The sequence below is a fragment of the Streptomyces sp. NPDC045678 genome (genome assembly GCF_056432085.1).
In genome coordinates this window covers 56,660-287,345 of the sequence record NZ_JBWKJS010000002.1, presented here as the reverse complement: position 1 = coordinate 287,345, position 230,686 = coordinate 56,660, and the positions used below count along the sequence as shown (strand labels likewise).

Annotated in this window: 191 protein-coding genes, 5 pseudogenes and 1 riboswitch (2 of these 197 cut by a window edge); of the genes and pseudogenes, 97 read left to right on the top strand and 99 right to left on the bottom strand. The window is 72.1% G+C overall.

The annotated features are described in order from the left end of the window. From AC07DO_RS07830 to AC07DO_RS07790, 9 genes and pseudogenes are all read right to left on the bottom strand, one after another. On the bottom strand, nt 1-942 hold the 5' portion of the coding sequence (locus AC07DO_RS07830) for an amino acid adenylation domain-containing protein (RefSeq protein ID WP_479057766.1). 576 nt of this gene lie to the left of the window's left edge; the window shows 942 of its 1,518 coding nt (coding positions 1-942); the start codon lies at nt 940-942; its stop codon lies beyond the left edge, outside the window. After that, nucleotides 939-1,259 (bottom strand): phosphopantetheine-binding protein, encoded by a 321-nt coding sequence (locus tag AC07DO_RS07825; RefSeq protein WP_479058558.1) that lies wholly within the window; start codon nt 1,257-1,259, stop codon nt 939-941. The genes AC07DO_RS07830 and AC07DO_RS07825 overlap by 4 nt, the downstream gene beginning before the upstream one ends. A 105-nt stretch (nt 1,260-1,364) precedes the next feature. Beyond that, nucleotides 1,365-1,577: pseudogene (locus tag AC07DO_RS07820) on the bottom strand (AMP-binding enzyme); the annotation flags it as partial. A gap of 21 nt (nt 1,578-1,598) precedes the next feature. Then, a pseudogene (locus tag AC07DO_RS07815) lies at nt 1,599-2,735 on the bottom strand (amino acid adenylation domain-containing protein); the annotation flags it as partial. Nucleotides 2,736-2,924: 189 nt separating this feature from the next. Further along, a pseudogene (locus AC07DO_RS07810) lies at nt 2,925-6,194 on the bottom strand (non-ribosomal peptide synthetase); the annotation flags it as partial. 512 nt (nt 6,195-6,706) lie between these two features. Further along, nucleotides 6,707-9,778: a thioester reductase domain-containing protein gene (locus AC07DO_RS07805; protein WP_479057765.1), complete on the bottom strand. Its 3,072-nt coding sequence runs from the start codon at nt 9,776-9,778 to the stop codon at nt 6,707-6,709. Between the two features lie 74 nt (nt 9,779-9,852). Continuing rightward, on the bottom strand, nt 9,853-13,008 hold the full coding sequence (locus AC07DO_RS07800; RefSeq protein WP_479057764.1) for a type I polyketide synthase: 3,156 nt from the start codon (nt 13,006-13,008) through the stop codon (nt 9,853-9,855). Next, nucleotides 13,005-13,235 carry an MbtH family protein gene (locus AC07DO_RS07795; protein WP_479057763.1) on the bottom strand — a complete coding sequence of 77 codons (231 nt, stop codon included), beginning with the start codon at nt 13,233-13,235 and terminating at the stop codon, nt 13,005-13,007. Before AC07DO_RS07795 ends, AC07DO_RS07800 begins: the two co-directional genes overlap by 4 nt. A 72-nt stretch (nt 13,236-13,307) precedes the next feature. After that, nucleotides 13,308-14,711 (bottom strand): cupin domain-containing protein, encoded by a 1,404-nt coding sequence (locus AC07DO_RS07790; RefSeq protein ID WP_479057762.1) that lies wholly within the window; start codon nt 14,709-14,711, stop codon nt 13,308-13,310. A gap of 227 nt (nt 14,712-14,938) precedes the next feature. On the opposite strand from AC07DO_RS07790, the gene AC07DO_RS07785 reads away from it, so the two are divergent. After that, entirely contained in the window at nt 14,939-16,177 is a 1,239-nt protein-coding gene (locus tag AC07DO_RS07785) for a cytochrome P450 (protein WP_479057761.1), read from the top strand. On the opposite strand, the gene AC07DO_RS07780 is transcribed toward AC07DO_RS07785, so the two are convergent. Beyond that, complete coding sequence (locus tag AC07DO_RS07780; RefSeq protein WP_479057760.1) at nt 16,117-16,911, bottom strand: YqcI/YcgG family protein; 795 nt, start codon at nt 16,909-16,911, stop codon at nt 16,117-16,119. The two genes, AC07DO_RS07785 and AC07DO_RS07780, sit on opposite strands and share 61 nt — an antisense overlap. A gap of 353 nt (nt 16,912-17,264) precedes the next feature. Here AC07DO_RS07780 and AC07DO_RS07775 point away from each other — a divergent pair, with 353 nt between their 5' ends. Next, nucleotides 17,265-18,812, top strand: a complete 1,548-nt coding sequence (locus AC07DO_RS07775; protein ID WP_479057759.1) for a class I SAM-dependent methyltransferase — start codon at nt 17,265-17,267, stop codon at nt 18,810-18,812. A 374-nt stretch (nt 18,813-19,186) separates the two neighbouring features. Further along, nucleotides 19,187-19,948, top strand: a complete 762-nt coding sequence (locus tag AC07DO_RS07770) for a LuxR C-terminal-related transcriptional regulator (protein ID WP_479057758.1) — start codon at nt 19,187-19,189, stop codon at nt 19,946-19,948. 63 nt (nt 19,949-20,011) lie between these two features. Here the strand turns inward: AC07DO_RS07770 and AC07DO_RS07765 are convergent, their stop codons facing one another. Next, nucleotides 20,012-20,788: a thioesterase II family protein gene (locus AC07DO_RS07765; RefSeq protein ID WP_479057757.1), complete on the bottom strand. Its 777-nt coding sequence runs from the start codon at nt 20,786-20,788 to the stop codon at nt 20,012-20,014. Nucleotides 20,789-21,134: 346 nt separating this feature from the next. On the opposite strand from AC07DO_RS07765, the gene AC07DO_RS07760 reads away from it, so the two are divergent. The 3 genes from AC07DO_RS07760 to AC07DO_RS07750 are packed head-to-tail and all read left to right on the top strand — an operon-like array spanning nt 21,135 to nt 35,337. Continuing rightward, the gene (locus tag AC07DO_RS07760; RefSeq protein ID WP_479057756.1) at nt 21,135-24,548 is read left to right on the top strand and encodes a non-ribosomal peptide synthetase; all 3,414 of its coding nucleotides are present in this window, start codon (nt 21,135-21,137) and stop codon (nt 24,546-24,548) included. Continuing rightward, entirely contained in the window at nt 24,548-28,804 is a 4,257-nt protein-coding gene (locus tag AC07DO_RS07755) for a type I polyketide synthase (protein WP_479057755.1), read from the top strand. The genes AC07DO_RS07760 and AC07DO_RS07755 overlap by 1 nt, the downstream gene beginning before the upstream one ends. Nucleotides 28,805-28,806: 2 nt before the next feature. Then, nucleotides 28,807-35,337 (top strand): condensation domain-containing protein, encoded by a 6,531-nt coding sequence (locus tag AC07DO_RS07750; RefSeq protein WP_479057754.1) that lies wholly within the window; start codon nt 28,807-28,809, stop codon nt 35,335-35,337. A 56-nt stretch (nt 35,338-35,393) separates the two neighbouring features. Here the strand turns inward: AC07DO_RS07750 and AC07DO_RS07745 are convergent, their stop codons facing one another. After that, entirely contained in the window at nt 35,394-38,408 is a 3,015-nt protein-coding gene (locus tag AC07DO_RS07745; RefSeq protein WP_479057753.1) for a LuxR C-terminal-related transcriptional regulator, read from the bottom strand. A 540-nt stretch (nt 38,409-38,948) separates the two neighbouring features. Between AC07DO_RS07745 and AC07DO_RS07740 the strand changes: the two genes are divergently transcribed. Continuing rightward, on the top strand, nt 38,949-40,643 hold the full coding sequence (locus tag AC07DO_RS07740) for a putative Ig domain-containing protein (RefSeq protein ID WP_479057752.1): 1,695 nt from the start codon (nt 38,949-38,951) through the stop codon (nt 40,641-40,643). 31 nt (nt 40,644-40,674) lie between these two features. Here AC07DO_RS07740 and AC07DO_RS07735 read toward each other — a convergent pair whose 3' ends face one another. Continuing rightward, nucleotides 40,675-40,941, bottom strand: coding sequence for a hypothetical protein (locus AC07DO_RS07735; RefSeq protein WP_479057751.1), 267 nt, complete (start codon nt 40,939-40,941; stop codon nt 40,675-40,677). Between the two features lie 314 nt (nt 40,942-41,255). On the opposite strand from AC07DO_RS07735, the gene AC07DO_RS07730 reads away from it, so the two are divergent. Continuing rightward, nucleotides 41,256-42,881 carry an alpha/beta hydrolase gene (locus AC07DO_RS07730; protein ID WP_479057750.1) on the top strand — a complete coding sequence of 542 codons (1,626 nt, stop codon included), beginning with the start codon at nt 41,256-41,258 and terminating at the stop codon, nt 42,879-42,881. Between the two features lie 81 nt (nt 42,882-42,962). Here the strand turns inward: AC07DO_RS07730 and AC07DO_RS07725 are convergent, their stop codons facing one another. Beyond that, nucleotides 42,963-44,009: an NAD-dependent epimerase/dehydratase family protein gene (locus AC07DO_RS07725; RefSeq protein WP_479057749.1), complete on the bottom strand. Its 1,047-nt coding sequence runs from the start codon at nt 44,007-44,009 to the stop codon at nt 42,963-42,965. Between the two features lie 230 nt (nt 44,010-44,239). Beyond that, on the bottom strand, nt 44,240-44,989 hold the full coding sequence (locus AC07DO_RS07720) for a lysophospholipid acyltransferase family protein (protein ID WP_268769239.1): 750 nt from the start codon (nt 44,987-44,989) through the stop codon (nt 44,240-44,242). 227 nt (nt 44,990-45,216) lie between these two features. On the opposite strand from AC07DO_RS07720, the gene AC07DO_RS07715 reads away from it, so the two are divergent. Further along, on the top strand, nt 45,217-45,612 hold the full coding sequence (locus AC07DO_RS07715; protein ID WP_479057748.1) for an SSI family serine proteinase inhibitor: 396 nt from the start codon (nt 45,217-45,219) through the stop codon (nt 45,610-45,612). A gap of 32 nt (nt 45,613-45,644) precedes the next feature. On the opposite strand, the gene AC07DO_RS07710 is transcribed toward AC07DO_RS07715, so the two are convergent. The 5 genes from AC07DO_RS07710 to AC07DO_RS07690 all read right to left on the bottom strand — a co-directional run bounded on the left by AC07DO_RS07710 (nt 45,645) and on the right by AC07DO_RS07690 (nt 50,144). Then, entirely contained in the window at nt 45,645-45,803 is a 159-nt protein-coding gene (locus AC07DO_RS07710) for a hypothetical protein (RefSeq protein ID WP_479057747.1), read from the bottom strand. An 87-nt stretch (nt 45,804-45,890) separates the two neighbouring features. After that, nucleotides 45,891-46,841 (bottom strand): cytochrome c oxidase assembly protein, encoded by a 951-nt coding sequence (locus AC07DO_RS07705; protein ID WP_479057746.1) that lies wholly within the window; start codon nt 46,839-46,841, stop codon nt 45,891-45,893. A 106-nt stretch (nt 46,842-46,947) separates the two neighbouring features. After that, nucleotides 46,948-47,973 (bottom strand): 6-phosphofructokinase, encoded by a 1,026-nt coding sequence (locus AC07DO_RS07700; RefSeq protein ID WP_479057745.1) that lies wholly within the window; start codon nt 47,971-47,973, stop codon nt 46,948-46,950. Between the two features lie 180 nt (nt 47,974-48,153). Continuing rightward, nucleotides 48,154-48,882, bottom strand: coding sequence for a type 1 glutamine amidotransferase (locus AC07DO_RS07695; protein ID WP_479057744.1), 729 nt, complete (start codon nt 48,880-48,882; stop codon nt 48,154-48,156). Between the two features lie 23 nt (nt 48,883-48,905). Then, nucleotides 48,906-50,144: a MurT ligase domain-containing protein gene (locus AC07DO_RS07690; RefSeq protein ID WP_479057743.1), complete on the bottom strand. Its 1,239-nt coding sequence runs from the start codon at nt 50,142-50,144 to the stop codon at nt 48,906-48,908. A gap of 152 nt (nt 50,145-50,296) precedes the next feature. On the opposite strand from AC07DO_RS07690, the gene def reads away from it, so the two are divergent. Further along, a complete protein-coding gene (def, locus tag AC07DO_RS07685) occupies nt 50,297-50,836 on the top strand; it encodes a peptide deformylase (RefSeq protein WP_479057742.1) in 540 nt (179 codons plus the stop codon). 5 nt (nt 50,837-50,841) lie between these two features. Here the strand turns inward: def and AC07DO_RS07680 are convergent, their stop codons facing one another. Beyond that, nucleotides 50,842-51,486 (bottom strand): TetR/AcrR family transcriptional regulator, encoded by a 645-nt coding sequence (locus AC07DO_RS07680; RefSeq protein WP_150181992.1) that lies wholly within the window; start codon nt 51,484-51,486, stop codon nt 50,842-50,844. Nucleotides 51,487-51,650: 164 nt separating this feature from the next. Between AC07DO_RS07680 and AC07DO_RS07675 the strand changes: the two genes are divergently transcribed. Beyond that, nucleotides 51,651-52,877, top strand: coding sequence for an acyl-CoA dehydrogenase family protein (locus tag AC07DO_RS07675; protein WP_150181991.1), 1,227 nt, complete (start codon nt 51,651-51,653; stop codon nt 52,875-52,877). Between the two features lie 91 nt (nt 52,878-52,968). On the opposite strand, the gene AC07DO_RS07670 is transcribed toward AC07DO_RS07675, so the two are convergent. Both AC07DO_RS07670 and AC07DO_RS07665 read right to left on the bottom strand, forming a co-directional pair. Next, nucleotides 52,969-53,097: a hypothetical protein gene (locus AC07DO_RS07670; protein ID WP_479057741.1), complete on the bottom strand. Its 129-nt coding sequence runs from the start codon at nt 53,095-53,097 to the stop codon at nt 52,969-52,971. Then, on the bottom strand, nt 53,094-55,079 hold the full coding sequence (locus AC07DO_RS07665; protein ID WP_479057740.1) for a heavy metal translocating P-type ATPase: 1,986 nt from the start codon (nt 55,077-55,079) through the stop codon (nt 53,094-53,096). The genes AC07DO_RS07670 and AC07DO_RS07665 overlap by 4 nt, the downstream gene beginning before the upstream one ends. Before the next feature lie 95 nt (nt 55,080-55,174). On the opposite strand from AC07DO_RS07665, the gene AC07DO_RS07660 reads away from it, so the two are divergent. Further along, on the top strand, nt 55,175-55,543 hold the full coding sequence (locus AC07DO_RS07660) for an ArsR/SmtB family transcription factor (protein ID WP_479057739.1): 369 nt from the start codon (nt 55,175-55,177) through the stop codon (nt 55,541-55,543). Here the strand turns inward: AC07DO_RS07660 and AC07DO_RS07655 are convergent. Then, nucleotides 55,540-55,860: a hypothetical protein gene (locus tag AC07DO_RS07655; protein WP_479057738.1), complete on the bottom strand. Its 321-nt coding sequence runs from the start codon at nt 55,858-55,860 to the stop codon at nt 55,540-55,542. The genes AC07DO_RS07660 and AC07DO_RS07655 overlap by 4 nt on opposite strands. A 192-nt stretch (nt 55,861-56,052) precedes the next feature. On the opposite strand from AC07DO_RS07655, the gene AC07DO_RS07650 reads away from it, so the two are divergent. From AC07DO_RS07650 to AC07DO_RS07640, 3 genes are read left to right on the top strand one after another with little or no spacing between them, the layout of a single operon-like run. After that, nucleotides 56,053-56,496: a MarR family winged helix-turn-helix transcriptional regulator gene (locus AC07DO_RS07650; protein ID WP_479057737.1), complete on the top strand. Its 444-nt coding sequence runs from the start codon at nt 56,053-56,055 to the stop codon at nt 56,494-56,496. Then, nucleotides 56,493-57,896: an MFS transporter gene (locus AC07DO_RS07645; RefSeq protein ID WP_479057736.1), complete on the top strand. Its 1,404-nt coding sequence runs from the start codon at nt 56,493-56,495 to the stop codon at nt 57,894-57,896. The genes AC07DO_RS07650 and AC07DO_RS07645 overlap by 4 nt, the downstream gene beginning before the upstream one ends. 56 nt (nt 57,897-57,952) lie before the next feature. Further along, nucleotides 57,953-58,510 (top strand): isochorismatase family protein, encoded by a 558-nt coding sequence (locus AC07DO_RS07640; RefSeq protein WP_479057735.1) that lies wholly within the window; start codon nt 57,953-57,955, stop codon nt 58,508-58,510. 19 nt (nt 58,511-58,529) lie between these two features. On the opposite strand, the gene AC07DO_RS07635 is transcribed toward AC07DO_RS07640, so the two are convergent. From AC07DO_RS07635 to AC07DO_RS07620, 4 genes are all read right to left on the bottom strand, one after another. Continuing rightward, nucleotides 58,530-59,318, bottom strand: a complete 789-nt coding sequence (locus AC07DO_RS07635; RefSeq protein ID WP_479057734.1) for a GNAT family N-acetyltransferase — start codon at nt 59,316-59,318, stop codon at nt 58,530-58,532. 62 nt (nt 59,319-59,380) lie between these two features. Then, a complete protein-coding gene (locus AC07DO_RS07630; protein WP_479057733.1) occupies nt 59,381-60,421 on the bottom strand; it encodes a PhlD in 1,041 nt (346 codons plus the stop codon). Nucleotides 60,422-60,551: 130 nt separating this feature from the next. Then, on the bottom strand, nt 60,552-61,373 hold the full coding sequence (locus AC07DO_RS07625; RefSeq protein ID WP_479057732.1) for an MmyB family transcriptional regulator: 822 nt from the start codon (nt 61,371-61,373) through the stop codon (nt 60,552-60,554). Between the two features lie 432 nt (nt 61,374-61,805). Then, on the bottom strand, nt 61,806-62,693 hold the full coding sequence (locus AC07DO_RS07620) for a Gfo/Idh/MocA family protein (protein WP_479057731.1): 888 nt from the start codon (nt 62,691-62,693) through the stop codon (nt 61,806-61,808). Between the two features lie 185 nt (nt 62,694-62,878). Between AC07DO_RS07620 and AC07DO_RS07615 the strand changes: the two genes are divergently transcribed. Further along, the gene (locus AC07DO_RS07615; protein ID WP_479057730.1) at nt 62,879-64,381 is read left to right on the top strand and encodes an MFS transporter; all 1,503 of its coding nucleotides are present in this window, start codon (nt 62,879-62,881) and stop codon (nt 64,379-64,381) included. 2 nt (nt 64,382-64,383) lie between these two features. After that, entirely contained in the window at nt 64,384-64,995 is a 612-nt protein-coding gene (locus AC07DO_RS07610) for a TetR/AcrR family transcriptional regulator (RefSeq protein WP_479057729.1), read from the top strand. Here the strand turns inward: AC07DO_RS07610 and AC07DO_RS07605 are convergent. Further along, nucleotides 64,946-65,959 (bottom strand): DMT family transporter, encoded by a 1,014-nt coding sequence (locus AC07DO_RS07605; RefSeq protein ID WP_479057728.1) that lies wholly within the window; start codon nt 65,957-65,959, stop codon nt 64,946-64,948. The genes AC07DO_RS07610 and AC07DO_RS07605 overlap by 50 nt on opposite strands. Before the next feature lie 134 nt (nt 65,960-66,093). Between AC07DO_RS07605 and AC07DO_RS07600 the strand changes: the two genes are divergently transcribed. Continuing rightward, nucleotides 66,094-66,744 carry a TetR/AcrR family transcriptional regulator gene (locus AC07DO_RS07600; protein ID WP_479057727.1) on the top strand — a complete coding sequence of 217 codons (651 nt, stop codon included), beginning with the start codon at nt 66,094-66,096 and terminating at the stop codon, nt 66,742-66,744. Nucleotides 66,745-66,995: 251 nt separating this feature from the next. Continuing rightward, on the top strand, nt 66,996-68,837 hold the full coding sequence (asnB, locus tag AC07DO_RS07595; RefSeq protein WP_479057726.1) for an asparagine synthase (glutamine-hydrolyzing): 1,842 nt from the start codon (nt 66,996-66,998) through the stop codon (nt 68,835-68,837). A 21-nt stretch (nt 68,838-68,858) separates the two neighbouring features. Here asnB and AC07DO_RS07590 read toward each other — a convergent pair whose 3' ends face one another. Then, nucleotides 68,859-69,143, bottom strand: coding sequence for a plasmid mobilization protein (locus AC07DO_RS07590; protein WP_479057725.1), 285 nt, complete (start codon nt 69,141-69,143; stop codon nt 68,859-68,861). A gap of 244 nt (nt 69,144-69,387) precedes the next feature. Further along, nucleotides 69,388-70,143 (bottom strand): sulfite exporter TauE/SafE family protein, encoded by a 756-nt coding sequence (locus AC07DO_RS07585; protein WP_479057724.1) that lies wholly within the window; start codon nt 70,141-70,143, stop codon nt 69,388-69,390. A gap of 200 nt (nt 70,144-70,343) precedes the next feature. Between AC07DO_RS07585 and AC07DO_RS07580 the strand changes: the two genes are divergently transcribed. After that, the gene (locus tag AC07DO_RS07580) at nt 70,344-71,276 is read left to right on the top strand and encodes a LysR family transcriptional regulator (protein WP_479057723.1); all 933 of its coding nucleotides are present in this window, start codon (nt 70,344-70,346) and stop codon (nt 71,274-71,276) included. Here the strand turns inward: AC07DO_RS07580 and AC07DO_RS07575 are convergent. Continuing rightward, nucleotides 71,246-72,478, bottom strand: a complete 1,233-nt coding sequence (locus AC07DO_RS07575; RefSeq protein WP_479057722.1) for an RNA polymerase sigma factor — start codon at nt 72,476-72,478, stop codon at nt 71,246-71,248. The two genes, AC07DO_RS07580 and AC07DO_RS07575, sit on opposite strands and share 31 nt — an antisense overlap. A gap of 37 nt (nt 72,479-72,515) precedes the next feature. Then, nucleotides 72,516-72,932 carry a YciI family protein gene (locus tag AC07DO_RS07570; RefSeq protein ID WP_268769216.1) on the bottom strand — a complete coding sequence of 139 codons (417 nt, stop codon included), beginning with the start codon at nt 72,930-72,932 and terminating at the stop codon, nt 72,516-72,518. A 200-nt stretch (nt 72,933-73,132) separates the two neighbouring features. Here AC07DO_RS07570 and AC07DO_RS07565 point away from each other — a divergent pair, with 200 nt between their 5' ends. Beyond that, entirely contained in the window at nt 73,133-75,193 is a 2,061-nt protein-coding gene (locus AC07DO_RS07565) for a pectinesterase family protein (protein ID WP_479057721.1), read from the top strand. A gap of 29 nt (nt 75,194-75,222) precedes the next feature. On the opposite strand, the gene AC07DO_RS07560 is transcribed toward AC07DO_RS07565, so the two are convergent. Further along, nucleotides 75,223-76,755, bottom strand: a complete 1,533-nt coding sequence (locus tag AC07DO_RS07560) for an MFS transporter (protein ID WP_479057720.1) — start codon at nt 76,753-76,755, stop codon at nt 75,223-75,225. Between the two features lie 424 nt (nt 76,756-77,179). On the opposite strand from AC07DO_RS07560, the gene AC07DO_RS07555 reads away from it, so the two are divergent. Together AC07DO_RS07555 and AC07DO_RS07550 are read left to right on the top strand one after the other, a co-directional pair. Beyond that, on the top strand, nt 77,180-78,439 hold the full coding sequence (locus tag AC07DO_RS07555) for an LLM class flavin-dependent oxidoreductase (protein WP_479057719.1): 1,260 nt from the start codon (nt 77,180-77,182) through the stop codon (nt 78,437-78,439). Continuing rightward, on the top strand, nt 78,436-79,740 hold the full coding sequence (locus AC07DO_RS07550) for an MFS transporter (RefSeq protein ID WP_479057718.1): 1,305 nt from the start codon (nt 78,436-78,438) through the stop codon (nt 79,738-79,740). The genes AC07DO_RS07555 and AC07DO_RS07550 overlap by 4 nt, the downstream gene beginning before the upstream one ends. A gap of 19 nt (nt 79,741-79,759) precedes the next feature. Here AC07DO_RS07550 and AC07DO_RS07545 read toward each other — a convergent pair whose 3' ends face one another. Beyond that, nucleotides 79,760-81,928: an MMPL family transporter gene (locus AC07DO_RS07545; protein WP_479057717.1), complete on the bottom strand. Its 2,169-nt coding sequence runs from the start codon at nt 81,926-81,928 to the stop codon at nt 79,760-79,762. Between the two features lie 140 nt (nt 81,929-82,068). Next, the gene (gene lpdA / locus AC07DO_RS07540; protein WP_479057716.1) at nt 82,069-83,472 is read right to left on the bottom strand and encodes a dihydrolipoyl dehydrogenase; all 1,404 of its coding nucleotides are present in this window, start codon (nt 83,470-83,472) and stop codon (nt 82,069-82,071) included. A gap of 308 nt (nt 83,473-83,780) precedes the next feature. Between lpdA and AC07DO_RS07535 the strand changes: the two genes are divergently transcribed. Together AC07DO_RS07535 and AC07DO_RS07530 are read left to right on the top strand one after the other, a co-directional pair. Further along, on the top strand, nt 83,781-84,662 hold the full coding sequence (locus tag AC07DO_RS07535; protein WP_479057715.1) for an SAM-dependent methyltransferase: 882 nt from the start codon (nt 83,781-83,783) through the stop codon (nt 84,660-84,662). Nucleotides 84,663-84,926: 264 nt separating this feature from the next. Beyond that, nucleotides 84,927-85,802: a TauD/TfdA dioxygenase family protein gene (locus AC07DO_RS07530; RefSeq protein ID WP_479058556.1), complete on the top strand. Its 876-nt coding sequence runs from the start codon at nt 84,927-84,929 to the stop codon at nt 85,800-85,802. 19 nt (nt 85,803-85,821) lie between these two features. On the opposite strand, the gene AC07DO_RS07525 is transcribed toward AC07DO_RS07530, so the two are convergent. Continuing rightward, a complete protein-coding gene (locus AC07DO_RS07525; RefSeq protein WP_479057714.1) occupies nt 85,822-86,328 on the bottom strand; it encodes a GNAT family N-acetyltransferase in 507 nt (168 codons plus the stop codon). 123 nt (nt 86,329-86,451) lie between these two features. On the opposite strand from AC07DO_RS07525, the gene AC07DO_RS07520 reads away from it, so the two are divergent. Continuing rightward, on the top strand, nt 86,452-87,672 hold the full coding sequence (locus AC07DO_RS07520) for a CaiB/BaiF CoA transferase family protein (protein ID WP_479057713.1): 1,221 nt from the start codon (nt 86,452-86,454) through the stop codon (nt 87,670-87,672). A gap of 30 nt (nt 87,673-87,702) precedes the next feature. After that, nucleotides 87,703-88,125, top strand: coding sequence for a YunG family protein (locus AC07DO_RS07515; protein WP_479057712.1), 423 nt, complete (start codon nt 87,703-87,705; stop codon nt 88,123-88,125). Here AC07DO_RS07515 and AC07DO_RS07510 read toward each other — a convergent pair. The 4 genes from AC07DO_RS07510 to AC07DO_RS07495 all read right to left on the bottom strand — a co-directional run bounded on the left by AC07DO_RS07510 (nt 88,110) and on the right by AC07DO_RS07495 (nt 91,445). Further along, nucleotides 88,110-88,832, bottom strand: coding sequence for a cupin domain-containing protein (locus AC07DO_RS07510; RefSeq protein ID WP_479058554.1), 723 nt, complete (start codon nt 88,830-88,832; stop codon nt 88,110-88,112). The two genes, AC07DO_RS07515 and AC07DO_RS07510, sit on opposite strands and share 16 nt — an antisense overlap. Before the next feature lie 224 nt (nt 88,833-89,056). Then, nucleotides 89,057-89,497 (bottom strand): SSI family serine proteinase inhibitor, encoded by a 441-nt coding sequence (locus AC07DO_RS07505; protein WP_479057711.1) that lies wholly within the window; start codon nt 89,495-89,497, stop codon nt 89,057-89,059. 322 nt (nt 89,498-89,819) lie between these two features. After that, nucleotides 89,820-90,986: a diaminopropionate ammonia-lyase gene (locus AC07DO_RS07500; RefSeq protein ID WP_479057710.1), complete on the bottom strand. Its 1,167-nt coding sequence runs from the start codon at nt 90,984-90,986 to the stop codon at nt 89,820-89,822. Between the two features lie 15 nt (nt 90,987-91,001). Next, the gene (locus AC07DO_RS07495; protein WP_479057709.1) at nt 91,002-91,445 is read right to left on the bottom strand and encodes a DUF3093 domain-containing protein; all 444 of its coding nucleotides are present in this window, start codon (nt 91,443-91,445) and stop codon (nt 91,002-91,004) included. A gap of 186 nt (nt 91,446-91,631) precedes the next feature. Between AC07DO_RS07495 and AC07DO_RS07490 the strand changes: the two genes are divergently transcribed. Beyond that, nucleotides 91,632-94,445, top strand: coding sequence for an alpha/beta hydrolase family protein (locus AC07DO_RS07490; RefSeq protein ID WP_479057708.1), 2,814 nt, complete (start codon nt 91,632-91,634; stop codon nt 94,443-94,445). Between the two features lie 16 nt (nt 94,446-94,461). Here the strand turns inward: AC07DO_RS07490 and AC07DO_RS07485 are convergent, their stop codons facing one another. Then, the gene (locus tag AC07DO_RS07485) at nt 94,462-95,427 is read right to left on the bottom strand and encodes a S41 family peptidase (protein ID WP_479057707.1); all 966 of its coding nucleotides are present in this window, start codon (nt 95,425-95,427) and stop codon (nt 94,462-94,464) included. Nucleotides 95,428-95,485: 58 nt separating this feature from the next. Between AC07DO_RS07485 and AC07DO_RS07480 the strand changes: the two genes are divergently transcribed. After that, entirely contained in the window at nt 95,486-96,100 is a 615-nt protein-coding gene (locus tag AC07DO_RS07480) for an ArsR/SmtB family transcription factor (protein ID WP_479057706.1), read from the top strand. Nucleotides 96,101-96,137: 37 nt separating this feature from the next. Continuing rightward, complete coding sequence (locus AC07DO_RS07475) at nt 96,138-96,635, top strand: GNAT family N-acetyltransferase (RefSeq protein WP_479057705.1); 498 nt, start codon at nt 96,138-96,140, stop codon at nt 96,633-96,635. 64 nt (nt 96,636-96,699) lie between these two features. Here AC07DO_RS07475 and AC07DO_RS07470 read toward each other — a convergent pair whose 3' ends face one another. Then, the gene (locus AC07DO_RS07470) at nt 96,700-97,533 is read right to left on the bottom strand and encodes a hypothetical protein (RefSeq protein ID WP_479057704.1); all 834 of its coding nucleotides are present in this window, start codon (nt 97,531-97,533) and stop codon (nt 96,700-96,702) included. A 150-nt stretch (nt 97,534-97,683) separates the two neighbouring features. Between AC07DO_RS07470 and AC07DO_RS07465 the strand changes: the two genes are divergently transcribed. After that, a complete protein-coding gene (locus AC07DO_RS07465; RefSeq protein ID WP_479057703.1) occupies nt 97,684-98,433 on the top strand; it encodes a class I SAM-dependent methyltransferase in 750 nt (249 codons plus the stop codon). A 61-nt stretch (nt 98,434-98,494) separates the two neighbouring features. After that, nucleotides 98,495-98,944, top strand: a complete 450-nt coding sequence (locus AC07DO_RS07460) for an ester cyclase (RefSeq protein WP_479057702.1) — start codon at nt 98,495-98,497, stop codon at nt 98,942-98,944. A gap of 21 nt (nt 98,945-98,965) precedes the next feature. On the opposite strand, the gene AC07DO_RS07455 is transcribed toward AC07DO_RS07460, so the two are convergent. The 3 genes from AC07DO_RS07455 to AC07DO_RS07445 all read right to left on the bottom strand — a co-directional run bounded on the left by AC07DO_RS07455 (nt 98,966) and on the right by AC07DO_RS07445 (nt 102,650). Continuing rightward, the gene (locus tag AC07DO_RS07455; protein ID WP_479057701.1) at nt 98,966-99,442 is read right to left on the bottom strand and encodes a VOC family protein; all 477 of its coding nucleotides are present in this window, start codon (nt 99,440-99,442) and stop codon (nt 98,966-98,968) included. A gap of 100 nt (nt 99,443-99,542) precedes the next feature. Then, a complete protein-coding gene (locus AC07DO_RS07450) occupies nt 99,543-100,325 on the bottom strand; it encodes an arylamine N-acetyltransferase family protein (RefSeq protein ID WP_479057700.1) in 783 nt (260 codons plus the stop codon). Nucleotides 100,326-100,541: 216 nt separating this feature from the next. Continuing rightward, nucleotides 100,542-102,650, bottom strand: a complete 2,109-nt coding sequence (locus AC07DO_RS07445) for a M6 family metalloprotease domain-containing protein (protein WP_479057699.1) — start codon at nt 102,648-102,650, stop codon at nt 100,542-100,544. Nucleotides 102,651-102,899: 249 nt separating this feature from the next. Between AC07DO_RS07445 and AC07DO_RS07440 the strand changes: the two genes are divergently transcribed. Together AC07DO_RS07440 and AC07DO_RS07435 are read left to right on the top strand one after the other, a co-directional pair. Then, nucleotides 102,900-104,336, top strand: coding sequence for a tetratricopeptide repeat protein (locus tag AC07DO_RS07440; RefSeq protein ID WP_479057698.1), 1,437 nt, complete (start codon nt 102,900-102,902; stop codon nt 104,334-104,336). A 395-nt stretch (nt 104,337-104,731) separates the two neighbouring features. Beyond that, nucleotides 104,732-106,951 (top strand): MMPL family transporter, encoded by a 2,220-nt coding sequence (locus AC07DO_RS07435; RefSeq protein WP_479057697.1) that lies wholly within the window; start codon nt 104,732-104,734, stop codon nt 106,949-106,951. Nucleotides 106,952-107,048: 97 nt separating this feature from the next. Here the strand turns inward: AC07DO_RS07435 and AC07DO_RS07430 are convergent, their stop codons facing one another. After that, complete coding sequence (locus AC07DO_RS07430) at nt 107,049-108,044, bottom strand: DUF3048 domain-containing protein (RefSeq protein ID WP_479057696.1); 996 nt, start codon at nt 108,042-108,044, stop codon at nt 107,049-107,051. 374 nt (nt 108,045-108,418) lie between these two features. Then, a riboswitch (cobalamin riboswitch) is annotated at nt 108,419-108,602 on the top strand. Nucleotides 108,603-108,632: 30 nt separating this feature from the next. Here AC07DO_RS07430 and AC07DO_RS07425 point away from each other — a divergent pair. The 4 genes from AC07DO_RS07425 to AC07DO_RS07410 are packed head-to-tail and all read left to right on the top strand — an operon-like array spanning nt 108,633 to nt 111,411. Beyond that, complete coding sequence (locus AC07DO_RS07425; RefSeq protein WP_479057695.1) at nt 108,633-109,379, top strand: energy-coupling factor ABC transporter permease; 747 nt, start codon at nt 108,633-108,635, stop codon at nt 109,377-109,379. After that, entirely contained in the window at nt 109,379-109,759 is a 381-nt protein-coding gene (locus AC07DO_RS07420) for an energy-coupling factor ABC transporter substrate-binding protein (protein ID WP_479057694.1), read from the top strand. The genes AC07DO_RS07425 and AC07DO_RS07420 overlap by 1 nt, the downstream gene beginning before the upstream one ends. 6 nt (nt 109,760-109,765) lie before the next feature. After that, nucleotides 109,766-110,515 (top strand): cobalt ECF transporter T component CbiQ, encoded by a 750-nt coding sequence (gene cbiQ, locus AC07DO_RS07415; protein ID WP_479057693.1) that lies wholly within the window; start codon nt 109,766-109,768, stop codon nt 110,513-110,515. Then, entirely contained in the window at nt 110,512-111,411 is a 900-nt protein-coding gene (locus AC07DO_RS07410) for an energy-coupling factor ABC transporter ATP-binding protein (protein ID WP_479057692.1), read from the top strand. The genes cbiQ and AC07DO_RS07410 overlap by 4 nt, the downstream gene beginning before the upstream one ends. Nucleotides 111,412-111,424: 13 nt before the next feature. Here the strand turns inward: AC07DO_RS07410 and AC07DO_RS07405 are convergent, their stop codons facing one another. The 5 genes from AC07DO_RS07405 to AC07DO_RS07385 form a co-directional block, all read right to left on the bottom strand. Then, on the bottom strand, nt 111,425-112,231 hold the full coding sequence (locus AC07DO_RS07405; RefSeq protein ID WP_479058553.1) for an endo alpha-1,4 polygalactosaminidase: 807 nt from the start codon (nt 112,229-112,231) through the stop codon (nt 111,425-111,427). 70 nt (nt 112,232-112,301) lie between these two features. Next, nucleotides 112,302-113,183 (bottom strand): SGNH/GDSL hydrolase family protein, encoded by an 882-nt coding sequence (locus AC07DO_RS07400; RefSeq protein ID WP_479058552.1) that lies wholly within the window; start codon nt 113,181-113,183, stop codon nt 112,302-112,304. A gap of 237 nt (nt 113,184-113,420) precedes the next feature. Beyond that, entirely contained in the window at nt 113,421-113,912 is a 492-nt protein-coding gene (locus AC07DO_RS07395) for a hemerythrin domain-containing protein (protein ID WP_479057691.1), read from the bottom strand. A gap of 29 nt (nt 113,913-113,941) precedes the next feature. Further along, nucleotides 113,942-114,289, bottom strand: a complete 348-nt coding sequence (locus AC07DO_RS07390) for a hypothetical protein (protein WP_479057690.1) — start codon at nt 114,287-114,289, stop codon at nt 113,942-113,944. Nucleotides 114,290-114,397: 108 nt separating this feature from the next. Further along, nucleotides 114,398-114,778 carry a VOC family protein gene (locus AC07DO_RS07385; protein ID WP_479057689.1) on the bottom strand — a complete coding sequence of 127 codons (381 nt, stop codon included), beginning with the start codon at nt 114,776-114,778 and terminating at the stop codon, nt 114,398-114,400. 142 nt (nt 114,779-114,920) lie between these two features. On the opposite strand from AC07DO_RS07385, the gene AC07DO_RS07380 reads away from it, so the two are divergent. Continuing rightward, on the top strand, nt 114,921-115,049 hold the full coding sequence (locus AC07DO_RS07380) for an LPFR motif small protein (protein ID WP_263398772.1): 129 nt from the start codon (nt 114,921-114,923) through the stop codon (nt 115,047-115,049). A gap of 116 nt (nt 115,050-115,165) precedes the next feature. On the opposite strand, the gene AC07DO_RS07375 is transcribed toward AC07DO_RS07380, so the two are convergent. The 3 genes from AC07DO_RS07375 to cynR all read right to left on the bottom strand — a co-directional run bounded on the left by AC07DO_RS07375 (nt 115,166) and on the right by cynR (nt 116,813). Continuing rightward, nucleotides 115,166-115,321 (bottom strand): DUF6131 family protein, encoded by a 156-nt coding sequence (locus AC07DO_RS07375; protein ID WP_165284346.1) that lies wholly within the window; start codon nt 115,319-115,321, stop codon nt 115,166-115,168. Between the two features lie 40 nt (nt 115,322-115,361). Next, complete coding sequence (locus AC07DO_RS07370; protein ID WP_150181948.1) at nt 115,362-115,709, bottom strand: PRC-barrel domain-containing protein; 348 nt, start codon at nt 115,707-115,709, stop codon at nt 115,362-115,364. A 207-nt stretch (nt 115,710-115,916) separates the two neighbouring features. Beyond that, the gene (gene cynR, locus AC07DO_RS07365) at nt 115,917-116,813 is read right to left on the bottom strand and encodes a transcriptional regulator CynR (RefSeq protein ID WP_479057688.1); all 897 of its coding nucleotides are present in this window, start codon (nt 116,811-116,813) and stop codon (nt 115,917-115,919) included. Between the two features lie 157 nt (nt 116,814-116,970). On the opposite strand from cynR, the gene AC07DO_RS07360 reads away from it, so the two are divergent. The 17 genes from AC07DO_RS07360 (at nt 116,971) to AC07DO_RS07280 (ending at nt 137,331) form a co-directional block, all read left to right on the top strand. Next, the gene (locus tag AC07DO_RS07360; RefSeq protein ID WP_479057687.1) at nt 116,971-117,570 is read left to right on the top strand and encodes a carbonic anhydrase; all 600 of its coding nucleotides are present in this window, start codon (nt 116,971-116,973) and stop codon (nt 117,568-117,570) included. 72 nt (nt 117,571-117,642) lie between these two features. After that, complete coding sequence (gene cynS / locus AC07DO_RS07355) at nt 117,643-118,113, top strand: cyanase (protein WP_479057686.1); 471 nt, start codon at nt 117,643-117,645, stop codon at nt 118,111-118,113. Between the two features lie 116 nt (nt 118,114-118,229). Next, nucleotides 118,230-118,994, top strand: a complete 765-nt coding sequence (locus AC07DO_RS07350; protein WP_479057685.1) for an aminoglycoside adenylyltransferase family protein — start codon at nt 118,230-118,232, stop codon at nt 118,992-118,994. Between the two features lie 136 nt (nt 118,995-119,130). Further along, nucleotides 119,131-120,417 carry an ABC transporter substrate-binding protein gene (locus AC07DO_RS07345; protein WP_479057684.1) on the top strand — a complete coding sequence of 429 codons (1,287 nt, stop codon included), beginning with the start codon at nt 119,131-119,133 and terminating at the stop codon, nt 120,415-120,417. Further along, nucleotides 120,414-121,388 (top strand): carbohydrate ABC transporter permease, encoded by a 975-nt coding sequence (locus AC07DO_RS07340; RefSeq protein WP_479057683.1) that lies wholly within the window; start codon nt 120,414-120,416, stop codon nt 121,386-121,388. The genes AC07DO_RS07345 and AC07DO_RS07340 overlap by 4 nt, the downstream gene beginning before the upstream one ends. A 9-nt stretch (nt 121,389-121,397) precedes the next feature. Further along, entirely contained in the window at nt 121,398-122,210 is an 813-nt protein-coding gene (locus AC07DO_RS07335; protein WP_479057682.1) for a carbohydrate ABC transporter permease, read from the top strand. Nucleotides 122,211-122,243: 33 nt separating this feature from the next. Continuing rightward, nucleotides 122,244-125,471: a glycoside hydrolase family 38 N-terminal domain-containing protein gene (locus AC07DO_RS07330; protein ID WP_479057681.1), complete on the top strand. Its 3,228-nt coding sequence runs from the start codon at nt 122,244-122,246 to the stop codon at nt 125,469-125,471. A 63-nt stretch (nt 125,472-125,534) separates the two neighbouring features. Further along, nucleotides 125,535-127,268, top strand: a complete 1,734-nt coding sequence (locus AC07DO_RS07325; protein ID WP_479057680.1) for a class I mannose-6-phosphate isomerase — start codon at nt 125,535-125,537, stop codon at nt 127,266-127,268. Next, nucleotides 127,265-128,137, top strand: a complete 873-nt coding sequence (locus tag AC07DO_RS07320) for an ROK family protein (RefSeq protein ID WP_479057679.1) — start codon at nt 127,265-127,267, stop codon at nt 128,135-128,137. Before AC07DO_RS07325 ends, AC07DO_RS07320 begins: the two co-directional genes overlap by 4 nt. Before the next feature lie 395 nt (nt 128,138-128,532). Further along, complete coding sequence (locus AC07DO_RS07315) at nt 128,533-129,525, top strand: LacI family DNA-binding transcriptional regulator (RefSeq protein WP_479058550.1); 993 nt, start codon at nt 128,533-128,535, stop codon at nt 129,523-129,525. A 133-nt stretch (nt 129,526-129,658) separates the two neighbouring features. Then, complete coding sequence (locus AC07DO_RS07310) at nt 129,659-130,030, top strand: hypothetical protein (protein WP_479057678.1); 372 nt, start codon at nt 129,659-129,661, stop codon at nt 130,028-130,030. A gap of 98 nt (nt 130,031-130,128) precedes the next feature. Beyond that, a complete protein-coding gene (gene secD / locus AC07DO_RS07305; RefSeq protein ID WP_479057677.1) occupies nt 130,129-132,468 on the top strand; it encodes a protein translocase subunit SecD in 2,340 nt (779 codons plus the stop codon). Between the two features lie 76 nt (nt 132,469-132,544). Then, nucleotides 132,545-133,240, top strand: coding sequence for a PepSY domain-containing protein (locus AC07DO_RS07300; protein ID WP_479057676.1), 696 nt, complete (start codon nt 132,545-132,547; stop codon nt 133,238-133,240). A 73-nt stretch (nt 133,241-133,313) separates the two neighbouring features. Next, nucleotides 133,314-134,195, top strand: a complete 882-nt coding sequence (locus AC07DO_RS07295; protein WP_479057675.1) for a LysR family transcriptional regulator — start codon at nt 133,314-133,316, stop codon at nt 134,193-134,195. Between the two features lie 69 nt (nt 134,196-134,264). Then, entirely contained in the window at nt 134,265-135,320 is a 1,056-nt protein-coding gene (locus tag AC07DO_RS07290) for a tartrate dehydrogenase (RefSeq protein ID WP_479057674.1), read from the top strand. A 26-nt stretch (nt 135,321-135,346) separates the two neighbouring features. Beyond that, on the top strand, nt 135,347-136,738 hold the full coding sequence (gene dctA, locus AC07DO_RS07285) for a C4-dicarboxylate transporter DctA (protein ID WP_479057673.1): 1,392 nt from the start codon (nt 135,347-135,349) through the stop codon (nt 136,736-136,738). Nucleotides 136,739-136,782: 44 nt separating this feature from the next. Continuing rightward, complete coding sequence (locus tag AC07DO_RS07280; RefSeq protein WP_150221634.1) at nt 136,783-137,331, top strand: tellurite resistance TerB family protein; 549 nt, start codon at nt 136,783-136,785, stop codon at nt 137,329-137,331. Between the two features lie 28 nt (nt 137,332-137,359). Here the strand turns inward: AC07DO_RS07280 and AC07DO_RS07275 are convergent, their stop codons facing one another. The 3 genes from AC07DO_RS07275 to AC07DO_RS07265 form a co-directional block, all read right to left on the bottom strand. Then, the gene (locus AC07DO_RS07275) at nt 137,360-137,995 is read right to left on the bottom strand and encodes an acyl-CoA-like ligand-binding transcription factor (RefSeq protein ID WP_479058548.1); all 636 of its coding nucleotides are present in this window, start codon (nt 137,993-137,995) and stop codon (nt 137,360-137,362) included. Nucleotides 137,996-138,130: 135 nt separating this feature from the next. Next, nucleotides 138,131-138,955, bottom strand: a complete 825-nt coding sequence (locus AC07DO_RS07270) for a DUF1206 domain-containing protein (RefSeq protein ID WP_479058546.1) — start codon at nt 138,953-138,955, stop codon at nt 138,131-138,133. 181 nt (nt 138,956-139,136) lie between these two features. Beyond that, nucleotides 139,137-139,484: an STAS domain-containing protein gene (locus AC07DO_RS07265; RefSeq protein WP_479058544.1), complete on the bottom strand. Its 348-nt coding sequence runs from the start codon at nt 139,482-139,484 to the stop codon at nt 139,137-139,139. Between the two features lie 420 nt (nt 139,485-139,904). On the opposite strand from AC07DO_RS07265, the gene AC07DO_RS07260 reads away from it, so the two are divergent. After that, nucleotides 139,905-140,672 carry a DUF3472 domain-containing protein gene (locus AC07DO_RS07260; RefSeq protein WP_479057672.1) on the top strand — a complete coding sequence of 256 codons (768 nt, stop codon included), beginning with the start codon at nt 139,905-139,907 and terminating at the stop codon, nt 140,670-140,672. A gap of 10 nt (nt 140,673-140,682) precedes the next feature. Here AC07DO_RS07260 and AC07DO_RS07255 read toward each other — a convergent pair whose 3' ends face one another. The 3 genes from AC07DO_RS07255 to AC07DO_RS07245 all read right to left on the bottom strand — a co-directional run bounded on the left by AC07DO_RS07255 (nt 140,683) and on the right by AC07DO_RS07245 (nt 144,950). Further along, nucleotides 140,683-141,558, bottom strand: a complete 876-nt coding sequence (locus tag AC07DO_RS07255; protein ID WP_479057671.1) for an AraC family transcriptional regulator — start codon at nt 141,556-141,558, stop codon at nt 140,683-140,685. A 49-nt stretch (nt 141,559-141,607) separates the two neighbouring features. Next, nucleotides 141,608-143,434, bottom strand: coding sequence for an ankyrin repeat domain-containing protein (locus tag AC07DO_RS07250; RefSeq protein ID WP_479057670.1), 1,827 nt, complete (start codon nt 143,432-143,434; stop codon nt 141,608-141,610). Nucleotides 143,435-143,495: 61 nt separating this feature from the next. Beyond that, nucleotides 143,496-144,950: an aminotransferase-like domain-containing protein gene (locus tag AC07DO_RS07245; protein WP_479057669.1), complete on the bottom strand. Its 1,455-nt coding sequence runs from the start codon at nt 144,948-144,950 to the stop codon at nt 143,496-143,498. Between the two features lie 119 nt (nt 144,951-145,069). Between AC07DO_RS07245 and AC07DO_RS07240 the strand changes: the two genes are divergently transcribed. Then, complete coding sequence (locus AC07DO_RS07240) at nt 145,070-146,323, top strand: Tm-1-like ATP-binding domain-containing protein (protein WP_479057668.1); 1,254 nt, start codon at nt 145,070-145,072, stop codon at nt 146,321-146,323. Nucleotides 146,324-146,347: 24 nt separating this feature from the next. Next, a complete protein-coding gene (locus AC07DO_RS07235; RefSeq protein ID WP_479057667.1) occupies nt 146,348-147,169 on the top strand; it encodes a phosphoenolpyruvate hydrolase family protein in 822 nt (273 codons plus the stop codon). A 21-nt stretch (nt 147,170-147,190) separates the two neighbouring features. Here the strand turns inward: AC07DO_RS07235 and AC07DO_RS07230 are convergent, their stop codons facing one another. From AC07DO_RS07230 to AC07DO_RS07210, 5 genes are all read right to left on the bottom strand, one after another. After that, nucleotides 147,191-147,871 (bottom strand): M23 family metallopeptidase, encoded by a 681-nt coding sequence (locus AC07DO_RS07230; RefSeq protein WP_479057666.1) that lies wholly within the window; start codon nt 147,869-147,871, stop codon nt 147,191-147,193. Nucleotides 147,872-148,081: 210 nt separating this feature from the next. After that, nucleotides 148,082-149,149 carry an o-succinylbenzoate synthase gene (gene menC, locus AC07DO_RS07225; protein WP_479058543.1) on the bottom strand — a complete coding sequence of 356 codons (1,068 nt, stop codon included), beginning with the start codon at nt 149,147-149,149 and terminating at the stop codon, nt 148,082-148,084. A gap of 41 nt (nt 149,150-149,190) precedes the next feature. After that, nucleotides 149,191-149,994 (bottom strand): GNAT family N-acetyltransferase, encoded by an 804-nt coding sequence (locus AC07DO_RS07220; protein ID WP_479057665.1) that lies wholly within the window; start codon nt 149,992-149,994, stop codon nt 149,191-149,193. Continuing rightward, nucleotides 149,991-151,073, bottom strand: a complete 1,083-nt coding sequence (locus AC07DO_RS07215; protein ID WP_479058541.1) for a M20 family metallopeptidase — start codon at nt 151,071-151,073, stop codon at nt 149,991-149,993. The genes AC07DO_RS07220 and AC07DO_RS07215 overlap by 4 nt, the downstream gene beginning before the upstream one ends. A gap of 156 nt (nt 151,074-151,229) precedes the next feature. Then, entirely contained in the window at nt 151,230-152,882 is a 1,653-nt protein-coding gene (locus AC07DO_RS07210; protein ID WP_479057664.1) for a PucR family transcriptional regulator, read from the bottom strand. Between the two features lie 275 nt (nt 152,883-153,157). Between AC07DO_RS07210 and AC07DO_RS07205 the strand changes: the two genes are divergently transcribed. From AC07DO_RS07205 to AC07DO_RS07195, 3 genes are all read left to right on the top strand, one after another. Further along, the gene (locus AC07DO_RS07205) at nt 153,158-154,300 is read left to right on the top strand and encodes a hypothetical protein (RefSeq protein ID WP_479057663.1); all 1,143 of its coding nucleotides are present in this window, start codon (nt 153,158-153,160) and stop codon (nt 154,298-154,300) included. A gap of 389 nt (nt 154,301-154,689) precedes the next feature. Then, entirely contained in the window at nt 154,690-155,370 is a 681-nt protein-coding gene (locus AC07DO_RS07200; protein WP_479057662.1) for a response regulator, read from the top strand. 139 nt (nt 155,371-155,509) lie between these two features. Further along, nucleotides 155,510-156,220, top strand: coding sequence for a hypothetical protein (locus AC07DO_RS07195; protein ID WP_479057661.1), 711 nt, complete (start codon nt 155,510-155,512; stop codon nt 156,218-156,220). Nucleotides 156,221-156,256: 36 nt separating this feature from the next. On the opposite strand, the gene AC07DO_RS07190 is transcribed toward AC07DO_RS07195, so the two are convergent. The 3 genes from AC07DO_RS07190 to AC07DO_RS07180 all read right to left on the bottom strand — a co-directional run bounded on the left by AC07DO_RS07190 (nt 156,257) and on the right by AC07DO_RS07180 (nt 159,947). After that, a complete protein-coding gene (locus AC07DO_RS07190) occupies nt 156,257-157,600 on the bottom strand; it encodes a serine hydrolase domain-containing protein (RefSeq protein WP_479057660.1) in 1,344 nt (447 codons plus the stop codon). A gap of 146 nt (nt 157,601-157,746) precedes the next feature. Continuing rightward, nucleotides 157,747-158,856, bottom strand: coding sequence for a hypothetical protein (locus AC07DO_RS07185; RefSeq protein ID WP_479058540.1), 1,110 nt, complete (start codon nt 158,854-158,856; stop codon nt 157,747-157,749). Nucleotides 158,857-158,876: 20 nt separating this feature from the next. Next, entirely contained in the window at nt 158,877-159,947 is a 1,071-nt protein-coding gene (locus AC07DO_RS07180; RefSeq protein ID WP_479057659.1) for a hypothetical protein, read from the bottom strand. Between the two features lie 274 nt (nt 159,948-160,221). On the opposite strand from AC07DO_RS07180, the gene AC07DO_RS07175 reads away from it, so the two are divergent. The 6 genes from AC07DO_RS07175 to AC07DO_RS07150 all read left to right on the top strand — a co-directional run bounded on the left by AC07DO_RS07175 (nt 160,222) and on the right by AC07DO_RS07150 (nt 165,038). Next, a complete protein-coding gene (locus AC07DO_RS07175) occupies nt 160,222-160,458 on the top strand; it encodes a phosphopantetheine-binding protein (RefSeq protein ID WP_479057658.1) in 237 nt (78 codons plus the stop codon). Continuing rightward, the gene (locus AC07DO_RS07170; RefSeq protein WP_479057657.1) at nt 160,455-161,711 is read left to right on the top strand and encodes a beta-ketoacyl-[acyl-carrier-protein] synthase family protein; all 1,257 of its coding nucleotides are present in this window, start codon (nt 160,455-160,457) and stop codon (nt 161,709-161,711) included. Before AC07DO_RS07175 ends, AC07DO_RS07170 begins: the two co-directional genes overlap by 4 nt. Nucleotides 161,712-161,752: 41 nt before the next feature. Beyond that, the gene (locus AC07DO_RS07165; protein WP_479057656.1) at nt 161,753-162,634 is read left to right on the top strand and encodes an alpha/beta fold hydrolase; all 882 of its coding nucleotides are present in this window, start codon (nt 161,753-161,755) and stop codon (nt 162,632-162,634) included. 38 nt (nt 162,635-162,672) lie between these two features. Continuing rightward, nucleotides 162,673-163,374: a helix-turn-helix transcriptional regulator gene (locus tag AC07DO_RS07160; protein WP_479057655.1), complete on the top strand. Its 702-nt coding sequence runs from the start codon at nt 162,673-162,675 to the stop codon at nt 163,372-163,374. A gap of 32 nt (nt 163,375-163,406) precedes the next feature. After that, nucleotides 163,407-163,907 (top strand): DUF3291 domain-containing protein, encoded by a 501-nt coding sequence (locus AC07DO_RS07155; RefSeq protein ID WP_479057654.1) that lies wholly within the window; start codon nt 163,407-163,409, stop codon nt 163,905-163,907. A gap of 90 nt (nt 163,908-163,997) precedes the next feature. Further along, entirely contained in the window at nt 163,998-165,038 is a 1,041-nt protein-coding gene (locus AC07DO_RS07150) for a helix-turn-helix transcriptional regulator (protein ID WP_479057653.1), read from the top strand. Here AC07DO_RS07150 and AC07DO_RS07145 read toward each other — a convergent pair. Then, complete coding sequence (locus AC07DO_RS07145; RefSeq protein ID WP_479057652.1) at nt 164,987-165,832, bottom strand: helix-turn-helix transcriptional regulator; 846 nt, start codon at nt 165,830-165,832, stop codon at nt 164,987-164,989. The genes AC07DO_RS07150 and AC07DO_RS07145 overlap by 52 nt on opposite strands. A gap of 118 nt (nt 165,833-165,950) precedes the next feature. On the opposite strand from AC07DO_RS07145, the gene AC07DO_RS07140 reads away from it, so the two are divergent. Further along, complete coding sequence (locus tag AC07DO_RS07140) at nt 165,951-166,688, top strand: SDR family oxidoreductase (protein WP_479057651.1); 738 nt, start codon at nt 165,951-165,953, stop codon at nt 166,686-166,688. Nucleotides 166,689-166,908: 220 nt separating this feature from the next. On the opposite strand, the gene AC07DO_RS07135 is transcribed toward AC07DO_RS07140, so the two are convergent. Together AC07DO_RS07135 and AC07DO_RS07130 are read right to left on the bottom strand one after the other, a co-directional pair. Next, nucleotides 166,909-167,148, bottom strand: a complete 240-nt coding sequence (locus tag AC07DO_RS07135) for a chaplin (protein ID WP_479057650.1) — start codon at nt 167,146-167,148, stop codon at nt 166,909-166,911. 200 nt (nt 167,149-167,348) lie between these two features. Beyond that, complete coding sequence (locus AC07DO_RS07130; RefSeq protein ID WP_479057649.1) at nt 167,349-168,059, bottom strand: ribonuclease H family protein; 711 nt, start codon at nt 168,057-168,059, stop codon at nt 167,349-167,351. Nucleotides 168,060-168,166: 107 nt separating this feature from the next. Here AC07DO_RS07130 and AC07DO_RS07125 point away from each other — a divergent pair, with 107 nt between their 5' ends. Next, nucleotides 168,167-168,649, top strand: coding sequence for a cytidine/deoxycytidylate deaminase family protein (locus AC07DO_RS07125; protein WP_479057648.1), 483 nt, complete (start codon nt 168,167-168,169; stop codon nt 168,647-168,649). Nucleotides 168,650-168,697: 48 nt separating this feature from the next. Here the strand turns inward: AC07DO_RS07125 and AC07DO_RS07120 are convergent, their stop codons facing one another. Both AC07DO_RS07120 and AC07DO_RS07115 read right to left on the bottom strand, forming a co-directional pair. Further along, entirely contained in the window at nt 168,698-169,756 is a 1,059-nt protein-coding gene (locus AC07DO_RS07120; protein WP_479057647.1) for a vWA domain-containing protein, read from the bottom strand. A gap of 94 nt (nt 169,757-169,850) precedes the next feature. Continuing rightward, nucleotides 169,851-171,176, bottom strand: a complete 1,326-nt coding sequence (locus AC07DO_RS07115) for an MFS transporter (protein ID WP_479057646.1) — start codon at nt 171,174-171,176, stop codon at nt 169,851-169,853. Between the two features lie 114 nt (nt 171,177-171,290). Between AC07DO_RS07115 and AC07DO_RS07110 the strand changes: the two genes are divergently transcribed. Continuing rightward, nucleotides 171,291-171,755 carry a winged helix-turn-helix transcriptional regulator gene (locus tag AC07DO_RS07110; RefSeq protein WP_479057645.1) on the top strand — a complete coding sequence of 155 codons (465 nt, stop codon included), beginning with the start codon at nt 171,291-171,293 and terminating at the stop codon, nt 171,753-171,755. 47 nt (nt 171,756-171,802) lie between these two features. On the opposite strand, the gene AC07DO_RS07105 is transcribed toward AC07DO_RS07110, so the two are convergent. Next, on the bottom strand, nt 171,803-172,681 hold the full coding sequence (locus tag AC07DO_RS07105) for an alpha/beta fold hydrolase (protein WP_479057644.1): 879 nt from the start codon (nt 172,679-172,681) through the stop codon (nt 171,803-171,805). Nucleotides 172,682-172,903: 222 nt separating this feature from the next. On the opposite strand from AC07DO_RS07105, the gene AC07DO_RS07100 reads away from it, so the two are divergent. Together AC07DO_RS07100 and AC07DO_RS07095 are read left to right on the top strand one after the other, a co-directional pair. Beyond that, the gene (locus AC07DO_RS07100) at nt 172,904-174,949 is read left to right on the top strand and encodes a BTAD domain-containing putative transcriptional regulator (RefSeq protein ID WP_479057643.1); all 2,046 of its coding nucleotides are present in this window, start codon (nt 172,904-172,906) and stop codon (nt 174,947-174,949) included. A gap of 53 nt (nt 174,950-175,002) precedes the next feature. Then, nucleotides 175,003-175,866, top strand: coding sequence for a hypothetical protein (locus tag AC07DO_RS07095; protein WP_479057642.1), 864 nt, complete (start codon nt 175,003-175,005; stop codon nt 175,864-175,866). A 19-nt stretch (nt 175,867-175,885) separates the two neighbouring features. Here the strand turns inward: AC07DO_RS07095 and AC07DO_RS07090 are convergent, their stop codons facing one another. Further along, nucleotides 175,886-176,299 carry a VOC family protein gene (locus tag AC07DO_RS07090; protein ID WP_479058538.1) on the bottom strand — a complete coding sequence of 138 codons (414 nt, stop codon included), beginning with the start codon at nt 176,297-176,299 and terminating at the stop codon, nt 175,886-175,888. A gap of 130 nt (nt 176,300-176,429) precedes the next feature. On the opposite strand from AC07DO_RS07090, the gene AC07DO_RS07085 reads away from it, so the two are divergent. Beyond that, a complete protein-coding gene (locus AC07DO_RS07085; protein ID WP_479057641.1) occupies nt 176,430-177,437 on the top strand; it encodes a helix-turn-helix transcriptional regulator in 1,008 nt (335 codons plus the stop codon). A 16-nt stretch (nt 177,438-177,453) separates the two neighbouring features. Here the strand turns inward: AC07DO_RS07085 and AC07DO_RS07080 are convergent, their stop codons facing one another. Next, a complete protein-coding gene (locus AC07DO_RS07080) occupies nt 177,454-178,407 on the bottom strand; it encodes an MBL fold metallo-hydrolase (protein ID WP_479057640.1) in 954 nt (317 codons plus the stop codon). 154 nt (nt 178,408-178,561) lie between these two features. On the opposite strand from AC07DO_RS07080, the gene AC07DO_RS07075 reads away from it, so the two are divergent. The 3 genes from AC07DO_RS07075 to AC07DO_RS07065 are packed head-to-tail and all read left to right on the top strand — an operon-like array spanning nt 178,562 to nt 180,797. Further along, nucleotides 178,562-178,789: a hypothetical protein gene (locus AC07DO_RS07075; RefSeq protein ID WP_479057639.1), complete on the top strand. Its 228-nt coding sequence runs from the start codon at nt 178,562-178,564 to the stop codon at nt 178,787-178,789. Next, nucleotides 178,776-180,224 (top strand): amidase, encoded by a 1,449-nt coding sequence (locus tag AC07DO_RS07070; protein ID WP_479057638.1) that lies wholly within the window; start codon nt 178,776-178,778, stop codon nt 180,222-180,224. Before AC07DO_RS07075 ends, AC07DO_RS07070 begins: the two co-directional genes overlap by 14 nt. A gap of 24 nt (nt 180,225-180,248) precedes the next feature. Next, on the top strand, nt 180,249-180,797 hold the full coding sequence (locus AC07DO_RS07065; RefSeq protein WP_479058536.1) for a TetR/AcrR family transcriptional regulator: 549 nt from the start codon (nt 180,249-180,251) through the stop codon (nt 180,795-180,797). 55 nt (nt 180,798-180,852) lie between these two features. On the opposite strand, the gene AC07DO_RS07060 is transcribed toward AC07DO_RS07065, so the two are convergent. Beyond that, nucleotides 180,853-181,572, bottom strand: coding sequence for an MgtC/SapB family protein (locus AC07DO_RS07060; protein ID WP_479057637.1), 720 nt, complete (start codon nt 181,570-181,572; stop codon nt 180,853-180,855). Between the two features lie 466 nt (nt 181,573-182,038). Between AC07DO_RS07060 and AC07DO_RS07055 the strand changes: the two genes are divergently transcribed. The 9 genes and pseudogenes from AC07DO_RS07055 to AC07DO_RS07015 all read left to right on the top strand — a co-directional run bounded on the left by AC07DO_RS07055 (nt 182,039) and on the right by AC07DO_RS07015 (nt 191,503). Then, a complete protein-coding gene (locus AC07DO_RS07055; RefSeq protein WP_479057636.1) occupies nt 182,039-183,253 on the top strand; it encodes an MFS transporter in 1,215 nt (404 codons plus the stop codon). Next, nucleotides 183,250-185,034 (top strand): alpha/beta hydrolase family protein, encoded by a 1,785-nt coding sequence (locus AC07DO_RS07050; protein ID WP_479057635.1) that lies wholly within the window; start codon nt 183,250-183,252, stop codon nt 185,032-185,034. Before AC07DO_RS07055 ends, AC07DO_RS07050 begins: the two co-directional genes overlap by 4 nt. A 30-nt stretch (nt 185,035-185,064) precedes the next feature. Next, a complete protein-coding gene (locus tag AC07DO_RS07045) occupies nt 185,065-185,193 on the top strand; it encodes a hypothetical protein (protein WP_263399473.1) in 129 nt (42 codons plus the stop codon). Nucleotides 185,194-185,259: 66 nt separating this feature from the next. Continuing rightward, complete coding sequence (locus AC07DO_RS07040; protein ID WP_479057634.1) at nt 185,260-187,212, top strand: RiPP maturation radical SAM C-methyltransferase; 1,953 nt, start codon at nt 185,260-185,262, stop codon at nt 187,210-187,212. A 71-nt stretch (nt 187,213-187,283) separates the two neighbouring features. Continuing rightward, nucleotides 187,284-187,862: a DUF5825 family protein gene (locus AC07DO_RS07035; RefSeq protein WP_479058535.1), complete on the top strand. Its 579-nt coding sequence runs from the start codon at nt 187,284-187,286 to the stop codon at nt 187,860-187,862. A gap of 225 nt (nt 187,863-188,087) precedes the next feature. Next, the gene (locus AC07DO_RS07030; protein WP_479057633.1) at nt 188,088-189,230 is read left to right on the top strand and encodes a winged helix DNA-binding domain-containing protein; all 1,143 of its coding nucleotides are present in this window, start codon (nt 188,088-188,090) and stop codon (nt 189,228-189,230) included. A gap of 298 nt (nt 189,231-189,528) precedes the next feature. After that, nucleotides 189,529-189,939, top strand: coding sequence for a cysteine/serine endopeptidase inhibitor (locus AC07DO_RS07025; protein ID WP_479057632.1), 411 nt, complete (start codon nt 189,529-189,531; stop codon nt 189,937-189,939). 137 nt (nt 189,940-190,076) lie between these two features. Then, nucleotides 190,077-190,655, top strand: a complete 579-nt coding sequence (locus AC07DO_RS07020) for a carboxymuconolactone decarboxylase family protein (RefSeq protein WP_479057631.1) — start codon at nt 190,077-190,079, stop codon at nt 190,653-190,655. Further along, nucleotides 190,652-191,503 (top strand): annotated as a pseudogene (locus tag AC07DO_RS07015) (RNA polymerase sigma-70 factor). Before AC07DO_RS07020 ends, AC07DO_RS07015 begins: the two are co-directional and overlap by 4 nt. A 97-nt stretch (nt 191,504-191,600) precedes the next feature. Here AC07DO_RS07015 and AC07DO_RS07010 read toward each other — a convergent pair. From AC07DO_RS07010 to gyrB, 3 genes are all read right to left on the bottom strand, one after another. Further along, complete coding sequence (locus tag AC07DO_RS07010) at nt 191,601-192,140, bottom strand: GNAT family N-acetyltransferase (protein ID WP_479057630.1); 540 nt, start codon at nt 192,138-192,140, stop codon at nt 191,601-191,603. Nucleotides 192,141-192,193: 53 nt separating this feature from the next. Next, complete coding sequence (locus tag AC07DO_RS07005; protein ID WP_479057629.1) at nt 192,194-194,305, bottom strand: DNA gyrase/topoisomerase IV subunit B; 2,112 nt, start codon at nt 194,303-194,305, stop codon at nt 192,194-192,196. 103 nt (nt 194,306-194,408) lie between these two features. Next, nucleotides 194,409-196,406: a DNA topoisomerase (ATP-hydrolyzing) subunit B gene (gene gyrB / locus AC07DO_RS07000; protein WP_479057628.1), complete on the bottom strand. Its 1,998-nt coding sequence runs from the start codon at nt 196,404-196,406 to the stop codon at nt 194,409-194,411. Nucleotides 196,407-197,002: 596 nt separating this feature from the next. Between gyrB and AC07DO_RS06995 the strand changes: the two genes are divergently transcribed. Continuing rightward, a complete protein-coding gene (locus AC07DO_RS06995) occupies nt 197,003-198,958 on the top strand; it encodes an ATP-binding cassette domain-containing protein (RefSeq protein ID WP_479057627.1) in 1,956 nt (651 codons plus the stop codon). A gap of 279 nt (nt 198,959-199,237) precedes the next feature. Here AC07DO_RS06995 and AC07DO_RS06990 read toward each other — a convergent pair whose 3' ends face one another. The 8 genes from AC07DO_RS06990 to AC07DO_RS06955 all read right to left on the bottom strand — a co-directional run bounded on the left by AC07DO_RS06990 (nt 199,238) and on the right by AC07DO_RS06955 (nt 209,653). Then, on the bottom strand, nt 199,238-201,829 hold the full coding sequence (locus tag AC07DO_RS06990) for a helix-turn-helix transcriptional regulator (RefSeq protein WP_479058533.1): 2,592 nt from the start codon (nt 201,827-201,829) through the stop codon (nt 199,238-199,240). A 169-nt stretch (nt 201,830-201,998) separates the two neighbouring features. Next, nucleotides 201,999-202,952: a bis(hydroxyethyl) terephthalate hydrolase gene (bdeA, locus tag AC07DO_RS06985; protein ID WP_479057626.1), complete on the bottom strand. Its 954-nt coding sequence runs from the start codon at nt 202,950-202,952 to the stop codon at nt 201,999-202,001. A 118-nt stretch (nt 202,953-203,070) separates the two neighbouring features. Beyond that, nucleotides 203,071-204,663 (bottom strand): sigma-70 family RNA polymerase sigma factor, encoded by a 1,593-nt coding sequence (locus AC07DO_RS06980; protein ID WP_479057625.1) that lies wholly within the window; start codon nt 204,661-204,663, stop codon nt 203,071-203,073. A gap of 165 nt (nt 204,664-204,828) precedes the next feature. Beyond that, a complete protein-coding gene (locus AC07DO_RS06975; protein WP_479057624.1) occupies nt 204,829-205,962 on the bottom strand; it encodes an LCP family protein in 1,134 nt (377 codons plus the stop codon). Between the two features lie 52 nt (nt 205,963-206,014). Next, complete coding sequence (locus AC07DO_RS06970; protein ID WP_479057623.1) at nt 206,015-206,503, bottom strand: transglycosylase SLT domain-containing protein; 489 nt, start codon at nt 206,501-206,503, stop codon at nt 206,015-206,017. A 354-nt stretch (nt 206,504-206,857) separates the two neighbouring features. Beyond that, on the bottom strand, nt 206,858-207,760 hold the full coding sequence (locus AC07DO_RS06965; protein ID WP_479057622.1) for a glycoside hydrolase family 16 protein: 903 nt from the start codon (nt 207,758-207,760) through the stop codon (nt 206,858-206,860). Between the two features lie 215 nt (nt 207,761-207,975). Next, on the bottom strand, nt 207,976-208,419 hold the full coding sequence (locus AC07DO_RS06960) for a GNAT family N-acetyltransferase (protein WP_479057621.1): 444 nt from the start codon (nt 208,417-208,419) through the stop codon (nt 207,976-207,978). Between the two features lie 25 nt (nt 208,420-208,444). After that, on the bottom strand, nt 208,445-209,653 hold the full coding sequence (locus tag AC07DO_RS06955) for an alpha/beta hydrolase family protein (protein WP_479057620.1): 1,209 nt from the start codon (nt 209,651-209,653) through the stop codon (nt 208,445-208,447). 256 nt (nt 209,654-209,909) lie between these two features. Between AC07DO_RS06955 and AC07DO_RS06950 the strand changes: the two genes are divergently transcribed. Then, on the top strand, nt 209,910-211,700 hold the full coding sequence (locus tag AC07DO_RS06950; protein ID WP_479057619.1) for an Imm49 family immunity protein: 1,791 nt from the start codon (nt 209,910-209,912) through the stop codon (nt 211,698-211,700). A gap of 98 nt (nt 211,701-211,798) precedes the next feature. Continuing rightward, entirely contained in the window at nt 211,799-215,059 is a 3,261-nt protein-coding gene (locus tag AC07DO_RS06945; protein WP_479057618.1) for an amidohydrolase family protein, read from the top strand. 24 nt (nt 215,060-215,083) lie between these two features. On the opposite strand, the gene AC07DO_RS06940 is transcribed toward AC07DO_RS06945, so the two are convergent. Beyond that, nucleotides 215,084-215,704 (bottom strand): L-threonylcarbamoyladenylate synthase, encoded by a 621-nt coding sequence (locus AC07DO_RS06940; protein ID WP_268769108.1) that lies wholly within the window; start codon nt 215,702-215,704, stop codon nt 215,084-215,086. A 348-nt stretch (nt 215,705-216,052) separates the two neighbouring features. On the opposite strand from AC07DO_RS06940, the gene AC07DO_RS06935 reads away from it, so the two are divergent. Beyond that, nucleotides 216,053-216,760: a DJ-1/PfpI family protein gene (locus AC07DO_RS06935; protein ID WP_479057617.1), complete on the top strand. Its 708-nt coding sequence runs from the start codon at nt 216,053-216,055 to the stop codon at nt 216,758-216,760. Here the strand turns inward: AC07DO_RS06935 and AC07DO_RS06930 are convergent, their stop codons facing one another. From AC07DO_RS06930 to AC07DO_RS06915, 4 genes are all read right to left on the bottom strand, one after another. Then, a complete protein-coding gene (locus tag AC07DO_RS06930) occupies nt 216,761-217,972 on the bottom strand; it encodes an alanine--tRNA ligase-related protein (RefSeq protein WP_479057616.1) in 1,212 nt (403 codons plus the stop codon). A 264-nt stretch (nt 217,973-218,236) separates the two neighbouring features. Continuing rightward, nucleotides 218,237-218,833 (bottom strand): HPP family protein, encoded by a 597-nt coding sequence (locus AC07DO_RS06925; protein ID WP_479057615.1) that lies wholly within the window; start codon nt 218,831-218,833, stop codon nt 218,237-218,239. Nucleotides 218,834-219,173: 340 nt separating this feature from the next. Then, on the bottom strand, nt 219,174-220,262 hold the full coding sequence (locus tag AC07DO_RS06920; protein WP_479057614.1) for a hypothetical protein: 1,089 nt from the start codon (nt 220,260-220,262) through the stop codon (nt 219,174-219,176). A 220-nt stretch (nt 220,263-220,482) separates the two neighbouring features. Next, nucleotides 220,483-220,962, bottom strand: coding sequence for a hypothetical protein (locus AC07DO_RS06915; protein ID WP_479057613.1), 480 nt, complete (start codon nt 220,960-220,962; stop codon nt 220,483-220,485). Between the two features lie 178 nt (nt 220,963-221,140). On the opposite strand from AC07DO_RS06915, the gene AC07DO_RS06910 reads away from it, so the two are divergent. Further along, nucleotides 221,141-221,590 (top strand): hypothetical protein, encoded by a 450-nt coding sequence (locus AC07DO_RS06910; protein WP_479057612.1) that lies wholly within the window; start codon nt 221,141-221,143, stop codon nt 221,588-221,590. A gap of 26 nt (nt 221,591-221,616) precedes the next feature. On the opposite strand, the gene AC07DO_RS06905 is transcribed toward AC07DO_RS06910, so the two are convergent. Continuing rightward, nucleotides 221,617-221,853, bottom strand: a complete 237-nt coding sequence (locus AC07DO_RS06905) for a DUF6207 family protein (RefSeq protein WP_479057611.1) — start codon at nt 221,851-221,853, stop codon at nt 221,617-221,619. A 163-nt stretch (nt 221,854-222,016) separates the two neighbouring features. Further along, nucleotides 222,017-222,185: pseudogene (locus AC07DO_RS06900) on the bottom strand (TetR/AcrR family transcriptional regulator); the annotation flags it as partial. 453 nt (nt 222,186-222,638) lie between these two features. On the opposite strand from AC07DO_RS06900, the gene AC07DO_RS06895 reads away from it, so the two are divergent. Further along, nucleotides 222,639-223,451 carry an acyl carrier protein gene (locus tag AC07DO_RS06895; RefSeq protein ID WP_479057610.1) on the top strand — a complete coding sequence of 271 codons (813 nt, stop codon included), beginning with the start codon at nt 222,639-222,641 and terminating at the stop codon, nt 223,449-223,451. Between the two features lie 126 nt (nt 223,452-223,577). Here the strand turns inward: AC07DO_RS06895 and AC07DO_RS06890 are convergent, their stop codons facing one another. Continuing rightward, the gene (locus AC07DO_RS06890) at nt 223,578-224,099 is read right to left on the bottom strand and encodes a hypothetical protein (protein ID WP_479057609.1); all 522 of its coding nucleotides are present in this window, start codon (nt 224,097-224,099) and stop codon (nt 223,578-223,580) included. Nucleotides 224,100-224,383: 284 nt separating this feature from the next. Here AC07DO_RS06890 and AC07DO_RS06885 point away from each other — a divergent pair, with 284 nt between their 5' ends. After that, nucleotides 224,384-225,103, top strand: a complete 720-nt coding sequence (locus tag AC07DO_RS06885) for a hypothetical protein (protein WP_479057608.1) — start codon at nt 224,384-224,386, stop codon at nt 225,101-225,103. A gap of 282 nt (nt 225,104-225,385) precedes the next feature. On the opposite strand, the gene AC07DO_RS06880 is transcribed toward AC07DO_RS06885, so the two are convergent. Further along, nucleotides 225,386-226,330: a threonine/serine dehydratase gene (locus tag AC07DO_RS06880; protein ID WP_479058531.1), complete on the bottom strand. Its 945-nt coding sequence runs from the start codon at nt 226,328-226,330 to the stop codon at nt 225,386-225,388. A gap of 146 nt (nt 226,331-226,476) precedes the next feature. Here AC07DO_RS06880 and AC07DO_RS06875 point away from each other — a divergent pair, with 146 nt between their 5' ends. From AC07DO_RS06875 to AC07DO_RS06860, 4 genes are all read left to right on the top strand, one after another. Continuing rightward, on the top strand, nt 226,477-227,031 hold the full coding sequence (locus tag AC07DO_RS06875) for an ATP-binding protein (protein WP_479057607.1): 555 nt from the start codon (nt 226,477-226,479) through the stop codon (nt 227,029-227,031). A gap of 86 nt (nt 227,032-227,117) precedes the next feature. Next, nucleotides 227,118-227,723 carry an acyl-CoA-like ligand-binding transcription factor gene (locus AC07DO_RS06870; protein WP_479057606.1) on the top strand — a complete coding sequence of 202 codons (606 nt, stop codon included), beginning with the start codon at nt 227,118-227,120 and terminating at the stop codon, nt 227,721-227,723. An 81-nt stretch (nt 227,724-227,804) separates the two neighbouring features. Further along, the gene (locus AC07DO_RS06865) at nt 227,805-229,268 is read left to right on the top strand and encodes an FAD-dependent monooxygenase (RefSeq protein WP_479057605.1); all 1,464 of its coding nucleotides are present in this window, start codon (nt 227,805-227,807) and stop codon (nt 229,266-229,268) included. A gap of 69 nt (nt 229,269-229,337) precedes the next feature. Continuing rightward, nucleotides 229,338-229,919, top strand: a complete 582-nt coding sequence (locus AC07DO_RS06860; RefSeq protein WP_479057604.1) for a GNAT family N-acetyltransferase — start codon at nt 229,338-229,340, stop codon at nt 229,917-229,919. A gap of 71 nt (nt 229,920-229,990) precedes the next feature. Here the strand turns inward: AC07DO_RS06860 and AC07DO_RS06855 are convergent, their stop codons facing one another. Further along, on the bottom strand, nt 229,991-230,686 hold the 3' portion of the coding sequence (locus AC07DO_RS06855) for an epimerase (RefSeq protein ID WP_479057603.1). The gene runs 279 nt beyond the window's last position; 696 of the gene's 975 nt are visible here — the last part of the coding sequence; the start codon falls outside the window, past its right edge — the gene reads right to left on this strand; the stop codon is at nt 229,991-229,993.

Sequence of the window (230,686 nt, the reverse complement as noted above, 5' to 3'; positions counted from 1 at the left end):
CTTGTCCACATCACGCCCGACCAGGCTCCAGGTCGAGTACGTGGTGTCCTCGGAGGGCCCGTACAGGTTGTAGACCTTCCGCACCGTGCCCGTCGCATACAACTGCCGGGCCAGCGCGGCGGGCAGCGCCTCGCCCGCCAGGTTGACCGTCACCACCGAGGGCGGCAGCGACGCGCAGGGCAGCAGGTCGAGCAGCAGGCTCGGCACGGTGTTCACCAGCGTCACCGGCCGGTCCGCGGCGGCCACCGGCAGATGGAACACCGTCTCCGCGAGGACCACCGTGCCGCCGACCGCCAGCGGCGCGAACAGCTCGAAGACCGACAGGTCGAAGCACATGGAGGTGGAGGCCAGGGTGTACCGCAGCTCGTCCGGCGTGAAGCACTCGAGCGCCCAGTCCAGAAAGGCGGCCGCACTGCGGTGCTCGACCGCGACGCCCTTGGGCCGGCCGGTGGACCCCGACGTGTAGAGCGCGTACGCCAGGTGCGCGTCCCCGCCCGCGCCCTCCTCCGAGGACCACGGCCGGGCCGCGGCGATGCGGTCCCAGTCACGGTCGAGCGAGACCACCGTGCAGGGACGGTCCGGCCACTTGTCCCGCAGGGCCTCCTCGGTGACGATCAGCTCCGCGCCGCTGTCGCGCAGGATGAACTCCCGGCGTTCGAGGGGGAAGGCGGGGTCGATCGGCACGTACGCCGCCTCCGCCTTCAGGACCGCGAGCATCGCCACCAGCATCCACGGCGACCGGCCCAGGCAGATGCCGACCAGGGTCTCCCGGCCCGCGCCGAGCCCGCGCAGATGCCCGGCGAGGAGCTGCGCCGCCTCCTCGAGCTCGCTGTAGCTCAGCCGCTCCCGGCCGGCCACGACCGCCTCCGCGTCCGGGGTCAGAGCCGCCTGACGGGCGACGAGTTCGTGGAGGAGCGGGCGGCGCTCCGCATCCGCGCTCACGCTCCCGCCGCCGTTCCGGCCGCGGCCCGCCGGGCCAACAACTCGCGCCGGACCTCCTCGGGCGACATCCGGGCCACCCGCAGGTGCACATCGGCCATGGCCTCGGCCCGGCCCGGGACCTCCTCGGCGGCGACCACTCCCGCCGCGAGCCCGGCCACCGTCGGCGACAGGAACACCGTGCGCAGCGTCACCGCGTCCGAGGCGAACACCTGACGCAACCGGGTCACGATCCTGGTCGCAAGGACCGAATCCCCGCCGAGAGCGAAGAAGTTGTCCTGCTCGCCGACCGCCTCCACCTCCAGGACCTGCGCCCACACCTGCGCGCACACCTCGGCGACGGCCGAGCGCGGTGCGCCCTCCGCCGCCCCGGACGTCTCGGGGCGCGGCTCGGGCAGCGCCGCCCGGTCCACCTTGCCGTTGGCGTTGAGCGGCAGCGCGTCCAGCGTCACGAACACCGACGGCACCATGTGCTCGGGAAGCGTCGCCCTCAGGTGCTCCCGCAGCGCGATGTCCGTGGGCGCCGTGCTTCCGGCGCCCGGCACGACGTATCCGGTCAGTCCCCGGTGGCCCGCGCGTCCCGCGCGCTCCTGGCCCACCACGACGGCGGCGGCGACGCCCGGGTGCGTGAGCAGCGCGGCCTCCACCTCGCCCGGTTCGATCCGGTGCCCGTTCACCTGGACCTGGAAGTCGGCCCGGCCGACGAACTCGATGGTCCCGTCCGGCAGGAATCGGCCCAGGTCGCCGGTCCGGTACAGGCGCTCACCGGTCCGCGGGTGCGTGACGAACGAAGCCGCGGTCCGCTCCGGATCGTCCCAGTAGCCACGCGCCAACCCCACCCCGGAGCAGTACATCTCGCCGGTGGCCCACACCGGGCGGTCCCGCATCCGGTCGTCCAGGACGCGGTAGCGGGTGTTGGCGACAGGCCTGCCGTACGGAACGCTCCGCCGCTCGGGGTCCAGCCGGTCCACCGGGTGCCAGATGTTCCAGAGCGTGGTCTCGGTGGGCCCGCCCACGCTCACCACCCGCACGCCCGACGCCTCGCCGAGGCGGCGCACCGTCGCCACGTTCAGCCAGTCACCGCCCAGGAAGGCGAGCCGGAGTGCCGCCAACGGGCCTTCCCGCGGGCCCAGATGCTCCACCAGCATCTCCATCATCGCGGGCACCGAGTTCCACACGGTGACGCCGTGCTCGCTCATCAGATCCGCCCAGTGCGCCGCCTCGCGCCGCTCCGACGCTCGCGGCAGCACCAGCGTGCCGCCCGCGCCGAGCACCCCGAACAGGTCGAACACCGACATGTCGTGGTGCAGCGCGGTCAGGGCGAGGGCCCGGTCACCGGGGCCGATCGCGAAGGTCTCCCGGGTCTCGCGCAGCGCGTTGACCACGCCCCGGTGCTCGACCATCACCCCCTTGGGCTGCCCGGAGGAGCCGGAGGTGAACAACACATAGGCCAGGTCGGACGGTTGGGCCGACGTGGCAGGGAGCGTGGGCTCCGCCGCGCGCACATCATCGGGCAGTGCGTCCAGGCACAGGACGCGCCGCTCGCCCGCGAGGGGAGCGAGGTCCTGCCGGGTGACGACCAGGTCCGCCCCGCACCGGGCGAGCAGGCCGGCCGCACGTCCGGGTGAGGCCTCCGGGTCGAGGGGGAGATAAGGAGCTCCGGCGTACAGCACGCCGTACACGGCGACGACCTGCTCCCAGCCCTTGTCCAGGACCACGCCGACGGGCCTGTCCCGCGAGGCGCCGTTCGCCACCAGCCACGCGGCCACCCGGCAGGCCTCGCGGTGCAGTTCGTCGTAGCTGAGCGTCCGGCCGTCGGCGACGACCGCCACCCGGTCGGGGCCGGCGGCCACCCGGTCGAGGAAGTCGTCCTGCACGAGCCGGTCCGGCAGCGGACGGAAGCCGCCGTCGCCGAACTCCCCGCCGCCCGCGCCCAGCGGCACGAAACCCTCCAGGGGCTCCCGCTCGTCCCAGGCGGCCGGGTCGTCGGCCAGCCTGTCGAGCAGCGAACTCAGCGCGGTGAAGACGTCGTCCACCATGCCGGGGTCGAACAGGGCCTCGTTCACGTCCCAGTTGACCACCAGGGCGTCGTCCTGCACCTCGGTCAGCAGATCCATCCAGACCTGCGGCGTCTGGGTGATGCCGCCCGTCTGCTCCAGCAGGCCGTCGAGGAGCGTGCTCCTGCCGCCGCTCAGCGGGACCGCGCTGGTGAACACCACGGGCATCAGCGCCCCGTCGAACCCGCCGCGCAGCCGCATGAGTTCACGCAGCAGATGGACACCGCTGACATAGGAATGCGTCAGGTCGCTCCACAGCTGCTCCTGCACGCGGCGCGCGCGGTCCAGGAAGCCGCCGGGCGTGGCGGAGTCCACCTCCACCAGGGCGAACGAGGCGAACTCGCCGACGGTGTCGTCGACATCGGGATGCGCGCCGATCCGGTTGAGGTTGGTGACGTTCAGCGTGAACCGGGGCGCCTGCGCCCAGGGCGCCAGCGCCTCGGCGTACACCGCGAGGAGCAGCCCCGCCGGCGTGAGACCCACCTCGGCGGCCCGGTCGGTGACGCGGCGCCAGCGGTCCGCCGCCAGCCGCACCGACCGCCGGACGAACCGCGGATGCTCCACCGACTCGGGCGTGCGCACCATGGGCAGCCGGGGCGCGGGCGCGAGATCGAGCAGCCGCCGTTCCCAGTACTCCGCCGAACGCCGGTGCGCCTCCGTGCCGGAGAGATCGGCGGTGGCGAGCACGTAGTCCCGGTAGGCCATGGCGGGCGGCGCCGGCTCCGCGTCCGGATTCCCGTAGAACAGCGTCAGGTCGTCCCAGAGGACGCGGATGCTGGCGAAGTCGGCGCAGAGCGCGTCGATGCTGAAGTGCACCCGGAACCGGTCACCGGGCAGCTCGGCCACGACGACGTCGAAGAGCGGCCAGACATCGACGGGACGCACCTCGTGCGAGTAGCGCTCGCGGATCTCCGCGAGACCCCGGCGCACCTTGTCCTCGTCCGCCGTGCGCAGGTCGACGACCGGCATCTCGTACGGGGGCACCGAGTCCAGGACCCGTTGGGTCATCGACTCGGGCAGCACCACGGCGCGCAGCATCGGATGCCGGTCCACCACCCGCTGCCAGGCGGCCCGGAACCGCGGCACGTCCAGGTGCTCGCCCTCGAACTCCAGGTACATGTGGGCGGAGACGTTCCCGGACGACAGCGACCCGGTGCGGCCCACGCAGTAGGCCTGCTGCTGGTCGGTGAGCCGGAACGGCTCGTGCGCCGCCGCCGGATCGGGCCGCACGACGGGCAGCGGGGCGCCGTCCCTGGCGTCTCCGCCGTCCACGGAGGCGCCCCGCTCCGTCTCGATCGCCCGGCTCAGCTCGGCCACCGTACGGTGCCGGAACACGCTGTGCGGGTCGAGGTCCAGGCCGAGCCGCTCGCGCAGCCGGTTCATCACCCGGATCCCGAGCAGCGAGTTGCCGCCCAGCTCGAAGAACGTGTCGTGCACGCCCACCCGGTCCACGCCGAGGAGCTCCGACCACAGGCCGGCCACCAGCTCCTCGAGCTCGGTGCGCGGCGCGCCCGCGCCCGGGTCCGCCGCGGACCGCGCGGCGCCCGGCCGGGACAGCGCCGCGCGGTCCACCTTGCCGTGCGCGGTCAGCGGCAGCGCCGCCATGACGAGGAGGTGCGCGGGCACCATGTAGTGCGGGAGCCGTCCGGCGATGTGCTCGCGCAGCTCCGCCGCCGAAGGCTGTGCGCCGGCGGTGGGGGACACGTATCCGGCGAGCGCCTGGTTGCCCAACTCGCCGTCCTGGCGCGGCAGGGCGACGACCGCGGCCGTGCCGACCGCCGGATGGGACCGCAGCGCCGTCTCGATCTCGCCCAGCTCGATCCGGTGGCCGTCCAGCTTCACCTGGAAGTCCTCGCGGCCGAGGAACTCCACGTTGCCGTCGGGCAGGAACCGCGCCACGTCACCGGTGCGGTACAGCCGCTCGCCGGTCACCGGGTGGACGGGGAAGCCCCGGTCGGTGCGTTCGGGGTCGCGCCAGTAGCCCAGCGCGAGCCCGGCCCCGCCGATGTACAGGTCACCGGGGACGCCCACGGGCCGGGGACGCAGCCCCGCGTCGAGCACGTGCAGGGTCTGGTTCGGCAGGGGAGTGCCGTACGGGATGCTGGGCCACGCCGGATCGACCTCGTCCACGTCGTACGTACTGGAGAGGATCGACGCCTCGGTGTTGCCGCCGAGTCCCACGAACCGCACGTCCGGTGCGATGTCCCTGGCCCGCTCGGGCAGGGACAGCGGAATCCAGTCGCCGCCCAGGATCAGCAGCCGCAGCGAGGCGACCCACGGCTCGGGGTCGCGCTCCACCTGTTCGCAGAACAGCTCGAACAGGGCGGGGGCGCCCAGCCAGGTGGTGACACCCTCACGGCGGACGAGGTCCAGCCAGTGCCCGGGATCCCGGTCGGTGCCGGCGTCCGGCAGGACCAGGGTGGCCCCGGCGCACAGCGTGCCGAGCATGTCCCAGATCGACAGGTCGAAGCTCATCGCGGACAGGCCGATGGCCCGGTCCCGCTCCGTCACGCCGTACTTCTCGATCACATGCACCAGCGTGTTGAGCGCACCGCGGTGCGGCACCACGACGCCCTTGGGCGTGCCGGTGGAACCCGAGGTGAACAGCACGTAGGCGGGGTCCTCGGGGCTCTGCGCGGCCGCCAGCGGGTGGTCGTCGACGTCCGCCCACGACGCGTCGTCGTCCACCGCGAGCACGGTGACGTCGCGCGGCCACTCCCACCGCCCCGCCACCTTCCGCTGGGTGAGGACGAGGCGTACGCCGGTCATGTCGAGCAGCCGCTCCCTGCGGTCCGCGGGCAGCGCGGGGTCGAGCGGCATCCAGGCCGCCCCGGACTCCAACGCGCCGAGCAGCCCCACGGGTTGCTCCCAGCCGCGCTCCATGCAGATCGCGACCGGCTCTCCGGGGCGCGCCCCGAGCTCCCTGAGGCGGCGCCCGATGCGGCGCGACCGGCTCATCAACTCGCCGTACGAGACGCGGTGTTCGCCCGAGACGATGGCGGTGTGTCCGGGGCGGGGTGCGGCGGCGCGCGCCACCGCCTCCTGGAGGAGCCCTTCGGGCAGCGGTGCCGCGGTCGCGTTGAACTCCGCGCGCTGCCGCTCCTGCGCGGCGGGCAGCCGCACCGGCGGGACCGCCGCCGTCCAGGCCGGAGGGCGTCTGGCCAGCGAGGCCAGCAGGTCGAGCCAGGACTCCGCCATGCCGACGACCATGCCGTCGGGCAGCGCGCCTTCGGCGTACTCCCACCGGGCCTCGACCCTGCCGTCCGCCCGGGCCACGCGCAGCGCGAGGACCGGATCGGGCCCCGCGGGCGCCGGCACCGGGTCGGCGCCCAGGGCATCGACGAACTCGACCAGCGGGCCGAGGTCCGCGCCCGCGGCGTCGTCTGTCAGGGGCCGGGCGGCGGCACGGCCGGCGAACCCGCCGTCCGCGAGCGTGTCCGCCATCAAGGTCCGGCAGCCGTCCGCCGCGCGGTCCCGCAGCGTGAACCGGGGATCCCGCGACCACAGGCCGAGGACCTCCGTGAAAGCGGTGCGCAGCACGGCGGCGGTGTCCAGACCCGCGGCGCGTGCCCCTTCGGTGACCCCGCGCCACACCCCGGGGTCGACCCGGACAAGATGGGCGGCGCGGGCGCCGTCGGACGGCTGCGGCAGCAGGGACAGGCGCGGGCCGCGCGGTACCGCGGCGCCGGTGTCATGGGCGAGGCCGGTGCTCATACGGTGTTCTCCGATCGGAAGTCCTGGGCCTCGCGGGGGGCCGGGAGGGTGCCGGGGGAGTGCGGGGCGAGGCCCGCACGGTCCGGCGCGGGCAGCAGACCCGCGCCGACGAGGTGTTGCACGTAGCGGTCGAGGAGCGGCCCGTCCACGACCGGGCAGCGCACTCCGGAGCCGGTGAGCGCGTCGAGCGTGCCGGAGACGTCGAGGCGCAGGCTGCCGAAGCCGGGCATGCCGTGCGAGGCTCCCGCCAGTGCCGCCACCGGCACCGAACCCTCGTCGCCGCCCGCGTCGAGGACGTCCTCCGACACCAGCCGGGCCCAGTGGTCCGCATCGGTCGACGCCAGCCGGTACCCGGCCGCACGCAGCACGGCCACGACCGTGTCGAGCCGGGTGCGTTCCGGGTTGGCGAGGTGGTAGGTGCCGCCCAGCGCCGCGGGCGTGAGCGACAGTTGAGCGAGCGCGGCGACCGCGAAGTCGACGGGCACCAGGTCGAAGTCGGCGTCCGGCCCGAAGTCGGGCACCGCGCCCAGTTCCACACAGGCGCCGATGAACCGCCAGAACGCCGCATCGGGGTCCCCGCCGCCGGTCGCCGAATCGCCGCCGAGCCGCCCCGGCCGGTACACCGAGACCGGTATCCCGCGCCGCCTGCCCTCGTCGGCCAGTTCCTCGGCCACCCAACGGCTGCGCACATAGCCGGAGGGCAGGACCGCGTCCGCGGGCACCCTGCCGTCCGGGCGCAGGACGCCCGGCTCGGCGCCGCGCGCGAAGAGCACGCCGGGCGACGAGACGTAGTGCACCGGCTTGGTCCTGGCGCGCGCCGCGAGCCGGAGCACCTCCGCGGTGGCGCCCGCGTTGGCCGCCTTCAACTGACGGTACGGCTGGGCCAGGTTGGCCTCGCAGCCGACGTGGTGGATCGCGTCGACGGTGCCGGCCAGGCGGGCGAACGTCATCGGCGACAGGCCGAGGAACGGTTCGCGCAGACTGCCCGCCAGGACGGTCACCCGCTCCATCGGCACGTCGAGGCGGAAGCGGGCCAGGGCGCGGGCCAGGGCGCGCTCGGCCTCGCCGGGTCCCTCGGCGTCCACCAGGACATGCAGGCGGGCCCCCGTCACCGTCAGCAGCCGGGCCAGCAGATGGGCGCCCAGGAAGCTGGTGGCGCCGGTCAGGAACAGGTGTTCCGGCGCGGCCACGCGCGCCGGGTCCACCGGTGCACCGGTGGGGACGACGTCCTGCGCCAGGACGGCGTCGGCTCGCAGCTCCGCAGCGTCCGTGCCGGCGATCTCCTCGCGCGCGGCCCCGGTGTCCCCGGCGGCACGTGCCCGGTCGAACACGGCGGCCAGCTCGGTCACCGTGGGCGCGTCGAAGAACACCTGGACGGGCAGGTCGACGCCGAGCCTCTCGCGCAGCCTCAGCAGTACGCGTACGGCCCGCAGTGAATGTCCGCCCGCCTCGAAGAAGTCCTCGTCGGGGTCGACCTCGCGCAGGCCGAGCACCTCGCGCCAGACGGCCGCGACCTCCCGCTCCGTGGCGGTGAGCGCCGCGTCGTCGTCCGAGGTCACGTCGCCGTCCACGGCCGCGACGTGGGCCCCGGGGGCTGCCTCGGTCACCACCGGGGACGGCCCGGCGGCCCGGTCCACCGGGGCGTCGAGGAAGCCGAGTCCGGCCACCGGCAGGTCGGGCGCGTCGAGCACGGCGGTGAAGAGCCGCTGCAGGTCCTCGGTGAACCGGTCGACGGACTCCGGTTCGAACAGGTCCACGCTGCCGCGCACACCGCCCTCGATGCGGCCGTCGGTCTCCCAGTAGTGCAGCACCAGGTCGAACTCGGAGGTGTCGAGCCCGAAGTCGAAGGCCGCCACCTCCAGGTCGCCCATGCGCGCGGTCCCGGCCGGGTTCTCTCCCACCACGGCCGCCTGGAACAGCGGGTTGTCGCCCCCGTTGCGTCCCGGGCGCAGCTCGGCGGCGACCACCTCGATCGGGGTGTCGCGATGGGCGTACGCCTCCAGGCAGGTCTCCCGCACCCGCTGAAGGATCTGCGTGAAGGTGAGTCCGGCCGGCAGGTCGAAGCGGAGCGCCAGGGTGTTGGCGAAGAAGCCGATGAGGTTCTCCACCTCGGGCTGGTCGCGGCCGTGCACCACCGAGCCGGTGACGATGTCCTCGTCTCCCGAGCGCAGGTGCACCAGGGTGTTGAAGCCGGCGAGCAGCGCCATGAAGAGAGTCGCCTGGTGCTCGCGGGCCAGCGCGCGCAGCCGGGTCGCCACCGGCTCGTCGAGCGTGAAGGCCCGGCTGACGGCGCGCAGACTGGTACGGCCCCGGCGCGGCCGGTCGGTGAGCCGGTCCAGGGTGGGCAGCGGTTCACGCAGCGCCCGGCTCCAGTGCGCGAGGCGCCGCTCGAGCTCCGGGCCGCGCAGCAGATCGCGCTGCCACTGGGCGAAGTCCGGGTAGCCGATCGGGAGTTCGGGCAACGGGACCGCAGCACTCCCCTCGACCCGGGCGGCGTAGCAGGCGAACAGCTCCCGGAACAGGATGCCCATCGACATGCCGTCGCCCACGAGATGGTGCATGGTCACCATCAGGACGTGCTCGTCGGGGCCCAGCGGCGTCAGCCGGAAGCGGATGAGCGGGCCCCGCGTGAGGTCGAACGGCCGGTCGGAGTCCTGCCGCAGCAGCTCGACCGCCTCGTCCTCGCCCCGCACCCGGTCGTCCACGTCGAACGCGAGCGGCTGCCCCGCGAGGACGACCTGCCGGGGTTCGCCCGCGTGCACGTGGAAGACGGTGCGCAACGCGTCGTGGCGGCGCACGACCTGCTCCAGGGCGTGCCGCAGGGCGTCCCTGTCGAGCGGTCCGCGGAGCCGGATCGCCTCCACCATGTGGTGGTAGGCGCTCTCCGGGTGCAGCTGGGCGAGGAACCACAGGCGCTCCTGCGCGAAGGACAGGTCGGCCGTGTCCAGGCCCCGGCGGGGGATCTGCGGCGCTTGGGGCCGGGCACCTCCGGTCAGCCACTTCTCCATCAGCCGCTGCTTCGTCGTGGACAGCTCTGCGCCGTCCGCGCGGGGACCAGGTGGAACCATGGGGGCGTCAACCTTCGCTCGTGCCCGGTGGCGGGCGCTGGGATGTTCTGGTGTGCCGCTCGTCGGCCCCGGAGTCACTCTCCGAGCAGCCGGGCGGCGTCCTCGTCGGACATGCCGAGCAACTTCTCGTGCAGCCGCCGCTCCACGGCCTCGGCCGTCTGTGCGACGGTCTGCGCCTGCGAGAGCAGGTCGGTGACGGTGAGGGTGACCGGCAGCAGGGCCTGGAGCCGGGCCACCACCTGCGCCGCGAGCAGCGAGTGCCCTCCCAGATCGAAGAAGTTGTCGTGCGCCCCGACCGGTGTGACGCCCATGACGTCCTGCCAGACCTCCGCGACGGTCTCTTCGAGCGGGGAGCGCGGCGCGGTGTAGGCGGTGGGCAGTTCGGGCCGCTCGTACCGGGTGAGACGGGGCTCCTCCGGCACGGGTGCCTCCGACGACGCCGAGTCCGAGGACGGCTCGGCCGTGTCGGACGACGGGGCGGCGAGGACGGCGGCCCGGGCCGTGGGCGCGCCGCCGCCGACGGGCACGTCGACGAAGTAGCGCTGCCGCTCGAAGGGGTAGGTCGGCAGCGCCACCCGGCGCCGCGGCGCGTCTCCGCCGAGCGCACCCAGATCCACCGGGACGCCGCGCACCCAGAGCTGGGCCACGGCGTCCAGCAGGGCGGCGGCGTCGGCCGCGTCCTGGCCGGAGCCGAGCGTGGCCACCACCGGGGCGCCGCCGGGACCGGAGCCGCGCCCCGCGAGGGCCCGCAGCGTGTTGCCCGCGCCGACCTCCAGCAGGGTCCGGGCGGGCGCGTCGCGCAGGGTGCGCAGTCCCGCGTCGAACAGCACCGGCTCACGCAACTGCCGTCCCCAGTAGGCGGGGTCGGTGGCCTGCTCCGGGGTGATCCAGGTGCCGGTCACGTTCGACAGGTACGGCACCTCGGGCGCGTGGAGCCGCACGCCGGCCATCGCCGCCGTGAACGGCTCCACGGCGGAGGCCGTCAGCGCCGAGTGGAAGGCGTGCGACGTGCGCAGCGCGGTGACGCGGTGCCCGGCGGCGACCAGCCGGCCGGTCAGCTCCTCGACGGCCGCGACGGGGCCCGAGACCACGGTCTGCTCCGGTGCGTTGACGGCCGCCACCGTCACCTCGCCCGCGGGGTCGAGCAGTTCACGCACCCGCTCGGCGGCCAGCGGTACGGAGGCCATCGCGCCCGCCGGGCAGTCCTGGAGGAGACGCCCCCGCAGGGCGACCACGCGCAGCGCGTCCGGCAGCGCGAGGACCCCCGAGAGGCAGGCCGCGGTGAACTCGCCGACGCTGTGCCCGAGGAGGGCCGCGGGGTGCACGCCCCAGGTGCCGAGCAGCCGGGCGAGGGCGTACTGCGTGGTGAACAGGGCGGGCTGGGCGAGCCGTGTCTCGGTGAGGCGCTGCGTCGCGCGGTCCAGGGCGCCGGCATCGTCGGTGGCCGGGTACAGCGCCGCGCGCAGGTCCTCACCCAGTTCGGGGGCGAGCAGCGCGGCGCACTCGTCGACGACGGCACGGTACGCGGGCTGTGTCTCGTACAGGCCCCGCCCCATGGCGAGGCGCTGGCTGCCCTGGCCGGGGAAGAGGAACGCGACGTCGGGGGCGGGTCCCGACGGATCGGCGCGCCCCACGGTGACGGGGGTGACACCCGTACCGTCCAGGGCCGACACGGCCTCGGCACGGTCGTGGCACACCAGCGCCATGCGGTGGGCGAAGGCCTGCCGGCCGACCCGCAGGGTGTGCGCGGCGTCGGCGAGCGACGGAGCCTCCTCGGCGCGCAGGCAGTCCGCGAGCGCCACCCCGGAACGCTGGAGCGCCGCGTCGCCGTGGGCGGAGAGCACCAGCAGCTGAGGGCCGTCGTCGACGGCGGAGGGGACCGGCAGGGGCGGCTCTTCCACGACGATGTGGGCGTTGGTGCCGCCCACGCTGAAGGAGCTGATGCCGGCGCGGCGCGCCTCGCCGCCGCGCGGCCACGGTGTGGGCCGGGAGCTCACGCGGAACGGGGTGCTCGGGAAGTCGATGTCGGGGTGCGGCACCGCGCAGTTGACGGCCGGCGGGATCTCCTCGTGGCGCAGTGAGAGGAGCACCTTGATCAGGCCAAGCACGCCGGCCGCCGTGTCCGTGTGGCCGATGTTCGGCTTCAGGGAGCCGAGCGTGCAGTAGCCGCGCTTCTCCGTCCCGAACGCCTCGGTCAGCGCGGCGACCTCGACCCGGTCGCCCAGCGGGGTTCCGGTGCCGTGCGCCTCGACGTACGAGATCGACTCGGCCTCGACGTCGGCCACGGCCAGCGCCTCGGCGATGACCTCGGCCTGGCCGCCGACGCTCGGCGCGGTGAAGCCCACCTTGTGCGCGCCGTCGTTGTTCACGGCCGTGCCAAGGAGCACGCCGAGCACCTGATCGCCGTCCGCCAGCGCGTCCGTGAGCCGCTTCAGGGCGACCACGCCCGCGCCGTCCCCCGGCACGGTGCCGTTCGCGTCGGCCGCGAACGCCCGGCAGCGGCCGTCGGGCGAGTTGACGCCCCCTTCGTTGTGCACATAGCCCGCCCGCTGCGGGAAGTACACGGTGACGCCGCCCGCGAGCGCCAGGTCGCTCTCGCCGCCGAGCAGGCTCTGCACCGCCAGGTGCACCGCCACCAAGGACGACGAACAGCCCGTGAGCACGCTCATGCTCGGCCCGCGTAGATCGAGGCGGTACGACACCCGAGGGGCCAGGAAGTCCTTCTCGTTGCCCAACAGGGCCTGGAACTCGCCCACTTCGTGCAGGTAGGCCGGATCGGCCGACAGGTGGCGCTGCCAGTAGGAGGTGGGCCCGCCGCCACCGAACACCCCGACCGCACCGTCGAAGGCCGCCGGATCGTACCCGGCCGACTGCAGCGCCTCCAGGGAGCACTCCAGGAAAAGCCGCTGCTGGGGATCCATCAGCTCGGCCTCGCGCGGGGTGCAGCCGAAGAAGGCGGCGTCGAAGAGCTCCACCCCGTCGAGGACCGGGCGGCGGCGCACCAGCCGGGGATCGGCCAGGAGCGCCTGCGGGACCCCGGAGGCGCGCAGCTGCTCCTCGGTGAACTCGGTGTGCGCCTCCCTGCCGTCGCGGAGCAGCGCCCAGAACTCCTGCGGCGACGACGCGCCCGGGTAGCGGCCGGAGAAGCCGACGACCGCGATCCGGTCGTCGCCGCGCCCGTCCTCGGCCGGCTGCTCCCGGGGGGCGTCGTCGTGGGTGTATGCGTTCACTGTGCCGTCGCCCGCCCGTCCATCAGGCGCCGCAGCGACGCCGGGCGCATGTCCGTCCAGACCTCTTCGATGCGGTGCAGACACCGCGCGCGGGTCCCCGTGGTTCCTTCGCGGCGCCAGCCGGGCGGGTCGGCCCGGTCGGCAGGCCACAGCGCGTACTGCTCCTCGTCGTTGACGACGACGCGGTACGCGCTGCCGTCCTGCTCCTCTGTTGCCGGAAGTGTCACCGGAAGTCCTTCGCGAAGTACCGGGCGCCAGCCCGTGGAACGGCGTGCTGGGGTGGGCGGGGGACGGCGGGCTCAGACCTGGCCGAGCAGTTCCTCCGAGATGACGGGCTGGTGATAGGTGCAGGTCCCCGACCGCACCATCGACCCGTGCAGCCGCTCGGCGGGGATGAGCAGCTTGTCGCCCTCGTTCATGGGGATCATCTGGCCCACGTTGTTCCAGAAGTGCATCTGCCCGACCTCCACGACGACGAGCCGGTGGTCGTCGTGCACATGGGTGGTGGAGGTCTCCTCGTGGGACTCCACGAACGTCTCGAGGTCGACCTCGATGCCGTTCGCCACGATCAGCGCGTCGAGCTTCTCCGCCTTGTCCTTGTACTCGTCGAGCCGGTCCGCCCAGTCCAGCTGCACGGCGAGATCGCCGTCGGACACCGCGGCGAGACGCCGCGCGTCCTCGAAGCCGCGGTGGAAGGAGAGCGCACCGTCGGCGCCGAACCGCTCCACGAGCGGTCCGAGCAGCGCTCCGGTCAGTTCGGCGAGACCCTCACCGGTCAGCCGCGGCACACCGGTGAAGTACGCGGCGCCGTGCTCGCCGAACGCGTCCCGGAACACCTCGCCGTACGCGGTCGCGGTGACGGACTCGTCGAGGCGGTGGTGGACCCAGGCGCCCAGGAACTCGCCGAGGCGCGCGTGGTCGCGGGCCACCGAGTGCAGGTGGTTGGCCCCCGCCAGCGACGAGCCGAGCAGGAACTGCCAGTAGGCGTACGGCTCGGCGGACAGCTCCGCGCCGGTCAGCAGCGCCTCGTAGTGCGGCAGGCGGTCCGCGCGGTCGCGCAGGTCGTCCAGCAGCAGTCCGCGCAGCGCGGGGTGCGCGGTGCCGTAGTCGCCGAGCAGGCCACGGCCCACGGCGCTCTGGACGGCCGGTCGCGCCGCGGTCAGCTGCGCCAGGAGGTACGTCGCCGCGTCGGTGCGGTGACGGGTCGACCGCGCCACGTCGAGGGCCTTGCCGGGACGGGCCCGCCGCTCCTCAAGGACCCCCTGCACATGGCGGACGACGGCGTCGGTGCCGCCCTCGACCGGAGTGTGCTGCTCGCCGAGCCAGTGGAAGAGGTGGTGTTCGAGAACCCGGCCCGCCTGGAGTGCCAGGACGCGGTTCTCCACCGACCGGAAGGCCTCCGCGTCGTCGGCGCTGGGGTGTCCGGCACCACCGGCCGGCACGAACAGCAGGTCGGCGTCGTGCACGGTACGCAGCATCCGGTGGCCGAGGAGGGCGCTCAGCCGCAGCACGCGGTCGGCGGTCAGCGGCGTGCCGTAGTCGAGGAAACCCAGGTCGTGCGGACGGACCGGCCGCCGGAACGGGTTGTCCTCGTTGACCAGCTCTTCCGCCGTCGCACTGCGGAAAGGGGTATTCGCTGCGTATCGCCGGACAATTCCATTGGGGTCGTCCGGTGCGCTCTTGATACGCGAGACAGGGGACATGAATTCTTTCCCTTTCTTCGGCGCCGATGGTGGCGCACTGTTCGCGCGCGACCTCGAGCGGATATGAAGCTAACAACGGAACTTGGCGGGAGTCGTCCAACCAGGGGTGGAAACCCCGTCTACGACCCGCAGTTGAGAGTCCTGGGCAAGCCGCCGCCCCCGTGGTTATGGTGAGCGGGCCGGCCGACTTGTGAACCCGACCACGGCCGTGAATGGGGAGTGGACCGATGACCGAGACCGTGACCAGCCCGCCGCCCGGAAGTGAGGACGGGGGACGGCCATTGCGCGATTGGCTGGCCCGAAACCGTCGGGAGAACCCGGTGCTCTGGGACGAGGCCACGCGCTCCTGCCAGGTATTCGGCTTCGCCGAAACCCAGCAAATGCTGAAGGACCCGCAGACCTTCTCCTCCGACTTCGGCAGACTGGTGCCGCCGCCCACGGGGGAGGCCGCGACCACGGCCGACGGCCGTCCGGTGCCGAACCTGCTCGAGGGCCACCTGAGCGTCACCGATCCGCCGCGCCACAGCAAGCTGCGCAAGCTCGTCGCCCAGGCGCTCACACCGCGTGCCGTCCTCGCGCTCGAGGGGAAGATCACCGAGATCACCGCGGGTCTCCTCGACGCCATGGCGGGCCGCGACGAGGTCGACATGGTCACCGGATTCTTCAACCCGCTGCCCGTCACCGTCATCGCGGAACTGCTCGGCGTCCCGGCGTCGGACCACGCGATGTTCCGGGGCTGGGCCGACGACCTCGTCGCCGCCAACCACGACGCGAGCGCGGTCGACGCGGAGCGGCTGAAACTGCCCGAGAACATGAACGCGCTGCTGCTGGAGATGCAGGACTACATCCTCGACCACGCCGCCCACCGGCGCCGCACACCGTCCGACGACGTGCTCAGCCGGCTGGTGGCCGCCGAGGTGGACGGCGAACGCCTCAGCGAGTCCGAGGTGTTCACCATCACTCTCATGATGCTGCTCGCCGGACACATCAGCACTACCCTGCTCCTCGGCAACAGCCTGGTGTGTCTCGACGAGAACCCGGCCGCGCTCGCCGCCCTGCGCGAGGACCCGTCCGCCGTCCCCGGAGCACTGGAGGAGGTGCTGCGCCACAGCCCGCCCGCCCCGCTCGCGTACCGGCTGACCACGCGCGACACCACACTCGGCGGCGTGGACATCCCGGCGGACGTGATGGTGGCGTCCTGGGTGCTCTCGGCCAACCACGACGAGCGGCAGTTCACCGACCCCGAGACCTTCGACATCACCCGCAGCCCCAACCCGCACCTGTCCTTCGGCCACGGCGTCCACTTCTGCATCGGGGCCCCGCTGGGCCGGATGGAGGCGCGGATCGCGCTGGGAATGCTCCTGGCGCGGTGCGGTGAACTGCGCTTCGCCGAGCCGCCGGTGCCCTACACCTCGCCCACCGTTCTCGGCTCCAAGCGCATGGTGCTGTCGAGTCCGGTGGCCTGACCGGCGGAGACGCGTTCGCCGTCGCGGGACCGGAAGGGGCAGCGGGCCGCCTCGGCCTCCGGGGCGTCCGACGAGTCGGCGAGGAAGTACTGGCGCCACTCCCGGTTGTCCGGGTCGCCGTACGAGCCGAGTTCCTCGGACGCCTCGACGGCGTCGTAACGGCTGAGCCGCTTGCGGATGATGCGCCGCGCCGCGGCGCCGGGGGCCGTGTCGGCGCCCAGTTCCTCGAACACCCAGCGCGGCTGGAAGGTGATGAAGAAGACGGGGCTGTGCCGGCTGCGGCGCAGGACGTGCGCGGGGGTGTTGCAGACCACGAAGATCGGGGTGTCGCCGAAACTGAACTCCCACCACGGGTCGTCCGTGTCGCGGGGCACCTCAGCCGGCCACGGGCTCTCGTCCGTGTCGTGCAGATGCTGGAGCACCGACCAGAACTTCGCCCGGTACTCCTCCATCGTGCGGGTGCGGCCGTCCGGCCGGAAGAAGACGATCAGCGACGTCTCACGGCCCAGCTTCTGATACCCGGACAGGTACTCGGTGAGGGTGTCACCGAGCCCGTCCCAGGTGCTCCGGTCGTCAAGGGACTCCACGAAGCCGAAGCGCAGGCTGTCCCGCTTGGTCCCCGATACCGCGAAAGTGCAGGGGAATGGCGAACTGCTCGACAGGAGCGTCTCCTGCAATTCCCGAACGCATTCGGGACCCCACTCGGGTATTTCGCCGATGACGTTCTCTGCCATGTGAATTCACCCCGACGGTAGCTATTCCTTGCGCTGCCCTGGCCCCGGGCACCGATCGGCGAGGACGCTACCAGCGTTCTGTGGAGCGGGTCTTCCAACTCGGGTAGGCAATCCGCTCTGCAACCGGGTATGCAAGCAGCGGGTGTTCTGTAAACCGTGGGATGTAGTGCGTCGCTCGGCAGGCAATCGCCTTCCGGTGGGCAATGCCGATCGATAGCATGTGGCCATCTTCCGGTGGTGATACGGGCGTACCCGAACCGCCTTTCCGCATTCCAGTGGCCGATCGCAGGAATCCGCACTTCCGATGGCTTGCCGCTACGGGCACGCCATGGCCCCCAGAGAAGGAGAATCACATGCCCGCTCTCGACGCGCGGACTTCCGAAGCGGCGGCGGCCGCCGAGGAGCTGGAGCGCATCCTCTCCACCCACCCCGGTGTCGGGCACTGCACCGTCCTGACCGAAGAGGCGCCGGACGGCGTGCCGGTGCGCACGGCCTACGTGGTCCCGCGCCGCAACGACGTCGTCGAGGACGACGGTGCCGCACTCGGCCGACAGTACGTCGCCGAGTGGCAGGGCGTGTACGACCACGTCTACGCCCAGCCGACGTCCGACGACCCGACCTTCGACATCCGCGGCTGGCTGAGCAGTTACACCGGCGGCGAGCTGAGCGAGGACGACATGCGGGCCTGGCTGGACGGCACGGTGACCCGGATCAAGGGCCTCGGTGCGCGACGCCTCCTGGAAGTGGGCTGCGGCACGGGCCTGTTGCTGCACCGCCTGGCCCCGGGCACCGAGCGCTATCTGGCCAGCGACATCTCGGCGGGCGCGGTGGACCGCATCCGCGGTGCCTTCGGCGGCGAACTGCCGGAGGGCGTGGAGGTCTTCCAGGCGCCCGCCGACGACATGTCCGCGGTGCCTCCGCGCTCCGTCGACGGCTTCGTCGTGAACTCGGTGTCGCAGTACTTCCCGGACGAGGAGTATCTGGACCGGGTCGTGCGCCAGGCCGTGGAGGCGGTGGACGAAGGCGGGTTCCTGTTCATCGGGGACGTACGTTCGGCGGCGCTGAACCGGGCGTTCGGCGCGGGCCTCGAGCTGGCCCGCGCCCCGGAGCGGGCGCCGAGCGAGAAGGTGCAGGCGCTCGTCGAGCGCCGCTGCTGCACGGGCACCGAACTCATCATCGACCCCAGCTACTTCACCGCGCTCGTCGGCCGGCTGCCGCGCGTGGCGCACGTGGCGGTGCTGCTGCGGCGGGGAACGCGCCGCACGGAGATGAACCGTTTCCGCTACGACGTGGTGATCCGCCTCGACCGCCTGCCCGCCGGTGAGGCCGTGGTGCCCGAGTGGCGGCCCTGGGAGCGGGACCGCTGGGGCGCGGCGGAACTCCGCCGCCACTTGGAGGACGAACGTCCCGCCGTGCTGGGCCTGCTCGGTGTGCCCAACGCACGGGTGCTGGCCGACCACGTAGCGGCGGAACTCCTCTCGCGTCCCGACCGACCGGCCGTCGCGGGCGAGGTGCGCGCCCGGGCCGATGCCGAGTCCGGCCACGGCGTGGAGCCGGAGGAGATCTGGTCCCTCGGCGACGATCTGCCCTACGCGGTCCGTCTCAGCTGGGCGCGTTCGCTGCCCGACGGGGCCTTCGACGTGAGCCTGGTGCGTGTGGAGGGCGCGGCGGCGGCGCCGGAGGTCCGTTTCCTCGAGGAGCCGGCCCCGCGGCGACGGCCCGTCAACCGGCCGTGGTACGGGCGGGTGGAGAACCTGAACCCGGTCAAGTTGCGCGCCCATGTGCGCGCGCAGGGAGGCGAGTCCGTGCTGCCGGGGCGTTTCGTGCTGCTGGAGTCGCTGCCGGACGCCGACGACGGCGTGTCCGTCGAGGACGCGTTGCGCTCGATTCAATGGGCGTGATCCGGGCGTGGTTTAAGGGGCACTCGGTCCAACTTCGTGCCATATGCACGAGTTGGTCCGGCCCTGTGCCGCCTGTAAGGGGCAGGAAATTCCGTGGCTGAATAAGGGTACCCACAGATCGACGTGATAACAGTTTTCATATCGCAAAAGGTTAGTGAGCGCAGAGCTGGAGCGGAAGTGACACCTCCGGTGCCGACTCCCGTCGCCCCGACGGGAGGGAAAAACGCGCCAACATATAAGCGGAAGATTAAATTCCGTCAAAATTGTGTAAGCCTCACTTAGGCTGTGGCTCATAACAGCCCACGCTTTTTGTGCGTAGCAGGCGCACCGGCGGATGGATGACTTGTCTGATGGGGGAACTGGCGATGGGGTGCGTGAGTGCCATACACGCAGCGGACGGCCGCGAAGGACTGACGTCGGCGCGGTCCAGACCGGGCGCGCGCAACGGCCGTATCAAGTTGTTGCTCGGTGACGAGCAGCCCTTGGTGCGCCGCGGACTGCGCGCACTCTTCGAGAACGACCCGGCGTTCCGGGTCCAGGGCGAGGCGGCCAACGGGGCCTCGCTGTTGGAACTGGCCAACGCCCACCGGCCCGACATGGTGCTGATGGACGCCGACCTGCCGGGCCCCGATCTGCTCGACGTGGTCCGCCGGCTGGTCGGGGACCGTCTCGAGGGCAGCACGGGCGTGGTGCTCCTGGCCTCCGAGGGCGGACTGGCCGACGGGAGCGTGCTGGGAGCCGCCCGCGCGGGTGTGCGCGGCTTCCTCTTCAAGCGGGAGTCGTCCGAGATCGTCTCGGGTGTGCGGGACGTCGCCTGGGGCGGCGCGGCCATGAGCCCGGGCATCGTCGGCCAGGTGCTGAAGGCGCTGCGGCGCACCCACCGGCTCGACGCGCTCCGCCCCTCCGGTGAACTCGCCCTGCTCACACCCCGTGAGATGCAGATCTTCCAGCTCGTCGCCCAGGGGCTGACCAACCAGCAGATCGCCGATGTGCTGGTGCTCTCGGAGGCGACGGTCAAGTCCCACTTCAACCGCATCTGCCGCAAGCTCGCCCTGCGCAACCGGGTCGACGCGGTGATCCTCGCCTACGAGATGGGTGTCGCCGGCGCCGTCTCGGAACCCAGCCCCGCGGGCTGACGGCGCGGGGCGCCGGAGAGGGCGCCCCGCACCGCCGTCCACACCGCGGGCACCTCGTACCGACTACACCGAAGGCACGTCGTGCCGACGCGCCAGGCCCAGCACCCCGGTCACCTCTTCGATCACTTCAGAGAGCCGTTCGTGCAGGTAGAAGTGTCCGCCGGGAAAGACACGGGAGCTGAGACCGCCGTCGGTCACCTCGCCCCAGCGCAGCATGTCCCCGGGGCTCACCTGCGGGTCGTCGGTGCCGCAGAAGGCCGAGACCGGGGCGGATATCCGCGCTCCCGGATCGGGCCGGTACGTTTCGATCAGACGGTAGTCCGCCCGGATCCCGGGCAGGAAAAGGGACCGGAAGTCGGCACTGTCGAGGATGTCGCGCGACGTGCCGTCCATCGCCCGCAAGTCCTCGATGACGGCGTCGTCCGACAGGAGATGCACCGCGGACGACGGGGCGGCGTGCGGCGCGGGACGCCCCGACACACACAGGCGCGCGAGCCCGCCCGGACAGGCACGCTCGATCCGCCGGGCCACCTCGAAGGCCACCGCGGCACCCATGCTGTGCCCGAACAGCACCAGCGGCCGCTCCCGTGACACCGGCAGCGCCGCGGCGATCTCGTCCGCGAGCGCCTCGACGCTCGCCGCGGGCGGCTCCTCGAACCGGTCCTCGCGCCCGGGGTAGCGCACCGCCAGAACCTCCACCCGGGGTGCGAGTTCCCGGGCCCACCCCTGGTAGGAACTGGCGCCGCCGCCGGCGTGGGGGAAGCACACCAGACGCGGTGCTCCCGGCACCCCCGGATGACGGCGCACCCACCGCCCGGGATCTGTCTTTTCGGCCGTCATGCTCCGTCTCCCGCATGTCTTTTGGCTGCGGCGTCCCAAAGGGACATCGTCATTCGTCCGGCTCTCTCCGAGTAATTCCCGGCCGCCGGGGGAGCCGCGATCGTACATATCCTCCTGCCTATGGACAAGGCCGGGGATACGCCGGTACGCGAGGCGGAACCACAGTTGGAGGCGCCGATGGCTACCGGAGTTGGAAGACGGCCGCGCACCCCGCTGCTACGTTCGGTCCGGGCCGAGGGAGTCGGTTACCGGCACCATCGAAGAACAACGACTCCGGGAATTCCGGGAATGCCTGTCGGGGCATCCGGCCCACTGTTCCGCAGAGAGAAAACAGGGGACCCGCGCAGTGACGAGCACCGATGACCGCACCGAGATATCCCCCGATGAACAAAGGCGCGAACTCACCCGGCTGTTGCTGGCAGAGGCGGGACTCCGGCAACCGGATTCCGCCTTCGCCCCCGTCGCCGCCCACGAACAGGAGAACGGCACCGCCGGACCGGCGCCCGCGCCGCTGACCGCCGCCGAGGAACGCATGTGGTTCCTGCGTCATCTGCGGCCGGACGACATCGCGTACAACCTGTGCGGCGGGATACGCCTCACCGGTGCCCTCGACCCCGACGCCCTGACCGAAGCCGTCACCGGCCTGATCGCCGCCCATGACATCCTGCGCACCCTCTACCCGACCGGGGACGACGGAGCGCCGGTCCGGAAGGTCCTGCCCGCGCCGGACACGGTCCCGCTGGACCTGACCGATCTGGGCGCCCTGCCCGACGACGCACGCACGGACGCGGCGGACCGCGCCATCGAGCGGGAAGGGCGCAGGCCTTTCCGGCTCGACGTGGAGACGCCGCTGCGTCTGCGTGTCCTGCGCTTCACGCCGACCGACCACCTGCTCACCCTCACGGTCCACCACATCGCCTTCGACGACACCTCCTGGGGACGCGTCCTCGACGAGCTCGCCGCCCGCTACGCCGTGGCCGCCGTCGGCCACGGCGTAGAGCCCGCCCGCCCGTCCGTGCAGTACGCCGACGTCGCACGATGGGAACGCAAACAGCGCGACGGCGGCGCCTGGGACCGGCAACTGGACTACTGGAAGGGCCGCCTGGGGCAGCGCCCCGCCACCCTCGCCCTGCCCGCCGACCACCCACGCCCCGACGGCACCCCCGGCAGCGCCACGGACGGCGTCCGCCGCGACGCGCTGCTCGGCGCCGACGACAGCCGCGCCCTGCGCGAGCTGGCCCGCGCGAGCGGCGCCACGCTGTACACCGCCCTCCTCGCCGGCTACCAGGCCGTCCTGCACCGCTGGAGCGGCGAGAGCGACGTCGCCGTCGGTTCCCCCGTCGTCAACCGCGGCCGGACCGAGTTCGAGGACGTCGTCGGCAACTTCGGCAACACCGTGGTGCTCCGCACCGACCTCGCGGGCGCCCCGTCCTTCCGCGCGCTCCTCGCCCGTACCCGGGACGTCTGCGCCGACGCCTTCGCCCACCAGGACGTACCGTTCGACCGGGTCGTCGAGGCGCTGCGGCCCGCCGACGCGGTCGGTCAGGCCCCGCTGTTCGACGTGGTGTTCTCCTTCGTCACGGCACAGCCCCGGCGGGTGGACACCCCCACCGTGAGCTTCGCCGAGCATCCGCACCACAACGGCACCGCCCGCTTCCCCCTCGTCCTGGAGGTGCGGGAGTCCCCCCACGGGCTCGCCTTCGGGCTCACCGGCAGGGCCGACCTCTTCTCGGCGACGGCCCTGGACAGGATGCTCGGCCACCTCCTGACGTTCCTGCGGGACGCGGCAGCCCGCCCGGGCGTCCCGCTGAGCACCCTGCGGATCCTGACGGAAGCCGAGGAACACCGGGCGCTGACCGAGTGGAGCCGCTCGCGCGAGGACCCCGCCGAGGACCGCCCGCTGCACCGGCTGGTGGCGGAACAGGCGGCCCGCACCCCCGACCGCATCGCCGTCGTCGCGGGTGCCACCACCCTCACGTACCGCGAACTGGAGGACCGAGCCGATGAGTTGGCGGACCGGCTGCGAGCCGGAGGAGTGGGCCCCGAGCGCATCGTCGGCGTGCACCTGGCGCGCACACCTCAGCTGGTGGTGGCGCTCCTCGCGGTCCTGAAGGCAGGCGGCGCGTTCATGCCGCTGGAGCCGGACTGGCCCCCTCTGCGGCTGCGCTCCGTGGTCGAGAACAGCCGCCCCCTGCTGGTGCTGACGGACAGCCGGCACACCGCCGCGCCCCCACCGCTCGACGTACCCGTGCTGGACCTGGCACAGCCCCTGGCACCGCTCGACACCCCGGCCCCCTCCCGCGAACCCGCGATGGAGAACGTGGCCTACGTCATCCACACCTCCGGCTCCACCGGCACCCCCAAGGGTGTGATGATCCGTCACCAGGCCATCTCCAACCGCCTGGTGTGGCAGTCCGCGCTCCTCGGCATGAACGAGGACGACCGCGTCCTGCACAAGGCGCCCATGGGCTTCGACATCTCCGTGAACGAGATCTTCCTGCCCCTGGTCAACGGCGCCCGCCTCGTCCTCGCGGACCCCGGCGCCCACGGCGACGTCGGGTACCTGGCCGAACTGATCGAACGGGAACGGATCACCTTCCTCTACATCGTGGCCTCCATGCTGGAGGTCCTCCTCGAACGCGACGACATCAGCCGGTCCGCCCGCTCGATCCGCCACCTCTGGTGCGGCGGCGAGGCGCTCACCCCCGCGCTCTACCGGCGCTTCCGCGACCGCCTGGACGCCACCATGTACCACGGCTACGGTCCGGCGGAGACGACCATCGGGATCAGCTGCCAGGTCTTCGACGAGGACGAGGACGGCGCGGTCGTCACCCTCGGCAGGCCCAACCCCAACGCCCGCCTGTACGTGCTCGACCCCGGGCAGCAGCCCGTCCCCGTCGGCGTGGTGGGGGAGATCCACATCGGCGGCATGCCACTGGCCCGCGGCTACCTGAACGATCCGGCGCGCACCGCGGCGGCGTTCGTGCCGGACCCGTTCGGCGTCGAGCCCGGCGGACGGCTCTACCGGACCGGGGACCTGGCCCGCTACCGCGAGGACGGGCGCGTCGAGTTCATCGGCCGCGCCGACCACCAGGTCAAGGTCCGCGGCTTCCGCATCGAACTGGGCGAGGTGGAGGCCACCCTCGGCGCCCACCCGGACGTGCGCCGCGCCGTGGCACTGGTCCGCTCCTCGGCGCCGGGCGGCGACCGCATCGCCGTCTGGTGCGTACCCGAACGGCCCGTAACCGAGGGTGAGTTGCGCGAGTGGCTGACGGCCCGGCTGCCGCATTACGCGGTGCCCGGCGAACTGCACCTGCTGAGCGCCCTGCCGCTGACCGCGGCCGGCAAGACGGACCGCGCCGCCCTGCTCGCCCTGGAGCCGGCCCCCGCCCCCGCCGTAGCCGTCGTCCACCCCGAGAGCGACCTCGAGCGTGCGGTCGCCGCCGTATGGACCGAGCTGCTCGGCCGCACCGACATCGGCACCCGGCACAACTTCTTCGACGTGGGCGGGCACTCACTGCTGCTCGTGCGCGCGCAGACCCTGTACAGGCGCCGCCTGGGCAGGGACATCCCCCTGGTCGACCTGTACGACCACCCCACCGTGGCCGCACTCGCGGCCCACCTGTCCCGGGACCCGGACGACGGCGGAGATCCGGAGCTGGAGCGCGTACGGGCCCGGGCCCGGCGCCGCAAGCAGCGCGGAGGCCGAGGGGCGGCGGGCACGGCCGGGACCCACGAGGGCCCCGGTGAGAGGACGTGATGAGGACTGTGGACAACGCACTGGCATCCGGCGTCGAGACGCCCGACGAGGGACACGCCGACACGGACATCGCCGTCATCGGCATGGCGGGACGCTTCCCGGGCGCGCGCGACCTGACGGCCTTCTGGGACAACCTGACGGCGGGACGCGAGTCGGTCGCCCCGATCGGCGACGCCGAGTACCTCGCCGCGGGCGGCGACCCCACCCGGCTCGACGACCCCTACCTGGTCAAGATGGCCTCCGTCGTCGACGGCATCGACGAGTTCGACGCCGAGTACTTTGGCTACCCGCCCGCCGAGGCGGAACTGCTCGACCCGCAGCAGCGGCTCTTCCTCGAATGCGCGCACCACGTCCTGGAACACGCGGGCTACGGACCGGGCACCACCCGGGGACCGGTCGGGGTGTACGCGGGAGCCCAGCAGAGCCGTTACTACCTGGACCACGTCCACCCCCGCGTCCGCGCGGGCGACAGCCTCGCCCAGCACCACGCGCAGCTCGGCAACGTCACCAGCACGCTCGCCACCCGCGTCTCCTACGAACTCGGCCTGACCGGCCCCAGCCTCTCTGTGCAGACCGCCTGCTCCACCTCGCTCGTAGCGGTGCACCTCGCCTGCCAGGACCTGCTGGACGAGCGCTGCGACGCGGCACTGGCCGGCGGCGTCTCCCTCAACCCGGCCCTGCGCCAGGGCTACCGCTACGTACAGGACGGACCGTTCTCCCGGGACGGCCACTGCCGCCCCTTCGACGCCGACGCCACCGGCATGCTCGGCGGCGAAGGAGTGGGCGCCGTCCTCCTCAAGCGGCTGGCCGACGCCCTCGCCGACGGCGACCACATCCACGCCGTCATCAAGGGCACCGCGATCAACAACGACGGCGACCGCAAAGTGGGCTTCGCCGCCCCCAGCGTCGCCGGTCAGGCCGAAGTGCTCGTCACCGCCCGGACCCTGGCCGGAGTGGACGCCGACACCATCGGCCTCATCGAGGCGCACGGCACCGGCACACCGGTCGGCGACCCCATCGAAGTGGCCGCCCTGACCCGGGCGTTCGCGCTCGACACCGATCGCACCGGTTTCTGCGCGCTCGGCTCGGTCAAGAGCAACATCGGCCACCTGGACGCCGCGGCGGGCATCGCCGGACTGATCAAGGCCGTCCTCGCCCTGGAACACCGCACGGTGCCGCCCAGCCTGAACTTCCATGCGCCCAACCCGCACCTGTCGCTCGAGGCGACCCCCTTCTACGTACCGACCACCACCCGGCCCTGGCCCAGCCCGCCCCACCCCCGGCGCGCCGGCGTCAGCTCCCTGGGGATCGGCGGCACCAACGCCCACGTCGTCCTCGAGGAAGCGCCCGCCCCCGCGCCCCGCGCCGAGGACACCGCCGAACACCTGCTCGTCCTCTCGGCCCGCACCCCCGAAGCCCTCGACGAGCTCGGGCAACGGCTCGGCGAGCGCCTGCGGGACGAACCGGCACTCGCCCTGGCCGACGTGGCGCACACCCTGCGCTCCGGCCGCCGCGCCCACCCCCACCGGCGCGCCGTCGTCGCCCGCGACACCCTCGAAGCCGCCCGCGCGCTCGCCCCGGGCGGCCCGTCCCACCGGGCGGCCGCCGGACGCCCCGTGGTCTTCCTCTTCCCCGGCGCCGGATCCCAGCACCTCGGCATGGGCCGGGACCTGTACGAGCGCGAACCCGTCTTCCGCGAACAGATCGACCGCTGCGCCGAGATCCTCCGCCCGCACCTGCCCACCGACCTGCGGCGGATGCTGTACGAGGAGGAGCCCGCGACCGGCGGCGTCTTCCCGGCCCTGGTGGCGACCGAGTACGCACTGGCCCGCCTCGTGATGTCCTGGGGCCTGCGCCCCACCGCGCTGCTCGGGCACAGCCTCGGCGAGTACACCGCGGCCTGCGTGGTCGGCGTACTGCGCCTGGAAGAAGCCCTGCCGCTGGTCGTGCGGCGGGAGGAACTCTTCGAACGTGCCGCGGGAAGCGGCGGGATGATGGGCGTCGCGCTCGACGAGGCCGAGGCGGTCCTGCTCGACCCCGAGCTGTCGCTCGCCGCGGTCAACGGACCTGGCGCGTGCGTGGTCGCGGGCCCCGAGGAGGCGCTGGCCCGCGCCGGACAACGGCTGACGGAGCAGGGCATCGACCACCGGCGCGTCCGTTTCGGGGCCGCCGCCCACTCCGCCCTGCTCGACCCGGTCCTCGACACCTACGCCCAGGCGCTGGGCACCGTCTCCCTCCACGCCCCCGACATCCCGTACGTCTCCAACCTCACCGGCACCTGGGTCACCCCCCAACAGGCCACGGACCCGGCCGCCTGGGTACGCCACACCCGCGAGCCGGTGCGGTTCTCCGACGGGCTGCGCACCCTGCTCGCCGAGGGCGACCCGCTCGTCCTCGAGGTCGGCCCCGGCCGCGCCCTCGCCACTCTGGCCAGAGGACAGGCGGGACCCGACACGCCGGTGCTGCCGCTGATGCGCCACCCGCGGGCCCAGGAGCCGGACCGGCGCGCCCTGCTCCAAGCCGTGGGGGACGCCTGGAGCCACGGCGCGGACGTCGTCTGGGACGCCCTGCCCATCGGGCCGGCCCCCCGCCGCGTCCCCCTGCCCGGCTATCCCTTCGCCCGCACCCGGCACTGGATCGACGTCCAGCCGCCCGCCGCTCCGCAGGCGGCACGGTTCCCGGCCGCCCTCTCCGCGCACCTGGACTGGATGACCGTCACCGCACAACAGCTCGGCGCCGAGCACGCCGCCCGCAGGCTGCCCGCCGAACTCACCCGGAGCCTCGACGCCCTGGCCGCGGCCCACGTCTGCGCGCTGCTGCGCCGGGCCGGCCTCCCCACCGCCCCCGGCGCCACCGTCGAACGCGCCGACGTCCACGCGGCGTTCCGCACCGTCCCGGCCTACCAGCCGCTCGTGGACGCCCTGCTGGGCCTGCTCGTCGACGACGGCCTCCTGACCGACGACGCGGGCACGCTGCGTTTCACGCCGGCCGTCGCCGCCGTGGGCGACCCGGACGTACTCACCGCCGCCCTCGTGCGAGCCCACCCCGACCAGGCCGAGGACCTCGCCTACCTCGACCACTGCGTACGCCACTACCCCCAGGTCCTGTCAGGGGAGCTGGCCGGCACCGAAGTGCTGCTGCCCGAGGGGAGCGACGAGCGCCAGCGGGCCCTGATCGACCGCCGGCTGGCCTACAGCGACATCCCGCTCTACCGCAGGCTCATCGCCCGAACGGTCGCCAGACTGGCCGCCGAGTCGGGCGGGCGGCCCCTGCGCATCCTGGAGATCGGCGCCGGACGCGGCTACCTCACCTGGGACGTCGCCGAAGAGCTGCGAACACTGCCGGACGTCGAGTACCACTTCACCGACCTGGGCCGCTCCTTCGTCCTGGAAGGACAGCGCCAGGCACAGGAACGAGGGCTGACGGGGATGGAGTTCGGCGTCCTCGACATCACCCGCGATCCGGCGCCCCAGGGCTACCCGGCAGGCTCCTTCGACCTGGTCCTCGCCTTCAACGTGCTGCACGCCACCCCCGACCTGCGCCGGGCCGTGCGCCACGCCGCGGGTCTCCTCGTCCCCGACGGAGTGATGATGCTCCTCGAGGCGTCCCGGCAGCAGCGCTGGTCGCTGATGACCACGGGCCTGTACGAAGGCTGGTGGTACTTCGACGACGACCTGCGCGAGGGCTCCCCGCTGGTCGGCAAGGCGGTGTGGCAGGACCTGCTGAGCTCCGAGGGCCTCACCGACGTCACCGCCTTCCCCCGCTCCGGCACGGACGACGCGGGCGACCACACCCTGGTCGTCGCCCGCCGCACCACCGCCACCCGCGCCGACGACAGGCCCGCCGCCCCCCGGACCGCCGCCGTCGGCCGCTCCTTCAACCGGCGCCCCGAGCTGTCCGTGGCCCACACCGCACCGACCACCCCGCGCGAGAAGGAGGTCGTCGCGGTCTGGGAAGAGGTGCTCGGCATCGACGGCATCGGCATCCACGACAACTTCTTCGACCTGGGCGGCGAGTCGCTCCTGGCCATGCAGCTGATGGCGCGGCTGCGCGACCGGTGCGGCGTCGAACTGTCGCTGCGCCGCATCTTCGACGCCCCCACCGTCGCCGACCTCGTCCTCCTCCTGGAGCAGGCGGTGCCTGCCACCGCGGGCCGCATCCGCCGCAGCGCCCGCCGGAGCCTGCCGACGGCCGCGGCTCCCCCGCCCGCCCAGGGCGACCCTTCCGAGCAGCACGCCAAGACCGAGACGGAGTAGCCGTGTCCCTGGCCGAGCACCCCGAGCCCACCACCCATGCCGACGCCGGACCGCTGCGCTTCCCCGCCTCGTACGCCCAGCAGCGCATGTGGTTCTTCCACCAACTCCAGCGGGACAACCCGTACTACAACATCCCGCTCGCCCTGCGGTGGTCCGGCCGGGTCGACATCGCGGCGCTGCGCTCCGCCCTGGCACAGGTGGTGGCGCGCCACGAGATCCTGCGCACCACCTTCGCCACCGAGAACGGCGAACCGCTCCAGGTCGTGGCCCCCTCGGGGGTGGTGGCCCTGGAAACCGCGGAACTGCCGCCCGAGCAGGAGCGGCAGTGGGCCCTCGACTGGGTGGACCGGCCCTTCGACCTGACCCGCGGACCACTGCTGCGGGCCGCGCTCGTCACCACAGGACCAGAGCGGCACCTGCTGGTCCTGTGCCAGCACCACATCGTCACCGACGGCTGGTCCCTCAACCTCCTGACCCGGGAGCTGACCGCCTTCTACCGCGAACACCTCACCGGTGAGCCCACCGGGCTGCCGGAGCTCGACATCCAGTACGCCGACTTCGCCGAGTGGCAGCGAGACCGCCTCGAAGGACCCGAACTCGAACGCCAACTGGCCTACTGGCGCACCCAGCTGGCCGGCGACCTGCCGACCCTGGACCTGCCCGCCGACCGCCCGCGCCCCGACGAACAGGCCTTCCGTGGCGCCCGCGTCGATCTCACCCTGCCCGCCGACCTGACCGAGGCGCTCACCGCGCTCGGCCGGACCCACCGGGCCACCCTGTTCATGACCCTGTTCGCGGGGGTCGCCGCACTGCTGCACCGCTACACCGGACAGGACGACGTACTGATCGGCTCCCCGGTGGCGGGCCGCGAACAGGTCGAGACCGAAGCCCTGCTGGGCCTGTTCGTCAACACCCTCGTGCTGCGCGCCGACCTGGACGGCGACCCCTCGTTCGCCCAACTGCTCGACCGCGTACGGCAGATGTGCACCGACGCCTTCGCCCACCAGGACGTACCGCTCGACAAGCTGGTGGAGGACATCCAGCCGGAGCGCGACGCGAGCCGCACCCCGCTGTTCCAGACCCTCTTCGCGCTGCAGAGCGGACCGGACACCGAACGCGCCCTGCCCGGAGCGCAGTTGCGCGCCGAGGCGCTGCCGCGCGCGTCCACCCGGTTCGACCTCGAATTCCACCTGTGGCTCGACGCGGGACAGCTGCGCGGCACCATCGTGTACAGCACCGACCTCTTCGACGAAGCGACGGTACGCGGCCTGACCGGCCACCTGCGCCGCCTCCTGGCCGAAGCGGTCCGTACCCCCGAACGCCCCGTGGCGGACCTGCCGCTGGACGACGCGGAGACTCTCCCCACCCCGGCCCCCCTCGCACCCGACACGATCCCGGCACGCCTCACCGCGCAGACCCTCCGTACCCCGCACGCCACCGCCCTGACGACCGACACCGACCGGTACGACTACGCGGACCTCGCCGCACGCGTCGAGGCCGCCGCCGAGCGGCTCCACGCCCACGGGGTGCGCCACGGACAGCGTGTCGCCCTGTGCCTGCCGCCCGGGCCCACCTCCGTGACGACGGCACTCGCCCTGCTGCGACTCGGCGCGGTCTGGGTCCCCCTCGACCCCGCCCTGCCCGAGGCAGCGGCGCACGCCTTCCTCGCCGACAGCGAGGCACGGCTGCTGCTCACCAGCGGCGCGCCGCCCTGGCCGCCCACCCTGCCCACGCTGGACCTCGCCGACCTGCCGACCGCCGAGGACGCCGGCGCACCGCAGTCCCCGCCCGTACGGCCCGGCGACCCGGCCGTCGTCGTCCACGGCGACCACGGGCCCGTCCCGGTGACCCACGCCGAACTCTGCGACACCGCCGACTGGTTGCAGCGGCGCACCCCGCTCACCGCCGACGACACCGTGCTGCACCACCGGCCGGACGCGCTGCTCTCCGCCGTCCACGCCCTGCTGTGGCCCCTGCTGCACGGCGCGTCCGTGCACCCGGCCCCGTCGGCCGAGCACTCCCCGGCGACCGTCGCGTTCCTGCCGCCCACGGCCCTGGCCACCGGTCCCGCCACCGGACCCGCACGCCCACGCCTGGTGCTCAGCGACGGCGGCCGACTGACCGCCCGCCTCGCCGACCGGTTCCACGCCGACAGCGACGCCGAGCTGCACCGCCTGTGGCCGCTCCCCGAAGCCGGTGGCTACGCCGCCGCCCTGCACTGCACACCGGGCCTGACCGACCAGGACCTGAGCAGCGGAGATCCGGGCAACCGCCCGGTCGTCCCCGTCGACGCCCGCCACCGCCCGCTCGCGACCGGCATCCCCGGCCCCCTCCACGCCCCCGGCGCCCGGCAGTCCGTCTCCTGGCGCGGCCGCCTGCTGCCCACCGGCCGTCTCTCCCTCGACGACACCGCCGACCGGCTGCGCCGCGACGGCCGCAGCGCCGCGCCCGCCGACATCGAGAACGCGCTGCTGCGCGAGGAGTCGCTCACCGCCTGCACCGTGCTGCCCCTGACCACCACCGAAGGGGTCGAGGAACTCGTCGCGTACGTGGTGCCCGCCGGCCCCTTCCATCCCGCCCGGCTGCGCGCCCACGCGGCGGCGCTGCTGCCCGCCGCACTGGTCCCCAGCGCCTACGTCGCGGTCACCTCCCTGCCCCGTACCCGCGGTGGACACCTGGACGAACCCGCCCTGCGGGCCCTGCCGGTGCTCGACGAGGAACTGATCCGCCGGTGGGAGGACGCCCTGCCCTCGGCGAAGGTCACCCTGACCGAGGACGCCGCCGCGAACCCCCGGGACCGCGTCCACACCGACGTCCCCGGGCCGCCCACCGACCACCCCGCGGACGGGGAGGGCCCCGCCCGGCCCGCCGGCTCCGCCGCCGCCCACGCGGCACCCGGCGCGGACACCCGCCCCGCCCTGTACACCGGCCCCGGCAGCGCGGTACCGGACGTGGCGACGCTCCCCGAGGCACTGCGCCGTGCCGCCGCCACCGCCGAGGGCGGCATCCTGCTCCTCGACCACCAGGGAGAGGCGCGCGAACTGGACTACGCGGCGCTCGCCGACGACGCCGGACGGGTGCTCGGCGGACTGCAGGCCGCCGGCCTGACCGCCGGTGACCGTGCCCTCCTGCAATGCCCCGACCACCGGGACTTCCTCGTCGCGTTCTGGGCCTGCGTGCTCGGCGGCATCGTGCCCGTACCGCTGGCACCCGTCTCACCGGCGCAGGACGGCCCCGCCGTCGACCGCCTCGCGGGAGCCCTGGAGCTGCTGGACGCGCCGATCGTCCTGACCGACGCCACGACCGCCGCCGCACTCGAAGAGGCCGCCGCCCGCCGCTCCTGGACCACTCCGGTACGCGTCGGCGTCCTGGACGAACTGCGCACCGAGGGCCCCGGCACCCCGCACCCCGCGGACCCCGACGACGTGGCGCTGCTGCTGCTCACCTCGGGCAGCACCGGCGCCCCCAAGGCCGTCGCCCTGCGCCACCGCAACGTCCTCGCCCGCTCCGCGGCCACCGGCGCCGCCAACGGCTTCGGACCCGCGGAGGTGTCCTTCAACTGGATGCCTCTGGACCACGTCGGCGGCATCGTGATGTTCCACGTCCGGGACGTCTACCTCGGCTGCCGTCAGATCCACGCGCCCACGGCGTGGATCCTCCAGGAGCCGCTGCGCTGGCTGGAGGCGGTCGACACCCACCGGGTGACGCTGACCTGGGCGCCCAACTTCGCGTTCGGCCTCGTCAACGACCGGGTGGCACAAGCCGCAGGGGCGGCCTGGGACCTGTCGTGCCTGCGGTTCATCCAGAACGCGGGCGAAGCCATCATGCCCCGCGTCGCCCGCAGGTTCCTGTCCGCGCTCGCCCCCCACGGCCTGCCCGCCACCGCCATGCGCCCCTCCTGGGGGATGTCCGAGACGTCGTCGGCCGTCACGTACTCCGACGCCTTCACCCTCGACTCCACCAGCGACGACGCCCCCTTCACCGAGGTCGGCCGGCCGCTTCCCGGCACCACCCTGCGCATCGCCGACGAGCAGGAGCGCACCCTGCCCGAGGGGGTACCGGGGCGCCTGCTGGTGAAGGGGCCCACGGTCACGTCGGGCTACCACGACAACCCGGACGCCAATCGGTCCGCGTTCACCCACGACGGCTGGTTCGACACGGGCGATCTGGGTGTGCTCCGCGACGGCGCCCTCACGATCACCGGACGTGCCAAGGACGTCCTCATCATCAACGGCGTCAACCACTACTGCCACGAGATCGAGTCCGTGGTGGAGGAACTCGACAGCGTCGAGAACTCCTTCACGGCGGCGTGCGCGGTCCGTGACCCCGGCGCCACCACCGACGGGCTCGTGCTCTTCGTCCACCTGCGGGGCGGCCCGGCCGACCCGGCGGAGACCATCCGCGAGATCCGCTCCCACCTCGTGCGCCGTACCGGCCTGAACCCCCGCCACGTGCTGCCCGTGGAGCGCGAGGACATTCCCAAGACCGAGATCGGCAAGATCCAGCGGTCCAAGCTGCGCGACCGCTTCCACGCGGGGGACTTCACCGAGCTGATCCGCGCCACCGACCTCGCCCTGGGCAACGAGCGGACCCTGCCCAACTGGTTCCACGAGCGCCGCTGGACCCCCGCCCGCCCCCAGCAGGGCCCCCGTTCCGACGCCACGGTGCTGGTGCTCGCCGACCAACTGGGCCTGGCAGAAGCCCTGTTGGCCCGGTTCGGTGCGGATGGGCGCCGCGCCGCCCGCGTCGACCTCGGCGAGGACCGCGCCCGGCTCGCCGCGGGCCACTACCGCATACGCCCGGACCACCGCGACGACCACGACTGGCTCTTCGACACGCTCGACGCCGACGGACTCACCCCCGGCGAGATCGTGGACCTCTCCACCTACGCGCCGCCGGCCACGGGCGAGGCGGACCGGCCCGTGCCCGCCGCCACCGCCTGCCTCGTCCACCTCGTGCAGGCCCTCGACGCCCACCGCGACGAGGACGGTGGCGACCGCACCCTGCGCGTCGCGGGGCGCCACACCCAGCACGCGGTACCCGGGGACCGCCCCGACAGCGACCGGGCGGCCCGCCTGGCGCTGCTCGTCAGCCTCCTCCAGGAGATCCCCTGGCTCACCGGCTCCCACCTCGACCTGCCAGGCGACGGCACCCCCGGCGCCGATCTGCCGCACCTGCTGGCCGAACTGACCGCCCGCCCCGGTGAGCCGGAGGCCGCCGTACGCGCGGGACGCCGCCTCGCCCCGCGCCTCGCCCAACTGCCGGGCATCCCCGCGGAATCGGGGCCCCCGCTGCGGCAGCAAGGGGTGTACGTCGTCACCGGCGGTCTCGGAGGGCTCGGCGCCGAGATCTGCGCGCACCTGCTCGACGCCTACGACGCCCGGCTGCTGATCCTCGGCCGCACCCCGCTGCCGCAGGACGCCGGGACGACGGCCGACGATGCCGTGGCCGACGATCCCGTGACCGACGATCCCGTGACCGGCGCACGCGTGGAAACCCTGCGGGCGCTGCGGGCCCGTGGCGGCGACGTCCTGTACGCCGCGGCCGACGTCTGCGACGCCGACCGGACGCGTGCCGCCCTGGACCTGGCACGGGCGCGCTGGTCACGCGAGCCCGACGCCGTGCTCCACCTCGCGGGCAGCTTCCGCCAGCAGCCGTTCCTCACCCAGAGCGTCGACGAACTCGCCGAAGTGCTCGCGCCCAAGACCACCGGCACGCAGGTCCTCCTCGACTGTCTCGCCGACAGAGGCAAGGAGTGCGTCCTGATCGGCTTCTCCTCCGTCAACGGCGCGCTCGGCGCGGCGCTGGCCAGCGGGTACGCGGCCGCCAACGCCCACCTGGACGCCAGGGCCCACCGATCGGCGGACCTCCGCGTCCGCAGTCTCGCCTGGAGCCTGTGGGAGGAGACCGGCATGAGCCGGGGCCGCCATCTCACCGAACCCAGCCGTGCCCGCGGTTACCACCCCATCGGCCGCGGCGAGGGACTGCGCGCCTTCCTGCACGCCCTGCGGCACGACCGCCCGCACGTACTGATCGGCCTGGACGCGTCCAAGCCGTTCATCCGCAGCCGTCTCGACGCACCCGCGCGACTCGTCCATCGCCTGAGCGCCCACACCCCGGCGCCGCCGGCACAACATCCGGCCACCCTGTCCGACCGCTACGGCCACTCGACGAGCTGCGTCCTCTCCGACGCCGGGGGAGAGGCGCCGTCCGGCGGAGCCGGCGCTCCGGCCGGCCCCACGCAGGAACTGGTCGTCCGCACCTGGCGCGACGTCCTGCACCTGGACCGCGTGGGTCCGCACGACAACTTCTTCGACCTCGGCGGGCACTCGCTCCACCTCGCCCGCGTGCACAACCTCCTGGAGGCGGCCCTGGAACGCGAGTTCTCGATGGTCGATCTCTTCCGCCACCCCACCGTCACGAGCCTCGCGGCCTTCCTGGAGACCCCCGCGACACTACCCCCCACCCGAGCCGCGGCCCAGGCCCGCGCCGACCGCCGCCAGTCCGCCCGAAGCCGCCGTCGCGCCCGCTGATCTCTCCATAGGCGGTCAGGCGGTCAGGCGGTCAGGTTGTCAGGCGGTGAGGGTGGTCAGGCGGTGAGGGCGGTGGCGAGCTGGGTCCGGGAACGGATGCCGAGCTTGCGGTAGACACGGCTCAGCACCGTCTCCACCGTCTTCACCGAGATGAACATCCGCCGCGCCGCCTCCTGATTGGTCGCTCCCGCGCGCACGAGCTCGGCCAGGCGCAGCTCGTGCGCGGTCAGGCCGCCTGCCGCAGACCCCTGCGGTGACCTCGGTGCCGTCGCCCGGCCCGTCAGATGGGCCAGGTGGTCATCCGCGAGCGCCCTCCACGGGCGGGCCTGCGCACCTTCGAACAGCTCGCGCGCGCACTCCCACGCGGAGCGCGCCGCGGCTGCCCGTCGTCTGCGGCGCTCGACACGGCCGCGCAACAGATGCGTGCGGCCCTCCTCCACCGGCAGACCGAGTCCTGCGAAGACGTCCGCCGCGTCGGCGAGCAGCTCCGCAGCCTCGTCGCCCGCGCCGTCCAGATGACGGCAGAGCCCGCGCGCCCTGGTGAGCGCGGCCCGCAGGGCGGCGTGCGCGGGGTGCGGGCCCACCTGTTCCCGCATGCGTTCCAGCAGATCGTGGGCCTTGTCCTCGCGGCCGCTGAGCGCGTACGCCTCCACGGCGTCGCCCTGCCAGCGCAGCAGGGACGGGTCGACCGCCCCGGACCGGGACTCCAGTTCCGCCACCTCGGCCAGTGTCTCCGCGGCTTCCTCGACGCGACCGGTGTGCAACTGGGCCGCCCCGAGGATCCAGAGACCTCGTGCCGTGTGCAGCGCGTCGCGCTCCTCGCGGGAGGCGCGTACGCCGTGGGCGGCGAGGCTCAGCGCGCGGGTGAAGGTGCCGCCGCAGGTCTGCGCCAGCGCGGCGGTGTACCAGGCGGGGCCCGGTGAAAGCCCGGCGGCCGCCGTGAGGTCGACGGCGCGGGCCGACCAGTGCAGGGCCTCGCCGCAGGCGCCACGCCCCGCGTCGACCTCGGCGAGGCTCCTCCACAGATCCACCAGGTCCTCGGCCTCCCCGGACTCCTCGGCGAGGGGCAGCAGGGGGAGGAGGAGCGACTGGGCCTCGCCCGGCCGGGCGTCGAAGACCGCGTGGCGGGCGGCGAGGTACTGCGGGCTGTTCCGTATGCCCAGCCGCTCCGGGGGCACGGCCAGCGCGAGGGCGCGCTCCAGGGTGGCGGAAGCCGCGTCGAGACGGCCCAGGACGCGCTGCATGCGGGCGGTCATCGTCAGCGCGGCGGCCTCCAGCGGTACGGCACGGGCCTGTTCGGCGAGAGTGGTGGCGACCTGTGCGTGGTGCAGGGCTCGGGCGAAGTCGTCGCCGGAGACGTTCTCCTGGACCGCCGTGCGCAGTTCGACGGCGGCGAGCAGCGCGGGGTCGTCGGCGGCGGTCCTGCGGGCGGTGGCGAGCACCGGGCGGGTGCCTGCCGTGTGCTGGCCGTGCGCGTCGACGACGGCCAGCAGAGCGTGCACCTGCTGGGCAGTGGTGCCGTGTTCCGCCACGATCCGGTCCGCCGCCAGCCGGGTCAGGGTCGCGGACCCCGCGGCCGCGGCTTCCCGCGCGGCCCCGGCGAGACGGTCCAGGCGCAGGCGGGGCCGGTCGGCCGGAGTGAGGCGGGCGGCGAGGAACAACAGCTCGGCCGCGCGCGGACGTTCTCCCGCCGCCCTGGCCGCGACGGCCGCCTGCGCGGTGTCCTCGGCGACGGCCCGGTCCGGGGACTCCTGGGCCAGCGCGGTGTGCAGCGCGCGGGCCACGGGGTCGTGGGAGCAGGCGGCGAGCGCGCGGTGGATCGCGGTGCGCCGTTCCCGGGTCAGCGTGGCGGCCGCGGCGTCCGCGAGGGCTGTCGCGGCGAACCGGTGGGGCGGGCCGGCACCGGCCGGGGCATGGTGCGTGGTGTCGTCCGCGGCGAGGAGCCCGGCGTCCAGGGCATGGGCGAGGTGGTCCTCCGCGTCGCGTCGCCCGGTGTGCCGCAGCAGGTCGGCGTCGCAGGTGCCCGCGAGCGCCGCGATCTGGAGCGTGGCGTGGACGTCGGCGGGGACGGAGGCGAGCCACGCGGCGGCCAGGTCGCGCACCCGCCGGGGCGGGACGGGCGGCCCCGGAGCGCCGGTCGCGTCGCCGGACCGGACGTCGGCGGGCAGGGCGCTGAACCATGCGTCGAGCAGGGCCCGGTGCCCGCCGCAGTGGCGGTGGACGGGCGCCGCCCAGCGCGTGGGCAGTCCGAGGCGCGCGCAGGCCGCGGTCGTCTCGGCGAGGTCCGCGAAGGGCACGGGCAGCACGGCCGGATGCCCGCCGAGCAGGGCGGCCGCGGCGCCCGGGTGCCCACCCGTGCGTTCGGCGGCGACGACGGTCAGCCGCGCAGGCGGCAGCGTACGGACGGCGTAGCCGATCACGGCCGCGCTGGCCGGGTCGAGCCACTGGGCACCGTCGATCAGGAGGAGGGCCGGAGGCCCTGCGTCGAGCAGCCGTGTCAGAGCGAGGCGCAGCCGCAGCGGGTCGTCGGTGACTCCGGGGAGGCCGGGTAGCTGCTCCCGGCCTCGGGCGGCGAGGTGCGCTCGTACCGGCGATGACTGAGCAGCTCCGCGTACGCGCGAATCGCCGACGGCGTGCGCACCTGGGCCGTCCGGCTCGCTCCGGACGGGCAGGGCAGGGGGGAGTGTCAGACCTCGGCCGCCCGGATCCTGGTCCAAGGCCCTTGATCCACCCCACCACCCGCAGTCGGCACCGGCCCCCTCCGCCTCCGCCTCAGCCCCCTCCGCCTCGGCCCCTGCCGCGCTGAGCAGCTGGACCAGCGCCCCGTAGGCGACCCCCGTGTCCCCCTCCTGCGTGTGCACCCGCAGCCAACGCCGCGTTGCCGGACCGAGCCGTCCGGCCGACGCCCGCTCGGCCAACGTGCCCAACAGGGTGCTCTTGCCCGCGCCCCAGGGGCCGCTGACCGCCAGCCGACCGTGGCGCTCCAGCAGCGAGGCGGCCTCGTGGACCACCGCGGCCCAGCCGCCCTCTGCCGTGCACGCTTCACCGTCCGCGTCCGTCCGTCTTCGCACACCGGGCACCGTAGGCGCACGTCCGTCCTGCCACAACGCCCCCGGACGCGACCCACGTGCAGGACAAGGGAACTCCCTGACACCTTCGCGGCCTCCCACGACGCCCCCCCCGCGAAGGCGGACGCACCTGAACCGCACGCGCACGGGCCCTCGTACGAGGTACGAGGACCCAGCGGTATACCCCCCGGCGTGAGCCCCGTCCGCCCCGTCCGCCCTGCCCCCGGTCGTTCCGCGTCCCCGGAGCGGCCGAGAGCAGGGGCCTTCCCGGATACCGCCGACGCCCCGGCTCCAGGACGCTGTGGCCCGTCCTGGACTGCGCACCGCACGTCCGGGGCGGCACCTGCCGAGCCTCGGGCGGCACCTGTCGAGCCCCGGCCGGCACCTGCCGAGCCCCGGGCGGCACACCCGACAACACCTGACGACCCGTCACTGACATGTCCGTGCTCTCTCCCCGAAAGGCACCCACTCATGCGCTCTCACTCACGCCGGCCGTTCCTCACGGGCCTCGTGGCCGCGGCAGCTCTCGCAGGGTTGGCCGCCATGCCGGTCCCCACGGCGCACGCCGACACCCCTGCACCTCCCTCACCGGGCCCGACGGGCCGACCTTCACTGCCCGCCGGGCTGCGCGCCGCCCTGGCGCGCGACCTCGGGCTCGACGCCGAGGGCGTCCGGGACCGGCTGGCCGACGAGAGCCGGGCCCAGCGCGCGGCGACAGCTGTCCGTGCCACCGTCGGGGACCGGGCCACGGCGCTCTGGTTCGACGCGGCCGACGGCCGCCTGCACGCGGCCGTCACCACGGACCGGGCCGCCGCGGAGGTGCGGGCCGCCGGAGCCGTACCACGCCAAGTGCACAGCACCCGCGCCGAGTTGGCGGCGACGGCCCGCACGGTCGGCACGTGGAGTCGCGGGGTAGCCGGCGTACGCTCATGGGGCCCCGACGCCCGCGCGGGACGGGTCGAGGTGGTCATCGATCCCACCGCGTCGACCACGGCCACCCGGCACCTGCGCACCAGGCTCGCCTCCCTCGGCGGCCGCATACGCGTGGTCGAGTCCCGCGATGTGCCCCGCCAGCAGGGCGGTGATGTGGTGGGCGGCGAGAAATGGACGCCCGGCAGCGAATCGCCCTGCTCGATCGGCTTCCCCGTGACGCGTACGAGCGGCGGCGGCAAGGCGTTCCTGACCGCGGGGCATTGCACCAACGACGTCGACCAGCCCGCGTACGGGAAGGACGGCACGCGTGTCGGCACCTCGAACAGCGACGGCTCGGCGTCGGTCAACGCCCGCGAGGGCGACATGGGCATCGTCGACGTGGACCGGTCGGGCTGGTCACTGGCGGCCAGGGTCGCGGGCTGGGGCAAGGGGGACGTCGCCGTGACGGGCTCGGCGGAGGCGGTCGTGGGGACGGCCGTGTGCCACTCGGGCCAGACGACCGGCTACCAGTGCGGTGAGGTGACCAAGGTCGACCAGAGCGTCGACTACGGCAACGTCGTGATCGACGGGCTGTCCTACTCCAGCGCCTGCTCGGCCGGCGGTGACTCCGGCGGCAGCTACGTCACGGCGGCCGGGGGGCGCGCCGTGGGCCTGCACTCGGGCGGCGGCAGCGCCACGTGCAGCGGTGGCAGCGGCGAGAAGTTCACCATCTTCCAGCCGGTCAACGAGGCTTTGGCCAAGTTCGGCGCCCGGCTGGTGACGTCGACTCCGCAGCCCGGCGACGTGACCGTGGCGGCGGTGTCCGCACAGACCAGCGCCACTGGCACCCCGGTGGAACTGCGCAACAGTGCGGAGGGCGGCACGGCTCCGTACACGTGGAGCGCCGCCGGCCTGCCCGCGGGGCTGTCCGTCTCGCCGTCCAGCGGCACGGTCACGGGCACCCCGACGACCACGGGCACGTTCCAGGTCACGCTGACCGCGACGGACGCGGCCGGGAAGAAGGGGTCCACGTCCTTCTCCTGGAAGGTGACGGCCCCCGACACGGGCGCCCCGCAACTGGCGAATCCGGGCAGCCAGAACGTCTACCTGGGACGCCCGGTGAGCCTGCCGCTGAAGGCGACCGGCGGCACGGCTCCGTACACCTTCAGCGCGACGAACCTCCCGGCGGGGTTGTCCGTTCACTCGAGCACGGGGCTGATCTCCGGCACCCCGACGAGCTGGGGTTTCCGTAACGCGACGCTGACCGTGACGGACGCGGCGGGCAAGAAGGCGTCCGTGACCGTGACCTTCACGGTCTGGTCCTGACGCCCCCTGGCACACCGTCGGGCAGGCCCTGCTAGCCGGCGACGATGGCGCCGAGGATCATGCCGCCGATCAGTCCGACGGCGCCGACTATCAGGGCGATGGTGGAGAGCCGCTCGTGCCGGGCGAATTTGGCGATGACAGCCAGGATCAGCCCGCCCAGTCCGAAAACGATCGGCAGGAAGAGGAGACCGATCGCGCCCAGCACGATCGCGATGATGCTGAGCACGTTCTCGCTGGCGCCGCCCTTGGCCGGGGCGTGGTGCCGCCCGACCGGCTGGTTGCCGTACTGCGTAGTCATCTCTCGCTCCTTCAGGTCGGTCGCTCCAAGATCCGGTCCCAACGCGACCGGGCTGACACTCGATCGAGTGCCCCGAACTCCCGCTCCTATACGGCGAGTTGTATCCCGAGCCCCGACGCAGCGCCCGCTCGCCCGATCAACCGGCCCCCAGGCCGGAGTTACGCCCCCACCTGCGGCAACCGCTCACCGGTACGACCCACCCCGTTTATCGGATTGGTAAAGAACCCCCACCCCATCTGTTCTCAGCCACCCCACAGACGCAAGGATCCCCGTACTGATCGAATCTGCTCGAATCGATGTGCGGGAGGCCCGACGTGAGAAGGACCCCAGGGACCAGACGGCGGACGGCGGTGTTCGGATCCGCGGGGGCTCTTGTCGCCGCGACGCTGATAGCGGGCGCCGTCGCAGCCCCGACGGCGAACGCCGACGCGACGTCGACGGCACGGGCCGACGCGGCCCGCTCCGGCAAGGACCGTGAGACGCGCGGCGCCGTCCTCGCCGCGCAGCGCGCCGCCAAGGCCGGTATCGACTGGCGGGACTGCCCGGCCGACTGGGGGTTCGAGAAGCCCATCCAGTGCGGCTGGGTCACCGTCCCGGTCGACTACGCCAAGCCCGACGGCAAGAAGATCAAGATCGCCGTCGACCGCGCCGTCAGCACCGGCACCAAGGACGAGCGGCAGGGCGCCCTCGTCTACAACCCGGGCGGCCCCGGCGGCTCCGGCATGCGCTTCCCGCGCCGCGTCACCACCAAGAGCAAGCTGTGGGAGCAGACCTCCAAGGCGTACGACTTCGTGGGCTTCGACCCGCGCGGAGTCGGGCACTCCGCGCCCATCTCCTGCGTCGACCCGCAGGAGTTCGTGAAAGCGCCCAAGCTCGACCCGATCCCCGACAGCGAGGCGGACAAGCGCGCCCAGCGCAAGCTCGCCGCCGAGTACGCCGACGGCTGCCAGGAGCGCAGCGGCGACCTCCTGCCGCACATGACGACGCCCAACACCGCCCGCGACCTGGACGTCATCCGCGCCGCGCTCGGCGAGAAGAAGCTGAACTTCCTCGGCGTCTCCTACGGCACCTACCTGGGCGCGGTCTACAGCACCCTCTACCCGACGCACGTGCGCCGCATGATCTTCGACTCCGTGGTCAACCCGCGCACGGACAAGATCTGGTACGAGGTCAACCTCGACCAGGACGTCGCCTTCGAGAAGCGCCTCATCGACTGGATGAAGTGGGTCGCGAAGAACGACTCCGCCTTCCACCTCGGCGACACCTACACCAAGGTCCGCGCCCAGTGGGACACGCTGCGCGCCACCGCCAAGAAGCAGCCCCTGAACGGCGTCGTCGGCCCGGCCGAGCTGCACTCGTACTTCCAGAACGCGCCGTACTACGACTCGTACTGGGTCGAGATCGCCACGAACTGGAGCAAGTACGTCGCCGGTGACCCGAAACCCCTCATCGAGGCGGCGAGCCCCGACCTCTCCGACACCGCGGGCAACATCGCGAGCGAGAACGGCAACGCGGTCTACACCGCCGTCGAGTGTGCCGACGCCAAGTGGCCGCGCAGCTGGAAGAAGTGGGACCGCGACAACACCCGCATCCACCGGACCAGCCCCTTCATGACCTGGGGCAACGCCTGGATGAACCTGCCCTGCGCGACCTGGTCGAGCAAGCAGCAGCGTCCGATCGAGGTCGAGACCCACGAGGGCCTGCCGAAGACGCTGATCATGCAGTCCACGCGTGACGCCGCCACGCCGTACCCCGGCGCCGTCGAGCTGCACAAGCGCCTGAAGGGCTCCCGGCTGGTCACCGAGAAGGACGCCGGTTCGCACGGCATCACCAACCTCGCCAACCCGTGCCTGAACACCCGTGTCGACACCTATCTGTTGACCGGCAAGGTCGACGCCTCCGACGTCACCTGCGGCCCGCACGCCACGCCCAAGCCGTAGCGGAAGCGGAAGCGGGAGACTCGAGCGGCCGCTGTCGGAGCAACAGCTCCGGTGGCGGCCGTCGGCGTGCCCGGGGGTGGGTCAGGAGCGCCCTGGGCCCGCCAGCCATGCGTCCTCCGCCGCATAGTCGAACAGGTCGACCGACCGGTCGTAGTTCGCCGCCATCTTCGGGAACGCCTCGCGCCAGTCGCGGTCGCCCAGCCGCCCCACGAGCCAGTCGACCGTCTCTTCCAGGGCATCGGTGTACGACGTCACGGCGCGGTACCCCAGCTCCCGCTCCGCCGCCGACATGTCGTAGACGACCGGATGCGCCGCGCTCCAAGGAGTGACACCGACGTTCGTGGCCGGTGCCTCGCCCGGCACCGTCACCGTCTCGCTCCCGAACCCCATCACCGTGTCGATCGCCGCGCCGATCTCCGCGACCGTGAACGCCTCCGGATCAGCCGCGTTGAGGACCCGGGACCCGGGGCGCGCGGCTGCGAGCCGCACCAGCTCCGCGATGTTGTGGACGCTCACCGGATGGAAGCGGCTGCGTCCTCCATGCGTCAGGACGCGCGTGCGCCGTCCGTCCAGGTTCCGCTTCACGAAGTACAGCTCGCGCGGCGTGCGGCAGTACGGGCCGTAGATCGCGCCGGCCCGCAGCAGCGTCACCGGCAGGGCGTCGCCGAGCGCCAGGAGGTCCCGCTCTATCCCGATCTTGCGGGTGCCGTACGTCGCGTCGCCGGGCTCGACCGTGAGCTGGCTCTCCGGGATCGGCACGGGGTACTCGGGGAAGCCGTCGGGCTTGTCCTGGGTGTCGAAGCTGCGGCCCCGCCCGTCCGCGTAGACAGCTCCGCTGGACAGCACCACGGCCGACCCGATCCGGTCGGCGAACTCCACGTACTGCCGGGCATGCGCGGCTGTGAACGCCACCATGTCGACCACGAGGTCCACACCGTCGCCGAGCACGCCCGCGAGCGCCGCGTCGTCCTCCCGGTCGAGCCGCACTGCCCGTACGTCCCCGGGCCACCGCTCGTCACGCCCCGCGCCCCGCGACGCGGCCCGCACCGCCCAGCCGTCCTCGGCGAGGACCCGCGCCGCCACCCGCCCGATCTGCCCCGTCGCCCCGATCACCAATGCGCTCTTCATGATCGGACCGTATGTCCTGGCCGGCGCCCGCTGAAGGGCGCTCTGCTCTCAGCAGACGGACCGGGTCGCCCGTGCGCCGCGTGCCCGGGAAGCGCATGCGGCGGCGCTGCCTCTTTCGGGTGCCGTCCCGGGGAGAGGCCCCGGTGTTCCTCGGTCGGCGGCGAGGGTGGGGTGCGTCCGGATTCCATACGGTGCGGCGCCGCGAGGGGCGCACCCGTGCCGGGAGCCCCTCAGCTCAACGGCATCCGCGGACGCCTCCGCGGCTCCTTGCCTCCGGCCGCCGCGCGCTCGCGTTCCGCTTCCGCCGCCTCCTCCGCCTTCACGACGGCCGCGTACTTGTCGACGTACTCCTGCCCGGAGAGTCCGAGGATCGCGTACATGATCTCGTCGGTGACGGCTCGCAGGACGGCCTTCTCGCCGTCCATGCCGACGTAGCGCGTGAAGTCGAGCGGCTCGCCGAAACGAATCGTCACCCGCTTGAACTTGGGGAACTTCCGGCCGGGCGGCTGTGCCTCGAAGGTGCCGATCATGGCGCACGGGACCACCGGCACCTGCGCCTTGAGCGCCATCGCCGCCACGCCGACCTTGCCCTTGTACAGCCGCCCGTCGTGCGAGCGGGTGCCCTCCGGATAGATGCCGAGCAGTTCGCCCTTGCGCAGCACGCCGAGGCCCTCGCGGATCGCCGCCCGGCCCGCCTCCTTGCCGGAGCGGTCCACCGGGATCTGCCCCGCGCTGCGGAAGAACGCGGCCGTCAGGCGGCCCTTGAGGCCCGGCCCCGTGAAGTACTCGGCCTTCGCGAGGAAGGTGATGCGGCGCTTGATGATCGCCGGCATCAGGAAGTGATCGGAGAACGACAGGTGGTTGCCCGCGACGATCGCCGCGCCGCCGTCCGGCACATGTTCCAGGCCCTCGATTCTGGGCCGGAACATCAGCCGGAGCAGCGGGCCGAGGATCACGTGCTTGAGCAGTAGGTAGAACATGGCGGCCGCCTTCCCCCTGGTCCCGGTGCCGACGCACAGTAGTCAATCGATGGCGCGGAGGCGAGAGCCCGTTCGGGCCCTTGCGTGCGGCCGGGTGGCCGAACGACCGGCGTGGCGGCGCGACGTACGCCGCCGGTGAGGGGTGCCGTGGCTACTCCCCGGTGTCGTCCGACGCCACGGAACGTCACCGCCGCCGTCACATCCGACGCGTACCCCGGAGGTCTCCCATGCGCTCGCTTCCCCTCGCGGCCGCCGCCTGCCTGCTGGCTCTCGGCGGGCTCGGGCCCGCCCATGCCGCCGACAGCGCCGCCCCCGCCCCGAAGCGCGGGCTCTTCCTCACCGTCTCGGGCGCCGAGAACACCTGGATCCGCGGCGTGCTGCTGCGCTGCGTACCCGAACCCGCCGGGGCCCACCCGCAGGCGGCCCAGGCGTGCGAGGCGGTCGCGCTGGCCGGGGGAGACTTCGACGAGCTGCCGGGCGACCCGCACGCCTGTACGAAGGAATTCGACCCGGTGACGGCGACGGCGACCGGGTCGTACCGAGGCAAGGCGGTCGCCTGGCGCAAGACGTATCCGAACGCCTGCGCCCTGGACGCGGACACGGGCCACGTGTTCCGCTTCTGAGCCCCTCGAGCGACCGGTGCGCGCCGTCACGCTCACGCGGTCCGCGACAGCACCATCGCCAGCGTGATCAGACCGAGCACCACCCAGCCGAACCACAACCAGCCGTTGCTTCCGAGCGTCACCGTGTAGGCCGTCACCATGACGAGGCCTCCGATGGTGAACCCACCCATCGTCTTCGTGGAACCGGGCATCGCTCAGCCTCCTCCCGGCAGCCTGCGGCGCCCACGCGCCCAGACCGCGGTCCGAAGACCATCGTCACCCGGGAAGCCCCTCTGGCGCTAGCGTCCGCGAGCGGCCAGTGAGGCCAGATAGGCGTTGTACGCCTCCAGCTCCTTGTCGCCGTCGCGGTCCGCGGCACGGTCCTTGCGGCGTGCCTCGCGGTCGTCGGAGCGCCGCCACTGGAAGAGGAGGGCGACCAGGACCACCACGGACGGGATCTCGCTGAACGCCCAGGCGATGCCGCCCGCGGCCTCCTGGTCGGCGAGCGCGTCGATGCCCAGCGAGGCGGGCGGGTGCATGTACGTGCCGATCATCGGCTGGCTCGCCATCATCAGCGCGATGCCGAAGAACGCGTGGAACGGCATGCCCGCGAACAGCTCGAGCATCCGCATGATGTAGCCGGGGCGGTGCGGTCCCGGGTCGACGCCCATGATCGGCCAGAAGAAGACCAGGCCGACGGCGAGGAAGTGGACCATCATCCCGATGTGGCCCGCCTTGGAGCCCATCAGCGTGTCGAAGAGCGGCGTGAAGTAGAGCGCGTACAGGCTGGCGATGAACAGCGGGATCGTGAACGCCGGATGCGTGATGATCTTGATGTAGCGGCTGTGGAGGAGCCACAGGAGCCACTCGCGCGGGCCCTTGCGGCCGCGCCCCGCCGCGGGCAGCGCACGCAGCGCGAGCGTGATCGGTGCGCCGAGCAGCAGCAGGATCGGCGACAGCATGCTGATCACCATGTGCTGCACCATGTGCACGCTGAACATGACCATGCCGTAGTCATTGAGCTTGGTGCACATCACCAGGAGCACGGTCAGGATGCCGATCACGAACGAGACCGTGCGGCCGACCGGCCACTTGTCGCCGCGCCGCACGAGCCGCGCCACGCCCCACCCGTACAGGGCGAGGGCCACCAGGCAGCCGATGAGGAAGAAGGGGTCGGCCGACAGCTCGAGGCCTCGCCCCAGCGTGAACGGCGGCAGATCCATGTTCATGCCGTGCCCGCTGTGATCCATCCAGTGGCTCCTGATTCGTGCGGATTGTGCGACGTGTGTCGGCACCAGAGTAGAACTGCCCCCGGCCGCTGACGCGACCGGGGGCAGGAGTTCGAGGGCGACCGGACTACAGCACGCACTCCGCTTCGGCGTACCGCTCCTCGGGCACCGTCTTCAGCGTCTCCACGGCCTCCGCGAGCGGCACCATCGTGATGTCCGTGCCGCGCAGCGCCGTCATGTTGCCGAACTCGCCGCGGTGCACGGCCTCCACGGCGTGCCAGCCGAAGCGGGTCGCGAGGACGCGGTCGTACGCCGTGGGGGTGCCGCCGCGCTGGACGTGGCCGAGGATGACCGGACGGGCCTCCTTGCCGAGGCGCTGCTCCAGTTCGAGGGAGAGCTGGCGGGCGATGCCGGCGAACCGCTCGTGGCCGTAGACGTCCTTGCCGCCCACGTCGAACTCCATGGAGCCCTCACGGGGCTTGGCGCCCTCGGCGGCCACGACGATCGCGAACTTCTTGCCCGCGGAGAAGCGTTCGCCGACCTTCGCGGCCAGCTCCTCGATGTCGAAGGGGCGCTCGGGGACGACGATCGCGTGCGCGCCCGCTGCCATGCCCGAGTGCAGGGCGATCCACCCGGTGTGCCGGCCCATCACCTCGACGATGAGCACGCGCTGGTGCGACTCGGCGGTGGTCTTAAGGCGGTCGAGGGCCTCCGTCGCCACGCCGACGGCCGTGTCGAAGCCGAAGGTGACGTCCGTGACGGCGATGTCGTTGTCGATGGTCTTGGGGACTCCCACGATGGGCAGGCCCGCGTCGGAGAGGAGCCGCGCCGCCTTGAGGGTGCCCTCGCCGCCGATCGGGATGATCGCGTCGAGACCCAGCTCGGCGACGTGCCCCTTGGCGCGCTCCACACCGTCCCGCAGGTGCGCGGGCTGGACGCGCGAGGAGCCGAGGATGGTGCCGCCGCGGGCGAGGATGCCGCCCACCGCGTCGAGGTCCAGCTTGCGGTAGTCGCATTCCAGGAGGCCTTTCCAGCCGTCGTGGAAGCCGATGACCTCGTCGCCGTGGTCCGCCACCGCGCGGTGCACGACGGAGCGGATGACGGCGTTCAGGCCGGGGCAGTCGCCGCCGGAGGTCAGGACACCAATGCGCATGGCCCGGAATACCTTTGCAACGTGGGTCGATGACCGGACCACGTCGTCCGGCTGGATCCCCGCCACCCTATAGGCGCCGGGGGGCCGGGCCGCACCTGGCGTCCGAGGGCTGGACGCCCCCGCTCACATGTGCGGGCGGGGCGTCAGGCGGGCCCTCGGACGCCAGGGGCGACGGGAGTGTTACGCGGGCTGCTGGGCGGCGTTGATGCGCTCGGCGCGCAGCGCCTCGTACCAGCGGTCGTCCGTCGGCGGCAGCGCGTTCACGTCGAGGGCCAGCTTCAGGAGCAGGTCCGCGATGAGCGGGTTGCGGGCGAGGACGGGGCCGTGCATGTACGTGCCGAAGACCGTGCCGTTGTACGCGCCCTCGGTGCCGTCGCCCGTGCCGTTGCCGCGGCCGAGCGTCACGCGGGCGAACGGCCGCGCGGCCGGGCCGACGTGCGTGATGCCCTGGTGGTTCTCGAAGCCCGTCAGCGGCGGCAGGCCGAGCTGCGGGTCGATGTCGGCGAGCACGTCGCCGACGCACCGGTCGCCCTCGCCGCGGGTGGAGACCACGTCGAGGAGACCGAGGCCCGGCTCGCGCTGGCCGAGGTCGTTGATGAACTCGTTGCCGAGGATCTGGTAGCCGGCGCAGACCGAGAAGACGATCGCGCCGTTGCCGACGGCGCGCTGCAGGCCGCCGTCGCGGCGCAGCCGCTCGGCCGCGAGCCGCTGCGGGCGGTCCTCGCCGCCGCCGATCAGGTAGATGTCGCCGGAGGTGGGCACCGGCTGGTCGCTGCGCACGTCGTAGCGCTCGACCTGGAGGCCGCGCTGACGCGCGCGGCGCTCCACGACCAGGGCGTTGCCCTGGTCTCCGTACGTGCTCAGCAGGTCGGGGTAGACCCACACCAGCCGCAGGCTGTTGTCGCTCATGCTCATGTCCTTATCCGGGCGGGTCAGTTGCCGACGCGGCGGCGCAGGTCCTGGAACGCGGTGTAGTTCGCGATCGTCTCGATGCGTCCCGGCGGGGCGAACTGCACCGCCTCGTCGACGCTCTCGCAGACCCGGAAGTCCAGGCCCGCGACCTCGAGGCGCACGGCGAGGTCCAGCTTGCGGTCGCCGAGCACGAAGATCGGGTGACCGGCGAGCCGGGTGTAGTCGACGTCCCAGAGCCAGGAGGTGTCCGTGCCGTCGGCGCCGCGCGCGTTCACGGAGAGGATCACCGGGGTCGGCGGCGGGTCGATCAGCGAAAACGTTTCGAGCCAGCCCGCGGGGTTCTTGGCGAGCAGCAGACGCAGGTCGCGGCCCTGGAACTGCACGACGTCGTAGCGTCCGGCGACCGCCTGCACCTGGTACATGCGCTCGAGGGCGACCTGCGGCGGCACGCCGAAGACGGCGGCCACGGCGGCCGACGAGGCGGCGTTGGCCTTGTTCGCCCGGCCCGGCAGCTGCAGGTGGATCGGCCACGCGGAGCCGTGCGGGTCGAGGACGTGGTCGCCGGAGAGCACCCAGCTGGGCGCCGGGCGGCGGAAGCCGCACTCGCCGCAGTACCAGTCGTCCCCGGGGCGCTGCATGACGCCGCCGCAGGACGGGCACGACCAGGCGTCGTCCTTCCACTCCTGGCCGGCCGCCACCCACACCACGTTCGGCGAGGAGGAGGCCGCCCAGACGACCAGCGGGTCGTCGGCGTTGGCGATGATCACGGCCTTGGAGCCGGCCAGGCCCTCGCGCCACTTCTCGGCGAGCATGCGGGTCTCCGCGGCGCGGTCCAGCTGGTCGCGGGAGAGGTTGAGCAGGGCGATCGCCTTGGGGTCGACGTCACGGGCGACGCCCGCGAGGTACTTCTCGTCGACCTCGATCACACCGAACCTGGCGTCCGAGCCGCCGGCCAGCGCCGAGGTGATTCCGGCGGGCATGTTCGCACCGAGCGCGTTCGAGACGACCGGGCCGCTGGCCCGCAGCGCCTCGGCGATCAGGCGCGTGGTGGTCGTCTTGCCGTTGGTGGCCGACACGAGGACGACGTCCAGGTGCGTGGCGAGCCGCCCGAGCAGTTCGGGGTCGAGCCTGAGCGCGACCTTGCCGCCGATCACCGATCCGCTGCCGCGGCCCGCTGCCCGGGACACCGCCGCGGCCGCCTTGCCCGCCGTCACGGCCAGCTTGGCCCGCGGCGACAGCGGGTCCGTGTTGCCTGACATCTGTCGAGATCCTCCTTGCGTACGGCGCCGCGCCTGCCCCCGGCATCGTTTCGCTGCTCAGCCTATCGAGATCCATCTGCAAGCCCGAATTGCGGCACCACCTCGGCACCTCGGCGGTGCCGCTCCGTCCCCTGGACCGTACTCTTGCCGCCATGCGACACGGCACGATCCCGGGCGCCTCGGGGCGCGTACGACCTCTGACCCTGCTCGGCGACCCGGTGCTGCACGCGCCGTGCGAGGACGTCACCGACTTCGGCCCCGAACTGGCGCGCCTCGTCGAGGACATGTTCGCGACGATGTACGCCGCCAGGGGCGTCGGGCTCGCCGCGAACCAGATCGGCGTCGGCCGCCGGGTGTTCGTCTACGACTGCCCGGACGACGAGGACGTCCGTCACCTCGGGCACGTGGTCAACCCGAAGCTCGTCGAGGCGGACGGCGTGACGGTGCGCGGCCCTGAGGGCTGTCTCTCGCTGCCCGGGCTCGAAGCGGGCACGCCGCGCTTCGACCACGCCGTCGTCGAAGGCGTCGACGTGCGGGGGGAGCCGGTCCGGGTGCACGGGACGGGCTGGTTCGCCCGCTGTCTCCAGCACGAGTGCGACCACCTCGACGGCGGTGTCTACACCGACCGCGTCACGGGCTGGCGGCGCCGCAGGGTGCTGCGGGCCGTGGCCAAGGCCTCCTGGAACTCCTGACGGCCTCAGAACCCGGGACCTCCGACGCGGTTGCCCGCCGCCGCGAGCCGCCCCCACAGCAGGTCGGCGAGGCTGCGCACCAACTGGGCGCGGGGGCAGGGCCGTTCGCCGAGCCACCAGTCGCCCGCCGCGTGCATCATGCCGACGATGCCGTGTCCCCACACCCGGGCGAGTTCGGCGCTCTCCGGGCCGAGGTCGACGCGCTCCTCGATGACCTCCGCGAGCTCCTCGCCGAGCCGGCGGAGCAGGGGAGCCGAGTGCAGCCCGACGTCGAAGCCCTGCTCGCCGGGGGAGGGGGCCTCCGACGGATGCATGAGGAAGCGGTAGACCTGAGGGCGGGCCTCGATCGCCGCGAGGTAGGTGTCGAGCGTGGCCTCGACCCGTTCCCTGCGCTCGGCGGGCGCGTCGAGCGCGGCGCGCAGCGCTTCGAGGAGGGCGTCGGTGTGCCGCTTGGCGAGTGCCGCGTACAGGCCGCCCTTGTCGCCGAAGTGGCGGTACAGGATCGGCTTGGTGATGCCTGCCTCGGCGGCGATGGCGTTCATCGAGGCGCCGGGGCCGTCGCGGAGCACGACCCGGTCCGCGGCCTCGAGGAGCTCTCGCCGCCGGTGTTCCGCGGACCGTTGCTGATCGGTCCGCTGCGTGGTCTCCATCGTTTCTCCCCGCCCGTGCTGAATCGGTGACGCACGCGCAACGTAACACCCGTCGTCCGGTACGGATCGAACGGGCCATCGGGAGTTGACATGGACTACTGGCCGGTAACAGACTGCGGTTACCGCAAGTAACGCCGCAGATGATCGCAGGTCCTGGAGGGGTCATGGCCGAGTTCACCATGGAGCTCAACGACGAACAGAAGGAGGTCCGGGACTGGCTCCACGGGTTCGCCGCCGATGTGATCCGCCCCGCGGCCGCCGAGTGGGACGAGCGCGAGGAGACCCCGTGGCCCATCATCCAGGAAGCGGCGAAGCTGGGGATCTACTCGCTCGATTTCTATGCCCAGCAGTTCTTCGACCCCTCGGGCCTCGGCATCCCGATGGCGACCGAGGAGATCTTCTGGGGTGACGCGGGCATCGGCCTGTCCATCATGGGCACGGGCCTGGCCGCCGTCGGTGTGCTCGCCAACGGCACCGAGGAGCAGATCGGGACCTGGATCCCGCAGATGTACGGCGACGTGAACGACGTCAAGGTCGCCGCGTTCTGCTCGTCCGAGCCGGACGCCGGATCCGACGTGGCCGCCATGCGCACCCGTGCCGTCTACGACGAGGCCAAGGACGAGTGGGTCCTCAACGGCACGAAGACCTGGGCGACCAACGGCGGCATAGCCAACGTCCACGTCGTGGTCGCGGTCGTCGACCCCGAGCTCGGCTCGAAGGGCCACGCGTCCTTCATCGTCCCGCCGAACACCCCCGGCCTGTCCCAGGGCCAGAAGTTCAAGAAGCACGGCATCCGCGCCTCGCACACCGCCGAGGTCGTCCTCGAGGACGTCCGCGTCCCCGGGCACTGTCTGCTCGGCGGCAAGGAGAAGCTGGACGAGCGCATGGCCCGTGCGCGGGAGCGCGCCAAGTCCGGCGGCGAGCGCGTCAAGAACGCGGCGATGGCCACGTTCGAGGCCTCCCGCCCGGCGGTCGGCGCGATGGCCGTGGGCACGGCGCGCGCCGCGTACGAGGAGGCCCTGGAGTACGCCAAGACGCGCACCCAGTTCGGCCGCCCGATCATCGACAACCAGGGCATCGCCTTCCAGCTCGCCGACATGCGCACCCAGATCGACGCGGCCCGCCTCCTGGTGTGGCGCGCCTCCTGGATGGCCACCACGGGCAAGAAGTTCGAGTCGGCCGAGGGCTCCATGTCGAAGCTCTACGCGAGCGAGGTCGCCAAGAAGGTCACCGCGCAGGCGGTCCAGATCCTCGGCGGCAACGGCTTCACCCGCGAGTACCCGGTGGAGCGCATGCACCGCGACGCCGCCATCTACACGATCTTCGAGGGCACGAGCGAGATCCAGCGCCTGGTCATCGCGCGGACTCTCTCGGGAATGCCGATCCGCTAGGCGTGACACGCCTACGGGACATGCGGAGCCGAACACCGCAAGAAGCCCCTCACCCTCGTGGATGAGGGGCTTCTTGCGCAGGCGGGAGTGATTACTTCCGACGCCGGAAGGTCAACCAGATCCGCGCCGCGACCAGCCCGAGTACGACCACGCCGACGGTGATCTGTGCCCAGCGGGGGAGAGCGCCGGAACCGGGCAGGTACAGGGCGAGGGTGGTCACGTCGTGCTCCTTGTCGTCCAGGCGGCGTCGCGCAGCATACGCAGCCCGTTGAGGCCGACGACGACGGTCGAGCCCTCGTGGCCGAGAACTCCGAGCGGCAGGGGCAGGTCGCCCGCCAGGTCCCAGATGACCAGGCCGGAGATGAACGCCCCGGCGATGACCAAATTCTGCACCACCAGGCGGCGGGCCGCTCTGGACAGGGCGATGACCTTGGGGACGGTGGCGAGTTCGTCGCGGACGATGACGGCGTCGGCGGTCTCCAGGGCGAGGTCGGAGCCCGCGCGGCCCATGGCGATGCCGGTGTGGGCGACGGCGAGGGCCGGGGCGTCGTTGACGCCGTCACCGAGGACCAGCGTCCTGCGGCCGTGTGCCTCCAGGCGCCGCACGGCTTCGACCTTCTCCTGGGGCAGGAGCCCGGCGTGGACCTCGTCGTCGGTGATGCCGACCTCGGCGGCCAGGCGGGCGGCGGCGCGGGGGTTGTCGCCCGTCAGGAGCACGGGGGTGCGGCCGGTCAGTTTGGTCAGGCCGGCGACGGTCGCGGCGGCGTCGGGACGCAGCCGGTCGGCGATGCCGAGCACCCCCACCGGGACCTCGTCGAACAGGACGACGACGGCCGTACGGCCCCCGTCCTCCAGCTCGACCGCGATCTCGGTGGCGGCGTCCGTCGCCGTGTCGCCGTCGCGGTCGAGGAGCCGGGCGGGCGCGCCGACCGTGACCGTGTGACCCGCGACGGTCGCGGTGACACCGACGCCGGGCGTGGAGGTGAAGTCCCGCATGTCGGCGACGGGCAGGCCGCGGGTGCGGGCGGCGTCGACGACGGCACGGCCCAGGGGGTGTTCGCTGGGGTGCTCGGCGGCGGCGGCCGGCGCCAGCAGGGCGTCCTCGGTCAGTTCCGAACCGGGCACCGGTCGGATGTCGGTGACGCGAGGGGTGCCCTCGGTCAGGGTGCCGGTCTTGTCGAGGGCGACCGCGTCGACCTGCCCGAGACGCTCCATCACCACGGCGGACTTCACCAGGACGCCGTGACGTCCGGCGTTGGCGATCGCCGAGAGCAGCGGAGGCATCGTCGCCAGGACCACGGCGCACGGCGAGGCCACGATCATGAAGGTCATCGCCCGCAGCAGTGAGGCGGTCAGGTCCGCGCCGAACGCGAGGGGGACCAGGAAAACCGCCACCGTCGCGGCGACCATGCCCAGGCTGTACCGCTGCTCGATCTTCTCGATGAACAGCTGGGTGGGCGCCTTCGTCTCGGAAGCCTCCTCCACCATCGCCACGATCCGGGCGATCACCGAGTCCGAGGCATCCCGCTCGACCTCGACCCGCAGGGCCCCGGTGCCGTTCAGGGTGCCGGCGAACACCTCGTCCCCGGCCTTCTTCGCGGCCGGCAGCGGCTCACCGGTGATGGTGGACTGGTCCACCTCGCTGACCCCGGACAGCACGCGGCCGTCGGCGCCGACCCGCTCGCCGGGGCGGACCAGAACGGTGTCCCCGACCACCAAGTCCCGTGTGCGGACCGTCGATTCGCTGCCGTCGTCGGCGAGGCGGGTGGCTACGGTCGGCGCCGGGTCGAGCAGACCGCGTACCGCGTCCTGGGTCCGGGCGGTGGCCAAAGCCTCCAGAGCGCCGGAGGTGGCGAAGATGACGATCAGCAGTGCGCCGTCCATCGTCTGTCCGATCGAGGCCGCGCCGACGGCGGCGACGATCATCAGGAGATCCACATCCAGGGTCTTCTCCCGCAGGGCCGTCAGCCCCGCCCAGGCGGGCTCCCACCCGCCGGTGACGTAGGCGGCCGCGTAGAGAGGTCCCCACGTCCAGCCGGACGCTCCGGTCAGCTGGAGCGGCAGCGCGATCAGGAACAGCACCAGCGCCGCAGCGGCCCAGCGCGCTTCAGGCAGGGAGAACACCCTGGTACGTCGTTTGGCCACGGTTCGAGGGGCAGTCAGAGCTACCTGTTCGGGCCGCGGGAGCAGGTCGGAGGGCATGGCGAAGCAACCCCTTCGGGGCGGAGGACGGCGACACGGCTACCGTACAGGAACATCTGAACAGGTCTTCATGTATCGCCAGTATGATGGGCGCCATGGGTCACGGAGCCGACGCCAGGAACCACGCCACCCCCCGCGAGCGCCTGGACGCGGTGGGGGCCACTGACGTCGCCGCCACCCTGCAGGCCCTGGCGACCCCTTCGCGGCTGCGCATCCTGGCCCGCCTCCAGGAAGGCCCCTGCGCGGTCGGCGACCTCGCCGAGGCCGTGGGCATGGAAGCCTCCGCCTGCTCCCACCAGCTCCGCCTCCTGCGCAACCTCGGACTCGTCACCGGGGAACGCCGGGGCCGCTCCATCGTCTACGCCCTCTACGACGGTCACGTCGCCGAGCTTCTCGAGCAGGCCCTCTTCCACGTCGAGCACCTGCGACTCGGCCTGCGCGACGACCTCGCCGCCGGACGCTAAAACGCCGCGTGCCGTTGGCCGTTGGCCGGTGTCGCGGCGCGCGCCGGGGTGACGAGGTCGCACGCCGCGTCCCGGGTCTGCTCGGGCAGCATTCCGATGGGGCGGCCCGTCGAGCGTTCCGCGCTCTTGCGGGCCAGGTCGCCGACGATGTGCGCGGCGGGCTGGATCTCCTCGCGCGGGGAGAGGCGGGCTGCGTGCCCGGCCGTGGCGTGATGGGTCCGGGGGGTGTCGGCGAACGCCGCCGCCGTGGGCATGGCGACGGCGGCGAGCGCCGCGATGACGATCATGAGGGCCCTCAAGCGCACGCGGGTGGACATGGTCTCCTTCCTCCGGGTCGCTCCGGGTCGAGTGGAATGTCCACGAAGCTACGCACTCGACATCAAGACCTTGCGTAAGGGATATAACGGGCGCAAGGAGCATTCATCGCGAATTGGGTGCAATGGTGTGGGGAGGAGGTAGAAAGGAAGGCAGGCTTGCAAGTTTGACTTGCTATATCCTATCGTCGCCGTATGAGCGGACACCCTGGAGAGCCCACCCCTGAGCAGGTCGCCGCCGACCTCACCCACGTCGTCGGGCGTCTTGTACGGAAACTGCGGGGCGCGTCACCCATGAACGGACTCAGCCCTTCGCAGCGTTCCGTCCTCGCCCGCCTCGACCGGGGAGGTCCCGCCACCACCGCGGAGCTCGCGCGCGCCGAGTTCGTGCGGCCGCAGTCGATGCGGATGACCGTGAGCGCCCTGGAGTCCATGGAGCTCATCGAGCGGGCCCCCGATCCGAACGACGGGCGTCAATCCGTCCTCTCCCTGACCGACGAGGGCCGCCGCACCCTGACCGACGGGCGCGCCGCCAAGCGCAGCTGGCTCTCCGAGGCCGTCTCCGAAGAGCTCGACCCGGCCGAGCGGCGCCAACTGGCCGACGCCGTCGCACTGTTGGAGCGACTGGTGCAGAAGTGAACGCCACGTCCTTCACCCGGGCCAAGCGGCGTCCCGCGCGGGAGCGGCCCGGCTTCGGAGCGCGCCTGACCGCGCCCCTGCTCCTCGGCTCCCTGCTGAACCCCCTCAACACCACGATGATCTCCACCGGCCTGGTGGCGATCGGCCACGACTTCGGCGTCGGCGCCTCCGACACCGCCTGGCTCGTCTCCGTGCTCTACCTCGCGAGCGCCGTGGCCCAACCCGTGCTCGGCAAGCTCGCCGACAGCCTGGGGCCGCGCCGCGTCTTCCTCGGCGGACTCGTCCTCGTCGTCGTGTCGGGCCTCGTCGGGGCGCTCGCCCCCGGATTCGGCTGGCTGCTCGCCTCGCGCGCGCTCCTCGGCATCGGCACGTCCGCCGCGTACCCCGCCGCGATGGCCGTCCTGCGCGACGAGTCGACGCGGCTCGGAACCCCCACCCCGCGCACCGTGCTCGGCCGCCTCTCCTTCGCGGCGCTCGGCAGCGCGGCGATCGGCCCGACCCTCGGCGGCCTCCTCGTCGCGACCGCCGGCTGGCGCGCCGTCTTCGCCGTCAACGTGCCGGTCGCGGTCATCGCGTACGCCACCGCCCTGCGGTGGATACCCAAGGACATACCGCGCGAGAGGGCGGCGACAGACGGGAAGGGGACGCTCGATCCGCTGGGGATCGCGCTCTTCACCGGCGCACTGAGCTGCCTCGTCGTGTTCCTGCTCGACCTGCGCCACCCGATGTGGCCCCTGCTCGCCCCGGTCGTCCTGCTCTCCGCCCTGCTCACCCGGTGGCAGCTGCGCCACCCGCACCCCTTCATCGACCTGCGCATGCTCGCCACCAACCACGCGCTCGCCCGGACCTACCTGCGGCACGGACTGAGCTACCTCGTCGTGTACTGCGTGGTGTACGGCTTCACCCAGTGGCTGGAGGAGGAACGCGGCTACTCCTCGCTGCACACCGGACTCGTCATGCTGCCGATGTCCCTCGCCGCACTGGCCTGCTCCCTGATCGGGACGCGCACCAAGGGCATCCGCGCGCCGCTCGCCGTCGCCGCCGTGCTCCTCGCCGCGGGCAGCGCACTGCTGCTGCTCACCACGGGGTCCACACCGCTCGCCGTCCTGCTCCTGGCCGGCGCCTGCTTCGGCATTCCGCAGGGGCTCATGGGCACCGGCAACCAGGCGGCCGTGCAGCAGTTCGCGCCCGCGGAGGCCATCGGGTCCGCCGCGGGGCTCCAGCGCACCGCGCAGTACGTCGGCGCCATCACGGCGTCCGGCCTGATCGGTCTCGCCTACGGGCAGCGCGCCGACGACGGCGGGTTGCACCTCATGGCCGCCGTCGGCGCCGTCCTCGCCCTGGCCCTCATCGTCCTGACCGTCACCGACCGCGCGCTGCGCCGCCGCCCGGCCGCGTAGGCGCGTCATCGCCCATGTACGCAAGCAATCAGTACGGCTTGAGAAAGGCACCACCCATGACCGCCACCCTCCTCGACCCCACCACCGCCCTCGTCCTCGTCGACCTCCAGAAGGGCATCACCGCGCTGCCCACCGCCCACCCCGCGCAACAGATCGTCGAACGGTCCGCCGCGCTCGCCCGCGCCTTCCGCCAGAGCGGGCTGCCCGTGGTCCTGGTGCGGGTGACCGGCGGCGCCCCCGGCCGCACCGAGGGGCCCGCGCGCGGCGGCGACGTGCCCGCGGACTGGGCGGACCTCGTGCCCGAACTGGGGCGTACGGACACGGACATCGTCGTCACCAAGCAGCAATGGGGCGCCTTCTACGGCACCGACCTCGACCTGCAGCTGCGCCGCAGGGGCGTCACCCAGGTCGTGCTCGCCGGCATCGCGACGAGCATCGGCGTGGAGTCGACGGCCCGCGCGGCGCACGAGCACGGCTACCACGTGACCGTGGCCGTCGACGCCGTCACCGACATGGACGCCGACGCCCACCGCAACAGCGTGGAGAAGATCTTCCCGCGGCTCGGCGAGACGGACACGACGCAAGCGATCACCGCGCTGCTCGGCCGCGGCTGAGCCCCGGACGTCCGCGGCCCTACGGCCGGTACACGTACGGCGTGGTCGTGCAGAGCGTGGCGAAGCCGAGCCGGTCCAGGATCGGGCGGCTGTCGTCGGACGCGTCGACCTGCAGATAGCGGTAGCCGCGCTCGACGGCGATGCGGGCGCGGTGGGCGACCGTCGCACGGTAGATGCCCTTGCCGCGCCACTGCGGGTCGGTGCCGCCTCCCCACAGCCCGGCGAAGTCGGTGCCCGGCCGGAACTCCATGCGCGCGCCGCACACCGGCCGGTCGCCGGCCATCGCGACGACCGCGACGATGTCGTCCGGTGTCTCGGTGAGCTGGGCGAGCACACGGCGGGCGAGGTGTTCGCTCAGCGCCTCGTCGCCCTCACCGAAGGCGGCGAGGTGTGCCTCGGACATGAGGCGTACGCCTGCCGCGTCCGTCACCGGGACCAGCCGGATGCCGTCGGGCAGTTCGGGGCCGGCGGGGAGGGCGGTGGCCTCGGCGACCATCACGGTCTCCGTCGGCTCGGCCTCGAACCCGGCCGCGAGGAGTCGCTCGCCGAGGTCCGCGGGACGGTCGTACGAGTGCTGCTTCCACTCGAACTCGCGCCCCACGCCGGTGAAATGGCGCACCTGCTCCGCGATCACGGCGTCCGCCGTCGACGCGTCGATGTCGGTCCACAGGACACCGTTCCAGTCGTGTGCGGAGCCGGTGACGCGCACGACGTCCCCGGTCCGCTCGACCCGGGTGTCACCGCCCTCGCCCGTGGTGTCGTGCCGAAGCTGACGGTCGTACGCGGCCAGTACCGCTGCGTGATCCATGCGGTCACCTCAGCAGCGGCGCGCAGCGGCGGCAACAGGTTTTCCGCCGGAACCGGCAGGTCCTAGGAACGCCAGCGGCAGCGCAGGGCCGCCGTGGCGAAGCCGGGGCCGAAGGCGATGACCGCGCCGTGCGCGCCGTCGTGCGGAGGGTCGGCGTGGGTGCGTTCCAGGACGCGCAGGATGCTCACGCCGCCCAGGTTCCCCTCGTGGCGGAGCGTGTCCGTGGAGTGCCGGACGGCGTGCTCGTCCAGACTCAGCGCGGCCGCCGTGTCGGCGATGATGCGCGGGCTTCCGGGGTGGACGACCGCGAAGTCGGGCTGCCGGGGACCGAGCCACTCGAGGAGGGGCGGCGTCACGTCGGTGACGGCGGCCAGCACCTGCTTGGTCGAGTCGAAGTGGATGCCGTCCTCGGCGATCCTGCCGCGCTGGCGTTCGAGGCTGCCCGGGAGGACGTACTCGAAGGTGTCCTCGACGGCCAGTCCGGGTCCCAGCGGCGTGTCGGTGACGACGGTCGCGGAGGCCGCGTCGCCGAACAGCGCCTTGTAGATCATCGACTCGATGGTGGTGTCGCTGTGGTGGTAGATGCTGGACAGCACCTCGGAGGCGACCACCAGGACCGTGCCGCCCGGCCGTGCGGCGAGGAGGTCGGCGGCGCGGGTCAGGGCTTGGGTGCCGCCCGGGCAGGCGACGGAGGTGAGCGCGACGCGGCGCAGGTCGGGGCGGAGGCCGAGCCGCGTGACGAGGTTGATGTCCAGGTTCGGGACGGCCCAGCTCGTGGTGTGCGTGGTGACGAGGGCGTCGATGTCGCGTGCGGTGAGACCGGCGGTGTCCAGGGCCGTGGTGCAGGCCTGTTCGGCCATGTCGAGCGCGTCGGAGAAGGCGACCCGGGCGCGCTCCCCGACGTCGGCCGTGCCGGACACGGTGGGGGAGTCGAGCGGGCGCGTGAAGTGGCGGGTCCGAACACCGCAGTTGCCGATGACGCGGAGTATGGCGCGCAGTCGGGGGTGGTCGGCGTGGTGCGCGCTCATGTCGTCGGCTATCTCGGCCGTGGTGACCCTGTGGGCGCCGAGGACGGTCTGGGGGCGGAGTACGTGAGCAGTCACGAGGCGACTCCCCGTGGATCGGCGGTGCGGGTGGGGATGTGGCCAAATTACTGCACTGTGCCGAGAGTGCCCTGTTATGCGCCGCGTGCTCGAATGTGTGTACGAGAATGAGCGGGGTGTCTGCGCGGGATCAGTCGGAGCGGAGACTGGGCGTGCGCGAGTGGACGCGCTGCGAGCCGCGGTGGAACACGAGGATCATCAGCCGCGAGCCCGGCGCCGTCAGGGGCTGTGCCGCGCACATGGTGACCCAGCCGGGGCCCTCCAGGGCATGCATCAAGGGACGCTCGTCGCCGTCCGGGTGGGGGTGGGAGTTGCCCCTGGCGTAGAGGTCGGCGGTCTCGGGATCGGCCAGGATCTCCTTCTCGATCTGCCGCAGAACGTCGTCGTCGGGCCTGGTGGCGAGCGCGGCCCGCAGCTGCGGAAGCACCATCGGGGCCCATGCGCCGTGCCAGTTCATCAGGGTCTCGCGGCCGTGCGGGTCCAGGAGCATCCAGCGCAGGGTGTTGCCGGGGACCTTGCCGCCCGGGAACATGTCGGCGAAGGCACTGTTGTACGCGAGCGTCTCCCAGGACGCGTCGGTCACGTAGGCCATGTGTCCGATCCCGTCGACCGCCTCCTGCCAGACGCCGGGAACCTCCTTGCCGGAGGAGAGGTGGAGCGGTCCCGGCGGGTCCTGCAGCAGGGCGTAACGACAGAGGGACACCCACTCCTGTTCGTTGAGTCCGAACAGGCGCGCCACCTCACGCAGCAGAGAGGTCGGCGGGTTGGGGTAGTTACCGGACTCGAGACGGTGATACGTACCGAACGTACGGTGGAGCAGCTGGTCGACCTGGTGCTGTGACAGGCCGGGTGCGCGCCGCCCTTGGCCGGTCGGGCGGGCGAAGCCGTGCGATTCGGGAGCTATGAGGGCGCGTCGTTCGCGGAGCAGAGCGCGGAGCGCCGTCTTGTTCATGGTGGGTAATCCCTCTTGGTGCACGCCGAGTTGGAGCGTGATCAGTCTAAATATTCACATCGGCTTTGGTAGTAAACATTGCCCGAAGAAAACGATCAGTCGCTCGGGCATCATGGAGTGTGCGGGGTCACCGACCTGCAGGTTTGAACGTCGGATGACACCCGTGCGCAACAGTGGGGCATCTTGTCCGGTGAGTTCGAGAATGGCTGAAATTCCCCGGCATTGGGTACCCCCTAGGCCTACTGGGCCGATGTGGGAAGCGTGTGGGACAACTGTTCGTATTTCGATCCGCGTGGTCGGAATCGGAGCAGCGCAGGACCGCACGGTTCGGCTTCCCCGCCGGTTCCGTAGGACCACCGGCTGCGGTCGGTGCCGTCACTCGCCATTACGTAGCGGCCACGGTACCGGCCGCCCGTGGTTGTTCCGGGCGCATCAGGTGGCCGTGATGTGCTCCTCCGCCCGCGCCAGGATCTCCGAGACCCGTAGCCCGAACCGTACGTCGCACGGATGAGCCGTGCCCGTGGCCGCGGACTCGACGAGCGCGTCCACCGCCGCCCCGAACGCGTCGCCCGCGCCCTCCCACGGCGGAAGCGCCACCGTGCCGCTCTCCCCGCGCAGCTCCACGGCGCGACCCTCGCACTTCGGCGGCGCCGTCAGGCTCAGCGTCGCCGTGCTGGACGCGCCGCTCTCGTGCCGCAGGATCAGGTGGACCGTGTCCCTGGGACCCTCGGCGGCGGTCACGGCCGTCACGTCGCCGAGCACGGGCAGCAGCATCGACAGGGCGTGCGGGCCCACGTCCCACAGACCGCCGCGGCTCGCGCGCCAGGGTGACGGGAAGGCGGCTCTGCCGTCCGGCGCGTAGAACGAGCCGTACCAGTCGGCGCGGCCGGTGAACCAGCCGCCCGTGGCGGCCTGTTCGGCCACCCAGGCCGCCGAGGCGGTGGTGAAGCGCAGCGTGAAGAAGACCACGGAGGCGACGCCCGCGCGCTCGGCCGCCGCCGCGAGGTCCCGCGCGCCGGCCGTCGTCGTGGCCACCGGCTTGTCCAGCAGCAGGTGACAGCCCGCCGCCGCGGCCCGCGCGGCGAGCGGCGCCTGCACGTCCGGCGGCACCGCGAACGCCACGGCGTCACTCGCGGCGAACAGCTCGTCCACGTCCGTGTACGCCCTGGTCCCGTGCTCGGCGGCGAGCGCGGCCGCGGGCTCGGGGCGGCGGCCCCAGATGCCGCTGAGGTCCACACCGGAGTGGCGGGACAGCGCGGGGGCGTGTGTGGCGGAGGCCCACGGGCCGGTGCCCACCAGGCCGATGCGGAGTCGGTTCATGGGCCGCAGTATGACCGAAGTCGCCGGCAGTGGACCTGTCGCGGTGGGGGTGCGTGGTGGTCCGGGGTGCTTCACGGCCACGGCCGGTCGGAACGTACCGTCCACGTTCTTCCCGCATTCCCCTGGGTGAATTTCCATTCACCCACTACGGTGAATATAAATTCACCTCATCGCGGGGAGACGTCATGGCGCCGGTTCCGACGGTCGGTGACAGAGGGGGCGACGGGGGAGGCGACGGGGGAGGGCTGCGCACCCGTCTCACGGTCCCCGTCCTCGCCTTCGGCGGCATCCTCATGGCCGTCACGCAGACCGTGGTCGTACCCCTGCTCCCCGATCTGCCGCGTCTGACGGGCAGCTCACCCGGCGCCGTGTCCTGGCTGGTCACCGCGACACTGCTGTCCGGCGCGGTCCTCACCCCCGTACTCGGCCGGGCCGGCGACATGTACGGCAAACGCCGCGTCCTGCTGCTCGCCCTCGGCCTGATGGCCGGGGGATCGGTGCTCTGCGCGCTCACGTCCGACATCCGGCTGCTGATCGCGGCGCGCGCCCTGCAAGGCGCGTCCGCCTCGGTGGTGCCCCTGTCCATCAGCATCCTGCGCGACGAACTCCCGCCGCAGCGCACGGCTTCCGCCGTCGCCCTGATGAGCTCCACGGTCGGGATCGGCGCCGCGCTCGGACTGCCGCTGGCCGCGCTCATCGTGCAGTACGCGGACTGGCACGCCATGTTCTGGGCGACGGCCGCCCTGAGCACGGGCGGCCTGCTGCTCGCCCGGTGGGCCGTGCGGGAGTCCCCGGTGCGGTCGCCGGGGCGGTTCGACACGTGGGGCGCGCTCGGTCTGGCGGCCGGGCTCGTCTGCCTGCTGCTCGCGGTCTCGCAGGGCGGTCAGTGGGGATGGGGGAGCGGTCCCGTCCTCGGGCTCTTCGCGGGCGCGGTCGCCGTCCTGACCGTGTGGTGGCGCATGCAGCTGCGCGCGAAGCAGCCACTGGTGGACCTGCGCCTGGCCTCAGGGCGGCGCGTCGCCCTGCCGCACCTGACCGCGCTGCTCGCCGGATTCGCCTTCTACGCCAACTCGTTGGTGACCGCACAACTGGTGCAGGCGCCCGCCGAGAGCGGTTACGGACTGGAGCTGTCGATCGTGGCGACCGGCCTGTGCCTGCTGCCCAACGGCGTGATCATGCTGGCCCTCTCGCCGCTGTCGGCCCGCGTCTCCATGGCGCGCGGTCCCCGGGTGACCCTCGCGCTCGGCGGCGCGGTCATGGCGCTCGGGTATGCCGTACGCATCGTGGACAGCCGGGAGTTGTGGGTGATCGTGCTGGGCGCCGCGATCGTGGCGACCGGGACGACCTTCGCGTACTCGGCGCTGCCCACGCTGATCCTGCGGGCGGTGCCGGTCGAGCAGACCGCGTCCGCGAACGGGGTGAACGTCCTGATGCGGACGGTCGGCCAGAGCGTTTCGAGCGCGGCGGTCGCCGCGGTGCTCGTCCGGCACACCGCGTCCGCCGGAGGTACCGAGTTCCCCACGCTCGGCGGCTACCAACTCGCGTTCACCCTGGCCGGCACCGTGGCGCTCGTCGCTTGCGCCACCGCTCTGGCCATACCCTCGGACGCGGCCACGGCCCCGCGGAACGGCCGCAGGACCACCGGGCGCGAGGGGCCCGCACAGGAGACCGCTCTGGAGGGAAGCTGACCATGGCGGAGGTTCGCACGGAGGCGGACGGGAGCGCGGAGGGGTCCCACCGGGCCCCGCCCGCCGGGCGCAGGGACGCCGAGGCGAGCAAGGGGGCCATCATCCGCGCCGCCCGCTATCTGCTCGCCCGGCACGCGCACGGGGACATCACCCTCAAGGCCGTGGCCGACCGGGCCGGCGTCAGCGCCCCGTTGGTCCTGAAGTACTTCGGTAACAAGGACGCCCTGTTCTCCCAGGTCATGTCGTTCGAGGCCGACGCCGACACGTTCCTCGGCGCCCCCGTCGACGACCTCGGGCGCCACATGGTCGGGCACTTGCTCACCGGCCAGGCCGAGCGGGGCGCCGACCCGATCCTGCGCATCGTCTTCGCCCCGCTCCACGGCGAGCAGGGCGACATCCTGCGCGCCAACTTCCGCGTGCAGGTGGCCCAGCGGCTGAGCGAGCGGCTGTCGGGGCCGGACGCGGGACTGCGGGCCGAGCTCGCCGTGGGCATGCTGCTCGGCCTCGGAGTGATGTACGGCATCGCCCGCGGCCCGTACCTGCGCGCCACGGAGATCACCGAGATCACCGACCGGTACGCACCCGCGGTGCAGGCCTTGTTGACTCCCCGCTGACCTGCGTCCTTTGGGCGGCTGCCACAGCGGCGGGCCGGTCCGCAGCGGTGGGCCGGTCCGCAGCGGTGGGCCGGTCCGCAGCGGTGCGTCGGTCCGCTCCCCGTCCGCCTCGCCGTACGACCACCACGGCCGCGAGGCCGACCGCCAGCCCCGCCACGGTCTGCGGCCCGAACGGCTCGCCGAACATCAGCGCACCCCACAGTGCGGTCACGGGCGCCATGAGGAACATCAGCGTGTTGACCTGCGTGACACCGGAGCGCCGCAGGATCAGCCAGTACAGGCCGTACCCGCCGAACGTGGAGAGCGTGACCAGCCACGCGATCGCGCCCCAGAACGACGCCTCGGCCGGGGGCGTCGCGCCGCCGGACGCCAGCGCGAGTCCCGTGAACACGACGGCACTGGTGGCGCAGTGGACGGTCATCGCCACCGAAGGGGCGACCGGGCGGGGCGCACGCCGGTCGAGGAAGGTCGCCGCCACCAGCGAGAGCATGCCGAGGAACGGCACGAGGTAGGCCCAGGCAGGGGTGGCGCCGCCCTGCGAGAAGTCGGCGGCGGTGACGATGACGACTCCGGCCACGCCGAGGCCGAGACCGGTCCACTGCGTGCGCGAGACGTACTGGCCGAGCAGAGGCCCGGCGAGGGCGCCCGCGACCAGTGGCTGGGTACCGTCGATCAGGGCGGTCGTCCCACTGGAGACACCCAGCTGGATCGCCAGGTACACGGTCAGGAGATAGCCGCTCTGCGACAGTGCGCCGACGGCCGCCTGCCGTCCGACGTCGCGCGCCGTCAGGCCGCGCCACGCCGTCCGGGACAGCGCAAGGGCGACCAGCCCCAGAACCACGGCCAGCGGCAGGAAGCGCCACATCAGCACCGTCACGGCGGACGCGCTGCCCGCGCCCAGTTTGGCGCCGATGAACCCGGAGCTCCAGGTCAGTACGAATGCGGTCGACAGCAGGACGTTCATGGGATTCTCCCGTCTCGGGTCTCCGACGTCGTGCGGAGCCCGTCGTGGGCGAGTAAACCGATCTGTCTACCTGGCCGCCGAGTATACAGATCGGTCTAGGTGCGCTGTATACCGGTCGGTCTACCATGGGGGTCATGGGTGACAACACGCCGAACACGGAACAGGGCGACGCGGCGGTGCCGCACCGCATCGCGATGACGCCGGCCGCCCGCCGCGCCCTCGATGCCGCGGGGCGTCTCTTCTACGAGCGGGGCATCCATGCCGTCGGAGTCGATCTGATCGCTGTCGAGGCCGGGGTCACGAAGAAGACCCTCTACGACCGGTTCGGCTCCAAGGAGCAGATCGTCGTGGAGTACCTGGCCGACCGCGACGAACGCTGGCGGGCCTTCCTCGCTCCGTACCTCGAGGCCGCCTCCACGCCCCGCGCCCGGATCCTCGCCGTCTTCGACGCCCTCCGCGACTGGGCCCAGGGGCCCCAGGGGCACCTCGTCAAGGGGTGCAGCATGGTCAACGCGCACGCCGAGATCAGCGACCCCGCCCATCCCGCGTACCCGATCATCACCGGTCAGAAGGTCTGGATGCTCGCGCTGTTCACGGACCTCGCCGGGGGCGTCGCAGCGTCCGAGGGTGAAGCGGCGCGGCTCGGGCGAACGCTCATGCTTCTCCATGAGGGCGCGCTCGTCGCGCACGGCCTGCACGTGTTTCCGAAGGCCATCGATCAGGCCCGCGGTGACGCGGGGGCGCTCCTGGACGCGGCCGTGGGGCGGGCGTCCGGGCATCGTTGACAAGTCTTTGCCCATGGCCGGAATACGGCCTTCCGGCCGGTCTCGGCAAGAGCGGGAAGCCCCGGTGTCCGGCGGGACGGGCGTCCCGCACTGACACGAGTCACGACCCTGCCATCGGTAAAAGGCGGCCGAAATCGCCGGGGTCGCCGGAGTGTGCCGCCCATGGGCGGCATTGACCGTACGCAGGCGCAGGAGCACGCTGCAGGCATAGATGCTAGTTACATCTAGTTCGGCGAGCGGAAGGAATGCGCATGTGCGGCATCACCGGCTGGGTCTCCTTCGACCGTGATCTGACGGCCGAGTCCACCACCTTGGACGCCATGACGGAGACGATGTCCTGCCGCGGGCCCGACGACCGCGGCACCTGGTCCCACGGGCCCGCCGCGCTCGGGCACCGACGGCTCGCGATCATCGACCTGCCCGGCGGACGCCAGCCCATGAGCGTCGAGACACCGCAGGGCACGGTCGCCCTCGTCTACTCGGGTGAGACGTACAACTTCACCGAGCTCCGCCGCGAACTGACGGGCCGCGGCCACCGTTTCACCACCGAGTCCGACACCGAGGTCGTCCTGCGCAGCTATCTCGAATGGGGCGAGGCCCTCGCCGAGCGGCTGAACGGCATGTACGCCTTCGCGATCTGGGACGCCCGCCACGACAGGCTCGTCATGATCCGCGACCGCATGGGCATCAAGCCCTTCTACTACTACGAGACGCCCGACGGCGTCCTGTTCGGCTCCGAACCCAAGGCGATCCTCGCCAACCCGCTCGCACGGCGCAGGGTCGTCCTGGACGGACTCAGGGAAGTGTTCGCCCTCGTCAAGACGCCCGGTCACGCCGTGTGGGACGGCATGAACGAGGTCGAGCCCGGCACCGTCGTCACGGTGGACCGATCCGGTCTGCGCCGGCACGTGTACTGGTCCCTGGAGACCCGCCCGCACACCGACGACCGCGACGCCACCGTCGCCGGGGTCCGCGAACTCCTCGACGACATCGTGCGCCGTCAGCTCGTCTCGGACGTGCCGCGCTGCACGCTGCTCTCCGGCGGCCTCGACTCCTCGGCGATGACGGCGATCGCAGCCCGCCAACTCGCCGAGGCCGGTGAGACGGTCCGCAGTTTCGCCGTCGACTTCGTCGGCCAGGCCGACAACTTCGTCGCCGACGAACTGCGCGGCACGCCCGACACCCCCTACGTCCACGACGTCGCGAAGTCGGCGGGCACCGACCACCGCGACATCGTCCTGGACTCCCACGCCCTCGCGGACCCGGACGTGCGCGCCAGGATGATCCGCGCCCGGGACATCCCCATGGGCTTCGGCGACATGGACGCCTCCCTCTACCTCCTCTTCCGCGCCATCCGCGAGCACTCCACGGTGGCGCTGTCCGGGGAGTCGGCGGACGAAATCTTCGGCGGCTACCTGCAGTTCTTCGACGAAGCGGCGCGCACGGCCGACACCTTCCCCTGGCTGGTGCGGTTCGCCGACCACTTCGGGGACGACGCCGGCATCCTGCGCCCCGACGTGACCGACGCGCTCGACCTGCCCGCCTTCGTCAAGGAGAGCTACGCGGGAGCCGTCACCGGCATCCGCCGCCTGGACGGCGAGAGCGACTTCGAGTTCCGGATGCGGAAGATCTCGTATCTGCACCTGACCCGGTTCGTCCGCGTCCTGCTCGACCGCAAGGACCGCGCCAGCATGGCGGTGGGCCTCGAGGTGCGCGTGCCGTTCTGCGACCATCGACTGGTGGAGTACGTCTACAACGCGCCCTGGGCGCTGAAGTCCTTCGACGGCAGGGAGAAGAGCCTGCTGCGCGAGGCGACCGCCGACGTGCTGCCGCGCTCGGTGTACGACCGGGTGAAGAGCCCGTACCCCTCCACCCAGGACCCCGAGTACGCCGTCGCGCTCCAGGGGCACGTCAAGGATCTGCTCGCGCGGCCAGGGCACCCCGTCTTCGACCTGGTGGACAGGGAACAGGCCGCGCGGGCCGCCGGGCACGAGGCGCCGCAGATCACCCAGGCCTCGCGGCGCGGGCTCGAGCGGACGCTCGACCTGGCGCTCTGGCTGGACATCTACCGTCCGGAGATCGTTCTCACCTGATCCACGCGCTGCCCCTCCCGGTCACCGGCCGTGCTGGTCCTCGGAGTCCGCCGAGGCGGCGAGGGTGTCGAGGAACCGTCGGAGCGCCGGCGTTCCGTCCGGGCCTAGGCCCCGCTGGACGGGCGGTACGGAAGCCCCGCGCCGGGTGTCGGACGTCTGGCACGGGCCGGGCGGCTCCTCGGCCCTGACGGTCACCGCGCGGCGGATGAACTCGGCCACCGGCACCCCGAGGCGGTCCGCATGGCGCAGGATCGCGGCGTACTCGTCGGGCGTGAACAAGACCTGCACAGGCTTGGCACCGTCCATGGACGCATGATGCCGCCCGGGCGTGTGTGACGCGCTACGGATGGCATATTCGCCCTCGAAGGCGTGAAAACCGGGGAAGGCGCCCTCATGAGGGTGGCGTGAAAGGGATGTGACCCCGACCGGACGGGGGAATCGCGGTCGGGGCCACATCATGTTCAACGATAAACCATGGGGAAGTGTTCCGAGGTGAGGGGGTGATCCGTGTGAGCTGCGGCACCCGGCAGGGGTGCCCGACCCCCGGCCGTCACTGAATGAGCATGATGATCGAAGCCGTGGTCCCCACGACCACGATGAAGATCCGCATCACCGACGGCGGCAGCCTGCGCCCGTAGCGTGCGCCCACCAGGCCGCCCACTGTCGAGCCTGCGGCGATCAGCCCGGCCGCCGTCCAGTCGACGTCCGCGACCACGATGAAGACGACGGCGGCGACCCCGTTGACGATCGACGCGAGCACGTTCTTCGCGGCGTTGAGCCGCTGCAGGTCGTCCAGGAGGAACGTGCCGAACAGGGCCATGAGCAGCACACCCTGAGCCGCCCCGAAGTAGCCGCCGTAGACGCCGGTGGCGAGGACTCCGCACCACATCGGGATGCCGCCGTCCGTCCTGCCGCCGCCCTCGCGGTTCCTGAGCCTGCGGGTGAGCCACGGCTGTATCAGCACCAGGAGGCAGGCGCTCAGAATGAGGGCGGGGACCACCGCCTGGAAGGCGTCGTCCGGGAGCTTCAGGAGGAGCAGCGCGCCGATCAGGCCTCCGACGAGCGAGGCCGCGCCGAACCGCACGAGACGCCTGAACTGGCCCTTCATCTCCCGGCGGTAGCCGTACGCGGCGCTCAGGGTGCCCGGCACGAGGCCGAGGTTGTTCGACACGTTGGCGAGCACCGGTGGGAAGCCGAAGGCCAGCAGTGTGGGGAAGGTGATGAGGGTGCCGGACCCGACCACCGCGTTGAGCCCGCCGGCCGCGACACCGGCGGCACCTACGGCCACCATTTCGAGCGCTTCCACGCGTCACCTTTCCCGATGTGCCTGATGTTCTGGATGTGCACTGTGCCTGATGTTCCGGGTGTTCGGTTGTCCCGCCGTGGCCCCGGGTCGACGCCCGTCGCCGGGTCGCCGCCCGGGCTCCATCGATCTTGGTGCACGGTCAAAACCCCAGTCAATCCTCGGGTTTCCTTGCATCCCCCCAAGGGATAACTTCATCGGTTGTGACCCTCGACGACCTTCGGATCTTCATCGCCGTGTGCCGCGCGGGCAGCCTCAGTGCCGTCGCCCGTGAGCTGTCCTGTACGCAGTCCGCCGTGAGCCAGCACGTCAAACGCCTGGAGCGGGAGCTCGGCGTGAGTCTTCTGGAGCGGCAGGCGCGGGGTGTCGTCCCCACCTCGGCCGGGCGGATCCTGCAAGCCGCCGCTGCGGACGGGATCGGCGGCATCGATCTCGCCGTACGCCGCCTCAAGGAGCAGGTGCGCGGTGAGGGCGGCACGGTGCGGATCACCACGGGGGCCACCTCCGTACGGCACTTCATGGCCGAGGCCGTCGTCGACTTCCGGGACCGCTACCCGCGCGTCAGCCTGGAGTTCCAGACCATGAGCTCCAGCCGCAGCTGTTTCGAGGCCCTCGCCGCCGACCACCTCGACCTCGCGTGGATCACCGTCGGCGAGCCCGTGCGCGGCATCGAGCAGCGGCCCGTCGTGGAACTGCCCTGGGTCCTCGCCGTCCGCGCCGACGATCCGCTCGCCGGGCGACCACGCGTCGAGCCCGCCGAACTGGCCGCGGCGCAGCTCATCACGCCGCCGGAGGGGGCGACGTCCCGCGTTTGGCTCGATGTGCGCCTCGGTGAGCTGGACGTGGTGCTGCCGGCCGTCACCAGCGTCGCCGACTGGGACACCGCCGTCCTCCTCGCGGAGCTCGGGCTCGGGCAGGCCGTCGTGCCGCTGCTGCCGGGCTGGCGCGAGTGCGGGCCCCCGGGCCTCCGTCTCGTGCCGGTGCCGGAGCTGCCGCCGTTGCCGGTGGGGTGGGCGGTGCGCCGATGGGACGCGCTGAGCCCGCTGGCCCGCGCTTTCGCCGACACCATCGCCGGGCACTGCGCACCGCCAGGGTGGGTGCCGGTTCAGGGTGCCAGTCTGGCGGCGCGCGTCTGAAGGTAGTGGGCTTCGGGGCGGCTGAGCGTGCCCCGGGCCGCCGACCGGTAGGCGGCGCGGGCGCGTTCGGTGTCTCCCGCCCGCTCCAGGAGATGGGCGCGGACGGCTTCGAGGCGGTAGTGACCCCTCAACTCGTCCTCGAGCGACTCCAGTTCCTTGAGTCCTGCCTGCGGCCCGTGGACCATCGCGTGGGCGACGGCCCGCCCCAGCTCGGCCATGGGCTCGAGGGTGAGGCGCACGAGAACGTCGTACAGGGCGAGGATCTGCGGCCAGTCGGTGGCGTCCGCGTCGGCCGCCTCGTCGTGCAGGGCCGCGACGGCCGCCTGCAACTGGTAGGCCCCGGGCGGGCCTTGGGACAGTGCCTCTTCGACGAGTGCCGTGCCCTCGGCGATCGCCCGCCGGTCCCAGCGGGTGCGGTCCTGCTCGTCGAGGGGGATCAGCTCGCCGTGCGGCCCGGTCCGCGCGGCACTGCGGGCCTCGGTGAGCAGCATCAGCGCGAGCAGGCCCGTCACCGATCCCTCCTGGGGCAGCAGGCGACGTACCGAACGCGTCAGACGGATCGCCTCGCGGGCGAGATCGGCTCGGTGCAGGGCGTCGCCGGAGGTGGCCGTATACCCCTCGTTGAAGATCAGGTAGAGCACTTGGAGGACGACGGCGAGCCGTGCGTCGCGGTCAGCGGGGCCGGGCTGCCGGAACGGCACCCCCTTGATCTTGGCCTTCGCGCGGCTGATCCGCTGCGCCATGGTCGCCTCGGGCACGAGGTGCGCGCGGGCGATCTCGGCCGTGGTCAGGCCGCCGACGGCCCGCAGTGTCAGGGCGACCTGCGCCGTGGCGGTCAGCTCGGGGCGGCAGCACAGGAACAGCAGCGTGAGCGTGTCGTCGTCCGCGGGGGCGCGGCTCTCGCCCGGCGGGGGAGCGGTGAACGCGTCCCGCGGAGTCAGCCGCGCCGCGTCCTCCTCGCGCCGCCGCCGTGCCTCGTCGGCGCGCAGCTGGTCCGTGAGGCGGCGCGAGGCGACCTTGATCAGCCAGCCGCGCGGGTTGTCCGGCACGCCCTGGTCGGGCCACTGCCGCGCGGCCGCGAGGAGCGCTTCCTGCACGGCGTCCTCGGCGGCGCCGAAGTGGCCGTACCGGCGGACGAGCGCGCCGAGGACCTGCGGCGCGTGCAGGCGCAGCAGATCCTCGATCCGGGGCGTGGGTCTCATGACGCGCTCGTACGTCTCACCGCGTGCCCCGTGTGTCTCAGCACTCGCCCCCCGAGGCGTCCTGGATGGGGCGGATCACGACGGGCGGGTCGACGACGCCCTCGGGGGCGGGGCACTCGCTGATGCGCAGGGCGATCTCGGTGACCCGCTCCAGGCTCTCGCAGTCGAGGACCCAGTACCCGGCGAGCACCTCCTTCGTCTCGCCGTAGGGCCCGTCCGTGATCACCGGGCGGCCGTCCTTGTCCCGGCTGACGAACCGGGTCTGCGCGGGCTCGGTGAGTCCCTGCCCGTCGACGAGCTCACCGGACTCGGCGAGGTCGTTGTTGAGCTCGCTCATGAAGGCGAACATCGCCTGCAGTTCCTTCTCGCTCCAGGCCGGGCTGTCCGCGGACGGCTTGCCGGACATCGCTTCGTAGTCGGCCTGCGAACCCTGGACCATCACCAGATACTTCATGACTTCGCTCCTCGGCTGCGCGGTCACCCCGTGCGGGCGCCTCTCACAGGGGACGTCGGCGCACGCGACGCGTTCTCGACACTCCGCGGAAGAAATATTATCGGCGGGCAACCTTCCCTGTCCTCGGCGGCGACTGATCAGCGGCCCGGTCCACCGGACACGGGCAGTCCCCCCACGTCCGTACAGATGGGAAGCGACGCATGAGAGAGCTCCACGGCAAGGCGCGGCACCGCAGAAGGAGGACGGCTCTGGCGATCGGTGCCCCGCTGGCCGTCGCCGCCGCGGGAGCCATGGCCTACGGCACGGCTTTCGGGGCGTTCGGCGAGGACGCGGAGCCCCGCGCGGCGGCCGCGGCGGCACCCGCCGCCGCGCCGGCCTGGGCCGACGACACCGCCGACGGCTTCGCGTCGGTCGACGCGCAGGGGCAGAGGGGGACGTACGGCGGGCGCGACGGGAAGACCGTCACCGTGCGGACCCTCGCCGACCTGGAGAAATACGCGACCGCCTCGGAGCCCTACGTGATCGTCGTGGCCGGGACGATCACGATGGATCCCAAGGGCAAGGAGATCAAGGTCGCCTCGGACAAGACGATCGTGGGCGCGGGAACGGCGGGACAGATCGTCGGCGGCGGCTTCTTCCTCGGCCCGGGCGTGCACAACGTGATCATCCGGAACCTCACGGTCCGGGATTCCTACCAGGGCACCTGGAACGACAAGGAGCACGACTGGGACGCCGTCCAGATGGACGGCGCGCACCACGTGTGGATCGACCACAACGACCTGCGGCACATGGCCGACGGCCTCATCGACAGCCGCAAGGACACCACCCACGTGACGGTGTCCTGGAACAGGCTGAGCGACAACAACAAGACGTTCGGGATCGGCTGGACCGAGAACGCCACCGCCGACCTCACGATCCACCACAACTGGTTCCGGGAGACCGAGCAGCGCAACCCTTCCACGGACAACGTCGCCCACGCGCACCTCTACAACAACTACCTCCAGGACGACGCGGGCACCGACATCACCTCGTCCTACGGCAACTACGCGCGCGGCAGGACGAAGATGGTCCTGGAGAACAGCTACTTCAAGGGCGTCAACAACCCGGTCATCAAGGACAGCACCGCAGCCCTCGTCCAGCGCGGCAACGTGTTCTCCGGGACGAGCGGCCGCAACGAGAGCGGCGGCACGGCCTTCGACCCCACGACGTACTACAAGTACACCCTGGACAAGGCGGCCGACGTACCGGCGCTCCTCAAGTCCGGCGCGGGGCCGAGGAGTTCGCTCGGCACGACGGCCGGTGCCCGCGCCGACCGCACCCTCACCGTCGCCAAGGACGGCAGCGGCCGGTACACGAGCGTGCAGAAGGCCGTGGACGCCGTGCCCGCGGGCAACCCCTCGCGCGTCGTGATCCGCGTCGCGCCCGGCACCTACCGCGAGACGGTCAAGGTCCCTGCGGACAAGCCGCACGTCACGGTCGAGGGCACGGGCGCGAGCCGCAAGGACACCGTCATCGTCTTCGGCAACGCCGCGGGGACACGAAAGCCGGACGGCTCGGGGACGTACGGCACGAGCGGCAGCGCCACCTTCGCCGTCGAGGCCGACGACTTCACGGCCCGCAACCTCACCGTCTCCAACGACTTCGACGAGGCCCGGAACCAGGGCGTGGACGGGCACCAGGCGGTCGCGCTGCGCACCGCCGCCGACCGCGTCCGCCTCGACTCGCTCATCGTCAGCGGCGACCAGGACACCCTGCTCCTCGACACGGCGGGCAAGGACAGGCAGGGCCGCGTCCACATGACCAACTCCTACGTCGTCGGCAACACCGACTTCGTCTTCGGCCGTGCCACCGCGGTGATCGACAAGTCGGTCCTCACCCTGAAGAAGCGCTGGAACGGCACATCGGCCGGTTACGTCACCGCCCCCAGCACGGCCGCGGGCCGCAAGGGCTTCCTCATCACCCGCTCCACGGTCAACGGCGACGTGTCCGCGCGGAGCTTCCACCTCGGCCGCCCCTGGCACGCGGGCGGCGACGCGACCCTGGACCCGCAGACGACGGTCCGCGACACCGTGCTCGGCGCCGCGGTCAAGCCGGCCCCCTGGACGGACATGGGCGGCTTCTCCTGGAAGGACGACCGCTTCGCCGAGTACCGGAACAGCGGTCCGGGTGCGGGCGGCCCCAGTGGGGACCGCCCGCACCTGACGGACGCCCAGGCCGCGAGCCAGGGGAGTGCCGACTGGCTCGGGGACTGGACGCCGTAGAGCCGAACTCGGCTGCTACAGCAGGGGGTTCACCCCATGTGGACCGGTGCCGCGCCCTCGGCCGTCTCCTGCTTGCGGGCGTTGATGGCCAGCGCGGTGACGGCGAGACCGGCAAGGAACATGATCCCCGCGCCGACGAACGCCAGCGTGTAGCCGTGGGTCAGGGCGTCGGCCGCCCTGGCCACCAGGCCGTGGTCCTCCGTGGCCAGGCCGCGGTAGAGCGAGGCGGCCGCGTCGGGCAGCCGGTCGTCGGCCGCCGAGGTGGAGACGGTCGCGAGGACGGCGAGGCCCAGGGCGCCACCGATCTGCTGGGCGGTGTTCAGGAGCGCGGAGGCGATGCCCGTGTCCTGGTGCTCGACGCCGCTGACCGCGCCCAGCGTCATCGGGACGAAGCCCATGCCGAGACCGAGGGCGGTGACGAACATCGCGGGCATCAGGTGCCCGGTGTACGACGAGTCCGGGGTCAGTGTGGCGAACCAGAACATGCCGCCTGCCGCCACGAGCAGGCCGGGCCCGGCGATCGCGCGCGGTGCCAGACGCGTCACCAGCTTGGCGCTGAGCGCGGCGGCGACCCCCATGCCCAGGCTGAACGGCAGGTTGGCGAAGCCGGTCTCGACCGCGCTGTAGCCGAGGATCAGCTGCATGTAGAGGGTGAGGAAGTAGAAGGTGGCGATCATGCCGGCGCCGATGAACAGCATCGTGGCGAAGGACCCGGAGCGGTTGCGGTCCTTGAAGAGCCGTAGCGGCATCATCGGGTTCGCCGTCCGGCCCTGGATGACGAGGAAGGCGGCGAGCAGCACGGCGGCGACGGCGAAGCAGGACAGGGTCAGGCCGCCGGTCCAGCCGTGCTCGCCGCCCCGGGTGATGCCGTAGACCAGGGCGATCAGACCGCCCGTGCCGGTGACGGTGCCCGGCAGGTCGAGCCGGCCGGGGTGGCGCTCCGCCTCGACCAGCGTCTTCGTCCCGGCGAGGACGGCCAGGCCGATGGGGATGTTCACGAAGAACACCCACCGCCAGTCGAGGGCGTCGGTGAGGACGCCGCCGAGCAGCAGACCGACGGTGGCGCCGATGCCCGCCATGGCGGCGTAGACGCCCATCGCCCTGTTGCGCGGCTTGCCCTCGGGGAACGTGGTGGCGATCAGGGAGAGCGCGCTGGGCGCGGCGACGGCCGCACCGACACCTTGCAGGACGCGCGCGCCGATGAGCAGGCTCTCGTTCGGGGCGAGCCCGCCGAGCAGCGAGGCCAGCGTGAACAGGGCGATGCCGACCTGGAACATCAGCCTGCGGCCGAAGAGGTCCCCGGCCCGGCCGCCGAGCAGCAGCAGCCCGCCGAAGGCCAGCGCGTAGGAGTTGACGATCCAGGCCAGATTCGCGTCGGACACGTCGAGCGCGGTCTGGATGCTGGGCAGCGCGATGTTGGTGATGGTGCCGTCGAGCACCACCATGAGCTGGGCCGCGGCGATGACGAACAGGGCGAGGCCGAGGTGCCGGCGGCCGCCGGGCGGCGCGGCGGCGGTGTCCGCGGGCGAGGGTGTGGTGACAGCCGTGCTGTCAGCAGACATGAAAGAGCTCCAGGACGAGACGTGGACACATTCCGTCGGAACGGGAATCAGACCTGGAAGGCCTTCTTCCATTCCGGCGTGAGGGGCGACGGCGGCCACCGCGAAGGGGTGGTGCGCCGCAGCGCAATCCGAGCGGTGCGCCGGTGCAAATGCGGCCCGGCTCGGGACAAGTAAAAACACTAACACTCCAAAACCGCTGGTCGGGGCCGCAAAAAACAAATTCCGGCAGACCTGTCGGGTGACTTGACTTTTCGCTCGCTTTCCTAGGCCACCGACTTTTGACGGCTTTATGGATTCCACTTGCATTTTCGCTTCGGCTGTGAGCAATGACCGGGCCGGCGAAGGTGGTTGCTGTGCTCACACTTTTCACGAAAAGGCAACTCGCGCTAACGTTCACCCCCTGGACCGGGATCCTGGATCGGGAATGGGGGAGACAGTGGCCGTCGACATCGGGGTGTTCCTGCCGGTGCTGCACGCGGAAGGGCAGGGGCAGGCGGGGGAGATCGCCGCGGCGGCCCGCGGGGCGGAGGAGCTCGGGTTCGAGTCCGTGTGGGCGAGCGGCCATCTGACCGGGCGCATTCCGATGCTGGACGCGACGGTCACGCTCGCCGCGGCCGCCGCGGTCACCACCCGCGTCAAGCTCGGCTACGGCGTCCTGACGGTCCCCGCCCACCCGGTCGCCCACCTCGCCCAGCAGCTCCAGAGCCTCCAGTACCTCTCCGAAGGGCGGCTGTTGGTCGGCGCCGACACCGGAGGAAGCGCCTGGGCGCAGTGGCGCGGAGGCCCGCCCGACCCGCCCGTGTGGGCAGCGGCCGGAGTGCCGTACGAGGAGCGCGACGAGCGGACGGACCGCGCGCTGGAGCAGCTCCGAAGCCTGCTCGTCGCCTGCCCGACCGAGGTCGGCGTCGCCGCCGGGCTCACCCTCAGGCCGCGCGTGAACCGGCCGCCCTTCCTCATCGGCGGCGAATCGGACGCCGACCTGCGGCGCGCCGTCCGGCACGGCGCCTGGTTCCCGAACCTCGCCTCTCCCGCGTACGTCGCCCGCGTGCTGCCCCGCCTCGCCGAACTGAGCGCCGAGACGGGCCGCGTCGTCCGGCCCGCGGTGAGCGTCGCCGTCCCGTCCACCCTCGTCGCCCCCGGAACGCGCGCGCGACACGAGCCGCCCGCCCCGACGGTGCCGCGCCGCTACGGCATCGATGCCGAACGGGCGTCCGCGATGCCGGTCGACGGTACGCCGGAGCGGGCCGCCGAGAAGATCGTCGAGTTCGCACGAGCGGGCGTCGACAGGCTCGTCCTCAGCTTCCCCGAGAGCGATTGGCGCACCCAGTACGAACTGGCCGCCCGGGCCGCCGATCTGGCGCGGCGGGAGCTCCCGGTCCGGCGGACCGCCACCGCCGGCAACCGGACCGGCTGCGGAGGCTGGGCCCGGGTCACCCTCGACCTGGAACGCGAGCCGGCCACGTACGCCTTCCTCAACTCCCTCGGCACGGACGTCCTCGACCCCGGTCTCGCCGCGGCCCTGGAAGAGGGAGTGCGGGAAGGGCTCGCGGGCGAGGCCCGTACGGTGCGGGTGCACCGCGCCTGGGTGCACGAAGTCGACGCGAACGAGCGGGTGTTCCGGGAAGCCGGCCGCAAGGCGGTCACCGACGCGCTGGCCGCGGAACGCGCGGGCGGGCAGCGGTGACCGACCCGGCGCCGGCGACCTCGCTGTGGGGCAACCGCAACTACCGCATCTTCCTCGTCATCCAGACGCTCTCCGCCCTCGGGGACTCGTTCTCGTTCGTGGCCATCCCGCTGCTCGTGCTGCACAGCACCGGCTCGGTCGTCCAGATGGGTCTCGTCACCGGCCTGACGGGCGCCGCGTCGATCGTCACCGGACTCTTCGCCGGTGTGATCGCCGACCGGTTCGACCGGCGCAGGCTCCTGATGCTCTCCGACGTGGCGCGCTGTCTGCTGTACGCGCTGATCCCGCTGGTCTGGGTCTTCGCGACCCCGATGTGGCTGATCTACACGGTCGTTCCGCTCACCGGTGGCTTCGCGATGCTCTTCCAGGTGACGTACGTGACGGTGGTGCCCGCCATCGTGGAGCCCGGCCAGATCATCAAGGCCAACGCCCACCTGTACGGCTCCTACGCGGTGGCGACGGCCGGCGGGCCCACTCTCGCCGGCCTCGTCGCGGCGGCGTTCGGGCCCGTGGCCGCCATCGGCATCGACGCCGCGACGTTCGCCGTGTCGGCCGCCGGACTCCTCCTCGTCAAGCTGCGGCCGACCCCGCGGCCGGCCGGGGAGAGAGGGCAGGAGCAGCGGCGGGGCGCCGGACGCGGCGGTGTCCGCGGTGAGTTCCTCGCCGGCTTCCGCTTCCTGTGGGCGCACCCCGTGCTGCGCCCGCTGACCGTGCTGCTGTCCCTGTTCATCTTCCTCACGCACGGCATGACCGACGTGATCATCTTCCGGATCAAGGAGGACCTCGGCCACGGCGACGGCACGGTGGGCTATGTGCTGAGCGCGGGCACGATCGGTACGTTCCTCGCCTCCTTCCTGGTCGCCCGGTTGCGCAAGGGCCTCGGCTTCGGGCCGAGTTGGATCGGCGCCGTCACGCTCGCCGGCATCGCCGTCGCCTGTCTCGGGCTGACCGGGAGCGTGCCGGTGATCGGCGCGCTCTCGGCGACCATGCTGTTGGCCACCGGCGTCGCCGGGATCTGCTCCATGTCGCTGCGGCAGGAGGTGACGCCGGGCCACCTGCTCGGGCGGGTCACCGCCGCTTTCTGGACCACGCACTACTCGCTCGGACCTCTTGGAGCGGCCGCCGTCACCGCGGCCGCGGCCGGGTTCGGGGTGGCCGAGGTGTGCCTGGCCGTCGGCGCGGGCGTGGTGTGCGTGGCGCTGAGCGGGACGCTGACGGGGATCGTACGGGCGGAGCCGGCGGGGACTTCGTCCCCTACGGCTGCGGCGGGGACGCCCGAATCAGCGACGGAGACCGCCTGAAACCGGCTTCCCCGAGGGCCTACCGGGCGCGCGTCGCGCCGCTCGCGGCCTCCTCGTCCGGCGACGAAACCGCCGCCCCGCCCCGCCCGTTCCGCTTCTCGTCCCCGTGCCCCGGCCACCACGCCGCGTGCCCGATGAGCGCCGTCAGCGCCGGGGTGAAGATCATCGCCATGACGAACGCGGCGACGAGGATGCCGAAGGAGAGCGAGAAACCCATCTGGGAGAGCGTCGAGTTGCCCGCGAGCATCAGCGTCGCGAACGTACCCGCGAGGATCACGCCGGCCGAACCGATCGTCGGCCCCGAGTGGCGCACCGCCGTGCCCGCCGCGTCGTGCGGGGAACGCCCCTCACGGGCCTCCTCGCGCAGCCGCGACACCATGAGGATGTTGTAGTCCGTGCCGAGCGCGACCACGAACAAGTACATGATCACGGGCAGCATGAACATCAGGCCCGGCTGGCTGCCGATCCGCTGGAAGATCAGAGAGGTCGCGCCGAGCGTCGCGCCGAAGCCGAGCGCCACGGACAGCATCAGGTACCAGGGTGCGACCAAACTGTGCAGCAGCAGCCCGAGGATCACCATGATGGCGAGCGCGGCCACCGGGAAGACCACCGAGTAGTCGCGGTCGACCGCCTTGTTGATGTCGACGTACACGGCCGTGGTGCCGCCGACCAGCGCCTCCGTGCCGGACGGCGCGTCCTCGTGCGCGGCGGGGCGCAGCCGGTCCTTGACCGTCTCCAGGGCCTTGTCGGAGGCGGGCGGGTCCGAGAGGATCACGGAGTACGAGGCCGTCGTACGGTCCGGGCTCAGCCGCGGCGCCGCCACCTCGCCCACCCCGCGGACGTCGGCGAGCCGCTTGCGGAAGGCGGCGGCCCGCGGCTCCGCCACCCGTGTGCCGTTCGTGGAGGTGAGGTACACCGACGTCGGGTCGGTGCTGCCCGCCGGGAAGCCCTTCTGGAGGTCGTCCAGGGCGACCATCGACTCCTTGTCCTTGGGCAGCGAGGACCCGGCCAGGTCGAAGTTGGCCTTGTAGCCGAGCGCGCCCAGCGTGAGGGCGCCCATGAACAGCGCGGACACCAGCGCCCATACGGCCGGCTTGCGGGCGATGGACGCGCCGAGCTTGGCGAATCCCGTGCCCTGCGGCTCCCGTTGCCAGGTCTTGGACGGCCAGAACACCTTCGTGCCGAGGAGCGACACCACCGCAGGAACGAGGGTGAGACCGGCGAGCAGCGTCACGAACACCGCGATGGCCAGGGCGGGACCCATCGACCGCAGCATGCCGAGCGAGGACAGCGTCAGCGCGGCGAAGGCGACGATGACCGCGCCGGCCGCCGACGTGATCGCCTCGCCGACCCGCTCCACGGCGTGCACCATGCCGCTCTTGGGATCCTCGCCCGCGCGCAGCGCCTCCCGGTAGCGGAAGAGCAGGAACAGGATGTAGTCCGTGCCGACGCCGAACAGGACGACGGTCAGCAGCTCCTGGATGGACGAGTCGGCCTTCATGTCGAAGGCCTTGTTGGCGGAGGCGATCAGACCGGTCGCCATCGGCGAGATCAGACCGATGAGGACGACGGGCAGCAGCGCGATGATGGGGCTGCGGAAGATCACGAGCAGCAGCACGACGATGATCACGATCGTGCCGACGCCGACGAGCAGCCCCGCCTTCTTCGAGGCGTCGCTCTCGTCGAGCGCCTGCGCCGCGGAGCCGGTGATCCCCGCGGAGAGGTCCGTGCCCTTCAGCTCAGGACCGAGGTCGTCGCGCAACTGCTTGACGGCGTCCTGCTGCGCGGTGTCCTCGGGGTCGGTGATCTTCGGCATGGCGACGACGGAGGTCCGCACCTGCTTGTTGGGCGAGACCTCGCCCGGCACGACGGCCTGCACCTCGGGGATCTTCCGGTTCTGCAGATCCTTGGAGACGCGCGCCACGTCGGCGGAGTCGGCGGCCGTCAGCTTCCCGCCGTCGGAGCGCTGGAAGACGATGATCGCGCCGACGTTCTGCTGCTTGGGGAAGTCCTTCTCCTGGACGTCGGCCGCGCGAATGGACTCGTAGTGGTCCGGGAGGAAACTCGCCTCGTCGCTGCTGGAGGTGAGCTTCGGCGCCAGCGAGATCACGGCGCCCGCCGCGATCACCCACGCCAGGATGATCCACCAGGGGCGGCGCACCACGAATCGACCCAGGCCTGCGAACATCGGCTACTGCCTCTCCTCGCCCCCGAGGCAAACAGTCGTGTTCCGCCCAGGATCAACCGGAGCGGACGGCCCCGCCACCCGAGTGACTCGTTTCAGGCCACTCGTGACCGCGGCGGGGCGCCCGTGGCGCGGATCGCCGATCAGAAGTTGATCATGTGTCCGGCCAGGCCGTGCACCGCTTCCTTGACGGCCTCACCGAGGGTCGGGTGCGCATGGACGTTGCGCGCCACCTCGTGGACGGTGAGGTCCCACTGCTGGGCCAGGGTGAGCTCCGGCAGCAGCTCGGTGACGTCGGGGCCGATCAGGTGCGCGCCGATGATCTCGCCGTACTTGTCATCGCTGATGATCTTCACAAAGCCGACCGTGTCGCCCAGTCCGTGCGCCTTGCCGTTCGCCTGGAACGGGAACTTCGCGACCTTGACGTCGAAGCCCTTCTCCTTGGCCTGCGCCTCCGTCCAGCCGAAGCTGGCGATCTGCGGCTGCGAGTACGTCGCGCGCGGGATCATCGGGTAGTCGAGTTCCATCGTCTCGGCGTCCGCGAGGGTCTCCGCGGCCACCACACCCATGGCCTCGGCGGTGTGCGCGAGCATCAGCTTCGCGGTGACGTCGCCGATGGCGTAGATGTGCGGGACGTTCGTACGGCAGCGGCCGTCGACCTCGATCGCGCCGCGCTCGGTGAGCGCCACGCCCGTCGCCTCCAGGCCGAAGCCGGACACGTTCGGCGCGAAACCGATCGCCTGGAGGACCTTGTCCGCCTCCAGGACCTGCTGCTTGCCGTCCTTGCCCGTGACTGTGACCCGGACCTGCTCGCCGGACTCGTCGATCGACTCGACGCGCGTCGAGGTCAGCACGTCGATGCCGAGCTTGCGGTACTGCTTCGCCAGCTCCTTGGAGACGTCCGCGTCCTCCAGCGGCGCGACACGGTCGAGAAACTCGACGATCGTGACCTTCACGCCGTAGTTGTGCAGGACGTACGCGAACTCGATGCCGATGGCGCCGGCGCCCGCGATCACGATGGACCGCGGCAGCGAGTCGGCGAGGATCTGCTCCTCGTACGTCACCACGCGCTCGCTGCGGCTCGTGCCGGGCAGCAGCCGGGGCGTGGCGCCGGTGGCGATGATGCAGTTCTCGAAGCCGATCGTGGCGGTCGTGCCGTCGGACTTCGCGACCTGCAGCGTGTTCGCGTCCACGAACGTGCCCCGGCCGTCGAACTCCGTGATGCCGTTCTTCTTCATCAGGAAGTGGACGCCCTTGACCCGGCCGTCCGCGACCGTGCGGCTGCGGCTGAACGCCTCGCCGTAGTCGAAGGAGACCTGCCCGTCGACCTTGATGCCGTACGTCTTCTGCTCGTGCGTGAAGAGGTGGGCCAGCTCGGCGTTGCGCAGCAGGGCCTTCGTCGGGATACAGCCGACGTTGAGGCAGACACCGCCCCAGTACTTCTCCTCGACGACCGCTACCCGCTTGCCCAGCTGGGCGGCGCGGATGGCGGCCACATAGCCGCCGGGTCCTGCTCCGAGTACGACGACGTCGAAGCGGTCTTCCATGGGGAGGTCCTCTCTGGGTGGTACGGATCCGGTGGTGCGGATGGCTCTGCCCCGATCATCCGTCATGCGCGGGCCCGGGTGGTCGGCGGGTGAGGCACACCACAGGTCTCGACGGAGCTCCGCGGCGGGCGGGTGACCGGACGGGGGCCGGGCGGAGGAGGGGACAGGAGCCGGAGATGCCGCCAACCACCGTCAGCTGCACGTGCGTTGAAGATTCCGCGGTCCGTTCACCCGAACGTGGATCACCGGATAGTGTCGCGAGAAGGAACACGTTCCGTGAATCCCGCGGGAGAGGTGGAGAGCGCGCAGTGGCGAGCGACAACCAGTCCGAGACGGTGTCCGGGCCGTCCAACCCGTCCATCCCCTACGACGTCCCGACCTCGGCACGCGGCTACGGCTGGATGCTGGGCGGCAAGGACAACTACGAGATCGACCGGAAGTTCATCCTCTCCACCGTGCCCTCGTTCCCCGAGGTCGTCGACATCTGCCGGCAGAACCGCCAGTTCCTCTACCGCGCGGTGCGCCATCTGACGCGCGAGCGGGGCATCCGCCAGTTCATCGACATGGGCTGCGGCCTTCCCACCGACAACAACGTCCACCAGGTCGCCCAGCGCTTCGCACCCGACGCCCGCGTCGTCTACGTGGACATCGACCCGATCGTCCTCGCACACGGCCGCGCGCTGCTCGCCGACGACTCCTCCACCACGGTCGTCATGGGGGACATGCGGGACCAGGACACCATCCTGAACCACCCCGACGTGGCGCGCCTCATCGACTTCGACGAGCCGGTCGCCACGCTCTTCCTGTCCGTCGGGCATCACCTCGTCGACGCCGACGACCCGCACCGCGTCCTGCGCACCGTCATCGACCGCGCGGCGCCCGGCAGCTTCGTCGGCTTCTCGCAGGTCATCTGCGAGGACCCGGTCCGGGGCGCGGCGATGACCGAGCACATCGCCGGCGGCGGCGTGCCGTGGCAGACCCGCACGCCCGCCGAGGTCGACGTCCTCCTCGAAGGTCTTGAGCCCGTGGAGCCCGGCGTCGTCAACCTCGTCGACTGGCGGCCCGATCCCGGCCAGCCGGCCCTGGAGCCGGTCGACGCGGACCTCGAGCCCTACCTCGGAGTGACCGCCGCCAACAAGGGGATCTACGAGTACGGCGGAGTGCTGCGCAAGCCGCAACGGAACGGTTGACCTGGAGGGACCGACGTCCCACAATGACGATCATGATCCAGCACCTGACCGCCGCCGCACGGACGTTCAACGTCCCGTGGCGGCGCGGGTGCGAGCGGTCGGGCCGCTAGCTGTACGGAGCCCTGCTCCGCCGGCTGTACGGAGCCCTGCTCCGCGCCACCCCGCCCGTCCGCTCCCGCATCCGAAGGATCAGACCCGATGACTGTCGCACCCCAGCCCCACCCCACCACCACCCTGCGCGAAGCGCGCGTCCCCACCGACGGCATGTACGAGGGCCGCCGTACCCTGCGCCGCCTGCCCGAGGACTGGCAGGAGCGCCCGTACGAGCTCTTCGACGTCGTGCCCCAGGGCCGCGTCATAGGCGCCGAGATCCGCGGCGTCGACCTGGCCCGCCCGCTGACGCCCGCCCTGCGCGAGGAGCTGAACCGCGCCCTGCTGGAGTGGAAGGTCCTGTTCTTCCGCGGCGCCCGCATCACCTCCGAGCAGCAGCGCGCCTTCGCCCTCAACTGGGGCGACCTCGAGACCAATCCGCTGCTCGCGCGCGGCTCCGCCGACGACGTCGTCCGCTTCGACAAGGGCGGCAGCGCCACTCCCACCTACGAGAACGTCTGGCACGCGGACGTCACCTTCCGCGAACGGCCCGCGCTGGGTGCCGTGTTGCAGCTCCACGAGGTGCCGCCGTTCGGCGGCGACACGATGTGGGCGGACATGGCGGCGGCGTACGACAACCTTCCCGACACCGTCAAGGCACGCATCGACGGCGCCCGTGCCGTGCACGACTTCATCCCCGGCTTCGCCCGCTTCTACGGCCCGGACCGGCTCGCTCCGCTCCAGGACCGCTTCCCGCCCGTCACCCACCCCGTGGTGCGCACGCACCCGGAGACCGGGCGGCGCATGCTCTTCGTGAACACGTCCTTCACCACGCACATCGTCGGCATGGAACGCGAGGAGAGCGACCGGCTCCTCGGCTACCTCGTGCGGCAGGCCCACGTACCGGAGTACCAGGTGCGGTTCCGCTGGCAGGCGGGCGACGTCGCCTTCTGGGACAACCGCGCCACACAGCACTACGCCGTCGACGACTACGCCCCGCACCGGCGGGTCGCGGAGCGCGTCGCGATCGCGGGCGACCTGCCGTACTGAGCCGGTCGGGGGCCGGGGCTCAGGCCCCGAGCTTCGCCTCCCAGCGGATCTCGCCGGCCCGGACCACATCGGTGGCGGCGAGCCCCGCCGACCTCGCCACGGCCGCGGACGCCGCGTGGTCGGGATGCACGTGCGCCACGACCGTACGCACCTGCCGCTCCGCCAGCCACTCCACGAGTCCATGGGCCGCCTCCGACGCGAGACCGCGCCCCTGCCACGGCGTCCCGACCACCCAGGCGATCTCCGCGAGGCCCTCCGGAGCGACCGTCGCCTGCACCGTCCCGACCAGGCCCGGGCGGTCCTCGGCACGGAGCCGCAGCACCCAGTTGCACCAGGAGACACCGGGGTCGGGGGAGCCGGCGAGCATCCGGCGGTAGCGGGCGCGCAACGCCTCGACGTCGTCGGGTGCGCCGCCGATGAAGGTGTGCAACGACGGATCGCCGAGCACGGCGGCCATGTCGTCGGCGTGCTCGACGCGCAGCGGTACGAGATCGAGCCGGGACGTGCGGATATCGGTGGGGATCATGAGTGCATTGTGCCGACCCGCTGCACCGAGCCACCCTTGACCGGCCGATCTTGCGGCTCCTAGCCTCGCGCACATCGGACGCGGCAGTCGTACGTGCGCACTCGACGGAACTGGGAGCAGCTGATGACACAACCCCCCGGCACGCACGGCGGCGCCCTCGCCGGAGTCAAGGTGCTCGACCTGTCCCGCGTCCTCGCCGGACCCTACTGCGCCCAGCTGCTCGCCGACCACGGGGCCGACGTCATCAAGGTCGAACCCCCCGCCGGTGACGAAACCCGCGGCTGGGGCCCGCCGTTCGTCGCGCCGGACACCTCCGCCTACTACCGGAACCTCAACCGGGGCAAGAAGAACATCGTCGTCGACCTGTCCGTCCCCGAGGGACGCGACATCCTCGGCACCCTCCTGCTCGGCACCGACGTGCTCGTGGAGAACTTCAAGGCGGGCACGCTCGCCAAGTGGGGTTACCCGGACGAGGAGTTGCGCCGCCGCTTTCCCGCCCTCGTCCACTGCCGTGTCACCGGCTTCGGGACCGAAGGGCCGCTCGGCGGGCAGCCCGGATACGACGCGGTCCTCCAGGCCTACGGCGGCCTCATGAGCGTCAACGGCGAGGCGGAGGGACCGCCGTTGCGCGTCGGCGTGCCGGTCGTCGACCAGGTCACCGGCATCCTCGCCTTCTCCGGCATCCTGCTGGCCCTGCACGAACGCCACCGCTCGGGACTCGGCCAGCTCGTCGACTGCACTCTCCTGGACACCGTGATCAGCCTGCTCCACCCGCACTCCGCGTCGTGGCTCGCCGACGGCACCGTGCCGCGCCGCACCGGCTCCGCGCACCCCAGCATCGCTCCCTACGACGCCTTCGCCGCCGCCGACGGGCCACTCTTCGTCGCCGTCGGCAACGACCGGCAGTTCGGGGCGCTCACGGACGTACTCGACGTGCCCGCGCTGGCCCGGGATCCGCGCTTCCGCACCAACCCGGACCGCGTACGCCACCAGCGGGAGCTGCGCGCCGAGCTGGCGAAGGCCATCGAGGACCGGCCCCGCGCCGAGCTCACCGCGCTCCTCACGGCACGCGGCATCCCGGCCTCGCCCGTGCACGACGTCGCCGAGGCACTCACCGCACCGCAGGTGCGCCACCGCGGCCTCGTCGTCGAGGACGGCGACTACCGCGGGCTCGCCTCGCCCGTCTCCCTGTCCCGCACGCCGGCCTCGGTGCGGGCCGAGGTGCGGAGCGCCGGAGCGGACACGCGGGAAGTGCTCGCGGCCCGGGGGTTCGACGAGCGGGCGGTCGAAGAGGCGGTCGGACGTGGGGTGGTGCGGGCGGCCGTGACCAGGGACGACGCGTGATTGTCAGTGGCGGGTGCGAGGGTGTCGGGCATGACACCACTGCGACTGACCGACATCGAGACGGCGCTGCGGGGCAGTTGGGGAGCGGACACGGCCGACCCCCGCTCCGGTGAGACCTGGCAGCCGGACAACCCCGAGCGGAATCAGTGCGGCGTCACCGCGCTCGTCCTGAACGACCTGCTGGGCGGCGAGCTGATCCGCGCCGAGGTGCACGTCGACGGGGTGCGCACGGGCTACCACTGGTGGAACCGCCTGGACTCGGGACTCGACATCGACCTGACCCGCGATCAGTTCCGGCCGGGCGAGAACCTCACCGAGGGCGTCGCCGTCACCCGGCCGCCGGAGATCCGCCACTGCCGCGAGGAGTACGAACGGCTGCGCGTCCGGGTGCTCCACAGACTCGCCGAACGCGGCAGAGGTGTGCGGCCGGTGCCCGCTCACGCCACGTCGTAGACGTCCAGCCGCCCGCACATCCCGAACCGGCCGCGGGCCGCGGGCTGTTCGGCCCGCACCGTCGCCCGGGCCAGATAGCCGGCGTCGCCGCGCTCCAGCCGGTCGAGCTGGGCGCCGGTCGTCTCCGCCGCGGCGGCCGCACCGGCACGCCAGCGCTCCCGCCACGCCGCGGCCAGCGGCCGGGCCAGGGCGACGGCGGCACGGTGGAAGGCGTCCAGCGGCTCCGGGTCCCCCGCCTCGGTCGCCTCGCGGAGCGCGGTGAATCCCTCGACGGCCAGGTCGCGGCGGTGCCGGGCAGCGGCCACCAGCTCGGCCTCGCTCCCGTCGGCGGGCAGGGCGACGGCGGCGCGGTAGGTCTCGGGGGCGTCGAGCAGCGCCGGAGGCAGCGTCAGGACGGCGTCCCCGGCCTCGGGCAGCCCGCAGTTCTGCATGAGGACGTGGAGGGTGAGTCCGCCGTCGTTGACCAGGCGGTGGATGGTTCCGGGGGTGAACCACACCAGGGCGCCGGGGGAGAGCGGAGTCTCGCGGAAACCGTCCGCGGTCAGGGTCTGCACGGCTCCGCTCCCACCGGTGACCGCGTACCCCTCCGAACAGGTCAGGTGCAGATGGGGAGTTCCGCCGCGTCTGCCGTCGGCGGCCGGCCAGTCGTACACGCTCAGCCGTGAGACACCGATGCCGCCGGGGAGTCCCTCGTACGGGACGGGCATCGCTTGCGCTCGGTGCGGTTGGTTCACCTGGACTCCTCGCGACGTCGCTGGGGCTGGGTCGAAGCCGGGGCAGTGGTGCGGCTGTTGCGATGAGGGTGGGGCCGGTGAAAACACTACGGCCCCCGGTGTCGCCCGACACCGGGGGCCGCCCCGCGTCCCGGCCGCCTTCCCCCACGAAAGGTCACCGGGACTTCCCCTGAGTGTGGTCAGGGTCTGTGATCCCGTCAGAAGGTCAGTGCTGCACCCTCCCCGAGACCCGCCTTCATCGTGCACTGGTTGGCGAAGGTGCTGGACCAATTGACGTGCTTGCCGTTCCAGACACCGGCGACGGACACGGTGACCGGACGCCACTCCTTGGTACAGATGGCGTCGGACGAGGCGCCGACGAGGTGCGCGAACTGACCGTTGACCTTGGCGAGTTCGGCGCACGCCGCGGCCGCCGACGGGTGGGTTCCCCCGGGACGGGGCCCACAGGTGAGCGTCACGGCGCGCTCCACCGCCGCGGATTCGGCGTTCTCGCCCTGGCCGACCGTCAGCACGAGGGCGGACGGTGCGTAGAGGCTCTCCGCCTTCGGAGCCTCGGCCTGCGCGGTGCCTGCCGTCGCGGCGAGGACGCAGGTGGCCGCCGCCGCGGCTGCTCCTACGGCCTTGAGGGTGCGACGCATGGTGAACTCTCCTTCGATCGATGCGGTTGGTGACTGCGGTGAGGAGTCTTGCCGGTGCGGAGAGTGATTGCCATCCGGATGGTCGATTTCCGGATGTGGCGTTCCGGTGAGCGGTGACCGTACGCTCGTTCGGGCAGCTCAGGGGTGGTGGGAGCGGTCCCCTGTCACCTGTCCAGCATGTGGACGAGAGGTGATGGTATAACCGAAAACCAACGTCTGACCTGCGGAAACGCAAAATTGGTTCTTGCTTCGACTACTCGTATCGTCCGGAAATCATCGTTGAATTGCCCGTTGGCCATACGAATCATTGGCATTTCGGGGTCTACAGCCCTGGATTGGCGGCTGCTCCCTCGGTGCTGATCAGGAGGACGGTCGCGTCGGGTCCGACCCCCAGAACATCGCGGCGCTCGGCACTGCCCCTTCCGGTGAGGGCGGCGCGTACTCCGGCGAGGGAGGCGCCGCCGCACGGTCCGGCGGAGACGCCCAGCGCCGCCAGGTCGCGCACGGCGGACGTGCTGTCGGCGTCGGTGACGGCGACAGCCGCGTCGAGGCCGTCGCGGAGCACCGGCCAGGCCAGGGTGGAGGGTGTTCCGCAGTTCAGCCCGGCCATGACGGTGGTACCGGTCGGCACCTGTGTGAGCCGGCCGGCGCGGAGGCTCGCCAGTACGCAGGCGGCGCCCACGGGTTCCACCGACAGCAGCACGGGCCCCGCACCGCGGCCGCCGCGCGGACCCGCAGTCGGCCTGCCGCGGTAATGCGTGACCGCCGCCTGCGCGAGCGACCCCACGCCCACGGGCACGGCGACCAGCGCGGGCGACTGCGCACCCGCCGCGTCCAGTTGTGCGTCGATCTCGGCGAACAGGGTCGCGTACCCCTCGACGACCAGTGCCGGAATCTCCTCGTACCCGTCCCACGCCATGTCCTGGACGAGCACCGCGTCCGGCGCCGCCGCCGCGGCCCGCGCCTCGCCCACCGCCGCGTCGTACGACCCGGCCACCGCCGTGACCTCGGCGCCCTCCCCCTCGATGGCGGCCACGGCGGCCGGATGCACCCCTTCGGGCACGAAGACATGGGCGCGCCTGCCCAGTTGCCGGGCCATCCGGGCCACGGCCCGGCCGTGATTGCCGTCGGTCGCGGTGACGAACCGCAGTGTCCGCGTGCCGGTGGCCCCCGGCGTGCGGTGCGCGGCACACGCAAGGATCCGGTCGATCGCCCAGGACGCGCCGAGCGCCTTGAACGCGGGCAGGCCGAACCGAGAGGACTCGTCCTTCACGAAAACCCTGCCCACCGCCAACTCCGCGGCGAGCCGAGGCAGTTCACGCAGCCCGGTGGGTGCGTACCCGGGCAGTGACGTGTGGAACGCGCGGGCGTCCGGCGGGGGAGCGGCGCAGGTCCACGCGCGCGCGGCGGGCCGCGCGTACCAGGGGAGGGGTGAGGGAAGCGGGGAGAGGGGTTCGGCCGCGGAGATGTCGTTCTCTTGATCCGTCACGGCACCAGCGTGCGGTCAGCCCCGGGAGAACGCCAGCACGGCTGCCAGGTTCATCGGCTGCCGCGTCGACACATAGACGTACGGCGCGCCGCCCCAGGCGTCGGGCAGCTCGATGCGGAGCGCGGTGGGGACGTAGGAGCGCAGGAGCAACAGCGCGTACGGGTTCGCCCTGGCCGTGCGCCACTCGAAGGCCTCCCGTTCGTCGAGGATCTCCGTCGCACCCAGCGCCTCGATGGGGATGACCCGCTTGCCGACGACGAGGGACCCCGGCGTGACCAGGATGCGCACCCTGCCGTGCAGGTGCACCAGCGTGGCGGAGACCGCGATGCCGAGCGCGGCCGCGACCACCGCGGCGAGCGCACCGAAGGGGATCGCCGCCACGGCCAGCCCCGCTCCGCCGAGGGCGACCAGCCCCCACCAGGAGCGGGGGACGCTCAGCCGCTCTTCATAGATGTGCATGACCGCATCCTGGCAGGCAACCGCTCGGCGACCGGCGGGGGGTCGCCCACGTGTACCGGCAGGCAACTCTCGGCCGTCGATTCCCGTCATCGAAGGAGTAAGCGGGGCACATGAGTTCGGTGTGGCCCATGTGAGCCACGTGCACATGGGTGTGCCCCGATGTGTTTGATGGCGAGGAGAATCACGTTGAGACGTGTGCTGAAAGGGGCGACCGCCGCATTAGCGGTGTTCGCGCTCGCGGCGGTGTCGCCGGGCGTCGCCCATGCCGGGCCGACTGCCGAACCCCCGCCGACAGGACCGCCCCCGGCGCCCGCGTCGGCCGCGCGGGGCGGCGGCGGTGACGGTGATGGCCAGGGGCTGCCGGACGGCTGGCGGCTGACCGGCAGGGGTGAGGGCAAGGAGCTCGTGTGGGCCTCGCCCGACCCGGTGCCGATGGGGGACGCGCGGGTCGAGTTCTACTCCGGCGACCGGCTCCTCGGCCGGCCCGTGGCGGCGCGGGACGGGCGATCGTTCCGTCTGCCGCTGCACGGCGCGCGCCTCGGCCCCGCGCGACAGCTGAAGGTGCTCGCGGCCGGGCGCCGTCTGGACGAAGCCGGGTCCGGCGCGGAGTCGCGCACCCCGCGGCCCGGCCCGGCCGCCCGCCCCGAAGCGCTCCAGCCCGCCAACGCGGTCGACCCCGGAGTGCCGGGCCGCTACCGCACCGTCACCGGCTCGTACACGCTCAAGTCGGTGCGGCTGCCCGGCTTCCCGGAACCGGTGGAGATGAAGGCCGACGTGGTCGGCCCCGCCGACGCGCCCGGCAAGCGGCCGCTGGCCCTCTTCCTGCACGGCCGCCACTACACCTGCTACGGGCCCGACGGCGAGCAGGAGATGAACTGGCCCTGCGCGTCCGGTCTGAAGCCGGTGCCGAGCCACCAGGGCTATCGGGGCGCCCAGAAACTCCTGGCCTCCCAGGGCTACGTCACCGTCTCCCTCTCGGCCAACGGCATCAACGGCCAGGACCACCTCGCCGAGGACGGCGGCGCGCAGGCCCGCTCGTCACTGGTACGGCTGCACCTCGCCCGCTGGGCCGACTGGGCGGGCAAGCGGTCCGCCGCCCCGGACGCGGTGCGCGCCGTCGCCCCTGCCGACCCGTCCCGCGTCCTCCTCGTCGGCCACTCCCGCGGCGGCGAGGGCGTCGACCGCGCCGCCCTGGACAGCCTCTACCGTCCGCCCGCCGCCCAGGACGGCCACCGCGGTCCGGTCCGCTGGAAGATACGCGGCAACGTCCTCATAGGCCCCACCCTCTTCAGTCAGAACCCGGCCCCCGACGTGCCCTCCGTGACGATCCTGCCGGGCTGCGACGGAGACGTGTCCGACCTGCAGGGCGAGCTCTACGTCGACGGAACGCGGGGTGTCGGCCGCGGCACGGCTCTGCACAGCGCGGTGTACATGGTCGGCGCCAACCACAACTTCTTCAACAGCGAGTGGACGCCGGGCCAGTCGACGGCTCCCTCCGAGGACGACTTCTCGTCCGACACCCCCGACCCGGTCTGTTCGAAGGGTGCCAGGACCCGGCTGACGGCGCCGCGGCAGCAGGCCGCCGGTGCCACGTACATAGCCGCGGCGGCCCGGCTGTTCGTCGCGGGCGACGACCGGGTGCGCCCCCTCCTCGACGGCTCCGGCCGGCGTGCCCCCTCCGCGGACCCCGCGCGGGTGCTGACCCACGCGGTGGGCGCACGCCGTACACAGGCCCTGATGCCCGGCGCCGCCACCAAGGTCGAGGGCGGGCGGGTCTGCGCCCAGGTCGCGCCCGACGACGCCGACGCGTGCCTGCCGCCCAACACGGACGGCAGGTCACCGCACTTCGCGTTCTGGGAGTTCGCCCCGGAACCCGGCCGTGACGCGGTGGCCATGCGCTGGTCGAGAGCCGGGGCCCCGGTGCGGGTGAGTCCGGCGCGCCCTGTTTCCCTGGCGGGCGCCAAGGATCTGGCGCTGCGGATGATCGTGCCGCCCAACAGCAGCGGGACCCGCTTCGACGTCTCGCTCGTCGACGCCTCCGGCCATCGGGCCAAGCTCGGCAGGGCCGGCGTCGACGGACTGCCGGGCAGCGACCGCACGGCCTCCTACTGGGGCCGCGAGGTGCGCGTACCCCTGTCGACCACGGCCCGGGAGAAGCTGGACCTCAAGCGGATCAGGACCGTGGAACTCACGCCGCGCACCCGCTCCGGCAAGGCGTGGCTGATGGATGCCTGGGGCTGGCGCCCGGGTACGCCGGCCGTGAAGGCCGCGGAGGTGCCGCGGGTCGACATCGGCCGCCTGACGGTGCAGGAGGGCGACTCCGGAGTGCGCACCCACCGCGTCCCCGTCACGGTCTCCGGCAAGGGCAGCGGCAAGGTCCGGATCTTCGTGCCCGACACCGAGACGGGCGAGGTCGCGCACCGGATGCTGACGGTACGTCCGGGTGACCGCGTCGACGTGCCCGTCGAGATCCGCGGCGACACCCGCTACAACTACGACACGGAGCACGACGCGCTGGTCAAGGCGGTGCGTGGCGCGGTGGTCGGCTCCTACCGCGGCGGGGTGATGGCGCTGAACGACGACCCGGCGCCGAAGGTCACCCTCGAACCCGTCGCGGACCGGGTCTCCGAGGGCAAGGCCCTGACCTGGCGAATGACGCTGTCGGAGCCGGTCGATGTGGACATCATGGCCACCCTCTCCTTCCAGCCGGTCGACGGCGGCCCGGAGCTGACCACCCTGGACGTCGACCCGGAGTGGCTGGAGAACGAGCTCGGCTTGGAACCCCGACCGGAGAGGGCGCTGTCGAAGTTGGGTCAGGGGCAGGGCCTGTTCGTGAGCGTCCCCGCGGGCGAGACGACCGCCGAAGTCGGCATCCCCACCCTCAAGGACGACGTGAGCGAGCCGGAGGAGTCCCTCAAGGCCCAGCTCCACGTCTACGACACGGGGTGGCGGCCGCAGCCGGGCCCGGTGGTCACGGGCACGGTCCGCGACGCGTCGTAGGCAGTGTGTGCGATGGTCAACTCGGCTGCTGCTGAGCCGAGTTGACCGTCGAAGGGTGCGGCTCGCCGGCCTGTCCGGAGGCGAGCCTCGCCTTCGCCAGCGCGTGCGCCCGGTCGAGGGCGTCCTCCGCCGCGCAGGGCACGTCGGGACGTACGCCCGTGCCTTCCCAGTTGGTGCCCGACACGGGGTTGACGGACCGGCCCACCGGAATGGACGCCTCGAGGTGCGGATGCACGGTCCAGCCCTCGCGGGGGTGCGCACCACCGCTCGTCGTCTCGCCGACCACGACGGCGCGGCCCAACTGCTGCAGGTTGTAGGAGAGCTCCTCGGCCGCGGAGAAAGTGCGGGCGCTCGTCAGGACATAGAGCGGTTTGCTGCCGCCGAAGCGCGCGCCCGGCACGTGCGCCGGACTCCAGGACTGTTCGAGACGGTCGCCGTCGCGCCAGTACATGGAGTTCAGATGGGTGCGCCCGTCCAGCAGGTGACCGCAGACGAAGGCGACCGTGTCCGGGTCCCCGCCGGTGTTGCCCCGCAGATCGAGGATGAGGGCGTCGGCGGGCGCGACCAGGGTGAGGGCGGCCCCCAGCGCCTCGGCGGACCACGACAGCGGGAACAGGGCCGGAGCCAGTTCGAGCAGCGCGACGCGGCCGCCGAGCAGTTCTACTCGGGGCGCGCCGCCCAGCGAGGAGCCGAATTCCTCGCGCAACCTCGCCAGGGTGGCCGCACCCTGCTCCTGGGGCACCGGACCGGCGTGGTGCTTGAGGCGCAGGTGGAGGTCGCCGTTGAGGGACTGGAGGTCCGCCGTCACCAGACGCGCCAGATCGGCGGCGTCCTCGACGTCGTACGCGCCGTCCGCGAGGCGGCGTCTCAGCAGGGCGGCGAGCTCTTCGGCGGTCTCGGGGAACACGTAGTGATCCAGGAGGAGTTGGGCGGTCGCCTCGATGACAGGGGTGACGCTGAGGTGCTGCGTGGTGGTGGTCATGGCAGAGGAGTAGAGCAGGGCTCTTCCCAAAGCGTCAAGAAGATTGGACACTTGGCGCATGCCCGAGCAGCAACACGCGTCCGAGAAGCAGCACGAGTCTGAGAAACAGCACGAGTCCGAGGAGCAGCACGAGTCCGAGAGGCAGCACACGCCCGATCAGCAGCAGTCCCCACCGCACCAGACCCTCGCCATCGAGTCACCGGAACAGCACGCCGCGCTGGCGCACCCCATGCGGCAGCGCCTGCTCTTCCTGCTCGGCCACCGGCCCGCCACCATCAGCCAGTTGGCGGCGCAGCTCAGCACGGGCAAGGGCAACGTGGCCCACCACCTGAAGACGCTGCGTACCGCCGGACTCGTCCACGTCGCCGAGACCCGCAAGGTCAGAGGCGGCACCGAGCAGTACTACCAGCGGGTGGCCGCGCGCATGGACGTCGCCGAACCGCGCGCCGAAGGGACAGCGGCGATGCTCGGAGCCGTGGCGCAGGAACTCGGCAGGTCGGAGCGGACGACGCTGTCCCTGCGCCACGTGCGCCTCAGCCCGGACAAGGCACGGCAACTCGGCGAGACGCTGGCCCGGTTGGTCGACGAGACCGAGGAGGACGCGGAGGGGGAACCGGTGCACGGCGTGCTGGTCGCGCTCTACGAGCACGCGCGGCCGCCCCACGCGGGCTGACCCGGGCGCGCTCGGCAGAGCTCATTACAGTTCTCCCATGCCTGACCCCGCGACCCTCCCCGACCTGCGGCTCCTCCGCGCCGACCACGCGCCCGCGCTGCGCGCCTTCGAGGAGACCAACCGCGCCTACTTCGCGGCCTCCGTCCCCGACCGCACCGACGCCTACTTCCGCGACTTCGACGCGGTGCACCGCGCCCGCCTGGCCGAGCAGGCCACGGGTGACTGCTTCTTCCACGTCCTGGTGGCCGACGGGGGCGAGATCATCGGGCGGGTCAACCTGGTCGACGTGGCGGACGGCGGTGCCGAACTCGGCTACCGGATCGCGGAGAAGGCCGCGGGCCGGGGCCTTGCCACCTGGGCCGTCCGGCAGATGTGCGGCCTCGCCGGCACCGCGTACGGCCTCACCGGACTGCGCGCCGCGACGACGCTCGACAACCCGGCCTCGCAGACCGTGCTCACACGGGCCGGCTTCGCGCCGGTCGGGACCGTCCGCCTCGACGGACGCCCGGGGATCGGCTACGCCCTGACGCTCTGAGAGCCTGTCTTCGAACCCTTCGGCGCGGACCCTCCGGTGTGCCGAGGGCCCGCACCGGTCGTGGTCAGGCCGTGCGCGGCCGCGACTCGTGCAGCCGCGTGTGATAGCGGCCCTCCGACTCGTACCCCTCGGGATCCTCACCCGCAAGGATCACCTGCCGCACGGCGTCACGCTGCTCCTCGGGACTGGTGAAGAGCCGCTGCGTGTAGGTCCGCGAGGAGTCCGTCACGGTGTCCAGGCCGTGCGCCGCGAGGGTCTCGGTGATGCGCCCGTAGGGCACCGTACGCAACACGAACGCGCTGACCCAGACCGGCAGCCGTGCACAGTCGAGCAGCGCGTCGAAGGTGTGGTGCGAGATGTAGCCGATGCCTCCGGTGACCGTGATCAGGCCGGTGCGGGCCATCGCGCGACGCAGCCCGGAGCTGGGCGGATGCCGCTCCAGGTTCTCCGCGTACGCCTCGTCGAGCAGTCCCGCGTCCAGGGCGTAGCGTGTCGCGTTCGCCGCCATGTCCAGACCGATGACCGGCGTGGCGTCGGCGCGCCGCCGCGACGCGTAGAAGTCCTTGTCGCGCTCGATCATCTCGGGCGGCGTGAGCGAGGCGGCCTCGTCGCTGGTGTAGTGCGCGTACAGGTCGGCGAGCGTCAGGTCGTGGTTGAGCAGCGCCGCGTTGATGCCGTACGAGCAGCACAGGTCGAGGACGGTCACCGGGCCCTCGTCGCCGGCCGCCCGGGCGCGCAGGTCACGGGTGCGGCGGAAGACCGGTTGGGCCTGCTGCGGGATCTCGTACTCGAAGGGCGCCAGCGTCCGGAAGTACGCACGTGGGTCCGGCTGGTCGTAGATGTCGTCGAACCGGGTCTTGCCCGACGCGTTGCTTGTCCTGTGCCGGTCTGTGGCCATGGGGCACCTCCGGGAGCGAGGAAAGGGTCTGGGGCAGACGTGCACTCCTACCCGACCCTCGCCACCCCCGATAGACCTCGTGGCGGTATCCGGCCAAGGCACCGCCCCGCCGCGGACCCGGTCACCGTCCCGCTGACTACCCTGGAGACGATGTTCTCCTCCCAGGGTCCCACGCTGCGCGAGCTCGCCGTTCAGGCGTTGTCGTCCACCCGGCACGGGTACGACCTGCTCGCCCCCAAGTTCGACCGCACGCCCTTCCGTACGCCTGGCCGATTCCTGGCGGCGACGACCGACGCGCTGCGCCCCCTCGGACCCTTCGACGCGGGCCTCGACGTGTGCTGCGGAACCGGCGCGGGCGTCGAAGCACTGCTGCCGCTGTGCCGGGAGCGCGTCACCGGCGTGGACTTCAGCGCGGGCATGCTGGCCGCCGCGGCGGAAGCGGTGCCGCGGGACGCCGGAGGCCCGGACGGACCCACGGTCGACTGGGTACGGGCCGACGCCCGCGCCCTCCCGTCCTCCGGGCCCTTCGACGGCGGCTTCGACCTGGCCGTCAGCTTCGGCGCGTTCGGCCACTTCCTGCCCGCCGAACGCCCCGCCCTGTTCGCCGGCGTCCACCGGGCGCTGCGCCCGGGCGGCCTCTTCGCGTTCCCCATCGGCGCCCCGCAGCCCTTCACGTCACCCTGGTACTGGGCGCTGCTCGGCTTCGACGGCGTGATGCGCGTACGGAACCTCCTGTGGCGCCCGCCGTTCGTCATGTACTACCGGACCTTCCCGCTCGGCGGGGTGCGCGAGGACCTCGCGGACGCGGGCTTCGACGTGCGCCTGCTGCCTCTGGAGGATTTCGGACGCCGCCCGGACGGCAGCCCGCACTGGCGGCTGGTCGTGTCACAAAAGCGCTAGCACCTCCGTCTTCACCGTGAGACCGCGCCTCGTGCGCGCGGTCCGGACGAGGAGGCACGACATGTCGGAAGACCTGGCGGACAGGAACAAGGCCACGTTCGGCCGCCTGCACGCGGCGATGAACAGCCGCGACAAGGACGTCGTCGACAAGGCGATCGACGAGTTCTTCGCGCCGGACGTACGGGTCGGGACACCGGCGCCGGTCGAGGCGGCGGGGAAGCAGGCGATGAAGGACGTGTGGGGGCTGCTGCTGCGGGCCTTTCCCGATCTGCACGTCACGGTCGAGGACGTGGTCGCCGAGGGGGAGAAGGTCGTCTGCAGGAACACGGTGACCGGCACCCATCAGGGGCCGTATCTGGGGGTCCCGGCCACCGGGACATCCGTCAGGTACGAGGAGATCGTGATCGCCCGCTTCGTCGACGGGCGGGTGGCCGAGACCTGGGCGGTCGTCGACGTCCTCGCGGTCCTGCGCCAGATCGGCGCGATGCCCGGCGGGGGCGGGGCGGCCTGAAGCAGCGGCCGACGGCGGGCGCTACGCCTGGCCGTCGGCCGCCGCCCGCAGCGCCGCCACATCCAGCTTCTTCATGCCGAGCATCGCCTGCATGGCGCGCCGGGCCCGCTCGGCGTCCGGGTCGGTGAGGAGCTCGTTGAGCACCGTGGGGACGACCTGCCAGGACAGGCCGTACTTGTCCTTCAGCCACCCGCAGGGACCTTCCTCGCCGCCCTCGGAGAGCTTGGACCAGTAGTGGTCGACCTCGGCCTGGTCGGCGCAGGGGATCTGGAAGGAGACGGCTTCGTTGAACGTGAAGTCGGGCCCGCCGTTGAGCGCCGTGTAGGGCCGGCCGTCGAGGACGAACTCCACGGTCAGAACGGTGCCCGCCGGCCGCGGGCCGCCTTCGCCGTAGTACGAGATGCTCTTGATCTCCGAGTTGGGGAAGACCGATACGTAGAAGTTCGCGGCCTCCTCGCCCTGCAGGTCGAACCAGAGGCTTGGCGTGATCGTGGGCATGGCGCTCTCCTGTCGCGTACGCGGCGGTCCTGTCCGCCGTTCGTCTCTGCCGATGTGGACCGTCGCAGCGCCCGGAACTCATCGCCACACGGTGAACCGGTCACTCGCCTCCTCGTACGTGCGGCTCCCGCTCCAGTGCGATGCCGAAATGCCGCTCGTACGCGGCGAGCACCTCCGCCTCCGTGGTCAGTTCGAGGGTTTCGCGCTCACCGCCCACGGTCGTCGTCAGGGTGCGCCCGCTCAGGGTGACGCGGCCGCCGTCCGTGAGACGGGAGCAGACGAGCGACCGCGTGAAGTGCGAGTCGGGCGACGTGCGGTGGTACCAGGCGCCGGCCTTGAAGTCGGCCAGCGCGCGCGGACGCGGGTCGGCCAGGTACTGCCGCTTGCCGTCCTTGATGACGTCGAGGTCGCCGTCCGGGGTCTCGGTGATGCGGAACGTGCCCGCCGGGTCGGCCTGCTCGCCGCGGTCCGCGTAGGCGAGCGGCAGCTCGCTGTGGGCGCCGAAACCGACGTCCGCGAGCCAGTCGCCGCCGTCCTCCGTGCGCACGCGCAGGGCGAGGTGGTCGAAGGGGATGCCGACCTCCCCGGCGTCGTCGTACACCCGGGCCTGCAACAGCACGACGTCGAAGCCGAGGGCCGTGAGGAGTGCGGCGAAGGCGCCGTTGAGCTCGTAGCAGAAGCCGCCCCTGCGGGCGTCCACGACCTTGCTCACCAGGGCCTTGTCGGTGAGCTCGATGTCCTGGCCGAGGTGGATCGAGAGGTTCTCGAAGGGAACGCTGCGCAGATGCGCCCCGTGCAGGGCGTGGAGGGCCCGCGAGGTCGGGGCGGCGGGGCGCTCGGCGCCGATGTGCCGCAGGTAGGCGTCGATCTGTTCGGTGTCCATGAGCACCAGTGTGGTGGGGGGTGCGGTGTTCCGGCCACGGACCACGGACGGCGCCGCCGCCCTCCGTCGGTCCTAGGACTTCGGTAGGACGTCGTCGACGAGGGCGGACGGTGTCGACCGGCGCGCCGGCGCCTGCGTCCCGGGCGTGCACCGCGCGCGTTCTTCCGCCGTTCGCGGCCCACGGGCCGAGGGCGGAAGAACGCGCGGGGGTTTCCGTCAGCGGCCGCCCTTCTTCGCGAGGGCGCAGGTGGCCGTGGCCGCCTTGTGCGGGTCGCTGACCGAGCGTGCGGTCAGGGTGAGCCGGCCCTTCGTGTGGGCGTTCGCCGTCGCGGAGACGGCGACGTCCACGTCGACCGTGGAGCCCGCCCGCGCCGTGGCCAGCTTGCTGGGCAGCCAGGCGGACCAGCCGCGGCCCGAGGTCTCGGCGGAGAGCCGGTAGACGTCCGAGTCGAGATAGCGGGCGGCGTCCTCGGGGTGCTCGCCCGGCGGGTCGGCCGCCGCACGACCGGTGTTGGTCAGCGGGAAGGTGCAGGTCGCGCGGCTCTTCACGGGGTCGCCCGACGCCTCGCCGCGGTGCAGTGCGGTCCCGCGGCGCTGCGGGCCCGCTCCGTCGAGCGACTTCACGGCGATCGTGTACGACAGCACGCCCGAGCGGCTGCGCCGGATGTCGGTGACGTAGAAGTGCAGACGGTTGGCGCGGTCGACGTACTCGTAGGAGCTGCCGGAGTCCGTTCCGGCGTGGAAGAGCGCGTCGCTGAGCTGGCGGTAGTCGCCCATGGTGATCTTCTGTTCGGTGCCGTCGGGGCGGGTGAAGTCCACCATGCCGATGTCCTCGGGGTGGGCGTCGACGACCCAGGCGAACGGGGCGCGGTCCTGGTTCTTGGTCTTGGTGATCAGTACGCCGTTGTCCGGGGTGAAGGAGTCCATGCCCATCCGGTCCACGACCTCGACCGTGTAGTTCTCGTAGCCGCCGCCGTCGCACAGCGGGTCGGTGGCGCGGTCGCAGGCGGGGGAGAGGTCGCGGGACATGGCGATGTTGACGCCGGACAGGCCCCGCGCGCCGGGCGGCGCGGACCGTGCGGTGACCTTGGCGACGACCACGCCGGACTCGTCGAGCGCGTCGCGGTCCAGGCGCAGCACGTTCTTCTCGTCCACGATGCCGAGCTTCAGCTTGTCGCGCAGGATGTGCTGCGAGCCCATCGAGCCGCCCTCGGTGGCCGGGATCTTCCAGCGGGTGTGCGGTCCACCGGGGCCGTTGAACGAGCCGCGCGACAGCATGCTCCAGATGCCGGTGTAGGCGCGGCTCAGGGGCTTGCCGTAGGGGTTGTTGTAGTTGTCGCCGATGCCCAGGATGTGGCTGAGCTCATGGGCGTACACCCCCATGCCCGAGCTCTCGGCCTGGGTGGACGAGCCGGTGACGGCGTTCGGCCAGATACGGGCGGCGGCCTGCCACGAGGTCCACGGCACGTAGCGGGTCGTGGCGGCGTTGCTGCCGGAGAGGATGGGGGACGGCGGGCCCCACGCGCCCGGCACCTGCCCCTCCGAGCCGAACTTCATCTGTCCGAACTCCTGCCACGTGGAGGACTCGTCCTGCCCCGCGGTGAGATAGAAGACGAAGTCGTACTTCGCCGCCTCGGCCTCGCCGACCTGCGCGATCCAGGCCGCCTTGCCGTTGGCGCGGATGTCCTTGCCGCACGTGCTGTCGGTGGGGCAGGCGCCCGGATTCATGCCGGGCTCGATGCCGTACTGGAACGACTTGTACGGCATGCGGTACACACCGAAGGCCTTCAGGTCGACGCCGACGCGGCCGCCGGAATCCTCCATCCAGTACTCGTTGATGGTGTGGCCGCGGTTGAGCGCGCCGGGTGTGTTGAGGAAGTCCTCGTAGAACTGCGGGAGACGGGAGCGCGGGACGTCGGCCGCGGTCGTCTGGGGGTTGCCGAAGACCGTCGAGCCCACTGGCCTGCTGACGGTGAACTCCTCGTCGGGATAGTCGAGGAGGACCAGGGCGCCCTTGAACGTCCTGTCGGTGGGCTCCAGGCCGGGGTTCGCCCAGTCGGTGCCGGGCACGGAGCGGTACTCGCTCCAGGTCATGTCATCGGGATTGCGCCAGTTCTGCGGGTCGATGGGCCTTGCCAAGGACGGCCGGCCGCGGTCGGCGGGCCCGGTCTCGTCGGGCGTCGCACGGGCCGTCCCCACCGCGGCCGTCGCCATGGCGGCGAGGACGGCGACCAGGACGGTGGCGCGACGGGCCGGGCGGCGGCGCGGACGGATGGTGGCGGATCCATGGACGGGGCGTCTGGGGCGTCTGGGACGGAGGAACATGGCTCACCTCGTGCCTCTTGCCGGAAGAAAGGGGACAAGTGCGTGACAAGCCGTTCGAGTGGTGCGTCAACCGCTGCCAAGGTAGGCCGCCCGAAGCGGTGATGCCAGAGTGCCTCCAGGGCGCCCCGTGACGGGTTCCGCGTCGGTGTCGGGGCGTCAAGTGCTCTCGGGGCGGGCAGGATTGGTGCCCCCTCACCCGGCGGGCCGCTCACCGGACCGCCCGGCGTCTCCACGCGGAAGGAGCCGACCATGGCAAAGGAGCCGACCACGGCGGGCGACCGGCACGGCCACCCGATGTCCCGCACCGGCACCGAGGCCGCGGCCCTCTACGAACAGGCACTGGAACACCTCCTGTTCTTCCGCGCCGACGTGGCCGACACGTCCCGAGAGCTGCTCGCCGCCGCGCCCCGCTCGGTCATGGGCCACGTCCTCGCCGCCCACCTCGGCCTGCTCGGCACGGAGGAGAAGGAGGCCGCCGCCGCCCGCGACGCGTTCGAACGCTTCAAGGAGCACGCGCACCGGGGCGAGATGACCCCCCGCGAGCGGATGCACGTCGCCGCCGCCACCTCCTGGCTCAGGGGCGACCTCCACCAGGCGGGCCGGGTGCTCGGCGAGATCTCCGTGGCGTACCCGCGCGACGTGCTCGCCCTCGCCGTCGGCCACCAGATCGACTTCTTCACCGGCAACGCGGCACGCCTGCGCGACCGCATCGGCGGCGCCCTGTCCGCCTGGGACGCGTCGGACCCGCAGTACGGCCCCGTCCTTGGCATGTACGCCTTCGGCCTCGAGGAGTCGGGCCACTACGAGCAGGCCCGGGAGATCGGCCTCGACGCCGTCGAACGCCGGCCGCACGACGTCTGGGGCATCCACGCCGTGGTGCACACCTACGAGATGCAGGGCCGGTTCGCCGACGGCATCCGCTACCTGGACGCCCGCACCGCGGACTGGGCGACCGGCAACTACCTCAACGTGCACAACTGGTGGCACTACTGCCTCTACGCCTTGGAGGCCGGCGACATCACGCGCGTCCTGGAGATCTACGACGCCGTTCTGCACCACGCGGAGTCGACGGGCGCGGCGATGGAACTCCTGGACGCCGCGGCCCTGTTGTGGCGGCTGCGGCTGGCCGGGCAGGACGCGGGGGACCGGTGGGGGCAGCTCGCCGACGCCTGGGCCGCCCGTCGCGACGGCCCGTACTACGCCTTCAACGACGTGCACGCCGTGATGGCGTACGTCGGCGCGGGCCGCACCGCCGACGCCGAACGCCTGGTGCGCGCACGTGAGCGGTACGTGGCGTGCAGCGGCTCCGGCGTGTCCAACCACGCCATGACCGCGGACATCGGGCTGCCCGTGTGCCGCGCGCTGATCGCGTACGGGGAGCACCACTACGACCGGGCCGTGGAGCTCCTGCTCCCCGTACGGCACCGCCTGGGGGAGTACGGAGGAAGTCATGCCCAGCGCGACGCCGTGCACAAGACGCTCCTTGAGGCCGCCCTGCGCGCCGACCTTCACGCGCTGTCCCGCACCCTGCTGAGCGAGCGCACCAACCTGCGCCCGGTCTGCCCGTACAACTGGCTGGCCCAGGCCCGACTGGCCGACGCGCTGGGGGAGGACGCACGGGCCGCGGTGGCCCGCGCCAGGGCGGACGAGCAGGCGGCCGACGGCGCGGCGGCCCTCAAGCGCTGACGCACGGACGGCTTCGGGAGGCCATAACAGTGAAATCCAGCCATCGGCTGTATCTTTCGCCTCGCGGCACAAATGTGTGTGTAGTGCAGGTATGCGGGCCGAGCTGCGGCGCGGCACAAGGGGAGTCGCATATTCCGCGCCAATGGTGAAGAAACCGTTGACACGTGACTGCACCCTGTGGCCTAGAAAGCGAGATGCCCTCTCCTCCCAGGGGATGACACATCGCACGACGCAGTACAGCGACCGTGGGTCGATAGTCCGGCTCGCAGGCGGACTTGCTCACGTCAAAGGGCGGTGAAGATTGAGGGGAAATCCTGCTGGACCCCCCTGACGTGTCGATCGCATCGGCAGAGGGTCGTCCGCGCCTGCCGAACCCGACGGGAGTCCCCTTCGCCGTGGCTACGTTCCTGTACAAACTAGGCCGCCTCGCCTTCCGGCGGCGCCGCTACGTGGCCCTGCTGTGGGTCGTGGCGCTCGCGGGCGCCATCTTCGCCTCCTCGGCGGCTCCCGCTCCGCCCGAAGACTCCTTCTCCATGCCGGGAACGGAGTCGCAGAAGGCCTTCGACCGTCTCGAGGAGCGCTTCCCCGACGCCAGCGCCGACGGAGCGAGCGCCCGCGTCGTGATCCGCGCCCCCAAGGGCGAGAAGCTCACCGAGGGGCAGCAGAAGAGCGAGGTCGGCCGGCTGGTCGACACCATAGGCAAGGGCCCGCAGGTGTCGAGCGTCGACGACCCCTTCAAGGCCGACGCCGTCAGCAAGGACGGCACCACCGCCTACGCCTCGGTCACCTACAAGGTCACCGCCTCCGAGCTCACCGACGAGGCCAGGGACGCGCTGACCAAGGCGACCGACAAGACGCGTGACGCGGGCTTCACGGTCGAGACCGGCGGTGACGCCGTCATGGCCGAGCAGGAGATGGGCGGCAGCGCCGAACTCATCGGCATCGCCATCTCCGCGGTCGTCCTGATCCTGACCTTCGGTTCGCTGGTCGCCGCGGGCATGCCGCTCCTGACCGCGATCATCGGCGTCGGCATCGGCATCTCCGGCATCGCGGCGCTCGGCAGCACCCTCGACCTCTCCGCCACGACCTCCACGCTCGCGATGATGATCGGCCTCGCCGTCGGCATCGACTACGCCCTCTTCATCGTCTCCCGCTACCGAGCGGAGATAGCCGAGGGCCGCGAACCGGAGGAAGCCGCGGGCCGGGCCACCGGAACCGCCGGATCCGCCGTCGTGTTCGCCGGCCTCACCGTGGTCGTCGCCCTCTCGGGCCTCTCGATCGTCAACATCCCGATCCTCACCAAGATGGGTCTGGCCGCCGCGGCCACCGTCGTGATCGCCGTCCTCATCGCGCTCACCATGATCCCCGCGCTGCTCGGCTTCGCGGGCCGCAAGGTGCTGCGCCGCAAGGACCGCAAGAAGTCCGCGAGCGAGCTCGCCGACCCGAACGCGAAGCCGAAGCTCGGCACCCGCTGGGCGCGCTTCGTCCTGCGCCACCCGCTCTCCGTGCTCCTGGTCGCCGTCCTCGGCCTCGGCGCCGTGGCCGTGCCCGCCGCCAGCCTGGAACTCGGCCTGCCCGACGAGGGCTCGTCCGCGCCGGACACCACCCAGCGCAAGGCGTACGACATGCTGTCCCAGTCCTTCGGCGCCGGCTTCAACGGCCCGCTGATGGTCACGGTCAGCAAGGACGCCGACGTCGCGGGCGCCGCCAAGACCGTCGGCGACTCGATCGCCAAGATCGACGGCGTGGCCGCCGTGACGCCCGCCCAGCCCAACAAGGCCGGCGACACCGCGATCCTGAACGTCATCCCCAAGACGGGCCCGAGCGACCACGACACCGAGGAACTGGTCAAGTCGATCCGCTCGACCGCCGACGGAATCGGCGCCGACACCGGCTCCGAGATCCTGGTCACCGGCCAGACCGCGATGACCATCGACTTCTCGCAGACGCTCGACGACGCACTCCTGCCCTACCTCGGCCTGGTCGTCGGACTCGCCTTCCTGCTCCTGATGCTGGTGTTCCGCTCCGTCCTGGTCCCGCTCAAGGCGGCCCTCGGCTTCCTGCTCTCGGTGGCCGCCGCGCTCGGCGCCGTGGTCGCGGTCTTCCAGTGGGGCTGGTTCGCCGACATCGTGGGCGTCGACCAGCCGGGCCCGATCATGAGCATGATGCCGATCTTCATGATCGGTGTGGTCTTCGGCCTGGCGATGGACTACGAGGTCTTCCTCGTGACCCGCATGCGCGAGGCCTACGTCCACGGGGCGCGCGCCGGCGAGTCGGTCGTGACCGGCTTCACCCACGGCGGACGGGTCGTGGCCGCGGCCGCGATCATCATGATCAGCGTCTTCTCCGGCTTCATCATGGAGAACGACGACATGATCAAGATGATGGGCTTCGGCCTGGCCATCGCCGTCCTCTTCGACGCCTTCGTCGTCCGCATGGCGATCGTGCCCGCCGTCCTCGCCCTGCTCGGCAAGTCCGCCTGGTGGCTGCCGCGCTGGCTGGACAAGGCGCTGCCGAACGTGGACGTGGAGGGCGAGAAGCTCCACAAGAACCTCGGTGACACCGGGGCGCCCGAGGCCGAGACGGACCGGGAACTGGCCCCCGTCGGCCGCTGACACACCGCGGTCCTCACTGAGCGGGCCGGCCGGGACACCCCACAAGTGGGGGAGTGCCCCGACCGGCCCGCTCGGTCGTTCCCGGGGGCACGGGCTCTCAGCGGCGGTCCGCGTAGACCATCCAGACCTGGCCGGGGGCGAAGGGCATCGGCTCGCCGCTCGGCCGGGTGAACGTGGTGCCGCCGGTGGCCGTGGGGCGCTCCCAGCGCGTCGCGTACCGCTTGCCGTCGCGCAGCACCGTCGCCTTGCCGCGGCCGACCGTCTCGATGTACGGCGTCACCGCTCCGTTGACGTCCTTGAAGCGCGACGGGCGCATGTTCACGTACTGGATCACGATGGTGCGGGCGCCGAGCTGCTGCCCCGACGTGCTGCGGGCCGGGGCGCCGTCGAAGGACGCGAGCCAGCGGCCCTGCCGCGGCGACCAGCGGAAGGTGTGGCTGGTGGAGGCGTACCTGACGGTCCGCGCGGCGGTGCGGGCACCGCCCGCCGGAGCCGGGCCGAAGCGGAAGCCGATGTCGCCGGGGCGATCGGCCCGCGGCGCCGAACGCAGCAGGGCCTTCGGGCGGACGAAGAGGTTGTGCGGGGCGGGACGCCCGCTGTGGCGGAAGTACGCGCCGGGCACACGGCCGTGCGAGCGCGCGTAGAGCGGTGACTTCCGCAGCACCTTCTGCAGGGCGCTGCGCACCCCGGAGTAGGCGAGGGCGGGCCGCCCGAACTGGCGCAGGAGCTCGATGTCCGACTCGCGCGCACTGCGCACCGGCCCGACGGCCTTCGGGAGTTTGCTGGAGTACACGCCCATCAGGCGGCTCATACCGCCCTCGACCTTCTCCACGTAGACGATGTCCGCCCGGTCGAGACCGGTGTGCGGCCGGGCGCGGCGCGCGTTGTCGAACTTCACGGCGAGGACCGGGTTCTGTCGTGCCGACTGCCCGGTGAAGGGCGAGGTGATCCGGGGCGCCGGGGCGTCCTCCGGGGAGGGGGCGCTCGCGTACGAGGGGGCTCCCACGGTGAGCGAGGCCGTGGCGAACAGCGCGAGCACTTTCGCGCCGACGCGAGTGCTGCGGGTGGCCCGGACTCTCGATGCTGCCTTCAAGGCGTCTCCATTCGTGGCGGGGCGGCAGCCGCAGATGTACCTCCCGCGCCGGTACGGTCAATCACGCCTGGGCCATCCACCGGCGCCCCGTCACTCTTTCCGGGGGACGGCCCGCGTGGCGCCGCGCAGAACGGCACCGCGGACGTGCCGGGCCCCGCGTCGGAGGAATCACGGGCATGGCAGCGCTGAGCGCGGCCCTCCCCGTCGAAGCCGCCCCCGCCGCCGGACACCGGGGCCCGACCCGCGTGCCACGCGGCGTCCGCCCCGCGCCAGAGCCGGCACAGCCGTTGAACAGGAGCGCACGCGGCGGTATGCGCGCTCGCGCGTGCCACCACCGCGACCGGCGCGCAAGTTGTCAGCACGTCTGATGCGCACTAATGTCACCACGCCTTGGTGAACGGGAAATCCGGTGTGATGCCGGTGCGGCCCTCGCCACTGTGATCGGGAAGTCCGGCTCCAGCCCTCGCGGCAGCCACTGGGTACGCACGTACCCGGGAAGGCGGAGTCCGGTCGGTACGACCCGTCAGCCAGGAGACCGGCCAAGGCGCGTTGTCCATCCACGAGGTGCTGGAGAGGGTCTGCCGAGCCATGCACATAGCCGAGGGTTTCCTCCCGCCGGCGCACGCGATCGCCTGGGGCGTAGCGTCCGCGCCGTTCGTCGTCCACGGAGTCCGCTCCCTGACCCGTGAAGTCAAGGAACACCCGGAGAGCACGCTGCTCCTCGGCGCGTCCGGGGCCTTCACTTTCGTCCTTTCCGCCCTGAAGATCCCTTCCGTGACGGGCAGTTGCTCGCACCCCACGGGGACCGGGCTCGGAGCGATCCTGTTCCGCCCACCGATCATGACGGTGCTCGGAACCATCACCCTGCTCTTCCAGGCGCTGCTGCTCGCCCACGGCGGGCTCACCACCCTGGGCGCCAACGTCTTCTCCATGGCGATCGTCGGGCCCTGGGCGGGATACGCCGTCTACCGGCTCCTCAAGCGGTACGACGTGCCGCTCATGGTCGCCGTCTTCTTCGGCGCGTTCGTCGCCGACCTGTCCACGTACTGCGTCACCAGCGTCCAGCTGGCTCTGGCGTTCCCCGACCCCAGCAGCGGCTTCCTGGGGGCCCTCGGCAAGTTCGGTGGCATCTTCGCCGTCACGCAGATCCCGCTGGCGGTCAGCGAAGGCCTGCTCACCGTCCTGGTGATGCGGCTGCTCGTGCAGTCGAGCAAGGGCGAACTCACCCGGCTGGGCGTGCTGTTGCAGCGCAAGCAGACGTCCGCGAAGACCGCGACGACCGCGAAGACCGCGACGACGGAGCCGACCGAGACGCAGACGGGGGCCAGTGCCTGATGAGCCGTAACGCGAAGATCAACACTCTGCTGCTCCTGATCGTCGCCGCACTCGCCGTGCTGCCGATCGCGCTCGGACTCGGCGACGACGAGGAGGAGCCGTTCACCGGCGCCGACGCCCAGGCGGAGACGGCGATCACCGAGATCGAGCCGGACTACGAGCCGTGGTTCTCACCGCTGTACGAACCTCCCTCCGGCGAGGTCGAGTCGGCGCTCTTCGCCCTCCAGGCGGCCCTCGGCGCGGGCGTCCTCGCCTACTACTTCGGGCTCCGCAAGGGCCGTAGGCAGGGCGCGGAACAGGCGCGCGCGGAGCGGCGTGGCGAGCCCTCCGGGGACCCGGCCGACGCGGACGGCGGCCGGGCCGAGACCGAGCAGGTCTGACCCGGCGTGCTGCCCATCGACGCGGCGGCGCACAGCAGTCGCTGGCGCCGCCGTCACCCCGTGGACAAGGCCGTGCTCGGACTCGGCCTCACCGTTCTCGCCATCTCGCTGCCGCCCTGGCCGGGCGCCGCCCTGGTCCTGGCCGCCGCACTCGTCCTGCTGCTCGGCCCCGCGGGCGTGCCGCCCCGCAAACTGTGGCGCGCCTACCGTGTGCCGCTCGGCTTCTGCGTCACCGGCGCCCTCACCCTGCTCGTCCAAGTGGGCGGCCCCGACGGGTTCGTGACGTTCGCCGAGGACGGCCCTGCGCGTGCGGGAGGACTGATGCTGCGGACCTCCGCGGCCTCGCTCGGCGTGCTCCTGTTCGCGTTCACCACACCGATGTCGGACCTGCTGCCCCGCCTCGTGAAGGCGGGCGTGCCCGCGCCGGTCGTGGACGTGGCACTCGTCACGTACCGGATGAGTTTCCTGCTCCTGGACTCCATGAGCCGCATCCGGCAGGCGCAGGCCGCGCGTCTCGGCCACACCACCCGCGCCGCGACGTGGCGTTCCCTCGCGGGTCTCGGCGCCACCGCGTTCGTGCGCGCCTTCGACCGGGCGAGCCGCCTCCAGGCCGGCCTGGCAGGACGGGGCTACGACGGCACCCTGCGCGTGCTCGTGCCCGAGGCCCGCATCTCGCGCCCGTTCATCGCGGCGGGCGCGGTCCTTCTCGTGGGCCTGGTGGCCCTCACCCTCGTACTGGAAAGGTTCCTCCCATGAGCGAGCCGAGGGCTCTGCGCGAGCCGGACGCTCCCGCAGGACCGCACACGTCCGTGGTCGCCCTGCGCGCGGCGGCGTACGCGTACGAGGACGGGCCCACCGTCCTCAGCGGCCTGGACTTCGACATCGTCGACGGACGCGCGCTCGCGCTGCTCGGGCGCAACGGCAGCGGCAAGACCACCCTCATGCGCCTGCTCAGCGGCGGACTGCGGCCCGCCGAGGGGAGTCTGACCCTTGAGGGGACCCCGGTCACGTACGACCGCAAGGGCCTGACCCGGCTGCGCACCACCGTGCAGCTGGTCGTCCAGGACCCGGACGACCAGCTGTTCGCCGCATCGGTCGAGCAGGACGTGTCGTTCGGCCCCCTCAACCTCGGCCTGCCCGACCCCGAGGTCCGATCCCGGGTCGCCGAAGCGCTCGCCGCCCTCGACATCACCCCGCTCGCCGACCGGCCCACCCACCTGCTCTCCTACGGCCAGCGGAAGCGGACCGCCATCGCCGGCGCCGTCGCGATGCGCCCCCGTGTCCTCATCCTCGACGAGCCGACCGCCGGACTCGACCCCGACGGCCAGGAACGTCTCCTCGACACCCTGCAAGGGCTGCGGGACGCGGGCACGACGGTGGTCATGGCGACCCACGACGTCGACCTGGCCCTGCGCTGGGCGGACGACGCGGCGCTGCTCACTCCCTCCGGCGTACGGACGGGACCGGCCGCGGAGATGCTGGCCCGACGCGACCTCCTCGTACAGGCCGGCCTGCACCTTCCGTGGGGCATCGCGGTCGGCGAACTGCTGCGCGCCCACGGCCTGCCGACCGGCACGGGCGAGGGCCCGCGCACGGCGGAGGAGTTGGCGGCGCTGGTGGCGGGACCGGTGGGCGGGGCGGACGGCGTCTGACCGGCTCAGGGCCTCAGCAGTGCCGGTACACGTACCCGTCCTCGCCCGCCGGCCGGACATCGCGGTCGCGCAGGGTGATCGACAGCTTCTTGCCCCAGGTGCGGCACGCGGCGTCGAAGTCCTTCGTCACGTACTCGATGTCGAAGACCTTCCCGTCGTACGCGGACGTGAAGTCGGGGCACTCCTTGTAGTGCGCGCACTCCTCGGTCACCGCGAAGTCGAAGCCGATCTGCTGGCGCCGGTCCAGCAGATCGGTGGTGTTCTTCTGCGCGATGGCCAGGCCCTGGCTGTGCGCGCGCCGGGCGAGGAGGCGGGCGAAGGCCGCCGCGTCGTCGGTGGTCAGCAGACCGTCGGAGCGTTCGTAGGAGTCGAGGTTGTCGGGCTCCACCGCGTCGAAGCCCGCCTCCGCGCAGCCGTCGATCCACTCCCCGACGATCTCGGCGAGCGCCTCGCGCTTCTCGCGCGTGGAGATGTCGAGGAGCGGCTCCTGCCAGTCCTCGTCGACGACCGTCCGCCCCTCCTCGTCACGGAGGACGAGATCACGGTGCTCGCGCTCCCACCAGCGCGCCGCCTTCTTGCCGGGCTGGGCCTGGAAGGCGTTGACGTAGCAGATGTTGTAGAGGTCGGGGGCCGGGTCGGCGGTGCGGTCGCGCGAGACGGCCCGCACCTTCGCCGGCGGCTTGTACGGGCCGCCCAGCTGATAGTCGAAGGTCGCGTTCACGGGCGGCTGCCGCACGTCGTCCTCGCCGGATCCGGCGGACGTGCCGGACCCGGCGGTCGAGCACCCGACGAGGAGCGCGAGCAGCAGCGTGCCGCCCATCGCGCTCCGCAGAGTGCGGTTCTTGCTGGTAAGCCACTTGATCCCGTTCACCCGGCCATGATCGCAGAGGTCAGGAGAGCTTCAAGGCGGCCGCCGTCCGTTCGGCCATCCCGGCCTCGCCGAGCGCGTTGGGATGCACGGGCACGAAGTTCGTACCGAAGAGGACCGGCTCGATCCACCGCTGCCCCGCCGGGCGGCACGCGTCGTGCGCGTCGGACGCGGCGGCCATGTCGACGAACGTCGTGCCGGTCTCCCCGGCGGCCCGCTGCGCGGCGCCGTTCAAGTGCGCTTGCAGGTCACGGAGGTAGGGCACGTCGCCTTCGGCGAGGGGCATCTTCGCGAAGCAGCCCGGTACGGCCTTCGCGGGGGTGATCCACGGGTAGCCGAGAATCGCGATCTTCGCCTTCGGTGACTTCGCCTTGATCTGGTTCAGGGAGTTCTTGATCGCCGGGTACGTCGTCGCGTCGATCTGGTCCTTGAACTTGCTGCCGTAGAGGTCCTTGCAGGGGCTTCCCTTGCCGCCCGAGAGGATGCCCGCGCTGCCGCAGGCGAGGATCGCGTTGATGAAGGTGCTGTTGTCGTTGCCGCCGATGGTGAGCGTCACCAGCTCCGTGTCGCTCTTCAGCGCGTCGAACTGCGGGGCGACGCCCGGGTACTGGGACGTGGTGAAGTGCTGCGTCTGCGCGCCGCCGCAGGTCACGTCGGTGAGGCGGGCGCCGAGGGAGGAGGCGAGGAGGTGCGGGTAGTTCAGCGAGGTGCGGGCACACAGGAGCGGGGCGCCGGGGGCGAGGGGCAGCACGCCCGAGCCGGCGCTGTAGCTGTCGCCGAGGGCGACGTAGCGCAGCGGATCACTGGTGTCGGGAGCGGCGGCGGCCGGCCCCGCGCCGAGGCCGAGGGCGGCGATTCCCGTGACGGCGGCGAGGGCCGCCACGGTGCGCTGCGGTCTGGGCATACGCATGAACGTTCTCCTCCGGGGGAGAGGGCGTGGGGGGTGGAGCTCGTGCAACGTAGTTCACGATCTTGCAACCCACTACGTGTGCGCATGCGCATTCCCGCCCGGAGTCTTGGCACTTCGGTGACAACCACACGAACGGCCCGACATCCGTGCGGGGCGAACAGCGGGCTTTCGCTGCTCGCCCCGCACGGATGTCGGGCCGGTGCGGTGCCGGACGCCCCGAAGGGCGCGGGGTCAGTCCTTGAGGATGCGGCGGATGTTGTCGGCGCTGCCGCACTCCGCCGCCAGCTGCTTCTCGCGCTCCGCGAGGAAGGCGGTGCCGAGCTCCTCGCGCCGTTCCATGGCGACGTTCTCACGGGCGCCGTTGAGGATGGTGCGCTCTTCCTCGTCGGCGTGGTGGTTGACGGCCTCGACGAGCTTCTCCAGCTTCTCGTCCCATTCGTCCGAGCCGACGTCGTCGACCTCCAGCAGGGCGAGCAGCGCCTTGTTGCCCTCCTCGTGCTCCTCCTCGCCGTGCTCGACCTCTTCGTCGTCGATGTTCTTGAACCGGCGGAGCGCGGGGTAGACCTCCGCCTCCTCGGCCAGGGCGTGGGCGATGAGCAGGTCGGCGAACTCGTTCAGCGCCGCCGCCCGGTCGGCCTCCACACTGCGCATCTTGCGGAAGAGGTCCTCCATCGTCCGGTGGTCCTTGAGGATCAGCTCGACGACGTCCTTCGTTGGGGCCATCGGGGTCTGCCTTTCTGAGATCTGGGGTGCTACGGGAGCCGTGTACCCCGCACGAGCCGTTCGATGAGCCGCTCCACCTCGTCGGCGTTGAGGTGGAGGAGCAGTGCGTCCTCGGGTGCGCCCGGGGCGGCGGGGGCGACGACGAGCCGTACGTGTTCGCCGGTCGGTTCCGGGGGCGGGGCGGCGAAGGACGGGGGGAGTGAGGTCCGCCAGGAGATCAACGCGTCGCGAAGACGGCCGTGTGCCGAGGAGGTGTCGCGCGCGGCCCAGCGCGTGGTGACGGCGTCGAGACCGTCGGTTCGCGGCGCGGTGTCGTGGGTGCGTGCCGTGCTGTTGGTGGCTGCTGTGCTGTTGGTGCTTGCTGTGCTGTTGGCCATGGAGTCATCCTGGCCACTCCCGGCGGCATCCGCCTCCGGTCGGCCGCAGAGGGAGTAGGCAGGGGATGGGCGGGAGTAATGAGGTGGGGGCGCACGGGCTGTACGGAGTCACACGGGCCGCACCCGACTGCGCAGGAGACAGAACTCGTTGCCCTCGGGGTCCGCGAGGACGTGCCAGCTCTCGGTGCCGGACTGGCCGACGTCGGCGCGGGTGGCGCCGAGGGCGAGCAGCCTCTCCAGCTCGGCGTCCTGGTCGCGGTCGGTGGCGTTGACGTCGATGTGGAGCCGGAGCTTGCCGTTGCGTGGGTCTTGCGTGGGGCCGATGACGAGTGTCGGCTGCGGGCCGCCGGCGCCGCTCTCGGGCCCGATCTCGATACTGCCGTCGTCCTCCCTCCCCAGCTCGATGTAGCCGAGGACGTCGCGCCAGAACGCGGCCAGCCGTTCGGGGTCGGCCGCGTCGATGACCAGTTCAGTGATTCGGCATGCCATGAGCGGCACCCTACTGTCGGTGCCCGGCGGAGCAGGACTGTTTTTCCCGGACTTCGCGGGGCAACCGAGGGGTGCAAGGGCTGTGCGGACACCGTACAGCGGAAAAACAGCTATTGAGCCAGCGCCCTTTGGAGGCCCGATCATGCTGAAGGCCATTGCAGACGTTCTCCGAGCCATTGGCGGAGCCATCGCCACGGTGGTCACCCTGCCGTTCCGTGCGGTCGCACGACTCTTCGGCGGTGCTTCCGACACGGCGCACGGTCACCACTGAAAAAACAGCTCTATAAAAAACAACTCTATAAAAAGACATGGGAAGGGGGCCCGGGCTGAGCCCGGGCCCCCTTCCCATGTCCTGTTTTCCCGCTCCCGCGTATTTACCGCGCCCGGTTACCAGTAGTGCTTGCGGCCGCCGACCGAGTGTCCGACAGCACCGAGGACCCAAAGAACCGCACCGATGACAAGAAGTGCGACGCCGATGGTCCAAAGGATGGAAACACCGGTCAGCAGACCGATGACGAGCAGAATGAGACCGAGTGCGATCATGGATCCTCCAACCCTCGGAACGATTACAGTGTACGCCTGATCAGTGACCCGAGCCGTAATAGCCGCCGAGCTGGTCGCGGTACGCGGGGTCGCCGAGGTGCTTTTCCTTGTCGAACTCGGGAGCGTTCTTGATCTGCTCCTTCGTGAGCGAGACCAGGATTCGCCGCTCTTCGTTGTCGATGGCCGTCACGGTGCTGGCGGGGAGGAGGACCTCCTTGCCGAAGATCCATACACCGGTGTCGACGACGATGTACTGGTTGGCGACCTCGTCGGAGTGCTTGTCGACCTTGCCGATATGGCCGTCCGCCGCCTCGACCTTGTAACCCGTGAGGTCGCTGTCGGGGCCGTGCCCTGCAGTCGGAACGTAGCTCCACATGTCGTTGTTCATTCAGGACTCCTTGATCGATACCTGAAGTGCAGGATGATGAATATCGGAGGGAGTCAATGATCAACCGCTCCTGAACTCCGGGTGTCCTGTGGAGGCGCCCTCAAACCCTCTGGGTGAAATAAAAAAGCCCGCCCCTTGAGGTTCACGTCAGCCTTTGATGTTCACGTCGATACACGCGCAGAACGCGCTCGAGGTGTCCGCGATGTTTCACACGGTGAGAACCTGTGACCACTCGTGGGCCAGCTCGGTGAAGGCGCGCGCGGCGGCGGTCCGGTAGCCGCTCTCGCGGTGCAGCAGCGTCACCGTGCGGGCGGGCAGGGCGGGGTCGAGCGGGACGGTGTGCAGGCCGGGGCGGTCCCGGGTGAGGGCGTCGGGCAGGACCGTGGCCAGCGGGGAGTGCCGGACGATCTCGGTGAGAGCGTTGATCGAGGTGGCCTCCACGGCGACGTCCGGCCGTACCGCGTGTCGTGCGAGATGGGCGTCGATGTGCACGCGGGTCGCGAAGTCGCCGGTGAGCAGCGCGAGTCGGACGGTGGCGAGCTCGTCGAGCGGCAGGGGAGCGGTGCGTCCGGCGTGCGGGTGCAGGTCGCCCACCACGAGGCTGAGGCTCTCGGTGAACAGGTCCGCTGCGGCCAGGCCCGGCAGGTGTGCGCCCTGGAAGGCGATGCCGAGGTCGAGCTCGTCGGCGAGGAGGGCGGGTTCGATGCGCTCCTGGGGGAGCTCGCGCAGGGACAGCGTGATGCCGGGGTGGCGGGCGTGGAGCAGGGCGGTGAGCGGGCCGACGAGGTAGGCGGTGAAGGTGGGCGTCACGGCCAGGCGCAGGGTCCCGCGGGACAGGTCCGTCACATCGTGCACGGCACGTTCGGCCGCCGCCAGGTCCTGGAGGGCGCGTCGTGCGTGGGGGAGATAGGCGGCGCCGGCGTCGGTGAGGCGCACCGTGCGGCCGCTGCGGTCCAGGAGCGGGACGCCGACCGCGCGCTCCAGCTGGCGGATCTGCTGGGACAGCGTCGGCTGGGAGATGTGCAGCTCCTCGGCCGCCCGCGTGAAGTTGCCGTGCTCGGCGACGGCGAGCAGATAGCGGAGGTGACGGAGTTCAGGGGCCATGCCCCGACTATAGATGTCACCGATAGAAGTCATGGCTACTGCGTCTTGGACGCTATAGGTGCAGGTCGTGCAGGGTTGTTCTCACGAGCCCGAGTCCCACAGGACACAGGACACAGGGCCGTGACCGGAGCTTTCGCAGCTTCAGAAGGGAGTGACCGTGCAAGACCTCGCAGCAGGACTGAGACGCTTCCAGCAGGACGTCTTCCCGGCCAAGGCGGAGCTGTTCGCGGGCCTGGCCGTTCGCCACGCACCGGACACGCTGTTCATCGGCTGCTCGGACGCCCGCGTCGTGCCCGAGCTGATCACCCAGCGCGAGCCGGGCGAGCTGTTCGTCATCCGCACCGCGGGCAACCTCGTACCGGCGCACGCGCCGTTCGCCGCCGACGGGGTGGCCGCCGGTGTCGAGTACGCGGTGACCGTGCTCGGCGTCACCGACATCGTGGTGTGCGGGCACTCGGCATGCGGCGCGATGACCGCCCTCGCCGAGGGGCACGACCTGAGCGGCACCCCGGCCGTCGCCGAGTGGCTGCGCCACGCGGACGACACCGTGGCCCGCACCCCCGGGTCCGTGACCGGGGCGGACCGCGTGCGGGCCCTGGTGCGCGAGAACGTACGCGCCCAGCTGACGCGCCTGACGACCCACCCCTCCGTCGCCCGGGCCCTGGCCCGCGACGAGCTGACGCTGCACGGCTGGGTCTACGACATCGCCACCGGCTCCGTCGAGAACCTCACCGCGGCCACGGCCCCGGCGGCCTGACGCCCCGCCGCACAGCACCCCGCCTCACAGCACCCCGAACCCCGAACCCCCGCCCCCCGAAAGGACACCCTCATGATCCACGCCCAGTTCGACCCCACCGCCCGCCAGAACCTCGCAGTCCGCGCCGTCGAGGCCAAGGTGCGCGAGGACCTGTCCTGGCAGCAGATCGCCGACGCGGCGGGCCTCTCCGTCGCCTTCGTCACCGCCGCGGTGCTCGGTCAGCACGCACTCCCCGCACCCGCCGCGAAGGCCGTCGCCGAGCTCCTCGGCCTGGACGACGACGCGGCGGCGCTGCTGCAGACCATCCCGACCCGCGGCTCCATCCCCGGCGGCATCCCGAGCGACCCGACGATCTACCGCTTCTACGAGATGCTCCAGGTCTACGGCACCACGCTGAAGGCCCTGGTCCACGAGGAGTTCGGCGACGGCATCATCAGCGCGATCAACTTCAAGCTGGACGTACGGAAGGTCGCCGACCCCGAGGGCGGCGAGCGCGCGGTGATCACTCTGGACGGCAAGTACCTGCCCACCAAGCCGTTCTGATCCGTGGTCCGGGGGCCCGGCCGTGCGACGGCCGGGCCCGCCGCGCGCCTACGATGCGGGGAGGGCGCGCGTCTACGATGCGGGGCGGGGGCGACGCGGGGCGGACGGAGTGACGGGTGACGCAGACCGACGACGTGGTTCTCCTGGTGCGTGACGTGCTGGGCGACGCCGACCTCGTGGGCGTCTACCCGCACGGCTCGGCCGTCCTCGGCGGCCTGCGCCCGCACAGCGACATCGATCTGTTCGTCGTCGCCCGGCGCCGCACCACCGCAGGGCAGCGCCAGGCCCTGACCGACGGGCTGCTCGCCCTCTCCGGCAGCGGAGCCCCGGGCGGGCCCCTGCGCCCCGTCGAGCTGACCGTCGCCGTCCAGGGCGACATCCGTCCCTGGACGTACCCGCCCCGCGGTGAATTCCAGTACGGGGAGTGGCTGCGCGAGGCGTACCTGCGCGGCCGGACTCCGGAACCCGGGCCCAACCCGGACCTCGCGCTCCTGATCACGATGGTGCTGCGGGGCGGAACCGCACTCCGGGGGCCGTCGCCGGAGCGGGTTCTCGACCCGGTGCCGCCCGCGGACGTCACCCGCGCGATGGTCGACGGCGTTCCTGAACTGCTCGCCGAGCTGGACACCGACACCCGCAACGTCCTGCTGACCCTCGCCCGCATGTGGACGACCCTCGCGACCGGCGACATCACGGCCAAGGACGCGGCGGCCGACTGGGTCCTCGACCGACTTCCGGCCGAACACCGGCCCGTTCTGGCCCGCGCCCGTGCCGTCTACCTAGGCCTGGAGGACGAGCGCTGGGACGACCTCCTCCCGCAGGTCGAACCGCACGCCCGGTACGTCGTCAGGGAGATCGAGCGGCTGTCCCCGCGCGCCTGAACACCCTTGATCGCAGGGCGAGTTCGCATTCCGGCCGGTTCCCGACCCATTGACATCCGATGCGACCGCGGTGAAGCTCCAAGACGCCCGTGTTAACGCTAACAACGGGCGGCAGGCACACCTGAGGGAGCCATCCATGTCAGGTAGTCGTCACGCGTCGGTGGACCGCCGCACCCTGCTCGTGGCCGCCGCGGCCGGCGCGCTCGCCACCGCCTGCGCCACCGCTGAAGGCCTGCCCTCGGGCGAGGTCGCCGTGCTCGGCGACAGCACCGCGTGGGAGAAGCCCATGACCGCCGCGGGGGCGGCCATGAAGTCCGTCGCGCAGCTGCGCCTGGTGCCCGAGGTCAACCCGTCCCTCGAGTCGTTCGAGCAGATCGTGCGGTCCTCGCTGCGCACCGACAAGACGCCGGACATGCTCAAGTACTGGTCCGGCTACCGGCTCCAGGACCTGGCCCGCACCGGCGGCATCGAGGACCTGACGGACCAGTGGGACAGCGCCGTCGCCAAGGGCTGGGTGGATCCCTCGCTGCGGGAGGCGTTCACCTACCGGCGACGGGTGTACGGCCTCCCGATGAACCTCGCCTACTGGGTGATCTTCCACAACCCGCAGGTCTTCCACGAACACGGCATCGAGACCCCGGAGACCTGGGACGGCTTCCTCGGCGCGTGCGGGCGCCTGAAGAAGGCGGGCATCACACCGCTGCACGGCACCGCGGCCGACCGCTGGCCCTCCTTCATCTGGTTCCAGGAGATCCTCAGCCGCCAGGACCCGCGGTTCTACCAGGACCTGATGAACGGCCGCGAGCGCTACACCGATCCGCGGGCCGAACGCGCGCTGCGCACCATCGCCTCCTTCTTCGACAAGGACTGGTTCACGCCCATGGACCTGAGCCACACCGACGCCGCCGCCGCCCTGGTGCGCGGCACGGTGGGCATGGTCGCCTGCGGCACCTGGCTCGGCTCGACGCTGGCGGGGGCGGGCGGAAAACCGGGCAACAACGTCGGCGCGTTCGTGCTGCCGATGGCCGACCCGAAGGCCCGTCCCAGCGTCGTCTTCGAGTCCAGCGCGCTCGTCGCCACCGTCAAGGGCGCCGACCACGACGAGGCCGTCGAGGCCACCGGCTCCTGGCTGCACCCGGCAGTCATGCGGGCCTTCTCCGGCGCTCTCCAGGACGGCTGCCCCAACCCCGAGGTCCCGCCCGCCAACCCCGTCATCGGAGGCCTCGCCGAGAAGGTGCGCGGCGACAAGCTGTGGCTCCTCAACCGCTTCTGGGAACAGGGCCCGCCCGAACTCGTCGAGGCGACCGTCGACGACCTCGCGGGCTTCCTCCTGAACCCGTCCTCGTACCGCAAGACGCTGCGCACCATGCAGGACCGTGCCGACGACGCCTGGCAGGTCTGGCGGGAGGCGGAGAAGACATGACCGGAACCGCGACCCCGGCACACGGCGCGACGCAACCCGTCCGCGTGCGCCGCAGGGTGCCCACCCGCACCCCGCACCAGGCCGCGAAGGCGGGCGGCGGCAGGCTGGGCGGCCCCCTCGCCGCCCTGCCCTGGACGCTGCCCGCCCTCGCCCTCGTCGGTGTCCTGCTCGTCTATCCGTTCTTCCGCAGCGTCTACGGAAGCTTCTTCGAGGACAACGGCTTCACCAGCAGCTTCACCGGACTCGACAACTACGCCGGACTCGCCGACGACCCGATCTTCGGCCGTTCGGTCCTCAACACCCTGATGTGGGTGGCCGGGACGCTGCTGCTGCCCGTCCTCGCCGGGCTCCTCATCGCCGTCGCCACCCACCGGACGCGGTTCGGCGGCATCGCGCAGCTGATCATCGTGCTGCCGTTCGCGATCTCGGGAGCGGCCACCGCCGTCCTGTGGAACTTCATGCTGACGTCCGACGGCGCGGTCAACCAGGTGCTGCGCGGCGTCGGCCTGGACGGCTGGGCGCAGACCTGGCTCCTGGAGTGGCCGCAGAACACCCTCGCGATGATCGTCGCAAGCACCTGGCAGGCCACCGGCCTGAACGTCGTCCTCTTCGCGATCGGCCTGCGCGCCATTTCGCGCGAGACCGTCGAGGCCGCCGAACTGGACGGCGCGAGCGGCTGGCACATGTTCCGGCACATCACCCTGCCCCAACTGCGCGCCGTGACCGTCGTGGTGGTCGGCATGGCCATCGTGAACAGCCTCAAGGCGTTCGACATGATCTGGATCCTCACCAAGGGCGGCCCGTCCCGCTCCTCGGAGACCCTCGCGCTGAGCATGTACCGCGAGACGTTCCGGCTGTTCCACGTGGGCTACGGCTCGGCGATCGCGCTCGTCCTCTCCGTGATCGTCGTCGCCTCGTCCTGGACGTACCTGCGCCGCCAGATGCCCGGCACCGGCACGGCGGAGAGCTGAGGAGGCGCCATGGGACGCGCGGTGCGCACTGTCTTCGTCGCCGGATGCGTGGTGCTCTGGCTGATCCCGCTGTACCTGCTGGCCGTCAACGCCCTGACCCCGGCGGCCGAGTACGCGGGCAAGCCCGAGTGGACCGTGCAGGGCTTCGGCCTGTGGGAGAACATCAGGACCGCCTGGGACGTGGCGGGCATCGGCGACAGCTTCCGGGCCTCCCTGCTCTACGCCGTCGTGTGCGGCCTGGTCGCCGTCATCGTGGCGGCCATGGCGGCGTTCGCCGTCGTCGTCCTGCCGATCCCGCGGCCCGCGTTCTGGTTCTGGCTGATCTACTCCGGCACGCTGTTCCCGCTCCAGATGTTCCTCGCGCCGCTCTTCGGTCTGTACGCGGACGCCAATCTGTACGACACCAGGCTCGGCCTGATGCTCGTGTACACGGCATGGGCCGTGCCCTTCGCCTTCTTCCTCATCCGCAACCAGATGACGACCATGTCGCCCGAACTCACCGAGGCGGCGCTGCTCGACGGCGCGTCGTTCGGGCGGATCTTCTGGCGCATCCACGTGCCGTTGATGAAGGCGGGGCTCGGCGCCGCCTTCATCTTCCAGTTCACCGCCGTCTGGAACGACCTCCTCCTCGGCATCACCCTCAGCCGCAGCCCCGACGTACAGCCCGTCATGGCCGCCCTGACGACCCTCAACAACGCCTACGCGTCGACGGGACCACCCGTCATCCTGGCCGGCGCGCTCATCGTGTCCGTGCCGACCCTGCTCCTCTTCCTGGTGTTCCGCGGCCTGTTCCTGCGCGGCATCACCGCATCCGCCCGCTGACCCGACACCCCCCCTTCCCCGGGAGAGATCCGCATGACGACACGGGCTCTGGTCCGCACCACCGACTGGGACAACGACCGGATCCGCGACAGCCTGCGCGCCGACGTCGTGAGCGCCGAGGGAACGCTCGCGGACGGCACCGCCCTGCGGCTCACCGAGGAACCCCTCATGCGTCACGCCGACGACGGCACGCTGCTCCAGTCCTTGAGAGTCGAGACCGTCAACGGCGCCGCGCCACCGGGAGAGTTGAGCGCACGTACCGAATCCGGCGCAGCCCTGCCCTGCGAGCGCGTCGCCGGGCCAGGCCGCTCCGTACGGCTGCTGCTCCCCGCCGTCGACGCACCGGCCCGCGTCACCGTCGGCCTCCCCGGCTCACGGGACGGCATCGACGTACGCCTGACCCCGCAGCGACACTGGACCCTCCACCTCGTCCACCACTCCCACCTCGACATCGGGTACACCGACCCGCAGGGCCGCGTCCTCGCCGAGCACCTCTCCTTCCTCGACTCCTGCCTGGAACTCACCCGCGCCACCGACGACTGGCCCGCCGAGTCGCAGTTCCGGTGGTGTGTGGAGTCGTTGTGGTCGTTCCAGCAGTGGGCGCAGGCGCGCCCGGCCGAGCAGGTCGACGAGTTCGTACGACGGGTGCGCGAAGGGCGCATCGAGCTGACCGCGCTGCCGTTCAACCTGCACACCGAGACCTGCTCCACGGACGAACTGCACGAACTCCTGCGCCTGGCCCGCACCGTCCGCGAAACCCACGGCGTCGACTTCACCTCCGCCATGCAGACCGACGTGCCCGGCGCCGTCGTCGGACTCGTGGACGCCCTCGCCGCGGCAGGCGTCAAGTACCTCTCCGTGGCGCACAACTGGGCAGGACGCTCCGTCCCCCACCTGGTCGGCGGCGAGAAGCTGCCCCGCCTCTTCCGGTGGCGCGCACCGAGCGGCAACAGCGTCCTGGTGTGGGTCACCGACACCCCGCACGGCCTGGCCTACATGGAGGGCCCGCTCCTCGGCTTCGACACGGACTACGCGGACGTCGACGACCTGCTCCCCGCCTACCTGACCTCCCTCGCCACCAACCCCTACCCCTACCGCGGCGGCATCTTCGGCTGGGCCGTGGACCACACGGAGGTCAAGCGCGAGCCCTACCCGTGGGACGTCCTCCACCTGCGCGTCCAGGGCAAGTTCGGCGACAACGCGCCACCCCGCCGCGTCATCGCCGAAACCGTCCGCCGCTGGAACGACACCTGGGCCTTCCCGCACCTGCGGCTCTCCCGCAACGAGGACTTCTTCACCGACGCCGAGGCCAGGCTCGGCGGCGAGATCCGCACCTTCGAGGGCGACTGGACCGACTGGTGGGTCGACGGGGTCGGGTCGGGGGCGCGCCCGCTGTCCCTGGCCAGGACCGCCCAGTCCGTGGTCGCCGACGCCCAGACCATCGGCACGTTCGCCGCCCTCCTCGACGCCACGGGGGCCGAGGACGACAGCAGGGACGCCGCCGGGGTCTACGAAGCGGTGTCGCTCTTCGACGAGCACACCTGGGGCGCCGGCGACCCGTGGACCCACGGCGACGAGGGCGGCCACTCCGGAGAACACCAGTGGCACTGGAAGTACGGGCAGGCGATGCGCGCCCACGACGACGGCAACGCGCTCCTCGCCCGCGCGAGCGCCCGCCTCGGACAGCGGCTCGCCGCGGCGCCGGACGCGGCGGCGACGTACCACGTCGTCAACACCTGCTCGTGGCCGCGCACCGACGTCGTACGCGTCTTCCTGCCCGAGAGCACCGTGCCGCTGGAACAGCGGGTCACCGTCCGCGACGCCCGCGACGGACGCCGGCTCCTGCACGAGGAGCAGCCGCAGACCAACGACGACCACCGCGACGCGGGACGGTTCCTCCTCGTCCGCGTCGACGACGTGCCGCCCGCCGGATCTGTGCGCCTCGACATCCTCGCCGCGGCCGCCGAGCCGCACGAGGAACGGCGGAGCACGACGGTGAAGGCCGCCACCGGCTGGAACCCGACCGGCGGCACCGAACGGGAAGACCCGGCGGACACCGCGGCCGAAGCGCTCGCGCACCCCGAACCGACCCTCCTGGAGAACGAGTACTTCACCGTCCGCGTCGACCTCGCGCACGCCTGCGTCGCCTCCATCACCGACAAGAGGAACGGCCGCGAACTGGTCCGCCAGGACGCCATCACCGGCTTCAACGGCTACCTCCACGACAGCTACACCACCGCGGGCGCCTTCAACCACAACTCCAGCCGCACCATGGCGTCCGACCGCCTCGAACACCTCGGCGCCCGCGCCGTCCCCCCGCCCGCCGCGCTCATCGCCCGCCGCTCCACGCCCACCACCGAGTCGGTCACCTACGAGACCCGCCCGGCGGGCGCCAACCGGCTGCGCACCACGCTCACCCTCCGGCACGGCGTGCCCCGCCTCGACATCGAGAACCGCCTCGACAAAGATGCCCAACCGGTCAAGGAGAGCGCCTACTTCGCGTTCCCGTTCACCTTCGACGACCCGGTCGTCCGCATGGAGGCGTCGGGCGGTGTCACGGGCAGCGGCCTGCCGGTCGTGCCGGGCTCCGCGCTGCACATGCGGGCGGTGCGCCGCTGGGTGACGCTGGGCGACGACGAGCTGACGGTGGCCTGGTCGACACAGGACGCGCCGCTCGTCCAGTTCGGCAACATCGCCCTGCCCTACGCGCCGTTCCCGAAGACGATGGGCCACGACGAACCCGCGACCGTCTTCTCCTGGATCCACAACAACCTGTGGGACACCAACTTCCCCAGCGAGCAGGGCTTCGCATTCACCTACCGCTACAGCCTGGCCGGCGGTTCCGGTGCTGGCGGCCTCGGGCCACAGACGGCCGCCGCCTGGAGCCGCCCGATGCGCGCCGTTCGAGCCCGGGGGAGCTCGGACGGCGCGCCGTACCTGCCCGCCGCCCACTCCTTCGTCGACATCGACGACCCGCGCGTCCGGCTCGTCGGCGCCACCACACCGAGCCCAGGCCACGTCCTGCTGCGCCTCCAGTCGTTCGCGGAGCAACCCCTGACCTGCCGTATCCGCACCCGTTTCACGGTCACCGCCGCGCACCGGGCGGACTTCCTCGGCACCGCGTCCGAACGGTTGCCCTGCACAGGCGGCGAGACGACCCTCGACGTGCCGGCGCTCGGCACCACGGCCGTGCTCTTCGAGCGCCCCGACACGGGTGCGCCCGCGGACCCTTCCTGCCCTCCGCCGTTCGTACGTCCCTGAATTCCGGAGACCTGCCCCGAGGCTCCCGCAATCCGTACGTCTTGTCCGCACGAAGGAGAACGTGTGTACCGGCTCGACCCGCGCCACGCCCCCGCGCCCGGGACCGTCCTCGCCACCGGCTGGCAGGCCGTCGCCGCGCGCCTGCCCACGGGCCCCGCCACCGTCGCCGTGGACGGCCCGCCGACCGCGGCCTGGGACGACATCGCCGCACGGCTCACCGCGGAGCTGACCGCGCGCGGCACCGCCGTACGGACCCTCGACCTGCGCACCCACCACGCCCCGCCCGCCGAGGTGCGCCGCCGCACCGAATCCGCCGCGGACAGCGAGGACCCCTACTACGCAAGGCTCGCGGAGAACCTCCTGCGCGACCTCTTCGACGACCTTCCCCGGCCCCGGCCGCCGAAGGGCCCCGAGGTGCTCCTCGTGCACGGCCCCGGCGCGTCGCTCCTCCCGCACGACCTGCTCTGGTACGCCGACCTGCCCAAACGGCACGCCGAGGCGGCCGTCGCCGCGGGCACAGGACGCAACCTCGGACTGCCCGACGACAGCGGGAGCCTGCGACGGCTCTTCTACATCGACTGGCCCCTGCTCGACCGCCACCGGGACGCCCTCGCGCCCCGACTGGACGCCTGGCTCGACGTACAGGACCCCGAACGCCCCACGTACATCGACGGCACCGGGCTGCGCGCCACCCTCGCCGGCCTCGCCCGCCGGCCCGTGCGGACCCGCCCCTACTTCAACTCCACGCCCTGGGGCGGACACTGGGCCCAGCAGAGCCTCGGCTTCGACCCCACCACACGGAACACCGCGCTCGGCTACGAACTCATCGCCCCCGAGGCGGGCGTCCTCATCGGCACACACTCCGGCCAACAGGCCGAAGTCCCCTTCCAGTTGCTGTGCGTCCTGCACCCCCAAGCGATGCTGGGACCCGAAGTGGCCGCTCGCTTCGGCACCTCCTTCCCGATCCGCTTCGACTACCTCGACACCCTGGGCGGCGGCAACCTCTCCGTGCACTGCCACCCCAAGGCGCGGTACATGAAGGAGCGGTTCGGGTGGTCCTACACCCAGCACGAGACGTACTACATGGCCCTCGGCAGCCCGGACACCCGCGTCTTCCTCGGCCTGCGCGAGGACGTCGACCTGGACCTCCTGCGCAAGGAGATCGAGGAGGCCGCGCACGACGGCGTACCGATGGACCCCGAGGACCACGTCATGACGTTTCCCGCCGAACAGGGCCGCCTCTTCATGATCCCGGCAGGCACGCCGCACGCCTCCGGCGCGGGGCACGTCGTCCTGGAGATCAGCGCCACCCCGTACCTCTACTCCCTGCGCCTCTACGACTGGCTGCGCCCCGACGCCGACGGCCGCCCCCGCCAACTTCCCTACGAGCACGGCCTCGCCAACCTGGAGACCGGACGCCGCGGTGACGCCGTCGCGCAGGAGCTCGTCCAGGAGCCGCGCACCCTGCGCGAGGGCCCGGGCTGGCACGAGGAGCTCCTCGGCTCGCTGGACGAGATGTTCTACGAGGTGCGCCGCCACACCCTCGACGCGGGCGCCGAGGCCGACGACGACACCGCGGACCGCTTCCACGTCCTCAACGTGGTGGAGGGCGAAGGCGTCGCGCTGCACACGGCGGCGGGGGAGCGGCACTTGCTGTTCCGCTCGGAGACGCTGACGGTGCCCGCGGCCGTCGGACCCTATCGACTGGCCGCGGTCGGCGAAGCGCCGGTCAAGGTCGTCAAGGCGCTGGTCCGCGCGGAGCGGCCCGGCCCGACCGGCTCGCGAGGGGAGACATGAGACCCGTCCTCGAACTCGGCGGCACCCACGTCACCGCGGCCCTCGCCGACCCCGGCACGGCGACCGTGCTGCGCAGGGTGCGGCGGCCGGTCCGTGCGCGGGGCTCCGCCGGACACGTCCTGGGCACGCTCGTCCGCTGCGCCGGGGAGCTGGACGCGCCCGCCGGGGAGGTGTGGGGCGTCGCGGTCCCCGGACCCTTCGACCACGACAAGGGCATCGCCCGCTTCGCGGGCGTCGGCAAGTTCGACGACCTGTACGGCGTCGACGTACGCGCGGTCCTCCTCGACGCGGTGTGGCCGCGCCCCGCGCACGCGGTCTTCCTCAACGACGCGCACGCCTTCCTCCTCGGCGAGTGGCGGTCGGGCGCGGCACGCGGCCACGATCGCTGCGCGGGCATCACCCTCGGCACGGGCGTGGGGTCCGCCTTCCTCGTGGCGGGCCGGGCCCAGCACGAAGGCCCCGGCGTACCGCCGCAAGGCCGCGTCGACCTCGTCGTGGCGGGCGGCGGACCGCTGGAGGACACGGTGTCGCGACGCGCGATCCTGGCGCGTTACGGCGGCGCGGGCGGACCGCCGGATCCGAACCTGGACGTGCGCGACGTCGCGGACCGGGCGCGGGCGGGGGAGCGGCGAGCGCGGCGCGTCCTCGACGAGGCGTTCACGACCCTCGGCGCGGTACTCGCCCCGCACCTGCGCGACTTCGGGGCGACCGTCCTCGTCGTCGGCGGCGCCATGGCCACCTCGTGGGACCTCCTGAGCCCCGCGCTCCGCGCCGGCCTGGGAGATACTCCCGTCACGCTGCGCCCCGCGGGGCTGGGCGACGACGCGGCCCTCGTCGGAGCGGCGGCGCACGCGGCGACGGCCCCCTGACAGCCCCTCCGGGCCGCCGCGCCGAGGCAACACGCCGAACGGAACGGAAGGACGCCCGCCCCATGCCAGCACCGCACGAACCACAGAGCGGCCGGCCACCGCACGAACCGCGGGCGGGCCGACCGGCGCAGGACGCTCAGGCCGGGCTGCCCGCGCGCGACCCGGACGGGGGCAGGCCGGTGCAGGGCGCGCAGGGCGGCGGGCCCTCGCAGGACTCGGGCGGTCGCCGGCCGGTGCATGTCCCGGAGGGGGGCGGGCCGGCGCATGATGCGCAGAGCGGCCGGCCGCCGCACGAACCGCAGGGTGGCCCGTCGTCGCACGATCCGGAGAGCGGTCGGGGGTGGCGCGACGGGCGTGGCCGCGGGACGCGCGACGCGAAGAGCGGGCAGCCCACCCTGCGGGACGTCGCCGAGCGTGCCGGGGTCAGTGCGATGACGGCGTCGCGGGTGCTCCGCGATGATCCACAGGTCCTGCCCGCCACCCGCGCGCGCGTGCGGGCCGCGGCCGATGCCCTCGGCTACCGGCCCAACGAGGTCGCCCGCAGTCTCCGGCTCGGCCGTGGTACCGGACTCGTCGGTCTCGTCGTCACCAACCTCGCCAACCCCTTCTACTCGCGCCTCGCGCTCGGCGTCGACTCCGTGGTCGGCGAGCACGGCCTGAAGACCGTCATCGGCAACACCGGCCAAGACCTCGACGCCGAGCGGGAACTCGTCGCCGACCTGGTGGCCCGCCGCGTCGACGGGATCATCGCCGTGCCCGCGGGCGCCGACCAGCGGCACCTCGCCACGGCCGTGGCCGACGGAGTGCCCGTCGTCCTCGCGAGCCGACCGCCCGAGGGCTTCGCCGCGGACTGCGTCCTGGTCGACGACTTCGGCGGCGCCCGTGCCGCGACGGCCCGCCTCCTGGAGCGCGGCCACCGCCGCGTCGGCTTCCTCGGCTCGCCGCCCGCCGTCCACACCGGCACCGAACGGCTCCGCGGCTACGCGGCCGCGCTTGCCGAGGCAGGACTCGCCGTCGACGCACGCCTCGTACGCCAGGGCCAGACCGAGCCCCGGCAGGCCACGCGTGCCGCCGCCGAACTCCTCGCGCTCCCCGCACCCCCGACCGCGCTGTTCTGCTCCAACAACCGCAACACGATAGGCGCGTTTCGGGCGTTGCGGAACGCGGACGTGGGGAGCGTCGGCGCAGCCGACGTCGCTCTCGCCGGGTTCGACGACTTCGAACTGGCCGACGCGCTCGGCCTGCCCCTCACTCTCGTCGCGTACGACAGCGACGAGCTCGGGCGCGCGGCGGGCCGGCTCCTCGCCGACCGGCTGCACGGCCGGGCCGCGCCCGCCGAGCCGTGTCAGATCGTGGTGCCCACCAGCCTGGTGGAGTACGGCATGTGAGACGCCGTACGGGGAGTGCGTGAGGAGTACGTGAGCGGAACGAAACGCGTCGGCCCGTACGTTGAGCGGGTCGGGGCCGCGCCGTGCGCGCCCGGGAAAGCCGGCGGGAAGAGCCGAGGGACGGGGGGCACGCGTGTCGCAGCAGAGCCGTTCCGCGCGCCTCGCCGCATCCGCGGTGTCCCTCGTCGTCACCGTGCTGGCCCTGTTCGTCCCCTCCGCGGCGGCGTACGGGACACCGGCCGACGGACCGCTCGCCCGGCACACCGTCGTCGCGCACGCGGAGAAGCACGCCGCGCCCCACGACGCCCCGGCGCTCCACGTCACCGTCACGCACCGACTTGACGCCCACCTCCCCGGCCCGCAGCCGGTGGGGCCACCGCGCACGGCGGTCGACACGGCGCCGCACCGCGCCCTCGGCGGACCCGACGCCCGCCCCGGGACCGTCCCCGCCACTCCGCGGCAGGCCGGGGCGGAAGCCGCCCCGCGCGGGCCGCCCCGGCGATGAGCACGCAGAACTCCCACGACGCCTGACCCGGCGCGCACACCGCGTTCGCGACGCCCCGGTCACGCGTCCTTCCGCCCTGCCCTCATCGTGGAGAACCCATGTCCCGCGCGCCCCTGTGGCGGGCGATCGTCGCGCTCGCGGCCGTCGCCCTGTCCCTCTACATCGCCCTCACCCAATCCGCTCGCCTCGGCCTCGACCTGCGCGGCGGCACACAGATCGTCCTGGAGACCAAGGACTCGCCCACCACCGAGGCGGACGCGGAGTCCACCGACCGCGCCCTGGAAGTCCTCAGGCAGCGCGTCGACGCACTCGGCGTCTCCGAACCCGGCATCGCACGCTCCGGCGAGAAGCGCATCATCGTCGAACTCCCCGGAGTCCAGGATCCGCGCAAGGCGGCCGAGGTCATCGGCCGCACCGCCCAGCTGACCGTCCACCCCGTCACGGGGGAGTCCGCCGAGAAGGGCACGGCGAAACCCGCCGCCGACGGATCACGGACCCTGCCCGACCCCGACCGCGAAGGCAGCTACCTGACGCTCGGCCCCACCGCGCTCACCGGCCAGGGAGTCAAGGACGCCCGCGCCACGCTCGACCAACAGTCCCTCGCCGGCTGGCTCGTCACCCTCGACTTCCGCAAGGAGGCGGGCGACACCTGGGCGAAGATCACCGGCGATGCGGCCTGCGCACCGCAGAACGCCCCCGAGCGGCGCGTCGCCATCACCCTCGACGACAAGATCATCTCGGCGCCCGGCGTCAACCAGGGCGTGCCGTGCAAGACCGGCATCACCGGCGGCACCACACAGATCACCGGCGACTTCAGCCAGTCCGAGGCCCGCGACCTCGCCGCACTCGTCAAGGGCGGCGCCCTGCCGGTGCCCGTCGACGTCGTCGAGCAGCGCACCGTCGGCGCGACGCTCGGCGCCGACGCCATCGAGGCGAGCGCCACGGCCGCCGTCATCGGCATCGCCCTGACCGCCCTGTTCATCACCGTCGTCTACCGGCTCATGGGCGCCCTCGCCGCCCTCGCCCTCGCGCTGTACGGCCTCATCTCGTACGCCGCCCTCGTCGCACTCGGCGCGACGCTGACTCTGCCCGGTCTCGCCGGGTTCGTGCTGGCCATCGGCATGGCCGTCGACGCCAACGTGCTCGTTTTTGAACGCGCACGGGAGGAATACCTCGGCGTCCGCTCCGCCGACCTCGCCAAACCCGTGCGCACGGGCTTCGCGAAGGCGTGGAGCGCGGTCGTCGACTCGAACGTCACGACGCTGCTCGCCGCGGGGTTGCTGTTCTTCTTCGCCACCGGACCGGTCAAGGGCTTCGGCGTGACCCTGTCCATCGGCGTCCTCGCGTCGATGCTCACCGCGCTCGTCATCACCCGCGTCCTCGCCGACTTCGCGGTGAGCCGCGAGTTCGTGCGCGAACGGCCCGGCCTGACCGGCATCGCCTCGACGGGCCGCGTCCGCAGCTGGCTGGCCCGCCGCAAGCCGAACCTGGTGCGCCACCGGCGCCGCTGGCTCGGCGCCAGCGCCCTCCTGGTCGTCGTGGCGGTCGCGGGCATCGCGCTGCGCGGCCTGGAGTTCGGCGTCGAGTTCACCGGCGGCCGCCTCGTCGAGTACAGCACCAGCAGGCCCGTCGACGCCGACACCGCCCGCGGCGCCGTGTCCGACGCGGGCTTCCCGCGCGCGGTGGTGCAGGAGTCCGGGGAGGGCGACATCTCCGTACGCACGGAACGCCTGACCGACGCCGAACAGCAGCGCGTGAAGGAGGCCCTGGAAGGGCCCGGTGGCACGGTCACCGTCGAGCGCGACGAGATGATCGGGCCGAGTCTCGGCGACGAACTGCGCCAGAAGGCGCTCATCGCCCTCGGCATCGCCGTCGCCGCCCAGCTGATCTATCTGAGCGTGCGGTTCCGCTGGACCCTCGCGGTGGCGGCCGTCTCGGCGATGGTCCACGACGTGCTGCTCGTGGTGGGCCTGTTCGCCTGGCTCGGCAAGCCCGTCGACAGTGTCTTCCTCGCCGCCCTGCTCACCGTGATCGGCTACTCGGTCAACGACACGGTGGTCGTCTTCGACCGCGTGCGCGAGGTGCGCCGCCGGGATCCGCGCGGCGACCTGGAGGCCACCGCCAACCAGGCCGTCGTGCAGACGCTGCCGCGCACCGTGAACACCGGCATGGGCGCCCTGTTCATCCTCACGGCCCTCGCGGTGCTGGGCGGCGACTCGCTCGCGGACTTCTCGCTGGCGCTGATCGCCGGCGTCCTGGTCGGTATGGCCTCGACCGTGTTCACGGCCGTCCCGATCGCTGTCGCGCTCGAACGCCGCAATCCGGCGGCGCCGCCCTCGCGGCCGGGCCGGGCGGGCGGCCCGGGCGACGTACCCGACGGCTACAGCCCGATCGAGGCGCGCAGGAGGAGGGAGCGGGGGACCGGAGCGGTCGTCTGAGGCACGTCGTCACGCGACCGGGTCACGTGTCCCGGCTCCACAGGTGCGGAAAGGGTATGTCGCTTAACGTACTCATATGGTCACAAAACGAAATGCATCCGCCGCCAGGCGTGAACGCCTCTCGCTCACCCGGGGCACGGGTCTGATCTGTGTCGCTGCCGCGGCCGGAGCGTTGCTCACCGGCTGCGGCAACGACGACGGCGACACCGCGAACACCGACTCCTCCACCGCGGGTCGGGCGGCGTCGCCCTCGTCCTCCTCGTCGTCCGACGCGGGAAGCCTCACGGACGACCAGCGGGAGCGCAAGGAACTCGTCCCCAAGGCCAAGGTCGGCTACGACAAGGCGCTCGACGCCGCCGTGGCGACGGTCGACAAGTCGAAGCCGGTCTCCATCGAGCTCAAGGGCACGCCGGACAAGCCGGTCTGGCAGACCGAGGTGGCGACCGCGGACGGCGCCGCCCACGATGTCGACGTCGACGCGGTGACCGGCAAGGCCGGGCAGGCGCGCGCCGACAACGACCAGGACCAGGACGACAAGCGCGAGCTCGCGGACTGGCTGAAGAAGGCGACCGTCACCCCGCAGCAGGCCGCGCAGACCGCCACGGACAAGAAGAAGGGCACCGTCACGTCGGTGGAGCTCGACGACTCCGACAAGGGCGACACGGTGCTGTGGTCCGTCGACGTCGTCACGACCGACGACTGGAACAAGACGACGTACGACATCGACGCGACCAACCGCAAGATCCTCCGGGAGCACGTCGACCGGGACTGACTCCCGACCGGCGTCGCCCCTCCCCGGAGGACCTCGGTCCGTGCGGCGCCGGCACCGGCGCGAGGATGGACGCATGGATGTTCGTCAGCTGGAGTACTTCCTCGCGATCGTCGACCACGGCGGTTTCAACCGGGCGGCGTCGGCCCTCTACCTCTCCCAGCCGTCGCTGTCCCAGGCGGTGCGGGCGCTGGAACGGGACCTGGGCAGCAGCCTGTTCCACCGCATCGGCCGCCGTGCCGTGCTCACCGAGGCGGGCACGGCGCTGATCGAGCCCGCCCGGGCGGCCGTACGCAGCCTTGAGACGGCCCGCGCCAGCGTCGCCGCCGTGCACGAACTGCGCGAGGGGCGGCTCGACATCGCCGCCATGCCCTCCCAGGCGGTGGAGCCGCTCACCACGATGGTCCGCGACTTCACCGGCCGCCACCCCGGCGTGTCCGTGAACATCCGGGCGGCGTTCACCTCGCGCGACGTCATCGACATGGTCCGCACCGGCGCCGCCGAACTGGGCCTCCTCGCGACGTCCGGCCCGCTCGCCGACAAGGAGGTGCTCTCGCACGACGTGGGCGAGCAGCGGTTCGTCCTGGTCACCCCGCCCGACGGGCCCTTCCCGGCGGACCGCTCGGTGGCCCGCGAGGAACTGGCGGGGCAGCGGTTGATCGTCGGGCAGCGGGGCACCGGCATGCGCGCGTACGTCGACGGGCTGCGTGAGCGCGGCATCGACTTCACCATCGCCGCGGAGACCGAGCACCGCGTGGCGATCCTGCCGCTGGTGCTCGCCGGGGTCGGTCTCGCCGTGGTCACCGAGTCCTGGCGCACGACCGCCGAGCGGGCCGGTGCGCTGGTCCTGGACATCGAGCCGCGCACGACGCTGCGGATCGCGCTGGTGAGCCGCAGGGCCGAGCAGTCGCCGGCCGCGCGGACGTTCCTCACGTGTGCGCTCGACGCGCACATATAGGCGTGCCCTATAAGGCAGATCGGCAGAGCGTCTTGGACGCCCGAACGCCCCCGTTGCTGCAATCAGGGCATGACCCACCACCACATCGCACTCATCCCCGGTGACGGCATCGGGACCGAAGTGCTGCCTCCCGCACAGCGGGTCGTCGACGCGATCGGCGCCCGCCACGGCTTCACCTGCTCGTACATGACGTACGACTGGTCGTGCGAGCGCTACGCCCGCGAGGGCGCCATGATGCCCGAGGACGGGCTCGACCAGCTGCGCGACAAGGACGCCATCCTGCTCGGCGCGGTCGGCTACCCGGGCGTGCCCGACCACGTCTCGCTGTGGGGGCTGCTGATCCCGATCAGGCGGGGCTTTCGCCAGTACGTCAACGTCCGTCCGATCCGCGTCTTCGAGGGAGTCGAGAGCCCGCTGCGGGCCGCCGCGCCCGGAGAGGTCGACTTCGTCGTCGTACGCGAGAACGTCGAGGGGGAGTACAGCGAGATCGGCGGACGGCTGAACCGCGGCTTCGCGGAGGAGATGGCCGTCCAGGAAGCGGTGTTCACACGCGCGGGAGTCACCCGCGTCCTCGACTACGCCTTCGACCTGGCCGCGCGGCGCGACGGCAGGCTCACCTCGGCCACCAAGTCGAACGGCATCGTGCACACCCTGCCGTTCTGGGACGAGCTGGTCGCCGAGCGGGGCGCGGAGCATCCGGCGGTGGTGTGGGACCAGGAGCACATCGACGCGCTGGCCGCGAAGTTCGTCCTCGACCCGGCCCGCTTCGACGTCGTGGTCGCCTCCAACCTCTTCGGTGACATCCTCAGCGACCTGGCCGCCGCGGTGGCCGGTTCCATCGGCATCGCCCCGGCCGCCAACCTCAATCCGGAGCGCGAGTTCCCCTCGATGTTCGAGCCGGTCCACGGCTCCGCACCGGACATCGCGGGCCGCGGCATCGCCAATCCCCTGGGCGCCATCTGGTCGGCGGCGATGATGCTCGACCACCTCGGACACCGCGCGGCGGCCGACGAGATCACGGCCGCCATCGCCGCGGTGCTCGCCAAGACCGACGTGCGCACCCGGGACCTCGGCGGCGACAGCACGACGACCGAGTTCACCGAGAAGCTCCTCGAACTGCTCTGACACGTTCCCCGGCGAGGAGTAACGACATGGCAGCAACCGCGTCCACCACCCCCGGCACCCCACCGGCCGCTCCACCGTCCGAAGCCTCCACGCCCTGGTACCGGCAGCTGTACTTCTGGGTCCTGACCGCGATCGTCGCCGGCATCCTGACCGGCTGGCTCCGGCCCTCGGTGGGCGTCGCCCTGGAGCCGGTGGGCACCACGTTCGTCTCGGCGATCAAGATGCTGATCACCCCGATCGTCTTCCTGACGATCGTCGCGGGCGTCGGCGGTGTCGACAGCCTGCGCCGGGTCGGCAGGGTGGGCCTGAAGTCCCTGCTCTACTTCCAGGCGGGAACCCTCGCCGCGCTCGCCGTCGGGCTGATCGCCGTCAACCTCTTCCAGCCCGGCGCCGGCGTCCACGCCCACCCCGGCGACCTGCGCCTCTCCGGCGACGCCGCGCAGTACGTGAAGGACGGCGAGGGCCAGAGCTGGTGGCACTTCCTCACCGACATCGTCCCCTCCAGCGCGGTCGGGGCGTTCGCCGAGGGGAACATCCTCCAAGTCATCTTCTTCGCCGTCCTGTTCGGTGTGGCACTGAAGGCCGTGGGCCCCGTGGGCGCACCCCTGGTCGACGGCGTCAACCGGCTGAGCGCGGTCGTCTTCAAGATCCTCCACTACGTGATGCTCGCCGCCCCCGTCGGCGCGTTCGGCGCCATGGCCTACACGATCGGCAAGTACGGCATCTCGACGCTGACCAGCCTCGGCCGCCTCATCGGCCTGTTCTACGGTACGTCGCTGTTCTTCGTCGTGGTCGTCCTGGGCGGCGTTCTCGCCCTGCTGCGGATCAACGTCCTCCGGCTCCTGCACCACCTGCGCGAGGAGTTCCTCATCGTCCTGGGCACATCGTCCTCGGAAAGCGTGCTGCCGAGGGTCATGGCCAAGCTCGAAGGGCTCGGCGTGCGCAGGGACATCGTCGGCCTGACCGTGCCGACCGGCTACTCCTTCAACCTCGACGGCAGCTCCATCTACCTCTCCCTGGCCGCCGTCTACATCGCCCAGGCCACCGACACCCCGCTCACCCTCGGCCAGCAGCTCGGCCTGCTCGCCGTCATGATCCTGACGTCCAAGGGCTCCGGAGGCGTCACGGGCGCCGGGTTCATCGCCCTGGCAGCCACGCTCTCCACGGTCGGCACCGTGCCCGCCGCGGGCATCATGCTCATCTTCGGCATCGACAAGTTCATGTCCGAGTGCCGGGCCCTGACGAACCTCGCGGGCAACAGCGTCGCCACCCTCGTCGTCGCCCGCTGGGAGGGAGTCCTCGACACGGCACGCGTCAACAGGGTCTTGCGGAGCGGACTTCCCGAGCCGTCGACCGAGCCCTCGAAGGAGTCGGGCGGGCACGGAACTTCGACGGCGGGGAAGGCGTTGGCGGAGTGACGCGCACAAGCGCGTGGACGAGCGAAGCAGTCGAGGTGGCACGGATGGCGATGTGGGACCGGATCAAGGACCAGGCCAAGGGTCTTCAGCAGTCGCAGGGGTCGCGCGGCTCCGGCGGCCACGGACGACCGGGTTCGGGCTCCGGCGGGGGATCGAAGGCCCAGCTCGTGGGCGTGCTCAAGACCCAGCTGGCCTCCCTGAAGACCGAGCTCAAGAGCGGTGCCTACCGCGACGCGAGCATGGCCATGTGTGCCCTGGTCGCGGCGGCCGACGGCTCGGTCGACCCGGCCGAGCGCCAGCACGTGGAGTCGCTGATCGTGCAGAACGACGTCCTGCAGAACTTCCCGCCGGACCAGCTGCGGCAGCGGTTCAACAAGCACGTGGACCAGCTGTCGCTCAACTTCCAGCAGGGCAAGACCGAGGCGATGCAGGAGATCGCCAAGGCGGCCAAGAAGCCGATGGAGGCCAAGGCGGTCGTGCAGACCGGCTTCGTCGTCGCCGGCGCGGACGGGTACATCGCACCGGCGGAGGAGCAGGTCCTTCGCGAGGCGTGCGCGGCGCTGAACGTGTCCCCGCAGGAGTTCGGTCTCTGAGCGGGCAGGACCGGTAACCGGCAGGGGGTTACGCGGCCACGGTGTCCAGCGCCGGCCCGATCACGTCGAAGGCCCGGTCGAGGAGTTCGGCCGGGTCCTCGGCGCCGTCGCTGCCGCTCCACCGATGCAGCGCGGCGTCGAACGCGGTGAGGGCCATCCCCGCGGAAAGCCGCGGGTACAACTCGGCCTCGGGGTCGAGCCCCGTGCGGCGGCCCATCTCCTCCGTCAGGTCGTCGCGCCACCGTGCCTGCCGCTCCAGGAAGCGGGCCAGCAGGGCGGGCGTCCGCAGGATCAGCTGCACCACGCTCAGCGCCCGCTCGGAGTGGTCCGAGCGGTCGGAACAGACGGCGAGGGGGACCCTGACGGCGTTCCGCAGCGCTTCCGCGGGGGATTCGCCCGCGGGACGGTCCGCCAGCTCCGCGCGCATTCCGGAGCCCATGTCGGCCAGGAACTGGACGACCACGTCCTCCTTGGACGCGAAGTACCGGAAGAACGTGCGCCGGGACACTCCGGCGGTGGCGACGATCTCGTCGATGGTGACCGCGTCGTACCCCTTCAACGCCAGCAACTGCAGCGCGGACTCGGTCAGTTCGTCCGAGACCAGACGCCGCTTGCGCTCGGCCAGGCTCACACGGGGCTGGGAAGTCACCGGGTCATCGTACATGTCGGGCGTTCGCATGCAGTTCTTGTCACTCAGGGGCAGAGCGGCATTCCATGCCGCACATGGCGAGGAATGCCGCTCTGCCGAGGTGCCTGTCGGGGCGTCTGGGGGGGTGTCCGCGGGGCGGCCCCGGATGCGTCAGAACTTGCGCCAGCGTGCGCTCGCGAACGAGAAGAACCCGAAGGCCACGAGGCCGACGGCGATCAGCGCGAGCAGCCAGGGACCCGCGCCGGTGTCGGCGAAGGATCGCAGCGTGTTGTCCATGCCCTTGGCCTGGCCCGGCTTGTGCCGCAACGCCGCGGTGATGGCGAAGCCGCCGGCGACACCGAACACCACGCCCCGCGCGGTTCCACCGGTGACGCCGAGGACGTCGGTCGCCTGGCGCATCCGCCGCGGCATCTCGGAGACGCGCAGCTTGTCGCGGAACTTGCGGAGCAGCGCGCGGCCCGCGATCCAGACGCCCGCCACGAGCACGCCGACGCCCGCGGCGGCGACGAGCCACTGACCGCCGGGCCAGTCGAGCACCTTCGCCGTCGCGTCCTGGGTCTGCTTGTCGCTCGATCCGCTGCCGCTGCCCTGGTCGCCCGCGGCGTAGGCGATGACGGAGTACGTCACGAAGCTGTAGAAGAGGCAGCGCGCGCCCGCGATGGCCCGCTTGCCCGCGGTGTTTCCGTCCGGCCCCGCCTGTCCGAAGAAGACCTCGGAGAGCCGCCACAGCGCCATGCCCGCCAGGGCTCCGCCGAGCACCCACAGCATGACGTGCCCGAAGGGACGCTCCGCGATCTCGGCCAGGGCGCCGCCCCGGTCCGCCTGGCGGCCGTCGCCACCGTCGGAGAACGCGATGCGCAGGGCCAGCGCGCCGACGAGAAGGTACAGGACGCCACGTCCGACGAACCCGGCGCGCGCCACCGCGGCCACGCCTCGTCCCTTGGCTGCGCGCCTTGCTTTGCCCTTGCCGCGCATGGTGGCCGACGTGAGACGCACGGAAGGGAGGCGCATGGATGGGAGATGCATGGCTACCGGATGCCCCCGGCGCCCTGCCTCATGCCGACCTCTGTGAGCCCCGGACGTGGGGCTCGGTCGCGAGGCTCGGTCGCGAGGCGTGGACGCGGAGTCCGGACGTCTGGCCCGGACCCGGGGCGCGTCAGCGGAAACCGCTCCGGGAGCCGGTGCGCGTACACGGCACCGGCGCTGCGGCCGGGATCGTGAACGCCTTGTCGAGTGAGGTGATGCGCAGCAGTCGCCTATTGCGCGCGCTGCCCGGCACGAGCCATAAGGTGCCCCGGCCGGGGACGACCCGCTTCCGGATCCGCACGAGCAGGCGCAGGCCACCGGCATCCATGAACGTCACCTCCCGCAGGTCCGCGACGACCCGAGGGCCGGCCCTGTCCATGAGTGCCATGACACGGGGGGCGAGCTCCTGGTCGGCCCAGGCGTCCAGTTCGCCCCAAAACGCAAGGACATCAGTGCCGTTCACCACGCGGTGCTGCAGGCCGAAGGTGAAGTCGGCGGTGCCCGTTTCCCAGTCCAGCAGTGTCTTTTCCCTTCACGGAGAGTAATCAAAATCTTGGTGGCGTGGCGTACGAAGACCGGCGCCGGACGCCACCGGGGTCCTGGGCGGCACCGAGGTCATGTGTCAATCGTTCCCGCTCAGAGCCGTTCGTACCCTCGTAGGGTGATGCGATTGACGGGAAAGCGGAGCTGATGGCCCGTCAGCTCGTCGATTACGTACGGTAATCACAACGCTGTGTGTGCTCCCACCGCCTGCTCCGGGGCTCGGCCGGGCTCCCCGGCGAAGGGGCAAGAGTCCAAGGCCGCGCCGCGATTGTCCATGGCGGGAGCGTGGGCGGCGGGGACGACACTGTGGGCGCCCCGCACTGTTCTCCGCCCCCCCACCGAGGAGGAACAGCACATGTCTGCACTCAGCATTCGGCGCCGATGCGGCGCGGTCGCGGCAGTCGCCGGACTGATGATGGTGATGCCCGGTCAGGCCGCCGCCGCGGTCGGCGGTGGGAACGTGTCGATCGGCTGGTCCATCCCCGGCGCCCCCACCGAAGGCCTGCGCGACATCATCTTCCCCATGACGGTCAACGAGGCCACCGCCCACAAGAACGGCACCTACTTCGCCCAGCAGTTCGGCTTCACCCACGCCGCGGACGTGGGATACACGGGCCTGCAGCCCCGCGCGAACAGCGGCGGCAGCGAGCGGCTCTCCGCCCGCTTCTCCACCTTCGTCGCGGGTTCGACGACCACGGACCCGCTGTGCCACGAGGGAGCCGACGGAGGCCCCGGTGTGACCTGCGCGGTCGACTTCGACGCCGTCTACGGCCACCGCTACGACCTCAGGGTCGAGCGAACCGCGACCGACACCTGGACCGGCACCGCGCGGGACACGGTCACCGGCAAGGAGACCCACCTCGGCACGTACACGCTTCCCGCGGGCAGCGGAAACCTCCGCGGCTCCCAGGGCGGCTTCGTCGAGTACTACGCACCCATCCCCAGCTGCGCCGACATGCCCAGAACAGACGTCGTCCTCGGCGGCCCCACATCCACCGACGCGGGCGGCCCGAGCGGCACGGCGCGGGCCGACTACGAGTACAGCGACTGTGTCGGCGAGTCCGGCTACCACGCGGAGAACGACGGCGCGGGCACGCACGTCATCCGCGGCTTCGTCTCGTGAGCCGCCCGTACTACGAGGCTCGGCCCCGGTCCCGCTCGACCGGGAGCCACAGTTCGGCGTCCGCCTGCGCGTCGTCCGGCGACAGACGCGTGCGCAGGATCTCCGGGCCGGGGCGGCTGCGGTACGGGTTCGACGGGAACCACTCCGTGAACACATCACGCCACAGGGTCTGGATGGCCTCCGGTGCGGGACCCGATGCCGTGAACACCGCCCACGTTCCGGCGGGCACGGGCAGTACGGACGCGCCCGCCGGGGCGGCCGCCGACGTGACCACCCCTTGGTAGTAGTCGAGTTCGGTGCCCTCCGCGCGGCTCGGGTCCAGGTCGTCGCAGACGGCGAGGATGCCGCGCGGCTCCTGGTCCGACAGCTTCCCCAGCCGCTCCAGCTCCTCCGGGGCGATCCCGCGGACGAAGTCGATGATCGACCGGTTCGGCCCCGAGTGCACCAGCGGCACCCGGGCCTTGAACCCGACGACGGTGAAGTCCGCCTTGTCCACCACGCGGTACCGCATGTCACTGCTCCCTTCCACGGTGAGACGAAAGGTCACCCGGGACTGGGAGCTGAGCGTGGCGCCGGTACGCCGGGCCTCACCGGGTCCGACGCCGTGCATGGAGCGGAACGCCCGCGCGAACGCCTCGCCCGAGCCGTAGCCGTAGCGGACCGCGATCTCCAGGAGCGTGTCACGGTCCGCCAGTACCTCCGCCCCTGCGAGCGTGAGCCGCCGTCGCCGGACGTACTCCGAAAGCGGCATGCCCGCGAGCGCGGAGAACATCCGGCGCAGGTGGTACTCGGACGTGGCCGCGATCCGCGCCGCCTCGGCCACGTCGACGGTCCCGCCGAGGTGGCGCTCGATGTACTCCATGGCCTCGTTGAGCCGCTCCAGCACGCGCGGTCCCCTTCCTGTTCCGTGATCACCACCCTAGGGAGTCCCGCGGTCAGCGCACGAGTTCGGTGGGCAGCTCCACCCGGCGCCGTGGCGCGGTGCCGTCGAGGGCCGGGCGGCCGTCGGTGATGCGGAGCCCGGCCGCCGCGCAGGCGTAGGCGAGGTCGCGCGCGTCGTACGGCACGCCCGGACCGGTCTGCCAGAAACGGAAGCGCCAGTACGTGGACGGGTCCGTCGCGTCGGGGGAGAGGCCGACCTCCTCGTGCGCCACGCACCGGCCGTCCCGCGCCAGTGTGCCGTGGGTGCCGCCCTTCGGGTTGAAGTACAGACCGTAGGCCGTGGTACCGGCCGATATCGCGCCCAGCAGGGTCTCGTCGCTCGGCAGGTATCCGTCCTGGGTGATCACGCAGCCGCCGGGGTCGCCCGGAACCTCGACCACCGAGACGAAGCGGAGGGACCTGTCGTAGCCGTCCGCGTCGTCCCAGCCGTCCGTGTCGATCTCGTCGTCATCGTCGAAGGCGTCGAACGGGGCGTTCCTCGAGAGGACTTCGGGGCAGAGCGCCGGATCGGCGCCCAGCCGGCGGGCCACCTCGGCGCCGTCGAGACCGCGCACGAAGGCGATGCCGAGACCCTCCGTCCACCTGTCCTCGTCGGTGAAGGCCGTGACGAGCGCGTCGGCGGCGCGGAACGCCGCCAGCTCCTCGTCCGGCAGCGCCACCGCGCCCGGCAGATCCGCGACGACCGGAGCGAGCGGCGTCGTCAGCAGCAGCCGGCCCGGCGACCAGGGACCGGTCTGCGGGGTCCAGACATCGGCGCCGGCACCGATGAGCGTACGGACACAGTCCGCGTCGCCCTTGCAGGCGGCGTACCACAGCGCGGTGTGCCCCTCGCCGTCGGGCGCGTCGACGTGCGTGACGTACGGGAGCAGCAGACTCACGGATTCCGCGCCGCCCCGCTCGGCGGCCAGGTGCAACGGGGTGGAGCCCGACCAGACGTCGGCGTCGGCGGACGCTCCCCCGTCGAGCCGGGCCCGGATCAGCGCCGTGTCGCGCCAGCCCTCGTACCCCATGCTTTCCCAGTCGCTCCGCGGCACGTACCGCCGCCGTGCCTCCTCCCGCTCGCGCAGGACGTCGAGTTCGTGCGCGGACATCGGGCGGGCGAGGAAGCCGGGCGGGCCGCCCCACCGGCCGAAGACGAGGAACCGGTCCCCTGTGACCCGGGGCGTCGGCAGGCCGGGCCACACCTCGACGGCGCGGGCGGACGCGGCACGCAGGACGTCGGCGTCGACCGGCGTACTCGTCTCGGGGACGTCCTCGTCCGGCCACTCCACCACCAGCCGCATGTCACCGGGCGGAGGCAACTCCGGCAGGTACAGGTCGACATCGGTCCTGAAGAGCGAGTCCCGCATCCCGCCGGAGTCCAGCGGGATCAGCCTCGTCGACTTCCCCGACCGGACGGCGGCCAGGTGTGCCGCCGGGCCGAGCACCGTCGTGTAATCCGTCCCGTCCGTGTCGAGCGAGGTCACACGCCGCCCGTCGCCCAGCAGAAGCCCGACGCGCAGCCCCGACTGCCGGGGCTCGCCGTCGCTCTGCCAGTGGACCGTCCGGTGCACGGCGAGGTGCAGCGTGACCGAACCGGGCCACACGGACCAGCCGACCAGCAGCACCTTGGCCGCCGGCCCGCTCCCGGCCACCGCGGGCTGCGGCACCGACGCCGGAGCGAACCAGTCGAGCGGCGGGCGCTCGCGGGCCACGTCCTCGCCCGGAGGGCCCAGCCTGATCGACTCGCCGCGTCGCCCGACGGATTCCGCGGACGGCTCATCGGACACGTCGTCGAGCCGTTCCCCGGCCGGGTACACCAAGTCGTCAAAGAATCCCATGCCGTCATGCTGTCAGCAGGGTCTGACAACGGGCCCCGGACGATGCCCCCGTGACGGCAGGTCAGCCCCCGGCGGGCACCCGGCTCCGCTCCGCGCAGTCGAGCAGCGTCGGCAGCGCCCGTTCCAGCAGGTCGACGCCGTGCGCGTACGGCAGCCGCAGCCGGTCACGGAACCCGTCCACCGCGGAGAACGCCGACCCCGGCACCACGGCCACACCCCGGCGCCGCGCCAGCTGCGCCAGCGCCTCCGTGTCGGTACCCGGCACCCGGACCCACAGGGCGGGCCCTCCGGCCGGCCGGTCCCACTCCCAGTGCGGGGCACGCGTGCGCAACAGCTTCTCCGCGCCCGCGAGTTGCTCGCGCAGCACCGCGCGGCGAGCGGTCCGCGCCTGCGGCAGCCCGGCAAGCAGCCGCGAAGCCACCAGCTGGTCCACGACCGAACACGACAGGTCCACCGACGTCTTGATCTTCGCGAGGCGCGCCACGATGTGCGGCGACGACCGCACCCAGCCCACCCGAAGGCCACCCCAGAACAGCTTCGACAGCGTCCCCACCGTGATCGTGGACGTCACCGGGAGGCGGGCCGAAAGCGGCACGGGCGCACCGTCGTCGGCCAGGCCGAGCTCCGCGCACGCGGTGTCCTCGACGGTGAACAGCTCGCGCTCGCCCAGCGCCGACGCCCACTCCCGCAGCGCCGCCCCGTTCAGACTGCGACCGGTCGGATTGTGCACCGACGGCTGGAGGTAGACGAGCCGCGGCCGCACCTTCGCGCCAAGCCGCCGCAGCGCCGCCGCGTCCGATCCCGCGCCGCCCGCCCCCGGCCGGTCCCCGCCGACCGGGACGAGTCGCGCGCCGCGCGACCGCAGCGCCTCCAGGGCGCCCCGGTAGGTCGGGTTCTCCACCACCACCGTGTCGCCCGGGTCGACCAGCGCCTGCGCGACCAGCCACACGGCCTGCTGCGAGCCCGCGGTGACCAGGATCTGCTCCGGCTCGGTGGGCAGCCCGGCCCCGCGGTAGTACGCCGCGATGCCCTCGCGCAACTCCGGGAGCCCGTGCGTCAGATAGCCGTCCGCGCGCAGCAGCGGCGCGAGCTCCGCGCCCGTCAGCGCACCGACCGTGTCGGCCACCGCGCCCAGCCCGTCCAGCGCGCCGCTCGACAGGTCGGCGCCGCTCGTCCGCGCGTCGAAACTGGCGAGGCGGCCCTCGCCCCCGTGCCGCTCCTCGTCCGGGGACTGCTCGAGCGCCCCCGAGCCGCGCAGCCGGGAACCGCTGCCGCGGCGGCTCTCCAGCCACCCCTCCGCCTCCAGGAGGCTGTACGCGGCGGTCACCGTGGAGCGGCTCACCCCCAGCACGCCCGCGAGTTCACGTTGAGAGGGCAGGGTCGAGCCGGGAGCCACGTCCGCGCGCTCCGCGAGCTCCCGCAGAGCGTCCGCGAGCCTGCGCGGAAGTGGAGCCGCACCCTCCGATGACCAGCCGGTGAGCAGCCGCGACAAACGGGCCGTCGGGATCTTCGCCATGCCCCTCATCTTCGCCTACTCGCGGGCCGCGCAGGCCAATCGGGTCCCACTGGCCGTTGCCCGGGGCGAGGACCGGTCGCAGGATCACAGCACCGAGCACCTGAAGGAGTGTGGAGTACATGGCGACCGTGGTCCTCGTCGGCACGCTGGACACCAAGGGCGAGGAGTACGCGTGGCTGCGCGAACGGCTCCGGGAGTACGGCAGCGACGTCCTGCTGGTCGACGTCGGCGTGCTGCCGCCGCCCGCCCACGCGCCCGTGGCCGACGTACCCGCCGACGTGGTGGCCCGGGCCGCGGGACACGACCTCGGGTCGCTGCGTGCCGCCGGGGACCGCGGCGCGGCGGTCGCCGCCATGGCCGACGGACTGACCCGTGTCGTGCTCGACCTGCACCGCCAGGGCAAGCTGCACGCGGTGCTCGCGGCGGCGGGCAGCGGCGGCTCGGCCATCGCCGCGCAGGCCATGCGGGCCCTGCCCATCGGCGTGCCGAAGGTCCTGGTCAGCACCATGGCGGGTGGCGACGTGGCACCGTACGTCGACAGCAGCGACCTCACGATGATGTACAGCGTCGTCGACATCTCCGGCATCAACTCCGTCTCGAGTCACATACTCGGCAACGCGGCGGCCGCCGCGGCCGGCATGGCCCGCCGTCAGGAGCGCAGCTACGAGGAGCTCGCGGGCCCGCGGCGCAAGGTGATCGCCGCCACGATGTTCGGCGTGACCACGCCCGCCGTCGACACGGCCCGCGCCCGCCTCGCCGAACTCGGCTACGAAGTCCTGGTCTTCCACGCCACCGGCGCGGGCGGCCGCGCCGTCGAGAAGCTCGCCGCCGACGGCCTGCTCGACGGCGTCCTCGACCTCACCACCACCGAACTCGCCGACGAACTCGTCGGGGGAGTGCTCAGCGCGGGCCCCGACCGGCTCACCGCGGCGGGCGCCGCCGCCATCCCCCAGGTCGTCGCGCCCGGCGCCCTCGACATGGTCAACTTCGGCCCCGCGGCGAGCGTTCCCGAGCGCTTCGCGGGCCGGCGGTTCCTGGTCCACAACCCGACGGTCACCCTCATGCGGACGACCGCACGCGAGATGGCGGCCCTCGGCGCCATGCTCGGCCACAAGCTCGCCGCGGCCCGCGGGCCCGCCGAACTCTTCTGGCCCCTGCGCGGACTCTCGGCCGTGGACATGCCGGACGCGCCCTTCGCCGACCCGGTGGCCGACAGGACGGGCCTCGACGCCCTGCGCGCCACCGTCTGCGGCAGCGGAGTCCGCCTCCACGAAGTCGACGCCCACATCAACGACGGGACCTTCGCGGTGGCCATGGCCGACCGCCTGCACCAACTGATCGGCGAACGCGCCGCCTCACAGGCCGCCCGCTGACCCACCGCTTCGAGGAGCAACACCATGAACCGCAAGGAAGCACTCGCCCGGCTGCACGCCCAAGTCGCCGCGGGACAGCCCGTCGTCGGAGCGGGCGCGGGCACCGGACTCTCCGCCAAGTGCGCGGAGGAGGGCGGCGTCGACCTGCTGATCATCTACAACTCCGGCCGCTACCGGATGGCGGGCCGCGGCTCCCTGGCCGGACTCCTGCCGTACGGCGACGCCAACGAGATCGTCGTCGACATGGCGCGCGAGGTCCTGCCCGTCGTCCGCGACACCCCGGTCCTCGCGGGCGTCTGCGGCACGGACCCGTTCCGCCGCATCGACCTCTTCCTTGACCAGCTCAAGGCCATGGGCTTCACCGGCGTGCAGAACTTCCCCACCGTCGGCCTGTACGACGGCACGTTCCGGATCAACCTCGAAGAGACCGGCATGGGATACGGCCTGGAGATCGACATGGTCCGCGCCGCCCACGAACGCGACCTGCTCACCGCGCCCTACGTCTTCGACCCGGAGCAGGCCGCCGACATGGCGAGGGCGGGCGCCGACATCCTCGTCCCGCACGTCGGCCTCACCACCAAGGGTTCCATCGGCGCGGGCACCGCGATGACCCTCGACCAGGCGGCGGCCGCCGTGCAGGACATGCACGACGCCGCCAAGAGGGTCAACCCGGACGCCCTGGTGCTCTGCCACGGCGGTCCCATCGCCGAGCCCGAGGACGCGCGCTACGTCCTGGAGCACACCACCGGCATCGTCGGCTTCTTCGGCGCCTCGTCGATCGAACGGCTGCCCACGGAACGGGCGATCGTCGAGCAGACGCGGGCGTTCAAGGCCCTCGGCTCCTGAAGGCCTCCGGTGCCGGAAGTGTTACCAGAGGCGGGCGCCCCGCCGTGCCAGATAGCGGTAGGGGCTGACGTCCGAGCCGTAGTGGCGCCGGGCCCGTATCTCCAGGTGGAGGTGGGGCCCGGTGGCGCGCCCCGTGCTGCCGCTGCTCCCGAGCCGCGTCCCGGCGCGGATGCGGGCACCTTGACGCACCCAGATGCGGGACAGGTGCCCGTACACCGCGTAGTGCCCGTCCGGCATCCGTACGGTGACGGCTTTGCCGTACGCCCCCGACCAGCGCGCCAGCACCACGACCCCGCCGCCCACCGCGTACACGGCGGTGCCGCGGGGGACCGCGAGGTCGATGCCGGTGTGGTGGCCCGCGAGCCAGTTGCCGCGCGCCCCGTACCGGGTGGTGATCCGGTACCTGCGGCGCAGCGGAAGGGTGAACCGGCGGGGACCGGCCGCGAAACCGCGCTCCTCGTCCTCGGGGAACTCCGCGTCGCCGTCGGCGAGCGCCGACTCGAACTCGGCGTCGTAGTCGGTCTCGCAGGAGCCGAGCTCCTCGTCGGCTCGCGGCGCGGCCGCCCCCGCCGTGAGGGCGCCGCCCGCCAGCAGCACCGCTGCCATGCCCAGTACGTCACGTCGTGTGGTGCCCGCTTCGCGCGGGCTCTCTATGTGGTGGCCCATCTCACTCAGCAGACCGGCAGGGGCGTGGGTGCGCACGTCGGCTGCGCCATCCGGAGGACACGCGGCCCGCCCGCCGCGCTGTCCTGGGCGGGCCATTTCCATGCACATCGAGGAGGTACAGCAGCGATGCAACGCGCACTGGATTCAGGGTGGAACTAGTCGGGTACCGCGTCCCCCGGCCTCTCTGAAAGGACGGCGCGGCCCAGGCCGACGGCGACCGGGCCGCGCCACGCGGAGGCCGGGTCCCTAGAGGGCGATCCACTCCGTGGCCGTGGTCACTTGGTCGAGGACGTCCGGCAGCGGCTCCGTTCCGAGGCCCGGCCCGGTGGGGACGTCGAGGTGGCCGTCCGCGAGTACGAACGGCTCGGTGATGTCGGTGGCGAAGTAACGGTGGGAGCCCGAGGTGTCGCCGGGCAGCGTGAACCCGGGCAGCGCCGCGAGCGCGACGTTGGCGGCACGGCCGATGCCGGTCTCCAGCATCCCGCCGCACCACACGGGCACGCCGTGGGCGCGCGCGACGTCGTGGATGCGCCGGGCCTCCAGATAGCCGCCCACCCGGGCCGGCTTGATGTTGATGATCGAGCAGGCACCGAGCGAGATGGCGGCGGCCGCGTGGGCGGCGGACTCGATGGACTCGTCCAGGCAGACCGGGGTGCGCAGGAGCCTGGCGAGCTGCGCGTGCTGCACCATGTCGTCGTTGGCGAGGGGCTGTTCGATCAGCAGCAGGCCGAAGTCGTCGAGCTTGGCGAGGTGCTGGGCGTCGACGAGGGTGTACGCGGCGTTCGCGTCGACCTGCAGCAGCAGTTCGTCCCCGAAGCGTTCGCGCACCGCGCGCACCGGCTCGACGTCCCAGCCCGGCTCGATCTTCAGCTTGATCCGGACGTACCCCTCGGCGACGTACCGCTCGACGGCGTCGAGGAGTTGGGGGATCGTGTCCATGATGCCCACCGACACACCGCACGGGACGCGGTCGCGCGCGGCGCCCAGGTACGACCCGAACGACTCGCCGGTGGCCCGCAGCTGGGCGTCGAGTACCGCGCTCTCCAGCGCCGATTTCGCCATGTGGTGGCCGGTGAAGGGCTCGAGGGCCCGCCCCACGGCGGACGCGTCCACGCCGTCCTTGGGCAGTGCGGGGACGAGGAACTTGCGCAGGACGTCCTGGGCCCCGTCGACGTACTCGCTGCAGTAACGGGGCTCGGACATCGCCGCGCACTCGGCCCAGCCCTCCCCGTCGGCGGTGACGACCCGCACGAGCAGCACGTCGCGGCTGGTCTCCACGCCGAACGAGGTGCGGAACGGCGCGACGAGCGGCATCGCGATGCGGCGCAGTTCGACGCCGGTGATCTTCGACTTGGTCACTGGTTGCTCCCGGTGGGCAGGGGTGCGGAGGTGGCGGGGGCGCGGTGGACGACGTAGCTGCGCCGGTCGTGGAGGCCGAGGACGCGGGCGCCGTCGTCGAGCAGGGTGCCGAGGGTCTCCCGCACGGCGACCCGCCAGGCGCGGGCCGCGGCGGCGTCGGTGCGGCGCTGTGTTTCGATGTCGTCCGGCAGGTCGATCAGGACGAACTCGGCGTCGGTGGGCCCGAGCCGGGGGAGGCCGTCGAGGTCGCGCACGGCGTGTGCGGCGCCGGCGGGCAGGGGGATGCCGTCGCGTTCGGCCTCGAGGCGCGGCGCCGACAGGTCCCAGGCGGTCAGGACGCGGTCCGACTCGTCACCGCCGTTGATGGCGTCGTCCATGGCGCCGTAGAAGGACCGCAGATACTCCTCGGGCCGCGCCCCGAGTTTGGTGAGGTTGAAGTGGGCGTTGCGGCGGATGAGGGGGTCGTACGTCCAGGTGATGCGCTTCAGGCCGCGGTCCAGGGCCCATTGGCGCTGGTGCAGTTTGAGGGCGAGGCCGATGCCCCGGCCCGTGGCGGCGCCCGTGATGTGGGAGTGCAGGGTGGTGCCCGCGGGCTCTCCGAAGAACGCGACGGAGGCACCCACCATGCGGCCGTTCTCGTACGCCCCGGCGACGTAGTTGCCCGCGTGGCTCAGCGCGCGCATGACCTCGGCGGAGATCGGGCCCGTGCTCGGCTCGGTGCCCCATATGTCGGCGTAGAGACGGCAGACGGCCTCGAGCTCCTCCATGGTGCGGAGCTCCCGGATGTCGAGGGTGTTCACAGCAGCGCTCCGACGAGGTGGGCGAGGAGTTGGGTGCGGGGCGGCATCTCGGCGGTGACGACGTGCTCGTGGTCGGCGTGCGCGCCGTCGCCGACGGCACCGAGGCCGTCGAGCGTCGGACAGCCGACGCCCGCCGTGTAGTTGCCGTCGGACGCCCCGCCGACGGCCGCCTGCTGGAGCGGGCCGAGCCCGATGCGTCCCGCGATGTCCGAGGCCAGCGCGAACAGACGCCGGGCGGCCTCGGCGTCCAGGGGCGGCCGGTTGGGGCCGCCGCCGACCTCCAGGCGGGCTTCGGGGTGGTGCGGGGCGAGGCCCTTGAGGAGGCCGTCGACCGCTGTCTGGGCGGCCGGGGTGGGGACGCGCGCGTCGATGCTCAGCCGGGCGCGCGCCGGGACCGTGTTGGTGGTCGTGCCGGCCGACATCACCGTCGGTGTGATCGTGGTGCCCGGTCCGGTGCGGGTGTTCACCGTGTCGGTGATGTCCCGCAGGGCGAGGAGGTGGTGGGCGAGCTCCGTGGCGGCGTTGACGCCCTTCTCGGGGTCCAGGCCGGAGTGGGCGGCGCGGCCGTGGACCGTGATCTCGTAGTGGGAGACGCCCTTGCGGGCGGTCTTCAGGGCGCCGCCGGTCGCCGAGGCCTCCAGGACGAGGGCGGCCCGGCAGGCGCGTGCCGTGTCCTCGATGAGCGCGCGCGAGGTGTCCGAGCCGACCTCCTCGTCACCGGTGACCAGGACGGAGACGCCGTCGAGGGAGGGCAGCAGCGACAGGGCGTGGAACATCTGTACGAGCCCCGCCTTCATGTCGAAGACGCCGGGCCCGCGCGCGACACCCTCCCGCACCGAGAAGGGATGGGTCTCGAGGGTGCCGAGGGGCCAGACCGTGTCGTGGTGGCCGAGGAGCAGGACGCGCGGGGTCCCGAAGCTCCACTGCAAGTGGGTGACCCCACCGATCTCCAGCGTCCGCGGCCGGGCGCCGAGCAGCCTGCTGCCCTGATCGGCGACGACCCGCGCACTGCGGGACACGGCGGCGTGATCGGCGGAGTATGACTCGCAGGTCACGAGCTCTTCGAGGTCGTCGAGCAGCGCGCCGAGGGGCGGCGCCGGGTGGGAAAGGTCTTCGGCCTGCACGGGGATCCTCCAAGCGATGGGATGACCACCACGCTAGGCAGGACGCAGGGAGCGGGGTTCGTACGCGGATCACACGTGTCGCCCACATTTTCGTACGGGGAACCGAAACGGTCACCCGGACGTGCCGCCTCCGTCGTACGCCCCCATCAGGCGCAACTCCAGCATCGCCGCGAACCGCGCGGCCGGATCCCGCAGGTCGATCTGCCCCACCTCGGCGACGCGCCTGATCCGGTAGCGGAAGGTGTTGGGGTGGACGAAGACGCTCGCCGACGCGCCGATCACATCGCCGAACGCGTCCAGCCACGCCCGCAGCGTCTCGACGAGGTGGGCGTTGTGCCGTCGGTCGTACGCCGTCAACCGGGCGAGCGGCCCCGACAGTTCGTCGCGGTTGGCGACCGCGAGGTCCCGCATCTCGAGCAGCAGCGCGTCGATGTGGACGTCGGCGATGGCGGCGACGCGTCGCGTGCCGTCGCCGCGGCGGCCGGCCAGCACGCGCAGCGCGCGGTCCGCGTTCGTACGGGACCGGGCCAGAGCGGCGGGCTCCGGCGCCACCGAGCCGATGCCGACGACGGCGTCGCCGCGGTCCCCGGTGCGTTGCAGGAAGTTCGCCGCCACCTGTACGGCCCGTTCCCTCGCGGCCGCCGAGTCGTCGGTGACGGGGAACAGCGCGTAGGCGACATCGCCGAGCAGTGCCACGGCCGACCGCGGCTGCACCGCGGTCAGATGCACGGCGAGCGCCGCGGCCAGGCGTTGCCGTTCGGCGGCGAGCCGAGCGTGGTCGCCGCTCGTCGCGGGAGCGGGATCGAGTCCCATGGCCAGGACGAGGAGGGGTCCGTCGGCGAGGCCCAGCCGGCCGAGCGCGGCGACCGCCCCGGACCCGCCCTCCAGCGCGGTCGTCACCAGATCGGCGCGCAGCCGGTTCTCGGCGTCGGCGCCCGCCCGGAAGCGGAGCACGTGCAGGGCGACCAGCTTGGCCGCCTCCTTGAACGCCTCTTCCCGCTCCTTGGTGAGCGGTTCGCGCAGCGCCGCCCACACCGATCCGAGGACTTCGTCGCCGGCCCGCACCGCGATCGCCACGCGCGGCAGCGCGACCTCCTCGCCCAGCGTCGGCGGCGGGATGTGGACGGGCCGGTCGCTGCGGTAGAGCTCCTTGAAGACGCCGTGCTCCTCGTGGAGGCGCAGGTACCGCTCGGGCACACGCCGGGCCAGGATGCTCGCCACCCGGGCCGGGTCCGCCTCGTCCTGGCGTCCGGAGAAGGCCAGGATGCGCGAGCGCCGGTCCTCGATGGTGATCGGCGCGTCCAACAGGGTCGCGATCGCGTTGGCCAGCGCGAAAAGGTCCCCGGACGGCACGCCGCCCAGGGTCTGCTCATCGGCCCCGCCCACGTCGCCTTCCGACAGCAGGGTCCGCAGCATGGCCGCCAGCTGGGCCCAGGACGCCCCACGCGTGAGCGCAAGGAGTGCGATCCCGGTCTCCTCCGCCACGGCTTCCAGGGCCGCCGTGTCGACGGGCCCGCGCACGACCAGCGCGGCAGCGCCCGCGCCGGTGAGCGCGCGCATCAGCCGGGCGGTCTCCGCCGCCCCGTGCACACCGACGCCGAGCACGATGGCGCGCTCCGGGTAGTGCTGTTCGTCGTGCGGGTCGTGGATGCCGACGCCGCCGAGCTCCGTCGCGGCCGCGGGGTCGCCGAGCAGCAGATCCAGGAGCGAGGGCCCGAGGTCCTCGAGCACCCGGCTCAGACCGCGGGCGGGGTGCGTCGACATGTGACTGATCATCTCCGCCGGTTGGGGCCGGTGCGTTGCTGCGCATCCGTACGTGGATACGAGATTACGCGGCCGTTCCCGTGCGCCGGAACGAACTCCTCCCGAGACGGTCCCTGAACTGCAACCCGAACCACACCCCCCACCGGAGCCGCGCCCGGTACGGTCGCCCCACCGGCTCTGCCTCCCGGCCGCCGTACGGCGAGAAAACCCCGAGGGGCGCGTCGAGCGGGAGATGCGGATACGGTGCTGACGTGATGATCGAGAGGGAGGGACCCGTGCCTGGAACCGTGCTGCTCGTCGCGGCCGCCCCGGTGGGCAAGGGACGCCTGGTGGACGCGGCTTCCGTGCTTCCCGTCCTCGCGGCCGTGCCCACGGAGACGCTCGCCGGGACGCCGACCGCGAGCATCGTGGAACTGGCGGACCCGCTGGACCCGCAGACGGTTCTGACCCGGCTGAGAGCCGCGGCGACGACGCCGGGACCCCTGACGGTCTACCTCATCGGGCAGGTCCATCTCGACCGGCGCCAGCGGCAGTTGCACGTCGCGCTCGCCCGCACCACCACGGCGACGGTGCGCTACACGGGCTTCCCGTGGCACTGGTTCACGCAGGAACTGCGGCACCGCACGGCGGGCAGCACCACAGTGATCGCCGACCTGCACTCCGACGCGGAGAGCTGGCAGGCCCTCACCGAACACCCCCTCGACGCGGGGCCCGGAGTCGCGCTCCAGGGCCGCATCGCGCCGCCCGCCCGGCGCCGTACGCCCGCGGTCCCCGCGTACATGAAGGCCGTCGCGACGATCCTCCGCAGCGGCCACCGCCCGCCGCCGCTCCAGCTCCACCAGCAGGCCGCCGCCCAGGGCCTCGACGACGGCGCTCCTGACCTGCTGCCGTTCCACGACCCCGCCACGCCCGCGCAGCAGCAGCCCCCGCAGCCCGCCGACGCCCACATGGACCCGCACGCGGCGATCACCGCGGCCGTCGAGGCGGGCCGGCACGGCGAGGCGGCCGCGCTGGCGGCGTCCTGGGAACAGAGCGCGCTGCGCATGCACGGTCCCGGCTCCAAGGAGGCCATCCACTGGATGGAAGTACGGGCGGACCTGGCGAGGTTCGCCGGTGATCCCGCGCGCAGCTGCGAAACGTGGCTCGCGGTGGCGTCCGCCCGCCTCACCTCGGGCCAGGCCCCCGATTCCCCCGAGGTGGAAGCGGCGGCGGACCGCGCCCACCACCTCTGGGACCGCATCAAGGACGCCGAGGCAGTCCGCGCCCTGGGCCCCGCCCTGGTCTCCCTGCGCCGCCAGGTACCGGGCCGCCAACGCGGCACGCTGCTGCTCGCGCAGAGGCGACTGGAACAGTTCCACGCCCAGCAGATCCCGCGGATCCCGGCCCCCGGGGCACAGCCGACGGCGAGCACGTCCTGACAGCCTGACCGCGACCGGGGAGAGACGGGCAGGACCAACGGAGGCCGGTGTCGCGGTGCGCGCCACACCGGGACGCGGCGGGGGCCGGACGACCGACCCGGCGACGACGCCGCCCCCGATCCACCGCACCGCCGACGACGCCCCGGCGCCGGCCGCCTCGCGGGCCGCGGCCGACGCCTTCGCCCCCTCCCCGTGGCGACCACGCCCGACGGCGACCTCACATCTTCCTGCCCTGGTTCGTCGATAAAGCGAGACAGCAGCAGCCCACACCAGCCTCCACCGCCGTCCCCCGACGACGGATCCGACCCTCGAGGAGGCCGGCCCCACGCCGCGGTGGTCCCACCTGCCCGCCCACCCATCCCTCTCCGCTCGCCCAGGGAGTAGAAGCCATGAGCATCTCCGTGCTCCTCGTGGACACCGACGCCTTGCTGCGCACCTGCTGCGCCACGCTGCTCGCCGCGCAGCCGGACATAGTGGTGGTCGGTGAGGCCGGAGACGGTGCCCGCGCCGTGGAGCTCGCCGAGCGGCTCCGACCGGACGTCGTCCTGATGAACCCGCAATTGCCCTTCATGAGCGGCATCGAGGCGACCCGGCGCATCACGGCCCGTCCGCAGATGTCCGGCGTACGCGTCCTCGCGATGGCCGCGCCGACGGCGGACTCGCAGGTGTTCGACGCGCTCGCGGCGCACGCGTGCGGGTTCCTGTTCCAGGACGCCGAGCCCGACGAACTGTTGCGCGCGATCCGCGTGGTGTCCCAGGGACAGGCGCACTTGTCTCCCCGCATCGTGCAGCGGGTCATCGACGAATGCGTCCTACGAGACCGGGTCGACCTGGCGCCCGGCATCCTGGTGGACAACCTCACTCCGCGCGAGCGGGAGATGCTGGTGCTGATCGGTACCGGCCTCTCCAACCAGGAGATCGCGGAGAAGACGTTCATCTCCTGCACGACGGCCAAGACCCGCGCCTGCCGCATCATGGCCAAACTGGGCGCACGGAACAGGGTGGAGCTGGTGTCCATCGCCTATCAGTGGGGGCTGGTCCGCCGCCGGTCGGTGGCCTTGGGCGGCTGACGGGCCGAGGCGAAGAGCGACCTGGTGACGGAGATGCTGGACAGGGTGTACGGGTAGCCCCGGTCCCGGTCGAACAGTGAAATCCGGCCCTGGGGCGTGGTACGTGTGCGCCGCCTGAGGCTCGCCCGCTCTAGCCCTGGTGTCAGTCCTGACGCTCGGCGCCTGCGGAGACTCGGACTCGTCTTCCTCATCTTCGGAGGACACCTCCGCCTCCACCGGCACGTCGAAGGACTCCGCGAAGTCCCCCGAGAAGCCGGCGGACCCGGCCGCGGAGCTGCGCCGTGCCGCGCTCACCGAGCACGAGGTCAAGTGGTTCACGGTCAAGAAGCCCGAGGAGAGGTACGCGTTCGCCGCTTCCCAGGACCAGATGAAAGTCGACAAGGCCGCCTGCGCCCCGGTCGCCTACGCGACCGACCAACTCCCTCTCGGCACCCCGAAAGCCGACCTGATCCGTCTCGCCACGGGTGCGAAGGGGCCCGGCGACTTCACCTACGTCACGCTCGCCACCTACGGGAACGGCGAGGCGAAGTCCACCCTGGCCGACCTGTCCGAGGCCATCCGCTCCTGCGGCACGGGCTTCTCCGCCAAGGCGGGCCGCAACACGGGCGCATACTCCTCGATCACCGCCGAGACCGTTCCCGAGCCGAACGGCGCCGACGAGTCCCTCGACTTCAAGGTCACGACGGAGTACGAGGGCATGACCCACACGATGCGCGCCCAGACGGCCCGCCACGGCGACACCATCGCGCTCTACTACGCGGTGGACGGCATGGCCTTCACCCAGGCCCGCCCGGGCGCAGAGATCGGCAAGGCGGTGGTGGACGCGCAGAGCGCGAAACTGGCGCAGTGACACGTCCCTGCCGAAGTGGGCCGACGGCCTCCTCGGCTAGCGCCGCAACCGCTCCGGAGCGAGCAGACGATCCGGCACCGGCGCCGCGCCGGGAGCTCGCTTCGGGACGGCCCCGCCGCTCACCGCTCCGTCCATGTACGTGGCCAGCGCCTCGCCGATCGGGTTCGGCAGCGGCTTGCCGGCCTCGTCAAAACGCTCGTACTTCATCAGGTTGTAGCCGATCGCGGCCTGGCGGCGCCCGTCCTCCGTGGACAGGGCCCACGTCCCCGCCCCGAAGACCCCGCCGTCATGGCCCCAGTACCAGCCGCCGCTGGGCATCTTGAGGGTGTACAGGCCGAGGCCGTACCGCAGCGCGACCTCCTGACCCGGCTCCGGCTCGTACGCGGGAACCGTCGTCTTCATCTCCCGCAGCTCCGCCGCGCCGAGCAGCTTTCCGCTCAGGAGCCCGCGGTAGAAGTCGTTGAGGTCGTCCATCGTGGAGACCATCGCCCCGGCCGTCCCGGCCCAGGACATGTCGTAGACGCTGTAGTCGCGTGCCGGTGCGATGGTGCCGTAGAACGACTCGTACATCTTGGCGTGCGGCCCCGGGACGCGGGCGGAGCGCGGGAAGTACGTGTGCCGCAGACCAGCCTTGCGGATGACGTTCTTCGTGATGTACGCCTCCGGGTCCTGGCCCGTGACCTTCTTCAGCAGCAGCCCGGCGATGATGTAGTTGGTGTTCGCGTACGCGTGCGTGCCGCGCGGCGCCGCCGGCTCGGCCGCCAGGCCCAGGCGGACCAGTTCCTCCGGGTCCGCCTGGCGGAACCTGCCCTCATCCAGAGCCTGCTGGGGATTTGTCAGTAGCTTCGGGAACGCGGGCACTATGTAGTCCGCGATACCGCTCGTGTGATTGAGCAGCATCCGCACCGTCACCTTCCGGCCCCGCTCGCCCGGCACCAGCTCCGGCAGGTAGTCGCCGATCGGGGCGTCCAGGTCGATCCGGCCCTTGGCCACCTGCTGGAGCACGGCCACCGACGTGAAGGTCTTGGTGATGCTGCCGATCCGGTGCTCGAAGTCCGGACGCATCGGCCGGTCGGTGCCGATGTCGGCGACGCCCGTCGCGCCCCGCCACCGCTGAGATCCGTCCCTGACCGACGAATAGGCCCCGTACATCCCCGCCTCGTGGAACGCGTCGAGCGCGGCTCGCAGCGCCTTACGGTCGAGGCGGGGCGCTGTGGCGGTGGCGGTGGAGGCAGCGGTGGAGACCGGCGCGGGAGCCGTCGCTTGCGCGGGAAGTGCGGCGGCCGCGAGCGACAGGAGCGCCGCCGATGTCACCGTGGCCAGACGCGCTCTCCGGAGGGTGGGGCGGGGGCGGCTCGGGTGGGTGGTGAGGGTGCGCATGGGGGGTCCCGTCTGGAGGTACGAAGATCTGTCCATCCTCTACGCGCGACACAGCTCGCCCCTCCTCCCTCCGAACGACCTTGTGCACAAGAAGTGATGACGTTTGTCAGGTTCGGCCGGACCACCGCCCCCCCCCGGCCCGAGTATCAGTCGAACCGCAGGATGCGCGGAGCGAACGTACCCTCCGGTCCGGCGGCACGGCCGACCGCCCAGACCGACTCCGTGCCCGGCACCGGCGCCAGTTGCAGCACCGAGGAGTCGCCCTCACCCGGCACCGCCGGCTCGCTGTACTCGGCGAAGGACTGCCCGTCCCAGGCGAGGAAGTCCGGCCCCGGTACGAGTGGAGGGTACGTGCCCGGCGGGCCCCACTTCTGCGAGCGGGCCACCGAGACCCAGCCCAGCTTGCCGGACGCGGAAGGCGCCAGAGAGGTGATCGCGCCGAAGTTCGTGGGCACCGTCACCCGGCTCCACGTCTCCCCGTCCCAGCGGACCAGCAGCGGCGGGATCGGCTTGCCGACCGGGCCGCCGACGAACCCGGCCGTGCCGCCCGCCCACACCTCCGTCGGCGAGGTCGCGAGCACCGTGCCGACGCCCGCCCGCGGGAACCCGTCCACGACCGTCTGCTGCCACGCCGTGCCGTCCCAGTGCGACACGGTCGCCCCCGACCCGCTGGAACCGGCGGCCCACACGTCGTCGGCCGCCAGGATGTGCAGGCCGTACACCGCCCCCGGCGGCACCGGCAGGTCCCGCCAGCCGCCGCCGTCCCGGCGCAGCAACACCTGCGCGCCCTCCCGCGAACCGATCAGCCACGTCTCGCCGCCACCGGCCACGACCTTGGTCAACGCGACGCCGCGCGGCGCCCGGCTCTCGTGCCACGCCTTGCCGTCGAAGCGGAGCAGGCGTGCCCCGCCCGCCGAGTCACGCCCGACCGCCCAGGCGGCGCCCGCCGAGGTCGCGGCGACGGACAGCAGCTCTCCCTGCCAGCCCATCCCGGGCAGACTCTGGCGCCGCCAGGCGGTTCCGTCCCAGCGCAGCACCATCGGGAACCCGGGCGCCTCGCGCCCGACCGCGTCGGCACCCACCGCCCACGCCCGGTCCGGCCCGAACGCCACGGCCTCGTTCAGGCCGGCCTGCGGGCGCACCTGCTCCGGGACCGGAACGTGTCGCCAGGAGCGTGGCTCCGCCGCGGCCGAGGCCATGACGGCCATGACCGTCATGGCCACAGCGAGGACGGCGACGAGGAGGCGCCTGCCCATGGGGAGTTGACGTCCGCGGGTCATGGTCGGCCTCCCAGCCGCTCGCTCATCACATTCGGTTTGGAGCCGTAGATCTCCACGGTCCCGAAGGACAGCAACGAGGCCCCGACGGTCGCCAGCGCCCGCGGCTTGACGTCGATCGCGTTCGTCCGTTCAGGGCCGTAGGAGAAGGTGATGCGACGGCCGTCCACGCGCGCGTACTTCGACTGGAACGCCCGGTCGCTGCGCACCGGCAGCCACAGCGCGCGATCCGGTCCGCGCACCATGGCGGAGGTGTAGGCGTCGCCCAGCGCCGGGTACGTGGTGCGCCAGTCGCGCCCGTTCCAGGTCATGAGGTAGGTGCGGTTCACACCGTCCGTGTACTGGCTGCCGGCGATCGTCATCCGGCCGGACGGTTCGAGCAGCATCGTGTGGATGTTGCTGTTCGTCGGCAGCGGCACCTTCGCGTCCCGCCACTCCTTGCCGTCCCAGCGCAGAACGGTGGTTCCGGCTCCGGTGCTTGTGTCCGCCCAGGCCCAGGCGTCGGCGGCCGTACGGGCGGTGATCCCCATCAGGAACAGGACGCCGTCCGGGGTGGGCTGCGAGGTCCAGCGGGAGCCGTCGTAGTGCAGCACCTTCAGTCCGGTGCTGTCCTCGCCGACCACCCATGCGGCACCCGGCACGGCGACGAAGTCCTGGTACGTCCACAGGGTTTGGGGCAGCGGGACGGTGCTCCACGCGCCCTCCGCCGACCGGCGCAGGATCTCCCCGGCCCCGTCCCGCGTACGGAAGATCCACGTCTCCTCGCCCACGAACTGCACCTTGCCGAGGCGGCCGGGCTCACCGGCCCCGGGAAACGTCGTGTCCCGGCCCCACGCCGTGCCGTCCCATCGGTACAGCATCGGGCGCGGCCCGTCGGCGGCCTGCTCGGCCCCGGTCGCCCACGCCTCCTCCGGACCGCGTGCGGCGAGATCGGAGACGGACGGGGGCGGGACGGCCGCGGGCACGGGCAGCGCCGACCAGCCGGCCTGCGCCGCCGCGTCGGGCTCCACAGCCGCGGCCGTCGACACGACCGCAGCAGGTGACACCACGGCGGCGGCGCACGCGATCACCCCACAGACGAGCACCGTACGGAGAGCGCGGAGAGTGCGAGGAGCGCGGAGTGTACGGAGACCGTTCACGAGACCCCCTGAACGCGAAGGGCGCACAGCCTATTGGCATGCACACGCCCCTGGATAGGCGGCATCCGGCCGACCCGATGGCCCGCGGCATATGCGGACGTCGCGTCGGCGCCGGAGAATGCACCCCCCGGCACCCGTGACCCGTGACCTCCCGTGCGGTGGCGCGTTCCCCAGTCGACCATCGCGACCAAGGAGCGCTACCGACGTGGAAGCCACTGAGCGTGTCACGGTTCTTTTGCAGAAGAACTTCGGGGTCCGTCTCGACGACGTGTCCTCGGACGCCCCCCTTTACCAGCTGTCCATCGACTCCCTCGCGCTGGAGGAACTGCTCCTGCTGATCGAGGACGAGTGCGCCATCGATCTGACCGACAGGACCCTCTCGTCGCGTGACACCGTCGCGACGCTCATGTCCGTCGTACAGCAGAAGGCAGCGGCGGCATGACGGCTGTGACCACGACCGCATCCGCGCCCGCGGCCGTCGTCACCGGCCTCGGCCTGGTGACCGCCGCCGGCGTCGGGGTGAAGCAGACCTGGCACCAGGTCACCAGCGCCACCGCCCCTCAAGGAGTGCGGCGGCCGGACCCGTTGCAGGATCTGCCCTGCGATTTCATGTACACGATCGACGACAGCGACCTCGACATCGACGCCGTGCTCGGTGTGGCCAGCCACCGGCTCATGGACCGCTTCGCGCAGCTGGCCGTCGTCGCGGCCCGGGAGGCCGTGGCGGACGCCGGACTCGGCCCCGACGTCTGGGACAGCGCACGCGTCGCCGTGGTCGTCGGCTCGGCCCACGGCGGCCTCACCTTCTACGACGAGCAGCACCGCACCCTCACCGAGCGCGGCCCGCGCAGGGTGTCCCCGAGGATGGCGCCGCTGACCGTCGTCAACGGAGCGGCGGGCAGCGTCGCCAGGGACCTCGGCACCCGCGGACCCAGCCTCGCGGTGGCCACCGCCTGCTCCTCCGGTACCGACGCGATCGGCACCGCACTCCACCTGCTGCGCGCGGGCGCCTGCGACATCGCCGTCACGGGCGGCGCGGAGTCCATGTGCTCCCGCGCCGTCTTCGCCGGCACGTGCAACGCGAAGGCGCTGTCCACCCGTACGACGGACCCCACCACCGCCTGCCGTCCCTTCGACGTCGACAGGGACGGGTTCGTGGTGGGGGAGGGGGCCGGAATCCTCGTGCTCGAGCGTGCGGAACACGCCAGGGCCCGCGGCGCCAGGACCCGGGCCACCGTCCGCGGATACGGGGCGGCCACCTCCAGTGAGGCTTCCTCCCCCGTCGCCACGAGCGAAGGCGGCATCGAGCTGGCACTGCGCGCCGCGCTGGCGGACGCGGACGTGGCCCCCGGCGACGTCGGACACGTCAACGCCCACGGCACGTCCACCGTCATGAACGACCTGGTGGAAGCCGCCGTGCTGCACCGCGTCCTGGGCGAGGGCCCGTTGGTGACCTCCACCAAGTCCATGACCGGGCACACGCTGGGCGCCGCAGGCGGCATCGAGGCCGCGTTCACCGTCCTCGCCCTGGAGGGGCAGCTGGTGCCGGCCACGGTGAACCTCCGGACGCAGGACCCGCGCGTACCCGTCGAAGTCGTCTCCGGGGCCGCCAGGCCGGCCCGCCTGGACTGTGCCGTGAGCACGTCGCTCGGCTTCGGCGGGCACAACTCCGTACTCGTCCTCGCCCGAGGCTGATCGCTCGGGACCGATCGCTCGCGACTGAACCGGAAGGAAGCATGATCGAGGAATACGTCCGCACAGTGACCGCGCACGGGATGCCGTACAACTACCGGGTGCTGCGGCAGTCGGGCCCCGCCGCGGAGACAGGCGGCGAGCCGACGTGTGACCCGTCCGCCGAGCCGGTCATCGCGCTGGGCGGGGTGTTGGAGGGCATGCACGACTGGGCGTACCTGGAAGGGACCGTCCTGCCCAGGGCGAGCCTGGTCACCGTGGACCTGCCCGGCCTCGACCCCGCCGCCTTCCAGAACGGGGACGGCCTCGACCTCCTCTGCGAAGGGCTCGCGAGCGTCGTCGAGGACCTCGGTGCCGCCCGCGTCAACCTCTACGGCTACTCGCTGGGCGCGGCCGTCGCGCTGCAGTACGCGCAGGGCCACCCCGAGCGCGTCGCACGGCTGCTCCTCGGCGGTGTCCCCGGTGACGTCACGCACGAGATCGAGACGCACCTGCGCGCCGCGGTCGGCTGCGCCAGGTCCGGCGACGCGGACGGCTTTGCCGCCCTGATGGCCGACGGACTGCTGTGTCTCGACGAGAGCCACCACGTCCACCGCCGCGAACTGACCCGCGGATATTTGCGGCGCTTCATGCGCAACGCGGCTCGGGTGCCCCGCAAGGTGGACCTGCTCGCCACCGCCCTCGTCACCCGGCACCGCTCGCTGCACGGCGGCCTGTCAGGGGTGCCCACGCTGGTCTTCTGCGGTGACCACGATCACCTCAACCCGCGCGACGAGCTGCTGGCGTTCGCCGCGACGATCGAGGGCAGCCGGTTCGTCACGTTTCCCGACTGCGACCATATGCTGCCGTTGCAGCGACCCGAGGCGGTCACGTCTCTCGTGTCCTCTTTCCTCCTGGACGAGCCGGCGGCCCACGCCTCCGGCTGAGGAACGTCTCACACCGGCGTTGTTCCTAGAATGGCCCGGTGGAGGACATCGACGCGATCGCGGCGCTGCAGGATCCGGTGCGGCGCCGCCTGTACGAGTACGTGGCGGGGCAAGGCCGTGAGGTCGGGCGCAACGAGGCCGCCGAGGCGACCGGAGTGGCACGTACGCTCGCGGCGCACCACCTGGACAAGCTGGCCGAGGCCGGGCTTCTGGACAGCGGCAGCCGTCGCCTGACGGGCCGTTCGGGGCCGGGGGCAGGTCGCCCCGCCAAGGTCTACACGCGGTCGCAGGCCGAACGGTCGGTGTCGCTGCCCGCCCGCGACTACCGCACCGCCGCCGAACTCCTCGCCGAGGCCGCCGAGGAAGCCGGCCTGGACGACGGGCTCTGCGCGGCGGCGCGCCGCCGGGGCGAGGCACTGCGCGGATCGGCCGAGCCCTGCGACGACCTCGACGCGGCCATGGAGCTGCTGGCCGCGCGCGGCTACGAACCGCATCTCGAAGACGCGGGAGCCGCAGAAGACGCGGCGGAGGGGGCGAGCGGGTCGGCAGCCCGCGTCGTCCGCATGCGCAACTGCCCTTTCCACGCCGTGGCCGAGCGCTTTCCGCCCCTGGTCTGCGGCATGAACCTCGCGCTGCTCGAGGGGCTGATCGGAGCGGGCGGCGCGGTCCGCGCCCGGATGGACGCCCGGCCCGGGGAGTGCTGCGTGATCATCGAGCCTTCTAAAAACAATATTGATTGACATAGAAAAGCGGCTCGTGCTGGGATGAGGACATGACCTCAGCCGCGCCTGCCGCCCACCTCGCCGAGATCAACCTCGCCAAGCTTCGTCACCCCCTGGACGACCCGCGCACGGAGTCGTTCGTCGAACTGCTCAACCCCGTCAACGCCGCCGCCGACGGCGCGCCCGGTTTCATCTGGCGACTCGTCGAGGAGGGGGCGCCCGACGCCACCGCGCTGCGCCCGGCGGGCGAGGACGTCATCGTCACCATGTCGGTGTGGGAGACGCCCGAGGCGCTGTGGGAATTCACGTACCGCAGCGGCCACTTGGAGGTGATGCGACGGCGACGCGAATGGTTCGACCGGCACGTCGAGTCGTATCTGGTGCTGTGGTGGGTGCCCGCCGGACACATCCCGACGGTCGACGAGGGCCTGGAGCGGCTGGCGGACCTGCGGGCGAACGGCCCCTCCCCGCGGGCGTTCACCTTCGCCTCCACCTACACGGCGGCCGAGGCCGCCGATACGTTGCGGGCGGCCGCCGTCCCGACGGCGTAGGGGGCTCGCTGCGCACACGCTGCCGGACGTCACACCCAAGAGCGTGCAAACAGCGGAAGCCGCACGGGGAGAAGCTGTCACGCTCGACCCATGGTCTTGGGGATGGGCACCGTGGACGCCGTGAGCCGCGCCCTGCCGGAGGCGGCGGCGCGAGCGGAAACCGTGGCGGAGCTGGGCGACGTACTCTCACGGCATCTCGCCCGGGTCCTGCCGCACGACGGCTACTTGCTCTCCGGGTTCGACCCCGTCACGGGCGCGCGCTGCTTTCTCGCCTGCGAGAACAGCTACAGCAGCAGCGCACGGCGCCGGATGGACCGGGCGAACGCCCTCGGCCGGACCCGCAGGCCCGTCGCCGACCTCCTCCACGGCCCCTGCCCTGCGGTGGTGCTCGGCGCCGGGGCGCAGGACCCGTGCCCCGCCACGCGCCGGCTCCACGGCATCATGGCCGCCGACGACTACGGGAGCGAGCTGTGCATCGCCCTGTCCCGACGCGGCATCGCCCGGGGCGCGTTGGTGCTGCTGCGCGAGCGGGGCGCCCGGCCGTTCTCACCGGCGGAGACCGCACGTGCGGCAGAACTGACGGGCCCGCTCGCCGCAGCCGTGACACGCTACGTGACGGACAAACCGCTGCACCCCCGGAAGGTCCACCTCCCCCCGGCCATCGTCGTCATCGGCAAGAACGACGAGATCGCCGGAGCGACCCCCAGCGGGCGGGAGGCGCTGGGCGGGATCGTGCCCGGCGTCTACCCGGCCGGTGAGCGGGAACTGTTCAGCTTCATCTGGCACATCACCTACACGGCCCGCCGCACGGGCCTGCCCGCGATCACACGCGCCCCCACGCCCCTGGGCTGGTTCTCGCTCCAGGCGCACCCGCTGGACGGCGCGATGACGGGCGACGTGGTCGTCACCCTCCAGCCCGCCACGGCGACGGAACTGCTCCCCGCGCTCGCCCAGTGGTACGGCATCTCGCCCAGGGAACGGATGGTCGTCGAGCAGGCCCTGCAAGGACTCGCCGTGAAACAGATCGCACGCCGCCTCGACCTGTCACCGCACACCGTGAACGACCACTTCAAGGCGGTCTACCGCAAGACGGGAGTGACCGGCAGGGAGGAACTGATCGCCTGCCTGTGAGGGTCGTCCGACCGCGCGTAGATCACCAGCGTCTGCTCGGGGCGTCCGGCCACGTGGAACGCCGTGTACGCGTAGGTGACGATGTCGCGGCCCGGCGGGCGGAGGCGCTTGTGGCCGCCGGACCGTTGCGCGACGTCGAACCGCGGCCACCACTCCCGCACTTCGGGGCTGCCGGCGTGGAGTTCCTCGACGAGGCGTGCGTACCGCGGGTCGCCCGAGTGGGCGCCGGCGAGTGTGCGGAGGCGGGCGAGCAGGCCCTGTGCCTCGGGTTCCCAGTCGACCAGGATGTCGCGGGCCGCGGGCTCCAGGAAGACCCAGCGCGCGAAGTTGGGCGGCCGGTCCGCGTCCGTGCGCAGCTGCGGGAACACCTCTTCGGCGGCCGGGTTGTGGCTCAGTACGTCGTACGTGCCGTCGATGATGTACGCCGGGTGCGGCTGAAGCATCAGGGGCACCGCCGCGATCTCGGCGGTCAGTGATTCCGGCTCCGGCGGCACGGTGGCGGGGGCGCGTCCGGCCAGCCGGAACATGTGGTCGCGCTCGTGCGGGGCAAGGCGCAGGGCGTCGGCGATCGCGTCCAGGACCTGGTCCGAGACGCGGATGTCCCGCCCCTGTTCGAGATAGGTGTACCAAGTGGCGCTCATCCCGGCGAGCAGGGCCAGCTCCTCCCGCCGCAGCCCCGGCGTGCGCCGCCGCCGTGTCGACGGCAGGCCCACCTCACGGGGCGTGACCCGCTCCCTGCGGCTGCGCAGGAACGCGGCGAGTTCCGTGCGTTGATCCTGGGCCTCGTCCGCCATGGGTACCACCTTTGATTCCAGAATAAGTTCGTTCTGGATACCAGGTTAACGGCCCCACAGACTGTCCGTGCAGCACACGAAGCACGAACGGCAGCACACACGAGTGGAGCGCAGCGGCATGACGGGTATCAGAGGCAAGGTCGTGGCCATCACCGGAGCGAGCAGCGGCATCGGCGAGGCCACCGCGCTGCTCCTGGCGGAACGAGGCGCGCGTCTCGTCCTGGGCGCGCGCCGCACCGAGCGGTTGGAGGCGGTGGCGGGGCGGATCGCGGAAGCGGGTGGTGAAGCCGTCTTCCTGCGCACGGACGTGACGCGCAGCCACGATCTGCACGCCCTCGTCGCGCTCGCCCAGGAACGGTTCGGTCGCCTCGACGTACTGGTGAGCAACGCGGGAGTCGGCACCGTCTCGCCCCTGGACGACCTGCGCACCGACGAGTGGGACCACATGGTCGACGTCAACATCAAGGGGCTGCTGCACGGCATCGGCGCGGCGCTTCCGGTCTTCCGCGCCCAGGGCGGCGGCCAGTTCGTCACGACCGCGTCGACGGCGGCGTACCGCGTCGTACCGGCGATGGCCGTGTACGCGGGGACGAAGGTCGCCGTTCGTGCCATCTGCGAAGGGCTGCGGCAGGAGGCCGGGCCCGCGCTGCGGGTGACGACCGTCTCGCCCGGGGTGACGGCCACCGGGTTCGCCGACGCGTCGACCAATGACAGGGTCCGTGCGGACATCGGGCGGATGCGCGACGAGCTCGCGATCCCGCCCGCTTCGATCGCGCGGGCCATCGCGTTCGCCGTCGAACAGCCCGCCGACGTCGACGTCAACGAGATCGTCGTACGGCCGACCGCGCAGAGCTGATCCGCGCGCGAGGTCCTGGTCCTGGTCGCGCACGGCTTCTCCAACGTGGAGATCGCCGCCCACCTGTTCATAGGTGCGGCCGGACAACTGGAAGTACCGCTCGCCCGAGGGTGCGCCCCCGGCGCACGAAAGCGCGCCGCCGAAAGGGAAGGTCGGCGGCGCGCTTGCTCCTGCCCGCCGCGGAGAACCGGTATCGGCCCTCCACGGCACGGGGGTCAGGTCAGTCGTTCACGCAGGTGTTGCCGAAGGCCGGGTTCAGCAGGCCGACGACGTTGATGGTGTTGCCACACGCGTTGACCGGGATGTGGACCGGGACCTGGATGGTGTTGCCCGAGATGACGCCGGGCGAGTTGAGGGCCGCGCCCTGCGCGCCGGCGTCGGCCGAAGCCATACCCGCCGCGCCCATCACCAGGGCGCCGGTGCCCAGGACCACGCTCAGCGTCTTCTTCGTTGCGGACATGGTGGAACTCCTTGCAGTCGAATGTGCCTGAGGGCGCCCGGTCGGGTCACCACACGCCGTGCGAGACCGGAGCAGCACATCTCTGGGCGCCCGCGGTGATCAACGCCCGCCCCCGTGGCCGGACACGCGTTCTCGCCCGAATGCCGTAACGGCCGTGATCCGCCGCGAGGCCGCCACCGCCACCGAAGGAGCCCGCGAGGTCATTCGCCCCCGGTGTCCCGGCACTCGACGTGGCCCCAGCCCTGCGCGTTCTTGGCGATCTTCTCCCCGGCGGCGTACGGCTTCCGGCAGTGGCAGCGGCCGGGGTACTTGGCCTTGATGACAGCCCCTGAGGACGCCTTCCCGGAGACCGCCTTCTTCGTACGGGCGGTGGTCTTCCGGGGCGCACGGCTCGTGGGGGAGGAGGTCATGCGGTCCGCCCGCGGCTCCGGGATCTCCGTCGCGCCGTGGGCCGTGCCCGCGGGCTGCTGGCTCGTCGCCGCGTCGCTGGCCGCGACGTCGGCGATCGCGTTGAGATGGTCGCCGTCCACGCGGTGCGCGGCCACGTGCCGGAACGTCACGTCGCGGCCCTGCAGCAGAGCGTCGATGCGCACGACCAGGTCCTTGTTGGCGACCGGCTTCTTCGCCGCGGTCTGCCACCCGTTGCGCTTCCAGGACGCGATCCACTTGGTGACCGCGTTCATCGCGTACTGGCTGTCCATCCGCACCTCGAGCGGCACGGCGGGGTCGGTGGCTTCCAGGAGTTCCGCCAGCGCGGTCAGCTCGGCCACGTTGTTCGTGGAGTGGCCGAGCGGACCGGCTTCCCAGCGCTGCGGGTGGCCGTCCGCGTCGGCGACCACCCACGCCCAGGCCGCGGGCCCGGGATTCTTCTTCGCCGCTCCGTCACAGGCGGCAATGATCAAGTCAGACATCCCTCGATCGTTTCATCCCGCGCGGCCGGCGGGACACCGCAGGTCCCCGACGCGGCCGACACGGCTGCTCGATGTCTTGTCGAGGAAATGCCGGGCACACGTATCACGTGAACGAGCACTCTCCCACCGCCTGCGGCCGGCCCGGGCCCGGCGACCGGACCACCGTCGCCGACGGGGCCTGGCTCGCCGTGGCCTGTCAGCTCGCCACGGCGAGCCCGCACTCGGAGTCGGAGTTCAGCGCTGGTGCGGTCGTCGTCGCCGACGACGGCACCGAACTCGCCCGCTCCTACTCCCGCGAGAGCGGCGCACACCACCACGCCGAGGAAGGCGCCCTGGCCAAACTCGGGCCGGACGACCCGCGTCTGGCCGCGGCCACGCTCTACGCCTCGCTGGAGCCGTGCACGGAAGACCACTCCCGGCCGCGCTCCTGCGCCCGGCTGATCCGCGACGCGGGGGTGCGTCGGGTGGTGGTCGCCCTGCGGCGGCCCGAGACGACCGGCACCGGTCGTCTCGAGGATGCCGAAGTGACCGTCATCGAATTGTCCGAGTACGCCGACGCTGCCAGATCCCCGAATTCTCATCTGATGTGATTGCACGGTCGCTCGTCACTCGTCCTTCGCCTCCTTCTCCCGGAGCTTTCAGAGCATGATGAGCAGGCGCGTATTCGGCTTGAGCTTCCTGTTCACCGAACGACTCTGCACGTACACCTCCAACTTGGGATTGTTGCCCGCCTTCACGGAGACGGTTCCGTGAATACCCGTACCGAACAGGAGGCTGCGCGCCGCGTCGCCCGTATATGCGCGGTCGGTGTCCTTCTCGACCACGATGACTTCCTTGTTCTGCTGCACCTGGGCCCGGGCGCCCAGCTGGTAATAGCAGGCACCCCTTTCGTACGTGACGCCCGGATGCGAGTTGACGAAGGGGCGAATCTCGGTCTCCTGGTCGACCTTCAGGAGACGGTATTTGTCGGCCGGTATCGGTTCGAGGTTCGCGCGCACCTCGTCGACCGAAATGTCCTGGCCGACGGCGAACAGGTTCTTCGTGCCGCGCACGCCCTGCTCCCGTCCGCGGAGGAAGCTGGTGGCGGCGGCGCGCACGGTGCCGATCGCGTCCTCGACGCCCTTCTGGGAGTCGGCGTCCCAGATGGCGATGTTGCCGGCCGGGAAGCCGTAGTTCTGCGCGGTGCGCTTGGCCAGCGAGTTCGGGACGAGGATCGCGGACGTCCAGTGGCCGGGCAGCCCGCCCATCTTCGCCGTGATCCTGTCGAGCCAGGGGCCGAGGATGGTCATGTCGCCGTCGTGGCGCCGGTCACCACCCGAGGCGTTCTCCTCGCCGTCCGTGACGACGATCTGGAGGAAGCTGTGCTCGCCGTATTCCTCCCAGATGTGTCCCAGGTCGTCCAGGGACTTCAGGGAAGCCTCTATCAGCGCCGTCGCTCCGTTCTTCACCCGGTACAGCCCGCGCATGGACGGAAGGTGCTTCACGTCCATGTCCCAGACCAGGTTCTCCACCTTGTGGTCGAAGGAATAGAGGCTGATACGGGTTTCGTGACCGAGGCTGTCCGACTCGGCCTTCAAACCCGCCACGAACTCGTCCACCACGCGAATCAGTTGGCTCTGGTGCGGCTGCATCGAACCGGAACAGTCAACTACCAGCGCGACGTGATTCACCTTGTGCTGAATCCTGTTTGCGGACACGTCAGTGCTCCCCCTTCGAGGTTCCCCGAGTGATGTTCCCCGAGTGATGTATTCACTCTATGGGGAGGCACTGACAACGGCCTTTGACGCTGAATCACCCCACCCCGTTCGCGACCCCGCCCGCGCTCCGCCGGGTGACCGCCCACAGCGCGAGCGCCACGCAGCTGAACGCCGCGCCCAGTGCGCACACGGCTCCCCAACCGCCCACCGTGTAGAGGGAGGTCGCGGCGATGGCGCCGGTGGCGCTGCCGACGGAGTAGAAGACCATGTAGCCACCGATCAGCCGACTACCCGCGTCGGGACGCAGCGCGTAGATCAGGGTCTGGTTGGTGACGTGGACCGCCTGCACGGCGAGGTCGAGGAGGACCACGCCGACGATCAGGGCCGCCAGGGAGCTGCGGGTGAGGGCGAGGGGTACCCACGAGACGGCGAGCAGCGCCAACGCGATGCCGGTGGTCTGCCGGGAGAGTCCGCGGTCGTTGAGACGCCCCGCCACGGTCGCGGCCAGGGCGCCGGCGGCGCCGACCAGTCCGAGCGCGCCGATCGCGCTGTGGGACAGGAAGTACGGGGCCTCGCTGAGCGGCAGCGCGACGCTGCTCCACAGGGTGCTGAAGGCGGCGAACACCAGCAGGCCGAACAGGGCGCGAAGCCGCAGCAGTTGCTCCTGGGCGAACAAGGTGACGGTGGAGCGCAGGAGTTCGCCGTAGCGAAGGGCCGTCCGGGGGGTGTCGGTGCCGCTCGGGAGTGCCTGGTCGCGCGGGAGTACCCGGTGCAGGACCAGCGCGAGGAGTGCGGCGAGCGAGGCCGAGGCGAGGTAGACGGAGCGCCAGCCCGCGACATCGGCCAGCACGCCGGACGCGGTGCGGGCCAGCAGGATGCCGACGACCACACCGCTGGTGACCGTGCCGACGATCCGTCCGCGGCCCGCGGCGGGCGCCAGCGAGGCCGCGAAGGCCACCAGTGTCTGTGTGACGACCGCGAGGAGACCCGTGGCGGCCATGCCCGCGAGCAGCACGCCCGCCGTCCGGGCGGCGGCCACCAGGATCAACGCGCCCACCAGGAGCATTAGTTGGGTCACGATGAGGCGCCTGCGGTCGGCCATGTCTCCCAGCGGTACGAGGAAGAAGAGCCCGAGGCCGTACCCGACGTGCGTGAGCGTGACCACGCTGCCGATGAGCGCGGGGCTCATGGCGAGGTCGTGGCCCATGGTCACCAGGAGCGGCTGGGAGAAGTAGACGTTGGCCACGGCTGCTCCGCAGGCGACGGCGAAGAGGAGCACGATGCCGCGGGACAGGGTGAACGCGGCTTCGGCGGAACCGCCTTGCGTCGAGGGTTGGCTCTCGGTCCGGTTGTCGCTCTCGTCCCTCCCTTCGGGCCGGGTCTCGCATGGTCTGGTCACAGCTTCGCCGTCGCAGGGCATCCGCGCACACCTTCGCCTTTCCGCACCTGGTTGCAACTTGCCACCAGGGGAGGTGCGACGGTAGCGCGTGTTGGTAGCATGTTGCAACCAGACGGAGAGTGGGAGGCGAACGCCATGGTGACCAGGACGCGGTTCGACGACAGTGAATGCCCGGTGGCCCGGTCGGTGGACGCGATCGGCGACTGGTGGTCCCTGCTGATCGTGCGGGACGCCTTCGACGGGAGCCGACGCTTCGGCGAGTTCCAGCGCAGCCTCGGCGTGGCCAAGAACATCCTCACCGCGCGTCTGCGCACCCTCGTGGACGGCGGCATCCTCGAGTCCGTCCCGGCCTCGGACGGCAGCGCCTATCGCGAGTACGTCCTCACGCCCAAGGGCAAGGCGCTCTTTCCCGTCATCGTGGCGCTGCGGCAGTGGGGCGAGCAGAACTTCTTCGCGCCCGGCGAACCGCACTCGCAGCTGGTCGACCGCCGGCAGGGCCAGAGCCTGCGCGCCCTGGAAGTGCTCTCCGCGGACGGACGGCGCCTGAGCCCCGATGACACGGCCGTCCACAAGGTCCCCGCTCGGACGTCAACTGCGTGACCGATCCGTCCGCCCCTCGGACGGATGCAGGACGCGGGAAGGACGGCTCAGCGGGCGAGCAGGTCGCGTATCGCCGCGCTGACCACGGCGGGCTCCTCCTCCGCCATGAAGTGCCCGCAGGACACGGTCGCGTGGTGCAGGTCGGGGGCCCAGGCGCGCCACAGCGCGGCGGCGTCGAAGCCGAGTGCCGCGCCCCAGTCCTGCTGGAGCACGGACACCGGCATGGCGAGCCGGTTGCCCGCGTCCCGGTCGGCCCGGTCGTGCCGGACGTCGATGTGGGCGGAGGCGCGGTAGTCGGCGACGATGGACGGCACGGCCTCGCGGGAAGCCCGGAGGTAGGCGGCGCGTACGTCGGCGGGGATCGCCGCGGGATCGCGCGTCCAGATGTCCAGGAAGTGGCCGAAGAACGCGTCCGGGGCGGCGCCGATCAACTCCTCCGGCAGACCCGGCGGTTGGGCCATCAGGTACAGGTGGAAGCCGACGGCGGCCGTGGTGCCGTGCATGACCTCCCACATGTCGAGCGTCGGCAGCACGTCGAGGGACAAGAGGTGCGTGACCGCTTCCGGGTGGTCGAGCCCGGCCCGTACGGCGACGAGGGCGCCGCGGTCGTGCCCGGCCAGGGCGAACCGCTCGTGGCCGAGGGCACGGGCCAGCGCGACCACGTCGGCTGCCATCGTGCGCTTGGCGTACGTTGCCCCGTCGAGGTCGGCCGGTTTGTCGCTGGCGCCGTACCCGCGCAGATCGGGGCAGATCACGGTGTGCTCCTCGGCGAGGTCGGCCGCCACGTGCCGCCACATCAGGTGCGTCTGCGGGAAGCCGTGCAGCAGCACGACGGGGCTGCCGGAACCGCCGACGGCGACGTGGAGACGTACGCCGTCCGCGACAGGGACGTGCTGGTGATCGAAGCCGGGGACGGTCGGTGTCATGGTGAGCTCTCCGGGAGGATGGGGCAAGGCCGCAGGTGGTGGACGCCTTCAGCCTGCCGCCGCCGAATCAGCAACCGATCAGTGAGCGGGACGGGAACGGGCGGGACGGGTGGAGTGGTGAAGGGAACGGGGCGGCCGGGACCAGGGGGACCGGCACAGTGGGGGCCGGGATCATGGGGCCCGGAATCGTTGGGGCCGGTCCGGTTCGGGGTCCTCGGCCCCGTGACGGCCTGGAACTCCGACGGCCCGCTCGCCCTGGCCGGGCCGCGACAGCGTGCGGTCCTGGCCCGTCTGGTCGTCGCCCGCCGCCAGGTCGTCCCCGTCACGCGCCTCATCGACGACCTGTGGGACGACCCGCCGGAGCGCGCACTCGGGACGGTCCGGACGTTCGTCGCCGCACTGCGCAAGGCCCTGGAACCCGACCGGCCGCCCCGCGCACCCGCCCGCCTCCTCGTCACCGAGGGCCCGGGCTACGCGCTGCGGGCCGCACCGGACGCCGTCGACGCCTGGCGGTTCGAAACCGCCGTGAGCGAGGCCCGGCAGGTGCCGGCGCCGCAGGCGCTGCGCCGCCTCGACGAGGCGCTGGGGTGGTGGCGAGGTCCTGCCTACGCCGATTTCACGGACGAGGAGTGGGCGCGGACGGAGCGTTCCCGGCTCGCCGAACTGCGCGCGCTGGCCGTCGAGCGGCGCGCCGAGGCGGCGCTGGCGTGCGGCGGGGCCGCTGATGTCGTGCCCGACCTCGACGCGCACGTGGCCCGCCATCCGTGGCGTGAGGACGCCTGGCGGCTGCTGTCCCTCGCGCTGTACCGGACCGGTCGGCAGGCCGACGCGCTCGCGACACTGCGCCGCGCCCGGGCCACGCTCGCCGATGAGCTGGGCCTCGACCCGGGCCCCGGCCTGCGCCGCCTGGAGGCGGACATCCTCGCGCAGGACGCGGCTCTGGACCCGGGAAGACCGCCGAACGAGCCGACGGGGACAACGGCCCATGAGCCGACGGGAACATCGGTTCCTGAGCCGACCGGAACAACGACGGCGACCACGACGCCTCCCCGGTCGGCGTCCCGGCTCTGGAGCGAGACGGCGGCGTCGTACGACCGCACCGTCGAGGCCGGCGCCCGTGCCCGTCTGGAGTCGACCGTCGGCCTCATCCGGAACCTCGCCGTGACGGGAGCCGAGGGACTGGAGGCCTCCCGGCGGCACCGCATGGGGGTGGTCGAGGCGGCCGAGGAGTACGGCGACGCGGAACTGACCGCGCGCGTGATCGGCGCCTTCGACGTGCCGGCGATCTGGACGCGCGGCGACGACCCGGAGCTCGCCCGGCGGATCGTCGCGGCCGCGGAGCGGACCCTCGCGCACCTGCCGCAGGACGCGTCCGACGCGACCCGCTGCCGTCTCCTCGCCACCGTCGCGGTGGAGACGCGCGGCGCCAGGACACCGCGCGGACCCCAGGCCGCGCGCGAGGCGGAACGGCTCGCCCGGCACCTCGACGACCCCGCGCTGCTCGCGTTCGCGCTCAACGGGACGTACATGCAGTCCTTCACCCGCGCCGGCCTGGCCCCGCGGCGCGACGCCATCGGCGCCGAACTCGTCGAACTCGCCGCGCGACACGGCTTGATGACGTTCGAAGTGCTCGGCCACCTCATCCGCCTTCAGGCACGCGCCGGGCTTGGCGACTTCCCGGGGGCCGACGCGCACGCGGCCGCCGCGACGCGTCTCTCGGAGCGTCACGAACTGCCGTTGGTCGGCGTCTTCACACGGTGGTACGACGCCCTGCGGCAGGCCGCGTCCGGGGACGTGGCACGTGCCGAGGCCGCGATGCGTGTCGCCGCCGCGCACCTGGACGAGGCAGGGATGCCGGGGATGCGCACGGGGCTGCTGCCGCTGGCGCTGGTCGCCCTGCGGCTGGCCCACCTGCTGCCGCCCGACGTCGACCTCGCGCTGGACTGGGGCCCGCACCGCCCTTGGGCCGAGGCGCTGGCCCTCGCGGAGACGGGGCGCCACGCCCGGGCGCGAGCGGCACTGCGTGCCCTGCCCGAACCGCCGCCGGACCTGCTCTACGAGGCGCTGTGCTGCGTGGAGGCGGAGGCAGCCTTGCGGGCGGGGGACCGGACGGTATTGGAGCGGGTACGGTCACGCCTGCTGCCGGCCGCGGGGCAGGTGGCCGGTGCGGGCAGCGGGGTACTCACGGCAGGGCCCGTGGACGCGTGGCTCGCCCGCGTCGGGGACGCCCTTGCCCGACACCGTCGGCAGAGCGGGAGCTCCGGCTGAGGTGCTGCACAACGTGCTTGCCCGACGCGGTCCCTCGTCACGACACTGGTCCCATGAACAGGGCGACGAGGGAACCACTGCCGGGAGGCGGGCTCGTCCTGGCCGTACCTGGGAGCGCACACGGCACGCCCCCGCCCCCGTCGCAGTCCCCGCCCCCGTCGCTCCGCTTCGAGCGCGTGGCGAGCCGCCGCTGGACACTGATGCAGGGCGAACGGCCACTGATCCGGGCCCGGTCGGAGGGCGACGGTTGCTGTCACGACCTCCACCTGCACCGCCGGCCCGGCCACCGCTCCCCGCTGCCGCCCCTGTCCGCCGCGACGATGCGGGGCGGCGGCGACTGGACCCACCGGTACGCACGTCGGCTGGAGGACACGGCGCAGTACGGCCCGCTCCGGCCCGGACGCTGGCGGCTGTCCCCGCGCACGACGTTCGCTCCCGGCATCTGGGACTGCGACCTCGTCCAGGACTGGCCCGACGCCACCATCGAGCTGCTCTGCGGGGGAGGCTGGCACGGCATCCTGCCGCTGCGCCCGCTCCCGGCGCCGGACGCCGCGCGTGTCAAGGCCCTCCGCAAGCACGTCCGCGAGGGAAACCTCGCGCCCGTGCTGCTGTGGTGGGTGTCCTTCCTGGACGGCTGGCTGCTTCTCGACGGCCACGACCGCGCGGCGGCCGCGCTGGCGGAAGGTACGGCTCCGGCCTGCGTGGAGCTGGTCCGCGCACCGGACGACGCCGACTGGCGTGCGACGGCGGCGGAGATCAACCGGGGCCACGAGGAACGCATGGCGCGCCTGGACACGCACCCCACGACCCCGCACACGGTCCGCCAACGGCAGGCCCTGGAACGGGGTTACGCCGACGCCGTCTCCACGCTCCCGTACGACGCGGCCGCGACACCGATGGACGGGCTGGTCCACTAGCTCACTAGGCCCCTAGCCCTTAGGCCCCTAGTCCACGTGCACGCGCGCGGCGGGGGGTGAAGAAGTTGACGAGGTTGCCGTCGGGGTCCCGGAGGAGCAGGGAGCGGTTGCCCCAGGGCATGGTGGTCGGCCCGTTGACGAAGTCGGGAACCCAGCTGGTCAGGGCGGTGTGCAGCTGATCGACGTCGTCGACGAGGAACTCGATGATCACGCTGTGGTTGTCGGCCGGGCGTGCGGAGCCGGGGGCGAAGAGCGGAACCGTGCGCGTGCTCGCGATCGCCAGCGTCGCGGTCGGGGTCCTGAGCTCGGCGAAGTCCTCGGTGGCCCAGGTGGCCGCGGTGCCGATGGCCTTCTCGTAGAAGTCGACGAGACGTGCGACATCGCCGGTGATGATGCGGACGGATACGAAGTCGGTGGTCGCTGTGGCGTGCATGCTGCTCTGCTCCTCGGCCGTTGAGTGGTGCCGCACCGCGTCGTGACGTGCTGCGCTGCGGTCCATGTGCTCTGCACGCTAGAACGAATAGTGGACAGAATCGGTCCTGTATTGGCGCTAGGGTGCAGATATGTCTCGACCGGTCGGCCGCGTGCTCACGCTCCTGGAACTGCTGCAGTCCGGCGGCACCCGCACGGTCGCCGAACTGGCCGAACGGCTCGGCGTCGACGGGCGGACCGTACGGCGCTACGTGGACCAGCTGATCGACCTCGACGTGCCGGTCGAGTCCGTGCGCGGCCGCTACGGCGGCTACCGGCTCGCCCCCGGCACGGCGTTGCCCCCGCTGATGTTCGGCGACGACGAGGCGCTCGCCGTACTGCTCGGGCTGGTCGCCGGACGCCGGGCGGGCCTCACCCCCGGGGGCACGGCCGGTGAGACGGCGGCGGCCAAGATCCGGCGTGTGCTGCCCGCCCGCGTCGCCCGCCGGCTCGACACGGTCCTGGACTCCCTGGCCTTCACGGACGAGCCGGGCGCGTTCCGCGTACCTGACTCGGAGGTGCTTCTCACGCTGGCCGACGCGGTACGCCATCGCCGGCCGGTCGCGCTCCGGTACACGGACCGCAAGGGGCTGCGCGGCGACCGCACCCTGCATCCGTACGGGATCGTCGCCCATGCGGGCCGGTGGTACGTCACGGGCAAGGACCCGGATATCGACGAGGACCGGACCTTCCGGCTCGACCGCATCACGACGGCGCGTCCTCTGGTGGGCCGCTCGTTCGAGGCACCGGACGGGTTCGACCCGGCGGACCGCGTGCTGACCGGGTTCGCCACGGCCGCGTACCGGTACGAGGTGACGTTGCGGATCCAGGGCACGGTCGAGCAGGTCCGCGCCCGCCTTCCCGTCAGCGTCGCGAGCCTGGAGGAGTGCGCTCCCGTCGGCGCGGAGGACGAGAGCGAGGGGCGGGTCGGTCGTGAGCCGTGGCTGCGCGCCGAAGTGCGGGCGGAGCGCCTCGACTGGCTGCCTCCTCTCCTCGCGTCGCTCGACCGGCCGTTCGTCGTCGAACGCCCCGAGGAACTGCGCGGACTCGTCGCCGAGTTCGCCGAGCGCCTGGCCTCCTTCGCCCGCCGCCCGGCCTGATCGCGGTCCCGCGGCGCTAGGGCCGCGGGGAGGCTGCGGCGCGCGTCGGCGGGACCGGCGCCAGGCGGTACGCATCCCCGTCGGACACCACGTGGCCGGCCGTCGGGTCGGGGAAGTGGGTGCCGAGGAGCAGCGTCTCCGTGTCGGCGAGCGAGGCGAGCAGATCGCTCCGTGTGGCTTCGGCCTGCTCGGGGTCGATGTCCACGCAGCTTCCGACGTGAGGGTGGGGGAGTTGTACGGGGTGGTGGAGCAGGTCGCCCGTGATCAGGGCTGATTGGCCGTTGCTGCTCACTTGGACGGCGATGTGACCGGGGGTGTGACCAGGGGTGGGTACGAGGCGTAGGCCGGGGGCGAGTTCGGTGCCCCGGGCCGGGACGTCGACCGGGTCGAGCAGCCCCGCCTCCTCGACCGGATGCACGGAGTCGCGGAACATCTGCTGTCGCGGTGCGTCCATGTCGTAACCGGCCCAGAACTCCCGCTCGGCGCGGGAGGTGACGTAGCGGGCACGCGGGAAGGTGGGGCGCCAGATGCCGTCCTGTTCGCGGGTGTTCCAGCCGACGTGGTCGGTGTGCAGGTGGGTGAGGACGACCAGGTCGACCGAGTCCGGCGGGAAACCGGCGTCGGTGAGGCGTTGCAGGTAGTCGGTGCGGAGGTCGTGCCAGGCCGGGTTCGCCCGCGTCTTGCCGTTTCCGATGCCGGTGTCGACGAGAACGCGGAGCGTGCCCACCGTGAGCGCGAAGGTGTGGCTGTCGAGGTGCAGGGTGCCCGCCTCGTCGGCGAAGTCCGGTCGCAGCCAGGGGTGTTGGGTGACCGCGTCGGGCGTTGCGGCCGGGAGCAGCCAGGGGCCGGTCTCGGGCGGCAGGGGGATCTCGTCGACGCGGTGGACGGTGATGTCGCCGACGGTCCAGTAGGGGGTTTGGCCTCGGAGCGGGGCCCGGCCCGGGGTCGGAGTCGTGGTCTGCGTCTGCATGCGTACTCCCTGGTTAAGGCTAAGCGTTTGCGTTAAGTGAGCGTAGGTCCTACGTTGGGGCTAACGCAAACAGTTAGCTTTTAGCGAGTCGAGACTGAGCGCCACGCGATGAAGCAGCCGGCCCCTCGCCCCGACACCCCTGAAAAGGACCCCCATGCCCGACACCGAACCGCCCCTCACCCCGCCGGAAGCCGCCCGATGGGCGGCGCGTTCCGGACTTCCGCTGGCGAGCGACCGCACCCAGGCGGTCGCAGCGACGGCCGACCACATCCACTCGGTCGTCGCCGTCCTGCGGGAGCTGGACTTCGCCGACACCCCGCCCGCCGCGCACCGCGCGGCGGAGGAGACCCAGGGAGTGGAGACCCGCGATGCAGCCGTATGAGTTGACCCTTGCCGCCGCCGCCGAGGAGATCCGGACGCGGCGACTGTCCCCCGTCGAGCTGGTGGACTCGGTGCTCGACCGGATCGCCCGGACGGAACCCTCCCTCCAGGCCTACGTCACGGTGACGGCGGAGCGGGCCCGAGAGTCGGCACGCGTGGCCGAACGCGCGATGGCAGCCGCCCCCGACGGCACCACCGCCGCCCCCACGCACAGCCCTCTGCACGGAATCCCCGTAGCGCTGAAAGACCTGATCGACGTCGCCGGGGTCGCGACCACCGCGAGCTCCCGCGTCCGCGCCGACCACCCCGCGGCCGACGCGGACAGCACGGTCGCCGCACGCCTGGCCGCGGCCGGCGCCGCTCTCGTCGGCAAGACCCACACCCACGAGTTCGCCTACGGGCTCACCACGCCCCAGACCAGCAACGCCTGGGACCCGGACCGCGTGGCGGGCGGCTCCAGCGGCGGTTCGGCCGTCGCCGTCGCGGCCGCCGCGGCGACCTTCGCCCTGGGGACCGACACCGGGGGGTCCATCCGCGTTCCGGCCGCGTTGAACGGCGTCGTCGGCCTCAAGCCCACGTACGGCCTCGTCCCCCGGCACGGTGTGACGTCCCTGTCCTGGTCGCTGGACCACGTGGGCCCCTTGACGCGTACCGTCGAGGACGCCGCGCTGGTGATGTCGGTCCTCGCGGGCCACGACCCCCGCGACCCCGCCAGCCTGCCCACCCCGTCCTCCGTGGACTACCGGCCGCTGCCGGGCGCGGACCTGACGGGAGTACGGGTCGGGGTGCCGCGCAACTACTACTTCGAGCACGTCGACCCCGAGGTCGAGACGGCCGTGCGCGGCGCCGTCAAGCAGCTCGAGGCCCTCGGCGCGACGCTCGTCGAGGTCGAGATCCCGATGACCCGCTACGTCCAGGCCACCCAGTGGGGCCTGATGGTCCCCGAAGCCACCGCCTACCACGAGCGGACACTGCGCTCGGCGCCCGAACGGTACGGCGCCGACGTCCGCGTCCTGCTGGAGGCCGGCGCGCTCATGTCCGCCGGTGACTATCTGCGCGCCCAGCGGGCCCGCACCCTCATGCGGCAGGCGTGGCTGCGCATGCTGGACGAGGTCGACGTGGTCGCCGCGCCGACCGTTCCCGTGACGGCTGTCCGTACGGACCAGGAGGTCGTCGTGTGGCCCGACGGCACGAGCGAGAGCGTCTCCGACGCGTACGTCCGCCTGTCCGCGCCCGCGGACATCACCGGTGTTCCGGCGCTGTCCGTCCCGGCCGGCCGCGACGCCGCGGGGATGCCCATCGGCATGCAGCTGCTCGGGCGGCCGCTCGACGAGGCCATGGTCCTGCGGGTGGGGCAGGCGTACGAGGAGTCGGTGCCCGCGCCCGGATACGCTCCGGTGCACGTCCCGGCGGGCCGGCGCGGCGACGCGCTTTAAGGTGATGCCGTGAGTCGTAGACCGATGGCGCGCCCCGGCGGGCGCAGTGCCCGCGTCCAGGAAGCGGTGCACACCGCCGTACGTGAGCTCGCGGACGAGGTGGGCCGCGACGCGCTGACCGTTCCCCTGATCGCGGCCCGCGCCGAGGTCACCCCTTCGACGGTCTACCGTCGTTGGGGCGATCTGCAGGCGCTCCTGTCGGACGTGGCGGTCGAACGGCTGCGTCCCGAGGCGCCGCCGGAGGATCTCGGGGACCTCAGGAGCGATCTGCAGGCCTGGGCCGAGCAGTTCCTCGACGAGATGGGTTCGCCCGCGGGCCGCGCGTACATCCGTGACGCCCTGCTCGGCGACCCCGACGGCAGCAACGCGGGCCAGTGCTCCGCCTACGCGGCCGATCAGGTCGACGTCATCCTCGCCCGTGCGGCGGACCGCGGGGAGACCGCACCCGGCGTGGAGACGGTGCTGGACCACGTCGTCGCGCCGATGATGTACCGCATCCTGTTCCGCCCCTCCGGACACGACGCGGCGTACGCGCGCCGGCTGGTGAACGCAGTGCTCGACGCACCCGCGTGAGGGTGGTGGGTGTCTGCGTGGTGCGGGTGGGTGCGGGGCCGGTCGTCGGCGCCGCTCACTCGTCCCCGTAACCGGGCCGAGCGCACGCCACCACCCCGTCCACCGCCACGAACCGCGCCGTCAGCGTGTCGCCGTCGTCGCCTCCCACCACGGCCAGGAGCACCTCGACCGTGTGCTCCGTCTCGTCGCCGTAGGCGCCCTTGGGGACGGAGGCGCTGAGCGTGCGCACCTCGGCGATGTCGAAACCGGCGCGTGCGCACTCCGCGAACAGGTCCTGCAGCAGGCCCGGGCGTTGCAGGTACGTGATGCGGTAGTGGACGGGTACCGAGCGCAGCAGTGAGAGCCGGCGGGCCAGGGGGCGGACGGCGTACGCGACGAGGAAGTACGACGCGGTGGCGAGCGCCGCCAGCAGGGGCAGTCCTGCCGCCGCCGCCGAGCCCACGGCGGCCGTCAGCCAGATGGTCGCGGCCGTGGTCAGGCCCTGCACGGATCCCCGCTGTACGAAGATGACCCCGGCGCCGATGAAGCCGAGACCGGAGACGATCTGCGCGGCCACCCGGGACGGGTCGAGGGTGACGGTGCCGGACTGCAGCACGTCGGTGAACCCGTATTTGCTGACCAGGGTGAACAGCGCGGCGCCCACGCCGACGGTGGTGTAGGTCCGCAGGCCCGCGGCCTTCTGGCGGATCTCACGCTCCAGGCCGATCGCGGCGGACAGGCCGAAGGCCACGGCGAACTCGGCCAGCTGCACCCAGCCCTGGCCACTCGGTTCCATCACTCGTCCTCACCCCGGCCGTACGGTCATCCGTCCCTCCTCGTGCCCACTGTTGCCGATGGGACACGCGTCCGCGATCCGGGCGGTGCCCGGCGGGATCGTCGCGAACCGGCCATTGTCCGGACGGGCCGGCTCCGGCAACACCTGCTTCGGGTCCCGGCGGTGGAGGCGTCTGCGTACGTAATTCCCCTCTGTCGCACATGGATGTACGTGTCCGGCATGGCGTCCCTCACGTCACAGGTGACGCTCGGGTCCCACCCGTCACGTGCGTCCTGACGGAACTCGTACCTCCCCTTGTGCTGGTGCCGAGAGTCCGCCCTGCGCTCCGTCCGCCGCGCTTTTCGGACAGCGGATCGCGCACCTTGTAGCCCGCTCCGAGCGCTGGCTACGATCCCGCTCTCGTTTCACTCCCATCCCACTTTCTTCACATCTCTTCACGGCTGCTTCATGTTCATGGAGGAATTGCGTGGAGTCGTTACCCCTCACTTCCGCAGGCACCTCCGCCCGCGACTTCCGGCTCTTCTGGTGGGCCAACGCGACCGACGCGCTCGGCACCCAGGCCTCCGGTGTCGTACTCCCGCTGCTGCTCCTCTCGCTCGGTCACTCCGCGCAGACCGCGGGGCTCGTCGCCGGCCTTTCGCTGGCCGCCGGGATCCTGCTGGGACCGCTCGCCGCCGTCCCCGCCGACCGCGGCGCCCGCAAGACGATCATGTTCTGGTCCGCCGCCGTCTCCGCGCTCGCCATGGGCTCGGTCGCCCTGGTGCTCGCCCTCGGACATCTCACGCTCGCGCACCTGCTGGGCGCCGTCCTCGTGGAGCGCTTCGCCACCGCCACCCACGACGCCGCCTCGCGCGGCACGGTCGCCCTGGTCTGCCCGCCCGACGACCAGCCCCGCGCCCTCGCCCGGCTCGCCGCCGCCGACCAGGGCGCCCTCATCCTCGGGCCCGCCGTCGGCGGCGCCGCCTACCAGCTCTCGCGTGCGCTGCCCTTCCTGGCCGACGCCCTCTCGTACGCCGTCGCCGCCTGCTGCGTACGCGGCATGCGGGCCGAGCTGAAGGCCCCGGCGGAGCCCACCGGGGGAGGGCTGCTCCGTGAGGCCGCCGCCGGGCTGCGCCTCGTGCGGCGCGAACCGCTGCTCCGCCTCGTCCTGGTGTGGATCGCCCTCGTCAACGGCGTCGCTGTCGCGCTCTACTACGCAGCCGTCTTCGCACTGGAACGCTCCGGCTCCGGCGCCCTCCCGCTCGGCGCCGTCCTCGCGGTCTCCGGCGCCGCCGGTCTCGCCGGGTCGCTCGCCGCGCCCCGGGTCGCCGTACGGGTCGGCGCCGCCCGGGTCCTCACCGCCGTGACCTGGCTGCTCGTACCGCTCACCGCAGCCCTCGCCACCGCCGCCGGGCCCTGGACGTACGGCCTGCTGCTCGGCGCGGTCTGCCTGCTCGTGCCGCTGCCCGCGGTCGTCCTCCAGGCGCGCGCCCTCCTCGTGACGGAACCCTCGGTACAGGCGCGCGTCGGCGCGGTCCTCGCGACGGCGTCCGGCGGCACCGCCGCCCTCGCCCCCGTCCTCGCGGGACTGTGCGCGGACCGGATCGGCACCGCGGCACCCGCACTGGGCTGCGCCGCCCTGCTCACCCTGCTCGCCGTGCACACCACACGGCGCGCCGCCCTCGCGGAGGCCACCGCGTGAGCCGCTTCCAGGTCTACCGCGCCGCACTGCCCGAGGTGTGCGCCGCCGACCCGCGCCGCATGGTGTTCACCGCCGACGCCGAAGGGCGCTGCGAGATCTGCACCTGGGACGCCGCGACCCGCCGCTCCCGCCGGGTCACCGACCGGCCCGGCGGCACCCTGCACGGAGCCATCGACCGGGACGCACGCGTGTGGTGGTTCGACGAGGACGCCCGCGGCGTCGGCCAATGGCGCCACCAGGCCTTCACCGGCGGGCCCGACCGGCTGGGCCTCACCGGCGTCCCGGACGGCACCGCCCGCGGCCTCGCCGTCATCGGCGGCCCCATCGCCACCATCGGCATCGGCCTCGACGACAGCACCACGATCCGCGTCGGCACGCGCGGCGGCCCCGGCCGCGAGGTGACGCGCGTCGAAGGACCCGCCGCCCTCGCCGGACTCGCCCCGAGCGGCGACCTGCTGGCCCTCACCCGCACCGCGGACTCACCCGCGGCCGTCAGCCTCCTCACCCCCGACGGCACCGTCGTCGCCGTCCTGCCCGGCGACGGCCCGCACGGCAGACTCTGGGCCCTCGGCTTCGCACCCACGGGGCCACGCCCCACGCTCCTCCTCGTCCGCGAGCACGAGGACCGCTACCTGCTCGCCACCTGGACCCCCGCGGGCGGCGCCGTCACCCACGACTGGTGCGCCTTCGACACCCAGATCACCGCCCGCTGGTACCCGGACGGCCGCTCCGTCCTGATCCGCCAGGACCGCCACGGCCGCTCCCGACTCCACCGCGCCCACCTCGGGACCCGCACCCTCACCCCCGTGCCGACCCCGCCCGGCACCCTCCTGGACGCCGCCCCGCGCCCCGGCGGCGGCCTCCACACCCTCTGGACCGACACCACGCACCCGCCGACGATGACCTCCAGCGCCGGTACACCCCTGCCACCGCTCGGCACCGTCGCCGGCCACGTCCCCGGCACCGTGCGGGACATCCACACCCCCGGACCCGACGGCCCCGTGCACACCTTGCTGAGCCTTCCCGAGGACGGCGCGGGTCCGCACCCCGCCGTGTTCCTCGTGCACGGCGGCCCCGCCGACCACGACAGGGACGCCTACGACGGCACCGTGCACTCGCTCGTCGCCTCCGGCTTCGCCGTCGCCCGGGTCAACTACCGCGGCTCCACGGGCTACGGGCCCCGCTGGCAGCGCGCGTACCGCGACGGCGTCGGCCACACCCAGGTCGCCGACCTCGCCGCCGTCCACGCCGACCTCACCGCGCGCGGCCTGATCCGCCCGGACGCGACCGGCCTGTGGGGCACCTCGTGGGGCGGCTACCTCGTCCTGCTCGCCCTCGGCACACGGCCCGGCCTGTGGCGGGCGGGCGTCGCCGTGAAGCCCGTCGCCGACTACGCCGCCGCCCACGCCGCGGGCACCGTGGCCCTGCGCGCCCTGGACGAGCGGCTGTTCGGCGGCACACCCGGCCAGGTGCCCGCACGGTACGCGCACAGCTCACCGATCCGGTACGCCGCCCGCGTACGGGACCCGCTGCTCGTCGTCGCCGCCACGCACGACACCAAGTGCCCGGCGCAGCAGGTCCGTTCCTACCTCGGCGCCCTCGACGCCGCCGGTGCCCGGCACGAGTCCCTGTGGCTGGACTCCGGGCACGACGGCTACGACGGCGGCGACCACATGACCGTACTGCGCCGCGCGGTGCTCTTCCTCGACCGGGAGCTCCGCCCACCCAGACGCCCCGCTCCGCAAGGTGACGGGTCGATGCACCACACCGTCCAGCACTGAATCAGCGCGACCTACCGAGAGGAGAGAGCCATGCAGAAGGACGTCATCCACAACGACCCGCTCGCGGAGGACGAGACGAACCGGAGGCCGAGCGTCGGCATCACGGTCACCGTCCCGTTCCGCAACGCCGAGGACGGCGAAGACACCGTCGAGGACTGATCCCCACCGGCCGGCTCCCGGGCACACCCCGGGGGCCGGCCGGCCCACACCCCCGGAGGAGCGCCCGTGCGCGTACTGCTGGTCAACATGCCCTGGTCGCCCATCGACCTTCCGTCGCTCGCCCTGGGCATCCTCAAACGAAGCGTGGACGAACGCGTCCCCGGCGCCACCGCCGAGGTGCTGCACGCCAACCTCGCCTTCACCGACTGGATCACCGAACGCACCGAGTTCACCGGTGACGACTACGAGTACTACGCGCTCTCCTCCTACTTCATGGGCTGCGGCGACTGGGTGTTCTCCTCGGCCCTCTACGACGACCCGGAGTGGCGGGACGACGAGTTCACCAGCGTCATGACCGGCAAGCTGAAGGCCGCGCGGATGAAGATGACGCGCGCGCTGCACCGGATCGTCCCCGAGTTCGTCGAGATGATCGCCCGCCAGGTCGTGGCGAGCGAACCCGACGTCGTCGGATTCACCTCCACCTTCCAGCAGAACACCGCCGCCCTCGCCTGCGCCCGCCGCGTCAAGGAGCTCGCCCCCCACCTCGTGACCGTCATGGGCGGCGCCAACTGCGACGGCGAACAGGGCGCCGCCGTGCACCGCAACTTCGACTTCGTGGACCACGTCGTACGGGGCGAGGGCGAGGCCGCCTTCCCCGCGCTCCTCACCGCCCTCACCGAGAAGACCCCTCTCGACGACATCCCGGGCCTCTGCCACCGCGACGCCGACGGCAGGAGCGTCGTCAACTCCATGGCCACCCGGCCGCTGCCGCCCGCCGCGATCCTGCCGCCCGACTACAGCGGCTACTTCGAACGCCTCGCCGCGTCCGTGGCCCGCAACTGGGTGGAGCCCAAGCTCGTCGTCGAGGGCGCACGCGGCTGCTGGTGGGGAGAGAAGCACCACTGCACGTTCTGCGGACTCAACGGCTCGTTCATGGAGTTCCGCTCCAAGAGCCCGGACACCTTCTACGACGAGATCATGGACCTGGCCCGCCGCCACCGGGTCCTGGACATGTACGTCGTCGACAACATCCTCGACATGCGCTACCTCACCACCGTGCTGCCCCGCATCATCGAGAGCGGCTACGACCTGCGCCTGCACATCGAGATCAAGGCCAACATGAAGCGCAGCCAGCTGCGCACCCTCGCCGAAGCGGGACTCATCTACGTCCAGCCCGGCATCGAGAGCCTCAACAGCAGGGTCCTCGACCTGATGGACAAGGGCGTGAGCGGCTGCCAGAACGTCCGGATGCTCCGCGACGGCGCCGAGACGGGCCTCTCCGTCGCCTGGAACTACCTCCACGGCTTCCCCGGCGAGAGCGCCGAGGACTACGACCCCGTCATCGCGCAGATCCCCGCACTCGAACACCTCGACCCACCGGTCGACCTCTCCGCCCGCATCGCCATCGAACGCTTCAGCCCCTACTTCGAGCGCCCCGAACTCGGCTTCACCGGCCTGCGTCCCGAGGGCCACTACCGCTTCACCTACGACCTGCCCGAAGAAGAGCTGTACGGAATGGCGTACGTCTTCGAGGCCCCGGCCCGCGGCATCGGCGAGCCCACCGTGAAGGCACTCAACGAGGCACTCGCCGACTGGCGCAAACACCACACCGACGCCCGCCTCACCCATGACGACCACGGCGACCGCATCGTCCTCGTCAGCCGCCGACGCACCTTCGCCTGGCGCGCCATGGAGCTCACCGACCCCTTCGAGCTGGTCGTCTTCCGCCTCCTGGACCAGCCGCACAGCGTCCAGGCCCTCCTGCGGAAGGCCGCCGCGCGTGTCTCCGACATGACCCTCGACGAGGCCAGGGTCCAGGAACTCCTCGACTCCTGGACCGCCCTCGGCATCGTCTTCGCCGACGCGGGCCAGTACGTCCACATCGCACCGGCCGCGGTCAACGAGGACCTGCTCCGCCTCGACTTCATGCGGCACATCCACGCGGAGGAGACGGCACTCGCGTCCGTGTCCGAGTCCGCGTCCGTGCCCGAGCCCGCCCGATCCGGAGGAGCACAGTGACCGCGACCCTCGCCACGCCGACCCTGCTCGCCTGGCGCGACTACGACCCCGCCGCATGCGCGCTGCCCGGCATGTTCCTCGGCGAGGTGCCGCTGCCCGGACCGCCCCGCGGCCAGGCCGAACGCCTCTGGCAGCTCGGTGCGCGCCGGGTACGCCTGCCCGACCCCGTCGACCTCACGGCCACCGCGGACCCGGCAGCGGCCCTGCACGGACTCGGCCTCGTACGGGACCTGACCGCGCGAGCCGTCATGGTCGAGTGGAACCTGCGGCTCGACCCGGACTCGGGGGACAGGTGGCGCATGCTCAGCCACCTCCAGCCGCCCACCGTGCTCCTCGGCCCGGACGGCGCCGACGAAGCGCTGAACACCTGGCGGCGCGGCCACTACCTGTGCAAATGCCTGTGGCGCAAAGGCCCAGGCTTCATCCAGATCCGCGACCGCCGGTGGGGCGAGCTGCGCCGCTTCACCGCCGACGAACCCGAGTACGAGACGGCCATCGACCACCTCGACCACGGCGCCCTCGCCGACACCGTCCCGAAGGCGGTCCTGGACGACTTCCGCGCCGAACAGCTCGTCCTGGACATCGGCCCGTACGCCTGGTGGCTGCCGTACCGCGTCAGCCGCTGGCTCCAGCAGTCGATCGCGATCTGAGGGGAAGTCCCGAAGGGGGGAGCAGTAGAGGACAGAAGCTGACCGCGTTGTCTGCGACCTTGGTGCTCGGCGGGGGACGTCGGAGCGCTGCGCGCCGCGTCCCGTCGCCGCACCGCGCAGAGACCGAGCACCCAGGAGCAGCCGCATGTCCGCGAACGTCACCCCGACCCCACCGGCCTTCGGGCCCGCCGACCGTCCGGGCGACGAGCACCCGGCGGTGGCCCGGTGACCGTCCTCGACACCCGGGCCCTGAACCGCGCCACGCTCGCCCGGCAACTGCTCCTCGACCGCGCCGACCTGCCGGCCCTCGACGCGGTCGCCCATCTCTGCGGGCTCCAGGCGCAGGAGCCGCAGGAGCCGTTCGTCGGACTCTGGTCGCGACTGCGCGGCTTCGCGGCGGGCGACCTCTCCGACCTGCTCGTCGAGCGGCGCGTGGTCCGTACGCACCTCATGCGCCGTACGGTCCACCTCGTCACCGCCGACGACGTCCTGGCCTGGCGTACCCGGCATGACGCGATGCTGCGCCAGAAGGTGCTCGGCGTCTACCGTCGCGAACTCGACGGCGTGGATCTCGACGAACTCGCCGCGGCGGGCCGGGAGACGATGGCCGACGGTGAACCGCGCACCATGGCCGAGCTGACGCGGGCGGTCGCCGACCGCTGGCCGGGGGTGCCGCCGCGTGCGCTGGGGGAGATGCTGATCGCCGCGCTGGTGCCCATGGTGCAGCTGCCGCCGCGTGGCCTGTGGCGGACGAAGGGCGGCGTACGAAACCTCCCGCTCGCCGCGTGGCTGGGGAGGGAACCGGAACCCGACCCGGCCGCCGCCTCCGCCTCCCCGCACACCTCCTCCGCGAACGCCGCCTCGCCGGACGGCTCCGATCCCGTCGGCCAAGCACTCCTGCGCCGCTACCTGGCCGCGTTCGGCCCCGCCGCCACGGCCGATCTGCGCGCCTGGAGCGGTCTCGCCGGGCTCCCTGCCGCGGTCGCCGCCGCCCGCCCGGAACTCGTCTCCTTCCGCGACGAGCGCGGCCGCGAGCTGCTCGACCTCCCTGACGCGCCCCGCCCGGACCCCGACACTCCGGCGCCGGTCCGCTTCCTGCCCGCGTTCGACAACGCGATCCTCGGCTACCAGGAGCGCGGCCGGATCATCGACGACGCCCATCGCGGACTGTCGGTCGCCGGGGAGCGGGTGGTCCTGGTCGACGGGCGGGTCGCGGCGACGTGGACCGTGGAGGAGGGCACCGTGGTGGCGACCCCTGTGCGGCGCTTCTCGCGTGCGGAGCGCGCGGAGGTCGCGGAGGAAGGGCGGGCGCTGGCGGCGTTCCTGTCGGACAAGGCGAGCGAGCGCGCACGGGTCGACACGTTCTGACGGCATCGGCTTCACCCGCCCTCTCCCCCCCGCTCCCTCCCCCCGCTCCCTCCACCTGGCACCGCCATCACGCCGTTCACGGCTGCGCGCCGGCGGGCGGATGCGGGGCGGGGTTCCGTCCTTCCGCGCCACGTCAGCCGTAGAGGCGCGAGATCGGCAAGGTCATCCGGCTCGGGGCGGGTTGACGCCACCCACGGCCCGGGAACCTTGCGGTCCCGAGGCCGCTGCTCGCAGGCTCTCGCCGCATGAGAGCGCTCTCGCCGTGTGAGCGCCCGTGACGGGAGTGGGGTGGCACATCATGAGGCTCAGACGGTGGAGCGGTGTCGTGGCCGCGGCGGTGGTCGGTGTCGCGGTCGGTACCGGAACGGCCCACGCCGACATACCCATCGGCCAGCCGATGTCCGGGAAGTCCACGTACTACAACGACAAGGGGTACGGCGCCTGCGGCACCCCCATCGACGCGTCGACACAGGACCTGGTCGCCGTGTCGGCCGCCTGGTGGACCACGGCGAACCCCAACAACGACCCGCTCTGCCGCGGGATTTCGGTGCAAGTCACCTACCAGGGCAGGACGATCACCGTGCCGGTCCGGGACAAGTGCCCGTCCTGCGCCTCGACGCACATCGACCTCAGCCAGACCGCGTTCGGCCGTCTGGCGCCCCTCGATGTCGGGGTGATCAACGGCGTCACGTGGAAGTTCGTGCGGTAACGCGAGAATTTCGCGCCCGGTTGTCACACCGGGGAAGCGCCGGTGTCTTCATGTCGAACAGCCCACCAGGGCCACGGAGAACACGTGAAGCACGTGAGACACGTGAGACAACGTAAGACACATACAAGGAGATCACCGTGACGCTTCGTCTCCCGAAGGCCGAGCTCCCCGTCGAGCTCAAGACCGGCATGATCGAGCAGTTCGGTACCGTTCCCGAGAACGTCGAGGTGGTGTGGCACAGCCCTCACGTCGCGCAGGACAGCCTGGAGTTCGGCGGCAAGGTGGGCGCGTGGGCCGCGGCGGACGCGAGTCTCAAGTCGTTCGCGCACATGGCCGTCGCGGCACAGGTCGGCTGCAGCTGGTGCCTCGACGTCGGCTACTTCCTCGCGCAGAACGAGAAGCTGGACCTCGCCAAGGCGAGCCAGGTGCCGCGCTGGCGGACCTCGGACGTCTTCACGCCGCTGGAGCGGGACGTGATGGAGTATGCAGAGGCCATGACCACTACACCCATGACCGTCACCGACGAACAGTACGCGAGCCTGCTGGACCGGCTCGGTCCTGCCGCGATGGTGGAGCTCACCACGGTGATCGCCTACGTGAACTTCGCGACCAGGGTCAACGTCGCCAACGGCGTCTCCTCGCAGGGCTTCTCCGACGCCTGCGAGATTACGCTGGCCCAGCGCCCCGAGACGTCCGGTCCGGCGCCGACGGCATGAGCGAGGACCCCTACGTCGTCCACCGCAGCCTGCTGTTCACCGTCGCCTACGAGATGCTGGGGTCGGCGGCCGACGCGGAGGACGTGCTGTAGGAATCCTGGCTGCGGTGGGCGGACGTCGACCGTGCGCAGGTGCGTGATCCGCGGGCGTACCTCGTGCGGATCGTCACGCGGCAGTCGCTCAACCGGCTGCGGACGTTGGCACGCAGCCGGATCGACTACGTCGGCGAGTGGCTGCCGGAACCGCTTTTGACCAGCCCCGACGTCGCCGAGGACGTCGAGCTCGCGGAGAGCGTCTCGATCGCGCTCCTCACGGTGCTCGAGACGCTCGGGCCCACCGAGCGGGCCGTGTTCGTGCTCCGCGAGGTCTTCGAGACGCCGTACGACGAGATCGCCGAGGCCGTCGGCAAGTCCGCGGCCGCGGTGCGGCAGATCGCGCGGCGCGCACGCGAGCACGTGGCGGCGCGTCGGCCCCGGACGCAGGTGAGCCGGACGGAACAGCAGACGGTCGTGGAACAGTTCCTGGCCGCGCTGCGCACCGGGCAGGTGCAGGACCTGATGGACATCCTGGCGCCGGACGTGGTCCTGATCGCCGACGGCGGCGGAGTGACGGCGGCCGCGGCGGCGCCCGTGCACGGGGCGGAACTCGTGGCGGCGCTGCTCGCCCAGCCGGACCGTACGGTCTCGACCGTGTGGCTCAACGGCGCGCCCGCGGGCCGCGTCGAGGTCGACGGCCGGCTGGCCGCGGTGAGCCTCGTGGTGGAGGACGGCCGGATCACGCGCATCCACGCGGTGGCCAACCCACACAAGCTGACCCGACTCGACGAGCCGGCGAAGCTGGCGAGGTAGCCCGCGGGGCCCGCAGCCCCCGGGCACGAAGGGGCCGGGCGCCACAATCGGACCGGCCCCTCACGGCAGGTTCGGCCCCGGCACGACCGCCCGCGGATCAGCCGCCCGTGCAAGCGAACACGACCAGCGTGCGCGAACCGTCCCCGTTCTCCTCGACCCGACTGCCGACCCGCCGGAACTCGCACTTCTCGGCGACCCTGACCGACGCGGTGTTGTCCTCCGCGGCTTCCAGCAGGAGCTGCCTCAACCCGAGTTCGCCCAGAGCCCACCCCGCGAGCAGTCGGACGGCCCTCGGCGCGATGCCGTGGCCGCGCCGGGACGGAAAGACGCTGTACGCGACGGTCGCCACCTCATCGTCCCGGAACTGCAGGTTGATGATCCCGACCGGTTCGTCCGTCAGGGCGTCCGCGATCACCAAGGGTGCCGCTCGACCCGTACGCCACGCCTCTTCGACCCGGGACAGGCTCGTACTGCGAGCGGCTTCGTCCATGGGCGGGTCGTCCAGCCAACGGACCGTATCGGGATCATGGCTGGCTGCCTCGATGGCCTGCAGATCGGACGCGCGCCGGGGCCGCACGGCCACGACCTCGTCCGTGAGCGGTTGTGACAACGGTTCTATCGGCGTCGAGCGTCCCATGCGCCGATCCTAGGGACCTCGTACGCCCCGCGAACCCGGTCCTCTTTTGGACCTCAGACGTCGATCCTCGACCGATCGAGCGTGGCGGCGGAGTCGGCGATGAACTCCTTCCGGGGAGCCACGTCGTTGCCCATCAGGAGGTCGAAGACCTGCTCGGCGGTCTCCAGGTCGGTGAGGTTGATCCGGCGCAGGGTGCGGTGGCGCGGGTCCATCGTCGTCTCGGCGAGCTGGTCGGCGTCCATCTCGCCCAGGCCCTTGTAGCGCTGGATGGTGTCCTTGTACCGGATGTTCTTGCTCCGGAACTCGAGGAGTACGTCGCGCAGTTCACGGTCCGAGTATGTGTAGACGTACTGGTCCTGCCCCTTCTTGGGCTGGCTCAGCTCGACGCGGTGCAGCGGCGGCACCGCGGCGAAGACGCGGCCGGCCGCGACCATGGGCCGCATGTAGCGGTGGAACAGGGTCAGGAGCAGGACGCGGATGTGAGAGCCGTCGACGTCGGCGTCGGTCATCATGATGATCTTGCCGTACCGTGCCGAGTCCAGATCGAAGGACCGCCCGGAGCCGGCTCCTATGACCTGGATGATCGCCCCGCACTCGGCGTTCTTCAGCATGTCCGCCACGGACGCCTTCTGAACGTTGAGGATCTTGCCGCGGATCGGCAACAGGGCCTGGAACTCGGAGTTCCGGGCGAGCTTGGCGGTGCCGAGCGCGGAGTCTCCCTCGACGATGAAGAGCTCGCTGCGGTCCACGTCGTCGCTGCGGCAGTCGGCGAGCTTCGCGGGCAGCGACGAGGACTCCAGAGCCGTCTTCCGCCGCTGCGTCTCCTTGTGCCGGCGTGCCGCGATGCGCGTGCGGGCGGCGGCGACGGCCTTGTCCATGACGGCGCGGGCCTGCTGGCCCGCGTCCCTCTTGGTCGAGGTCAGGAACGCCTTGAGCGCCTCGCTGATCACGCTGTTGACGATGCGGCGGGCCGCGGAGGTGCCGAGGACCTCTTTGGTCTGGCCCTCGAACTGCGGCTCGGCGAGACGGACCGTGACGACCGCCGTGAGGCCTTCCACGGCGTCGTCCTTGACGATGTCGTCCTCGGCGACGCGCAGCAGCTTCTTCGCGCGCAACACCTCGTTCAGCGTCCTGGTGACGGCCTGTTCGAAACCCGAGACGTGGGTGCCGCCCTTGGGGGTGGCGATGATGTTGACGAAGGACCTGACCGTCGTGTCGTACCCGGCCCCCCAGCACATCGCCACGTCCACCCCGAGTTCCCGTACGACCTCGGAGGGTGTCATCTCTCCGCGTTCGTCCAGGACGGGGACGGTCTCCTTGAAGGTGCCCTGGCCGGAGAAGCGGAGGACGCCGCAGACCGCCTTGTCCTGCGCCAGGTACGCGCAGAACTCGCTGATGCCGCCGTTGAAGCGGAAGGACTCCTCGCCCTTCGATCCGCCGTCGCCGAGACCGGCCTCGTCCCGCACCACGATGGTCAGGCCAGGGACCAGGAAGGCGGTCTGGCGGGCGCGCTGGTGCAGGTCCTCCAGGGAGAGTTCGGCGTCCTTGAGGAAGATCTGACGGTCCGCCCAGTAGCGCACGCGCGTGCCGCTGCGAGTGTCGGGGATCCTGGTGGTCCGGCGCAGGCCCTGGGCGGGGGCGAACGGGGCGTCGGGCCCGGGGCCGTTGAAGGTGCCGGGCGTCCCGCGCCGGAAGCTGATGGCGTGGGTGCGGCCGTGCCGGTCGACCTCGATGTCGAGACGGGCGGACAGGGCGTTGACGACGGAGGCGCCGACGCCGTGCAGGCCACCGGAGGCCGCGTAGGAGCCGCCGCCGAACTTTCCGCCGGCGTGCAGTTTGGTGTAGGCGATCTCGACACCGGACAGGCCCGTGCGGGGTTCGGTGTCCACGGGGATGCCGCGGCCGTTGTCGGCGACCTCCACGGAGCCGTCGTCGTGCAGGACGACCTCGATGTGGTCGCAGACACCGGCCAGGGCCTCGTCGACGGCGTTGTCGATGATCTCCCAGAGACAGTGCATCAGACCGCGGCTGTCGCTGGATCCGATGTACATGCCGGGACGTTTGCGTACGGCTTCGAGTCCTTCCAGCACCATCAGGTGCCGTGCGGTGTAGTCGGAGCCGTCCTGAGGGCGGCTGCCGGCAGCCGGGACGGGGAGTGTGCTCACGGAGTGCTCTCCTGGGCAACAGGGTTGAGTGACAGGGCAGTTGTGGGGGCCGGCTCCCGGGTCGGCGGGCGGCCCGACCCGGGGCGATCGGCCGGTGCCGGGGTCAGATGTCGAGGAAGCGGACGTCCTTGGCGTTGCGCTGGATGAAGTGACGGCGTGCGTCGACGTCCTCGCCCATCAGGACGGAGAAGAGGTCGTCGGCGACGGCCGCGTCGTCGAGGGTGACCTGCCCCAGAACCCGGTGGTCGGGGTCCATGGTGGTGACGCGCAGCTCCTCCGCGTTCATCTCGCCCAGACCCTTGAAGCGCTGGATGGAGTCGTCCCTCACCCGGCGGCCCGCCTGCCTGCCCTGCTCGAGGAGCACATTGCGTTCGCGGTCGGAGTAGGCGTACTCGACGTGGTCCCGGCTCCACTTGACCTTGTACAGCGGCGGACGGGAGAGGTAGACGTGCCCGTCCTCGATCAGCGGGCGCATGAAGCGGAACAGGAAGGTCAGCAGCAGGGTGTTGATGTGCTGGCCGTCGACGTCGGCGTCCGCCATGAGAATGATCTTGTGATAGCGGAGCCCGGCGATGTCGAAGTCCTCGTGCACGCCCGTGCCGAACGCGGAGATGATCGCCTGGATCTCCTGGTTGTGCAGGATCTTGTCGATCCGCGCCTTCTCCACGTTGAGGATCTTGCCGCGGATGGGCAGGATCGCCTGGTACTGCGGATTGCGGCCGGACTTGGCCGAGCCGCCGGCGGAGTCTCCCTCGACGATGAAGATCTCCGACAGTGCCGGGTCGTTCGACTGGCAGTCGGACAGCTTGCCCGGCAGCGCCGCCGTCTCGAGGAGTCCCTTGCGGCGGGTCAGGTCGCGCGCCCTGCGGGCCGCTACCCGGGCCGTCGCCGCCTGGACCGCCTTGCGCACGATGTCCGCGGAGTCGTTCGGGTTCCGGTCGAACCAGTCGGTCAGATGCTCGTGGACGACCTTCTGCACGAAGGTGCGCGCTTCGGAGTTGCCCAGCTTGGTCTTGGTCTGGCCCTCGAACTGCGGCTCGCCCAACTTGACCGAGATGATCGCGGTCAGGCCCTCGCGGATGTCCTCGCCGGAGAGGTTCGCGTCCTTCTCCCGCAGCAGCTTCTTCTCCCGCGCGTAACGGTTGACCACGGTGGTCAGGGCCGCGCGGAAGCCCTCCTCGTGGGTGCCGCCCTCGTGGGTGTGGATGGCATTGGCGTACGAGTACACGCTGTCGGTGTACTGGCCGTTCCACTGCAGGGCGACCTCGACCGAAAGCAGCCGTTCCGGGTCCTCGGCGGCGAGGGTGACGACCGACGGATGGACCGGCTCGCCCTTGCGGGCGTTGAGGTGGGCGACGAAGTCGGTGATGCCGCCGTCATAGCGGTACGAGACCGTCTTTGCGGCCGGGGTCGAGTCGGCTTCGTCCACCGCGGCCGTCGCCCGCGCGGAGGGCCGTTCGTCGGTGAGGGTCAGGGTGAGGCCGCGGTTGAGGAAGGCCATCTCCTGAAAGCGCCTGGCCAGCGTCTCGAAGGAGTACGCGGTGGTCTCGAAGATGTCGCCGTCCGCCCAGAACGTCAGCGAGGTGCCGGTCCTCGATGTGGCCTCGTGGCGGGCCAACGGGGCGACGGGAGCGCCGTCCCTGTAATCCTGCGTCCACCGGTGGCCGTCGGTCCAGATCTCCGCCGTCAGCCGGGTCGACAGGGCGTTGACCACGGACAGGCCCACGCCGTGCAGACCGCCGGAGACCGCGTACCCGCCGCCGCCGAACTTTCCGCCCGCGTGCAGCACGGTCAGCACGACCTCGACGGCCGGCCGCTTCTCCACCGGATGCATCCCCACCGGAATGCCACGGCCGTTGTCGACCACCCGCACGCCGCCGTCGTCCAGGATCGTCACGTCGATCCGGTCGGCCACCCCCGCGAGTGCCTCGTCCACGGAGTTGTCCACGAGCTCCTGCACCAGGTGGTGCAGCCCCCGCTCGCCCGTGGAGCCGATGTACATCCCGGGCCGTTTGCGCACGGCGTCCAGGCCGTCGAGAACGGTGATCGCGTTGGCGTCGTACGAGTCGGTGGCGAGGCGAGTGTCGTCGTAAGTGGTCACGGATGCTCTCTTTCGGGCATGGCAGACCGCGCTCCGGCACCACGTGGTGCCGGAGCGGCCGGACGGCTGGCGGAGACGGGGCAGGGCAGCGCGAATCAGGCCCAGAGGCTCACGAGCCTCGGGACCGCGACTGCCGGGACGCTGTCCAGGATACCGAAGGTGCGCCCCATTGGAGGGGCGAGAGGCCCTCCATGCGGCCCTGTGGGGCTCGAACTGCCAAAGAGTCAATCCCCCCTGCTCCGATTCCGTTCAAATCCACCAGAGGGGCACCCAGGGGGGTTCCTGGCGCCTTGCCGCGTCGTGGACCCGGCACTATTTCCGCGGGCTCTTCCGCGGCCGCGGTGTCGAACTCGTACTCGGCCAGTCGCCCGCCACTGCCCGTATCGGCATCGGGATCAGCAGCGTTGTGGCGGTGTCGTTTTCATTCACCGCCACCGAGGAGAACCCGTGAATCCCGTCCGCGTGCTGACCGCCCTTCGCCCCGTGTTCGAGAATCCTCCCGCCCAGGCCGTCGCGGCCACCGCGTTCCGGCGGCCCGTCGACGTACGCCGCGCCCTGTTCGCATCCGCATCACGACCGTCAGCGGGGTGGGGGGCATGAGGAAGAGGACCACGAAAGCAGCGGCCGGGACGTCGTCCGGGGCCGCTGCGAAGAGCGCGCCGGGCAACCCCGGCGCCTCCGTCCCCGCCGCCCGCACGGCGGTTCCGCAGCCGTCCGAACCACCTGAGCTCGACTACGACGGCCGCACGCACCGGCACGCCATGGACGACGCGACCCTGCGCGACATGGCCCGCCGCATCCCCGCGGCGCTGCTCCAGACCGCCCGACTGGCCTGGACGGTCGACCGCCGCATGGCCCTCACGGTCATCGTGTGCCAGCTGTTCTCCGGCCTCGGCACCGCGGTGATGCTCGCCGCCGTCGCACGGGCCCTGCCGCAACTGATGGGCTCCGACCCACGCGAAGGCCTCACGCACGCGTGGCCCGCGCTGACCGTCGCCGTGGTCGCCATGGCCACCGGCGCCGCGATGTGGATCCTCGCCGACTGGGCGACCCGGAGGCTCAACCCGAAGATCGCCTCGGCCGTCGACCTCACCCTCGTCGACCTGCACATGCGGGCCGAGCTCGCCGCGTACGACGCGAAGGGCTTCGGGGACCGGAGCAAGGCCGCGGAGATCGGCGCCATGCGCGCCGTCGACCTCGCCGACGACGCCAAGACCCTCACGAACGGCCTCATCCAGCTCCTGTCCGCGGCGACCGTGCTCACCTCCCTGCACCCGCTGCTGCTCGGCGTGCTGCTGCTCTCCGTCGTGCCCCGCGGTATGGGCGGCGTGATCGCGGCACGGGTCGACTACCGCGTCCACGACCGGACGGTCTCCGCCCGCACCGTGCGCGGGATGATGCGCTGGTGGCTGACCACGGCCGAGCTCGCCGACGAGCTGCGGGCCAACACGATGCGCGGCTACCTGCACTTCTGGTACCGCGCCATGTGCGACCGCGTCGAAGGCCGTGAACTGGAGGGAGCCCGCCCCTATCTGCTGATCACCCTGCTGGCGGCTTCGCTCGGCGGCCTGTTCACCCTCGGCATGTGGGCCTCCCTGGCCGCGCTGGTGCTCGCGGGCGCCATGTCGACGGCCATCGCGGGTACGGCGGTGGTCGCCTCCCAGACAGCGGGCCGCGCCCTGAACTCGATCATCAGATACAGCACGGTGATGTTCCACCACGGCCTCTACCTCTCCGACTACCACGACTTCGTCGACGAGGTCCGCGCCATGACCACGGCCCGCGGCACCGCGCAGGCCGGACCCCCGCAACGGATCCGGCTCCAGGGCGCCTCGTACACCTATCCGGGCAAGGACACCTCGGCCGTGCGGCCCATCACCCTCACGCTCCACCGGGGTGAGGTCGTCGCACTCGTCGGGGAGAACGGCGCCGGAAAGTCGACACTGATCCGCATGCTCACCGGCCTGACCGTGCCCACCGACGGCAAGGTGCTGTGGGACGACACCGATCTGACCACCGCGGACGCGGAGTCGGTCTGGCGGCACGTGGGCCTGGTCCCGCAGAAGAACGGGCACTGGCCCCTCGCCGCCCGGGAGAACATCACCCTCGGCCAGCCCCGCGAGTACGGGGACGCGCGCATCTGGGACGCGGTGGAACGGGTCGGCATGACCAAGCCGCTGCGCGACCTGCCCGGCGGCCTCGACACGCTCCTCGCGCGGTCGGTGTGGGGCGGCCACGAACTCTCCGGGGGACAGTGGCAGCGCCTTGCCTGCGCCAGGGCCATGTACCGCGATCCCGGTGTGCTCGTCCTGGACGAGCCGACCAGCGAGATGGACGCCCGTGGCGAGCACACGGTCTTCCAGGAGCTGCGGGCCATGGCCCCCGGCCGGATCACCGTGGTGGTGACGCACCGCCTGGACAACGTACGCATGGCGGATCGCGTCGTCGTCCTCGACCAGGGGGCCGTACGGGAACAGGGCTCTTTCGAGGAACTCGTCGCGACGGAGGGAAGTCTGCTGGGTGAGCTGTACGCCCTGGCTCAGGATCGCTGACCGCGAGATCAGGTGATCGAGGAGGCGGGGCCACGCGGAACGGGCGCGGCCCCGCCTCGCTGCCCGGGACCGGGCCGGTCATGCCGACCGACCAGAAGCCTACGTACTGCGACTCCGATCCTGATGGTTCCACCCCGATATCCAGGCGGCACGGCCCTGTGCGTCCCCCGCGATCCCGGACAGCGCGCCGATCGTTCCCGCCACAAATCGTCTTCGTCTCACCGCCGGTCCCGTCGAGGGCACTGGTCTCCTCGTCGGCGAGGAGGACCGTGGGGTCCCTCACCCGACGGTGACGACGCCGCTCCCTCCCTCCCCGGCGAGCAGCCGCGACAGCTCGACGCGGGACCGTACGCCGAGCGCAGCGAACACGTTGCGCAGGTGATGGTCGACGGTGCGGTGGCTCACCGAGAGGCGCACCGCGACCTCCCGGTTGGTGGCGCCCTCCGCGACATGCCGGGCGATGCGCTGCTGCTGCGGGGTCAGCGTCGCCAGCGGGCCGGGGCTCGGCTCCCCGGCGACCGCCTCGCCCGCCGCACGCAGTTCGGCGCGGCTGCGGTCCGCCCAGGCCCGTGCCCCGCACCGCTCGAAGCAGACCAGCGCGTCACGCAGCGGCCCGCGCGCCTCGCGGGTACGGCGACGGCGCCGCAGCCACTGCCCGTACAGGAGCTGCGTACGGCCGCGTTCGAACTCGCCCGGCAGGCGGTCGTGGTGTGCGACCGCGCTCTCGTAGGCTGCGGCCGCCTGCTGGGCCGGTGACAACAGGGCCCGGCAGCGCGCGAGCTGGGCCGACGCGAGCCGGTCGGCGGTCGCCCCGGTCCAGCGGGTGAACTCCTCGGTGGCCCGCCGGGCCTCCGCCGCACGCCCCACTTGGACGGCCGCCTCCACGAAGCAGGGGACGGCCAGCATGCGCACGGCGAAGTGACCGCGCCGCGGCCCGGGGGCGACCAGCGGGGCCAGCCGCGCCGCCGCGTCGGCGGGACGCCCCGCGGCGAGTTCCGTACGGGCCACGGCCCATACGGCGAGGGTGGCGGCCTGCGTGAGACCGTGCGGCCCGGCGCCCGCCGCCACGGCCGCCGCGTGCGAGGCGCAGGCGTCGGCATCCCCTTCCACGGACGCGGCGAGCGCGAGGACGGCGTGCAGCGACACGGCGACGTTGGGCTGACCGATCCGATGCGCTGCCCTGAGTCCTTCGAGAGCGTGCGCACGGGCGCCGGTGTGGCGTCCCGCCCGCAGCTCTCCGTAGGCCAGGTGCTCCAGGGCGCGCGGCAGCAGGACCTCGGGACCGTAGGCGCGTACGGCAGCGAGCGCCCGCGCCCCGGCCTCGCAGGCGGTCTCGACCTCGCCGACCACGAGGGCGGCCGCCCCGGCGCGCAACAACCCGCCGGGCACGCCTGCCCCACAGGCCTCTCCCGGCTGCCCCGCCCCGCGCAGACCGTCCAGGCAGCGGCGCAGCAGGGCGTGGCCCTCGGCGGTGCGGCCCTCGAGGACCGCGCACATCCCCGCGCGGTACGCCTCCAGCATCGGGTCGTCGTCGCACGCGGGCAACCGCCTCATCGCCTCCAGGTAGGCGGCCGCGTCGCCCATCGCCCACGCCGCCTCCGCCGCCCCGATGAGCGCACGGCGCGCCCGTGCGGGCGGGAGCAGCGCCGCGGCGGTGAGCAGGGACTCCCTGGCGTCGTCGGCCGGACCGTCGGCGAGGGCGAGCAGCCCGCGCACCCGGTGGACCCCACCGTGCGCGGGGATGTCGCCGGCCCGCGCCAGCAGCGCACGGGCCCGTACGGGATCCCCGGCGAGGCGGGCCGCTTCCGCCGCCGCGGCGAGCCGGTCGGTACGCGCCTCCGTGTCGGCGGTGAGCGCCGCGGCGCGGGCGAGGGCGGCGGAGCGCTCGGCGTGGGGTTGGTGCGCGGCCGCCGCGTCGGCGAGCGACGCGGCGAGCCGCGTGTTGTGGTCGTCCGCCGCGCAGGCGAGCTGGATCAGGCGGGGGAGACGGTCGCGGCAGGCGCGGGCGAGGCGGACGTGAGCGGCTCTGCGGCGGGCGAGCGGGGCATGTCGGAGCACCGCCCTGCGCAGCAGAGGGTGGGTGAAATGCAGCCGTCCGCCCGCCTTGACGACGATCCCGGCCGCTTCGGCGGGAGTGAGCCCCGCGGGGACGCCGCCGGCCCGCAGCACCAGGGCGAGGTCCGCGCCCGCGCCGTCGGGTTCGTGCTCCCCGGCCGCCGCGGCGAGGAGCAGCAGGTCGCGTGCGGGGTCGGGCAGCTCGTCGACGCGCAGTGCGTGGTCGCCGAGGAGGTCCTCGCCGCCGGGCAGGGGATCGGGCAGCGGGGTGCGGCCGGTCAGCTGGCCGGGGGTGAGGGCGGCGACGAGCGCGGTGAGCAGGCGCGGGTTCCCCGCGGCCTCGCGGACCAGCCAGGCGCCGACGACCGGGTCGGCGGTGCCCAGGGTGAGCCGGTCGAGCAGCGCGGCGGCCGCTCCGTCGTCGAGCGGTCCCAGCCGCAGCGTCGCAAGGCCCGCGAGCTCGTCGGCGCCGACGCGGTGTTCCGCGAGAGTGAGCAGTACGGCGACAGGGGACGGACCGGGCATCCGGCGGAGGTCCGCGGCGAGAGCGGCCCGGGACGCGGGGTCCCAACGGTGCACGTCGTCGACGCAGACAAGCCGCGGCCCCGCGCCCTCGGCCACGAACCGGGTCGGCACGGTCGGCTGCACCGACGGGAGCGGGCCGCAGATCCCCCGCGCGTACGCCACCAGCGCGGTACGGCCGAGGCCGGGCGGCGCGGTCAGCACGAGCACACCGCCGTGACCGGCCCGTACGCGCCCCACCAGGGACTCCACGGCAGCGATCTCCACGCGGCGGCCGAACAGTTCGGGCGGCATCTGAAGGGTCACGCCCGCACGTTACTTTCGCGTAACACGACCCGGAAGCCCCACGTCCGCGGCTCTGGGCACGCCACCAGTGCCGCCCGCGCCACGGTGTGCACGGGCACAGGACGACCGCCGCCCGGCACCGGACGGCGGTCGTCGTGACGCCCGCGGGGAGGCAGGGTCAGGAGGTGTGCGGGCAGTTGCCCCGGTACTCCTCGATCGTGAGACTCGGCTTCGGCAGCGGACAGAGGAACTGCTCGTAGCGGGTGTCGCTGTCGATGAACCGCTTCAGCCAGGAAATGCTGTACTTCGCGATCGTCGTGTTGGACGTGTTCGGCGTGAAGTGGGTCGCGTTGTTGAGCTCCAGGTACGCCTTGTCCAGGGAGCCCGGCAGCGACTGGTAGAACGGCTCGGAGTGCCCGGAGACCGGGGCGACGGTGTCGCCGTCCGCGCCCACGACCAGCGTCGGCGTCCGCAGCTCCGGCCAGGTCGTGTCGAGGTTCCAGCCGGTCAGCGGGATCGCGGCCTTGAGCGACGTACGGCTCTTGGCCGCCTCCAGCGTGCCGCCGCCGCCCATCGAGTGGCCCATCACGCCGAGCCGGGACGCGTCGACCCGGTTGCGCACCGAACTCGACTTGGTCAGGTAGTCCAGGGCGGCGAGGAGCTGGCGTCCCCGGCTGGCGGGCTGGTCGACGGTGGTGAGGGTGTCGATGGTGAAGACCACGAAGCCCTGCGAGGCGAGCCGCGGCCCGAGCCACGCGATGCTCGACTGGTAGGCGGTGAAGCCCGGGGAGATGACCACCGCGCCGAACGTGCCGTCGGAGGTCGACGTCGGGTAGTAGACGGTGCCGCCGCCGAACCCGGAGACCCCGAGTGAGGAGACGGTGGTCTGCGAGACGGCGTAGGAGCCGCGCGGTGCTTCGATGCTGGACACGGTCGGGTCGGGGCCGCGCTCGTAGGGGTTGTCCGCGGCGGCCTGGGCTCCCGGCGCGAGGCCGGTGCCGAGGAGTCCCGCGGTGGCGACCGCGGCGGCGAGACAGGCCCGCACCACGGGGCGGGAGAAGGCGTGCAGCTGCACGGAGGGGTCCTCTCGGTCGTGGCGGGAACCACGCGGGGCAGCATGCGGGGGCGGCATGCGGAGAGAGGAGAGCGCCCTGGTGGAGACCGCCGTTTCGTTGGCGGTCCCACCGTGGCGCTGATGACGGTGTACGGACATCGGCGAAATCACCGGTGCCGTCGCGCGGCCCCCGCTGTCAGAGCGCCGTGCCGAAGGCCTGTGTCCACCACGGGCCCCCGGAGCCGTTGTGGATGCCCACGCCCAGCTCCTTGAAGTCGCAGTTGAGGATGTTGGCCTTGTGACCGGGGCTCTTCATCCAGGAGTCCATCACCGCCGCCGGGCTCTGCTGGCCGCGGGCGATGTTCTCGCCGTACGTGCTCCAGCGGTAGCCGGCCGCGGTGATGCGGTCTCCGGGGTCCGTGCCGTCGGGGCTCGTGTGGTCGAAGTAGTCACGGGCCGCCATGTCGGCGGAGTGCTTGGTCGCCGCCGTGGCGAGCTTGCCGTTGGAGCGGACGGGACCGCAGCCGGCCTTCGCACGCTCGGTGTTCACCAGGGCGACGACCTGCTCGGCCGTGCCGCTCGGCTTCTGCGGCGCCGGCCCGGGATCGGGCGTCTCGGGCCTGGGCTTCGGCTTCGGCTTGGCCGGGGTGCGGCTCGGCGAGGGCTTCGCCTTCTTCTTCGTCCTGCTCGGCTTCGGCTTGGCGCTGGGGGACGCGGAGCGCTTGGGAGAGGCGGAGGGGGAGGCGCTCTCCGAGGCCGACGGGGTGGAGGGCGAGGCCGGTGCGGCGGCGGTGGACGGCGTGCTCTCGTCCGCGTCCGGGCCCGTGAGGAGGTGCACCGCGGCGCCTCCGATGCCGAGTGCCACGACCGCGGCGGCCACTCCCGTCGTACGACGCCGACGTCTGGCGCGATCACGGCGGGCCTGCGCCCGAGCGGAGACCGGCGCGGACGAACCGTCGCCGTACGCCGCGGACGCCGAGCCGACCTCGACGAGATCGGGCGGCACGACCAGGCCCGCCAGCGCGGAGCCCACCGGCACGAGCCCCAGCCCCACCAGCAGCCCCTCGGCGGGCACCAGGTTCGACCAGTGGCCCTCGCAGGCCGAGCAGTCCCGGGCGTGGCGGGCCAGCCGCTTGCGCCACAGGGCCGACGGGATCCCGTCCCAGCCGGCGGTGATCTGCTGGAGGCCTCCGCACGGAGGGGTGGCCGACAGGGCGCGTACGACCACGCGCGCGGTCTCCAGCTGGGCCTTCATGCGCTGCACCCGTACCGCGGCGTGCTGCGGGGACAGCTCCAGTGCCTCGGCGACCTCCGGCCGCGTGAGCTCGCCCGCGGACTCCAGCCACCACAGCGACAACAGCGCCCGGTCGTCCTCGTCCAGCCAGCGCGTCGCCTCCGCGGTCTCCCTGCGCTGCCCCGAGAGCCCGAGCCGCGTGATGGTCAGATCGACGAAGTCCGCGCCCGGGTCCACCACGTCGTACGCGTCGGCGAGACCGCCGCCGGCGGGTATCGCACCCGAGGCGCGCTCGCGCCAGTGCCCGCGTATCTGGTTCATGGTGATGGCGACCAGCCAGCTGCGGAAGGTCTCCGGGCCGCGCAGACCGTCCAGGCCGCCGAGGACGCGGAGCATGGTCTCCTGCACCACGTCGTCCACGTCCGCATGGCCGTTCAGGGCCCGTCCGACGATGTTGTAGACCAGCGGCAGGTACTCCGCCACCAGCGCGTCCTGCGCCCGCTGGTTCCCGTCCTGCGCTGCCCTGATCATCGCGACTTGGCGTTCGCTGCTCACGCTGTGTCCACTCTCTTCGTGGGGGGCCTGTCTCCTCCGACACAGGGGAGACGCCCTGCGACCGCCTCGATAACAGAAATCGCGCACAGAATGTGCACGGATTCTGTCGAACCCGGTCTGCTGACCGTATCGAGTGGAGTCCGACCCTCTACATGAGGTGGAGGTTCAGGAACCTGCCGTGACCGGCGAGTCCGTCCGGTCGCCCACCGACTCCTCGGTCGCGGACTTCGGTATCGGCTCGTCCTGGCGCAGCGCGTTCCAGACCCGGTGCGACGCCTTGTCGAGCGGCAGGACCCGGCCCGCGTCCTGTGCGTCGTACGTGACCGGCATCGTCACCATGTCGGTGTCGCCGGGGCTGATGCCCTTCAGCTCCTTGGCCAGGCCGAGCAGCTTGTCGGCCGACGCGAGGCCGGAGTCGGCGCTGACCGTCTTGGTCGCGGTGTCCGCGAGGCCGTAGGACTTGGCGGGGCTGCCGAGCGGGTCGACGGTGTTGGCGCGGTGGATCAGGGCCTTGATGAAGGCCTGCTGGAGCTGGATCCGGCCCAGGTCGCTGCCGTCACCCACACCGTGCCTGGTGCGGACGAGCGCCAGGGCGTCCTCGCCCTTCAGCGTGTGCTTGCCCGCGGTCAGCGAGAGACCGCTGTTGGGGTCCTTGATGGCCTTGTGGGTGGTGATGTCCACACCGCCGAGCTCGTCGATGAGCTTCTGGAACCCCTTGAAGTCGACTTCGAGGTAGTGGTCCATGCGCAGGCCCGACATCTGCTCGACCGTCTTCACGGTGCAGGCGGGCCCTCCCACCTGGTACGACGAGTTGAACATGGCCTGCTGGGCGCCTGCGGCGGCGCCGTGGGACGTCGCACATCGGGGCCGCTCGACCATCGTGTCGCGCGGGATGCTGACGACCGAGGCCTTCTGGTGGGTCTTGTCGACGTGCAGGACCATCGCCGTGTCGGCACGGGCCCCGCTCACACCGGTGCCGTACCGGCCGTGGGTCCCTGCCCGCGAGTCGGATCCGAGCAGGAGGATGTTCATCGAGCCGTCCCGCTGCTCCGCGGGCCTGTCCTGGCCGAGGGCCGCGTCGACGTCCGTGCCCTTGATGTTGCCGTTGAGGTGCTGCCAGGCGTAGGCGACGCCTCCGCCACCGGCGAGCACCAGGCCCAGGGCGCCCCACGTGATGTACCGCAGGGCCTTCTTGCGGGGCTTGCGCCGCGAGCCGCGGACCCGGGCGGGCCCGTAGGCGGGCACCGAGGGGCCGTCCGCCGGGTGTGCCGGGTGCTCGTTCTGGCTCTCGTGCGGCATGCGCTGCCTCTCCTCGCGAATCAGGTGTCCGGGAAACTCAGTGGTCCGGGACTCAGTACGCGGAGTCGACGTTGTCGATGGAGCCGTACTTGTCGGCGGCGTAGTTGGCGGCCGCGGTGATGTTGGCGACCGGGTCGGTCAGGTTGTTGGGGGTGCCGGCGACGTGGTACGCGTCGAAGGTCGGCTGGATGACCTGCAGCAGGCCCTTGGACGGGGTGCCGTTCTGGGCGTTCACGTCCCAGCCGTTCTGCGCGTTCGGGTTGCCCGAGGACTCACGCATGATGTTGCGGTGCAGGCCCTCGTAGGAGCCGGGGATGCCCTTGGACTTCATGATGTCGAGGGACTCGCGGATCCAGCCGTCGAGGTTCTCGGGGTACTTCTTGTCGCCCGCGGCGGCGTGCGGCGCGGCAGCGGCGGCCTGCGCGGGCTCCGCGGCGTGGGCGGGGGAGGGGACGAGGGTCAGGGCGGCGGCGGCCGCTCCCGCGGTGGCGATGCCGGCGATGGAGAACTTGCGGGTGCGAGCGGTGCGCGTCAGGGACATGCGGGTGCAACTCCTGGGTGGGGACGAGAGGGGCGCCGGACCGAGCAGGCGTTGGTGCCTGATGTGTGGTCCCGGGCGTCCCGAAGACTCAGCCAGGGTTAGCGGCGCCCGGGGTCGGGCGCAATCATGTGACGTACTACCGCGTTACGAAGAAGCCCTGGTGGCGACCGTGCCCCGCGGAGGCCAGGCCCGGGGGGACGCCCCGGGGCGGCTACTACCGTCCTTAGCATGTGACGTGGCCCCTATGAGGGGCTTCACAGCCGCGGAGCCCTCCAAGTGGCCTGGGTCACCGCTCTCAGGGGGCGGCCGCCTTCCCGGCCCCGCTCGGGCCGGAAAGACGTGCCGCTGTGTGCCTCAGCTGCCGGTCGGAGCCACGTTTCCGCCGGTCACGCGGACGTAGTCGACGACCAGCTGTTTGGGGAAGGTCGTGCTGCCGTCGGGGTCGCCGGGCCAGTACCCGCCGACCGCGAGGTTCAGGATGAGGAAGAAGGGCTTGTCGAAGACCCACCTGTTGCCGTTGAGGTCGGCCGGGGTGCGGGTCTGGTAGATGTTGCCGTCCACGGACCAGGTGACCTTGTTCGGCGACCAGTCCACCGCGAAGGTGTGGAACTTGTCCGCGAACGCCTCGCCGCCGGGCAGCGTGTATCCCGCGCCGATCCCGCCCGATCCCGAGTAGCCGGGGCCGTGCAGCGTGCCGTGGACGGTGGACGGCTCGAAGCCGACGTTCTCCATCACGTCGATCTCGCCGCTGTTGGGCCAGCCCACATTGCCGATGTCGGCGCCGAGCATCCAGAACGCGGGCCACATGCCCTGGCCGCGCGGCACCTTCATCCGCGCCTCGACGTGCCCGTACGCGCTCGTGAACTTGCCGGAGGTGTTGAGCCGGGCCGAGGTGTACTCGCAACGGCCGTACCAGCACTGGTAGTTGCCGGGGTTCTCCTTGCGGGCGGTGATGACCAGGTTGCCCCGGCCGTCGAGGGCCGCGTTCTTGTTGCCCGACGTGTAGTACTGCCGCTCGTGGTTGTTGACGTTGTCGCCGGTCTCGATCTGCCACTTGCTGCCGTCGACCGCCGCGCCGGCGGGTCCGTTGAAGTCGTCGGTGAACGTGGCGGCCGCCGGAGCGGCGGCGGAGCGGGCGGCGGCCGGGGGCGCGTTCTTTGCCGAGGCGGTGGGCAGTGCGCCGAGGCTTGCGGCGCCGCAGACCAGGGCGAGCGCGCCGAGTGTGGTGCGGCGACTGAGAGAGGTGGGCACGGTCATCACATCGCTTCGCGTGGGGGGTGTGGGGTGCGTGCGGGTGGGCGTATGACGGGCGGATCAATAAGTCATGCGCATCATTGAGCCATGCGCATGACAAACAAGTGTCGAGAAGTGAACGCGGCGCACGATCCGTCGCGTTCACTTCGTTCAGTACTTGATTTAAGGCAGACTCCCGTGCCCCGTCAAGGAGTTGGTGCGGACCAACCTCGCCTTCGTCAGCGCGCCGGCATCGAGCGGTACATGCCGATCGAGTCGTGCGTCGCGGTGTCGGCGAAGCCGAACTTCTCGTACAGGAAGCGCGCGGGGCCGTCGGCGATCAACGAGACGTACGCGGTCGCGGGAGCGCGCCGTTCCAGTTCGTCGGTGAGCGCGGCCATGATGCGCCTGCCGAGCCCCCGCCCCTGGTGAGCGGGGTGGACGCAGATGTCGACGACCTGGAACGCGGTGCCGCCGTCGCCGATGATCCGGCCCATGCCGATCGGCTCGCCCTCGTGGTGGAGCACCACGCCGTGCCAGGTGTTCGGCAGGGCGAGCGCGACGGCTTCGGGTGCCCTGTCGGAAAGGCCGGCGTCGGTGCGCAGACGGCGGAAGGCCTCGACGGACGGCACTTCCACGCGCAGCTCGTAAGGGTCGGAGTAAGGGTCAGCTGTCTCGCTCATGCATTACATGCTAGCGGCGGGCCGGTCAGCGTCGCTGGAACGTCACCTCGGGATTCCCCGGCGTCGGCCCGTCGAGCAGCGGCTGCGGGATGCCGCGCAGGTGCTGCTCGTAGAACGCGCCGATGTAGGCCCGGGTGATCTGTTCGGAACGCTCACCGGACAGCGGCACCTCGGGATCGACCGCACCCGCCTGCGCGGCGAGGACGGGGACGTCGGTGAACGTGAAGTGCCCCGAGCCCTTGACGGTGAGCCACCGCTTCCAGCCGTTCATCCCCTCCCAGGTCTCGTCCCAGTTCTTGCCGTCCTCGACGCCGGGCGTATGGATGGTCTCGGCGCCGATCATCAGGAACGGGCGGCCGCCGAGCCCGGTGGGGCGGGTGTAGAAGTGACCGTCCATGTTCATGCCGGCCCGCACGCGGCGGTCGGTGGTCATGGCGGCGAGCGTGCCGGCCCCGCCGATGGAGTGCCCGCCCGCGCCGATCCGTTTCTCGTCGATCATGCGGGCGTGCCGCCAGGCGTTCTTGCCGCCGGTCAGCCGGTCGATGACGTACGAGATGTCCTTGGCCCGCCCCTGGGTGGCGAGCTCGCCACCGCCCGGCTCGTCGACGGGGGCGCAGGCCTGACAGGTCAGAATGCGCCCGCCGGGAAACGCCGTACCCAGGGACTCGTAGGCGTGGTCGACGGTGGCCACGACGAAGCCCCGGCTCGCCAGGTCCTCGGCGAGGTGCGTCAGCGTGGAACGGGGAGCGGTGAACCCGGGGGAGAGCACGATCAGCGGGAACCGTCCCGGCGCGGGCCGCAGTCCGGTGCGGGCGTAGGTACGGGTGCCGGCGTACACGGCGGGTGGGAGCAGGTCCTCCTTCTTCCACCACTCCAGCAGGAGCCGCGCCTCCTCCTCCGACGTGTAGGCGGTGGGGTGCCCGCCCCCGTGCCGTCCGGGGTAGTACACGGACGTCATCAGCTCACGTGCGCCCGCCGACGGCACCCACGGGTCGGGGCGGCTCTTGTCGACGAGGTGCAGGGTGTCGCGTCCGACGGCGTACGGGCCGGTGGGGCGCGGAAGCCGGAGTGACACCGTCGACCTGTCGCTCGGCGACATGGCGCTCGCCGAGGCGTGGCCGAAGCCGTCCGCCGCCGCGAAGGCGGTCGCGCCACCCGCGAGGGGGACGGCGAGAGAGAGGGCGAGGGCGGTGGCAAGGGCGCGTCCGCGCGCGGCGCTTCGTGAAGTTGTCATGCCAAAGGAGGCTAGTGCGGCAGCAGTTGATGCCGCGTCGGACCCTGGTACCGCGCGCCGCCAGACTCTGGGAGTACGCGCGCGGGACGCATCAGCTCCAGGGCGTACGTCGCCTCCCCGCCCCCTCTGCTCGCCTCCCCGCATCCCCCGCATCCCCCGCATCCGCTCGCGTCCCACGGCCACGCTCCGTTCCTCACCGTTCACCTGCCCAACCCCCTTTGTGACGCGCCGGGCCCGCCCTTCGTAGAGTCACCGGGTGAACGAACACCACGCACCAGATCCCCACCTGCCGATGCTGACCTTCCCGCAGGCCGAACGCCTGCGGACCCTGACAGCCGACCACCTCCTCACCCGCCACGGGATACGCCCGCGGATCGAGGGCGCTGCCGTGCTGTGGGGCGACGGACGCCGCAGTCCGCTCCCGAACCTGGCGCACCAGTGCCGCGCCACGGCCGAGGAGCACTGGCCCCGCCTGGTCGAACAGCACTTCACGACGCTGGAGAACGGATCGCGGGGCGGGGAGAGCGCGCAGGAACTGCTCGAAGGGACCGTCCTGCGGCTGCTGCCCGACGACGCCTTCGCGGGCGAGACGGCGAACAGTTTCCGTTACGCACGCCCGGTCGCCGAAGGCCTGCTCCTGGCGCTCGCCCTCGACACCTCCACCTCCGTGCGCATCCTCACCGACCACGACGTGGCGCGCGCCGGACTGGATCAGCTCTGGGTGGCCGCTCGCAACAACCTGATCCGCGAACTCGTCGAGCACGACGAGGTGACAGGACCGCAGGGCGCGCGGCTGTGGACCGTCTACGGCGACTCCCACTTCGTGGCGAGCAAAGCACTCGTGCTCCCCGAACTGGCCCGCGCGACCACCGGCAGGGACCTGCCGGAGGCCGGCGCGCTCGTCGTCCTGCCCAGCCGCAACCTGCTGGCGTTCCACCCCATCGAGGACGGCACCGTGGTGGACGCGGTCAACGACCTCGGCGCGTACGCGCTCGGCGCCTACGAGGACGGTCCCGGCGCACTCTCGCCCCGGCTGTACTGGTGGCACGAGGGGCGGATGACCTCGCTCACCGCCATCGACCACGAGACCCGCTCCTTCTCCGTGGTGCCGCCGCCCGAACTGATGGAGCTGATGAAGAAGCTGCACGCGGAGAGCGCGTCCGCCCCCGCGGAGCCGCGGACCGCTGCCGCTGGGGTTCCTGGCGGTGAGCCGGTCGGAGCGGAAGCCGACGCGGCCGATCTCGACCCCGCCGCCGCGGCCGCGGGCATCGTCCGTCTCGCACAGAGCGAGGCAGGCGTCGCCCACACCTTCGCCGCAACGAAGCGGCTGAGCGACGTCCGCTTCGCCGCCGATCCCGACGGCGCGCGCCTGGAGACCTGGGAGGCATGGGTGTGGGCGACGCAGACCGGCTCGGCGCTGTTCCGCACGACCGCCACCACCGGCGGCACCGTCGAGTGCCGCATCGCCGACCGCACCCTGCGCCTGCCCGCCACCGGCCCCGTACCGGGCGCGGACGCCCGCGCCTGGCTCGACGCCTTCTACCTCGCCGCCGTCTGCAGGGACCAGGACCGGCTGACGGCGCTCTGCGACGTGCCGCTGGACGACCTGCGCCGGGCCGCCCCCGCCGACGAGTACGTCTTCCACTGGATCCGGACACTGCGGGCGTTCCGGCTCAGGCAGCCCATGGACGACATCGTCCAGCACCTCATCGCCACCATGGAGACGTCCCACCCGCACGTCGCGACCCGCACCCCCAGCGACTTCCTCAACCTCATCGACTACCAGCCGGCCGCCCTGATGCACCGCCTGATCGCGGGCGACCGTGCCGCCTTCGCCGAGGCCCTCACCGAGTCGCTCGCCCACCACGAGCGGTACTGGAACGACAGGTCGGGCGCCGGAACCACCGCGCTGTACAGCCGCATCGCCCTCGGCCCGCTCGCGCTGGCATGCCTGGCGTACGACTCGGACTTCCCCGTCGACGACACGTCGCCGTACCTGCCGAAGCACTTCCTCAAGCGCGACTGGCTCGGCGAGTTCCCCACGTAGGGCAGTGACGCGTCAGGGCAACAGCGGGGCAGGACACCGGCGTGTTGGCGTCGATGGGTGTTGTCCACGGCGGTGCCGATGGGCGAGTGTTCTGTGTCATGGACTGTGACCGGCACAACACCGTGTTGCCTCTGTCCCGACGTCAACTGTTCGTCGCCGCGGGCGCCTCCGGGGCCGTCGCCGCCCTCGGGACCGCGGCCCCGGCGCCGGCCCGGCCGCGCGCCACGGTCCCCCTCTCGTTCACGCGCGTGACGAACGGCGCGGCGACGCTCGCACCGGGCGCGGACCGGCTGATCGTCGAGGCGCAGGCCACCCTGTGGTCCCTGCCCCGCACCGGCGGCGAGGCGGTGCCGCTGACCCCGGCGGGACTGGAGCCGAACCGCCCCGTGTACGCGCCGGACGGGTCGTCGGTCGCGTTCTGCGCCTACCAGGACGGCGGATTCCACATCTGGACGATGCGCCCCGACGGATCGGGGCTGCGACAGCGTACGGAGGGGCCTTGGGACGACCGGGGCCCCGCCTGGGCGCCGGACGGCTCACGGATCGCCTTCGCGTCGGAGCGGGGCGGCGACCCGGTGCGCGGCGGCTCGTACCGCATCCACGTCCTGGATCTCGCGAGCGGCGACATCGTCCGCGTGACCGGCCGCCCGGGTCAGGACGGCCCTCTGCAGGACGGCCCGTGGGAGGACTTCGACCCCACGTGGTCACCGGACGGCGGGCGGCTCCTCTTCGTCCGCGGCACACCGGTCGCGACACAGACCGGCACCACGTTGGAGGCCCGCACCATCGCGTCCGTCCCCGCCGGCGGAGCGGGTCCCGTCACCGTCACCCACACCGAGACCGCGAAGGCGCAGGTCATGACGCCCGCGCTCGCCCCGGACGGAGCACGCCTCGCCTACCTGCGGACCACGGCCGCGCCCCAGGGGTCCTGCACGCTGGTCGTCGACGGGAGGCCCGTCGCGCTCGACGGCGACCTGGCTCCCGTGCCGCCGCGCTGGGCAGAGGAGGGGAGGCTCCTGCTCACGGTGGACGGCCGTTTCACGCTCGTACGTCCCGACAGCCCCGACAGCCCCGACAGCCCCGACAGCCCCGCCGGACCGGAGGGCTCTGACAGAGGTCTGCTTCCGGGCGCCCCGGAAGTGATCCCCTTCGACGCCACCCTGCCGGTGGAACGCCCGCACTACCGGGTCAAGGAGTACGACCTGGGCCTCGGGCGGGCCCGGCCCACGCGCGGCATCCACCTGCCCGCCCTCTCGCCGGACGGCCGCCGGGTCGCCTTCGCCGCGCTCAACTCGCTCTGGCTGGCGAACACGTCGGGCGGCAAGGCACCCCGTCGGCTGCACCGCGCACCGGCCACCGGCTACCTGCTCGCCCCGACCTGGGCACGGGACGGCAAGTCCCTGATCTACGCCGACGACCGCGACGGACTGCTCGGCGCCTACCGCCACGACCTCGCCACCGGCGCCGAGACCGCACTGGCGACCGGAGGCCGCACCCACCCCGCCCTCTCACCCGACGGCGACCGGCTCGCCTGCCTGGACATGACCGGCCGCCTCGTCGTACGCGACCTCGCGTCCGGCACCGAACGTGCGCTGGTCACGCCCCTCGGCGGCGGAGGCCTCCCGGGCCGGCCCAGCTGGTCGCCCGACGGCCGGTACATCGCGCTCTGCGACCGGAACCGCATCAACAACCGCTTCCGCGAGGGCTACAACCTGATCCGCGTCGTCGACGCGAACACCGGAGCGGACCGCCTGCACGCCGTGGCCCCGCACGCCTCGCTCTCCGACCGGTACGACTCAGGACCCGTCTGGTCACCGGACGGCCGCTGGCTCGCCGTGATCGTCGAATCGGCGCTGTGCCTGCTGCCCGTGCGGCCCGACGGCACACCGCGCGGGGCACTGCGGGTGCTCTCCGACGAACCGGCCGACCATCCGTCGTGGGCGGGAGACTCGAAGTCGCTGCTCTACCTGTCGAGCGGGAGACTGCGCCTCATCGGCATCGGTGCGGGCGGGGAGCGGCCGCGCACGGTGCGGGTACCGGTGGACCGGCGCAGGCCCACGCCCGCGGACGTCGTCGTCCAAGCGGGACGGCTGTGGGACGGCACCGGGGACGAGGTGCGGGACGACGTCGACATCGTGGTCCGCGGCGGCCGCATCGCCTCCGTACGACCCCACCGCCCCGCAGGCCCCGCCCGTCCCGCGGACCGCCGCGTCGACGCCTCGCACCGCACGGTCGTCCCCGGCCTGTGGGACACCCACACGCACCCCTGGCAGACGACCTACGGCGGGCGCCAGACAGCGGGCCAGCTGACGTACGGCATCACCACGGCCGTCTCACTGGGCGGCTTCGCCTACGAACAGGCCCGCATCCGCGAGGCGGTGTACGCGGGAGAACTCGCGGGCCCCCGTCTGCTCACGACCGGTGAGCTGCTGGACGGCGCCCGCGTCGCGTACAGCATGGGACGCGCCCACCGGAGCCGGGCGGCACTGGGACGCTCGCTGCGACGCGGAGCGGCACTCGACTGGGACTTCGTCAAAACCTATGTGCGGGCGCCGGGCTGGGTGATGGAGGAGGCGGCGCACTTCGCGCACGAGAGGCTCGGAGTACGCACGGGCGGCCACCTCCTCTCACCCGGAATTCAACTCGGCCAGGACCTGACGTCCCATTTGCAGGCCACCCAGCGCGCGGAGTCCGGGCACGCCATCACGGCCACCGGCCGTGCGTGGGACGACGTCATCGAGATCTACAGCGCCCGGGGCGCGGCGTTCTCCCTCATCGCCACACCGTTCACCTCGGCGCCCCTGCTCGGCGCCGACCCGGCACTCGCGGACGACCCACGCGTCACCGCGGTGATGCCGCCGTGGGACGCGGCGGCGGTGAGGGCGGGGGCGGCCGTACCGCCGAGCGACGCGCAACTGGCGACACTCCGCCGGGAAACCGACATCTACCGCCGCATCCTGTCGAAGGGAGGCGAGGTGGCCCTCGGCACGGACCAGCCCATCGTCCCGGTGGGCCTCGCCCTCCACCTGGGCCTGCGCGCCCTGCACCTGGGCGGCCTGACCCCGGCGGAGGCGCTGCGCACCGCGACCGTACGGCCGGCCCGGGTGTTCGGCCTCGACCGGGACCTGGGCACGGTCGAACAGGGAAAGGTCGCCGACCTGACCGTGGTGGACGGCGACCCGTTCACGGACTTCGACACGATGGTGCGGACGGTGTCGGTGCTCCGGGCCGGAACCCTCTACCGGACCGCGGACCTGACCTCGGCTTTCGAGCGGCGACGGCGGGACGAGGGGGAGGCGTACTGGCGGAAGGTGGGCCACCTGCTGCGGAGGGACGGGTGCTGCACGCCGGTGGACTGAGCGCAGCGCCCTCCGCCGCCGGGGCTACTCGAAGCGGGACGTGTCGCCCGCGCCGCGCCGCACGATCTCCGCCTCGCCGTCGGAGAAGTCGATGACGGTGGTCGGCTCCGTACCGCAGTCGCCGGAGTCGATGACCGAGTCCACGAGGTGGTCGAGACGTTCCTTGATGTCCCAGCCCTGGGTCAGCGGCTCCTCCTGGTCGGGCAGGAGCAGCGTGCTGGACAGCAGCGGCTCGCCGAGCTCGGCGAGGAGGGCCTGGGTGACCGTGTGGTCGGGGATGCGCACGCCGACCGTCTTCTTCTTCGGGTGCATCATCTGGCGCGGCACCTCTTTGGTGGCGGGCAGGATGAAGGTGTAGCTGCCGGGCGTGGCGGCCTTGATGGCGCGGAACACGTCGTTGTCGAGATGAACGAACTGCCCCATCTGCGCGAAGCTCTCGCACATCAGGGTGAAGTGATGCCGGTCGTCGAGCTGACGGATCGACCGGATGCGGTCCATGCCGTCACGGCTGCCGAGCTGACACCCCAGCGCGTAACAGGAATCCGTCGGATACGCGACGAGCGCACCGGAGCGGATCCCGTCGACGACGCTGCTGATGCTGCGGCGCTGGGGGTTGTCGGGGTGCACGTCGAAGTACTTAGCCATCTGTCGAGTCTAGGTGACAGGGGTGTGTCGGCCGGGACCAGGCAGCGCCGACGAAGTCGAGGAGGTCCTGGTTGACGGCCTCGGCGTGGGTGATGCAGATGCCGTGCCGCAGGGTCGGCACCTCGATCGCGGCGGCCTCCTCTACCCGGAAGGCAAGGGCCGGGAAAGCGGGTGGAACTCGGGGGCCATGGCGTACGACTACTGAGGTGGACGAGGTGTCAACTTCCCTACTGAAGGCGGGCGTTGGAGATCATGGGCGGATTGGGCGGAGAAGACAGGGACGGTGACCGGCGGGTGCGGCCGAGTCGGCGAGGGGTGCTGCGGGGCGCGGTGTCGGGAGCGGTCGGCGTGGGAGCCGCGGCAGCGGTCGGAGTGGGCGCAGGACCGGCGCGGGCGGTGTCCGGGGGAGGCCGGCTCGAGGTCGCGGTCCTGCTCTACGACGGCTGCACGGCGCTGGACGCGGTGGGACCGTACGAGGTGCTCTGCCGGGTCCCGGGCGTGCGGGTGACGATGGTCGCCCGCGAGGTGGGCCCGGTCCGTACGGACACGGGGGAGCTGAGCCTGGTGGCGGAGCGCGCGATGCGGGACGTACACGGTGCCGATGTCCTGCTGGTCCCAGGGGGAGGGGACCGGGGGACGACGGCGATGATGGGCGACACGAAGTCCCACGAGTGGATCCGCCGTGTCCACCGCCGCTCGGTCTGGACGACATCGGTGTGCACGGGGTCGCTGATCCTGGGGGCGGCGGGCCTGCTCCGCGGCCTCCCCGCGACGACGTACTGGGCGTCGCGGCCGTATCTGGAGAAGGTCGGCGCGACGTACAAGCCGGGGCGCTTCGTCGAGGCGGGGAAGATCATCACGGCTGCGGGTGTCTCCGCGGGCATCGACATGGGCCTCCACCTCGCGGCCCGTCTCTCGAGCACCAAGGTGGCGGAGGCGGTGCAGCTGGCGGTCGAGTACGACCCGGACCCGCCGTTCGACACCGGCAGCCCGGAGAAGGCCGATGCCGAAACGGAGGCTCTCGCTCTCAAGCTGATCGCGGACGCGGCGGTCTGATCACTCGGGCCGCAGGCCGAGGACGAGGTCGCGGGGCAGACCGTGCGTGTCGTGGAGGTAGCGCAAGCGCTCCTCGTCCAGCGGCCCGCGGAACCGGGGCTGGGCCAGGATCCTTCGCCCTCGCTCCAGGAGCCGACGGAACCGCTGCTCCTCGTCGAGCAGGATCACGCGTACGTCGACGGTGTCCACGTCCTGACGGAAGCGGTCCAGAGTGTGCTGCACCACAGCATCGGGCAGATCCCCGAGACTGCGTGACCCGGGCTCGTCGTGCCAGAGGACGGTGAGCAGGCGCCGCACCAGGCGGCGCAGCACGTACCCGCGGTCGGTATTGCTCGGCCGCACCCCGTCGCCGATGACCACGACAGCGGAACGCAGGTGATCGCAGACGAGCCGCAGCGACGTTTCGTCCAGCGGCCACAGTTCCGGTACGAGCAGACGCCAGGGCTCGAAGACATCGCTCTCGAACACCGATGACTTGCCCTGCAGGGCGGCGACCAGCCGCTCCAGACCGAGTCCGGTGTCGACGTTGCGCTGGGGGAGCGGAACGAGGGAGCCGTCGTCGAGCTTCCGGTAGCGCATGGTGACGTGGTTCCACATCTCCACCCAACGGTCGTCCTGGGAGGGCGTCGACCGCGGCGGACCGCCATCGTTCCCGGCCCCTGTCCCGCTCCCTGTCCCGCTCCCGCCCCCGGTCCAGAGGAAGATCTCCGAATCGGGACCGCACGGCCCGGTCGGCCCGTTGGACCACCAGTTGTCCTCGACCGTCAACTCCACCGGAACCCCGAGCTCCTCCCACACCTCCAGGGAAGCGGTGTCGGGGCCGGTGCGGTCGTCGCCGCCGAAGACGGTGGCATGCATCATGCGCGGATCGACACCCAGCCCCTCGGTCAGGAGCTCGTACCCCCAGCGCAGACTCTGCGGCCCCTCGTAGTCGCCGAGCGACCAGGTGCCGAGCATCTCGAAGACGGTGAGATGCGTGGGGTCGCCGACTTCTTCGAGGTCGGTGGTGCGCAGACAGCGCTGCACGTTGACGAGCCGGTTGCCGAGAGGGTGCGGGCGCCCCTCCAGATACGGGGTGAGGGGGTGCATGCCCGAGGTGGTGAACAGTACGGGGTCGCCGGGCGGCGGCAGCAGGGTCGATCCGGTGATCCGGTGGTGTCCGCGCTCCCGGAAGTAGTCGACGAACGTGCGGACGACGTGATCGGTGTTCATGAGGTGGCTCCTTCGCCGGTAGAGCGGGGAGGCACCGGACAACGGGTCCGCCACGAGTCACGAGACATGAGCCACGAGTCGCCATCGGCGGGCCGTTTCCGGTCGCCGATGGAGGGTGGGAAAGACGTCAGGCGGCGGCAACCGGCGAGCTGGTCGCTCGCGCGGTCGCGTTGGTGCGTGGGCCTGTGACGTTCATGTGGCCGAGGATAACGAGCCCGGCAGGCGGGGGCACGTGATTATCCGCGGGGTCACCACCGGTGGGGCTCACCACCAGTAGGCGGGGTAGCGCGGCGTCCGGGGACGGGCGTACGAGGCGGCCCAGCCCGCGAGGACGAGCAGGCCCGCGGACCCCACGAGAAGGGGTACGAAGGTGGTGGGGCGCGGTGTGTTCAGGACGATGACGACGGCGGTCGCGCACGCGGGGGAGTGCTGGGTGCGGGCCACGGTCATCACGGCGAGACCGGTCCCGGCGGCGAGGGCCGCCGCCCACGGCGAACTGCCCGACGCGGCGACGACCGCGTAACCGACGGCGGCGCACAGCAGATGGCCGGCGATCACACTGCGAGGCTGAGCGAGCGGCAGCCCGGGTGCGCAGTGAATGATCGCCGCGGACGCGGCCAGCGGGGGTATCAGCACGGGCTCGTGGATGACGGAACCTATCGCCACCAGAACCAGCAGCACGGCAGTAGCGGCGCTGATGTTGTGCAGCGCGGCGCCGGGCGAGGGCGGGGCGGGCGCACGACCGGCGAGACGGGCGCGGAAGCCGGAGCGCGGGCGGCCGGACCGGGCGAGAGGGACAACGGGTACGGGGGCAGCAGGCGCGGAGACAGGTGGTGCGTCAACGATTTCGTCGGTGCTCAAGACAGTGCGATTCCGGGGCAGGGCCGACCGGAAACCCGGACGGCGATGGCAGAAGGGCAGGAGTCGGCCCGTCTTCCCTCGCGGTCGGCAGGGACGTGGGCACCGGCGGCGGTCCGGGTGGGGATATCCGCGTACTCACCCGGAATTCTACGCGGCGCTCTCACGTAGCCGCAGGTCAGGGTCCTGGGCAGCCGTCATGTGTCCGAAGACCCAGCCCTGGCCCGGCACCCGGGCCCGGGCACTCGTCGCCCGGTGCTGGGCGGCCCTGTACGCACGGACCGGGCCACGCGCTGACGAGACGAGTACGGACCCAGTACTCGTACGACCAATCCCGCACGCGCTAGGAGCGCGTGGCCGTGGCGCAGCTCTTGCCACCGGCTTGCGTGTCGCCGCTGTCGACGGGCTTGCTGCGGTCGTACGGATCGACCCGGTGGTCCTCGTCGGCGTGCTGCTTGTCGGCGGTGTCGAACGGCGGTGCGAAGTAGCCGGTCGGCTCGGAGCAGCCGCCGTTGGTCAGGTCGAGCGTGTAGGAGACGAGGGACATCGTGCCCGGTTCGGTGATGATCTTGTCCGGGTCGTCCCAGCTCATCACCACCTCGCGCCGCACGATCGTACGGACGATGTCGGCGTCCCGCCCCCGCTCGCCCGCGGGCGCCACCGGGTACACGAAGGTGACGTCCGCCGTCACTTCGAGCGCCCCGCGCTCGCCCTCCCGGTAGGAGAGCCGACCGCGCGTCTTGACCACGTCGCCGACCAGTTGGGCCTGCTGCGGCCGGAAGCGGCTGAACAGCAGCAGCGGGTCGGTGGTGGGCGTGGGCGTCTTCGACGACAGGGCGGAACGCAGGTACTCCTGGACGTCGTCCTGGTGCGGATTCAGCAGCCCGATCGCCTTCGTCGGCCGCTCGCCGCGCAGCACGCCCCGGTCGAGCCCGGCAGCCACCAGGAAGCGCCGGCTCTGCTCCAGCGCCCGTCCGACCTGCGCGGCGTCCATCCAACCGGTCGCCTTGGCGGCAGGCACAGTGATCCCCGACGCTCCGTCGGCCCAGCGCGCGGCGGGCGAACCCCGGAAGGGCTCGGCCCAGGTGGCGCGCTGCGCCGGTTCGGCGCCCGGAGCGTCACGCGGTCTCTCCGACTCGGCTGCGAGCGGCGCCTCGTTCCGCCCACCATCGTCGCTGTCAAAGAGGTCGAACACCTGCTGCGGGAAGAGGCTTACGCCCAGCAGGGCAACGGCAGCCACCAGCCCCGTCACGTACCAGCCCGTCCTGCGCCGGGGCCGTGCAGGCGAGTACGTACGCCGGCCTTCCGCCTGACCGGCCCCCGCCCTGAGCCGCTGCTCCACCCCACGGGCGCGCGCCGACGGCTCCACCGGAGCCCCGGCCGCACCCTTGACCGACTCCCGCAGGAACCGCTCCCACTCCTCATCGGACACCGAGGACCCGTCCTGCCCCCCAACCCCACCCACCGCATGCTCCCGTGTTCGCTCAATGGCCATGGCCCGACAGCTCGTCCGTCCCCCCGGTCGGCTCGTTGACGGAGCGCCGGTTGATCGAGAAAGCCGACCGCATAATCGCATGAGCCGGCCGCGGGCCTGCCGGGGGCATGGGGCGGCGAGGCCGGGCCAGGACAGTGCCGGCCCGGGGCCGTCGGCCCTACGATCCGGAGCGCAACCCCAGAGCGCTGTGCTCCACCACACCCGAATCGAGGTCACTCCTGCCCGACGCCCTGGCAGTCAACTCGGTGAGGCGGGCCCGGAGGTCGGTGGCGGGCTCCCCGAGGACGATCGTGCTGATGAGCAGCTCCAGCATCAGGCAGTCGTACTCGTCGCCCATGGTGCGAGAGCGCTCCCTGTCGCCCTCGGCCACAGCGGAGGTGATCCGCCTCCCGCGATCAGAGGCGAAGGTCGCCTCATAGATGCCGTAACCGGTCCAACTCCGGTGCATGAAAAGGACATCGCCCTCCACGAAGACGTTCCACTTCTCGTCCATGTCCCGGGCTCGGTATCCGCGCCGGATCCGGTCCCACTCCTCGTCGGTCCAGACGCGATCCGGCAACTGAGACATCGGCCGGGGCAGGTTGATCGGATGTAGGCGCCGGAACGACTCACGGGTGAGCGGGGCATCAGCAGTCATGGCGTGATCGTACGGAAGCGCGGATGTGCGCCGCCGTGTGCCTCAACTCCTCACCGCGCGCAGCGGAGCTTCCCTCTGCGCGTGCAGTGCGCCCCCGCAGGGAGGTTCGCACCGCACGGAGCCCGGTGATAACGCTGGAGTCACGGAGTCGACGAACGAGGTGATGAAAGGATTCGGCATGGCATCTCAGGCAATCCTTGAGGCGGGCCGGCTGTCCGCCATCGTGAAGATCCTCGACCGGGCCGGCGGCCATCTGAGTGCCGCGGTACGCGACCACACCCGGGCGCCCGCCCTCCCCGACGACAGGGAAGTCCCCGCCTTCCAGGACGACACGGCGGCGTCCGCCATCCAGGCACTCCTCGACCTTTCACGCAGCGCCGCGCACGACCTGACCTGCGCGGTCCAGCACGCGGGCAGTGGCGATCTGAGCCTGGCCCAGGCCCACCTGGAGGCGGCACGCACCGCCCCCGAGAAGCACGTCGTGCCGACCGCAGGCATGCCCTTCCCGCTCCCCGGAGGCGTACGCACCGCACTCCAACTCCTGCGCGGCATCACGGGGTTCTTCAGCGAGGAGACCGAAGACGCCCTGGTCCGCGCGCTGACCATCACCTCCGCGTCGACCACCTGACGGCGGCACTCACGTCACTGTCACTGTCAGCGTCCCCCCTGCCCGAACCAGGCCGCCGACGGCCCGCCGGTGGCGCGCGTGGAGGCATACAGGGTGACCGCGATGCCACCCTCTCCCGAGACCGCGTACGGCTCTGAGGGGCCGGTCGCGTTCAGGTGCGCGGCGATCGCGTAGGCAAGCACGGTCACGGTGTGCTCGTCACCGGAATGGATGGTGATCCGGGCCGTGCCCGGCTCCGTCAGATGAAGATCACGGCTGTTCATGCCGGGATCGACGCAGCTCACGGCAGTGGCAGTTCGGTGCGGGGGACAGGTTCACCCGTCCGACTTCTATGTGTGCCGGACGGGAGTAAGAGGCCCAGGAAGGGGTCATACGCGCCGGACCGGACGAGGGTCGTGCTCGCCCGTGAGGGGCATCCCGGAGGCCAAGAGCGCGGGCGTTATCGGCGAAGTACTGCTCGTCCGCCTCCGGGGGCCAGGCCGAGGGTGACGCCCTGGCTGAGGCCGACGAACAGGGCCCTGAGCGCGGTGGTCAGGCGCTGTGCCTCTCGCTGCGTCACGACGGTTCCGTTGTGCGGCCGACCTGTGAACACCGTGATCGGGTGGCGGCGCTCCTGCGAACATGCGGTCGCCCCCATCGCGCTGGCCGCGCTACTGATGGCCGCTCGCCCTGCGCGGACGACCTCGGAGCAGCGAACCCAAGGCCAGGCGGCCTGATCCGGGCCGGAGGCCCGCACCGACCGGTTGCGGGCCTTCGTGCTGCCCGGCGCAGCAGTGAAACGACACCGGCACCCGCTGCGCCCACTCCTCGATGAACGGGCGGTGTTCTGCGGCCAAGGGCGAGTTGAAGTCGTAATCCGGATAAATCACCCCCTTGCCACAGCCGTGTAACGGCGACCGCAGGGCGGACAACTCCGTTCCCGGTCGACCTGTCGAACCCGGTGCGTCACACAACTGGTCCGACTGCTCCGACTGCTCCGCGACGGAACCGGTGCCGCCACGGCAACAGCCGCACCCCTCCCGCAAACCCACCACTGGAGTTGACGAACATGCCCCGAAACATCCTGCCGACGCGGCTGGCCGCAACCGCCGCGCTGCTCCTCGTCGCAGGCGCGCTGTCCATCCCCACCGCCACCGCCGAGTCCAGATCCCCCGCGCCCGGCGACGCGTACGTCCTGAAGGTGAGTACCGATCCGGTCAAGACCGACTACGACAACCGCAAGGTCAACGTGACCGGCACCGTCACCAAGGCCGACGGTACGCCCGCGCCCGGCATTCCGGTCACGCTCCAGGAGGTCGTCCGCTTCACGACCTGGAACCCGTGGGGCGACCCGATCGACCCCCACTACTACGAACCCCGAGACCTGGGCAAGCCGGTGAGCGACGCCGACGGAAAGTTCACCCTGCCCAATGTCGAGATCGACCACGTCAGCGGCAGCAGCCTGCTCAACGTCGAGCAGGACGTACAGATCACGGCCCAGTACGACGAGGACGGCGACCTCGACACGCCGCAGGACGGCTACTTCGCGGACACCACCGTGTACGCCGCCGCCAAGCCGAGCTCGCTCAGCTACAAGGTCAACAAGACGAAGGTGAAGGCGGGGGACATCCTCACCGTCCAGGGCATGGTCGAGCTCCCCAAGGGTGTCGACCCGGGCGGCACGGAGGTCTTCCTGCAGACCTACTGGGAGAACCAGTCCCATGTGAAGACGACGGCCGAGGGCGACGGATTCTTCGTACTGTCCGTGCGGGTCTCGCGCGACGACAATGCGTTCAGCCTCCGTACGGCTCCGCGGGACCTCTACGTAAAGGGCGCGGAACGGAAGCTGCCGATCACCAACACCTCACTGCCCCGCTCCTGACGGGTCTCGTCGACGGGGCCCCCGGTATCGGTGCGCACGACACCCGTACCGGGGGCCTCCGCCGTGCCCCGCCGCCCGCAAGGCGGCGGTAGATGCGGTGGACGCGGTGGACGCGAGTGATCCCCGCTAGCGCCGCTGCCCGTCCTCGGGCCGCCGTGCCTTGACCCACACCGCGCCCCACACGGTCGCGACCAGACCCGCGCCGAGACCGATGGTCGCCCAGTCCGAACCGCTGCCGCTGGAGCCGCCGACACCCGCGTGGGAGCCGCGTGTCGGCATCGGGTGCGGCGGGGAGGGCATCACCGATCCGGCGACGTCGAGTGAGTAACTCGACATGCCGCCCTCGCAGTCCACATCCACGTCGTACGAGCCGGCCTGCGCGCTGGGACGGATCTTCGCCGTACCGGTGTAGATCCCGGCCGAGCCGGTCGACAGGGTCACCTGGGACTCGAAGGCGTCGGAGTCGGCGGTCGCCGACTCGGCCTCGCAGCCGCCCGACACCGACAGGACCACGTCGTCCCCGGGCTTGGCCGGGTCGGGGGTGGCGGAGAACGAAGGCTGGTCACCCGCGGTCGCCGACGGCACGGCGACGGTGAACGCGGTGGCCGTGGTCAGAGCGGCGGTGGCGACGGCGGATATGACACGCATGGCTCGTCCTCGTTCCGGACGCGGCCGGACCGGTCGGGTCGCTGGGTGCCGCGTCTATGCCTCATGCAAGCCGGAGCCTGAGGAACCCGGCGCGCTGGAGAGAGCCAGCCGGGCTACGGCGCAAGCCCCGATGGAGCGATGGCCGGCCCAGGCCCGCGCGGCGGCGTGGACGCGCGGTCCACGAGAGCGGGGTCACCGTGCCGTCGCGTGACGCCGCCCTGCCCGCCTCCCCTGATCGCACAGCAGTCGACGGGTCCCCACCCGCGTGGCCTAGCCTGAGCGCCATGTCCACCCCACCACCCACGCCGACGCCGACCCCCGCTCCCGCTCTCGGCCCCGCTCCCGTGCACGCACTGGCCCACTGCCCCCTGACCCCGGCCGCCGTGGGAGAATTCCTGGCCCTGTCGGAACAACCGGCGCCCGCGGACGACTTCGACGCGCTCGACGCCGTTCTGCGTGCCCGTGACTGGAGTTGGGAGCACGAATGCCTGACGGACTCCTACCGCACGGGCTTCGGGCACCCGTTGTGCACCGAGGGCGACTCCCCGTTCGGAGATGCGAAAGCGCGGAGCTTCCTCGTGTTCGGGGAGCTGTACCCCGCCGACCCGGACGACGAGGACCTCGCCAACATGCCGTGGCTGGGCGAACTCGTGGATGACTGGGGCCGGGCGCCGGGGTGGACCGTTCGACGCCCGTCCTCACTAGAGGAGTGCGTCGAGGCGCTCGACCGGGCCGCGGAGGCCGTCACGGCCCACCTCGGGGCCGCCCCGGAGCGGACGGTCACGAGTGACGCGGCCGTGGTGACGGGCCCGCCGATGCCGCACCGGATCTGGCGCACCGCCACGCACGCCGTGATCGTGGGACCCCACGCGGACAACGGCCCGTACGGCTACCTCACCCATCTGCAACTCGCCGCTTCTCCCCTCGGCCTGGCCCCCGAGCTGCCGCGTGAGGACGACACGGAGGAGCTGGACCGCTGGATCGAGGCACACATCGACTGGTGACGCCCCGCCGACGAGATGGCCGAGCTCAGCCGCCGGTCAGCCAGTCGAGCAAGTCGAACGCCCGGGACAGGGCACTGGCCTTCCGGCGGTGGCTACGGCAACAGTAACGACGCCTGCGCCAACGGCTCGTCTGCTCCACCGGCGTCCCGCACCAGCCGCACGGCCGCGCCCCGCCGTTCCGCCTGTCCCACCCCATACGGGGACTGTACCGGTGGGGGAGAGGGAGGAGCCGATTCCGGGACGCCCGCGTCAGTTCATGGAGAGAGCGGCCACGGACAGGCCCTAGCCCGCGTACGCCATCACGTCGTCCACCGACGCGTTGCCACCACAGATCACAAGCCCGAGGCGCGTCTCGTCCCCGGTCTTGGCGAGGACACGGCGGGCTGCCGGGAGGAGACAGCCGGCCGCGGGCTCGGCCCACACCTTGGCGTGTTCTGCCAGCTCTCGGACGCCGGCGAAGGCGTCCGCCTCCGGTACGACCAGTACCTCGTCGACCAAGTCGCGCACCATGGTGTAGGTCAGCGGCGACACCGTGGGCGCACCGAGTGTGGTGATCCGCGAGTCCACGTCCACCTGTACCGGCCCGCCGTGGGTCAGCGCCTGTGACATCGCGTCGGCGCCGACGGTCTCCACACCCCACACCCGTACACCCGGCCGCCGCACCCGCAGTGCCGCCGCCACACCGGCGATCAGTCCGCCCCCGCCGATGGACACCAGCACATCCGTCAACTCACCGGCGTCCTGCGCGAGTTCGAGCCCCACGGTGCCCTGCCCGGCGATCACCACCGGGTCGGCGAACGGATGCAGGAGCGTGAGCCCCTCGGCCTCCAGCCGTTCCATGAGGGCGAACGCCTCGGCCATGGTGGGGGTCAGCCGAACGTCGGCTCCGGCGGCACGGGCCTGCGCCACGGAGCGTGCGGGTGCGGCCCGCGGCATGACCACCGTGGCCCGTACGCCCAGCGCGGCCGACATCTCCGCCACGGCGACACCGTGATTGCCGCCGGACACCGCCACCACACCGGCCGCGCGCTGTTCACCGGTCAGCGTCAGCAGCTTCGCGACGGCACCTCGCGCCTTGAACGAGCCACTGCGCTGCAGCAGTTCGAGCTTGACGGTGACCGGGACCCCGAGCAGTGCGCTCAGCCCCGGACTGGGCAGTGTGGGCGTCCGCACCACGTGACCGGCGATCCTGGCCGCCGCGGCCTCCAGCTCCTCGACACCGATCATGGCGACCCTCCAAGTGACGTCGTACGCCGTTTTCGTCTGCACGATACGTGCATGTCCTCCGGAGCCGGCGGGCGGATGGCTTTCCTGTCCAACCGAAGAGCGATATCGGATCGCGTGGGGTGGTCGTCCGCTGGCACGCTGCCCACATGGATCATGCGGAGGTACTGCTCATCGGAGGACGTGCTGGTGTCGGCAAGACGACGGTGGGGTGGGAGGTTTCGGCGTTGCTGCGTTCCGAGGCGGTCGCGCACGCGATCATCGACGGTGACTTCATGGGACAGGTGCATCCAGCCCCGCAGGGAGACCCGCACCGCTCGGAGATCACCGAACGCAATCTGACAGCGGTGTGGGCGAACTACGCCCGCTGCGGCTACCGACGCCTGATCTACACGAACACCATGAGTGTCCTGCCGGAGACGACGGGCATGTTCGAGCGCGCGGTGGGCGCCGAAGCGAGACTCGTACGGGTCCTGCTCACCGCCTCCGACGCCACCGCCCGCGAGCGCCTGGTGGGACGAGAACTCGGCTCGGAGCTCGAGCAGGAACTGGAAGGAAGCGCCCGCAAGGCGCGAATCCTGGATGAGCGGGCCCCTGCGGGGGCGGTACGCGTGGTGACGGACGGGCGATCGGTCTCCGACATCGCGCGGGAGGTGGTGGCCGCGACCGGCTGGTCGGGGTCGCGCTCCGCCCACGGTTCCTGACTGACTGCTGTGACGGACGACTGGACCTAAAAATATTGCGCGCCACGCATGTTTGCGTGGCGCGCAACTTTAGGTACCTTGGATCCATGGGGCTTCGAGAACGGAAGAAGGCCGAGACGCGCTCCGCGCTGAGCTGGGCGGCACTGAGGCTGGCGGTCGAGCACGGGTTCGACAACGTGCGGGTGGAGGACATCGCCGGGGCCGTCGGCGTCTCACCGCGCACGTTCAACAACTACTTCTCCAGTAAGGGCGAAGCGATCGTCGCCCGCCACCTCGACCGCTGCCTGGGCGTCGCAAAAGCGCTGCGCGAACATCCGGCGGAACCGTTGTGGGACGCGATCACTCGCGCGGTGCTCAAGCAGTTCGAACCGGACGCCGCGGCGGCCGCGCACCCTGTTCCGGATGCGCAGACGTGGACGGCGGGCGTGCGCCTGGTCCTCTCCGCACCGGCGCTGCAGGGCGAGATGCTGCGGGCCGGAGCCGTCGCCGAGGCCGAGATCGCCGTGGCCATCGGGGACCGCACGAATACCGACCCGAACCAGGACCTGTATCCGCACCTTGTCGCCTCCACGGTGATGGCCGCGGTCAACACCGCCATGGCGCACCACCTCCGCGCCGATCCGCCGGCACCGCTGGGCCCCTTGCTCGCGGACGCGCTCGCCCGCCTGGCGGCGGGCCTGCCCACCCCCTAGCGCCCCACAGCACAGCAGGAAGCCCGGCGCGGGCCGCCGGGCCGATGCCCCTTGCCCACCTGCGCGGAAAGGACTCCATCCATGATCGACGTCGTCGTCGCGGGCGCCGGACCGAACGGTCTGATGCTGGCCTGCGAACTCGCCCTGGCCGGCGCGCGTCCGCTCGTCCTGGAACGCCTCACCGAGCCGACCGGCGAGCAACGCGCGAACGGCCTGGTCGGCCAGGTCGTCCGCATGCTCGACCGGCGCGGACTGTACGAGCGGCTGGCCGCACCCGGGGCAACGCCCCAGCCGACACCCGGTTTCGTGTTCGGAGCGTTCCCGCTCGGCTTGGCGGACCTGCCGGACAACCCGCTGTACACGTTGCTGGTGCCGCAGCGCCGGATCCAGCACATGCTCGCCGAGCGAGCGGCAGAACTGGGGGTCGAAGTCCGCTACGGGTGCGAGGTCACCGGCCTGACGCAATGTGAGAGGTCGGTGACGGTGGAGCTGCGCGGGCGGGAGCCGGTCGAAGCGGCGTTCTTGGTCGGTGCCGACGGTGGACGCAGCACGGTCCGCAAACTCAGCGGGATCGAGTTCCCCGGCGTGACCTCGGACGACTCGGTATCGCGCAGCGGTCACGTGAGCGTGCCCCCGGACATGATCGGTACCGGTGGTGGTCTGGTCGTACCCGGCTTCGGTGTCGTACCGCCGTTCCAGCACCTGCGCACCGAACGCGGCCTCATCGCCTGGGGGCCGCTCCCGGAGGGAGCTCCGCTGATCACCACGGTGGAATGGGGTCAGCCGGCCGAAGGCGAGGCTTCGCTCGACGAGCTCAGAGCCAGCGTCTCCCGTGTGCTCGGCGTGGACGCCGTATCGCTCGACCCGCCGACCGGACCGGGGCCGCACGTGATGAGACGGCTGTTCGGCGGCAACACCAGAATCGCATCGCGGTACCGCGCGGGCCGTGTGTTCCTTCTCGGCGACGCCGCGCACGTGCACTCGGCGATCGGCGGCCCGGGACTCAACCTGGGCCTTCAGGACGCGGTGAACCTGGGCTGGAAGCTGGCCGCGGAGTCGCGCGGGCACGCACCGAAGGGGCTCATGGACACGTACGAGTCGGAACGGCTCCCCGCCGCGCGGCGGGTCGCCATGCACACCCAGGCCCAGTCGCTGCTCACCCGCCCGGGCACCGACGTGACGGCACTGCGTGAACTGTTCGGCGAGCTGCTCACCCAGCCGACCGCACGGCGGCACATCGCGGGACTGCTGTCCGGCGCGGACATCACCTACGAGATGGGCCCGGCGACCGGCCCGCTCGTCGGCCGATGGGCGCCGGACCTGCCGGGCCTCCGCGAACACACGCGCACCGGCCGCCCACTCCTCCTGGACCCCACCGGCACCCTCGACGCGGGCGTCTGGGCACCACACGTCGAGACCGTGACCGTCCCGGAAACGGAACTCGACACCGCACTGCTTCTCCGGCCCGACTGCTACGTGGCCTGGCAAGGCACCACCGACGATGGCCTGCACGACGCGCTCGGAACGTGGTTCAGGGCGCCCTGAGCTCGGATCAAGACGGCGTGACGTTCAGGGGCGGGGCCCTGGAGGCGGGCGTGCGATAAGTTGCCCGCCATGGCTGAACTCGGACCCGTCGCCTGGCCACGCGCTCCGATAAGGACCGAACGGCTCGTACTTCGTGAGTCCCGGGCGCGGGACCGTGCAGCGTTCATCGAGCTGTTCGCGTCGTCGGAGGTGCGCACGTACCTCGGCGGGCCCCGACCGCGCGACGAACTCGAACGCGCCGTGCCGGAGATACCAGGGCGTCGCCCCGGCGTCTTCGTGATCGAGCTCGACGGGGCGCCGATCGGCACGGTCATGCTCGATCGACGCGACGCGGAGCGTCCCGGGCACGTCCGCCCGGACACCGAAGAGGCCGAGCTCGGCTACATGCTCCTGCCGGACGCGTGGGGGCGCGGGTATGCCGCCGAGGCGTGCGCCGCGGCACTGGACTGGTTCGCCGCCGCGCTTCCCGGAGAGCCGGTGGTGCTGTGCACCCAGACGGCCAACGACCGTTCGATGCGCCTCGCGGCGAAGCTGGGGTTCGCAGAGGTGGAACGGTTCCGGGAGTTCGGTGCCGAGCAGTGGTTCGGCGTGTGGTCCCCGGCCACGCGGAAGGCGTCAGCACCGCAGCTCGGCCCAGTGCCTGTCGCTTGACCGACGTCATTCAGGTGGGCGGCCGTATCCAACCAGACGACGAAGGGGGCCGATCCGAAGCTGCGGGGCGGTCAGGAGTGTGCCGCCGTCCGTCGTGAGCGGGACCGTTCCCGACGTGTCCGTCGTACGAGATCGGCTGCCGCCTGCGGCCAGGCGCCGTGGTCGAAGACGAACCCGGCCTCCCTCAGCCGCCCGGGCACCACCCGTCGGCTCTTCAGAAGGAGTTCCGTGTCGGAGCGGAGGGCAAAGGCGCCGATCTCGGCCATCCACCGCGTCGCGGGCAGCCCGACCGGCATGCCCCAGGCGCCGCGCAGCGCCCGCATGAACTCCCGTTGCGGCAGCGGGCCGGGGGCCGCGAGATTGACCGCCCCACTGATGACCTCCCGCTCGATCAGGAACTCCACGGCACGGACGAAGTCACGGTCGTGGATCCAGGACACGTACTGCGCGCCGCCCGCGACCGATCCGCCGAGGCCGAGCCGCGCCAGCCACAGCAGGTAGTCGAAGACGCCGCCGCGGTCCGGGCTCATCACCATCGCCGACCGCAGGGCCACCTTGCGCGTGTCCGGCGTCGCGGCCCGCTCCTGTTCCCGCTCCCAGTTCCGCGCGATCTCGACGCTGTAGGCCCAATAACCGGGGACTCCGGGCTCGTCTCCGCCGATCGTGCCGCCGACCTCGTCGTTCGGCGCGTCGAAACGGTGGGCGTAGATGGTGGCGGTACTCATCTGGAGCCAGACCCGGGGCGGTTTGCGGGCCGCGGCGATCGC

Bases quoted from the DNA above. Each gene is read 5' to 3' on its own strand.
- AC07DO_RS07805 (WP_479057765.1), bottom strand. From the start codon at position 9,778: ATGGTTCCACCTGGTCCCCGCGCGGACGGCGCAGAGCTGTCCACGACG.
- AC07DO_RS07790 (WP_479057762.1), bottom strand. From the start codon at position 14,711: ATGTCCCCTGTCTCGCGTATCAAGAGCGCACCGGACGACCCCAATGGA.
- AC07DO_RS07785 (WP_479057761.1), top strand. From the start codon at position 14,939: ATGACCGAGACCGTGACCAGCCCGCCGCCCGGAAGTGAGGACGGGGGA.
- AC07DO_RS07780 (WP_479057760.1), bottom strand. From the start codon at position 16,911: ATGGCAGAGAACGTCATCGGCGAAATACCCGAGTGGGGTCCCGAATGC.
- AC07DO_RS07775 (WP_479057759.1), top strand. From the start codon at position 17,265: ATGCCCGCTCTCGACGCGCGGACTTCCGAAGCGGCGGCGGCCGCCGAG.
- AC07DO_RS07765 (WP_479057757.1), bottom strand. From the start codon at position 20,788: ATGACGGCCGAAAAGACAGATCCCGGGCGGTGGGTGCGCCGTCATCCG.
- AC07DO_RS07755 (WP_479057755.1), top strand. From the start codon at position 24,548: ATGAGGACTGTGGACAACGCACTGGCATCCGGCGTCGAGACGCCCGAC.
- AC07DO_RS07740 (WP_479057752.1), top strand. From the start codon at position 38,949: ATGCCGGTCCCCACGGCGCACGCCGACACCCCTGCACCTCCCTCACCG.
- AC07DO_RS07735 (WP_479057751.1), bottom strand. From the start codon at position 40,941: ATGACTACGCAGTACGGCAACCAGCCGGTCGGGCGGCACCACGCCCCG.
- AC07DO_RS07725 (WP_479057749.1), bottom strand. From the start codon at position 44,009: ATGAAGAGCGCATTGGTGATCGGGGCGACGGGGCAGATCGGGCGGGTG.
- AC07DO_RS07720 (WP_268769239.1), bottom strand. From the start codon at position 44,989: ATGTTCTACCTACTGCTCAAGCACGTGATCCTCGGCCCGCTGCTCCGG.
- AC07DO_RS07715 (WP_479057748.1), top strand. From the start codon at position 45,217: ATGCGCTCGCTTCCCCTCGCGGCCGCCGCCTGCCTGCTGGCTCTCGGC.
- AC07DO_RS07710 (WP_479057747.1), bottom strand. From the start codon at position 45,803: ATGCCCGGTTCCACGAAGACGATGGGTGGGTTCACCATCGGAGGCCTC.
- AC07DO_RS07705 (WP_479057746.1), bottom strand. From the start codon at position 46,841: ATGGATCACAGCGGGCACGGCATGAACATGGATCTGCCGCCGTTCACG.
- AC07DO_RS07700 (WP_479057745.1), bottom strand. From the start codon at position 47,973: ATGCGCATTGGTGTCCTGACCTCCGGCGGCGACTGCCCCGGCCTGAAC.
- AC07DO_RS07695 (WP_479057744.1), bottom strand. From the start codon at position 48,882: ATGAGCGACAACAGCCTGCGGCTGGTGTGGGTCTACCCCGACCTGCTG.
- AC07DO_RS07690 (WP_479057743.1), bottom strand. From the start codon at position 50,144: ATGTCAGGCAACACGGACCCGCTGTCGCCGCGGGCCAAGCTGGCCGTG.
- def (WP_479057742.1), top strand. From the start codon at position 50,297: ATGCGACACGGCACGATCCCGGGCGCCTCGGGGCGCGTACGACCTCTG.
- AC07DO_RS07680 (WP_150181992.1), bottom strand. From the start codon at position 51,486: ATGGAGACCACGCAGCGGACCGATCAGCAACGGTCCGCGGAACACCGG.
- AC07DO_RS07675 (WP_150181991.1), top strand. From the start codon at position 51,651: ATGGCCGAGTTCACCATGGAGCTCAACGACGAACAGAAGGAGGTCCGG.
- AC07DO_RS07665 (WP_479057740.1), bottom strand. From the start codon at position 55,079: ATGCCCTCCGACCTGCTCCCGCGGCCCGAACAGGTAGCTCTGACTGCC.
- AC07DO_RS07660 (WP_479057739.1), top strand. From the start codon at position 55,175: ATGGGTCACGGAGCCGACGCCAGGAACCACGCCACCCCCCGCGAGCGC.
- AC07DO_RS07655 (WP_479057738.1), bottom strand. From the start codon at position 55,860: ATGTCCACCCGCGTGCGCTTGAGGGCCCTCATGATCGTCATCGCGGCG.
- AC07DO_RS07650 (WP_479057737.1), top strand. From the start codon at position 56,053: ATGAGCGGACACCCTGGAGAGCCCACCCCTGAGCAGGTCGCCGCCGAC.
- AC07DO_RS07640 (WP_479057735.1), top strand. From the start codon at position 57,953: ATGACCGCCACCCTCCTCGACCCCACCACCGCCCTCGTCCTCGTCGAC.
- AC07DO_RS07635 (WP_479057734.1), bottom strand. From the start codon at position 59,318: ATGGATCACGCAGCGGTACTGGCCGCGTACGACCGTCAGCTTCGGCAC.
- AC07DO_RS07625 (WP_479057732.1), bottom strand. From the start codon at position 61,373: ATGAACAAGACGGCGCTCCGCGCTCTGCTCCGCGAACGACGCGCCCTC.
- AC07DO_RS07620 (WP_479057731.1), bottom strand. From the start codon at position 62,693: ATGAACCGACTCCGCATCGGCCTGGTGGGCACCGGCCCGTGGGCCTCC.
- AC07DO_RS07615 (WP_479057730.1), top strand. From the start codon at position 62,879: ATGGCGCCGGTTCCGACGGTCGGTGACAGAGGGGGCGACGGGGGAGGC.
- AC07DO_RS07610 (WP_479057729.1), top strand. From the start codon at position 64,384: ATGGCGGAGGTTCGCACGGAGGCGGACGGGAGCGCGGAGGGGTCCCAC.
- AC07DO_RS07605 (WP_479057728.1), bottom strand. From the start codon at position 65,959: ATGAACGTCCTGCTGTCGACCGCATTCGTACTGACCTGGAGCTCCGGG.
- AC07DO_RS07600 (WP_479057727.1), top strand. From the start codon at position 66,094: ATGGGTGACAACACGCCGAACACGGAACAGGGCGACGCGGCGGTGCCG.
- asnB (WP_479057726.1), top strand. From the start codon at position 66,996: ATGTGCGGCATCACCGGCTGGGTCTCCTTCGACCGTGATCTGACGGCC.
- AC07DO_RS07590 (WP_479057725.1), bottom strand. From the start codon at position 69,143: ATGGACGGTGCCAAGCCTGTGCAGGTCTTGTTCACGCCCGACGAGTAC.
- AC07DO_RS07575 (WP_479057722.1), bottom strand. From the start codon at position 72,478: ATGAGACCCACGCCCCGGATCGAGGATCTGCTGCGCCTGCACGCGCCG.
- AC07DO_RS07570 (WP_268769216.1), bottom strand. From the start codon at position 72,932: ATGAAGTATCTGGTGATGGTCCAGGGTTCGCAGGCCGACTACGAAGCG.
- AC07DO_RS07565 (WP_479057721.1), top strand. From the start codon at position 73,133: ATGAGAGAGCTCCACGGCAAGGCGCGGCACCGCAGAAGGAGGACGGCT.
- AC07DO_RS07560 (WP_479057720.1), bottom strand. From the start codon at position 76,755: ATGTCTGCTGACAGCACGGCTGTCACCACACCCTCGCCCGCGGACACC.
- AC07DO_RS07555 (WP_479057719.1), top strand. From the start codon at position 77,180: ATGGGGGAGACAGTGGCCGTCGACATCGGGGTGTTCCTGCCGGTGCTG.
- AC07DO_RS07545 (WP_479057717.1), bottom strand. From the start codon at position 81,928: ATGTTCGCAGGCCTGGGTCGATTCGTGGTGCGCCGCCCCTGGTGGATC.
- lpdA (WP_479057716.1), bottom strand. From the start codon at position 83,472: ATGGAAGACCGCTTCGACGTCGTCGTACTCGGAGCAGGACCCGGCGGC.
- AC07DO_RS07530 (WP_479058556.1), top strand. From the start codon at position 84,927: ATGTACGAGGGCCGCCGTACCCTGCGCCGCCTGCCCGAGGACTGGCAG.
- AC07DO_RS07525 (WP_479057714.1), bottom strand. From the start codon at position 86,328: ATGATCCCCACCGATATCCGCACGTCCCGGCTCGATCTCGTACCGCTG.
- AC07DO_RS07520 (WP_479057713.1), top strand. From the start codon at position 86,452: ATGACACAACCCCCCGGCACGCACGGCGGCGCCCTCGCCGGAGTCAAG.
- AC07DO_RS07515 (WP_479057712.1), top strand. From the start codon at position 87,703: ATGACACCACTGCGACTGACCGACATCGAGACGGCGCTGCGGGGCAGT.
- AC07DO_RS07510 (WP_479058554.1), bottom strand. From the start codon at position 88,832: ATGCCCGTCCCGTACGAGGGACTCCCCGGCGGCATCGGTGTCTCACGG.
- AC07DO_RS07505 (WP_479057711.1), bottom strand. From the start codon at position 89,497: ATGCGTCGCACCCTCAAGGCCGTAGGAGCAGCCGCGGCGGCGGCCACC.
- AC07DO_RS07495 (WP_479057709.1), bottom strand. From the start codon at position 91,445: ATGCACATCTATGAAGAGCGGCTGAGCGTCCCCCGCTCCTGGTGGGGG.
- AC07DO_RS07485 (WP_479057707.1), bottom strand. From the start codon at position 95,427: ATGACCACCACCACGCAGCACCTCAGCGTCACCCCTGTCATCGAGGCG.
- AC07DO_RS07480 (WP_479057706.1), top strand. From the start codon at position 95,486: ATGCCCGAGCAGCAACACGCGTCCGAGAAGCAGCACGAGTCTGAGAAA.
- AC07DO_RS07475 (WP_479057705.1), top strand. From the start codon at position 96,138: ATGCCTGACCCCGCGACCCTCCCCGACCTGCGGCTCCTCCGCGCCGAC.
- AC07DO_RS07470 (WP_479057704.1), bottom strand. From the start codon at position 97,533: ATGGCCACAGACCGGCACAGGACAAGCAACGCGTCGGGCAAGACCCGG.
- AC07DO_RS07465 (WP_479057703.1), top strand. From the start codon at position 97,684: ATGTTCTCCTCCCAGGGTCCCACGCTGCGCGAGCTCGCCGTTCAGGCG.
- AC07DO_RS07460 (WP_479057702.1), top strand. From the start codon at position 98,495: ATGTCGGAAGACCTGGCGGACAGGAACAAGGCCACGTTCGGCCGCCTG.
- AC07DO_RS07455 (WP_479057701.1), bottom strand. From the start codon at position 99,442: ATGCCCACGATCACGCCAAGCCTCTGGTTCGACCTGCAGGGCGAGGAG.
- AC07DO_RS07450 (WP_479057700.1), bottom strand. From the start codon at position 100,325: ATGGACACCGAACAGATCGACGCCTACCTGCGGCACATCGGCGCCGAG.
- AC07DO_RS07445 (WP_479057699.1), bottom strand. From the start codon at position 102,650: ATGTTCCTCCGTCCCAGACGCCCCAGACGCCCCGTCCATGGATCCGCC.
- AC07DO_RS07440 (WP_479057698.1), top strand. From the start codon at position 102,900: ATGGCAAAGGAGCCGACCACGGCGGGCGACCGGCACGGCCACCCGATG.
- AC07DO_RS07425 (WP_479057695.1), top strand. From the start codon at position 108,633: ATGCACATAGCCGAGGGTTTCCTCCCGCCGGCGCACGCGATCGCCTGG.
- AC07DO_RS07420 (WP_479057694.1), top strand. From the start codon at position 109,379: ATGAGCCGTAACGCGAAGATCAACACTCTGCTGCTCCTGATCGTCGCC.
- AC07DO_RS07410 (WP_479057692.1), top strand. From the start codon at position 110,512: ATGAGCGAGCCGAGGGCTCTGCGCGAGCCGGACGCTCCCGCAGGACCG.
- AC07DO_RS07405 (WP_479058553.1), bottom strand. From the start codon at position 112,231: ATGGGCGGCACGCTGCTGCTCGCGCTCCTCGTCGGGTGCTCGACCGCC.
- AC07DO_RS07400 (WP_479058552.1), bottom strand. From the start codon at position 113,183: ATGCCCAGACCGCAGCGCACCGTGGCGGCCCTCGCCGCCGTCACGGGA.
- AC07DO_RS07395 (WP_479057691.1), bottom strand. From the start codon at position 113,912: ATGGCCCCAACGAAGGACGTCGTCGAGCTGATCCTCAAGGACCACCGG.
- AC07DO_RS07390 (WP_479057690.1), bottom strand. From the start codon at position 114,289: ATGGCCAACAGCACAGCAAGCACCAACAGCACAGCAGCCACCAACAGC.
- AC07DO_RS07385 (WP_479057689.1), bottom strand. From the start codon at position 114,778: ATGGCATGCCGAATCACTGAACTGGTCATCGACGCGGCCGACCCCGAA.
- AC07DO_RS07380 (WP_263398772.1), top strand. From the start codon at position 114,921: ATGCTGAAGGCCATTGCAGACGTTCTCCGAGCCATTGGCGGAGCCATC.
- AC07DO_RS07375 (WP_165284346.1), bottom strand. From the start codon at position 115,321: ATGATCGCACTCGGTCTCATTCTGCTCGTCATCGGTCTGCTGACCGGT.
- AC07DO_RS07370 (WP_150181948.1), bottom strand. From the start codon at position 115,709: ATGAACAACGACATGTGGAGCTACGTTCCGACTGCAGGGCACGGCCCC.
- cynR (WP_479057688.1), bottom strand. From the start codon at position 116,813: ATGGCCCCTGAACTCCGTCACCTCCGCTATCTGCTCGCCGTCGCCGAG.
- cynS (WP_479057686.1), top strand. From the start codon at position 117,643: ATGATCCACGCCCAGTTCGACCCCACCGCCCGCCAGAACCTCGCAGTC.
- AC07DO_RS07345 (WP_479057684.1), top strand. From the start codon at position 119,131: ATGTCAGGTAGTCGTCACGCGTCGGTGGACCGCCGCACCCTGCTCGTG.
- AC07DO_RS07340 (WP_479057683.1), top strand. From the start codon at position 120,414: ATGACCGGAACCGCGACCCCGGCACACGGCGCGACGCAACCCGTCCGC.
- AC07DO_RS07335 (WP_479057682.1), top strand. From the start codon at position 121,398: ATGGGACGCGCGGTGCGCACTGTCTTCGTCGCCGGATGCGTGGTGCTC.
- AC07DO_RS07330 (WP_479057681.1), top strand. From the start codon at position 122,244: ATGACGACACGGGCTCTGGTCCGCACCACCGACTGGGACAACGACCGG.
- AC07DO_RS07320 (WP_479057679.1), top strand. From the start codon at position 127,265: ATGAGACCCGTCCTCGAACTCGGCGGCACCCACGTCACCGCGGCCCTC.
- secD (WP_479057677.1), top strand. From the start codon at position 130,129: ATGTCCCGCGCGCCCCTGTGGCGGGCGATCGTCGCGCTCGCGGCCGTC.
- AC07DO_RS07300 (WP_479057676.1), top strand. From the start codon at position 132,545: ATGGTCACAAAACGAAATGCATCCGCCGCCAGGCGTGAACGCCTCTCG.
- AC07DO_RS07295 (WP_479057675.1), top strand. From the start codon at position 133,314: ATGGATGTTCGTCAGCTGGAGTACTTCCTCGCGATCGTCGACCACGGC.
- AC07DO_RS07290 (WP_479057674.1), top strand. From the start codon at position 134,265: ATGACCCACCACCACATCGCACTCATCCCCGGTGACGGCATCGGGACC.
- dctA (WP_479057673.1), top strand. From the start codon at position 135,347: ATGGCAGCAACCGCGTCCACCACCCCCGGCACCCCACCGGCCGCTCCA.
- AC07DO_RS07280 (WP_150221634.1), top strand. From the start codon at position 136,783: ATGGCGATGTGGGACCGGATCAAGGACCAGGCCAAGGGTCTTCAGCAG.
- AC07DO_RS07275 (WP_479058548.1), bottom strand. From the start codon at position 137,995: ATGTACGATGACCCGGTGACTTCCCAGCCCCGTGTGAGCCTGGCCGAG.
- AC07DO_RS07270 (WP_479058546.1), bottom strand. From the start codon at position 138,955: ATGCGCGGCAAGGGCAAAGCAAGGCGCGCAGCCAAGGGACGAGGCGTG.
- AC07DO_RS07260 (WP_479057672.1), top strand. From the start codon at position 139,905: ATGTCTGCACTCAGCATTCGGCGCCGATGCGGCGCGGTCGCGGCAGTC.
- AC07DO_RS07250 (WP_479057670.1), bottom strand. From the start codon at position 143,434: ATGGGATTCTTTGACGACTTGGTGTACCCGGCCGGGGAACGGCTCGAC.
- AC07DO_RS07245 (WP_479057669.1), bottom strand. From the start codon at position 144,950: ATGGCGAAGATCCCGACGGCCCGTTTGTCGCGGCTGCTCACCGGCTGG.
- AC07DO_RS07240 (WP_479057668.1), top strand. From the start codon at position 145,070: ATGGCGACCGTGGTCCTCGTCGGCACGCTGGACACCAAGGGCGAGGAG.
- AC07DO_RS07235 (WP_479057667.1), top strand. From the start codon at position 146,348: ATGAACCGCAAGGAAGCACTCGCCCGGCTGCACGCCCAAGTCGCCGCG.
- menC (WP_479058543.1), bottom strand. From the start codon at position 149,149: ATGCCGCTCGTCGCGCCGTTCCGCACCTCGTTCGGCGTGGAGACCAGC.
- AC07DO_RS07210 (WP_479057664.1), bottom strand. From the start codon at position 152,882: ATGTCGACGCACCCCGCCCGCGGTCTGAGCCGGGTGCTCGAGGACCTC.
- AC07DO_RS07200 (WP_479057662.1), top strand. From the start codon at position 154,690: ATGAGCATCTCCGTGCTCCTCGTGGACACCGACGCCTTGCTGCGCACC.
- AC07DO_RS07190 (WP_479057660.1), bottom strand. From the start codon at position 157,600: ATGCGCACCCTCACCACCCACCCGAGCCGCCCCCGCCCCACCCTCCGG.
- AC07DO_RS07185 (WP_479058540.1), bottom strand. From the start codon at position 158,856: ATGGGCAGGCGCCTCCTCGTCGCCGTCCTCGCTGTGGCCATGACGGTC.
- AC07DO_RS07170 (WP_479057657.1), top strand. From the start codon at position 160,455: ATGACGGCTGTGACCACGACCGCATCCGCGCCCGCGGCCGTCGTCACC.
- AC07DO_RS07165 (WP_479057656.1), top strand. From the start codon at position 161,753: ATGATCGAGGAATACGTCCGCACAGTGACCGCGCACGGGATGCCGTAC.
- AC07DO_RS07155 (WP_479057654.1), top strand. From the start codon at position 163,407: ATGACCTCAGCCGCGCCTGCCGCCCACCTCGCCGAGATCAACCTCGCC.
- AC07DO_RS07150 (WP_479057653.1), top strand. From the start codon at position 163,998: ATGGTCTTGGGGATGGGCACCGTGGACGCCGTGAGCCGCGCCCTGCCG.
- AC07DO_RS07145 (WP_479057652.1), bottom strand. From the start codon at position 165,832: ATGGCGGACGAGGCCCAGGATCAACGCACGGAACTCGCCGCGTTCCTG.
- AC07DO_RS07140 (WP_479057651.1), top strand. From the start codon at position 165,951: ATGACGGGTATCAGAGGCAAGGTCGTGGCCATCACCGGAGCGAGCAGC.
- AC07DO_RS07135 (WP_479057650.1), bottom strand. From the start codon at position 167,148: ATGTCCGCAACGAAGAAGACGCTGAGCGTGGTCCTGGGCACCGGCGCC.
- AC07DO_RS07130 (WP_479057649.1), bottom strand. From the start codon at position 168,059: ATGTCTGACTTGATCATTGCCGCCTGTGACGGAGCGGCGAAGAAGAAT.
- AC07DO_RS07115 (WP_479057646.1), bottom strand. From the start codon at position 171,176: ATGCCCTGCGACGGCGAAGCTGTGACCAGACCATGCGAGACCCGGCCC.
- AC07DO_RS07110 (WP_479057645.1), top strand. From the start codon at position 171,291: ATGGTGACCAGGACGCGGTTCGACGACAGTGAATGCCCGGTGGCCCGG.
- AC07DO_RS07105 (WP_479057644.1), bottom strand. From the start codon at position 172,681: ATGACACCGACCGTCCCCGGCTTCGATCACCAGCACGTCCCTGTCGCG.
- AC07DO_RS07095 (WP_479057642.1), top strand. From the start codon at position 175,003: ATGAACAGGGCGACGAGGGAACCACTGCCGGGAGGCGGGCTCGTCCTG.
- AC07DO_RS07090 (WP_479058538.1), bottom strand. From the start codon at position 176,299: ATGCACGCCACAGCGACCACCGACTTCGTATCCGTCCGCATCATCACC.
- AC07DO_RS07085 (WP_479057641.1), top strand. From the start codon at position 176,430: ATGTCTCGACCGGTCGGCCGCGTGCTCACGCTCCTGGAACTGCTGCAG.
- AC07DO_RS07080 (WP_479057640.1), bottom strand. From the start codon at position 178,407: ATGCAGACGCAGACCACGACTCCGACCCCGGGCCGGGCCCCGCTCCGA.
- AC07DO_RS07075 (WP_479057639.1), top strand. From the start codon at position 178,562: ATGCCCGACACCGAACCGCCCCTCACCCCGCCGGAAGCCGCCCGATGG.
- AC07DO_RS07070 (WP_479057638.1), top strand. From the start codon at position 178,776: ATGCAGCCGTATGAGTTGACCCTTGCCGCCGCCGCCGAGGAGATCCGG.
- AC07DO_RS07065 (WP_479058536.1), top strand. From the start codon at position 180,249: ATGGCGCGCCCCGGCGGGCGCAGTGCCCGCGTCCAGGAAGCGGTGCAC.
- AC07DO_RS07060 (WP_479057637.1), bottom strand. From the start codon at position 181,572: ATGGAACCGAGTGGCCAGGGCTGGGTGCAGCTGGCCGAGTTCGCCGTG.
- AC07DO_RS07045 (WP_263399473.1), top strand. From the start codon at position 185,065: ATGCAGAAGGACGTCATCCACAACGACCCGCTCGCGGAGGACGAGACG.
- AC07DO_RS07035 (WP_479058535.1), top strand. From the start codon at position 187,284: ATGTTCCTCGGCGAGGTGCCGCTGCCCGGACCGCCCCGCGGCCAGGCC.
- AC07DO_RS07025 (WP_479057632.1), top strand. From the start codon at position 189,529: ATGAGGCTCAGACGGTGGAGCGGTGTCGTGGCCGCGGCGGTGGTCGGT.
- AC07DO_RS07010 (WP_479057630.1), bottom strand. From the start codon at position 192,140: ATGGGACGCTCGACGCCGATAGAACCGTTGTCACAACCGCTCACGGAC.
- AC07DO_RS06995 (WP_479057627.1), top strand. From the start codon at position 197,003: ATGAGGAAGAGGACCACGAAAGCAGCGGCCGGGACGTCGTCCGGGGCC.
- AC07DO_RS06990 (WP_479058533.1), bottom strand. From the start codon at position 201,829: ATGCCGCCCGAACTGTTCGGCCGCCGCGTGGAGATCGCTGCCGTGGAG.
- bdeA (WP_479057626.1), bottom strand. From the start codon at position 202,952: ATGCCGCCCCCGCATGCTGCCCCGCGTGGTTCCCGCCACGACCGAGAG.
- AC07DO_RS06975 (WP_479057624.1), bottom strand. From the start codon at position 205,962: ATGCCGCACGAGAGCCAGAACGAGCACCCGGCACACCCGGCGGACGGC.
- AC07DO_RS06970 (WP_479057623.1), bottom strand. From the start codon at position 206,503: ATGTCCCTGACGCGCACCGCTCGCACCCGCAAGTTCTCCATCGCCGGC.
- AC07DO_RS06965 (WP_479057622.1), bottom strand. From the start codon at position 207,760: ATGACCGTGCCCACCTCTCTCAGTCGCCGCACCACACTCGGCGCGCTC.
- AC07DO_RS06960 (WP_479057621.1), bottom strand. From the start codon at position 208,419: ATGAGCGAGACAGCTGACCCTTACTCCGACCCTTACGAGCTGCGCGTG.
- AC07DO_RS06955 (WP_479057620.1), bottom strand. From the start codon at position 209,653: ATGACAACTTCACGAAGCGCCGCGCGCGGACGCGCCCTTGCCACCGCC.
- AC07DO_RS06945 (WP_479057618.1), top strand. From the start codon at position 211,799: ATGGACTGTGACCGGCACAACACCGTGTTGCCTCTGTCCCGACGTCAA.
- AC07DO_RS06940 (WP_268769108.1), bottom strand. From the start codon at position 215,704: ATGGCTAAGTACTTCGACGTGCACCCCGACAACCCCCAGCGCCGCAGC.
- AC07DO_RS06930 (WP_479057616.1), bottom strand. From the start codon at position 217,972: ATGAACACCGATCACGTCGTCCGCACGTTCGTCGACTACTTCCGGGAG.
- AC07DO_RS06915 (WP_479057613.1), bottom strand. From the start codon at position 220,962: ATGACTGCTGATGCCCCGCTCACCCGTGAGTCGTTCCGGCGCCTACAT.
- AC07DO_RS06910 (WP_479057612.1), top strand. From the start codon at position 221,141: ATGGCATCTCAGGCAATCCTTGAGGCGGGCCGGCTGTCCGCCATCGTG.
- AC07DO_RS06905 (WP_479057611.1), bottom strand. From the start codon at position 221,853: ATGAACAGCCGTGATCTTCATCTGACGGAGCCGGGCACGGCCCGGATC.
- AC07DO_RS06895 (WP_479057610.1), top strand. From the start codon at position 222,639: ATGCCCCGAAACATCCTGCCGACGCGGCTGGCCGCAACCGCCGCGCTG.
- AC07DO_RS06890 (WP_479057609.1), bottom strand. From the start codon at position 224,099: ATGCGTGTCATATCCGCCGTCGCCACCGCCGCTCTGACCACGGCCACC.
- AC07DO_RS06885 (WP_479057608.1), top strand. From the start codon at position 224,384: ATGTCCACCCCACCACCCACGCCGACGCCGACCCCCGCTCCCGCTCTC.
- AC07DO_RS06880 (WP_479058531.1), bottom strand. From the start codon at position 226,330: ATGATCGGTGTCGAGGAGCTGGAGGCCGCGGCGGCCAGGATCGCCGGT.
- AC07DO_RS06875 (WP_479057607.1), top strand. From the start codon at position 226,477: ATGGATCATGCGGAGGTACTGCTCATCGGAGGACGTGCTGGTGTCGGC.
- AC07DO_RS06870 (WP_479057606.1), top strand. From the start codon at position 227,118: ATGGGGCTTCGAGAACGGAAGAAGGCCGAGACGCGCTCCGCGCTGAGC.
- AC07DO_RS06865 (WP_479057605.1), top strand. From the start codon at position 227,805: ATGATCGACGTCGTCGTCGCGGGCGCCGGACCGAACGGTCTGATGCTG.
- AC07DO_RS06860 (WP_479057604.1), top strand. From the start codon at position 229,338: ATGGCTGAACTCGGACCCGTCGCCTGGCCACGCGCTCCGATAAGGACC.